This window comes from Ruminococcus albus 7 = DSM 20455, assembly GCF_000179635.2.
Taxonomy (GTDB): domain Bacteria; phylum Bacillota; class Clostridia; order Oscillospirales; family Ruminococcaceae; genus Hominimerdicola; species Hominimerdicola alba.
Genome location: NC_014825.1, coordinates 1 through 230,686 on the forward strand (window position 1 = coordinate 1; position 230,686 = coordinate 230,686).

Sequence of the window (230,686 nt, forward strand, 5' to 3'; positions counted from 1 at the left end):
AAAGCCCACCCCGTAACTCACCTTCACGACAGTTGACACATAAACCGAAATGTGCTATAATATTAAAGTATATTTTCCCCGCTATGTCTGCTTGTGCAGATAACGGGTATTTCTGTAAAGGACTGATAACATGGATAATTTAGCTTTAGCTGATCTGCTGTTTCCAAACGTTTCCGAAACTATGGAAGATATGGAAGCAAAATTCCCGAAAAGAGACCTTCCCGACGGCGCCTGCGTCACAAGGATAGGTCCCTCCCCCACAGGTTTCGTTCACCTGGGCAATCTCTATAATGCTATTATAGCCGAAAGGATCGCACACCAGTCGGGTGGTGTTTTCTATCTCAGGATAGAGGATACCGACAACAAGCGTGAAGTAGAAGGCGCAGTTGAAACACTTATAAACGCTATGGAGTACTTCGGTGTTCACTTTGATGAGGGCGCCACCGCAGAGGGCGACAACGGAGCATACGGTCCCTACCGACAGCGTCAGCGTGCGGGTATATACCATGTTTTTGCAAAAAAACTCGTAAGCGAGGGCAAGGCTTACCCCTGCTTCCTTACTGAAGACGAGATACAGGCTATCCGTGATGAGCAGATGGCTAACAAGGAAGACCCCGGCATCTACGGCAAGTACGCCGAAAAGAGCAGAAGTCTGACAATTGATGAGATCAAAGCAAATATCGAGGCAGGCAAGCCCTGGGTGCTGAGATACAAGGGCGAAATGAACAACGAGAGGATAGTAGTTGAGGATGCTATCCGCGGCGAGATAGAGATGCCCCGCAATTTCGCAGATTTCGTACTGCTGAAGAGCGACGGCATACCAACGTATCATTTCGCACACGTAGTTGACGACCACCTGATGCGCTCCACCCACGTTATCCGCGGTGAGGAGTGGATAAGCTCACTGCCCATGCACGTTGAGCTGTTCAAACAGCTGGGCTGGAAACAGCCTATCTACTGCCATACAGCTACTCTGATGAAGATAGATGTTTCCGAGGAAGACCCCGAGAAGCAGATAAAGAGAAAGCTTTCCAAGAGAAAAGACCCCGAGCTGGCACTGGCTTACTATCAGCAGGAGGGTATCTCAAACGATGTTGTATGGGAGTTTCTGCTGACACTGCTGAATTCAAACTACGAGGAATGGCGTGCGGCTAACCCCGATGCTTCGTATATGGACTTCCCTTACAGCATAAAGAAGATGTCAATATCAGGCGCACTTGTGGATATGGACAAGCTCCGCGATATAGCAAAGGACACTATCTCCCGCATGGATGCCGAAACAGTATACAATAACTGGCTCTCATGGTGCGAGGAGTACAACAAGGACTTTGCAGAGCTTCTGAAAAAGTACCGCGACAGAACTATCGCTGCGCTGAACGTCGGCAAGAACGGCAAAAAGCCCCGTAAGGATATCGAGACCTGGAAACAGGCTTGCGATTTCATGAGCTTCTACTATGACGAGACTTTCAAGCCCGAGGACGATATGGCTGAACAGGCTGACGAGGAGTCACGCAAGGCATTCTTCGCAAAGTACCTCGCTGGCTACGACCACAATGATGACAGCTCCGCATGGTTCGATAAGGTAAAGGCTATCACCGAGGAACTTGGTTTTGCTGTAAAACCCAAGGATTACAAGAAAGAGCCCGAGAAGTTCAAAGGCAGTATCGTGCATATCACAAATATGCTCCGTATCGCCCTGACAGGCAGAGCAAACGCTCCCGATATCCACGAAGTCAGCCATGTGCTGGGCGAGGATATCGTGAGGGCAAGACTCTCCAAGTGGGCATAAGATAATGAACAAAACAACTGTATTTGCTCTCATCTATGTATTTCCTGCCTGTTTTCTACTATCAAACTGACTGTTAACGTTACAAGAGGAAAGATGATGCTTAACAGGGCGAAAAAGTCAGGTCAGATACCGTTAAAATGCAGAAGTGCCGTGTTTAAGGGGTGGGCATATATTTTTGCGATACTTCTTGATGGATATCTTTTACAATACTTTCTGAAATATATCATGATCATGTATCCACTGCGCGATAGAGCTGACCCGAAACGCTTTACTGCTGTTATGCTCGTATTGGGTACTGATGTTTTATGCATGGCGGTCAGCCTGATAATACATATCTTAGCGATATTCCTTGAAAAGTATGCGTACCTTACAAGTGACGGTCTTGTGTACTTTATGGGCTGCTTTAAATTTTCGGAATGCCGTTTCAACTGGGAAGCCGGTACACAGGGCATACTTTCGGATACGCTGCATGTCTACAAGAAAAACGACAGTATCCCTTTCACTGTAGTGTTCGGTGACAATAACGAAGCCGCACACAGAATAACAGATGAAATGCAGAATATCAATACTGCGGCTTTTGCAAATTATAAATATGATAATGTCCTTTAATAGGCAATAGATACGTGTACAAAAATACACCCTAATAATCAACGAAAGAGATGAATGAAAATGGCAAAGAATAAAGAGGGCGGAAAGCCCTTTGAGATACCGCGTCCGGAATTCCCCAAAAGAGCGGTAATTACGGGCGGTATGCCTTACGGCAACAAGGAACTCCACTTCGGACACGTTGGCGGAATGTTCGTGTTCGCAGATACCTTTGCAAGATTCCTGCGCGACAGGATAGGCAAGGAGAATGTACTTTTCGTGGGCGGTACCGACTGCTACGGTTCCCCTATCGCTGAGGGCTGGAGAAAGAAAGTCGCTGACGGCGAGTTTGAGGGAAGCCTTACAGACTTCGTACAGCGCAACCACGACAAACAGCAGAAAACTCTCGATGACTACGGCATCTCCCCCGATATCTTCGCGGCATCGGGTCTTGGCAGAAGCAAGGAGATACACGCCGAAGTCACCGACTGGTTCATAAATTCCCTGTACAAAAAGGGTCAGCTGAACAAGATAAGCACAATGCAGTTCTATGACGAAAAGGCAGGCTGTTTCCTCAACGGCAGACAGGTCATCGGCAAGTGCCCGATTGAAGGCTGTAACTCCGAAAAAGGCTACGCAGATGAGTGCGACCTCGGACATCAGTATATGCCAGAGAACCTCATCGACCCTGTCAGCACCCTGACAGGCGAAAAGCCCTCGATGCGCCCTGTTACCAACTGGTATTTCAAGCTGAGAGACTACGAGGAACTTCTGAAGAACTGGATAGAGATGCTGAAAAAGCGCAAGGACGTCCGCCCCGTGGTATGCAAGACCATCGAGGAATTCCTCAAGCCCCCCGTTATCTACATCAAGCGCGAGTATGAAGAAAAGTATCTTTCACTGAAAGACCAGATGCCCGAGCACGAATACTTTGAGGAGCCTAAAAAGCCCTCTTTCACTGTACAGTTCAAAACTCTTTCTGACTGCGACGAGGCTGTAAAGGTGCTTGTAAACAACGGCATACGCTACCGTACAGGTAAGACTCTTGTTCCTTTCAGACTTACAGGCAATATCGAGTGGGGCGTTCCCGCACCTGTTATGGATAATGTTGAGGGTCTGACCGTATGGGTATGGCCTGAATCACTTTGGGCACCTATCTCATTCACACAGACACTTCTCGAACAGCGCGGCAGAAGCAGGGACGAGTGGAAGGACTACTGGTGCAGCAAGGAAAGCGGCGTTTACCAGTTCATCGGACAGGATAATATATACTTCTACGGTATAGCCGAGCCTGCAATGTGGATGGCACAGCAGGAGTCCGCTGAAAAGACTGCCGACCCCGCTGAGGGCGAGATGCAGATGCCTACCATCATCGCAAACCACCACATTCTTTTCCTGGATAAAAAGGCTTCAAGCTCCGGCGCTGTAAAACCGCCTATGGCTGACGATCTGCTGAATCACTATACGCCCGAACAGCTTCGTATGCACTGGCTCGGTCTGGGACTTGGTCAGAGATCGGTAAGCTTTATGCCAAAGCCATATAATCCCGATGCAAAGCCCGAGGATGCCGATCCCGTTGTTAAGGACGGTCTTCTGCTTTCAAACGTATACAACAGAATGGTACGTACAGCGTTCTATACCACACAGAAGCATTTTAACGGCATAATGCCCTCCAACACACCAAGCGAGAATATCCTCGCAGAGGGCAAAAAGGCAGTTCTCGATTACGAAAGACATATGTCGAAATTCGCATTCCACCAGTGCACCTACGTACTTGACAGCTACATCAGAAACGGAAGCAAGTACATGGCAAAGACCATAAAGGAAGATACTCCGGCAGAGGAACTTTCGCAGGCACTGGCAGACCTTTTCTACATGATAAAGATCGCCGCAGTGCTTCTGCATCCCATGGCACCCTTTGGTACCGAAAAGGTGCGTGAGTATCTGCAGGTCGGTGAGGAGCTTTGGAGCTGGGATAATATCTTTGAACCCCTGACATTCTTTGTCGGTGAGGGACATGAGCTGAAATTCCTGCCCCCGAGAACAGACTTCTTCACCCGTCACGAAAGCCAGTTTGAAACAGCTGAAAACTAATAAAACACAAGACCCGAACTATCCGACCAAGGACAGTTCGGGTCTTTATTTTCAGTAATGACAAAGCCATTCATTATCAGTTTTGTGAACTTTCTTTTTTGCGTTCATTGTCGTATACACGTTTGGCATAAACCATCATCACAACAAGCGCCGCTGTAAGATATGCAAGCATAAGCAGTATAGCCGCCATACCGCTGACAAATGCAGTGGATATCATAGTGCACACACCCACCAGCATCAGGCACACTCCGCCGAAGAAATTTGACTTCTGCCATGTGACATCGTTATAAAGCGTCCAGCTAAGCCGAAAACCGATCAGCCCGTTGCGGCGGGTCTTTGAAATGCTGTTTCCTATGGGAATGAAGATCAATCCAAATATAAAAGCATATATCCTCATATCATCTATCTGCATATTTGAAATACCGGCATTACTGTCAGCGCACATTTTTACCAGCATAACGATCTGCACCACACCCATTACACCCACTATCCAGGGCATCATCTTTCGCAGTACTTTCGCATTCTGCTTTGAACGCTGTTTGGCGGCATCATCTTCGTATGAGGCGGTATCCATTCGTATAGAAACGAATTCAAAAATTGCAGCTAAAAACAGAATAATGATCGGATAAATGAAGCAGAAATTTCTGCTGCCCCAGCTATCAGCCTCCCCTGCCGCATTATAATGGATAGGCACTTTTTCAGGAAGAAAATTAACCGCTGCCGTTGTTGCCATCAGCGGGAACAGGGCGATCCCCCATGTCAGTTTTTTCATTTTTTTTACCTCCCATCATCTCGAACCAAAGAATAAGTTCCTCAAAGACCGAGGTGTTCAGCTCGTAATAAACGAAGTTCTTCTCTTTTGTTTCTGTAATAAGGTCTGCATTTTTCAGCTGTTTGAAGTGGTAGGACATGGTCGCACCCGTCATATCAAAATGTGCGCCTATATCCCCTGCGGACATCCTGCCGTCACGCAAAAGCACGAGTATCTCCCGCCGCACAGGGTCTGACAGAGCCTTAAAAGTTTCCTGAAATCCCATCCGACATCCTCCTTTCAGTAGCATTAATATCCATTTTCTTGTACAGAAGCTTATAGACCGGCACCGCGAACACAAGCATTTCAACGGTAAACATTATTTCAGTTACACCAAGACTGATGATCTTAGCATAGTATAACACAAATGAAAAATCGATCACAAAATGGATGAATACCGACAGAAAATACAAACCTATCTTACGTTCGCGTACAGCTGCAAAAACCATGACCGAAAACATGATATGCACGATCATAGCAGGGATTCGCTCATATCCCATAAGCAACGCACGACCGATATCACTGCTCGTATACTTATCTATCTGCGCCAGCAGACTTTCTATCATGGTATCGTCAGCACCCTTAACCACACTTTCGATACCGCCTTTGTTTATCATCAAACACATGATGCCCAGAAAAGCGATCTGAAAGCCGAGATATACAGCCTCAAATCCACCGTGACCGATACCGTAATAAAGCGCGTCCTGCTTATCATCATTCTTTTTAAGTACAGTTTTAAATGCAACTAACCTTCCTGTTTCCTCGAATATCCCTGCCGCGGCCGCAGCTATCATATAAAACAGCCATATATTCCCGTTTACAGCCCTTGATACTGAGTTATCTGCACCGATAACAGGAGTGAGAACAATAGCTTTTAGTACAACAGCAAACAGCAGCCATACTGCCGCACCCACGATAACAGGCTTTATCTTGAATTTAACGAACTTCCTCATAACAAGAAAGATCACAACAGGTATCAATGCCATCAGCACGCCGCTTAATATTGTGAATAATATTGAATCCTTTGGATAGCAGATCTCAGAATGATCCGCCAGCACCAGTACAGTATACACAATAGTTACCTCCCCCCGACCGAAGTTTTGTTCTAATGATCGTCTATATGATTTGAGATCTATCTAATTAGAATTTTCTCTAAATACAATATAGCACAATTCAGACAGTTTGTCAAGGGGTATTTAGAATTTTTTCTAAATTGTGAAAATACATATCTGCAAAGAGATAACGGCGTATTATTGCAAAGGTGTCAAAACATGAACATTGTTCATAGTATAGCATAACATCAAAGGAGAAGGAGCATACTATGACAGGTTTGATATGGGCAGCCTGCGGAACAGGCTTTACATTTTTTATGACCGCACTCGGTGCAGGGCTGGTGATATTCATGCACAGTGACGATTTTTCAGATAAGGTCAGGAAGGCATTTTTAGGATTTGCGGCAGGTGTGATGATCGCGGCTTCTGTATGGAGCCTGCTTATACCTGCCATAGAGGAATCGGAAAGTTCAGGCAGATGCAGCTGGCTGCCTGCTGTCGGCGGTTTTGCTTTTGGAGTGGTTTTTCTTATGTCTATGGATATTATTCTGCCCTTGATATCAGAAAAAGCAGCAACAGCAAAACACGGTCATACAGCTATGCTGGTATTAGCCATAACTCTCCACAACATACCCGAAGGTATGGCTGTGGGGATCGCTTTTGCGGCAGCCGCCCAAAGCACAGACACGGCACTTTTCGGTGCAGCAGCGGCGCTTGCGGTGGGTATGGGCATACAGAATTTTCCCGAAGGTGCTGCGATAGCAATCCCCCTGCGCCAGAATGGTATGAGCAGGATGAAAGCCTTTATATGCGGTGCAGCATCCGGTATAGTTGAACCTGTTTTCGGTATACTTACAGTATTCGCGGTAAACTCGGCACAGCTGATACAGCCATGGTTATTGTCCTTTGCTGCAGGTGCGATGATTTATGTTGCAGCTGATGAACTTATACCTGCGGCACATACAGATGACACCCGAACAGGGACCCTTAGCATCGTGGTCGGATTTCTGCTTATGATGGCTCTTGATACCGCACTGTAAAAAAGACATAGAAAAAGCGGGGATGAACTCCCCGCTGTAATTATATCTGTTTAAGAGAGTATACCTCTTTCCTTTTTAAGACGAAGCACACGCTCAAGACTTTCGTCGATTCGCTTCTCGGTCAAATCACCATTTTTAACGGCTTTTTCGATACCTTTAACAGCTGAATCAAGATCTTCGGGCATCAGCAGCAGATCTCCGCCTGCCTTCAATACAGCCACTGCTATCTCGTCGGAACTGTAATAGTTAGCCAAAGCACCCATAGCAAGTGCATCTGTAACAACAACACCGTCAAAACCAAGCTTTCCGCGAAGTTCATCGGTAATGATCGTTTTTGAGAGTGATGCAGGCTGGTTATCTATATTTACCATTGTGATATGTCCTACCATTACCATATCAGCACCTGCGGCTATACCGCTCTCAAACGCCAGATATTCGGCATTTTCCAGTTCATCAACTGTCTTGTAGCTGCTTGCCATGCCCACATGGGAATCCTCAGCAGTATCACCGTGACCGGGGAAATGCTTCAGCGAACATACTACGCCGCCATCCTTGAAGCCCTTTACAGCACCGGCAACCAGTTCAGCTGCCTGCTGAAAGTCATCGCTGTAAGCACGGGTGCCTATAACGGTATTGTCAGGATTAGACCATGTATCCGCAACAGGTGCAAAATCAAGATTGAACCCAAGTCCTGCTATATCCGATGCTATGGTAAAAGCGTTGCTGTATGCAGTATCAGTACCCTTTTCGCGGTAATTATACATAGGCTTGAACGCGGTAGTACCCAGCTTATCAGCACATCTTGCAACGATGCCGCCCTCTTCGTCAACAGCAAAAAACAGGGGTATATCCGATACAACGCTGTTGCTTTCGGCTGTGGCAGAGATCATGGTTTTTGTCTGTTCGGTGTTCTCAAGATTCTGAGCAAAATATATAAGACCGCCAACAGGATATTCCTTCAGGGCATCAAGTGTAGCCGCACCCGATTCTGTCACAAGGTCATACCCCGTCAGACCTTCGGGAGTAACTACAAACAGCTGACATATCTTCTCATGCAGTGACATCTCCGACATCATTTTGGTTATCTCGTCTTCTTTGCCAGCGTTTTCATCAGCCATTGAAGAAGATGTATCTGCTGCAGAGGAAGCTATGTCCTTATCATCGGAAGGCTTATCCTCAGTTTTATCTGGTTCTTCCGCATCTGTGGTATCATCATCCGTCTTATCAGTTTTATTATCACTGCTTTGTTTTGAAGTATTATCAGATGTCTTGCTTTCTGCGGTCTCAGCAGGACGATTCTTAAAATAACCATTGATAACAAACGCACTCAGCGCACCTGTTATCACAAGCAGAATGATCAAATTACGTATAAGCGTTGTTTTGGCACTCGCCTTTTTCTTCGGCTTCGACATATTATCACTCCTATATACATTTTTGTAAAATATAATACAAAAAACAGTATACCACTATTTTCAGCGAATGTCAACAGCGGCTATTCTTGAAAGCATACCTTTAAAAACAAACACATAAAAATAACGTCCCGAGAAATTCACGGAACGTTATAACAAAAACGTTTAGTATCATCAATTCACAGACGGATGCGCTTTTTGACAGCTTCCGACAACGCAACTGCCAGACCAAGCTTCAGTATATCCCAGAAAACAAAGGGGATAACGCATAATTTCAGTGCCTTTAAAATGCCCATACTGCCGCTGCTGTCAGTATATACCTTTACGAACCATATAGTACCAAAAGCATAACAAACTGCAAGACCTACTATCATGGAGATAACACTTACGATAATATTTTCGCTTATGAACTTTTCAGCCAGCAGGTAAATAACAGGCAATATCAGAAAACCAAGTATATATCCGCCCGTTGCACCGAACAGTACCCCGATGCCGCCTTTAAATCCTGAAAATACAGGTATTCCCACAGCACCCAGCATAATATACACCAGTACCGCGAAAAATCCGCGCTTGCCGCCAAGCATAAATACAGCGCAGAATATGGCAAAAGTCTGCATCGTAAAAGGCACTGCCATAGGTATCGATATCCACGAACATACAACTATCAGTACTGCAAACATCGCTGTCAGAGCCATATCTTTTACTGACATGAACGGGTCGTTATGTTTTGTTTTACTTAATGTATTGGCTGTCATATTGTATACCTCTTTTCATTCGCTGGTATACATTATAACATCACTCAGACTATTTGTCAACCTATTTTATAAAAAAGTATACAAATTTTCATTATTTATGAAAAAATGCCGAGTATATCAGGAAAACAGCGCCTGCACCGAGCAGCATATACAGCAATACCATTACATACAATCGCATACCGCGGCTTTCCTTTTCTTCGACAGGCAAGCTTTCCTGCTGCGGTCGCAACGGTTCGTTTGCAAGCTTTTCCGGCACGTCCGAACGTTTATTATCGTCGTCTGTTCGCTCTGCGGGCGATACATAACATTCCTCATACTGCGGCGGCACACTGTCAACAGGTATCTGACTCAGCACTCTGTAGACCTCGTCCATATCATTATATCTGCTCTCGGGATGAGCCATGCAGCACTGCATTATAAATCTTCCAAGTTCTGCAGGTGCACCTGAAGGCGGATCAAACGGGATTCCGTCAAAACGCTTTTTAACAGCAATTTCAGGATCCTCACCTGCTTTTTGCAGAGGCAGAAGACCTCCGTTGAAAAGCTGATAAAGCATCAGCCCGTATGAGAATATGTCCGCTTTGTAAGGATCAAAATTATCCGATAAAGATTCGGGTGCTGAATATGTCGGGTCGGAAAGGGCGGGAAGATAGGTGCATGGTGCATCAAGGCAGAAATGCCCTTCGCTGTCAACACGGAGATTTTTTGGACAAATATCCCCGAAGGTAAAGCCTCTGCGATGTGCGTTACGTATGCCGCGGCAGATATTATCCGCCAGCTTTCGGGCTGTAACATAAGGCATCTGACCACTATTATCAAGCGGACGATAGTCATCTGTCTGCACAAGTATATCCGCTGCCACAGGCGGTGCGCCAACATTTTCAAGATTCTTAACTGTAAAGTTACGCGCACTGACAAGAAAAGCCTCCCCTGCCAGCGGAAGTCGGGCGTTTATCCTGTTTATGGCAGAAGCTGTCAGTTCGGATAGAGGTCTGCCGCAGGAGGTACTGTCAACGGTAAGCACCCTGACAGCGCTTTTGCGCCCGTTTTTGTCTTTCAGCGAGAACATCGACCCCAGGTCATCCTCCCACATAAAGCTGTCAACGAACCATTCGTCCCAGAGGGGTTCGTATACTGACATTCTCCTCTCAAGGCTCTTATCCAAACCAATACCTCCTTCCTGCTGACCGGTAATGTACCAACGCAGCTCTCGATACGATCAATTGCCCAGATGCATAACGTTCAAAAGCAGCAACCAGCTGAGTCCGTAGTAAGTCACCACAGCCACAAGGTCATTTACGGTGGTTATCAGGGGACCCGAAGCAACTGCAGGGTCAACTTTTATCTTCTTGAAAAACAGGGGTATTATAGTACCCACCGCACTTGAAATCAGCATAGCCAGCATAAGCGAAACGCCTATACAGCCCGATACCGCAAAGGAAAAACCTGCTGTGCGGTGTTTGAAAAACATGATATACAGTCCCACCATGGCAAATGACATAAGCCCGAGAAGTATACCGTTTGAAAGACCCACGCGGGTCTCCTTTGCCACTAGATGCATCTTCTGCCTGAATGTCAGGTTCTCGTCCGTAAGCACTCGGATAGTGACCGCAAGCGACTGTGTGCCAACGTTACCAGCCATGTCCAGTATGAGGGACTGGAATGCCATTATAAGCGTCAGCTGTGATATGACCTTTTCAAATACGCCGACTACACCGGATACTACCAGACCCAGACCAAGCAGTACCAGCAGCCACGGCAGACGCTTTTTCATACTCTGCAGCAGTGGTTCCTGCAAATCTTCCTCCGCTGTCAGACCTGCAAACATGACGTAGTCTTCGCCCATCTCATCATCAACGACTTCGATAAGGCTTTTAGCTGTGATAACGCCAAGCAGCCTGCTGCTGTTATCAAGCACAGGTATAAGATCCTCGGAGTAATCCTTCAGCTTTTCGATACACTCATCTATCTCCTCGTTAGCGTAAACATAGGGGAAAGATGTCATTATAAGGCTCTCCAGCGAACGTGTGCTGCGGGCTGTGATAAGTTCTTTAAGGTCGATAGCGCCGTAAAACTCATCATTATCGTCAACTACGAATATAGTCGTGATATTATCGTTATCCTCAGCCTGACGAACGAGTTCGCTCATCGCCTGTTTTATGGTAAGATCTTCCTTGATGATTATGCAGTTCGTGGTCATCTTACTGCCTATCTCATCTTCATCAAAACTGGCGATAAGGCGTATCTCTTTCCTGACCTCAGCTGAGAGTGCATCTATTATCAGTCCGCGCTTTTCACGTTCTATCTCGCGCAGAACATTTACGGCTGTGTCAGTTTCCATAAGGCTTACTACAGCAGCAGCCTTGTTCAGGTCCATCTCATTAAGATAGATACCTGCATCGTCCTCATCAAGGTATTCAAAAGCCTCAGCCAGCATATCACCGTTACACACGCGGTAAAGCTTCTGTCTTTCCTGTTTTGAGAGATCAGCCATCACCCCGGCGATATCGTTGCCGTGGTAGTCTTCCAGTTTTTTCAGCATTACACGCGGAGAATCGTTGCTGCGTATAACGCTTATTATTTCGCCCTCGTAGTCGGGCTTGACCGCCATTTCGGCGGTATCGTCATCTGTTGTATTTTCTGTTAAATCCTTGATATCCTCAGTATTGTTTATGATATCTTCTGCCATAACCATAGCCCTCCGTTCATTTAAAATAATGACGCAAGGGGTTAAAAATGGGCATAAAAAATCCTCTGTTGACTTAAACGGGGTCAATCAGAGGCAGGTGGCATATATTCAGAAGATCGTCCGATAATGGGACACGATCACAGAAGACGACGAACCGATACAGTTAGCCGTCCGCAATATATAATGCCGCACAACTGCCCTTTTGACCCGCAACTGTCACCGTTAGTCACTTCTGTCCTCACCATCCTTTATGTATGGAATTTTTACTATATTATTATATCACATTGTGAAAGCAATGTCAATGACTGAACTATGAATTCATAAGATTTTATGGGCTTATATGTACTGCCGGACACCCCACCGACTCCTCTGCTGTATTTATTATATGCGCGGATATACATATTTTATTAGCAGATCATCAATTGACAAACCCCGCCCCCGGTGATATCATATTCATAAGTAAGTTATTCAGGATAACTGTATACTATATTAAAGATTGGACTTAAATATCAAATGACTATTTACTTCACCGTCAAATAATTTTTTTCACTTACAAAATGCCGTATTACAGGGCTTTTTTCAGCCTCAGAAGAAAAAAATAAAAAAATCTCAAAAAAGGTGAAACTATTTTTTTCAAATACCGGTCTATTATTACGAAAGGGGCAAGAACAAAGCCCCTTACGGAAGGAGGTGTGATGCTTTGAGTAAAAATGATGTTTCATCGAAGTTTCAGAAGATCTACGATGACACCTATGACTACATATACCGTTACATCATGTCCAAGGCGGACACGCGCGAGAATGCTGAGGATCTGATACAGAACGTTTATCTCACATTTTACAGAAAAATGCTGAGCGGCGCAACGGTACTCAATCCAAAGCACTATCTTCTGAGAATAGCAAAAAATGATCTGGCAGATCATTACGGTTCTGCGGCAGAAAGAAGGAACAGGATAACCGTCGAGAATATAGACGACCACTTTGATATTCCCGATGAGGATGCCCTAACCACACTTGAGCAGACCGAATGCACCGCCTATGAAGAGGTGATGGAGCAACTAAAAAAATCAGACATTACAGCATTCAACATTTTCATGCTGCATTTCGGACAAGGGCTTACTTTAAAGGAGACAGCAAAAGCGTTAAGCATGGAAGAATCAACAGTAAAGACAAAGATGTACCGAATGCTGAAAAAACTGCAAAAAACAGTAAAGGAGGACGATGGTAATGCGTTATTCCGACGTAGCGGAAAAGTATTATAAAGATACAAAGAACAGAATACTTCAGAACGTTCTTGCGGCGGAAGAAAACGGCAGCGAACGTTCCCAAGATATTGTTATCGGAGAAAAAGAGAACAAGGAGAAAATAATAATGACTAACTGTGAAGTAAGAAAGAGTACAGCAAAGATCAGAAACAACAAAGGTATGATAGCAGCAGCTTGTGCTATCGTAATGATAGGCAGCGGTGCATTTGCAATGAATACTTTTAGATCCGCTGACACCAAAGGCGTATCATCAAGACCCGACAATATGAAAGAAGTTGTTGCTACAACATCCGATGAAGATTCCTCATACAATGAGCAGAAAGATGACACCGAAGCTGAAACTGATACCAAAACAGATGATGACACCAAGACAGAAGAAAAGAAAGAAGATATCAGCAGAGCAGAGGTAAAGGAGAAGAAAACGGACTCAAGTATAGCAGATGTCAAGGAGAAGACAACTGTCAACAACAGGACAGAAGTGAAGGAGAACACTGCTGTCACTGCAGATAACAACGACAACAACACACAGACAAATGAGATAAGCGACGAAAACGACAGAGGACGTCATGCCGAGGCAGGCAAGGACTTTGAGGGGTACAGCGAAGAAGACAATAGAGAACTTCCCTATGATAATGTGGATATATATGTCAGCCCTGATCTGTCAGATCTTCTGGAAGATGCTACTACTGTATTTGACGGCACTATAACCAGTGTTGAATTATACGGCCGCACACGCGATGAACAGTTCAAGCCATTAAGTGAATATTCCGAGAGCGAGCTTGAAAACGTCGGAAGACTTTATTTCAGGTGCAAGGTAACAGCAGACGGTCAGGTTTTCAAAAACCCGGATTGGTGGCTTTTCAAGAATTTCAGATATTTGTCAGATCGTGATTATGACCACAGCACAAACACCATGATAGTGAACATACCCGTACCTAAGAAACCTACCGGTGCTGAGATTGAGGATATCTATGCTTCCAATGTAAATGAGATAAATGATCCCGATCTTTACAAAACAGGTGATAAACTGCTGATAGCTTATTGGTCCGATGGTTCCAATCTTACCTACAAATACGATTATGATGACCATCGCTACCACGAGTCGAGCTACTATGTTCCAAATTCAAGCATTGACGAAGATCTCGGCTATGAAAGCATGACAAACTATGCACTCCGTTCATTTATAGGCAACGATTCCTGGAGTGCTGAACGCTGGGTAAACTTCCTTGGAGAGAACTATACTATCAAAAATGAACCCAGCAGAAAGTATTCTTCAGGTCAGGTGCTCGATATTAGATACTCACTCCCCGATAACGGCTACGTTATTTATGTAGCAGAATAAACAAGCTTTATACATAATGCTCTTCTTTTAAATACTACCATACCTGACCCGCGTCGCTGATCGCAGCCGCGGGTCTTGTGTGGTATTTTTTTGTATCCGCCCGATGCGAACGCATAATTCTGCACTATACTTGTATGCCATTAGCACTTATTGACTTTGATAGCATATTATGGTAAAATATCACCATCGAAATGAGGTGTTTGCATGAATATCAGAACCATACGTGCCTGTGAACTCTGGCAGAGAACAGGTGCTTACTACGTCCGCATACAGGGTATGTCAAAGCAGCACGGCATTACTCTCCGTCAGGAATTTGATGAACACGATACCCCTGATACGGATTATATACTCCTTACCGATGATGACTTTCCTGTTGCCACCTGCCGCTTTTATCCTTTGTCGGAGGATTCGGCTATGATAGGCAGAGTTGTTGTACTTCCCGAATACAGAGGAAAAGGTCTTGGCAGGATAGTCATGGACGAAGCCGAAAAATGGCTTTCGGAAAAAGGCTTCTCATCAGCCGTGATAGAAGCGCGGGATGTATGTGTCGGATTCTACCGTAAGCTGGGTTACAACATAACAGATGATACGCCCGTATACGGCGGAACATTCACCTGCATACGCATGGAAAAGGAACTCAATAAATTAAACTAAAAATTAACATGACCCTTTTTATTGCCCTCAAACAAAGCAAACATAACAGACAAAAGTTTTAACAATACTTGACACGTCAACAGCAAAGTGCTATAATAGTTATATGAACACATTGAAAGTCACGGTATCTTCGCGTAACTTTTTTTATCAAGGAGGACACAATGAAAAGCTTTATTTCCAATAAATTGATCACTTCATCTTTAGCTTTGATCATAGCTGCATCAGCACTTACCACAGGCGGTCTTACAGGGATCACCGTTAATGCCTATTACAGCGAAAACGAACCTGTCGTCGGCTATAACGACGAGATACGCGCATACTCCTTTATAAATACCACAGGCTATGTTACTGCCAGACAGAACGGCAAGGAAATATACAACGGCGGAAAAGTTACTAATTTTCTACAACTTGAGCTGACAGCAGGATCTGCATTCACCTACAAGATAGGTAATACCATGTATGAATCACAATACGTTTCCTACGGCAATTATAAAGCTGTTTTCCGTCCCGACGATGATGTCACGGTGGATGTATTCCACCGAAAAGTTAAGCATGATGACGGTACAGGCAAGGATAGCAGTTATATATTCCTTGCTCCGGAATACTTCAACAAGCAGGGGGACTTTTACGTCGATAAATCTATCACAGGCGGTATCTACGATATACAAAGAGATGGCAGCAAGATCTCTTTCAAGACTATTCTGCCACAAAAAACCACTGCTGAAAACAACGGAAACAAGTCCGTCACAACAACAATGGATACCTCAAACAATCAGCATACTATGACACTTCCCTCCGGCTTCGGTGATGATATCTACATTGTAAGAGCTTTCGTATCCGAAGGAAATGTCAATGAGACCGAACTGCCCATAATGCCCCCTGACGGTCCTGCGACAGTCATGCACACAGGATTCTCGGGCAAAGAGGAGGAAGTAGAACTGGGCAGCGGTTTTGCCGAGAGCGACAGGCTGATGTATGTTGACGGTTACTTTTCAAAGAGTGAGGTAATAGGTTTTCACCGTGACAGAAGCACAGGCACCGGCGCAGTTTCAGTGCGCCCGGGCACAAAATTCAGCGTATACAATATCTTTGGTGAAAGAGTGAAGGTCACAAAGCTTGGTTCATCCACCGATGACAGGGATAACTACTCATTCGATGCATACGGCCCTATGAGTTACTATCTGGTGAAAGGATCTGCCGAGGAAAAATACAAGCCCCATACCCCCGGTGATATAAACCGCGACGGCAAGGTAAATATGATGGACGCAGTTCAGCTTGCCAAGTATATAAACGGCGGAAAAGCTGAAGTTGATCCGAGAGCGTGCGATACCAACGGCGACGGAAAGGTAGATAAGCTTGATGTTACAACACTTCAGCAGTACGTTCTTAAATTTATAACCACTATATACTAACACAAAGAGGTCGGTTATCAGCCGACCTCTTTTTATGATCCTTTTAAATTCTCACACCATGATCAGGAAACAGGTATTATCGGAAGTTCGTACTCATCACGGCTCTCGGCATCATTATCATAATTCCCAGCTGAGGTATGATCACCGTTCACAGGGACAGACGGATCTTCCCAGCCGGAATGCCCGGTTCCTGTCACCGCTTCATTAACGATAACCGGTATACCCGGATCATCGCTGATCTCTGAGGATGAAGAAGTACTGTCTGCAATGCTTTGCGTATCACTGTCGGCAGTTTCACTGCTCTCAGCTTCAACCGGATCTGTAGATACACCGCTATTGCTGTCATCAGTATTTGCGGCACTTTCTTCGTTACCGTTTTTGCAGCCGACTAATGTCATACAAACCGCAGCCGCCATGATCAAGGCAGCAGCATAACTAAGTATTCTCATCAGCTTACACCTTGAAACATTTAAGTATATCCTTGATCTCACCGATGACAAATACTACATCTCCATCAGTGAACTTTGTATCAGCCATAGGTATAGATACCTCATCATCGCGTTTCAATGTAATGATATTTACATTGTATTTCTTACGGATATCTATCTGCATCAGTGACTTGCCGTACCACTCCTTCGGCACCACCATCTCATAGATAGAGTAGTTGCTGTCAAGCTGTATAAAATCAAGTATAGTGTCAGAAGCATACTTTGTTGCAAAGCGTATAGCAGTCTGCTTTTCGGGGTAAGCGACTTCGTCAGCGCCTACCATTTTCAGGAACTTCATCTGAACATCGTTAGTCGCTCTCGCCATAACGAACTGTGCGCCAAGTTCCTTCAGAGTGCAGGTTGCTTCAAGAGAAGTCTGGAAAAGTCCGCCGACAGCTACGATGCAGACATCAAAATTGTTAACGCCCAGTGATTCCAGGGTTTCCTTACTTGCACAGTCACCTATCCTGGCACTGGTAACATAAGGAAGTATCTCATTTATTCTGTCCTCGTTGGTATCAACAACAAGTACATCACAGTTCAGGTCATTCATTCTTCTAGCGATAGTTCCGCCGAACTCACCGCAGCCAAGCACCAATACAGATTTCATTATAATATCTCCTTTCGATACAGCATAAGCTGTTTATGTAAAGACCGCTTTATCAGCCCACAGATATCTTTTCCATAGGCATTTTAACTTTGCTTGTTTCAGCAGATGACACTGCTGCATATATAAGTGTAAGTCCTCCCACACGTCCGAAGAACATGAGGAACATGAGTATCACGCGCGAAAGCATATGCAGGGACGGTGTGATACCAAGTGTAAGTCCAACAGTGCCTACAGCCGAACCTGTTTCAAACAGGCATGTCAGCAGAGGCAGACCCTCAGCTCGGCTTATAACGATACCGCCTGTAATGAACAGTGTCAGGTACATAAAGAGTATAGCACCGGCGTTGCGCACAGCTTCATCAGGGATACGGCGCTTGAACGCCTGAACATCTGTACGTCTGCTGAAAACGGTAAGCGCTGTAAGGAACAGTACAGCAAAGGTAGCAGTTTTAAGACCGCCCGCAGTTGATCCGGGAGAACCGCCGATTATCATAAGTATGATCATTATAAGAGTGCCCGATTCGTCCATTTGTGCAAGATCCTGACTGTTGAAGCCTGCCGTCCTGGCAGTAACAGACTGGAACAGCGATGACAGTATCCTGTCCTTGACACCCATATCCTCATATTCACAGAAGAAAAAGTATACTGCCGGAACAAATATAAGTATCAGCGATGTTGTCAGCACTACCTTGCTCTGAAGTGAATATTTAGAAAGTTTGAACTTATGTGCACCTACATCCCCCCATACCAGGAAACCTATACCGCCTAAGATTATAAGCAGCATGATGACAGCATTTACATAAGCGTTGCTGCTGTATGTAGTAAGCGACGAGAATGGCTCGCGCACACCCATAAGATCGAATCCTGCATTACAGAATGCGGATATTGAATGGAAAAGCGAATAGCCGATACCTTTCAGCACCCCGAAATCCTTGATAAAGACAGGCGAAAGCAGTGCCGCGCCGGTTAGTTCGATAATAGCTGAGGTCCTGAGTATAAATCCTGTAAGCTTGACAATGCCGCCGACCTGCGGAGCATTTATAGATTCCTGCATCGTGCTCCTCTGTGCAAGACCGATCTTTTTTCCTGAAACGGTCATTATCGCCAGACCTATGGTTATAACGCCCATACCGCCTATCTGGATAAGTGTTATTATCACACCTTTACCGAACAGTGACCAGTACGTAGCGGTATCCTTTACGATGAGTCCTGTCACACAGGTAGCAGAAAGTGCTGTGAACATACAATCCGAGAATGGTGTCACAACTCTGCCCTTTGAAGATATAGGAAGCATCAGCAGCAGCGTTCCCAGAAGTATCAGCGCAGCAAAGCTGGATATGATTATCTGGAACGATGTCCGTCCCTTTCGTTTTTTCTTCGATATATCGTCCTGAAGTTTTCCTTTTACCTTATCCATAATACACCTCTGTTTACATACTGGATTGTATTATAACATATTTTTACGCAAATGTAAAGACATCGGATTCACAAAGTATATGACTATACAGCCGATATCATATACAAATACTACAAGCCGCCGTCGTGATAATGACAGCAGCTTGTTTATACGCTTTAGTATTTACTTCTCGTTTTCTGCCATACGTGCCCTGATGTAATCTGCCAGCATATCAGCAGTTTTGTCGATACCGAGCTTTGAGCTGTTCACTGAAAGATCATAAAGTCTTGAATCGCCCCACTTGCCCTGAACATGGTAATTGTGATAGCGCTTTCTCTTTTTGTCTTTCTTGAGTATGAACCTCTCGGCATCTTCACGGCTGAGTTCGTATACCTCCATTACACGCTCTATTTTCTTTTCCATATCGCCCAGAATGAACAGCGATACGAGCGCAGGATACTTTTTCAGCTTGGTTTCCGAGCATCTGCCGACTACAACAAAGGACTCACCGCTATTCGCTTTCTGGTCGATTATATCGAACTGCATCTCAGCGATGTTATCTTCAATGGAATTGCTGTAGCCCTTGACAGTTCTTGAAAGTATCTTTATCTTCGGGACTTCGTTATATTTCTCTACCTCTTCGGGAGTCATGCCCATTCTCTGGGCTATCTCGGTGATCAGATGGCGGTCATACAGGGGCAGACCGAACTTGTCTGCCAGCTGCTGGGCGATAACACGTCCGCCGCTGCCGAATTCACGTCCTATCGAAATAATGATCTGAGACATAAGATACCTCCTTGCTTATACATATCTGATAAACAGATAGATAGTTGACAGTGTCAATACAATTACAGTAGCAGGTGCCAGCTTTTTGCAGTAGCGTCCCCAGCTTATGGGGTGACCGTTCTTTGCTGCCACCGATGTGCCTACAACGTTTGCAGATGCGCCTATAGGTGTTGCACTTCCGCCTATGTCGGTACCTATAGCAAGTGCCCATGCAAGAGTGCTTATAGGTGTTCCCGATGCTGCTGAAAGGTTCTTGATGACGGGTACCATTGTTGCGGCAAATGGGATATTGTCCACAAATGCACTTGCAATAGCTGATACCCAGAGAATGATAGCTATCATCATCTTAATATCGCCGCCGCTGATATTCTCAATGAACTTTGCTATCTTATCGAGGATCTCTGTTTCCTCAAGACCGCTTACAACTATGAACAGTCCCACAAAGAACAGAAGTGTCTTGTAGTCAACTTTTTTCAGCAGTTCAAGTGCGTGCTTGCCTGCTGAGATCAGCGTAACTATTCCGATGAATGTACCTATAGTAGCTACAGTGAGGTGTGTAGTACCGTGAGTTATGAGAAGCACTACAGCACAGCCGAATATTATGCTGCTGATTATGAAATCCTTTTTGTTGGTTATAGCCTCTGAGGGCTTGGGCAGCTTGGATATATCCACCTGTTCACCGTTTTTGGTAACAAGTTCCTTCCTGAATGCAACATAAAGGAATATAACAGATACTGCAAGAGTTATAGCTGCCGCAAGACCTGTGTTCATCAGGAAATCAAAGAAAGAGAATCCCAGTGATGTACCGATTATGATATTCGGGGGATCTCCGCACATGGTGGCGCTGCCGCCAAGGTTAGCGCAGAAGATCTCTGAAAGGATCATAGGTACGGGATTGAATTTCAAAAGCTGTGCAAGTTCAACTGTTACAGCTGCCAGGAACATGATAACAGTAATACTGTCAATAAACATTGAAAGCACAGCCGCCATAATGGTGAATGTGATAAATACGGGTATTGTCCTGCATTTTACAAGGAATGCTATCTTCATACACAGCCAGCGGAAGAAACCCGCCTTTGCCATGCCCTCCACCATCAGCATCATTCCTCCGATGAAGATGATAGTCGCCCAGTTTATACCCGAGCTTTCGCTCTCTTCGACCTGATACCAGAAATCCTTGGTAAAAAAGTCCTTGAGCGCAAGTGTTCTCGCTATCGCAGAACCGCTTCTCATGCATAAGCCGAATACGACACCAAGAGTAAGCAGGCCGCTGCCGATAGTTACATACTGCCTTTCTATCTTGTCGAGTACTATCATTATGAACATACCGACGAAGATAATAACGGCAAATATTTGTGCTGCTGCCATTGATTGACCTCCTAAGCCGCGCTATATCGCAGCCGTATTTTTTCTCCGCACTGCCGGCAGGACATATTGTTGTGACCATCCGCAGTGCCATATATACTTCACTGACCCGACAGCGCTTGTGACCGTCCCGGCCGTGTATATATCTATATATCCGGGAAATGAAGTACCCCGATATTTACAAAACAAAAGAACCACCGGATGTTCTGAAATAAACACGCGGTAATTCTTACAATGTATGCTGTTAGCGTTCTGTCTTGTACATATACTGTTTGAAAACGGTTACACCACGCGTCAGAGATCCATCATCGCACGTAACTATCATACCACAGTCATTTGCACACAACAGAGTAATTATATCACAGTTAAACAAAGAAGTCAACGATATTATAATTTACATCTAAAATATTCAGTAAATGATAATAATTTAACATATATATTATTAATATAAAAAGCGGAGAACACATCGCTCCCCGCTCATATACATATAACTCTCAGCCCAGCCCGTATACAGACATGGACATAAGTATACTGCCGACTACTGCCCGAAGCTCTGCGATGATATCGGGTGTATTATCGGTTATGTACTTCCAGTCGCCGTTGACAGCCGCTTCTTCAAGCTTTCCTGCATTTTCGCTGATCTCTATAGCGCCTACCGTCTTTGATGCGCTTTTCAGCGAATGTGCGTAAACTCTGTACTGCTCAATATTTCCACAGGCTACGCTTTCCTCAAGATGCCTTATCCTGTCATCGGAGCCTCCTGTAAATTCTGTCAGCATCTCGGCATAGAACTCAGTATCGTTCATGCAGTACTTCATACCAACTGCGGTATCAAGTCCGCCGGCTTCCAGCATAGACAGGAATCCGAACACAAGATCCTTTTCGGCATTCTGTGATTCCTCCACAGTAAGTCCGTCATCGCCCACATGATAGGTATCCGGATCCTCCCTCATGCTGTACTCGGTATCCTCGTCTATCATATCAAGCATTATCTGCGCAAACTTCGGATCAAACTGCGTACCCATATTATTCCGCAGTTCTCCCCTTATGTATTCCTGGGCAAAGACCTCGTGGTAGCTTCTTCTCGAACTCATGGCATCGTATGCATCGGCTACCGTGATGATGCGGACTTCCATAGGGATATCCTCACCTGTCAGTCCATCGGGATAGCCCTTGCCGTCGTATCTTTCGTGGTGCCATCTTGCTGCCACCGCAAGCTGCGGCATCTCGGATATATTTTTTAGTATATCATATCCTACCAGCGGATGCGTCTTGATTATATCGTATTCCTCGGGAGTAAGCTTGGTGGGCTTGTTTATAACGTAATCGGGCATACCTATCTTTCCCACGTCATGCAGAAGTCCCATCATGTATATCTTTTCCTGTTCCTTTTCGGAAAGCCCCACACTCCTTGCGATCTCGCGGGAGTATTCAGCCACACGGGTGGAATGTCCGTTAGTGTACTTGTCCTTAGCATCCACAGCACCTGCAAGGGTCTGTACGACCTGCATAGAAAGCCTTTCGTTCTTGCGGTGCTCCTCAATAAAGCTTGCACTCAGCTTTTTAGCCTCACTTTTCAGATCACGCTGCAGCCTGTTCAGTTCAATGGTATTCTTGACCCTGAGAAGCAGCACTGATGCTACAAAGGGCTTCGCCACAAAATCTGCCGCACCTGCTGAAAGCGCCTTTGTCTCCGTTTCGGGATCACCGTCAGCTGTCAGTATTATAACAGGTATATCCCTGACTTCATGGTTGGATTTAAGCTTCTGAAGAGTTTCAAAACCATTGATACCTGTCATGTGGATATCAAGCAGCATAAGATCAGGCTTGTTGTTTTTTATATATTCAAGCAGCGCTTCACCACAGTCAAGACAAACCACCCGATAGCCGTAAAGACTGAGTATACGTTCTGCAATTTTCAGATTTCCTTTATCGTCATCAATAACAGCTATCGTGTAATGCTCCATATACCCACACTCCTTTATATCAAATCTCAGCCATTTTCAGGATATCCATAAGTTCAGCCGCGGCTACGGGCTTTATCAGAAAGCCCAGTGACCCCAGCTTTTGCGCCTTGTCACGCAGTTCATCATCGACAGTCCCCGACATAAGGCAGACCTTTGCACCGCTGATATCACTGTCATCACGTATTTTCTTCAGAACATCCATACCGTTCTCGCCCGGCATCTCAACATCAAGCAGCACAAGATCAGGAGCTTCACTTCTGAGCATAGCTATGCCCTGAGCCCCGCAAGATGCACCTGTACATTCATGTCCTGATTTTTTTAATATAAAACCGATCATCCTTATGACCATGCTGTCATCATCGACTACCAATATCCTTGCCATAATTTATTCTCCCGAAGAGGTAAGCGTCTTCTACCGCAGAATTATTTTATTGTATTGATTATATCATATTTTAGAAAAATAATCAATAGGTTATTCAGTTATCATTTTATGGTAAATATATTTCAATATATGAATATTTCTTATAAGCACAATGCCTTCATTCAGAAATCTTCCCCGCTGACATAAGTAAACTGCATATCCGAAGGTGATATGCGCTGTACACCAATATCATCTTACTGATCTCCTGCTTGCTCGGAACACGATCAATTAATTCCACGATCTTCTGTTCATCGGCAGGTTTGGTAAGGCACCTGAGTACATTCACATCATACTCTTTTATCGCATACTAAATATGTCCCGTAAGAAATACTATATGCACCTTGCGGATCAACCCTTTGAGAAGTTCACAGCCTGTTTTTTCAAATGTGATCTTATTCATATCATATCTACTTTTATATTATATCACAATAAGCTTTAGGTTTCAATATCTACAGTAAATTTTTAATAGATTTTACGAATAATACAAAAAGCACATTCTTTGGTAAGTGATGAAATAAGCTTTCTATTGACAACAATTATAAAATCTGCTATAATAGTTTTAATATATAAATATATTTTTTATGTTAGGAGAATAATTAAAATGAGCGCAACTCTTGTAATAATGGCAGCCGGATTAGGCTCCCGATTCAAAGGCGGCATCAAACAGCTTGAGCCATTCGGCCCTAACGGCGAGATAATCATGGATTACTCTATCTTTGATGCTGTACGCGCCGGTTTCGATAAAGTTGTATTCATCATCAGACGCGATATACGCGAAGCTTTTGATGAGATGATAGGAAACCGCATAGGTGCGCAGGTCAAGGTGGATTATGTTTATCAGGAACTTGACTGTCTTCCCGAGGGCTTCACCGTACCTGCTGACAGAGTAAAGCCCTGGGGTCACGGCCACGCGGTATGTTGCTGCAAGGGCATAGTTAATGAGCCCTTTGCCGTGATAAATGCTGACGATTTTTACGGCAGAGAAGCTTTTCAGAAACTGCACGACTACCTCACACAGGAGCAGACAGGTGACAAGCTGAACATGACAATGGTCGGCTTTGTGCTCAAAAACACCCTGAGCGACAATGGCGCTGTTAACAGAGGTGTCTGCAAGGTCGATGAGAACAATATACTGATAGACGTTGAAGAAACTTACAATATACGCCGCGCACCGGATGGCAGAGTCCTTTCGGGCAAGGAGGAGACCAAGGAACTCAGCGAGGACAGCTATGTTTCAATGAATATGTGGGGATGTCCCAAAGGCTTTATTGATAAGCTGAACAAACGCTTTGAGGAATTCCTTGAAAAGAACAGCACCAGTCTGACCGCTGAATTCCTGCTTCCCGAGGGTATCGACCACATGATAAAACACGGCGAAGCTGACTGCAAGCTTCTTGAGAGCCGCGACAAGTGGTTCGGTGTCACCTATGCCGAGGACAAGCCTACCGTAAAAGCAGCGATAGCCGAACTTATCGCAGCAGGCGATTATCCTGAAAAGCTCTGGAAATAATCGGAAAATCACACATTATAAGAATAAGCACTTGCCTTACGGTGAGTGCTTTTTTATATAAAAAACACTTCTGCGTAGTACAGCAGAAGTGTCAGGTATTTTTATATTATCCTGTGGAATGCTTATTTAAGAGAATTAAGCAGACCGTTGGAATTTATTATCTTGATAAGGAACTCGGGGAATGACTGACCCTGATAGGTCTCACCCTTTGTCTTGTTGGTGATAACGCCGCTGTCGAAGTCTATCTCAACCTCATCGCCTGCCTCGATCTTCTCGGATGCTTCTTCGCACTCGATTATCGGCAGACCTATATTTATAGCGTTCCTGTAGAATATCCTTGCAAAGCTCTTGGCAATAACGCAAGAGATACCGCTAGCCTTGATGGAAGCAGGAGCGTGCTCTCTTGATGAGCCGCAGCCGAAATTCGCCTTAGCCACCATTATATCGCCTTTCTTTACATTCTTAGCAAAATCTATGTCGATATCCTCCATGCAGTGCTGAGCCAGCTCCTCCATGTTTGAAGTATTAAGATATCTTGCAGGGATTATAACGTCCGTATCAACGTTATCCCCATACTTATGTACTTTTCCGCAAGCCTTCATTCTATGAAAACTCCTTTCAACTTACTCGATATATCGGTCGGAATTAAAAACATTCTCGCCTGCTGCCTGCTTACGCAGTTCTTCATACACCTGTTCAAGGTACTGTGAATCCATCCTGTCCTTGGTACGGGTGATAAAATAGCAGACCTTTGCCTTTCCGAAAAATCCTTCTTTTACAAGACGGAAGCAGGATACACCATTTATCGAATCGGTATAAAAATTGTTGAAGCCCTTTTTATCAATTATAGCCTGCGTCTGCTCGATCGTGAAAACATTACCGGCTTTAAGCCCTTCAATAAAATCCATGATCTTCTCCTTGCGCTGAGCGTCAGTGAAAGAAGAACCGTATTTCTGTGTTATGATACCGGATACGGTATCATAAAAAATATCTACCAAATAGTTAGTCATATACCCGCCTCCTATCTGTTGAATCAAATTACACGAATCTAAATCCTTATCACATAACGTCAGAGGGCTGTGCTATACGTCCTGCAACTGCTGAAGCTGCAGCAACATAAGGTGAAGCCAGATAAACCTGTGACTCGGTGTGACCCATTCTGCCGACGAAATTTCTGTTAGTTGTGGCAACTGCCTTTTCACCTGCTGCAAGTATGCCCATATGTCCGCCGAGACAGGGACCGCAGGTAGGTGCGGATACCGCACAGCCTGATTCGATGAATATCTCAAGAAGACCTTCCTTCATTGCAGTGAGATAGATGTGCTGTGTTGCAGGTATAACGATACATCTTACATGATCGGCTACCCTCTTGCCCTTGAGTATCTCAGCTGCAGCTCTCAGATCCTCGATCCTGCCGTTTGTACATGAACCGATGACCACCTGATCTATCTTGATATCGGGAATGTCATCAAATGTTCTTGCATTTTCGGGAAGATGAGGGAAAGCAACAGTTGGCTTGATCTGTGAAAGATCAATTGTATACTCCTCGTCATACTCCGCATCGGGATCAGCTTCGTATACCTTATACTCTCTGTCAGTTCTGCCCTTGAGGTATTCCTTGGTTACCTCATCAACAGCAAATATGCCGTTCTTGGCACCTGCTTCGATAGCCATATTAGCCATACAGAGTCTGTCCTCCATAGTCAGGTTCTTCAGACCCTCACCCATGAATTCCATAGAGCGGTAAAGTGCACCGTCAACACCGATCATACCGATGATATGCAGTATAACATCCTTGGCAGCACTGTACTTGGGCAGCTTGCCTACGATATTGAACTTGATGGCAGAAGGAACCTTGAACCAGGTCTTGCCTGCAGCCATGCCCGCGCACATATCAGTAGAACCAACACCGGTAGAAAAAGCACCAAGTGCACCGTATGTACAGGTATGTGAGTCAGCACCGATAACTGCATCGCCGGGAACTACAAGTCCTTTTTCAGGAAGCAGTGCGTGCTCGATACCTACATCTCCCACATCGTAATAATGAGTGATATCATACTTCGACGCGAACTCACGGCACTGCTTGCACTGCTGTGCTGCCTTGATGTCCTTGTTCGGCGTGAAGTGATCCATCACCATAGTGATCTTATCCTTATTGAAGATACCGTCAAAACCTGCCTTGTTGAACTCGTTGATAGCAACAGGTGTTGTAACATCGTTGCCAAGCACAAGATCGAGGTCAGCCATAATAAGCTGTCCTGCCTTGACCTCGTCGAGCCCTGCATGGGCAGCGAGTATCTTCTGTGTCATTGTCATTGCCATGATAGTGATCTACTCCTTACAAATACAATATTCTATACATTTATATTATAACTTATTTTTTTATAAATGTAAAGTCATTAGTGCAGAAAATATAAATAAATTTTTTGAGTGTTTTTGTCAAATTAGTCAATTTTCAACAAATTCAGCTTAATTAATCTGTCATGTTCATGCAACATATAAAATTTTAACAAGTTAATTTTTCCAAGTATCAAAACAATACTTCTGTGGATACTATTAATAAACTTCTGAAAGGAGAGATGATATGATAGGAAGATCACTTATGACAGGTATATCAGCAGGAGTTACTGCAGGCGCACTGGCATTTGAGATATCACGAAAGGCTCAGCGCAGCAAAAGAAAGTTCAAAGCACGCGCCGGTAAAGCACTCAAAAATATGAGCAGCTTTATAGATGACCTTTCTGATATCATGAGATGACAAGCCGGCTGCCGACCTATAAGGTTCGGCAGTTTTCGTTTTTGTACATATTATTGGACAGATTTTCGACCCCTTTCAAAAATACACAGATTGACTTGTAAATAAAGCTTAAAATTTGTTAAAGATTTTTTCTTAGAATCCTAGGGCGATACTAGACAAATGAACTGTGTTTGTGGTATAATATCTTATGTTAAAAACAGAATAATGTCACATTATGATATGTAAAGGAAGGAAATTATAAAATGAGCGCAGATGCTGCAGGATACCGCAAAAAAGTCTCCTCTGCCGGGAGTAAAAAACGCGGCAGAAAAAAAGTAAAAAACCAATCTGTACTGATTTGCGGAACAGCCTTAGCTGCACTTATCGCAGCTGTCGGTCTGTCCTATGTTGCAGGCAGAGTATATTACGGAAACAGGTTCCTTGCTGATACTTACATCAATGGTATAGATGTAAGCGGAAAGACCTATGACGATGCTGTAAAGGCACTTAAAGCAGATAAGATCCCCGAGGAGCTGAAGATCACTACTATCGACAAAAAAAACATAGTACTCTCCCCTGCTGATTTCGGTTACAAGCGTAATGCAAAAGATGAGATAAAAAAGCTTTACGACAAAGTAAACCACGGCACATGGTTCTCGGGATACGCAGGAAGAACGGATTACACTTTTACAGATGAATCTACCTACGATAACGATAAGCTGAAAGCTCTGCTTGACAAGCAGGACTGGGGCAGTGAAGAGACCAAGGATGCTTCACTTGAACTGACCGATAATGGCTACGAGATAAAGAAAGAAGTTCAAGGCAATAAGGTCACAAATATGGACAAACTGGATGAAGCTGTTGTTGATGCCCTCACCAAAGGTGAATTTGAGGTCAAGCTGAGCAGTGGTACAGGCTGTTATGATGTGCCCCAGATAACTTCTGATACTTTCAAAGACCAGTGTGAGGCGCTTAACAAAGTATTCAATATGTCCATAACATACGATTTTGATTATACCACTGAAACTATCACAGGCAAGACCCTACTCTCACTTATTGATATGGATGATATGGGCAACTACGTTGTAAACAGAGATGCTGTTGAGAAGTATGTTGAAGGTCTAGCCAAGAAATATGATACCCGATATGCAACCAGGACCTTCAAATCGACACTTCAGGGCAAGGTCAAGGTCGAGCCGAGCGAGGACGGTGTTTACGGCTGGTGGATCTGGCAGGATCCTACCGTTGAACAGCTGGAGCATCTGCTGGAAGAAGGCAAGAGCGTAGAATCCATAGATCCGATCTACGTCAACGATGGTTATTTCGAGTACACAGGTGTTGAATCTGCAAGAACTGCCAAGGACGATATCGGTAAAACATACATCGAAGTTGACCTCACCAATCAGCAGATGTGGTATTACAAAAACGGCAAGAAAAAATACACCTGCTATATCGTATCAGGTCAGACGACCTCAGCTGCAAGAACTACTCTTGAAGGCGTATACAAGCTTTGGTCAAAAGAGACCAACAAGCGCATGAAAGACAGAAACGCTGACGGAGAAGAATGGGATACCACCTGCAATTACTGGAACAACGTTTCACTCTGCGGTATCGGTATGCACGATTCCACATGGCGCGGCGGCAATTTCGGCGGCACGATCTATCAGTGGAACGGTTCTCACGGCTGTATTAATATGCCTTATGAGGGCGCACAATACATCTACGAAAATGTACCCCTCGGTACACCTGTAGTAATGTTCTACAATTGATAATAACACAGCGGACAGTCACAAGACTGTCCGCTTTTTTGCACCATAAATATCACGCAATAAAAAAGTCGGGGAGTTCATCCCCGACCATTGTAAATCACTGTTCACTCAGCCTCAGTATAGCCTCTCTCATGCGGTTAACATCTTCAAGGCTCTTGGTAAGTCTGTTAACATCAGCCTGAAGAGTCTCAGATGCATCACCAAGTGTAGCGTTGATATTCGCAACCATAGCATCCATGATGCTCTGCTTTCTGTTATTGGCATCGGCAATAATATTCTCTGCCTCTGCACGCGCACGGCTAACGATATCCTCAGCATCCTGATTAGCTCTGTCTACCTGCTCCTTGACATACTGCTCAGCTCTTGCTATTATAGCTTCCTGAGAAACCAGCTTGTCAGCCTCGGCTTTAGCATCCTTCATTACTGCTTCTTTCTCGGATAATGCAGAATTTCTGATCTCATCAGCTTCCTTCTTGGCAGCTTCAAGTATGACCTTTCTCTGCACCTCCAGCTCCTGAGCTCTCTTTATCTCAGGCGGTATGCTCATTCTTACCTCATCGACCAGCTCATGTATGCGGTCGCCGTCAATCATCTTCTTATTTGAAAAAGGAACCGTAGCGCCGTTATCAATAGTTTCATCTATTCTTTCCAGCAGGTCGTTCATGGGGGTATAATCCTTGTTTTCGCTCATAATAATACTTCCTTTCATATTTATATCTGCAGACTTTTCAAATTATTGACGCTATATATCTCACGCCGTATATTAAGCCTTGATCAGCTCACACAGCGTTGTCTGCCTGTTGCGCGTCAGTGTTTGGACAAAGCCTGTTTTTTATCTTTTCCAGTATCGCGGGTGAAACAAAGCCCGAAATATCACCGCCAAAGCTTGCTATCTCCTTTACAACGCTCGAAGAAAGGAACATATTCTCACCTGCAGTGGTAAGAAAAACAGTTTCAGCATCATTATAGAGTTTTTTGTTGGCAAGCGCCATCTGAAATTCATACTCAAAATCAGACACAGCCCTCAAGCCCTTGACAATGACCTCTGCTCCTGTCATTTTAAGATAATCAGCCAGCAGACCATCAAAGCAGTCAACGACTACATTATCAAGATCCTTTGTAACTGCGATTATCATTTCTATCCTCTCTTTGGTGGAGAAAACAGCTTTGTTTTTGTTTTTATTGAAGCTGACCAGCACTATGACCTTGTCAAACAGCTTGGAAGCACGCTCGATTATATCGAGATGTCCGAGTGTTACAGGATCAAAGCTGCCGGGACAAACAGCGATCTTCATATCTTATTCTTCCTCTGTTGGTATTTTAAATATAGTAACAGCTATCTTACCGTATTTATAACGCTTATGCATCTTCAGCCTGCCGTACTCATCACCAAGCTGAAGCTCTTTTTCATGCTCACAGACTACTATGGCTCTGTCGCTGAGGTGTGAATCAATACTGCCGAGTACCTTCTCAATGATACCCTTTCCATAAGGGGGATCAAGAAGAACGATATCGAACTGACCCTTAGCTACCTTGATGTAATCAAGGCTGTCCATATTCAGCACACGGGATTCGGTATTGAACTTGCAGTCTGAGATATTTTCCTTTATCACCTGCACAGCAGCAGGATTATTGTCAACAAAAACACAGTGCGATGCCTCACGGCTCAGGGCTTCTATACCCATCTGTCCGCTGCCTGCAAAAAGATCAAGCACCTGCGAACCCGGAACATCAAACTGTATGGCAGAAAAAACTGCCTCTTTGACCATATCAGTAGTCGGTCTTGTATCAAGGGTATCCAGCGTTTTAAGCTTTTTACCTCTTCTTGAACCAGTGATAACTCTCATAAAAACTCTCCTAAACTCTAATATACCTATTATACAATATTTCTCGTCTTTTGTCCAGTATATTTTTAAGTTTTTTTATAATTTTCACAAACTGCATTTTACATCTTTTCTTATATACCCGCAAAAAGACACTCCTGACGAACAGAAGTGTCTGAAATCAGCATTTTATATGGAAAATGAGGTACTTCATCTTGTACAAAATATTATAGATATATTAAGCAGTCAGTGATCGTTCTTTTGTTTTTCCGATTGAAGCTTTCCTGTTAAGGCAAGTGATATACTTCTCGGTGAAAGCTGTGCAGCCTTTGCCACCATGCCAAGACCCTTTTCAGGAACGATTATAAGCTTACCTGCAAACATTCCCTCTACCGCACGTTTAGCACAGTATTCAGCTGTAATAGACTTTACTCCGAACTGAGCACCTGCCACTGAATTGAACTCCGTATCCACAGGTCCGGGACAAAGGGCTGATACTTTCACACGGCTGCCTATCATTTTGAGCTCCTCACTTATGGAACTTGTCAGACTTATTACATAGGCTTTAGTTGCGTAATACGTTGCCATAAGCGGTCCGCCAGGCATCAGACCTGCAGAAGATGCAACATTCAGTATATAACCTCTGTTATCAGAAATAAGATCGCGCAAAAACAGTTTTGTGAGTATATGCACAGCCTTTACATTCGTATCGATCATACGCAGTTCATCTTCCAGCGGTATCTCATCGAACCTTCCAAGCTTTCCAAAGCCTGCATTATTTACTATAACAGTGACATTTTCATCCTGTACCTCTCTGTGCAGACGTATGCATTCGCTTTCATCCGAAAGGTCACACACAATAACTCTGCTGTCCCTGAGTTCACTTGCAAGTTCACGCAATCTGTCCTCACGTCTGGCAGCGAGTATTACTCTGAAATCTCTTCTGTCAAGCTCCTTTGCTATTTCCCTGCCGATACCGGAGCTTGCACCTGTGACCAAAGCTGTTCTTGCCATAATATCAGTCCTTTCTTAATAGATATTGAATATATTATACTATCCCGTAATTTAATTGTCAACGTATTTCTGAAACAAATCAAAACATAAACTGTGAACATCAGGCAGTACAGCAGCTAAGAACAAAAACCACACCTGTTTTTAAAACATATAAAAGTTATGCCCCGAAGCGTTTTAAAGCACTTCGGGGCATCGTATTATTTTTCCTGTTCGGTTAAACAGAAGTTTATCACTCTGAAACAAATCTTAAATAAGGATCATCTAAATTATTCGCCACATCATATTGTGCCTTTTCCCAAAGTTCAAGTCGATTATTATTTTCCATATCTGAAAGTATCTGACCAATTTCATCAATATAACCGATCGCAAGGTAGTCTTTCAAGAATTGGATACCGATCTGATACGGATCATTTGGCTCAGAAACCTTATCGATTGCTTCATCCCAGTCAGAAGCATAAGCCGAGTCAGCAGGACAACCATCTGCGAGCAAGCTCATTCCTCCAAGTAATCCTCCTAACCAATCATGTTCCTCAGCATTCCAAATATAATCAAGATAACGGAAAAAAATACGATATCCTATTTTATTCTTCACAATTGTATACTCCTTCAAATTCCGATTTTATTAGAAATAATTTTAGCACAGCATAGTTATTATCAATATAAACGCCACAGTACTTCTGACTGTATATCAGAAATACTATGGCGCAAAATTACTTTATAAGTGCCCGACTTTTATCAGCAGGGTATTATAATTATCGATAGATCATAAACACGAAATATTATGCACGATCCTCAGCAGTGCTTTCGGTTGAATACTCATTTTCAAAAGCTTCCCAATCGAAATCATCGTCATCAGAAGAAGATCCGCTGCTGTAAGAAGATGATGATGAAGAACCGAACAGAGAATTATACATCTCGTCGCCCAGATTTTCCTTGAGCTTGTTCATAAAGCCCTCAGTATCGCAAGTTTCGAGATACTTATTCATCTGCTCCTCGTCAAGTGCATTGAAGACCTGAACATCGCTACCAGGAACATCAACGTCAGAAGCTTCTGTCTTTTCGCCTGTCATCTTCATTGTAAATGCATTCTCGCCATTGAGACCGATATCAAATGTAACATCTAAATCATCAGCTGTAGAATCAGACTTAACTTCCATCCAGATAGAATCAGAAGTGCCGTCCTCATTAACGCTGACATCAAATCTGATAGTGCCTGCGAAGTTCTCGCCAACATTCTTCATATCAGTCATGGTGTAAACGACCTTCATGTTCTCCTCGCCGTCATCGGTAGAAGTAACAGTGTAGGTACCGTTAACTACATCATTCTCGCTCTTCAGTGCGCCGTAAGCTGTTACAGCTGTGCCATCACCGCTGTCGAAGCTGATATCCAGACCCTCAGCATTTTCGTTGCTGACACTGATGAACTTCAGCTCACCCTTTTCATCGGAAGGCTTCAGATTGAAACCTGCGAACTGACCGTCGCTGTTCTCATAGGTTTCCAGCATAACAGTTTCCTCGCCCTTGATCTCACCCTTGACCTCCTCGAGCATCTTGTCGATAGCCTCTTCATAGGAAGGAGTAGAAGGAGCTTCTTCGCCGTACTTCTCATACATAGCGGAGCTCTGCTGATTAGCAGCCTCAACGCCCTGCTCATACAGTTTCTTGAAATTCTCGTCTGTCTTAGCCTTTTCAAGAACAGCAGTAACTACCTTCTGTCCGTCAGCAGCTGTCAGCTCATAGGACTTGGAAGTATACTCATAAGAAACGCCGTCGATATCACCGCTCTTAGTTCCGTTCTCCTTAGCCTCAGGGAAATTATCCTTTACTAACTGCTCATATTCCTTAATGTCAGCCTCAAATGCTTCGGTATCAAAATCGAAGTTCTGAGCTGTCTGAGCATACTGGTCGAAATCAATGCCTACGCTATCCTTCAGATAGGATTCAGCTTCAGCCCTGTTTACCTTGATATAAGCCTCTGAAAGCTCGGGTACTCTAACGTACATCTCTTCGCTGTTCTCTCTGCTGTATACCTGATTTACAGTAACTACCTTCTGACCGCCGTATGTCAGCTCGATATCGCCGCCCTCATTGCCGCCTTTCTGCTTGCTGGATACGGTCATGCCGAAATCCTTGGGAGCTGTGGGCATATTCTTTGTAATTGCAGGGCCAAAGCTTATATTGAAGCTACCACTATAAGCGTAATCTACATCGCCCTTTGCGATCTCGGTCGCCTTATCTATAGTGTTGGTGATATTCTCAGCCATAACACTCAGCTTGGGAGATACTACAACAGAGCTCTGATTTTTTGACTTCTCACTGGATGCCTTGTCAGCATTCTTGTTTAACACAAAATAACCAACGCCCGAACCAACTACTGCTACGCCAAGTACACCGGCGAGTACGGGTGTAAGTACATTCTTCTTTACCATAATGCTACCTCCTGAAAATTGTGTATGTGTTATTCTCTCTTTCTTGACTACTGACGACAGACTTTGTAAACCAATTAACAGTCTGTGTCTTACTGACTAATAATATACCACATTTTGATATCACTGTCAATAGTGAATTTATTACAAATTATGCCACTTCAACCTTGCGGATTAGGGCATTTTCGGGCATTCTATCGATTTGGCGAATTCGGTATGACAACTGTGTGAAAGCTGTGTGATACCTATTCTTTTACATCCACACCGTAGCTGCCGCACAAGGTTTTGAGTGCCTGCCTGAATCCCAGACCGATGGTCTTGGCTTTCCAGCCATTATTATTGTATATTTCCATAGCCACTACCGAACGTTCATCATCAAGCCCCGAAAGCTCATAGCTGCAAAGCTCTTTTCCGCCGCAGCTTATGCGCACAACAGGCTTGTTCACCTTGCCGAACGCCTGACCTTCCACATCGCCGTATATAGCGAAAGCAACAGCCAGCTTATTTATCTCACTGTCCAGTTTTGATAGTTCAACGGTGAACATCCTTGTCTGCTGAGGATGATTGTTTATAGCCTTGTCAACGGAAGCCTTCTGTCCGAAGAATACAAGATCGGCATCGCTCCTTACCTTGCCGTTCTCAGTAAGCAGGAAGATATATCCGTCGATATCAATTCCTTCCTCAGCCTGATAATCCATATCTATGACCAGCATCTGTGAAGCGTAATCGTTAAGATCAAATCTTGCACCCCTGACCAGTCTGACTGTACCGCCCTCCTCAGCTGATCTGATCTCCTCGGGCTCAACATCTATTATCTCATCATCGGCGGTATTGTTCTGTTCGCCAATATACTCTGCTTTTTCCGCGGATATCTCGGGTGCGATAGTTTCCGCAGTTTCTGCTTCGGGTTCGGTTTCTTTTGTGTAAGTCTCGGGTGCGATAGTTTCTTCAGTTTCTGCCTCGGGTTCTGATTCTGTTGTGTAGGTCTCGGGTGCGATAGTTTCTTCAGTTTCTGCTTCGGGTTCGGTTTCTGTCGTGTAAATCTCGGGTGCGATAGCTTCTGCAGTTTCTGCTTCGGGTTCGGTTTCTGTCGTGTAAATCTCAGGTGCGATAGCTTCTGCAGTTTCTACTTCGGGTTCGGTTTCTGTTGTGTAAGTCTCGGATGCGATAGTTTCTGCAGTTTCTGCTTCGGGTTCGGTTTCTGCCGTGTAATTCTCGGGTACGATAGTTTCTTCAGTTTCTGCTTCGGGTTCGGTTTCTGCAGATGCGGGAACCGCATTCGGTACTGCTGCAGTTCCTTTTACAGCCTTTCTGCCGAACTGAACACTTTCGCCCAGCTGTTTGATACGTTCAAACAATGCCTTTTCAGCACCCTTTGTAATTTCCTCTTCATCAAACTGTTTTTCCGCATGGATACATATTATAGTTCCGCTGTGATCTATCTCCAGCACACAGCTGTAAATATCCTCACGATCAGTACTTCTCATTATCGTAGCCTTGATATAACCGTTCCTGTCATTACGGACAGTTTCCGTATCCACAAGGGTACCGAATGAGCTAAGCTGTACAGTAAGTTCCGATGCCTCTGCTTCAGCTGTATCCATTACTATTATCTCACAGTCGATATCGTCATCATTGTCCTCATAGGGTACGAATCCTACATCGTTCAGAGTAAGGCGTTTTTTGTCAGCGCCTCTCAGTACAGAGTGATCATCAGCTGTAATAACTATACCGTCAGCGATCTCAAATTCCATAGCCTTGCGTTCGGGTGCCTCCAGCAGCAGGAACTGCGCTCCTCCGGTCACGGCATAATACTCGGCAGTACTTCCCTTGCAGCCGCCTATAACAACACCGCTTCCGACAACATCTCTGCCTATGGTTATATTCTTTTTAAGTATATCGAACTCTTTAAGAGAGGTACAGCCTTTAAGTGCACCGTCACTCACTTCAAGGAACACAGGCAGAAGCACCAGCTTTTCTATATTCCTGCAGCTGAGCTTTTCAAGCACTGTAACGCCTTCAAGTGCTGCAGCATCATTCAGCGACAGCATTGCTTCTTCCACCATACCATTTTCCCATTCATGACCATCTGCATCCGTTATGGAAAGTCTGCCGTCTTTGAAAAGAAGTGCTGCATTATCCTCGGTATAGCTTCCGCCTGCGAAATTCAGCTGCCAGAACACCTGACTTCCGTTCTTGAATCCTATGCGTTCAAATCCGAATACTTCTTCTCCGTCAGCCGCAGCCGAACTGCGTGTTACCGTGATATCCAGTTTGTCTGCAATATCCGTTTGTGCAAAAAGCTCACTTATCACTTTAAGTTTGCTGCCGACAGTATCGTCTTTCTCCGAGCGTATACCATAAGAAAGACAATCTGCCCTTTCCTGTGCGCCGATAGTACACTTCATTTCATTATATGCTGTTTTATCCTCAGCGTTCAGATCGTTATATCCGCAGCCCGACCATGCCATAAATATCATCTGAGGAAGTTCGGCTTCTCCGCCCTCTTTTGCAAATATAAGTCCGTCATCGGTACGCACTGTCCTGACTCCTGATGAACTGTCAAATCCTACACCGGAAAAACCGTTATTTGCCAGCACCTCTGCAAGAACATCATCATTGATCTTATATGACACGAGCCCACAATTTCTGACACCAAGATTTGTATTTTCCATTGTTGTTATCCTCCTAATCCAGAGATATTAAAAACGACAAAAGTTTCTATATGTACAGTACTAACCCTCGAAAAACATGGGCAAGTACCGGATACTTTATATGTCATTTGCAATAGTTTTCAATATTATAACACATTTTTATTCTTTTGTCTATATCTATCATGCAACTTTACTGCATCTGAAAATTTATTCAGCTCAGGTATTTGCTCTCCTTTCGTGCTTTATTATCATTGACTTTGCACTGAACTTCTGTTAGAATATAATTAAATCAAAAAACTTCCAAGGGAGAGGAGTTGTCATTTATGCATCATGATGTTTGTCTGAATATCCATTACTCAGCACCCCGTGAGATATGGGATATGATCGGAGAAGTTTATCGTTCAATGGAGTACTGGTGCGATAATGAAAATGCCTGGAAAGGCGAAGGGATAGACCTTTGTGCATCTGTTGAACCCGGAGGTTTACAGATCAGCGGAGAGATGCCGGATGAGATATGGGATAAATGGTTCAGCACGCTGAAAGACAATCTTTCCCATAAACTTGGATACGGTATAGGTGAACCCGAGGATGGATTCATGTTCAAATACTGGGCACCTTTCAAGAAAAAGTATTCCGATATCAAAACCATCGACAGCAAACAGATAGTATTCAACGATTACTCCACATTCTTCTGGGATCATTTCACTGAGCGTGAAAGGGATATCACCGGTGATCCACCTTATTTTCTGTTCAGATCTCCACTGATAGAACTTTTCATTTACTTTGATAGCAACGGATCGGTATCAAAAGATAAACTGCATCAGGATTTTAATGATCTTCAGTTCAAACTTAACGATCTTGGTATAACAACCTCTGATCTTACATAGCCAAAAAAAAACGGATAGCCGTCCGACAAAGACGGTCATCCGTTTTTTCATACTTCTGTTTTTTATATATGCACAGCACTATTCCGATAAAGTCCAGCCGTTATCACCGTGATAGATCATCAGCCTGGTCATACCGCCGTCTATGCATATATTCTCTCCTGTGATAAATCCTGCCTTGTCAGAGCACAGGAACAGCACCATATTCGCTATATCAAGAGGATCACCCACACGGCCGCAGGGCTGCTGTACAGCATCCGCACCCTCATATACCCTGAAGCTTGTATCTATCCATCCGGGCGATATGGAATTTACACGTACTTTTCCCGACAGGCTCACAGCAAGTGCATGAGTGAGCGCAGCTATACCACCTTTTGCAGCCGTATAGCTTTCTGTCTGAGGCTGACTCATTCTGTCCCGTGAGGACGAGATATTAATTATTGAACCGCCCTCATTGAAATATGGCATGAACAGCTTTGAAAGATAAAACGGTGCAGTCACACCCACTGACATAGCATACTCAAAATCCTCATAGCTGCACTCGCTTATACCCTTCATAAGCGGCAGAGCGTTATTTATAAGATAGTCTATGTGACCATATTTTCTTATAACGCTTTCTGCAAAAGCTTCAAGCACAGACTTATCAGCTATATCACCCACATAATGATCTCCCTCAGCTTTATCAATAATGCACACAGCGGCACCACTCTTGCGAAACTCCTCAGCGATACATTTTCCGATACCGTTAGCACCGCCTGTAATGACTGCTACTTTGTTTTCAAAATCATTCATTGGTTACACCTCAGTTCTGTATTTCCTGTTATTTACAGTATATCAGAAAGCGGATAAAAGGTCAATACAAGCTGACAGCCCTGATCTGTACATAAATCACAGATCAGGGCTGTCATGATAATATTCTTTTCTTACTCAACTCCAAGCACTTTATAATCCTTGGCTTCCACAGCCTTTCTGAGCACATCATCATCAACAGGTGCACTCAGTGTAACAACAGCAGTACCAGCTGTATGATCGGCTGCTGCACTCTCAACGCCGTTTATCTCCTCCAGCGCCTTTTTAACACTTGCCTCGCAATGCGGGCACATCATGCCCTCGATCCTGATAGTTTTTGTCATTGTATTATCCTCCTTATTTGTTATCTCGGATACTATCTTTTCGACAGCCTCCGTACTTACCATATTTTTACTCCGATCATGTGACGGATCGTGTGGTCTTACAAAATTCAGTCTCAGTGCATTCATGCAGACGAAAAAGCTCGAAAGCGCCATTGCTGCAGCACCGTACATCGGCTTCATGCCTATGCCGTAAAGACCCATCGCAAGGGGTATGCACACGGCATTATAGAAAAATGCCCAGAATAGATTCTGGTGGATATTTCGTATCGTCGCACGGCTTAGCCTTACCGCCGCTGCCACGTCTGAAAGTCTGCTCTTCATGACAACTATATCCGCAGCATCAATGGCTATATCCGTTCCTGCACCTATAGCTATACCGCTGTCAGCGACGGTAAGTGCAGGTGCATCGTTTATGCCGTCACCTACCATAGCTGTCTTTCCAAGCTTTTTCAATGCAGCTACAACATCTGCCTTGCCTTCGGGCATTACACCAGCAATAACATGATCAACTCCTGCACTTTCAGCAACAGCCCGAGCCGTTCGCTCGTTGTCACCTGTGAGCATGACCGTCTGTATACCCATACCCTGCAGCTCACGCACCGCCTTTGCAGAATCTTCTTTGATGCGGTCAGCAACAGCTATCATACCTGCAAGTTTACCGTCATAAGCAAATATAAGCGGTGTTTTACCCTCAGCTGCAAGTTCCTCTGCCTGACGGCTAAGGCTGTCATCTGCAAGCCCCTTCGCCGCCATAGATCTCAGACTTCCGCCAAGCACTTCCCTGCCGTTCAGCCGTCCTCTTATGCCGCTGCCCGGAAGTACTTCGGTATCTGTGACTTCACTGAGCTCCATTCCCTCTGCAGCTGCCATTACTGCCTTAGCCAGCGGATGCTCACTGTTCTTTTCAAGTGATGCCGCCAGCATCAGCAGTTCATCACTATCTCTGCCAAGCGGTACTATATCCGTTACAGCAGGCTGCCCCTCAGTGACAGTACCTGTTTTGTCCAGTGCTATTATCTGTGTTCTTCCTGCCAATTCCAGAGCTGCAGCTGTTTTGAAAAGTATGCCGTTCTTCGCACCAACACCGCTGCCAACCATTATAGCCACAGGAGTTGCCAGACCCAGCGCACAGGGACAGCTTATGACCAGCACCGATATCGCCCTGGCCGCAGCAAACGATAATGTCCTTCCCGCTATCAGCCAGCCTGCAAAAGTGATCAGTGCAAGCACCGTAACCGTCGGCACGAATACCATAGATACCTTATCCGCAATACGTGCCAGCGGAGCTTTTGTTGCAGCAGCATCTGATACTGTGCGTATTATCTGTGCAAGAGTAGTATCTTCGCCAACGCGTTCTGCTCTGCATTCGATATACCCATGGGTATTGATAGTAGCAGCCGATACCCTGTCACCCACAGATTTATCACAAGGTATGCTCTCACCAGTAAGTGCGGATTCATTGACAGAAGTGCTGCCCTTTGTAACTATACCGTCCACAGGTATCTGTTCGCCGGGACGCACAGCAAATATATCTCCTACACCCACTTCCCCGATATCCACTTCCATCTCTTTTCCGTCTTTCAGCAGAACTGCAGTCTTCGGTGCAAGACGAACAAGACCTTTCAGTGCATCCGTTGTACGCCCCTTTGACTTAGCCTCCAATATCTTTCCCACTGTGATAAGTGCAGGTATCATCGCCGCAGATTCAAAATACATATCCATTCCGTACTTCATCACTGTTTCGTGATCGTTCCTGCCCTGCGCAAGTATCATCAGGAAAAGCTCTGCCACAGAGTACACAAATGAAGCCCCCGAACCGAGTGCGACCAGTGTATCCATATTAGGTGAACGGTGAAGCAGTGCAGACATCCCCGATGTAAAGAACTTACCGTTTATCACCATCACTGCCGCCGCGAGGAGAAGTTCAAAAAGCCCGAGAAAAACATGATTCTCAAAAGCATCGGGCGCATACCATCCCCACATCATATACCCCATAGAAAAGTACATAAGCACCATAAGCAAAGGTAATGACCAAAGCAGTCGTTTTTTTAGCTTAGGCGTTTCACGGTCTTTAAGTGCATCCTCATCAGCCCACTTTGCCGACCGTTTTTCCTGTGATGCCATCTCGGGCGATGCGCCGTACCCTGCTTTTTCAACTGCCATTACTATATCCTCGGCAGAAGCAGTACCCTCAACGCCCATAGAATTAGTAAGCAGACTTACCGAGCAGGATGTGACCCCATCGACCTCTTTAACCGCTTTTTCAACACGCCCTGCACAAACCGCACAGCTCATGCCGGTAACATTGTATCGTTCCACTGCCGCACCTCACTTCATAAGCTTTTCAAGAGTATTCATCAGTTCATCCACAGTATCTTCCCGACCCTCACGTATATCCTCCGAAACGCAGGTGCGCAGGTGGCTTGCCAGAAGTGTCCTGCAAAAACTGTTCAGCGCCGAATTAGCCGCCGAAGCCTGAGTAAGTATATCAGGGCAGTATGCATCCTCATCCAGCATACGCTGCAGCCCCCTTATCTGACCCTCTATACGTTTAAGACGGTTCATCAGGTCACGTTTTTCCTTTTCGTCCCTGACTTTTTTTCTGCCGCAGTGACAGCACCTTTCTGTATCTGACATTTTATCAGCTCCTGTCATCATTATACCCCCACGGGGTATTATTATACCTATATTATATACCCTCCCGGGGTATTTGTCAAGTGGGTCCTGACCGGACGGGCAGGCACGTTACTTACAATGCAAATTCGGGCAGTTTTTTCTCGGTATCCATTGTAAGCTTTATCGGATAAACATTGTCCTCGGGCGGACGGGCAGGCATGTCACGAATTCAACCGACAAAAAAGGGAGCCGTAAAACAGCTCCCCGAAATATCCATAAATTATGCAAGTTTCCGATTTAATTACAATACAAATTCCAGACCCTCACCCAGTTTGAATGAGTAGATGTAGCTGCTCTTCACCCGTTCTCCAAGAAGCAGCTCAAAAGCAGCTTTATACAGCATGAGCTGTGTCTTGTATCGTTTCATCTCATCCGTACTTTTGAAATTATCTGTCTTGTAATCCACAAGGACCCAACCGTCGGGTTCTTTGAATATGCAGTCAGCGATACCCTGGATATATCCTTTGTTGGTGGTGTACTCACTGAGTTCCTCCGTAAGACCAAGGTCTTTCACGCTTGCAAGAAATTTCTGCTCACGCCGCAGGTCATCCGAAGACATCATTCTATCAAAAAGGCTGCTGTTCACGAAAATCTTCAGCTTATCGGTATATACACCCTTAGCCTCTCTTTCGCTCATGCATCCGCGGCTTACAAGTCTGTCTAGTTCAGCGTCTACACTTTCACGCGCCTTGCTGTAATCAGCCAGTTCCATGAATTTATGGGTATACGTACCCCTCTCTGCTGCACTAAGCTTATCAAGTTCATCATTCAGCCTCGGCAGATTAGGGAAGAACTCGGTGTTCTTATCACCCTGATCCTTTGCTTTTTCCGCAGCCACTATCTCGGTAACGGTAAGCTTTGCAGGCAGACGTGTTTCGGGTCTGTCTGCACTTGCGGCATAGATATTTCTCAGCCTTGCGACCAATGCAGGGTCAGCAGCAGCACGGACGGTCTTTTCATTTTGTTCCGATACTTCAGTATCAGTATCCTCGCTGCACACATGGTAGCTTATGCTTATCCCCTCGGCGTTCTCCGAAACAGGCACTGTATCAAGAGGCATACCAAGCCATTCTTCAAGCGCTGACCTTTCCTTCAGCTTTGAAAGACACATTACTGTCCACGTCAGTACATTTTCCTGAGCAGAGACTATATCCGCAGGTATCCTGTCGTACTTAGCTGAAGCCTTCACAGCATCACGCAGTTTTTCCATGATCCTGCTGCGGGTGACATGGCCTGTCTTTTCGTTGGAAAGAACAAACATCAGCTTTTCCTTGGCTCTGGTACATCCTACATAGAACAGACGCATCCTCTCGCTTTTGTGTTCACGTACTATCATATCTGAAAGATGATCGTAATAGAGGTCGGCACGCTTGACATTCAGCCGCCTGTCCTTCAGCACGAATGCACAACCCATAGTCTTATGAAGCTTTATCAGTTCGCGCGTATCATCACGTACAAGAGGCTTTGAAAGGGTACACATAAATACAAACGGGTATTCCAGACCCTTTGACTTATGGTATGTCTTAACATTAACTGAATCTCCGCCTGCCGTAACAGACACCGCATTCCTGAATGCCTTGTCGTTTCCCGATACCGAATCTATATACCTCAGAAAACCCGTAACACCTTCGTTGCCGCTGCGTTCGTAATCTCCGGCATACTGCAGCAGCAAACGCAGATTAGCACGCTTTTTAGCCGAGTCAAGATATATCGAAGTCAGCGCCATCAGGTCAGCCGCATTAAATATCCGTCTTATTAGTTTTTCAAGGCTCATGCTCATAGAGCAGTAACGCAGGGATTCTATCATTTCAAAGGCTTTGCGGCATTTTTCCTGCAAAACATCCGAGCCCATATCAACGTACTTCGCGTACTTTTCATCCGTACCCTTTTCCCTTGATGCTCCTGCCAGTATCTGGTAGATGTGATCCGGCTTTTTAGGATTCGCAGCCTTGCACTTCAGCCTTATATGCACCATTTCATCGGGAGTAAATCCCATAACAGGCGACATCATCACAGCTGTAAGAGATATATCATTCATGGGATTATCAACACATCGCAGCAGGTCAAGGGCAAGAGATATCTCCCTTGACTTTATGTATCCCTCGGTATCTTCGCAGAAAGCCCTCAGTCCTGCCGCAGAGAGTGCATCTGTTGCCTGACGGATATTATCGTTTGTATTCACCAGTATACAGAAATCCGACTGTCTGCATGGTCTGTCAACGCCGCCGTCACACACAGGCTCGCCGCTGTCTATCATCTCACGTATGCGTTTAGCCGTACAACGGAATTCCAAAGGTATACCGCTTTTTTCATCGGGTGCATCCACCAGCATCACCTCAGCAGGACAGCTCCTGTCAGTATATACAGCACCTGCTTCAAGCCTTTCGCTGCCGTCATAATCCACCTGACCGCAGCCGCTGCTCATAAGTGTTTCAAATATGAAATTCGACAGGGCTATGACTTCACCCCTGCTTCGGAAATTCTTTTGCAGACCGATATGCTCCAGTTTCTTTTCCTCGCCGTATCTCTGAGCAAGCTCAATACAGTTTTTGAAGAGTTCGGGATTAGTCTTGCGGAAGCCGTAAATCGCCTGCTTCATATCACCGACAATAAAAGTATTACTTCCCATAACTGTAAGGTCGTCCGTGTCTGATACCGCTTTGAATATCATTTCCTGTATATCATTTACATCCTGATATTCGTCTATGACTATCAGCTTGTATGCTCCACCCGAGCGTATCTCCTCAGCGAGTTCAGTTCGTTCAAAGCCATCATCTGTTTCACGCACCAGCAGATTTTTAGTCATAAGCTCAATATCACCGAAATCCACTGCATTCTTTTCCAGCTTTATATCGTAGCTGACTTCCTCGACCCGCTTTTCAAGCCTGCATACCGCCATGAACAGTTTCTGCACCAGTACCAGGTTATCACGCAGATGTTCCTTAGAAAGTTCCAGTCCCCGTGAGCCTTCCTTCAGCACCGTGCATACATTATTTATATCATTCTTAAAGCGTTCCTTAACATCACTGAATATAGCCTTTACATCCTCGGGGGGCTTACCTGATAAACGCATAGGCTTGTATTTTTCGGTTTCTATCTTGCCGAAAGCCGTACTGTCAAGATGAGCTGCAGCAAGCTGATAGCTGCTGAATACAGCCTCGCATATCGCCATATTCTCCTCAGCTGTCTTAACATGATCCTTGAGCGCATAGCTTGCTCCGCCTGCCGATATGGTATAGTTATAGCAGTAACGTGCATCATCCAGAAAGCGTGCTGCTTCATCCAGTTTTCCTTTGAATCGTGAAAATGTGCTTTCATAAAGCATATCAAAGAACTCATCACTAAGACAATTATCCGAAGTGTCGCGTATCCACTTGTCTGTATGACAAATCGACCGCAGATGACCGTAAAGCTCCTTCACAGCATATTTCAGATCGCCGTTCTCCACAGGAAAGAAATTATCCAAGAATTTGTACTCATCCGGATCATTGGCACAAAGCTCCTCAGCTGCCTGCTCAAAAGCCGTATCAAATATCATATCGCACTCTGCTTCGCTGAGTATTTTCAGATTTCCCGTAAACTCGAACTTGTTCAGGTTCTCCTTGACCATATCAAAGCAGAATGAATCTATGGTAGATATCCTTGCCAGCTGTGCCAGATCCTGCTGCTGCAATACCCATACATTTTCAGGGTCCTCACGCAGCTTCTTCTCAAAAGCAGCATTCAGCTTGTCGCGCATCTGTGCAGCCGCATCTATCGTAAAGGTAACAGCCAGCAGTCTGTCTGCAGGTATAGCTTTTTCTTTGTCCGTCAGCAGACGTATTATCCTTTCTATGAGCACTGCGGTCTTTCCGCTTCCTGCCGCCGCTGATACGGTTACTCCCCTGCCGTATGAATCAATGGCTTTCTGCTGATCTTCTGTCCAGCTCACACTCATTATTCTCCCTCCCCATTTTCACTCATTATCTCCTCAAGGATCTCTGTCATCTGTTCCTTGCTGCCCTTTCTCGGCTCATCAGGAAATGCCCTGCCGCATATTCCGCCAAAGCCGCAGTATGAGCATATATTTTCCAGCGGATCCGCATTGATATCACCCTCCAGCAGACGATCACCGTATTCTATTACCTTGCGTTTTGCGAATATCCTCATCGCCGTGAACATGGCATCGCTCATGGTCAGATTTGTAAGTGCCGTCTTGCCGATAGTAGAATCCAGTTTCTCATTGACAGCGCCGCCGTCTGATATCCTGCCTTTGCGTGAAAATGCATCTATGGCAGATTCACAGGCAGCACTGTAAAGTATATCCTCCGAAAGCTCACAGTCATCGGAAAACTTCGCAGCATCACCTATCAGTTTAAGGTAGAACACACCTGCCTGTTCAAGCTCCATATCGGGATTAACAGGATTTCCTGTTTCAAGCAGTACCGAAAGATATATCAGCATCTGAAGGTTCAGTCCGCAGTAAAGCTCCCCCAGATCAAAATTCGCCTGTCTTCGGAATTTATAGTCAACGATACGCACAAAACGTCTGCCGTTCTCGTCCTCATATATATCAGCACGGTCTATAGTGCCGATAAGTACTATATGTCTTCCGTCCTTCAGCGTAAGATCAAGATGATCCGCGCCGTTTTCCTTGGTCAGCCTGTACTCCGTTACCGCAGGAGCAAAGCTGCCGTTTGAAAGTTCGCGCTGAACATACTTAACTATATTGAACGCCTGCTGTTTCATATTCTCGAAACGGTAGATGAAGGTCTTGCTCTTACCGAAATCGCCGCAGAAAACATCATTGTAATACTTTGTGAAGGATCCCTCTATAAGCTCTGTTATCTGCTCCTCTGTCATATTCAGGAAATGCTCACGGTTCCCTTCAGGTGTCCTGTCCTGCGAACCTATCGCCTTTTCCAGTACCTCATGTATCATCAGACCCTTGTTGAGCCCGTCCATATCCATTTTCTGCGAACGTGACAGACGAAGCCCATAGTTGCAGAAGTACATAAAAGGACATTTGAAATAGTTATCCAGTTTTGTAGGAGATACCTCTGCCGTTTCCGATGCAAAGAATACTTCCTTTGCACACGACTCCGAAAGCCTGAATGGTTTATCTCTGCCAGCTTCATCCAGCGCTCTCAGTTTGTCATGGTAGTAAGCTGAACCCATAAGAGAATCCCTTATACTGCTTACCGATACTGTGTTGTCCCGTGAATGCTCTATGTATACCGAATATGCGGATTTATATGAAGTGCAGAAACGATCGGGCGGCAGCGTATTGATATTCATCACATCGATCCCCAGTATACCGCGAACCTCCTTTACAAGCGCCGAAGGACGCTTCTCACTGCCAAGAAGATCTGAACGTGAATACAGAACATACAGCTTATCCGTTGGGGTACATAGTGCCGTATAAGCAGCAAGCTTTTCACGTTTCAGCGAATTCAGCGCATTATCAGTGATATCAATATCCTCTTTAAGCCTTAAAAGTTCCTTTTCATGCTCATTTAGCAGTCCCCTGCTCCTTACAGCCGCTGGGAATATACCTTCATTGACCTCCGCTGCAAAAAGTACCTTAACTCCGCCAAATCTTGAATGAGCAGCATCGACGATACGAACGCAGTCCAGCTTCTGCGGAGGCTCTGATACCTTCATCTGCGACAGCATAAGGCTGTACAGATCGTAATAGCTTCGCATGGTGATCTTTTCATCGCCAAGCAGCTCATATATTGATCTGACAGCTGAAAGACTCATTGTCCACAGCTGTTTGAGTCCGCGTGACATCTCAGTTTCGGTGTCATTGTCCGAGGTGCTTACACGCTTTACCAGTGAATAAGTCTGCCCGGAAAGATCAAGATCATCAAGCAGCTGATAAAAAGCTCTTGATATCTGCGCTGCCGACGCGCCTGTACACGCTTCCTTGAAGCTTACCAAAGGTGTGATGACACGCTTTCTCAGCTCGTTGATACGCCCAAGGTCAATACCGCTGTCAGGTGCAGCTGTGAAATCCTCATTCCACATATCGCCGTCAACTCCCCAGCGTACACAGTAATCTTCCAGATCGCTTATCTCGTAATTAAGTATACCGTACAGCGGTGATTTTATAAGTTTGATGATATTGTCTGTCTTGAATTTTCTGGTAAGCACAGTCCTGAATATAGTGTTTATGTAATGCACTATCGCGGAAGCATCAACGCTGTCACGTTTATCAAGGAAGAAGGGTATATCATACCTTTCCATCACACCTGATATGACCGCACCAAAGCTCTCGATATCACGAACAGTAACAGCTATATCATTGAAGGTATATCCGTCCTCGCGCACCAGCCTGCATATCTCGGCACAGATATAGTCAGCCTCTTCATAAACATCATCAGCAGCAAGCACCTTCACGCTGTCCCCTGCCGCCTTGTACTCCGGCTTGTTATAATCGAACAGATGCTCACTCAGCTGCCTTATATCAGGGTGACAGCAGTTGATATCCTCTGCACGTATCTCTTTCAGAGGCTGATCGTGAAGCTTAGTCATATCCCTTATGCACTGCCTCGCTGCAAGCGTTATATCGAATGGGTGGGTATGGCATCTGCTTACAAAGCTGTCATCTATAAGCAGCGATACCGTAAGGGATCTGCCCTTTATTATACACTGCTCCAGCATTCTTTTTTCATCATAGGAAAAATCAGCAAAAGCCGATACGAAAACACTTCTGCCGTCAAAAACATCACATTTTGCCGAAAGCTCCGCAGCCTCCTCCATAACCGACAGCTTATCGTTCATATTGGCTTTTTCAAGCTCAAAGATATAGTTCTCGTATATAGCCCCAAGGTCTGCTAGCTTCATAGCAACAGAACCCTCCAGCTTAGCAGCAGCCATCTGAAGTGCCTGAGGTGTTATGCCGCTCTGACGCAGGCGAGGCAGAAGATCTGTCAGCTCTCCTATAAATGATGCCTTGCCTGTACTGTTTTTATAGAATCTGATCCTTCCGTCCTTTACAGCTTTTTTTACCGCAAGGAACATGAGTATCATACAGGCATTGGTGTTGGCACTGTCCTTAGCCTTACTGCCGTACCGCGCTGATATATACTCTGCCAGATGCTGGAATCCCGTAGTTTCGATGCTGTTGAAGATCCTGGCACCAAGGGCTTCATAGAGGGTCTTGTCATATTCAAAGGAGAACTGATCGGGCACTATGACAAGTACCCTCTCGCCTGCAAGCGCAGCATCGCATATCCGTTTTATAAAAAGGCTCTCGCGGTCACTGCACACGCCGCCTGTAATGATCTCGGTCATAATTATTCCTCCCAATAGGTTATAGACATTTACAGTATACCACTGCGGGAGATTTTTGTCAAATCGAAGATGTACAATTTTTAGTACTATTCTATCAATTCCATTATAAACTCGGCTATCCTGAAAGATATCTCGATCTCGCCCTCGCCATTTATCACTGTCAGCTCCCCGATCTTCGTCTTTTCCTCTTCAAAATGAACAGCCTGCGCCGGGAAAAACGCATTCTCCATGAAGCGGATATTTCTTCCGCTGCCGAATGCGAATATGAATGCCGATACAGCCGCGATGTAAAGTCTTGAACCTGTTGTCATAAAAATACCTCCCATAATAAGCTTTCAAACTTATCATGGGAGGATAAAATATATTTATTCAGCTAGTTACCGAAAACCTGCCTTGCAATATCAACAGACTGCTTAGCATCCTTCGAGTAGAAATCAGCTCCTATCTGCTCGGCATAATCGGGAGTTACCACCGCACCGCCGACCATTATCTTGCAGTCAACATTGTTGGCACGCAGAAGCTTTATAGTTTCTTCCATGCTGACAAGAGTAGTAGTCATCAGCGCTGAAAGTCCCACCAGATGAACATCGTTCTCGATAGCCGCATCGACAACCGTCTGATAGTCAACATCCTTGCCAAGGTCAATGACCTCGTAGCCGTAGTTCTCCAGCAGTACCTTTACTATATTCTTGCCGATATCGTGTATATCACCCTTTACCGTCGCAAGGATTATCTTGCCTTTTGATACGCTGTTGCCGCCCTCTGCAAGCATCTTCTGCTTAATTACTTCAAAGCAAGCCTGTGCCACGCCTGCCGTCTGTATCAGCTGTGGCAGGAATATCTTGCCCTTTTCAAACTGCTCGCCTGCCTTATCCAGCGCAGGGACAAGCATCTCATTGATTATAACCATGGAATCCGTAGTTTCCAGCAGCTTTGCAGTTATCTCTGCACCCTCGCCTTTAAGACCATGCTCAATAGCATAAGGCAAGTCCATATCGGATTTCTTCTCAGCCTTTGGTGCGGGAGAAGAAGTATCAGCACCATAGTGGGCTATAAAGTCCATGGAGTTCTTATCAATATTTGTAAGCAGCTTGTAAGTCCTTACAGTCGCCGTCATAGAATCTATATTCGGGTTCATTATAGGCAGGTCAAGACCGCTTGTCAGGCACATCATCAGGAAGTTGTGGTTGACTATCTCTCTGCTTGGCAGACCAAAGCTTATGTTGGATACACCGAGAACAGTGCGCAGACCCAGTTCTTCTTTTACACGGCGTACAGCGTTGACCGTCTGCATAACGTTCTCCTGTTCCGCAGAAGCTGTCAGCGTAAGGCAGTCGATATAAACGTCCTCTTTGCGTATGCCTATCGCCATGGCGCGGTCGAGTATCTTCTTTGCCAGTGCAAAACGCGCGTCAGCGGTCTTTGGTATGCCGTTTTCGTCAAGGGTAAGACCCACCACAGCGGCACCGTATTTCTTTACCAGAGGAAGTACCGTTTCAAGGGACTTTTCCTCCGCGTTCACAGAGTTTACTATGGGCTTGCCGTTGTATACCCTAAGTGCCGCTTCCATAACTTCGGGTATGGTGGAATCAAGCTGTAACGGTACATCACAAACACCCTGCAAAGCCTTTACTGCTTTCACCATCATAGCCTTTTCGTCAATGGCGGGAAGTCCCACATTAACATCAAGGATATCCGCACCTGCGTCTATCTGTTCCATAGCCTGACCGAGGATGTAATCTATATCATCCTCCAGCAGAGCTTGCTTGAAACGCTTTTTACCTGTGGGATTTATCCTCTCACCGATGATTCGGGGCTGATCGATAACAACAGTTTCGGTAGGTGAACAGCACACAGCAGGGATATGAGCTTCCCTCTCGACGTACTTTTTGCCTTCCAGCATCTTTTTCAGCGCCGCAATATAAGATGGATCAGTACCACAGCAGCCGCCTATTACCTTGATGCCAAGAGGTATCAGCTTCTCTGCGAAATCAGCAAAATCCTCGGCAGAACAGTTGTATTCATTGGTAACAGGATCGGGCAGACCTGCATTTGGCTTGACCACAACAGGAAGTGTTGTCCACTGACATATCTTCTCAACAACAGGATAAAGCTCCTTAGGTCCCAGAGAACAGTTTACACCAAGAGCATCAACACCAAGACCCTCAGCAGTAAGGCACATGGCACTTATGTCTACGCCCGTAAAGGTACGCATATTTTCCTCGAAAGTCATGGTACACATTATGGGCAGGTCACTGTTTTCCTTAGCCGCAAGGATAGCCGCTTTCAGCTCGTAAAGATCAGTCATGGTCTCAAACACGATAACATCGGCTTCTCTGCCTGCGATGACCATTTCCTTGAAGATATCATAAGCCTCCTCAAAAGTAAGCGTGCCCGTAGGTTCAAGCATAACACCGATAGAACCGATATCCAGTGCCACAAGGGTGTCATGACCCTCAGCCGCCTTACGTGCAAGACGTATGCCCTCACCTATCAGCGTTTCAACAGAATATCCGCATTTAGCAAGCTTGTGCCTGTTTCCGCCGAAAGTATTCGCGTAGATAATATCCGAACCGGCCTCAATGTACTGCCTGTGTATATCCAGCAGCCATTCCGGCTTTTCTATATTCATTACCTCGGGCGTTTCGCCCATTTTAAGCCCCTTTGCCTGGAGCATGGTGCCCATAGCACCGTCAAGTATCACAAATTCCTTATTATTCAGCAGTTCCCTGAATCCCACAATGATCTCCCCTTTTTCTGAACTGACATACATCCTTCATATTGCAGGCAGAACATCCGCGTCTGCCTTTGGGTATCTCACTTTCGCTCAGTCCTATCACAGCCGTGACAGACTTCCTCGGAGTGAGGATATTGCTTTCTGTCGCATTCAGTCCTATACGCTTCTGCGCCTGTAACACATCAAGAAAGCTGCCTTGAATATCCAGCGGCAGGTCACCGTAACCCGGAGAGAATCTCCATGTACGATAATACGACGAAAACTCATCGCCTATGGCATTTTCTGCAGTATCACAAACCTGCTCCACAGCAGCGCTGGCAAGAAAATCAGCCATTACAGCGTGTGTCATATCGGTGGCTTCATATCGTCGAATCACCCTGTCCGCGTGTGCCGAGAGCGTAGCCGCCATCAGCACTGCCTTGCAGCACCCCGCAAGGTGCTCCTTTATCGAATCGCCCTTCAACACCAGTGAAGTACCGCACACAGCAACTCCGCCGCTTACAGGCTCAATATCGAATACATGGTAGATACAGCACGGTTTTATCACCGACAGCAGTGCCTTTTCACATTCGTCCATCATCCCGATGATACTGTCATCAGGAGTACTGCTGCCATAGCCAAGATAGCGCAGTGCCTCTTTTTTATCGAGGTATTCTAGTTTTACTTGAATATGACCGTTCAATCTTATATCCCCCATGCATAATTGTCATTGTTCCATTATAGCATAAAAACGGCTCAAAGTCCAGCGCATTATATGAACTTTTTCGTTTTATATGCTTTTTCTTTCGGTATTACGGCTTTTGTGAAACTTCCGTGAAATCATATAATTGACTTCTCCCAGAAATTTCTACCTTTTTTTACCAAAATCGCTCTTTTTCGATTCTTTCTATTTCGTCCTCGGTTTTGTCACAGTATATTATATAATTACACGGCTGCGGGCTGTGACTTGTCCGCAGAGGTATCTTTCTTCTTTTTTTCTGCTGTTTGACTTCTTGGGTGCTTCTTCCGGTTTTGGTGTTCCAGTCTCTTTTCCTTTATTGTAGCTGCAACAGCCCCTTCTTTCTTTTCAGAAAGATCTGCACCATATACCCGATATTTGCGAACAGTACCATAACAGACAGATATTGAAGCGCAGTCAGCACAGCTGAAGCGTTTGTGTCGATGAATACAAATTTGCACTTTTCCAAACAGATAGTCCGTAAATTTCAGCGAGATAAACTCATATATCCCAACTGCACCGACCACACCGAAAATGATTCGCAAAGCCCATACCATAGCCTTGTTTTTCAGCTTTATTCGTGCCGCCATCTGCGAAATATGCATTCCAAGATAAACGCTCATCAGCGCAAGTCCCCAATAGGCACAGAGTATATGCACTGTTCTGGCGAACATCGAACCGCCGATATATACAAAGGTAAAAACGTGCTTTGAGATCACAATACCGCTGTACATCAGTCCTATCATACACAGGAATATAAGCGCATTGACGACAGTATTCACACTTCGGCGCAGATCATACTTGCCTTTGAACAGCGTTTTTATCCAGCCGAAATTCAGGATATGATGTAAAATGAACAGACAGAACATAGCGATTCCGATCACTTCATGTGCCGTTTCCCCGACAATAGAATAGCACATGAGTACTGGCAGAGCCGCTATCATCAGAATGTCAGCGGCTGATTTTTATCTTCATTTTAATATCAGAATCCCAAACCGTCAAGCCAGTCACGGACAGCCTGCTGTGTATCGGAACTGAACTCCTGCGCTGTCTTGCCCTGTATATCCATACCGTCGAGCACCTGTGCATTCGGCAGATAGCTTCTGATCGCAGAGTACGTTCCCGATTCGCCGCTACCTTCGTGGGTGTTGAACGGGATAACCACCTTGTCGGGGAAATCGTAGCTGTCCATAAAGGTATAGACTGCCATAGGCATATCGCCCCACCATATCGGGTAACGGTCTTGGCAGAATAGTTACTTATTTTGTGAAACAGGCAGAAAAATATAAAAATACAGGACAGGGATAAACTCCTTGTCCTGTCACTATGTATAAACTTCTCAAGATATCAGGTCTTAATAATACTCACGGAATAAAATATATGAGTGAAGAGATCTTCGATGTTCAGCCAAACTGTATGAGCAATGCTGCCTGCATCTGAAAATCCTCCCTTGCCTTCGTAAACATCACCCCGATAAGCTTTGCAAGCGCATAATGCGGCATACCAGCTCAAAACAGGCATGCCGCAAACTGTTAATTATACAGATACATCACCGTTGTTCCAGACATACCGCCCTTCATCGGCAGCAGCCAGCCTCTTTCGCAAAGAGTCTGCATTATCTGCTCTGTCTCACGGTAGGAAAGCAGCTGTGCCATTTTGCTCACATAATCCGCAAGATGCTGTGGTGTGTGTTCAAGCAGTACTTTCCTGATATTTCCGGTGCGAGAGTTTACATTGTCACATATACTTCTGCATAAACCAAGGATACCGTTATTCAGCACATCTCCCTGCTCCTTTGTCAGGCAGGGGAAATTGGGCCTTATACCCTCATCGGTCTTTACAGCAAGCCCGAGCTTTATCAGCTCAGAGCAGACGAGCTTTTCATTGTCTGTCTGCGGCTGACGCTTTGCAAGTGTGACAAGCATATCCGCCATTGCATCTGACACATACGGGTGCAGACGCTCGCCGTTAATAAGCACATCCCAGAAAATTATCATACCGTCATTACTGTGAATTCCGTAGGTTCCTACTCCGTATGGATCGCTTTCCGACTTTTCAACAAAGAAGCGGAAACATTTTTCGCCAAACACATCTGTCGGGAAATCAAGCGGCGGTTCGTCAAATGCCATATCACAGTACGCAAGGCGCAGTATCAATGATAAAAGCATCCATTTGATCGTGTTATCTGGTGCATCGCTACCGTAGAAGCCGAGTATCCTTATATCGTCCATACTATCATCGATCTCAGTAGCTATGGTGTTTGAAATATCTTCAACAGCTGTTTTGCTTGCCTTTTTTATCTCGGCAAAAACATCGTTAGTAAAGATCGGAACATTTGTCTGATAAAAACCGTTTTTCACATTCAACAGATCATATTCGACCAGCTTTTTCAGCCCGTCTTCAAGATACGCCGTAGGAACACCAAGCTGCAAGGCTATCTGTTCCTCGCTCTGCTTGTCATAATAGCAGCACATAAGTATATTGTGACTGAGCTTATCATCAAATTTGCGGAAATATTTGTTGTTTGTTCCCCAGAAAAGCATATTCAGCTCAACAGGGGCATAGCTTAACTTTCCAAAATCTCTTTCCATTACAGTACCCTCCCTGATTTTCTTTCGTGACTGAAAGAGGAGATATTTGACCATGCTCTGTGTGATACCAAAGCTCTCGGAGATCTCCCTCACCGACATTTCGTCAACGTAGTAAGCCACCATAGCCTTACGGTAGTTTGAATTCAGCATCGACAGCTCTCTTGTTATAAGCCTTAGCTGCTCGTTTTCCTGTGCCTTCTCTTCGAGTGCCTCCCAGCTGCCGTCTGATATTGTTTCATCAAGTTCAGCGGTGTCGCGGCGGCTGCGGTACCAGCTTTTGAGGATATTGTCAGCTGTGCGCCACACAAATGCATAGAAGGCTTTTTCGTTTTCAAAGCTCTGCTCGCCCTTGCAGCTTATAAGCATTATCTCCTGTGCCAGATCTTCGGCATCGTGGTATGAGCCTGTTCGTGAAAGGCAGTAGCGGAACATCGACTTTGACATCATTTCTATCTGCTCACGGTATTCATAAGCGGTCAAATCATTCACCTCTTTCGTGGTTTCTCAGAAGCTTCTGTCTGTATAATGCAGAAGTTCGGAGTTGGTTAGGGGGGTGGAAAAATTTATCTGAGATAATTATAGCAGAAGTTCTGGAAATTGGCAATAACTGCTTGCGGCATACCCACACATGAGGGTGCTTGATAGTGGGTATGCGGAATAATAAGAAACGGATAGCCGTCTGATGAGGACGGTCTATCCGTGTTTGGGTGTATTAAGTTACTAAGTTAAATCAGAATTTATCAGCATAATCCAAAATGATTTGCTATAACATCACATACTTCTTCCCTTGTATCTTTCCCATTATCTTCTCTTACAACCGTGAAAAAACCACTATTTGCAAATTCATCATAGTGTTTTTTGCTGTTGATAAGAGCAAGTCCACGCCTATAATTCTCCATTACTGCTTCGGGATCATCGCAGCTATCAATAACATTTAATAGAAAAAGTTTGTCAGGGTCGCTTCTGTCAAAGAAACGCTCAACACTCATAGACTGCGGTGAAAGCATAACTGCAACATGATGATAATCTGATATTTCTTTGAGCAAATCTAACGGTATATTGGTATCAACTATAACCGTTTTCTCTCTTGAAATTGAAATGAGTTCTGCTATTTCAAACTCCGCAGCTTCTCTTCCGACACTAAATATCCAGCGTTCATATTCTTCCGGAGAGCGGGTTACAAAGTCTTTCCAATCAGTAAGATTGTTTACGTAACAGATATCAGGCTGTACTTCTGGTGTCGCCACAATATCAGATATTTGACTGTGATAGTTTTCACCGCAGAATATCATGTCATATCGGTCAGCAAGCATTTTTACCATCGTTGCTTTTCCGGCATAAGCTGTTCCAGTTATAAAATATACATTTTTAAGATAATGCTTTAGAATGTTGTTTTCGATTTTCATAGTAATCCACCTTAATTAATTCCGATTTAGCAAAGAAAGCCAAGTTGTCCTCTCACTAACCCTTATTATACCAAACAGCCCCGAAATAGTCAATCTCTACACACTTTTTCATACCCTTTTCGTTGCATTATACCGCCATTTGTGCTAAAATCAGGATATAGAGCAGATCGAAGTTGAAATGCAATGGATAACGAAAACGAAATGCTACTGCTGAGGAAACTTTAGCTCACTTAAGAACAATGGAACGTAATTTTGGTATTGTCAAGCCGTATAAAGTTTACGATTTTCCATAATCGTAATACTTTATACCGTGCTTGTGAAAATTGATCGGGCGTTTCACTCCCTCACTTGTTTTTCGCCGTTCTACGGCACTTTTTCACGCTCCTGCGTGTTTGGAGCTATGCGACTTTCTCTCTGTTCCGCACGGCTCTGAGAGTATTTTACCGGGGCTCGGCGCAGTTATGATGCTGGGTGGGCGGCAGTCCGGTGAAACTATTTTCTCGGCTCTCCCTGAGCCGATTTTGAATGTCGATATGCTTATCGTTACATTCAAATTTCTGCCCTGCCCGACCACCCATGAAAATACCCTTCTACTTTACTACCGACGTTTTTGAGAAAATGCTCATGATTTTCTGGAAAGTTTACATTTTGTTCATGGTGATTCTCCCTCTTGCATAGTTTCAACACGTGATTTCTGTTGATGATGACGGGGATTTTGGAGGGTGGATTTCTTGGAAATGGGATTGCTTTTTCAAGGCGGATGTGGTATAATTTGTGGGTAAGAGACAGTCCTCAACAAAATCATAGTAAACGGGAAATATTTCTCGGAGGTGGTGCTTATGTTTAAGACAATAAAGGTTGAAAGTAACCTTGAATTGCCATACAACCTGATTGATATTCAAGATGGAGAAAAGCGGTTCATTTTTTCATTCAAGTGTTTCGATGATAATCAAACAGAGTATTCAATACAGGCAGGCGGAGTAACCGGAAAATTTGAAGTTACATATAAGTGCTGTGGAATAGATAGCAATTTTGAGTGCGATATTACGATAGGAAATCTGTATTATTTTTATATCGAATTGGAAAACGTATATGAATGTCTTCCGGGTATTGAGCCTGTTGCAGTTTTGAAGAATTATGGTGAAACATTAAACCGTACAAACATGACATTTACATTCGATAAATTAGGGCATTGTAATGTTAATGGCTGTTTTAAGAATGCGTCTGACAGATATAACAGCGGAATTTTTTTTGAACTTCAGATAGATATGTCTTACATATATGACATACTCACTTCTTTGGAGAAATTTTTTGATGAATTGAAACGGATTCAGGGACATAGCAATTTTTATTGAACCACATACGAATATACATACAAGCTGTGAAGCATTCCGCTCCGCAGCTTTTTTATTTCCCCCATAACATTTTCACGATAAGAAAAGTTTTATGGCGCACAGGGCTTCATGCGCACTGCGAATAGACTTTCACCCCGAAAGTGCGCTATAATTTTAGTATGGGGCTGAGTAGTTCAGCTCGACTAAAATTTCAGAATGGTGGTGATGATATGGCTACGACTTCTATCGCTGACAAGCTGGCGAAACTCGAAAAGAAGATCGCAAAGCGACAGGCTACGATAGCGGAGGAGCAGACACAGCTCGACAAGGAGCTTGCAGAGTATAACAGGCTCTATCTGACAGCGCTTGCCAACAAGTATAAGCTGAGCGGAAAAGACCTGTTCTCCGCTATCGAGCGTGAGCATGACCAGCTTGAAAAGCTCCGTGAGGGTGAGCAGTCCGATGATGATGCGGACAGCGCTTCTGTTATGAAACACCGTCCGCTTTTGTCCATTATTCAATTTGCTTTGTCAACAGGCTTTCTATCGTTTGTTTTAGGGTTTCTACCAAAAATCTTAAATCAGGAAGATTTTTGAGTTTGACGAAATAGCGCGATTTCCGAGGTTTCTACCTCAAATAATGACGTAAAATAGGTTTCTAAATGCCTCTTAATGACCACTAAGGGATACTAATGCCGAATAGCGTCACTTATAGCATATCTTTATTAAAAAGTAAAGACAAATTCTTTCTTATGCTGTGAAAGATAAGGATACCTGCAATATATCATTTCAATGTACGTTTTTACCGCTACAGTTCAAATCGTCTTACAGATTCGGCTTATAAAAAAAGTGTCCGTATAGCTTTTCGGGCTTACGGACACTGATCCTTATTGAATTATTTACCTTTTTCTGCAAGTATGCCCCTGACAGTATGCATAGGATCCTTTATCAGCAGATATACCACCCATATCACCAATGCAAGAACTACCACAGAAGCTCCAAGAAAAGCATCTCCGAGCATATCACCTGCTGCAGGCTTGAAGTACTCGGCACCGACTTCAAGATACTCAACTACCGCATCTACCAGCCACATAAGCGATGCTCCCCAGAACATATAAAGCAGTATACCCGTCTTTAACTCCCTTGCCTTTTTGCTTGAATACCATACCACAGTTGAGATAACAGCTGCTATGACCGTTATAAGTAATGTCATACAGCCGCACCTGCTTTCTGTCCCACAAGTTTGTTTGATACTATTACGGTTCCTATCCATACAACAGTAACAAGCACCGCCATAGCCGAGCCAGATGTCGCCATTTCGTGAAGCATCTCAACAGTATCCTCAGGATCATTGGCAGCTGTCAGGAACGGGAAGAACGGAGATATCTCACCATGCCACAGATGCTCGAATGCCAGCAGACCCGAACCGCCCCACAGCATCTTGTTCAGTCGGCTAAGATGCTCCGAGAAACTGATCTTACTGTTATCCGTAACTTTGTTGTTTTCACTTTTTTTCAATATCTTCTGCGCCACAGTTGTAACTATTGCCTCTGTGACAGGCACTAAAAAGCAAGCCATTTTTTATTCCTCCTTATTTATCCCAGCCAAGTGCTTTTCTCTTGGCTTTCATATCAGCAACTATCTTTTCGCCCAGCTTAACAGGGTCTGTATCAACGTTCATTGAAGAACCGAGCGTTTCCAGCGTACCGTATTTTAAAAATTCGATAACGTTCTTAGAACCGTATATCTGCGCTTCAACACAGTGATATGAGCTTATGCCGTTGAGCCTGAAACCGAGTGCCGCATCAATGCCCTTTTCGTTGCCCCATTCAGGCGATGAAAAAGCAAAGGGCATTTCATACATCTTATGTCCCAATGCACCTGCGATACCCGCAAATATCCCCGATGAACGTGTATTATCGATACATTCGCCAACGTGCCATACAGGCGGAAGATCAGGTTCCAGGAACTTCCTCAGACTTTCACCTGCCTTATCCTTACCAGATACTGCACAGTATCCCAGTTTCATCAGCGGGAAGGATGCACAGCCGTTTGAAAGGATCAGCACATTATTTTTAAGCAGAACGTCAGCTACGTCAACTATACATTTCTCATAAAGCACCTTGGGATTGTTGCAGCCAACCATATTGACAACGCCCAGTATCCTGCCATCCTTTATAGCCTCTGCGATAGGACCGAAACCACCGAATCTTCTGCAAAGGTACTCCACCGAGAATCCGACCTCTGCCTCGACCTCGTATGGCGGTATGTAAACGGGTATACCCTTTCTCGCCTCAAAGCTCTCAATGGCGCGGCGGACTATCTTCTCTGCCAGTGCCTTTGTTTCGTCTATATTTGAATGGTGATGATCATATTCATACCTTTCAGCCCCGGGTAGTCTTGCAGACTCCGATGTTGTAACTACTACCGTCTTGAAGCAGTGAGCTACTTCCATTATTGATGGGAAAACATCCTGTACATCAGCTACCCAGAGGTCAAGTGCACCCGTACCCAGTACCAGCTCAGCTGATACAGCATTCGATAAGGGTACCACACCTGCATAACGGTACATCGCAGAAAGACCCGAACAGCATATACCGTAAAAACGTATGCCCTTTGCGCCCTTTGACTTTGCAAGCTCTATCAGGTCATCACGCTTGCCTGCTTCAACTATCTGGCTTACCAGCAGCGGAAGATGACCGTGTACCGCAATATTAACATAGCCCTTTTCCAGAGCACCTATATTCACCTTCGATGTAACTCTGTCGCCCACACCGAAAAGGCTGTCCGTCGCTATAGAAGCACCAACAACTCCGGAGAATGTAAAAGCAAGACCGCATCTTAAAAACTGCTGCATCACCGAACGCCAGTCGCCGTCTGTTGCACAACCCGATTTATGATAAGCCTCAAAAACCTCATGATATGCGCTTATGGGAAGTATGTCCAGATCCTTCCATACCTCCTGTCTTTCAGGTGCGGCACAGGCTGAAATAGTCTTGTACTCATCGGGCACAGTTCTTGAAAGATCTTCAAGCAGTGCATCCGCAAGATCTCTAGCAACATTTTTAAGCTGACGGTTCTTCTGCTTGATACCGAAAGCTTCCGCAGTTGAGCGTATCTTCTGCTCACCGAGTATGGGAACATCAAGCTTTCCCTCAGCCGCCCATTTCAGTGCAAGCATTACCTCTCTGGCGTGCATACCGTGCTGAGCAGCGCCTGCCGCCGCAGAACGCAGCAAGTTTCTCGCAACGATAAGATCGGCATCCGCACCACAGACACCCTTAGGTGCTTTAGCAGTGATCCTGCAGGGACCCATATTACATATCTTGCAGCATATACCAGCAAGCCCGAAATTACACTGAGGCTTCTGTTTATCAAAACGATCAAAGGCAGTATCTATGCCAAGCTGTTCCATACGCAGCAGCATCTCACGTACTGCAGGATCGGGAGTCTGCTCGATAACGTCCTGCTTGCTTGGAAAAGTCTTTCTGTACTCCGACACAGCATTCATATAGTCCTTAATGAATGCCTGCGGATCATCATGCTCACCCTCTCCATGACTCGCTTTCAGTATGACCGTTGGTATACCATGCTCATCAAAGCCTATTATATTTCGGTGTGAATGGATATGTGCAGGGGCATCATCGTGAGAATGATGCTCATGCGAATGAACGTGTTCATGTGTATGTTCATGACAATGTCCGTGTTCTTTTTTACTCAATACTATCATCTCCCTGATATCATATATCATATTATACCACTATGATATGATATATGTCAAGACTAATTTTCTAATTTCCTGCTTAAATTATCAGACCGCAGCTCATATCCTAAAACTGCGGTCAACAATCTATCATATATAATACTCGATATACGAATCTGCTTTAAGGTTGAAAAGCTCAAATATCTTATCACGAACATAAAGGAAATCCTTGCCCGTCCTGTCCCTGTGATCTCCGAGAGGAACTTTAACCACACTCTTGATACGTCCCGGGTCAGCCATCATAACAACTATCCTGTCCGCCAGGAACACTGCTTCCTCGATATCGTGGGTGACAAAGATAGTAGTCTTCTTCTCCTTGCGCGAAATCCCCAGGATGTCCTCCTGCAGTTTCATTCTTGTTATGGCATCAAGTGCACCGAAAGGTTCATCCATGAATATTATATCGGGATCCACTGCCAGTCCTCTCGCGATGGCAACTCTCTGCTGCTGACCACCCGAAAGCTGTTTTGGGTAACGCTTCTCATATCCGTCAAGTCCCACAAGCTCCAGAAATTTTTTTGCTGTCGCCTTTCGTTCTTCTTTTGAAAGCTTTTTGGATTCAAGCCCAAGCTCCACATTTTTCTGAACGTTCCGCCATGGAAGAAGTCCGTAATTCTGGAATATGGTGATATTATTTATCGAAGGCTTAGTGACCTCACTGCCGTCTATCTTCACACTGCCGCTGTTCAGCTTTTCAAAACCGGCAAGTGCATTCAGAAGAGTGCTTTTTCCGCAGCCCGAAGGTCCCAGCAGACAGATAAACTCGCCCTTTTCTATATCCAGTGAAACATGGTCAAGTGCTGTGAATTCCTTGCCGTCCTGTATGTAATTCTTGCAGGCATCCTTTATCTCGATATACATTATTCAGCACCTCCCCACGATCTCATAACTGACTTTTCTATCACTTTGAGTATACCGTCCAGCAGTATACCGATCACTCCTATCACAAGTATAGTAGCCAGCAGTATATCCGCACGAATATTGTTCCTTGCATCTATTATCTGATAGCCAAGTCCCGACTGCGCACCTACCATCTCGCCTGCTACAAGGAATATCCATGCTGTACCCAGTGCAAGGTGAATACCGTTTGCTATCTGCGGGAATGCCGCGGGGAATATGATCTTCCACGTGAGCGCAGGCTGCTTTATTCCGAAGTTCTTAGATACCTTAAAGTATATCGGGTCAATATTTCCCACCGCCGATACCGTCGAAAGAAGGACCGGAAAGAATGCCGCGATGAATATGATAACTATAGCAGGAACATCACCTATGCCAAACAGCAAAACTATAAAGGGCATCCATGCCGTCGGTGAGATAGGTCTTAAAAGCTGCAAAGCAGGGTTCACATATTGGAAAACACGAGGTATCCTTCCGAGGATAAGTCCCAGCACCACCGCCGTTGCTACAGATACGGAGTATCCCACTGCAAAACGGTACATACTTGTTTTTATATTTTCAAAAAGTCTACCGTTTTGTATCATTTCAACCAGTGCATCAAATGCCATTTTCGGTGATGGAAAAAGTGCTTCATTATAACTGCTTACCGTAAACAGCAGCTGCCATATAAGAATAAGTATTGCTATGGATATCACAACATTTTTTAACGATATCAGTTTTTTCATTAGTATCACGCCTTATCAAAGATCATTTTTTACAAAATCGGAATATGCAGGAGGCTCATCGCTGAGTCCGTACTGCTTGACCCTATCCACAAGAGCAGCATACTCCTCTTCGGTTATGTCAAGATCATTGTAGGATATCCACTGAAGTGAGATATCAAGCACATCATCGCTCTGTGTGAAGTACTTCTTTGCGGTTTCCTTTGCCTTTTCCTTATCCAGAGCGTTGCCGGCTTTCTTGTAGCTTTCAACAAACTCCCTGGCATCCTCTCTGCGTTCGTCAATAAACTTATCCGTCAGCACAAGTCCGCAGCATACAGAATCCTTCCACAATGCCTCCGATGTGAACAGTACCTTGCCCACACCAAGGTCAACACCCATCGCACCGAAAGGTTCAGCAACGCAATAGCCGTCTATCTGACCGCTTGCCAGTGCGGAAGGCATTTCTGTCGGCGCAAGTTCTGTAACATTTATATCAGCTATAGTCAGCCCTGCTGTTGCCAGCGCATCATTGAGAAGTATATTATGTGATGACTGTCTGTGGGGTATAGCAAAGGTCTTACCCTTCATATCAGCAGCAGAACCTATATCATTTGCTGCTATGATAACATTTCCGTCATGGTGTCCAAGAGCCACTGCCTTTATGCCTATGCCCTCCTGCTTGGATTTCATGGCAAGCTCGATAAGTACAGAAGCTCCGTCAACTCTGTTTGAGTTCAGTGCATCCAGCAGTTCGTTCCATGAACCGTATTTTACAAGCTCCACCTTCAAGCCTGACTCCTTTTCAAGTTCCTCAGCCTCTTCAAGCAACGCAAGAGAATGCGTTATAGGCAGATAAGCTATCTTCACTGTGTTTTTATCTGCACCGCTCTCCGATTTCTTTCCGCAGGAAGCCGATGCAAAACTCAGGCTCAACGCCAGAACTGCCGATAATATCTTCTTTTTCATAATGATCTGTCCTTTCCATAAACGGGCATAATAGCTGAAATATATTACATATATAAGGCTCCGTTTCAATTTTAGTATTCATATCATTTTAGTATGATATAATCATACAACATGAACAGGCATTTGTCAATATAAATTCAATTTATATATCCAAAATCATTTATTTCAACATATCATTATAACTATTCAAAAAAATGTTTGTGCATATTATATATTATTCCTATATGCATAGTATGCTTAATGCAAAAATAAACCATCATTTACATTTTCTCAAAAAAGAAGCCGTGACCAGCCGCATGAGATCATTATCTCTCACACGGCTGACACAGCCCTTTAAAATTGTATCATATCAACATTATTATTTTATTTCGGAACCGCCCCATTCAACTACTGTGAAGCCGTTTCTTTCAAATGTGGGAAGCTCCTGCGGTTCGATGTCCACTGCCTCTTCAAGAGGTATATAGGTCATGAATACGCGCAGCATACTGTCGGGTGCGGGAGTTATGTTCAGCTTAGCGGAATCTGTATATTTTTCACTCTGGAATGAAATGAGATTATACTCGTTATGCTCCATTAAGGGCAGCCAGTATACGATAAACTCATTCATCTCATCTTCGCTCAGTCCCATATAGCTGAGCTTCTCTTTGAGGAAACTCTCGGTATCACTGCCTGCTACACAGAATCCCTTGGAAAAATCATATGCTGTACGGCAGTTTACTGCGTCCCAGAACAGATATCTGTGATGACTTCCGTCAGCCTTGTTCACAAGTGATCCGTCAGGCTTAGCGACTATATCCCATCCGTTGTTGTACTTAGGATAGGTAGTGGCAAGATCAGCTTCTGTCAGCTCGACCTCAACATGGACGTCTGTCTCCTTTTCGGGATAGAGGTAGATAACAGGCTTAGCAACAATAGAATATGGATATGAAATCTGGATCTGTCTATCGCCTGATTCATTCACGATCTGTACCCAGCCGTAATGTCCCTTATACTTTGTAAATGCCCAGTTATTGTTATTTTTAATATCGCCGAGTTCCTGAAGGTAAGTATTTTGTGGGATAGTAGTAACTTTACCGTAGCTTGTATCGGGTCCGAAATACATAGTGATCTCATCGGCAATTACATATAGATCCGCACCATATGTGAGCTCTCTGTCAGGTTTGACATAGAAATCATTGCTACAGGTCACAGCATTTTTGATAGCGTTTTCTGTATCCCATTTACCGTTAACTCTTGCAGCGATAGCTACTTTATAAGTATTGCCCGGTGTCAAATTCTTTGGAGAAGTGTAAACTGTATCGGTGATGTTCTGCGTCTGAACTTTCCACTTGCCTGCAAGGTATACAGCTATGCCGTACCTGTCAGCACCTTCCACTTCATCCCATTTGAACCTTACCTGGTGATATTTTTCACTGTATTCAACTTTGATGTTTGTGGGATAGGTGGGCTTTGTTTCTTCTTCGACAGGTAAGCGCTTGTAGGTGTTCTTGCCGCTGTTTTCGATTTCTGCAAAATCACCCTCACCGCTTATAACAGTTGTGGGATCATTTGCATTTACCCAGCCTTCGCCGTTGGGAAGGTAGGCTTCTCGGGGTATGTTGGTATATTTATCACCCAGAGAAATGGTTTTTAGCTTAGAACAATCCTTGAACATCTTTTCAATATATTTGATATTACTTGCGTCAAAGCCGCTTAAATCGATCGATGTCAAATTTGAACAGTTTTCAAACATGGACTTAGAAGACCAAACTTTTTTTGTATCAAAACTGCTTACATCAAGTGAGGTCAAACCTGAACAACCATAAAACATCTCTCTCATATCTGTAACTTTGCTTGTATCAAAGTTCCTCAGGTCAAGCGTTGTCAGGTTGGTACAATCACTGAACATGCTTCCCATATTTGTGACGTTACTTGTAATAAAACCGCTTATATCAAGTGAGGTCAAGCTTTCACAGTTACTGAACATATAGCTCATACTTGTAACTCTTCTTGTATAAAAACTGCTCAGGTCAAGGGAAGTCAGGTTTCTGCAGCCGTAGAATAAACCTGACATAGATTTAACGTTGCTTGTGTTAATATTGCTAAAATCAACAGTTTTCAAGCTATCGCAGAACGCAAACATAAAAGACATATCTGTAACATTGCTGGTATCCGCATTTGAAAGATCTATGAATGTACACATATTAAAGTTATCAAACAGATCTCTGCTATTTTCAGGCAAAACTGTTCCCTTTTCAGCTATAATGGATTTTACATTATATTTATATCTATAACTTAATCCGAGTAAAGCATTACGGTCAATTTTGCCGCTGAGAGTAAGTACACCTGTTTCTTCATCAATTGAATAACACTCTCCCTCGGCAACAGCTTCTGCCTGTGCTGTGATAGTCTGTGTGATAACAGGCGCACCATAGCTTACAACACCTGCTGTCATACATAGTGACATCACTACTGCTAAAACTTTTTTCATCTTCATAAAATTGTCCTCCTGATAAATAAAGTTAGATATGATGTTATATCAATAAGTATAAAATAATTATAACACGCTCCAAAGGTATTGTCAATATTTTTGACATATTCTGTTAATCGTTCGTTGCTTATACATAATAGATAGAAATATTTTTTTATATTTTATACAAAGAATTATTCGGGTATCATCAGTCAGACTGTAAATATATGGATCGGGCATAAAAAATGCAGAGCCTGAGTTGCTCTGCATTTGGATGATATATTCAGTTTATAATTGCTAAAAAATCAGATTTACAACAAAACAAAAGTACTAATGGAACAAAATGATCCTGCTTATAATGTAATCGTTGATCGGTAATTATTCGATTATATCCTTTGATATCTCAAATAATTCATCAAGGGTATAATTATCGATTTTTGATACTTCCTCTGTTTCAAGTTTATCACCGTTCAATGCTTTCGGGATATTTGAGACCGGATACATTCCAATGTTGTCATCGTCCTTTTTACAAACTGCCACATAGGAACATTCGCCGTTTACAATTATAGCAAAATAATCATACTTTGATATAGTATCATACTCTGATCCAACCGTATTTCTTATTTCAGAAACGTTGATCGTTGACGGAACATTGTAGTTCATACTGTCATCTGATCCTATTATGTACACACCGCTTACATCTGTTCCGTCATAATCTAAGTCTGTCAAAGCAATAGCAAAAGAAGTATGTACAGTTTTAGCAGTAGAATTGGAAGCCGCATTTTTTGCCTTTTTGGCAAACTTTCTCATTGAATTATTTAATTTCCAGCCCTCACCCTCAACATTGTAGACATAGAAATAATCCTCATCAGGCTCGCCATCATTAGTGTAGTATACAGTAACATCATAACCTTCGGCAGCATGATATATACGGTCTATATCATCTTCTTCAGGGTCAGTATAACCCATAAATAAGTTATATAGTTCTTCACGCTGTTCATCGCTCAGCGCCTGAACATCCCCGCCGTATTCTTCAATTTTATCGAACGCCCCTGCCATCTGATCGAAAAGTATCATAAACGGTTCAATTTCTTTTTCCGTCATCGGACCTTCTTCCACAATATCTGTAATTACATAATTAGTCTTAATGCCACCCAGTTCTTTCTCAATATCGGCTCCCTGAAGCTCGGCAAGTTTAAACATACCATCAACTGCTTTATCGGGATACATTGTCCTGATGCTTTTTTCAACGTCGCCCTCATTGTTAGCGTCAAAATATGCTCTTATAACATCTTCATAACCGTAAGATGATGCATTATCGCTGTCAGCTGAACTGTCTACATTGTTCAGCGAAGAATCGGAAACATCATCACCCTGAGTAGTTTCATCTTTACTGTCATTATCAGATTTTGCCTCGGATACTACGACATCTTTATCATCATCTTTTTTCGATCCTTTAACTTTCCCACAACCCGAAAAAGCTGTACCTATAACAGTTATTGCTATAACACTTGCGAGTATTCTTTTCATTTGTTTCTCCTTTATTGAATAAAATATGTAAGACGTATGCTTACCTTTTATAAATTATACATTATTGATAAAGAAATGTCAATCCATAAAAAACAGCAAAAAACTGAAAACAGTTTTTTCAGAGTACCTAACCTATGTACGCAAAGGATAGATATATCCACATCGTTCATGACTCCCCAACAAAAAGATCCCGAAAGTGTGATTGCTTTCGGGATCATTATACTTGTCATATATCAGACAACATCTTTCTCCTCGCGCCTGATTATCTCAGGTGCAGCACCGTCTTTTACGCATTCCGCAGTAATGCGTATGCCGGATATCGTATCATCTGAAGGTGCATCGAACATCAGCTGAGTGAGTATACGCTCAACAACTGCTCTCAGTCCTCTTGCGCCTGTTTTCTGTTCGATAGTGACCTTGGCGATCTCTGTGAGCGCCTCGGGAGTTACCTCAAATTCAATGTTATCAAGTTCAAACAGTTTGGTGTACTGCTTTATCAGTGAATTCTTGGGCTCGGTGAGTATCCTGCAAAGCGCAGGCTCATCAAGTTCATCAAGCACTGTGATAACAGGCAGACGACCTACAAGCTCAGGAACTATACCAAACTTCACAAGATCGTGAGGAACTACCTTTTTAAGGATATTATAGTCAGAAGTCTTATCCTTGACCTTGCCGCCGAAGCCCATTGACGATGAATCTGTACGTTTCTTTATAACAGCTTCAAGTCCGTCAAAAGCACCGCCGCAGATGAAAAGGATATTCTTGGTATCAATCTGGATAAACTCCTGATGAGGATGCTTTCTACCGCCCTGAGGAGGAACATTGGATACCGTACCTTCAACGATCTTCAGCAGAGCCTGCTGTACGCCCTCACCGCTGACATCTCTTGTAATAGAGGTATTCTCGGATTTTCTTGCTATCTTGTCTATCTCATCTATATAAATTATACCGTGAGATGCTTCTTCAACATTATAGTTAGCAGCCTGTATCAGACGTGTGAGCACGTTCTCAACATCATCGCCCACATAACCTGCCTCGGTAAGTGTAGTTGCATCAGCGATAGCAAAAGGAACATTCAGCAGCCTTGCAAGTGTCTGCGCCAGCAGAGTCTTACCTGTACCTGTGGGGCCAAGCAGCAGCACGTTGCTCTTCTGTATCTCAACGTCATCGGTATCATCCTCAAGAGTAAGGATACGCTTGTAGTGATTATATACAGCCACCGACAGAGCTATCTTCGCATCATCCTGCCCGATTACATATTCATCAAGAACAGCCTTGATCTCAGAGGGTTTTTTAAGGGTAATACCGCCCTGCTCTGTGGTCTTGGACTTTTTCTTCTCGCTCACCTTAGCCCTTGGTGGAACTCCGCCCTGTTCTTCAAGTATATCATAGCAGAAAAGTACACACTCATCACAAATGTGGTTATTTCCTGCTGAGAACATATTTCTGACTTTGTTTTCGGGCTTACCGCAGAAAAGACATTTTTTCAGTGTATCATTAGCCATTAAGATCAAACCTACCTTTTAGTGATAACCTTGTCGATCAGTCCGTACTCCATTGCTTCCTGCGCTGTGAGATAATTATCACGCTCAGTATCGATCGCTATCTGTTCAATACTCTTGCCTGAATTTTCAGCAAGGATCCTGTTGAGTTTTTCTCTGGTAGCTACCAGGTGATCGGAATGTATCTTTACATCCGTACACTGACCCGAGATACCGCCGCCGCCGATAAGAGGCTGGTGTATCATTATCTCACTGTTGGGCAGCGAGAATCTTTTGCCCTTTGTACCGCTGGAAAGCAGGAATGCGCCCATTGATGCAGCCATACCGATGCAGATAGTATTAACATCACATCTGATATACTGAATGGTATCATATATTGCCATACCTGCAGTAACCGAGCCTCCGGGGCTGTTGATATACAGATCTATATCTTTTTCCGGATCCTGGCTTTCAAGATAAAGAAGCTGTGAAATGACCAGGCTGGCAACATGATCGTCTATGGCCTCACAGAGCATGATTATCCTGTCGTTCAGCAAACGGGAGAATATATCAAAACTTCTCTCTCCCCTGCTGGTCTGTTCTACTACATAAGGTACAAGTGCCATTTAAATGCCTCCTAAACTAAATATAAGCATTCGCCCGCAAAAGTCGGGAGTTCCCGACGAGTGCAGGCGATATGATCTATGTTACTTGATAACAGCAGAATCCTTAATGATATCTACTGCCTTGCCTACAGCAAGATCCTTCTTCAGGTCTTCTGCACGCACGTAGCTCTTTACCTGCTCAACTTCCATATTGTAAGTTTCAGCAAGCTTCTTGAACTCGTTCTCTATGTCGTCATCGGTAACTTCAATATTCTCTACCTCAGCTACCTTTTCAAGAGCAAGTCTGAGCTTGACCTGCTTTTCAGCCTGCTCAGCATAGCCCTTCTTGATGGTGTCTATGTTCTGACCTGTGAACTGCATATACATATCAAGAGAAATGCCCTGAGAAGCCATTCTCTGCTCCAGCTCAGCTACCATCTCATTAACTCTGTTATCATACATTACATCGGGGATCTCAGCAGTCATGTTCTCAACTACCTTATCAAAGAGATCACCCTCTACCTTGGTATCAGCAGCCTTCTCAGCAGCTTCCTCCAGCTTAGCTTTAACATCAGCCTTGTACTCATCAACAGTATCAAAGTCAGTAGAATCCTTTACCATATCATCATCCAGCTCAGGCAGTTCCTTCTTGGAGATGCTCTTCAGGTTGATCTTGAATACTGCAGGAGCGCCTGCCAGATCCTTTACCTGATACTCTTCAGGGAAAGTAACGTTGATCTCGAATTCCTCACCGGTGCTGTGACCTACGATCTGATCCTCGAAACCGGGGATGAACTGACCGCTGCCCAGCTCAAGATCGAAGTCCTCAGCCTTGCCGCCGTCAAATGCAACGCCGTCCTTGAAGCCCTCAAAGTCGATCTTAACAGTATCGCCGGTCTCAGCTGCTCTGTCATCAACAGTGATGATCCTTACGTTCTTCTCTCTCAGCTCGTCAAGCTTCTTCTGGATATCCTCATCAGTTACAGCATTGACAACTTTTTCAACCTCTATACCTTTGTAATCCTTAACTTCAACTTCAGGTCTTGTAGTGCACTTAGCCTTCAGCTTTACACCGTTCTCCTTGTTGATCTCGGTTACCTCGATCTCAGGCTGGCAAACCAGATCCAGCTTGGATTCGTCGATAGCACCGTTAACTACAGGTGCATACAGCAGATTGATAGCATCCTCATAGAATACCTCTTCACCATAGGTCTTCTCGATGAGCTTTCTGGGAGCCTTGCCCTTACGGAAACCGGGCAGAGCGATATTCTTCTTTGCTCTCAGATATGCCTTCTGCAGTGCATCTTCAAAATCCTTTGCGGGTATCTCGATCTCCAGCTCATAGCTGTTAGTGCCAACATTATTTGTAGCCTTTAAACTCATTTTCTAATTCCTCCAAATTAAAATATATCTTTAATATTATAGCATACTTTTCCCTGTATTTCCAGTACTTTTTTACAAATTGTCACTTTGCACAATTTTCGTTATATCCAATGGGTCAAAATGCAGAAAATCACTTGATATAAGATGATATTCAATGCCGTCATACATACCATTGACTGCATATCCATGTGCCTTCCCGTGAAGGTGACCGTAAAATACCTTTTTCACACCATACTTATAAAGCACATCAAGTATCTCGAAATTCCTGCTTTCCACGAATACAGGCGGATAGTGCAGGAAAACAACGGGTGTCAGCCCAGCCGAAACAGCAGACTTTACAGACATTTCCAGTCGGATCGCCTCGCGGGCTATTACCTTTGCACTTGCAGGCTCTGAATTATCATTTACCCAGCCACGTGTCCCGCATATACCGATATCTCCGAAAGCATAGTGGTTCAGATGAAGTATATTCAGGCTTTTGAAGCCATTTTCATCGAAGAATCTCTGCATCTTCGTAACTGTGTTCCACCAGTAATCGTGGTTGCCTTTTGATATGATCTTCGTTCCGTTGAGTCTGTCAAGAAACGCAAGATCTTTTTCGGATTCGTTAAAGTCCATACCCCACGAAAGATCACCGGGCAGCACCACGATATCATCGGGTCCCACCTTTTCCTGCCAGTTTTTTTCAAGCCTCTGTACATGGTCGTTCCAACCGCCGAAAATATTCATCGGTTTATGAACACCAAAAGAGAGATGCAGGTCGGCTATGGTGTAAAGCTTCATATTTTGCTCCTGTCTATGGGTATATATTTCCAGTAATATCAGCCTCTGATCATGCTCATAATAAACTCACATGAAGAAAAGGAGTGATACGAATGGAAAAGGATAAGATCATGGGCATTCGCTGCGATGTTGAAAACTGTGTCCACAATCAGAACGGCTGCGAGTGCACCGCGGGCAGTATACAGGTGTGCAGCACCTGTTCGGATCCCAACTGCTGCGATGAAACGGTCTGCAGGACCTTCAAAGCGCAGGACTGCTGTCACTAGCATCAGCAGCGCCCTGCGGGGCGGTACATAGTTCCCCGGCGCATACCTATCTTTTTCTGACAACAAGCACTATCAGCGCAATGATACCTACCGATGCAACGACAGCACCCCTGATCGAAAGCAGCACCTGTCTGAAACTGAAAAGGATAGTAGGCATCCCGGCGCCGCCGATGATATTTTTAGAATTAGCGTTATCAAGCGTCAGAAAGATAAGTATTGCTATGCAACCTATAAAAACGGCTGCACTGACGATATTTACTATCTTCTTCACGTTCTCACTTCACACCGAGAGCTTTGAAAACGAAGTCCTTCATCTCGTCCTTAGCGATGACCTTGGAGAAGCGGATCTCCTTATTCTTGAGAGATGCAAGTGAAGCAGGTACAGGCATACCGGAAGCTTCGCCCAGTTCCTCAACAAGTGTGAACTCATCGCTGCCAGTATCCTTGCCCAGTGCGCTGAGTACGGAACCCGAGAACTTGTAGGGGCTTGCGGTGGAAGCGATAACTGTCTTGGTCTTATCGCCTGTTGCCTTTACGTACTCCTCATAAACTGAAACTGCAACCGCGGTATGAGTATCGCAGGTGTAGGAATACTTGTCGTAATATTCCTTGATGGTAGCCTTTGTCTTTGCATCATCGCAGCAGCCTGCATAGAATTCGTCAGCGAGAACTGCCTTGACTGCATCAGTTACCTCATATCTGCCCTCACTTGCCAGCTTGCCGAACCACTCTCTGATCTGTGCATCATCTTCGCCGCAGAGGTGATAGAGAAGTCTTTCAAGGTTGGAGGAGATCAGTATATCCATAGAAGGCGAGATAGTTGCATAGAACTGTCTGTTTCTGTCATAAACGCCTGTCTTGATGAAATCTGTCAGAACGTTGTTGGAGTTTGAAGCACAGATCAGCTTGTTTACGGGGATACCCATCTTCTTTGCATAGTAGCCTGCAAGGATATTACCGAAGTTACCTGTGGGAACAACGATGTTGATCTTGTCGCCTTCCTTGATCTCGCCGTCCTTCAGCAGCTGTGCGTAGCTGGATACATAGTAGATGATCTGAGGTGCCAGTCTGCCCCAGTTGATGGAGTTTGCAGAGGAGAACATCATGCCGTTCTCAGCCAGCTTCTCGCCGATCTCCTTGTTTGTGAAGATAGCCTTAACGCCGTTCTGTGCATCGTCGAAGTTGCCCTTGATTGCGCAAACACCAACGTTCTGACCCTCCTGAGTGGTCATCTGCTTCTTCTGCATAGCAGATACACCGTTATCAGGATAGAATACCAGTATCTCTGTACCGGGAACGTCCTTGAAGCCTTCCAGCGCAGCCTTGCCTGTATCACCCGAAGTAGCAACGAGGATAACTACCTTCTTATCGAGGTTTATCTTCTTGGTTGCTGTTGTCAGAAGATAAGGCAGTATCTGGAGAGCCATATCCTTGAATGCGCAGGTAGGACCGTGCCACAGTTCAAGCATATAAGTGCCGTCGAACAGGTGTGCCAGTTCAGCGATATTCTCGGTATCGAAGTTCTTGGTATTGTAAGCGCCCTCAACACAGTAGCGTATCTCAGCCTCTGTGTAGTCTGTGAGGAACTTTGAGAAAACAAAGAACGCTCTCTCTGCATAGGTCATATCTCCCAGCTTCTTGATATCATCCATGGATATGGAAGGTATCTCGGAAGGAACGAACAGACCGCCGTCCTCTGAAATGCCCTGTGCAATAGCCTGTGCCGATGTAACATTTACACCGCTGTTTCTTGTACTTCTGTAAAACATAAAACAACAACCCTTCTATTATATTCCCCATACGGGTAATTTTTACTTTACTTACTGCTTGCATCAAATGCGGATCTATAGTACTTGAAATATACCACATTACCGCCGTCGTGATGCACGACTGCAACATCGAACCTGCAGAAGGCTCTGATATGCTTTCTGGCGATATAGACCCTTGCGGTCTTTATCAGCCTTTGCTTTTTTGTATATGTCACAGCAGCCTCACCGCTCGTCAGCGCCCCCACCTTTCGGGTCTTGACCTCAACGAAAGCTATCTTATCACCCTGTGAAGCTACTATATCTATCTCGCCGCCCCTTATAGTGAAGTTGCGTTCGAGTATATCATAACCATTTTCTTTAAGATATCCACAGACGAAATCCTCGCCGATATCACCGATACTACGGCTGTTCTGATTTTTTTGCATAATACTTTTTCAGAAAACTTGGTCTGTGTATCGGGCTTTCGCCGTACTTATCTATCATCTGATAGTGCAGCTTAGTCCCGTAGCCCTTGTGCTTTTCAAACTGCCATTCGGGGTACTTCTCAGCCATTTGCAGCATATATCTGTCCCTTGCGACTTTCGCAAGTATAGAAGCCGCAGCTATTGCCTGTGACTGTGCATCGCCCTTTACAACAGCAATCGCATCACATTCCAGGTCGGGAGTCTTATTGCCGTCTATCAGGCAGACATTCGGCTTAATCTTCATGGCTTCCACCGAACGCTTCATCGCCAGCATAGCGCAGTTGAGGATATTTATATCCTCTATCTCCGCCACCGTAGCGCACTGTATGGAAAAATCCTGTGCCTTTTCGATTATCTCATCAAAAAGCTTCTCACGCTTTTTGGCGGTCAGCTTTTTGCTGTCGTTTATCCCCTCGATGACCGTATCCTTATCGAACACCACCGCAGCCGCGAATACATCACCTGCAAGTGGTCCTCTGCCCGCTTCATCACAGCCGCAGACTACCTCGTATTTTTCGCGGTAGATATCGTCAAACTCTTTAAGTGTCATATCATCGACCTTTCGGCTTTTCAAGTGAAAGTCTGCCAAGCTTGCCGCCGCGGAATTCGTCAAGGACTGTATTAGCTGCCCTCTCGGTATTTATCTCGCCGCCCGAGATAAGGAAGCCTCTCTTTTTGCCAACTCTTTCCAGCAGTTCATATCCCTTTACGCAGCCCTGCATATCATCCATAGGTTCAGGCAGATCTTCAAGAGATATCCCGTATCTATCGGTAAGCAGATCGGGATAATCCTCTGCAAGATACTCAAGCAGTCTGCACGCCAGATACTCCGTATCGAGTATAACGTCCTTGACCGCTCCCGTAAATGCCAGCCTTTCGCCAACCAGCTTGTCATCAAACTTAGGCCACAGCACTCCGGGCATATCCAGAAGTTCAAAGCCGTCCTCCAGTGCTACCCACTGTTTGCCGCGGGTAACGCCGGGTCTGTCCTCTACCTTTGCCATTTTGGCACCTGCCAGTCGGTTTATAAAAGAGGATTTGCCCACATTGGGTATACCTACTATCATCATCCTTATAGGTCTGCCCGTCATTCCGCGGGTATCCCATTTTTCTATCTGCTCGGAAAGCAGTTCTTTCAGCATGGGATAAAATTTATTCACATTCCTGCCGCTCCTGCAATCGGTAGCCAGCGCAGGCACTCCCTGCTGTTTGTAGTACTCTATCCACATGGAGGTAACATCAGCATCAGCAGAATCCGCCTTGTTCAGCAGGACCATTCTCGGCTTGTTTCCGCAGATCTTTTTGATCTCCGGGTTGCGGCTGGAGTATGGTATCCTTGCATCGGTTATCTCTACCACAGCATCTACAAGCTTCATATTTGAAGCCATTATACGCCTTGTCTTAGCCATATGCCCCGGGAACCACTGTACCTTTGCTGCTTCGCTCATATCAGCCGCCTCCTTTCATTTTCATAGATCCGGTCAATCAGTTAACAAAGCCTATCCCCGCTTCACGGGAATAAAACCTGAACACTGCTTTTCCTATAATATCATCTTCGTGAACACAGCCGAATACACGGCTGTCTGAAGAATGATCGCGATTATCCCCCATAATGAAAACTTCACCCTCGGGGACATCATATTCAAATACTCCCCTATCGGGGTCGTAATTATCCATATCATAGCCGCCCATATCATCAAGGGCATGATATTTCAGATAAGGTTCGTCAAGTGCTTCACCGTCAACGAACACCTTACCGGCTCCATAGTCCACTGTGACCTTCTGTCCGCCCGATGCTATCACACGCTTGACGATCAGCTTACCCAGTGCTTCACTGTCACATATAACGATATCTCCCTGTTCGGGCTTATACATGAACCAGGATATCACAAGCTTATCGCCGTCATACAGCGTGTTTTCCATCGACTCGCCCTCTACCAGCACACGGCTGAAGACCAGTGTCGATACCAGCAGAACAACAAAGACCGAATTCACTATCACAAGTGCCCAGTCAAGCACCGTTCCTGTTATGCTGAAAGATCTTTCAGCCATTATCAGTGAACAAGACCAAGGCTCTTGAAAGGATAGATCCTCAGCACAGCCTTACCCATGATCTCGCTCTCATCAACAAATCCTATGCTTCGGCTGTCCTTGGAATCGTTTCTGTTGTCGCCCATAACGAAAACAGTATCATCAGGCACATTATACTCATATACACCATCAGCGACACGGTATGCTCCGTCGAAGTAAATAACATTATCGCGCATGATCTCCTTTATATGATCATTTGAGATCTCCTCGTCATTTACATATACATGGTTTTTGTTATAGTCAACAACTACCTTGTCACCTTCTATACCGATAACTCGCTTGATAAGTATCTTATCTGCAACTTTGCTGTCAAGCACTATAACATCATCACGTTCAGGCTCATAAGCAACATGGGTCATAATAAGTCTGTCGCCATCCTGGAGAGTATTTGTCATTGATGTACCGTCTACCATTACCACCCTGAATACGAATATCAGCACAAGCTGCACGATAAGCAGTGCAAACACCAGTGACTCAACCCACTCAAGAACTTCCCTGCCAAAATTAAATGGCTGTTTTTCCTTTATATCATCAGGCTCAGCTTCCTTGACCTTCTCTATGTCATCTTCGCTTACCTCAGCCGTATCCTCTTTATCCTTTTCAGCTGTATCCTCAGCCTCGTCTTCTTCGCTTATATCACTGAATCCCTCATCGACAGCATCAACGAAGTCATCATCGATAACGTCGCCAAAGTCACCGAAAGCATTGTTTACAGTATTTTCTACACTGTTCTCGCTTTCATTCAACAGCCTCTCCAGTTCTTCCGCCTCTGAAAGGTTATTCCCATTCGTTGTCTTTTCACTTGTGTCACTCATAGATAGCTTACCTCTTTTCGTGATATCTCTTGTGTATGCAGTCACAGTATCCGCCTGCATACACTCATATACAATATATTATAGCAAAAATGTTCTGAAATTACAAGAGTTTTTTCAAAAAAATATATTTTTGTACTTACTTTGTTTACTATTAAAAACAAAAAGAGCCGACTTACGCCGACTCTTTTATCAGAAGAATTATCTGATTGCTTCCTTGACCTTAGCTGCCTTACCAACTCTGTCGCGGAGATAGTACAGCTTAGCTCTGCGGACTTTACCGCTTCTTACTACCTCTACCTTAGAAACAGCAGGCGAATGTACGGGGAATACTCTCTCGATACCGCAGCCGTGAGCTACTCTTCTTACAGTGAAAGTCTCACTGATGCCGCCGTGCTTCTTAGCGATGACTGTGCCCTCGAATACCTGTATTCTGGACTTGTCACCCTCGGTGATAAGAACGTGTACCTTTACAGTGTCACCTACGTTAACTACGGGTGCATCTGCCTTCATGCTTGCCTGTGCGATCTGTTTTAAAGCGTCCACTTTAAATTCCTCCTTTAATTTTCCGGACGTTCATACACTGCCGCTCTGACAGCCAGCGGACCGTCTCTTTAATGTCGTGCCTTTCGGCTGGCATTAACTCTCGTCGGGGATACCGACGGTATTCAAATGCTTAAATATTATACCACATCTCTCCCGAAATTGCAAGCGCATCTCAATAAAAAACTTCACCGTTTTCCACGAGTATCTTTGTGCGTTCTATACAAATCTCTTCAGCTTTAATGCCGTACATATCCAGAAAAGCCTCTGCTGCCACATTGGCATTAAGGTTGAAACTTCCTCCCGCAGGCAGCCGCATTTTAAGTTCAAGGTACTTTTCTTCAGTGTACATATCAAGCAATTCCAGCGACGGTCTTATATCCACGGGCTTATATGTACCTTTTTTTGTACGCTTCTGTATTTCTATTACTTCCCTGCTCATAAAATCCTTGAACTTTTCTGCCATTTCCGCCGGAGTCTTATCTGCCGAGATACGTATAACATACTCCGCATGAGTTATCTCCGTATGGCTGTGAACAGGAGCAGAACAACTCACTATCCTCATGCCTTCGGGCATCTGGGCATCAAGAGCTTTCAGCACCTCTTCATCAGGCAGATCCTCCAGAAGCGCGAAATCCATTACCTCCACCCTGCTTTCAAACCCCAGCGAAAGAGTAAGAGGGAACATTATATATATGTGCGGATTGAAGCCCTGAGTATACCATATCGGCAGTTTCGCACGTTTTATCGCCCTCTGCATGGCACGCATAAGGTCAAGGTGGGAGATATACTTCGCCCTGCCGCACTTTTCGTATACCACCCTTTTGTCATATCTGTCGGGACGCAGGTCTACATTTTTAGGTTGAAGTCTTTTTTCCGCCACAGTAAACACCTCCGCATTCGGGCTTTATTCCGCAGCCCGAACAGCCTTCCTTACAGTTTCTTGTAGTCTGTGCAAGATGAGCTTTTTTGTTCTCTCTCACAAGAAATTCGTGAGATACCAGATAATCCAGATGCGACCAGGGCGCCACCTCATCGTAGCTTCTCGTCCTGTTAGCGTAGAACGCCGTATCTATGCCCGTTTCCTCAAAGGCTTCCAGCCATTTGTCAAACTGAAAATGCTCGTCCCAGCTGTCCATGTAACAGCCTTTTTTCCAAGCCGAATATACCGCCTTGCACACACGCCTGTCGCCCCTTGCCAGAACAGCCTCCAGCACCGAGGTATTTGAATAGTGAAGACTAAGCTTTATCTTCTTGCTGGTCACAGCGGATTTCAGTATCTCCTGCTTGTGCTTTATCTGTTCTTCCGTCGCCTGAGGTTCAAACTCAAAGGGCGTGAAGGGCTTAGGCACAAAAGTCGCGGTCGATACCGCTATCTGCACTGACCGCCCTCTCTTTTCCTTGGGCGTTTCAAAATAAAGCTGAAGTATCTTGTCCGAAAGTTCCGCAATACCGCGGATATCATCGTCTGTTTCCGTGGGCTGACCCATCATGAAGTACAGCTTCACCTGAGTATACCCCCACTCGAAAGCCATCCTGCAGGTTGATATTATCTCGTCCTCGGTGATGTTCTTATTAATAACGTCACGCAAACGCTGTGTTCCTGCCTCGGGGGCGAATGTCAGTCCGCTTTTTCGTACAGCTTGTATCCTTTCCAGCAGTTCCTCGTTAAAGCTGTCAAGTCTTAAAGACGGCAAAGCGAGGTTAACATTCTCGCCGTCGGTATACTCCGAAAGGCTCAGAAGAAGCTCATTTATCTTGGTATGGTCACTGGTGGAAAGCGACGACAGGGACACTTCCTCATACCCCGTCTGCTCGCACAGCGACTTCGTCTCATTTTTAATAGTATCAATATTCTTCTCGCGGAAAGGTCTATATATAAATCCCGCCTGACAGAACCTGCATCCGCGGATACAGCCGCGAAGCACTTCCACCACCGAGCGGTCATGTACTATCTCGCTGAAAGGCACAACAAAGCTATCGGGGTAGTACACCTTGTCAAAATCCGCGATGATGCGCTTTTTTATACGTGAAGGTGCTTCGGGCACATTAGGAGTTATGCTCTTTACCGTACCGTCCTCGTTGTAGTCAACGTCGTAAAAGCTCGGAACATATATGCCCTCGATCTTCACAGCCTCCCGCAGAAATTCCTCTTTCGTTGGATTTGAAGGCTTCATCTTTTCGTAAAGTCTCAGAAGTTCAAGGTTGACTTCCTCGCCCTCACCCAGTATAAACAGGTCAAAGAAATCCGACATAGGCTCGGGATTGCACACGCAGGGACCTCCGCCCACAACAAGCGGCGTCAGTGATTTACGGTCTTTTGCCAGCACAGGCAGACCCGCAAGGTCAAGCATCTGCAAAACGTTATTGTACGATAATTCGTACTGCAAAGTAAACCCGATGAAATCGAAATCCTTTATGGGGTCAAGACTTTCCAGCCCATACAGCGGTATATCATTCTCCCGCATAAGGCTCTCAAAATCCTTCTCGGGCATGAATACCCTCTCACACCACCAGTTAGGCACCTGATTTTTCAGACCGTACAGTATCTTCATACCCAGATGCGACATACCCACATCATAGGTATCAGGGAAACAGAAGGCAAAACGTACATCCACCTTATCCCTGTCCTTTATCACGCTTCCTATCTCTCCGCCTATATATCTTGCAGGCTTGGCAGCTTTCAGCAGTATTTTATCCAGCTTGTTCTTTATTTCTTCCATAAGATTCTCCGTTTATATCCGATCGCAGCGGTCTGTAATATTTTAAAGACCGCACATACTTTTATATATTATATCATGTACTTTCCGAAAAAGCAAGCATACAATCATTTCAGAGAAACAAAAGCCCGGAACGGCTTTTTGGTCATTCCGGACTTTATAAACATTTCAGTACTTCACTAATTATCTAACAGTAACGTTTATAGCGTTCTTTATAGCATTAGTGGTATCCCATTGACCGTTAACTCTTGCAGCAACAGCTACCTTGTAGCTCATGCCGGGAGTCAGGTTCTTAGGAGTTACATAGCTGTTTGTAGAGATGTTGGAAGTCTGAACTCTCCACTTACCAGCCAGGTATACAGCGATGCCGTACTTGTCAGCGCCCTGTACCTTATCCCAAACGAACTGTATCTGATGATACTGGGTATTGTAGTTCGCCTTTATGTTTGTAGGATAAGCGCCTGTATTGGTGTATTCATAAGGATCATCCTGATTTTCGTTGCCGTTGGTCTTGCCCCACAGGCTTGTAGGAATGATAGATACTACAGAATTGTATGCCTGCTTGGGCTGGAAGCTGGAATTGAACAGCAGAGGAGTATCGGATGATCTCCAGCTGTAGCCGTCGTTAGTGCCCCACCATGTCAGTGAAGTAACAGCGTCGCAGTTAACTATACTCTGAACGATGTCCTTGTAGTAGCTAGCAAATGAGGAATCACTTGCACCCTGCTGCATAACGTCCAGCTCAGTTACGTGGATCTCAATACCGGGGATAGAAGAGAACAAGTCAAGTGCGTTCTTGTATTTTGAGATACTAGGATAAGTAGTACCCAGATGTGACTGCATACCTATACCGTCCAGGTAACCAGCTTCGTGGACCTTCTTGCAGAAGTTGTAGATGGAAGTTACCTTACCGTCATTGTACTCGTTGAAGTCGTTGTAGAACAGCTTGCAGTCAGAGGGAGCATACTTTCTTGCATACTTGAATGCATTCTGCATATAGCTGTCATCACCATAAATCGAATAATAAGGAGAATTGCTTCTGAGATTGCCGTTGCTTACATCAAATGCTTCGTTAACAACGTCATATGCATAAAGCTTCAGAGTAGGATAATTCTGCTTGATCATAGCGAATGTATTCTTGATGAAGTTTTCCATACGCTGATCCATTACCTGCTTGGAAACCTGTGCGCCATTGTTGCTGAAGTTCTCTTTGAAGAACCAGCTTGGAGTCTGGCTGTGCCAGATAAGAGTATGACCTCTTACAGGGATATTATTCTTAACTGCATAGTCAAGGATAGTCTTTAAGTTGCTATTCAGCTTCACCTGAGGATTTACGTTGTTGCCGTAATTCTGGCTCGCACTCTGATCAAGAATGTTTTCGGGCTTCATATCGTTCTCGGGCGTGATGCTGTTGAAGTGCTTCTTTACGAAGTCAGAATTGTTGAGATCACGTGTGCTTATGCAAGTACCGATCTTGCTGAAGCGGCTGGAGAATACGTCCTTCAGACCTGCATCCGAAGTAATAACATCAGAAGAACCAGTGCCTGAACCGGAAGAAGAAGAATCTACCTTACCGCCGCCTGTTGTAACGGAAGAAGACTTGCCTGCCTTGGAAGCCTGTACGTTGTCGATATAGAAATCTGTCAGGCTGTCGGGAGCTTCTACATAAAGAACAAGATTGGAAGCACCGCTGGGGATCTTGTAAGATGTATTCTCCAGCTTTGTCCACTTGCCGTTCTGTGCAGTAGCGGAAGCTACCTCATCATACTGCTCCGTACCTGAAGAATCAGTGTACTGCAGAGTCATCTTCATGCTTGTGGAGGAACCGCTCTTCTGCAGAACGCCTGTGCTGAAGCTGAAGGAATTGCCGGGAACGAATGTGGAAGTGCTCAGGGGTATAGATGCACCGTGCCAGTTGCTTGTTCTGCCGCTTACATACAGTGACTTGCTGCCGCCGTAGTAGTTCTTGTTGTCTATAGCAACAGATGCAGCACCTCTGCCTTCCCAGTTTCCTGCACCATTCTCAAATGTGCTGGTGAAATAATCGCCGTTGGAATCGGGATTAGGAACAGTTGTTGTTGAACCTGTGCCGCCGGTCGTTCCACCGGTTCCGCCGGATTCGCCTTCACGGAATTTCAGTGAAACATCAGCCTGACCGTCGGACTCCCAGCCTTCAACGTTGAAAGCAACTTCGTACAGGTTGCCCATCTTCATACCCATGGACTCCCAAGCCTTGAAGTGCTCGGAAACGCTGATGGTACCCTTGGTCCTCAGGTTCTGACGGATGCTTATATACTGTGTGAAGTTCTTGTTGCCTTCAATGGTGTAAGAATTTCTGCTGGTAGTATATACCTTGTATACACTGCCGTCGATAGTGGTCTGACCCTTGTACTGTGCAGAACCGTCCTGTGCAGGTGACCAGTTCTTCCAGTCCTCGATGATGTAGTACTCTACCAGAGGATTCTGTGCCCAGCCGTAGATACAGATTCTGGAGTTACCGGATGAACCTGCATACCAGCTGCAGTCATAATCGCAATAGAAATTACCATAATTCTTATATGTCTTAGGATTGTTCAGACCCCAGTATAGGCCGCGGCGAGCCAGGAAGTTACCTCTTGAGTTATTGGGACCGCACTTCCATGACGTGCTGAAGCCGCCGTCATTATCGTGTAATGTCATTGTAGACGAATTGGGAGTATCTGCCTGCCAGATCTCGTGGTGGTAGTCATTGTACCAGCCAACTTCCTGTGTGTGCGAAGGGCTTGTTGTCAGTACCTTAGCAGCCGAAACAGTTATGACCGATCTGGTAATCATAGGTGCAGCAGGTGCTGCGATCATCATACCTGCGATAAGGGCACTTATCGCACGCTTTGGAACAAAGTTCTTCATAAGCAATTTCCTCTCTTTCATTTAAAGTTTCTGTAATAAAAAGAACTAATGATACAAATGATACATTGGTAACCTTTACCATTTCAGATAATAGCTCAGGTTCCATATCATTTGATTATATTTTATAATTTTTTAGTCATTGAATCTAATCAATTTTTGCTGACTCTATTTATGAAATCACCATTTTTTGCGATTTTAGACTAACTTCAGAATTTGTATTCTTATTTTATTTATTATTTTTATATAACATCAACTCATATCCCCAAAAAGCTCACATTTGTAAAACCCCTATTTTACTGGATTTTAAATTGTATATTCAATACATTTCACATACTGTTCCTTTTGTCCCGGACCCAATAGATCTTTTAGCAATATTAAAATTACAACATTTTTTGCGATTATTTTCGCGAAGTTGCAATTTGTACATCTTATACAAAGAATGATTTACTTATTCGTCACTCGTAACCTTGTTTTTTATACCAGTTCCTCAAAACGTTATATATACTATAATTATAGAACAATAACGCAGAATGCCTCTCAACCTCTCTTTATAAAAATTAACCTGATATCACAATATTTGATTATTATTTTACAACAATTAAATATATTTTATGATTTTTACTAAAGAAAATTCAATATTTCAGGTGCTCAACCCCTTGATTTTATTAATATGTTGTGCTATAATAATTTATAGTAAAAGAGTTGGTAAAGCTTCAGGGAAATTAATCACTTATGTAGACATTCCAACAAATTGGGGCGGCCGTCTCCTCCTTCGGCTGTAAACTAAACTACCTGATCCATTCAAATTACCACGAAATGACAGCGCTGTCGATTTTATCCCGATAGCGCTGTTGTTTTTTATATCACCCGCACAAAAAACAGCCGCCCTATTTTTCAGGACGGCTGTTATACGTTTATTATCTATCGTACAGATCTTGTAACTGTTACACGCGAACCTGTACCAAGCAGGTCATCTATTATCACCTGTCCCACACTTACAGGGAGATGTACCTCCGCTGCCTTAATAGCAGCCGTACATTCAAATATCATATCTTTCGGTATCGGTTCAGCCGTTTTTACAGGAACCGGTCTGCCCTCTGCAGATATAACCGTAGTCGTAACAGTGCGGGCAGGATGAGCTATCTCACTCTCTGCATATATCTCTCCCCTCTTGCAGTTATTTCCGCTGACAGATATAACTTTATCGCCCTCAACTTCAACAGTAAGTTCACAGCCCATGGGACAGTTTATACAGGTAAGTATCCTGGTCATGGCTCACACCTCCTCTATAGCCGCCGTGATGTCACAGTTGACACCCTCCAGCTTTTCTTTTTTTATTATGATATCCAGCATCTCACTAGGCACCAGTATACGGCTTTTACGGCGGATAAGTTCCTCATCCCCGGCTTTTATAACTATCGAACGATCCTTGAATACTCCGGTCACCCTGAATCTTATATGGACATCACCAAGCAGTTCCGAAGTGTGTATCTCCGCAGGTACTGTATATCTCACGCCGTTCTGTGGTATCACCTTTACAGCGGCTGTGCTGTCCGCAGTACAGCCGCGCTTTACAAATGCCGCCGCACTTGCTCCTGCCCTTGCGGATTCTTCGGAAACAAAGTCCACCAGGTCATGAACGTGCAGCACGTTGCCGCAGGCGAATACACCGTCGATATCAGTTTCCAGACCCTCATCCACCACAGGACCGTTAGTCCTCGGGTCAATGCCTACACCGCAATTTTTAGAAAGCTCATTTTCGGGAATAAGTCCGCAGCTGAGAAGCAGCGTATCACATGGGTACAGTTTCTCTGTTCCCGGTATAGGCGTATTTTTACCGTCTACCTCAGCTATCACTACTCCTTCAAGCTTTTCCTTGCCCTTGATATCCACTACAGTATGACTAAGGAGCAGCGGTATACCGTAGTCCTCCAGACACTGTACTATATTTCTTTTAAGTCCGCTGGAATAAGGCATAAGCTCAGCCACTGCCGCCACATGAGCGCCTTCCAATGTCATTCTTCGTGCCATGATAAGACCGATGTCTCCCGAACCCAGGATAACAACTTCCTTACCCGGTACATAACCCTCACAGTTCACAAGCTTCTGAGCTGTACCTGCAGTATATACACCCTGCGGTCTGAAACCCGGAATATTCAGCGCTCCGCGTGGACGCTCACGGCAGCCCATAGCAAGTATAACCGCCTTGGCACGTATCTCCTCAACACCGCGTTTACGGCTCATAACAGTAACTACCCTGTCCTTTGATATATCAAGTACCATAGTATCTGTTTCATAGGGTATGTTCATAGCACGCACCATCTCTGCATATCTCTCGGCATATTCAGGTCCCGTCAGTTCCTCCTTGAAAGTGTGCAGACCGAATCCGTTGTGTATGCACTGATTAAGGATACCTCCCAGTTCACTGTCACGCTCGAATATAATGATATTCTCCATGCCGTTCTCTCTTGCAGAAACAGCAGCAGCCATTCCCGCAGGACCGCCGCCGACAATAACGATATCGAATTCGCGCATACTCACACACCTCCGTTCTTTCTGACATCGCCAATACTGCAGCCCAGTTTTTCGGACAGCAGTAATATGGTCTTAGGTGAGCAGAAGCCCGCCTGACAGCGTCCCATCCCGGCTCTGGTACGGCGTTTCACTCCATCAAGGGTAGTCGCCCCGAGGGGTCTGTTTATCGCATCAAGTATCTCGCCCTCTGTAACAGTCTCGCATCTGCATACCACATTACCGTACGCCGGCTCCTTTTCTATCAGGGCATTCTGTTCTTCTCTGCTGAGTGAAGCAAAGTGGACCACGCCTTTTCTCGTATCAATATGATCTGCCTTTGGTTTCAAGGCAATATTTTGGGATAGCATTTCTCTCAGCATCTCAGCTATGGCAGGCGCACTGGTAAGTCCCGGAGATTCTATCCCCGCAGCATTGAAGAAATTCGGTGCAGCTTCTTCTATGATGAAATCATGCGTATCACCAACAGCACGCAGACCTGTAAAGCTGGTTATCACCTGATTGAAAGGCAGCCCCTCCACAGAAAGCGCACCCTTCGCCCTGACCTCAGCTAAACCCGTTGCTGTTGTGGCAGTATTTTCCTTATCGTCGATATTTTCAGCTGTCGGACCCACAAGCAGATTACCGTGAACAGTCGGTGTTACAAGTATGCCCTTGCCCATCTTTGTGGGCAGCTGGAAGACTGTATGAGATACAGTACCTCCCACCGACTTATCCATTAGCATATACTCGCCTTTTCTCGGTGTTATGGTGAAATGCTTATCAGCTATCATATCATTAACTGCATCAGCATATACTCCCGCACAGTTGAATACAGCGCGTGTATCAAACTCCCCTTTATCGGTAATCACCCTGTATCCGCCATCAGTTTTTTCTATGCCTGTGACTATGGTGGAAAGCTTGAATTCAGCACCGTTTGCAAATGCGTTTTCAGCAAACGCAAGCGTCATCTCAAAGGGACAGACTATACCTGAGGTAGGGGCAAATAAAGCATATCTCACCTCCGCCGAAAGCCTTGGTTCACGCTCTCTCGCCTGATCTCCCGTCAGTATCTCCAATCCCTCGACTCCGTTCTTTCTGCCCTTTTCCAGAAGCTTTTCAAGATCGGGTAACTGTGCTTCATCAAAGCATAGCACCATAGCGCCGTTCTGCCTGAAAGCAAAGTCCAGTTTATTGTACATCTCACGTATCATGGCATTTCCGCGCACGTTCAGTTCTGCTTTAAGAGTACCCGGTTCAGCATCAAATCCTGCATGGACAATTGCACTGTTCGCCTTGCTTGTACCTTCACATACGTCGCTCTCCTTATCGATAACGCAAACATCAAGATCGAACTTTTCAAGTTCAGCCGCCGCAGCACAGCCTGTCACTCCACCGCCAATAATTATAACATCGTACATCATATCACCTGCTTTTTATATACTTGTTAAATAATAAACAATTTGTTATCGAATTACTGAATAAATTGTAGCATATTTGCACGATTCTGTCAAGTTCGGTATACCTAATCAGATATTAATACTATTATACATTATTATATGCACACTCTTTCAGATAAATTGAGAGTAGTTCTCAAATGTAAACAAAATGTAAAACACAGCAGATAATCGTTGACAAGGCAGTTTCGGTGTGATATAATACAAAATTGAAATTAACTCTCATTTTAATAAAGGAGGTATATAAGTGGCAAAGTACAACACCGTACAGCGCGGCGAATTGCTTGAATTTATGGCAAAGCACAGAACTACTGCTTTCACTGTCAAAGAGATAGCAGATATGATGCGTACTGACAGCGATATCCCAAAGCCGCCCGGAGAAAGCACTGTATACCGCCTTATAAAAGAGCTTGTCGAGAGTGGTGAAGTAAAGCGTACCGTCCGCGGCAACAGCCGTACATTCGTCTATCAGCTTACAGACGGTGAAAGCTGCCATCACCACCTGCATATGAAATGCGTTTCCTGCGGAAAGCTTTATCATATGGACGATGAATCCTCCCGTGTCCTTGTGGAAAGGATATTGCAGGAGGACAGCTTCGAGATCGACAGCAGCGCAGTTCTGCCCGGAAAATGCGGCGGCTGCCGCGGCACGAAATGAGGATTCAGGTACAGCCTTAAAATCAACAGACATATAACCGTCGGAGGTATCATAATGTTAAAAAGAATTGCAGTGATAGGTGTCTGCGCAGCTATGCTCGGACTTACTGCCTGCGGCGGCTTCGCTTCCGCACAGAATAAGGATAACGGCAAGCTGAGCGTTGTATGCACTACCTTCAGCTGCTACGACTGGACAAGAGAGATAATGGGAGATCATGCTGATGAAGTTCAGCTCACATATCTTCTTGAAAACGGCGCCGATCTTCACAGCTACCAGCCCACAGCCGCAGATATGGTGACCATATCCGACTGCGATGTGTTCGTATACATAGGCGGTGAATCCGAAGGATGGGCAGATGATGCACTTAAAGAAGCTTCCAATAAGGATATGAAAGTACTGAAGCTCATTGATAACCATGACCTTTCCGCCAAAGAGGAGGAAGTCAAGGAGGGTATGCAGACCGATGAGGAGGAAACGGATGAGCACGAGCATTCCGAAGCCCCCGAATATGATGAGCACATCTGGCTGTCACCCAAAAACGCCAAGATACTTTGCAATAGTATAGCCGATACCCTATGCGAAGCTGACCCCGACAATTCCGATGATTACAAGGCAAACCTCGCCGCTTATGAGGATAAGCTCGATAAGCTGGATTCCGATTTTGAGCAGACAGTTTCAGAAGCAAAGATCAGGACAGTTATCTTCGGTGACAGATTTCCTTTCAGATATCTTTGCGATGATTACGGACTTGACTACTATGCAGCTTTTGTTGGCTGCTCAGCTGAAACAGAAGCATCATTTGAAACAATAGCATTCCTTGCAGGCAAGACCGATGAACTGGGTATAGATACTATATTCACCATTGAAAATTCCGACGGCAAGGTAGCTCAGGCTATAATAAACAGCACCGAGAAAAAGGGTATGACTACCGCGGTGCTGGATTCACTTCAGTCCGCAGACAAAACACAGATCGCGGACGGAGCAACATATATCTCCCTTATGGAGAAAAACTGTGAAACTTTAAGAACAGCACTGAGTTAAAATACTAACAGTACAAAAAATGACCCTTGTCTGTAATATCGGCAAGGGTCTAATGATGACGGAGAATAATTATGGGCAAGCTGATAGAATGTAAAAACTGCACACTTGGATATGAGGGCGTACCCGTGACAGAAGGCATAAACTTTACTGTCAGCAGCGGTGATTACCTCTGTATACTGGGCGAAAACGGCTCAGGCAAAAGCACACTGATAAAATCACTGCTGGGACTTAGACCCGTGATGAGCGGCAGTATAGATTGGCTTGAAGTCAAACACAGTGAGATAGGGTACCTTCCCCAGCAGACCCTTGTTCAGAGGGATTTTCCTGCTTCGGTAAAAGAGATAATCGTGTCGGGCGCTATGACTAAAGGTAAATTTCGCCCCTTCTGTACAAAAGCAGACAAAGAACGTGCCATGAAAGCCATGGAAAGGCTTGGTATAACCGACCTGGAAAAGCACTGCTACCGCGAACTTTCAGGAGGTCAGCAGCAGAGAGTTCTTCTGGCACGCGCACTTTGTGCAGCAGATAAGGTACTTCTTCTCGATGAGCCTGTGACAGGTCTTGATCCCAAGGCGCAGAACGATCTGTATGAACTGATAGCAAAGCTAAACGCAGGTGGTATGAGTATGATAATGGTATCCCACGATATACACGCAGCCGTGAGATATGCAAGCCACATCCTGCATATCGGCAGCAAAAAACAGCTGTTTTTCGGCACCAAGGAAGATTATGTAAACAGTAAGCTCGGACAGAGCTTTATCAATTCGGAGGAGGCAGAGCACGATGACTGAGATGATCGACACCCTGCAAAAATACTTTCAGTTTGAATTTGTCAGGTACGCCCTCATCGTCGGACTGCTGATAGCGCTGTGTTCTTCATTGTTGGGCGTGACCCTTGTACTGAAACGTTTCTCGTTCATAGGCGACGGTCTGTCCCACGTAGCATTCGGGGCTATGTCTGTTTCAACAGTATTGTCCGTGACCCTGAAACAGGCTTCCCACGGCGAGAGTGCATTTGCCAAATTTCTGCAGGATACCAACGGCATGGTGATAATACTACCCGTGACCCTGCTGGCGGCTGTGCTGCTGCTGCGAACAGGTCAGAACACAAAGATCAAAGGCGATGCCGCAATAGCCATGATATCCGTCAGCTCCCTGGCACTGGGATATATGCTGATGAACAGATTTCCGGGCTCTGCAAATGTGACCGGGGATGTATGCTCAACGCTTTTCGGCTCAACATCCATACTCACGCTAACAGGCGGCAAGGTACTGCTCTCTGCCATACTGGCAGCCGTAGTTCTCGCTGTATTCATAATATTCTATAACCGTATATTCTCCGTCACCTTTGACGAAAGCTTCGCCAAGGCAAGCGGTGTAAGATCTGACGGCTACAATCTGCTCATAGCAGTTATAACAGCTATGATAATAGTGCTCGCGATGAACCTCGTCGGTTCGCTGCTGATATCAGCATTGATAATCTTCCCCGCGCTTTCAGCCATGAGGCTTTTCAAAAGCTTCAAAAGCGTGGTGATATGCTCAGCCGTGATATCAGTGATATGTGCAGGAGTCGGAATCATAGTTTCCATACTTTTCTCTACTCCTGTGGGTTCAACGATAGTAACAGCGGATATAGCGGTATTCCTGATATTCAGCTTTATCGCAGCCATTACAAAACGCAATTGATACCGGAGGGACTATACTTGAAAAAAACAGCATTGATACTTATCGCAGCTTTGATGCTGACAGGCTGCGGAGATACTTCCAATGTCGATAAGATCATAGAAGAAAAAGAAAAATCAAAAGAAACAGAAGTTTCACTTTCCCCTGCTGACGAGGTAATAGCAGCCGAAGCAGAAAAAGCAGTAAGCAGACAGCAGGAGATGTTAACAACATCTCAGCCGCCGACGGCTTTTATTCCCGATGAAAACGAACTGAAAAACGGAGATATCGACCTGGATCTCACAGAGCTGAATGCTAATATGCTATATGCTGAGGTATTCCAGATCACAGGCGATCCTGAAAAATATCAGGGCAAGACCATACGTACAAGCGGTACCTTCAACTATATGATGGATGACGGCACTGAGTATTTTGCCGTATTCATGGCAGATGCAGCCGCCTGCTGCCAGCAGGGTCTTGAATTCCGCACCGCCGACGACCTCAAATACCCCGATGACTACCCCGAAATAGGAACTCCCATTGTAGTAACAGGCACATTCAACAGCTACCAAGAAGGCGTATACACTTACTGCGAAATAAAAGACGCAACATTTGAATTAGCAGAATAATAAAAAGAAAAGGTATCCTCGTGGACACCTTTTCTTTTTTGTAAAAAAAAGCCCCCAGTATTCCGGGGACTAATTAACTAAATTAAAAACAGATTTAACCGTTACCTTTCACCTTAACTGAAAGCAAACTCAGATCTGTGATATTTACAAAACCATCACTGTTGATATCAGCAGCATCAGTGTCAATGATTTTATCTCCTTTGATGTGTGCAGCTAAAGCAGCAACATCAACTACATTGATCACATTATCTCCATTGATATCGCCCTTCTCGGAAACCTCAGCAACAAATACGGCTCTCTCTGTTTCCTCAACGAGTTCAGGCTTAACTTCTACGACTGTTGAACAAACCCGCGCATCCTCATCAGTAAGTACAGGCGCAGCATATGCAGATACAACAGCAGAACCCATGCAAACAACAGCGCTCATAATACCTGCGATCTTCTTAACAAAACCGTTCATTCCGCATACCTCCGTTCAATATCCACCCTAGTCATTAATTTATTTAACTAAAGAATGTTTCAAAAAAACCGTACCGCTTTTTCTACCGATACGTCTCTTTTATTTGTTATCTGTATAATAGCACAATCCAACAAGAATGTCAACAGTTTGGTTTATACTTTGTATCAATTTACATAGGATGACAGATATTAACCGACATTCATTGTACATTTCGTAAATTCGATTGATTTCGGGGAATTTGGATATATATGTAAACACAGACAATATTCAGTAAATCATTTAACTCCACTGTTTTTCATCGCTGTATGATAATAAATGAACAAACCAAAAACAGATGACCTATTTGCCTGTCATAAACAAGACCACTTCCAATCATACAGAAGTGGTCACGCCTCAGATTTCCATGATATACGCCCTGCAGGGAGCACCGTCGCTTCCGCCAAGACAAAGTGGTGCAGCACTGAGAAAGTACTCTCCTTCTGCCACTCCCTCAAGTCTTATACCCTCAAGAAGTATGACCTCAGCGCCAAGAAGTATTAGATGGACCTCCATAGGCGCATCCTCCGGCCCAACGGTCTGGCTCTCATTACCGATAAGCTTCAACCCAGCCTCTGCAAATACCCTTGCAGCATCAGCAGTCACCGTACATCTTCCGCCGATCAGCAGACGCTCACAGCAGCCCGATCTTTTCAACATCGTTTTCGCATCATCAGCCGTAACATCACCCTCATGACGACATACAAAGCATTTACCAACAAAGCATTCAAGCGGCATCTCGTCGATCTTGCGTCCATAATTGATAAAATGATACGGTGCATCTACATGAGTACCGTTGTGAGCGCACATAGATATCTCCGTAAGATTACACACATCCCCATTATCTATACTCATCGGTGTTTTTCTTATCGGCTGAGGATCTCCCGGGAAAACACTGCATCCAAATACCTCCTGGGAAATATCGATTATTCTCTTTCTCATAATGACCTCCTGTTATACGATCTATTGACCGGATGCATATCCGGCACCGTTTACCATATTCTGACAGCATTTTTTACACACCTAAAGCTAAAAATCGTTTTAGCGGAACATCCCTTTATGCATAATACACCGGATTAATAATTTTCACAGTCCTTGTTTATACAACATTCACATTTAGTATAATCTAAATTCATATTGCACTGCCAAATCTCATCAAAAATCGTATTTCCATTATTTTCCACCTAATTTTACAGAGAACGGTTAAGATGCCACGAAATAATAAAATGCTTTGTGCAAATCGCACATTGATTTAAATTGCATTATTAAGAGCGTAATTAATTGTCATATTTCACGATATAATCTCTTAATATTTGTATCATAAGACCCTTCCGAATCAATAATTACCATAATTTTCTACTACTTTTTAACCGAAAAGGTTAACGACTGTTTCAATTTACAAATGCTTTGTGCATTTTGTATAGGCTTAATATATTCCAACATCCTATGAAAATTATTTTTAAACTGAGTATAATATAAAATTCACAATTTTCAGCCAACTGATTATGACCGTTATTTTGTATTGGAAAAATTATATACGATTAAGAAAGATTTGTCAAGAAAAAAATTTTTCATAACTCCGCAAAATTAAAAAAATCTATTGACGTATAACCATTTTACTGATATAATTATATTAAGAATAAGTAATTTGCTGCAGATCCCATGTTTATTTACATTCGGGATCATAGTTTTATAAGGAGATGCGCTCGATGGCTAATGAGAATTTTACTATACTTGATGGACAGCTTATATCATACAGTGGCCACGAAAGATCGGTGATCGTGCCTGAAGGAGTAAAAGTCATCAAAGAAGGTGCTTTCCTTGGATGCGTTCATATTGAGGAAGTTACCCTCCCCGAGGGTGTCATCACCATCAAGCCGAAAGCTTTTTGGGGATGTGTAGGTCTTAAACATATAAAACTGCCTTCCACGCTCTGCACCATTGAATTTTGTGCATTTCGTGAATGCGAATCTCTTGAAGAAATAGATGTCCCTGAGGGCGTGTTCTTTCTTGGTGACTCGGTATTCCAGGGCTGTGAAATGCTTCAGAGGGCTTATCTGCCTGATTCACTTACAGGTCTTGGCGCAAGTACTTTCTGTGATTGTCTGCATCTTACAGATGTTCACCTGCCCAAGAAGATCGACACTATCAGTACAGGATTCTTCCGCAACTGCGTTAATCTCAGACGTATCGAGATACCCGAAAATATAAAGGCACTGGAAGAAAATGCCTTCTTCGGCTGCACTGCACTTGAGGATATAAATCTCCCGAAAGATCTCCTAAGCATCGGCAATAGCTGCTTTGAGGGGTGCCGCAAGCTTATTAAGATCAGTGTTCCCGACACTATCGAGAGTATAGGTATCAATGCATTCAACAAGACCGGACTGATGATATTCTGCTTCTCCGACTTTCTTGTACTTGGCGGTATACTGGTAAGATATATGGGCAAGGACGATACTGCCGTTGTCCCCGACGGAGTCCGCTTCATAGGAGATCACGCATTTGCCTGCTGTGAAGAACTTAAAAACGTTGTTATACCTGCATCCGTTACAGATATACATGATTATGCATTTGAACATTGCAGCATACTTGAAAGCGTCACTCTGCCTGCAGGTCTTAAAAGCCTTGGCACAGGTGTGTTCATGGATTGTACTGCCCTCAAAAAGCTCAGGCTGCCGCCTGCATTAAACCGCATAGGTTCAAAGCTGTTAAACAACACCGCGCTTGAAAAGTCCAATAATTCAGACACAATGATATTGGAGGGCAAGTATCTCATCACTTACACAGGCTCAGCTGACAAGTTCTTAGTTCCCGACGGCATTCAGGTCATAGCAGATGAAGCATTTGTTCAGTGCGGCGGTGTAAAGGAGATAACTTTCCCTTATGGTCTGCGCACCATCGGCAGCGGTGCGTTCCGCTGGAGGAATGAGCTGAAAAAAATAAGCATACCATCCACCGTTACTTATATAGGCGATAATGCTTTTGTCAACTGTAACGAGCCGGAAATAACTATCATGAATCCCAAGGGCACACTTTGTGAAAACGGATTCCCTGATGGTTCACTGCTGACTTTCGTTGTCGGCAGCCACGTACTTAAAATACGTCTTGTATGGGAAGTCAAAGCAGGCGATTGTCCCGAAAGGCGGCTCTGGAACTTTGTATGTTCAAGAACGAAGGAAGCATTTGAAGACCTTCAATGGTCTGATTATGCCCTTCCCTGTGCTTTATGCTTCTATGAAACAGACAGCTGGTACAAAGATTACGTCACCGAGAATATCGTCGATGCTGTATGCTTTGCCGCAGAAGAAGGCGATTATGCCCTTGAACGCGTCCTTTCATTCGGACTCTTATCAAAAGACCAGCTCCAGGACTGCATAAACTATGCTATCGAACACAAGCTGACACAGCAGCAGATGATACTCCTCCGCTACCGTCAGGAGAATTTCGGCGGCGAAGGATCTGTCTGAACTTTATCAGATAACAGTCAAGTCGTTTATCAATGACAAACCTATCAGAACCAATAAAGAATTTAAGAGATCGCGGCATCACTTCCGCGATCTCTGTATTTATGGCAATATGATCCACAGTGATCATCTCAAAAAATCGCACATACCTATGATCAAAAACGGAGGATAACCTTTCTTAAAAAGGTATCCTCCGTTAGTTATATGCACCAGCCATCGGGTGAACACGTTGATCATTACTCAGTATATAGGCACATCAAAATTCTTTATCTTCTCAAAGAGTATATCTTCCTCCGAGGGTATATCCGCCGCCATCTCTATCTCGCTGCGAATACTCAGCATCTCGCGGTCTGTCTTTGATATGACCTCAGCACAGTCACGCAGCCTGTCAACGATCTCCTGCTCGTTCTCCACCGCCTGCTTGTATTTCAGCTGATGTTCAAGACTTGCCCAGAAATCCATAGCGATAGTCCTTATCTGTACCTCTACCCGCATATCGCGTTTTTCCTCAGCAAAAAATACAGGCACGCTGACTATCAGGTGCAGACTGCGGTAGCCGTTGGGCTTAGGTGAAGCTATGTAATCCTTGCGGGCGATCAGTGTGATATCATCCTGCTGGATCAGCGCATCTGCTATGGAGTAAATATCATCTATGTATGCGCATATCACCCTTACTCCCGCCACATCGCTAAGGTTGTTCTCGATGTTCTCGGGTGTCATGGCAAGACCCTTTCTCTGCAGCTTTTCAGCGATGCTGGAAGTCCTTTTCAGACGTGTGCTTATGAATTCGATAGGGTTGCGTCTGTAACGCACATTGAACTCCGTGTTCAGCACATCGAACTTCGTCTTGACCTCCTTTATGGCGCAGGTGTACATCATCATAAGCTCCTTGTATTCCACCATAGTGCCAATGATCTGCTTTGTCTGAGAGTATACCATCCTCACTTCATCGTTGCTTAGTGCAGGCAGCTCCAGATCAGGTGAATTCATCACCTCGCTGAAAATATCATCAAATCTCTGCTCACCGCTCATAACCGACCTCCTGTTCCCGCGTTGCGCCGCGACTGTTATTATACAATATACTATATATATAGGTAAACAAGACGTTGTTTTTCTGAATTATCTGTGAAAATACGCCTCACTGCTCTACCCCGAAAAACCTTGCGACCTGTCCATTGAACTCCGCCTGCTCATAAGCCCCGTGACCGTAACCATCCGTCATATAAAGCTCACAGCCCAGCTTTTCAGCTATCTCCTCAGAAGCCTCAGGCGATACTATCCTGTCCTGCCTGTCACCTATAACCAGCACAGGACATTTTATCTCATTCAGCCTGTCATAGGTATCGCAGGTCATACAAGCCTTTGTCATACGAATAAAGCTCTCAGCGTCCTTGGGTCTTCCTGCTTTTACCAGCGCAGGCATTATCAGCCTGAATTTTTCAAGCCGTTCAGGGGGATAATTATACTTCATCGTACTCAGCACCAGCCCGTCAAGATCACCCTTTTCAGCCAGACCCAGCCATTCATCCACCGCCGTACTTACCACCCTGTTGTTCCGTGACAGCGTCACCCCCAGCACCAGCCTTTCGACCAGCTCAGGATGTTTGATAGCAAGATACTGCGCCGCCATGCCGCCCTGAGATACTCCCAGCACATAAGCCTTTTTAAGCCCCAGCGCATTCATAGCCGCAGCCACCTCATCACCGATATCCTCAGCAGTGTAGCCCTCTGGGATATTCTTTCTCCTGTCAAAAATATACACCCTGAATTTTTTTGCGAACTGTCTGTACATGACCGCCAGTGTGAATCCCGTACCCTTCACCCGTTTCAGTGAAAGTCCGGGTATCATCACCATGATATCTTCCCCACTGCCGAATGAAGCGTAGTCAATAGACATCCCGCCGATCTCCAGAGTATCTTCCTTTACATTATAAAGCATTGTCCTTCTCCTTATCTTTCGGGTATTACCGTGGCACCGTTCTGTATATCTCACCGCGGAGCCCGTATATGACCTGTACAAAAAAAGCTGCCTGAAAAAGGCAGCCGAAGATTCACCGTTCTACGGAATAATACTTATTCAGCTTAGTCTTGAATATCTCCGTAACCACATCAGCAGTCACTATCGCCGCAACGACCGATACGAAAACAATGATAAAAACTTTAAGACCCTTACTCATAATGCTCCGCCTTCCTTTCTTTAGTCTGCGTTACAATCTTACTGCTACAAACATTATACACTATTTTTAACAGAATTTCAAGTACCTTTACCAATTTTATTGATCACAAAAAATCATCCCTCTCCCGCATTTAGCAAGAGAGGGATAATTATTAGCAAGATCGTTGTGCATTATATAGTAGAGTTATTTGTAACTTATTAAATATCAGATTCGATCTATCCTATCATGGATCAGTTTTGTTCAGGGTTTTAGGTTGATGAATTATTCAGCATCTCTTTCCGTTTTTTTTGGAAAGACGGGCTTATGTTTATCTTGTAAAACAATAAACTGAGAATTAAAGCTTAGTAAAGTTCATGCTTATTACCCAGTCCTGACCTGCATTGGCGTTCCAACACTCAGGATCTTCACCTTCAAGCCACAGACGAACAATGTATTTCTTCATCTGTCCATAAGAGGTTCCATCTGTACTTGCTGGGAGAGTAGCTATAACTGCTCCGTCAGTATACTTATCACTAGAAGCTACAGTTGTATATATTGTATCAGTCCCAAGTGTTCCAGCGCTGCTTACAGCACCATCAGTAACAGCCGAACCTGCGGCGGTGTTCTTTTTATCGCCATACCAATCGAGTACAGATTTAGTCGTTAATGCATATGGATTCGCAACAGTCTGGCTATTTGTTGCATCCCAAGCATCCTGTAAATCGATAAGCTTTGTTAATCCTGCTGAAGCAGCATCAACATCATCGCCGCTTGCTCCGCTAGGAAGAATAGCAATTCGTGTTGCCTTGTAAAGCTCATCAGTAGCGCCTGTAGCCTGTGCAGTTTCACTATTAGGTATTACATAAGCATCTACCTTTAATGTAGCACCACTAGTAGATGATGTTCTGAGCCAAATCGGAATATCTACATAGTATCCATCATCCTGAGTTACATTATAAGCAGTAGAAGGTGTCGCTGTCCATGTATCAGATGCTACATTTGCGTGTAATTTGGCAGCAAGAGAAGCTCCTGTACCTGAATCAACGGTTGAATCAGCCAAGGCAGTTAACCCATTTGTAGCTGCATGGTACTCTGCTGTTCCCTTAACTGTTTTACCAACACCATCAGCATCAGGAGTGAAGTAGATATTTGAGCCATTCGTTGATGAAGCGGGAATTAATCTACCAAACTTATAGTATGTTCCTATTTCAACGGAGTTAGACCAGTCAAGCATAGAGGTCTGATCATTTCCAGCAGCAGGTGCCTGTACTGCACCATCATCAGCTTTTGCACCTTCTGTAGAGGAAGAAGGAGTGAGCGTTCCTGCATTAGCTGAAAGACCAGATTTTCCAGTCGCATTAACTGTTACACCAGAAAGATGTCCAAGAGAAATCTGAATATCTTCAGGAACAGTTGCAGTCATCTTAATACCAGTAACTTCAACCTCACGGCTCATAGTGAACCATGCGTACATAGACAATACAAAACAGTTGACGAGCCTTCTAAGCCCCTATTATCAATGCTTTCCGAGCTTGAAAATGTCATTTTTCAAAACTCGATTTTCATGGTTGACATGGACTATTTTTTGCGTTTTTGAGGGTATTTCAACATAAAAGTTGACGCAAATCATCGGTCTGTATTACTCGTATTATATCACCATATAAGAATGCTGTTTTTTGAATATAAAAATATTAAACTTGATTTTTGGTAAGTACAAGGAGAATGGCAGTCCTATAAAATGTACAATTCAGCAATTAACATATTTTGTAATTTATCAAAAATCTATGATTTTTGTTGTAATCTTTTTTGTAAGGAGGTCGTCAACTGTTTTGTAAGGAGTTGGTCAACCGTTTTGTAAGCAGTCAATCAACCGTTTTGCACACACCATATTTTACCTGTTGAATAGTGCTTGATATGGCACTTAATCAGTAGCTTAGACAAGATGTTCGCACCATGTTTCGATACACTGTTAAGTGATACTTTTGTCAACTTTTTCGTATGGAGTGAACTGTTTTATCTCATATAAACAGATGTGTTTTGGCTATACAAAAATATGGAACCGACATTTTGAGCTGTTTTTTCTGTCATCTGTTTTGTAAGGGGTTGGTCAATCGTTTTGTTCATACATAGACAAACACCCTTTTGCACAGCACTATATTATTCTTTACAATCTGAATTATCTGAAAACAACTCACCTATCTTATTCATAGCCTTCATGATTTTACTTTTTTCGATCTCATGCAGGTACACGGGATTTAGTCTTTTCTTTGAATAGCTAAGATAAGAATCTTTGGTTTCATCAATAAGCAAAGCAGTAAAATACTGTTCCCAGCTGAAATGCTTTTCACTCAGAATATGGTTCTCAGAATTTTCAAGAATTTCTTGAATGCGAGTTCCGTCGATCAACCCCGACTTCAAAATCAGCCACTCAAACGACTCGGGAAGATACAGAATAACATTGTCGGAATCCTGTATCAGCTTCATAACCCTGTCGATTTCCGAACCAAAAGCAGCCCCATCTGCAATGACAAGACACGTTTCCGAAGGATCATGTTCAAGAAGTTTTTTGAACACACCCGAGTTACCCTCGGCACTAATAACAGCCGGCTTACCGTCAACCGCAAGTGCCGAAAAGAATTCATAGCCGGAATTTGTGTCCTCAACAAGCACTTTATCAATTTTGGCTTTTTCTATCTCGCTGCCCCAGTGATATATTCGGTAAAACTCATTATAGACCTGTTTTAAGCCTGCATATTTGCCTGATTCTCTTATGCCGTAGATCTCATTCACGCTGTAAGGAAGATACGCAAGCCCCTCTCTTGTGACGATCACATAATAATTTGAACTGTGGCGTATCGCTTCAGCAAATTCAAGCGTTCTCAGAAAATCGTTATCCTCGTCAATAAAAACGATACTGTTCTCTATCGAGGGCAGAATGTACTTCCAGTCACGCCCCGAAAGAGTTCTGCACGGCACACTCGATTCAAGCCGGATACCGCTTAACTCTCCGTCTTCATAGTATTCCCGTATCATCTCAACAAGCGTGGTCTTGCCCGTTGCGCTGTTGCCTTTGAGAATAGTGATGTTTCTGCAAATCGTGAACTCATATCAGAGTCTGCTGTTGCCGACTCTGATAGTATAACTGCCCTTCATGCTCTCACCTCACGATCATTCCAGCAATCGGAATAAGCTCCTTCATGCTGTGAACCACCTGATCTGTATTCTGAATGTGAATATCAAAGCTGACCTCGCCAAAATCCATGATATGACGCAGATTGACCGTTATATCCTTTTTCTTGCCTATCTCCAGAAGCCACTCGGCGCAGTTATCACCGCACGCAGATGCATTAAAGATCTTGTCGGTGATTATTTCGCCCCTTGGAACGCACCAATCCGCAACAAGGAAAACGGTAATCCGAAACAAGGAACGCACCAATCCTAAACGAGGAACGCATCAATCCGCAGCAAGGAACGCACTTCCCGATGAGGTCATATCTGAATAAATGTTTTCACTGCTTCCGCTGGAATGGAGTGGGAACCACGAAGTGGTTCTGCGGAATGGAGGCGGAAGCAGTGAACACGGCGGCGCGTCTCGCCGGTTCTCTCCGCAGTGAGCTCATCTGAAACTATCAGACAGGCTCATGCCAAATGCGAACGCTGCTCACATTTCAGGATAATCAATGTTATTTTTGTCCAAGATGGATCTGAGCTCGTCAATGTACGCATACAGCCTCTGAATCTCGATCCAGTTGCCGTGACAAAGGCGGTCAGCCTCTTCCAGTTCGTGGCGGGTCAGCTCATAATCCTCCCATTTCAGGCATTTGTGATCCTTGCTGAAAGCGCAATAATCTTCCATTATGACTCTGCCCCCTTTGCCTGCAATTCACGCATATTGATGTCACCGGAGTACACCCACGCAGCAGTATGTACGATCCTGTCCATGATTGCATCAGCGTGGATACCGCCGCCAAGTCGGCTGTGCCAGTCCTCGCGCTTGTACTGCGTACAGAAGATCGTGGAGGTGCAGTCATATCGGCGTTCAATCAGCTCGAAGATGAAATGCTGTTCGCTCTCCGTCATATCATTCAGCAGCCATTCGTCAAGGATCAGCAGCCGGTATCCGCTGAACTTTTTGAGGAGCTTGGCTCTGCCGTGTACATCAAGCGATGCCTCACTAAGTAGCTGCATCAGATCGGGAACACGGATATATCTTGTGCGGTATCCCTGCATACAAGCCTGTCTGCCAATGGCACACGCTAGGTAACTCTTGCCGGAACCAGTGAACCCATTGAATACGACCGGCTGGTTCTTTTCGATGGAACCGCAGCTTCCGAGTGTTAGGATCAGATCCTTGTCCAATCCGCGCTTTTCATAATACACATTCACAAGCGCCGCATCTGCAATACGGAACTTGGCTGCACTGATCAGGCGGTGAACCTTGGCATTGTACTTGGCTGAATAGGTGTAATCGACAGCAAGATTCATGCGGTCATCAAATGAAAGCGCCATATATTCCGGCTGCTTCTCCTGAAGATCAAGAGCTTCGACCAACTCGCCGAAGTTCATCTCACGCAGCTTGCGTCTCGTCTCTTCACTCAGCATGATCGTCACCTCCGTAATAGGCAGCACCGCGCACAAATCCGGCGGGCGACGATTCGTTCTCCTGTTTCTTGCTCTCCTTGTATTCCATATCCTGACCGGCGGCAAGGATCGCTCTGAGATGCGAATAGCGAGGCACGCTGACGTGTTCAAGTGCCAGCTCGCAAGCCGTTTCCAAACGCTCGGAGGAGTATTTCTTGCTCAGCTTCAGCACGGACATTGCGGGATTGATGCCCTGTTCTGACGTGCGGTAGCTCTTGAAAATACGGTCAATGACTGCCAGTGTCAGCTTGCCGATGGATGCTGCCCACTGCCGGATCGTAAGCTCGTTCCATTCTGTTTTCTGGAAACGTTCGGGAATATCTTCGGGATAGGTGTCGTACCTGTTGCGGACATAACTCGGGAAACGCTTGTGGGAGGAGATACGTTCATGTCCGCAGTAGATCTCGATCATGCTGTCAGTGATCTTCAAGTCAACCGTCTTGCCGACAAAACGATACGGCACGGAATACTTGCAGGTCTGGTAGGTCACATGAAAATCTGCACCGATGACACGCCCGTATTCCCAAACAGCATACTCATATGGAAAGGCAGGCAGCGGACGAAGCGTAATGCGTTCATTTGCTTCAAACACCTCACGGCGGCTGCCCTCACGCTTCTGGAAAGGCTTGTTGTTGAAATCCTCAAGCGCGGCAGCAACATCTGTCTTCAGATCATGGATAGAGGTATACTCGTTGTTGCGCAGACGAGCGATGATGGCGGTAGCGATCTTTCCGACAGTACCCTCAACAGATGCCTTCTGCTTCGGCTTTTTCACGCCTGCGGGCATGATTGCCGTGCAGTAGTGATTGGAAAAATCTTCATAGCACTGGTTCAGAACGATGTCGCCCTCATGGGGGTGTGTGATCACACCGGTCTTGAGATTGTCGCAAACAATACGCAGCGTCACGCCGCCGAAATACTCAAACATATGGATATTGCAATTGATCCATGTCTGCTCATTCATGTTCAGGCAGGGTTCTACATACGCAAGCTGGCTGTACGGAAGCGCTGCGACAAAGAGATAGACCGGATGTGTCTTACCCTCTTCGGGATCGTTCAGCCTCATCGTTTTGCCGCTCCAGTCCACCTCACACACAACACCAGGCTTGTGCGTGAGGTGGTTCGTGAGATTGTTCTGCTCGACATACTTGGCGTAATCGTCACAGAATTTCGTGTAGCCGACAGGAACGCCGTCCTTTGCACTGTCTTTGTACTCGTGCCAAAGCAGCTTGAGCGTGACTCCCGTCTTTTTCAGCTCACCATGAACATACTCATAGTTGACAGGGGCGTATACCGTCTCCTTGCGAAACTTGTCCGGGAAGAAGAGCAGATAGACCTCATCGTCACTCTTGTCTGCAACATCAGCGTAGCTGACACCGAGAGCATCTGCTCTCTTCCATACTGCTGCCACAGACTTGGTTGAAATATGCCTAGATGCTGCGATAGCTCTCTGCGACATATTTGCCTGCCGAAGCTCAAGAACGAGCTTCACATTGATCTTGTCCGCCATATTTATGGCCTCCTTCATGTATATTCGAGGCATAGCCTCTACCTATATTATACACGAAGTGCGTTCCTTGCGCGAATTACTGCGTTCCTTGTGCGGTTTGGCGTTTTCCTTGCCGTGGATCGATGTTTTCCTTCCGGCGGATTGATGTTTTCCGGAGCGCGGAATAATCAGTCGGGGCAATTGTTGATAAGAATGAGCGTTTTCACGCCGCCCGAAAGCTCTTTTGGAGTGATCGCACCAAGAACAGGACTGTCGATCACCCGTTCACTTATGACGGTTGAACGGTCAACAGCCTGAATCATTTTACGGGATAATTCATCTGTTATCCATTCGTCTTCATATGTGTTTTTGAAGTACACCGCAGGGTTTGTGACTACACCTGCGTGATCGCCAAATATAATGTTCAGCATTTGTTTTTTGCCCTTTCATTTAGGTTACTGATTGATTTTCGATGTGTTTACTGCTGCTTTTTTATTAAGCCATTAAATATTCCTTATCTTTGACATTGTTGTAAATATATTAAACCGTCCAAAATACACGTTTTTCGCGGTCAACTTTTTTGTAAGGAGTTTGTCAACTGTTTTGTTTGTTTGCACATAGCGTAAGCTTCATTGTTCCTCTCTTACTATTATACACTAAAACTGGCTTGATTGCAAGAGGGGCAAAGCTGTTTTCAAAAAAGAAGTGAGCCTCGGGAATGGGGATTCCTTTGGCTCACTTAAGTGGGAGTCTTTAATGGTCGCTTTGTGTTTTGAATAATGATTTTCCTAACAGGAAAGTGGGAGGACACCGACCGCCTGTTCACCACATGGGACGGTAAGCCGATGCACGTCACTTCGCCCGCGGATTATTTCAAGGAGTTCTGCAAAAAGAACGATCTAAGATATTGCAGCCCTCACAGCTGGAGGCACTTACACGCTACAATAATGATCGAGAGCGGTATCGACGTTAAAACTGTTCAGGCGTGCTTAGGACATTCAGCGGCCACGACAACTTTATCCTGCTACTTGCATACATTCCAGTCGGCGCAGGCAGCCGCTATGGACGCGGTAGGTGTTGCGATACGAAACTTCACCAAGCCGCAGCAGGATACGGCAGGCGGTCTATGATTTATTGGTCTTTACTATTCCGAAAAAATGAAGACCAAATAAAGACCGAGAGTAAAGACCAAGTAAAAGCAAAAGCTCTGAAACAACGTATCTACGTCATTTCAGAGCCCTGGATTTTACTCCCCCTGTTGGACTCGAACCAACGACCCTGCGGTTAACAGCCGCATGCTCTAGCTCTTTTGATTATTCATAACGCAAATTCACAGCTTTTTAATAGACCTGCCTTTCGGTCAAGTCTATGCGAAAAATATCAAAATATTAAACTAAGCATTGATCGTACTTTTGCTGTTCAGCGTGTCCCAATTATCACAAAATTCCTGATAGTCCATATTGAGCGTGACCTTTATCTTGTAGCCCTTATAGACCTCTATCCTGCTCACCAGCTGAGAGATGATCATTTTCTTCTTTTCAATGGTGCTTTCATCGAATTCCTTTGCCCAGCCCGCAAATATCTCGAACATGGGCTTCACGCTCTCCATCGCCTTCTTCTTACCGGTCATTTCCGATTTAAGAGTTTCTATCGCGGTCTTGGTCTCGGCGATATTTTCCTCGGTGCTTTTGATGACCTTGCTGAGAAGATCGGGCGAAAATCTGCTGTTACCCATAAGGCTGTCAGCGACCTCCGATTCCAGCTTTTCAAGCTGCTGCGCCTGCTTTTCAGCCTCACGATTCAGCTTCGTGATCTTTGCACGATAACTTGTCATCTCCTTGTCGAAGTTCTTTTTGAGTACGGCTTCGTCGGGAGATTCTTTTATGCCTGCAAACATATCGTGTATCAGTTCACACACCGCGTCGTCTATTCTTTTCACCTGATATGTAGTCGAACCGCTGCACTGACAAAGCCCTCTGCTTTTATGATAGCAGACATATTTAGGCTGAACCTTCACATATTCCGTGCCGTCCTGCCTTGTGTGCCTGTCGATATGCTTCTGCGTACTCAAATGACCTCCGCAATGACCGCACACCATAATTCCCGAAAGAAGCTGCTGCGTCTGGGTCTTGCGGGCGATCTCACGGGTCTCCTCGTTCTTTTTCATTCGCTGTTCGAGTATCTTCTGCGCCCGTTCAAAGGTAGTCATATCAATTATCTGCAGATCCTTTAAATGCGGCGATTCGGTATCACCCGAAACCACATATCCCGTGAGCAGCCTGTTCCTCAAAATGCGGTTGATACTGTTGCTCGTGAACCTTGAACCCTTGTGAGTTTTCACTCCGTTCTTGTTCAGAAGCTCGGCACATCTGAAGGTACCATATCCCTCATTCACGGTCTTAGAGAATATCTCCCTTACCCAATCGGCTTCGACGGGATCGACCGCCAGATCATGCACTTCCCTGCCCTTTTTGTTAAGCCTTCCGGTATTCACAAGAGTATATCCGAAGGGTACGGGACCGCCTGTATAACTGCCCTCTGCTTTGAGCTGCTGCATACGGGTCTTTATTCGCATCGAAGTCTTTTCACTCTCACCCGACGCCTGCCAGAACCTTATGTAGTTCATCAGCTTGTCAACGTGGCTTTCAAACCTCTGCTCACCCTCCTGAACGCTCCATACTCTTATTCCCTGTTTGACGAACCATTCTACTATGAACGGTGTTTCGTCGTCTATTCTTCCGATACGGTCGAACATGAAAACAAGAAGTATATCAAACTCTTTGTTGAGAGCCGCAGCTTTTAAGTCCTGTATAGCATCACGATTGCTTGCCGAAACCTTGAAACCCGACACACCCTTTTCAAGAAACTCCTTGCCGATAGTCCAGCCCATTTTCTCGGCGAACTCGTGGCAGGCTTCTCTCTGCATAGGTATATCATCCTTGGTCTTATCGACCTGCTGCTTGGTGGATACTCTGTATAATGTATAAACTGTGTTCATTTACGATTACCTCCGATTTCAGATCATGTTGTTCTAAATATCGGTAGATAAATCGTTGTGCTTGTCCAACATTGGGTATTCAATTGTCAAGATGCGTTCTATAATAATAGTATAACACATCTCGAACGATTTGTCAACACTTTAAATCGTAAAACCGATATTTTTTTAGTTTTTTAGTGCCTTTTCCTATACAGGACAAGGCTTTTTTGATAATTTGATTGACTATTCCGCTTTGACATGATATAATATGCTTAGGATTGTGAAGATAAATAATCAAGATACGAAAAGGGAAAAAAAGAAAAAATGACATACTTGCAGCAAATATAGTGAGGAAAAACAATATGCAGACCGATAATAAGATTATTCTCATCCCGCTTGAAAGCACCGACCGCGAGCAGTTCATAAAGGACAATCAAGAAGCGTTCAATTATGGCGCTCTTGAAGAGTTCGGCAGACGCGACGACCATTTTGAGAACGGCGAGGATATAATATCCCAAAAGACGATAGAGGAAAGCATCGACGGCGGTATAGCCTACCGTATCATGCAAGGGCGTGAAAAGGTAGGCGGGCTGATACTGACCGTTGACGGCAGTCACGGCGAGCTTGAGATACTGTTCGTTTCTCCTAAATTTCACAGAAAAGGCATAGGCTATGCCGCGTGGTGCGAGGTCGAAAGAATGTACCCGCAAGTGACCGTGTGGGAAACAGTGACGCCGTATTTTGAAACTCGAAATATCCATTTCTATGTTAACCGCTGCGGATTTCATATTGTGGAATTTTACAATAGTCATCACCCCGACCCGCACGACCCTGAAGAAAGCAGTCACGATATTGACGAGCAATTTCCGGACGGTATGTTCAGGTTTGAGAAAAGGCTATGAACAGCACTAGAAGAAAAAATACTATTATAATAGGCAACAGACCATGCACCGTTTACTTCGATCCTGCTCCCAAATATCTACTGATACAGCCCACAGGCGAACATGAGCGTGAACACCTTGATAAAGAGGTCGAATACATCAAGTCTCTGACAAACACTCCATCCATTTTCGCAGCCTTTGAAGTAGACAACTGGAACAAGGAGCTTTCTCCATGGAACGCTCCACCCGTATTCGGTAAAGAGCCATTTGGCAGCTACGCAGGCGAAACGCTCGCATACCTTGAGGACACGCTCATTCCCGAAATTATAAAGCGATATTCCTTGAAAGAGAATATTCCAGTCATTCTTGGTGGATATTCTCTTGCCGGGCTGTTTGCGTTATGGTCGGCATATACTTCGGACAGATTTACTGCTGTCGCAGGCGTTTCACCCTCGGTATGGTTTCCGAGGTGGCTCGACTTTATCGCAGAGCACTCCCCTGCTGCAAAAAACATATACCTCAGTCTCGGAAGGAAAGAGGAAAAAAACCGCAATCAGACTATGGCTGCGGTAGGCGATAATATCCGAAGGCAGTATGAAATGCTGAAGGCTATGAATTTAAGTGCCACCCTTGAATGGAACGAGGGCAATCATTTCACCGAGCCAGAGATAAGGACTGCAAAGGGATTTTCTTGGTGCATAAACGAACTAACAAAGGAGAATGACACATGAACACTCTTGAAGCCATTAAGACAAGACGCAGCACCCGCCGTTTTTCAGACAAGCGGGTTGAGGTGAAAAAACTTAATTGGATTGTCGATGCAGGGCGCTATGCTCCCAGCGGTGGTAACTCGCAAAGCTGCCATTTCATTGTAGTGCGAAAGAAAGAAGTTCTCGCCAAACTTGCCGAGCTTGCGCAAGCGGCTTTCGACAAAAAGGAGATAACCGAAGGTATGTACAAGTCTGTCGCAAATTCGATTAGAGCCTCGAAGAAGGGCGGTTACGTGTTCCACTATGACCCCGACACTCTTATAATCGTTGCAAATAAAAAGGACTACGGCAACAACATAGCCGACACCGCCTGCGCTCTTGAAAATATGATGATAGCCGCAAACGAGCTTGACCTTGGCAGCGTTTGGATTAATCAGCTCAGATGGCTGAACGAGGACGAAACACTGCTCGAATATGAACGATCTCTCGGGCTTGAAGATAATGAACGTATTTACGGTGCGCTTGCTATCGGATACGCCGACACCGAGGACGGTCTGCCTGTCAGAACGCCCCTTGAAAGAACGGGGAACAAGGTCACATATATATGAACTGCCGCGCAAAATTACATAAAGGAGAACCTATGATATATCAGAAACAAAGCTATGTCGCGGGAAATATGTGCGACGGCAAGCTGCAAATGTCGGTGATCGCCGCCGATGAGCTTGTGGAGAACGCAGTTACCGAGCTTATGGGCGATCTCGGCATAGACGGCATAGTTACCAAAGCGAAATATAACGCCATGTGGCTTATTTCCAAAAACAATATCCGTTTTGCCCGCCGCCCCGACTGGCGGGAGAGATTCGATGTGAAATGCTGGGTATCTAAGCACACCTCGGTAAAGCTGAATATTGACACGCTTGTCACTGCCGAAAGCGGGGAAATCTTGCTTGCCGCAAGAACGGAGCTGTGCGCCATAGACCTTGAAAACGCACGTATCTGCAAGACAGAAGCGGTCGGCTTCCATCCGGATATGGTACATGAGGAACGGCTTGACGGGCTTGATTTCTCGCGGCTGCCCAAAAGCGGAGAGCCTGTCGAAAGCGTGACCGTGCGCTCGACGAGCCTGGATTACTGCTATCACACGAACAACGTCGAATATGTCCGCTTCATGCTGAACACCTACCCGGTCGAGCATTTCAAGACCCGCGAACCCGAACAGCTCGAGATACACTATGCGAGCCAGTCGTATGAGGGAGAAAGGCTCGATATCGAGAAGCTCTCCGACGAGAACGGGGACAGCTTTATTATTCGCAGGAACGGAGATATGATAACCTCATGCAGGATGAAATGGATATAACGGAGGAAACGCTATGAACTATCCGTATACAGTCGGCGGAGGTATTATCCCCGAATGCAGATTTACACAATACAAGCCCGAGCCACACGAATATCTTATCGCTGTCGGAGACGAGTGCGCGGAAATAAGTGATACTCTTTTCGGAACGACGATCGCCGCCATGCATATCCTCGGCTTCATCGACCTGAACACGGGCGAGCGCGAAGCTATGCTGACGCATCTTATGTGGGAATTATCGGCAGACGAACTGCGTGAAAACGCCTTTGCGGAGTTATTCAAGAAACGAACTGCCTATCATGTAAAGTGTCTCCCGCCCATGAAGCCTTGGTTTTCCACACCGTTCAAGCGGACAGGCAACCTGTATCTGACAGAGATACTCGAAGCCGATATACACGAGCCTTATATTGACGAGGTGATACAGAAATACATCGACAGCCTTCATCTTAACTCGGAGCTTTTCGGCGTGCTTGACAGCGTTGACGAATACCCCGCCTACCGCGGTACGTTCAACCGGCTCGGAACGGAGATAAAGTTCATTGTGTCAAATGAGTTTTCTCCCGTCGAGGACGCACTGAGACACATGGAAAACCTCTGCCGAAATTGCGAGACTAATGACAAACTGTTTCGCAAATTCGCCGCCGAACAGCTTGCCGACCGCGCAAACGAGCTTATGCAAAGCAGCTTCACAAAGGAAGAAATTGCGTCGGGAATGAAGATCAGATATATTGATATGTTCTGCGACGGAAGCTTTTCGGTCGAGTTTCTTTTTAACGATCATCTGATAAATGTAGACGGAAATCTTAACGGACTGAAACAAGCTGATATAAACAAGTATTATCCGGAGTATGACGATTAGTTCGTATTATTGATAAACGACCGCTTTGAGGTGAGCATATATGAGCGCGGACTTAATGGTATTTGACAAAAGCAAAGCCCCGACAGACCCTATCGAATTTCTGAAATGGTACTACAACAAAAGCACATGGCAGTCTGACAGAGATTATCTTGACATCAAAGGCACCTCGCAGCCGCTTGTTGATTTCTTCATGGAGATCATCAAGGAATATCCCGCTATGAACGGTCCGTTTGCGCCCGATATTGAAAGCATTGACGACCCCGCGCTTGAAAGCAGGCTGACCGACTACACCATTGACGACGACCTTATCTATATGGGCTTCGCGTGGTCTGCCGCGGACAAAGCCTGCGAGCTTGTTGAGGAGCTCGCGTACAAGAATGGGCTCGGTTTCTATGATATGTTGAATATCCATCTTGACCGTAATACCGTGATAAAGACCCCGCAGATGAGCCGCGAGGAACTATTCAAGTGTGAAAACAAGCAGAACAGCGGCGGATTTTTCGCAAGGCTGTTCGGGAAGAAATAAGGTGAGACTATGGCTGAAATACTCGATATTGTTGACGAGAACGGCGAACCCACCGGTGAGACCGTTGACCGCGTGACCGCTCATGCCAATGGCATACGGCACAGGACTGCTCATGTGTGGATATTCAGAGAAAGCGGCGGCAGAGTACAGGTGCTTCTGCAAAAACGCGCCGATAACAAGGCTTCCTACCCAGGCTGCTATGACATTTCAAGCGCGGGGCATATACCCGCGGGGGTCGATTACATACCCTCCGCGCTCAGAGAGCTTAAAGAGGAGCTCGGCATTTCCGCGAAAGCCGATGAGCTGATATACTGCGGGATACGCTATATCTGCTCCGACGATGTTTTTTTTTGGCAAAGAGTTTCACGACAGGCAGGTGTCAAAAATATACGCCCTATGGAAAGACCTTGACGAGAGCGATCTCGTTCTTCAAAAGGAGGAGGTCAGCGGCGTTCTCTGGATAGACTTTGACAAATGCGTCGAGAGCGTCAAAGCAGGCAGCTTCAAGCACTGTATCCTTATGGAAGAGCTGATGCTACTCAAAAAGTATCTTGACGAAAGGGAGAGAAGATGTACCGCTACATAGTTTTCGATGTGGAAACGCCGAACAGATACAACAACCGAATGAGCGCGATAGGTATCGCCGTGATAGAAAACGGTGCCGTGACGGAGGAGTATTTTTCATATGTCGATCCGCAGACCTACTTCGACCGCTTCAATACACAGCTTACGGGTATCAACAAGTACACGGTCTCGGGCGCTCCTACCTTTCCGGAGCTTTGGGAGAGGATCGAGCCGATAATGTCTTCGGGTGTACTTGCCGCGCATAACGCCGTATTCGATCTCGGTGTGCTGAAAAAGTGTCTTAAAGCATACGGCATTGAATGGAAGAATACCGTGAAATACTGCTGCACCGTGCAAATGGGCAGAAGAGTGCTTCCGGGGATATCGCATAAGCTGAACGTTCTTTGTGAGCATTATGGTATTGCGCTCGATCACCACAAGGCGGACAGCGACAGCAGAGCCTGCGCGGATATACTGCTCCGATATTTTGAAAGCGGAGCGCAGGAACGTGAGCATATACGGACATTTCGTTTGGTGTGAGGTGATACAGTCACAGGCAAACATTTCGGTTTCAAATTTTCCGCTTGACACCTCCCTCTAAAAGTAGTATAATAAGAAAGCTGCGTGTAACAGCAGAACACTTTTGGGAGGCTATAAATCATGGAGAAAATATGTGTCGGAACAAAGATAAGACTTATTAAAGACCTCGACGGCAAGAACCCTATCGGCTCGACAGCGACAGTCGTGTACATCGACGAGTTCGGTCAGATATTCGCGGACTGGGCGGAGGGCGGACAGGTAAGGATAACAAAAGAACAGCTTGAAAAGAACTTTGAGATAGCTGCATAAATACTTCTATAATTTCGGAGAACTGCCCTGTGCGGTTCTCTTTTTCATGACAAATAACACTTGACAAAACAATAAGATGATGATAAAATATAAAATGCTTCTATATAAAATACAAAACGGGAGAAACAGACAATGAAATGTGTAAAGATAATACTCGGGATATTCAAATGGATATTTATCGTGCTGATATCGCTCGTGCTGCTGATATTTATTGTACGCTTTATCGGACAGCAGATAAACAAGCTGACGCCCTCGGGCGGTATCAACGAGGAAATGTACATTGACATAAACGGCACGAAACAATGGATAAGCATATACGGCAGGGATAAAAGCAACCCCGTTATGCTCTATGTTCACGGCGGACCCGGCATTGCGACGAGCGGCTTTGATTATCCAGTGCTCAGAAAGCTCGCGGACGATTACACCGTGGTGAACTGGGATCAGCGCGGTGCGGGCAAAAGTCAGATGAAATATCCCTTTGACGGCTATGTTACGCCCGAGCTGCTGCGGGAGGATATTTACGAGGTCACCAAATACGTCCTGGATAAAACGGGAAAGGAAAAGCTCACTGTCCTCGGTTCGTCGTGGGGAACTCTTTACGGCGGCGATTTCGCTCTTTCTCACCCCGAGCTTGTAGAATGCTATATCGGCACAAGTCAGGTCGTCGATTATCAGGACATATACATCAGGCTTAAAGAATCGGCGCTCGAATGGTCAAAGGACGACGCCGAATTTCACAAGCTCGTCGAAAGCTACGACCCTCTTGTTTTCTCGCAGGAGGAGATCGACAAAAGCACCGCTATCCGCAAAAAATACTGTCAGAATGACAATATCCTGAAGGACGGCGATCTCAATATCCTCGCAGCGATGTTCTTCAACCCGTACTATTCGCTGAAAGACCTTTACGGCTATATCAAGGTGTTCGCGTCAGGCAAAATGCCTTCTGCTTATGAGAAATTCATATATGACGCTTCGCAGGAAAAGCCGAGGATAGGCGGAATACAGGATTTCTCGCTCAAAGCCCGCACAGAGTATCCCATGCCCGTCTACATTCGCACAGGCAATAAAGACTATCAGTCCAACCCCGACCAGCCCAAGGAATATTTCGATATGATAACCGCGCCCGATAAAGAGTTTGAATATGTTGACGGCGGACATTTCCTGCCGTTCATCGACTCGGAGGGGCTTGCCGTTTTCGTGCATAAGGTCAGGGAACGTTCTGCGTCTTAATGACCTCACCGAAAAAACTCAAAAACCAGCTTATGTACAGCCGACCTTTCGCGGGTCGGCTGTTTTCTTATCTCCCTGCTCTCCGTGCAAGATCTTCCGCTCTGATACAGCAGTCCCCGATACGCTGTCCCGAAAATAAATTTGAATTTGAACCGGCAGGGTAACTATATCTGTATATGCCGACCCCAAAACCGCAGCTGCACGGACTCGGAACCGCACTCTGCCGCACTCTGAACCGCACGCCGCCGGACGTTGACCGCACATATCCAAATCCTGTATAATTATCACAGCACACAGCAATGTGTGACTTGAATAACAGGAGGTTCGGATATGACGAACTATCGAAAGATCTTGGAGATGCATTCTCATGGCTTCAGCCAGAGAAGCATCGAGTCAAGTGTCCACAGTTCCCATCAGACTGTCAAAGCAACTCTTGACCGTGCTAAGGAACTGAACATCTCATGGCCGCTAGATGACAACGTGACCAATGAGGTACTTGATGAGCTGTTCTACGGTGAACGCAAAAGCGGTATCACACCCTATGCTGCCATCAACTACAACTACATCCACCGCGAGCTGTCCAAGAAAGGCGTGACCCTCACGTTGCTTTGGAACGAGTATTGCGAGCGTGCCTATGCCAATGGTGAAACGCCCTACATGAGTACACAGTTTGGTGACAAATACCGTCGCTGGGCTCGTGTCACGAAGGCGACCATGCGCGTAACCCACAAGCCCGGAGACACTATGCAGGTGGATTGGGCGGGCGGAACTATTCCGTATTACGATCCGATCACGGGTGAAGAGTACAAAGCTTATTTGTTTGTCGCGGCTCTTCCTTGCAGCAGTTATCTCTATGTCGAAGCCTGCACAGACATGAAGCAGGAGAACTGGCTAATGTGCCATGTTCATGCTTATGAATACTTCGGCGGCGTAACAAGGGTTCTTGTTCCGGATAATCTCTAATGTAAAGCTTCACATTAGAGATTTAATGTAAAGAGGATGTTAATGTAAAGTCGGCCGTTTCAATGAAAGTCTGATCGGCATTCCATCATGACCTACTTTACATTAACAAATGCGTGTTATCCTAGTGAATCCAAGAAGGAAATCAAATCGTCCTTTTCTTTGTCTGAAAAGAAATCAAGGCTTTCTGATACTGTTTTCTCAGCTACTGTCTCGATAGCCTTTCTGATAACTTCCGGATTCGTTGACAGGTAAATCTGAGTTGTTGCAACAGACTCATGTCCCAAGAAATCCCTGACATTATAAATGTTTACGCCATTGTCCACAAGGTGTGTGGCTTTACTGTGGCGTAATCGATGTGGGTATACAGAGCCGGTTATAATACCGGGAACCGTATCGTTTGCCAACTTAGAGTATTTCCTTATTATGTAGCGGATGCCTTGCCTTGTTAGCCGGTCACCATTCCTGTTGCAAAACATTGGGGACTCTTGCATAAGACCGAATTGCCTGATATATTTTGAGATGATTTTTTCTGTTTTTCCCAGTAACGGAATGGTGCGATATTTATTTCCCTTACCATGCACATATATCCTGCAGCATTGACCCGGCTGAAAGTCTTTGACATCTAGTGAAATGATTTCCTGAACCCTACAAGCTGAATCGTACATAAGGGATAAGATTGCCAAATGCCTTAGTCCCTCGTTAGATGATGAGTCGATCGATGAAAGCATTTGCTTTATAGCATCCGTAGACATACAATCAGGAAGCCTTTTATCTTCCTTTGCAAATGGTATACTGAGTATTTCGCTGCATTGCCCGGAGTATTCAGGTGAGATCATCATTACATATCGAAAAAATGATTTTATATGTGCCAATCTTACATTTTGGGTAGGCACCCCATTTTTCCTGACATTCGAAAGCCAAGAGAGAAACTTGAGTACTACATCGCAGTCAATCTCATCAACAGTTTTCTTTGATATGCTTTTACCGGATTCTGACATAAATTTAAGCAAAAGCTTAAAGGTGTCTCGGTATGATGAAACAGTATTAGGGCCGTAATTATGCTGTTTCATTAGGTAAGACATAAAATATCGTTGTATATAGAAGAATAAATTATCACTCATTGTCCACCTCCGGGAATAGACTCCCCAAGGATGATTCTTTCTGCAAGAAATCCGTATGTCCCTGTTCTGTGAAATGAATGTATTTTTCTGTATCTATGTAATTCACATGTCCGACGTATGCCGCCAGTATTGGAATAGCAGTATAGACATTCATTCCGTTTTCCAACATTTTTTCCAGACTTTTGGTGCAGAATGTATGCCGGATAGAATGGATATTTGGCGTCTTACCATCTGACTTGTGTATGCCTGCCGTCTTAAACATCTTTGGAAACATATATTTCATAGCATCATATGTAAGATGACCACCGGTGTAGGAGGAAGTGAAAAACGGTCTATTCTCATCAGACATATCTATAGTCTTGGCATAGTCAAATAGGACTTCTTTCAAGCTGTCGGATACAGGAATAAATCTTGAAACGCCATTTTTACCGTTGATAACATTGATCACACCGTTTGAAGTGTCAACATTCGCCCGCTTCAGTGCAAGGACTTCGCCTATGCGCATTCCGGTACCTATAAGTAATCTGACGAGCACTGGGTATATCTGCTGATGCGAGCTCGACTTTCTTGATGCAGGAAGCGTGTCGGCTGCAATAGTCAGACGGCGCAGTTCATCGTCGCTGAAAATGTACGGACGAAATTCACTCTTTACCGTTCGCATATATTTTCGTGGGACGATGACCGCATCAATTCCGAGAAGCGCCAAGAAAGAACAAAACTGGCGGAGATTCGCTGTAAGATATTGGCGTTCTAATTCGCTTAATCCATCACGAGGAGCCAGTAACTCCTCCACCATCTGGTCAGATATATGGTGTTCATAGTAAGTATTAAGCGAATTGTTCAGTTTCCTTAAGCGAACCATGGTTGAATGAGCAACTTTTTCACCTTTTCCACGCTTGAACTCTATGAATTTTTCAAAATATGGTTTGAAAAAACCTTCTTCAAATTTAAGAAATTCCTTGTCATTGATCATTTTTTAGGCACCTCCAATGCTGCTGCTCGGAGATGCTCTATATCTGACCATACATAAGTTTTTGTGGATGCCGCAGATGTGTGTCCAAGTATCACAGCAATCTCATTTATCGGGGTTCCTGAAACCAAAAGGTTTGTTGCCAAACTATGCCTTAAAGAATGCAGACCATGATGTTTACCTTTTGTATCAACACCGGCAATTTCAAAAAACGGTAATATCTTGTCGCCAAAGTGATCATTCATTGAGTATGCAATGTACGGTTTTCTAAGTCGGATGAACACATTCGAACAGTCTGACTCAGGACGCACATTCTTAATATAGTCAAGGAGTGCAAAAAGGATCTCATCTGTCATGGGAAGGGAAATCTCTTTGTGCGTCTTGTACTGCGTGATATTTATTGTGCGATTTTTCCAGTTTATATTGTCAAGAACCATTGCTTTGATATCGCTTGAGCGAAAACCGTACACACTTGCCAAAAGCATCATAAGATAGACTGTTTTTCCCCATGGGGTATTCCTGTCGACAGCATTCAGGATACGCCTTACTTCTTCTGCCGTGTAAAAGGATGGGAGTCTTTCATGCTTTCCGGAATGAATCCCTGTCAAAAAGGGAATCGGATCGAAAGATAGCGCTCCTGAGAACTCATCATAGGAAAAGAAATTCCTTAACGTATACAAAATGGACGCTTTTCCCTGTGATGAATACCTATCATTGAGGGACGATACAAATCTTGCAAACAGCTCCGGCGTGATGCCCTCTAATGATGTACATTTACACTCCTCAAGAAAAGCAAAAAACACAGTGATTCGTCCGGATCTCGTGCGTACTGTGCCATCGCTCTTTTGGTCATTTCTCATGAAAGTTTCATATTTTCTGATGACATTCAGGTACGTAATGGGACAATCACGCTTATGGGTGGTATACTTTCTCTTAGGTTCTTTTCCATTAAGGATATCCAGAATCATCTGAACAGCTCTTCCTCGACGTTCTTTTGATTTTGACGGAACAGCTTCAAATGCAGGGACCCCGACGATAATACGATAGTATTCTTGGATCACATCTTCCGGAGAAACCTCCAAATCCGTTTCTTTAGCATACCGCTGTAAATCATTAGAGATCCGAATGTAAGCCTGTGCTGTTTTGGATTCAGATCCGCAGTTTTGTATGATGTGTCTTTGAAACAGTTGGATTGCATCATACAGTGTCATTGAGTAACTGGAATCAATCATGATGATAATTCCTCCTTTCTATGATTGATCCAATTATATCATATTAATGTAAAGTCGAATACCTATAATCATTAGATTTTAGATCTATTTTTATTCAGCTTTACATTAACATCCTCTTTACATTAAATCTCAAGACAGGTGTAACTGCTAACACTCGCTATGAGACCCAGCTGAACGAGAGTTATCGTGAACTTGCCGAGTATTACGGCACAGCTATTGTGCCTGCACGTGTTCGCAAGCCGCAGGATAAGGGACTTGTTGAAAAGTCTGTTGGATTCTCTACAACATGGATAACCGCCGCACTTCGTGAGCGTAAGTTTTTCTCTTTTGCAGAGGTCAGAGAGGCTGTTGACGAGCGCCTCGAATATGTCAATACAAAGCCTTTTCAGAAGCGTCCCGGCTGCCGCAGAGAAGCCTATCTTTCCGAAGAAAAGGAATTCATGCTGCCGCTGCCGAAGCGCAGATATGAACCCTCTGTGTGGAAACAGCAGACAGTCGGGAATGATTATCTGATTTCGGACGGTTTGAACAAATACTCCGTGCCTTTCGATCTTATTGGCGAGCAGGTTCAGATCAGACTGACCAAAGATATGGTCGAGGTGTATTTCAAAGGCAGCCGCATGACTTCGCACAAGCGCCTTGAAAAGTACAGTGTTCAGCCAATCGTGAAGCAGGAGCATATGCCTGCGAATCACCGCGAGTATCTGAATTACAATGCTGATCAGTTCAAGGAATGGGCAGCTGGTGTCGGTAGAGCAACCGAAGAAGTTGTCAGGTATTTCCTGAACTCAGGAAGCGTTCCCGAACAAGGATACAAGTCTTGTGTCAGCCTCACGAAGCTCGGTAAGCGTTACGGAAAGAAGAAACTTGAAGCCGCCTGTGAGCGTATGCTGGCGTTCTCATCTTCGCCTTCGATACGCACGATAACAACGCTGCTGAAAAACAACAAAGAGGTCCCCGCCCAACAACCCACCACCCACCAAAACACAGATCCCCGAACTTCGGTTCGGGGATCACTCATATTGCTTTACAGATTTTCTGCACAGATTCGTTCCAAGGCAGGAGTTCTTCCAGAATATCCGGATTTGTCAGGAACGCCATGCTTGGCAGTACAGTGAGAAGCAGTTCAAAATATTTGAACACATCAAGTCCGTTTGCCTTAGCAGTTTCAACGATGCTGTAGATATCAGCACTTGCTTTAGCTCCTTTAGGCGTGTCACTGAAAAGCCAGTTTTTTCTGCCGACCGTAAAAGGTCTGATAGCATTTTCGGCGGCATTGTTCGAGATCGCACAGTCACCGTCTTTGAAGTAGTTTCCGAGAAATTCCCGTCTCTTGAAAGCATATTCAAATGCCTTTCCAAGCTGCGTTTTCGGAAGAACTGTCGGTGCTATCTTTTCAGCCCATGACCAGAAAGCCTCAAACACAGGCTTTTCCTGCGTCAGACGCTTATTAAAACGTTCTTCGGTTGTAAGTCTGTCAAGTTCCGCCTCTATCGCAAACAGCTTGTCGCAGAAGTCTCTGCCTGTCCTGGCTATGCTGTCTTCGTTGTCCACGACAATGGCTTCGTGGAACTTTCTGCGAACATGAGCCCAGCAATTGCAGTGCGTGACTTTTGTGAGTTTGTTGTAGCCCGCATAACCGTCTGTGTGAAGGTATCCGCTGAAGTCTCCGAGAAATGCTTTCGGCACATCTCCTGATCTCGATTTATTGTAATCATAGATCACTATCTGTCTTGCGGAAAGCTTGCCTGTGCGGTATCCCCACATATACTGCTTGCTGTTGTCGGAAACATCTTTTTCCCTGAGAACTTTGACGTAAGTCTCATCGCAGTGCAGAACTTTTTCTTTCAGCATTTCCTCTTTCAGTCTTGCGACAAATCGGCTGAAATAATCCTCGCTGCACCTGATGATCCAGTTTGCCATTGTTGTTCTTGAAAGCGCATATCCAAGGCGTTCCCAGTCCTTTTCCTGACGATACAGCGGCATTGCGTTGACATACTTCTGGTAGATCACCCATGATACTGTTGATGCTGATGCAAGCGAATGCGGCAGCACAGGTGCAGGCACAAGTCCGTGAAGAAATACGGGCATATTCTTTTTCTCACATTTCTTGCAGCTGTATGTATTGCTGTAATACTTCTTTACGATCAGCTTTGCAGGTATCAGTTCAACTTCTTCACGAATGTATTTCTTGCCGATGGCCTTCATCTGTGAACCGCAGCGAGGGCATATCTGCTCGTTTTCCGGAACAGTGCAGGTGATGATCTCAGTATCGATATTCTTAATGATCTCATCACGCCTGGTCTTTGAGCTTTTTCTGACATAGCCCTTGACGGTCTTTTTTACAGGTTCTTCGGGATTTTCAGCGTATTCCTGTTCTGCTTCGTTGAAGAAGGATTGCTGTCCTTCGTCTACTGTATGCTCGCTCGATTTCCCGAATATTCGATGTTTGGAGAGTATCAGTGCTTCCAGGTAGATATGATTGTCCTTTCGGAGGCACTCATTCTCTACTTCTAATTTATCAATTTTCTTGTCACGTTTTTTGATCTCGTTTTCAAGCATAGCGATGTATTCTGCGTCAGTCATATTGCCTTTCTCTATCACCGTACTCACCTCCGAAAACTCAAAATATCACTGTATACATTTTACCACAAAAAGCCCGAAAAGTCCAGCAAAACCGTACCTTTCGGGCATAGAAATATTGTCAACAATGATGTGCATTTTTTATGTTGGATTTTCAGCATATCGAGCCTGTTTTTGCCGGTTTTATCGCTGTCTTCTGCTCGATCGACAGCCCTTTGATTATTTCGCCCCTTGGAACGCACCAATCCGCAACAAGGAAAACGGTAATCCGAAACAAGGAACGCACCAATCCTAAACGAGGAACGCATCAATCCGCAGCAAGGAACGCACTTCCCGATGAGGTCATATCTGAATAAATGTTTTCACTGCTTCCGCTGGGATGGAGCGAAGCGGAATGGATGCGGAAGCAGTGAAAACGGCGGCGCGTCTCGCCGGTTCTCTCCGCAGTGAGCTCATCTGAAACTATCAGACAGGCTCATGCCAAATGCGAACGCTGCTCACATTTCAGGATAATCAATGTTATTTTTGTCCAAGATGGATCTGAGCTCGTCAATGTACGCATACAGCCTCTGAATCTCGATCCAGTTGCCGTGACAAAGGCGGTCAGCCTCTTCCAGTTCGTGGCGGGTCAGCTCATAATCCTCCCATTTCAGGCATTTATGATCCTTGCTGAAAGCGCAATAATCTTCCATTATGACTCTGCCCCCTTTGCCTGCAATTCACGCATATTGATGTCACCGGAGTACACCCACGCAGCAGTATGTACGATCCTGTCCATGATCGCATCGGCGTGGATACCACCGCCCAATCGGCTGTGCCAGTCTTCACGTTTGTACTGCGTGCAGAAAATCGTGGAAGTGCAGTCGTAACGGCGTTCGATCAGCTCAAAGATGAAGTGCTGTTCGCTCTCCGTCATGTCATTGAGCAGCCATTCGTCAAGGATCAGCAGACGGTAGCCGCTGAACTTTTTCAGGAGCTTGGCTCTGCCGTGTACATCAAGCGATGCCTCACTAAGTAGCTGCATCAGATCGGGAACACGGATATATCTTGTGCGGAACCCTTGCATACAAGCCTGCCTTCCGATAGCGCACGCAAGGTAGCTCTTACCGGAACCGGTGAACCCATTGAACACGACCGGCTGGTTCTTTTCAATAAAGCCGCAGTTTCCGAGCGTAAGGATCATATCTCTGTCCAGCCCGCGCTTTTCATAGTATACATTTACAAGCGCAGCATGCCTAGATGCTGCGATAGCTCTCTGCGACATATTTGCCTGCCGAAGCTCAAGAACGAGCTTCACATTGATCTTGTCCGCCATATTTATGGCCTCCTTCATGTATATTCGAGGCATAGCCTCTACCTATATTATACACGAAGTGCGTTCCTTGCGCGAATTACTGCGTTCCTTGTGCGGTTTGGCGTTTTCCTTGCCGTGGATCGATGTTTTCCTTCCGGCGGATTGATGTTTTCCGGAGCGCGGAATAATCACCCTTCAAGCAGCCAACGGAATTCCTGCCTGGTTATCTGTTTTGCTTCATTTGAATCCCTTGGCCATTTGTACTTACCGTTCTCCAGGCGCTTGTACAGCAACACAAAACCGTCCTCCTCCCAGAGCAGAGCCTTGATGCGATCACAGCGTTTTCCGCAGAACAAAAACAAGCTCCCCGAGAACACGTCAAGCTGAAAATTCTGCTGAACGATAGCAGCCAGACCGTCTATTGCTTTGCGCATATCTGTATATCCGCACACGATGTAGACATGCTCTGCACGGCTTATATCTCCGATCATCTCAGTACTCCCAGCAGCCGTCTGAGTGTAGATTCATTAAAATCATCAGGCAGAAATATTTTCACATCACCTACGGATATTTCTATTTTCTCTGCTGTAATTTCTGTTCCTGCGATCGGTTCTACAGGTACTATGTCATGCTGTTCGATCTCATTACATACCGCCAGCCGCACTCTTTTCAGCCTGTAATAATATGTCTTGAGATTGATACCATTCTCCCTGCACCAGTCAGTTACGGTAAGCCCGCTTTCATTTCGCTGTCTGACCATTTCTGCCCACTTCGACAGTTTAACTTCCTTTTTTACCTTTGCTATCTCATTCATTCTGATCATCTCCTGTTAGACTTCCTTAGTTACTTCTAGTTTAGTCTATTTGGACTTCGTTGGATAGGGTGGGGGCTTTTTAGGCGGTTACACAAAGAGCCTGACAAGCCCACGGAAAAGACCGATGATAGAAACAAATATGGCATCACACGCGGTGCCGCCTACTGGAGAAAGGTAGGTGGCAGCAAATGATCAACAGCACCATTGAGCGTTTGAGAGCCATGAAGATGAATTCGATGGCTGCCGAGCTTGAACGTCAGCTTGAAGATGCCGACAGCTACAAACAGCTTGGTTTCGAGGATAGACTATCTTTGCTTGTTGATGCCGAATGGAACCGCAGGCAGAACAACAAGCTCGTAAGATACATCAGGAACGCTCATTTCTCCGATGCTAATGCAACCATTGAAGGTATTGAATACATTGAGGACAGACATCTCGACAAAGGCAAAATGCTTCGATTTGCGACCTGCAATTATGTTGACGAGGGCAGGCATATTATCCTTATGGGTGCATCAGGTAATGGCAAGACATATATTGCCTGCGCCCTTGGAAACGCAGCCTGCCGCAAGTTTAAGTCGGTGCGCTACATAAGACTTCCCGAGCTGCTTGATGAACTTTCTATTGCAAGAACAAACGGGGAATTTGCCAAGGTCATCAAGGCTTACAGGAAGGTTGATCTGCTGATCCTCGATGAATGGCTTATTCGCAAGCTTGCTCCGAATGATGCCTACAATCTGCTGGAGATCATCGAAGCAAGGATCGAAAAGTCGATGATTTTTTGCACACAGTACCATGCCGAGGGCTGGTACGAACGCATAAATCCCGATCCCGAAAACGACAGTCCGATATCCGATGCGATAATCGACAGGATAATCAATACCGCATATCCGGTAATGATCGATGGTGAAATATCCATGAGAAAACGTCATGGGCTTCCGGAAGGAGCTGAACCGTGATGAATGATTACTGTGCTTTCAGCAAGGATCACACGTGCCTGAAATGGGAGGATTATCTGCTCACCCGTCACGAGCTTGAAGAGGCTGATGATCTGTGTCATGGCAACTGGATAGAGATTCAGAGGCTGTATGAGTATATCGACCGGCTCAAGGCTATTCTTGATGAGAATGAGATAGACTATCCAAAGATCTGATTAACTTTAACGGGGAGCCTGTCTGGTTTGATATAATCCCCTTAGAGTAGACACACGAAAAAACAAAAATCGTGAAAAACTCTAGGGGGTTATTTTATGTCACGAAGAAAACTGACAGATGAAGAAAGAATTCAAGCAGTGCAAGAATATCTTTCAGGAAAAGGGAGCTATGCATCAATAGCCAAGAAATATGGGGTTACAAAAGAAACGTTTAGACAAATGGTAGTTTTCGCAAAAACAGATGGAATAGAATCGGTCAGGATCAGCCATACAAAGAAACGGTATTCAGCGAAAACTAAGTTGAAAGCAGTAACTGAATATCTTGACTGTAAAGGAAGTCAAGTAGAGATATGCCGAAAGTATCATATTTCATCCACAAGTGTTTTAAGAAAGTGGATTTCATGTTATAATAGCGGTAAGGACTTTAAAGAGCGCACACGCTCGGAAAGAGGAATTACCATGAACAAAGGCAGAAAAACAACACAGGAGGAACGTGCGGAGATCGTAGCGTTCTGCATTGAGAACGGCAAGGATTATGGGCTTGCGATGGAGAAATACGGCGTATCCTATCAGCAGATCTATTCCTGGGTACGCAAGTATGAAGCAAAAGGAGTGGAGGGACTCACAGACCGACGTGGCAAGGCAAAGTCGGAAGATGCGCTCACAGAAGCAGACAGGCTTCGTATGGAAAACAAGATACTGCAAGCCAAGCTGAAAGATATGGAAATGGAGAATAAGCTGCTAAAAAAACTCAGGGAGCTTCAAGGGGGTGGTCACTGAGCGGAGTACGAAACGAGGACAAGTATATTGCGATCAGATACATGAATGAAGCAGAGCATTATCCGATTCAGAAGCTCTGTGCTGCTGTTCACGTCGCACGCTCTGCATATTACAAATGGCTGAAAAGGAAGCAGAGTTTAAGCCAGAAAGTCAATGAACAGCTTGTAGAATGGATCAAACAACACTATGAAGAACGCAATGGTATCTTAGGGTACCGTCAGATGACAGTCGTAATCAACCGTGAGCATGACGTGCATTACAACAAGAAACGGATTTACAGATTAATGCAGATTCTTCATCTGAAATCAGTCACCCGTGTCAAGAAGAATACATATATTCCGTCAACACCGCAGATCACAGCGGAGAATATTCTGAACAGAGATTTCCACGCAGATAAGCCGAATGAGAAGTGGCTCACCGATGTGACAGAGTTCAAATACTATGTCGGTTCGGTCATCAAGAAGTTGTATCTGAGTGCAATTCTGGATCTTTATGACAGACGCATCGTAGCTTACAAAATCGGTGACAGCAATAACAATCATCTTGTATTTTCCACATTTGACGAAGCGATAGAACACAATCCTGATGCCCACCCGATCTTCCACAGTGACAGAGGTTTTCAGTATACCAACAAAACATTTCACAAAAAACTTGTAGATGCAGGAATGATACAGAGTATGTCCCGAGTCGGAAGATGCATAGATAACGGACCGATGGAAGGCTGGTGGGGCGTTCTGAAATCCGAGATGTACTACCTTCGTAAGTTTACAGATAAAACCAGTCTGATCGCAGCGATTGAAGAATACATCAGATACTACAACACTGGTCGGTATCAAATCAAACTGAACAGCATGACACCGATGGAGTTTCACCGGGCGTATGCTGCGTGACCGGGCGCCGCGGCATTTCACTTTCTTCGTTCGTCGCTACGCTCCTCACTACGAAAGTGAAATGCCAATTACTGCTAACAAATAGCAGCCTGCACATATTGCACAGACTGCTTTTGGTCACAACATAGAATATTTTTGTTTTTTACACTGTCTATTTGACAGGGGGCGGGTCAGTTAATGGTTTCAGGCAGGCTCTTTTCTTGCCGGGCAGTGCCCGTGGGCAGTCAGCGGCGAGATGTGGCAAAATATCCGTGCAGCTGTGGCAGTGTGGGCGGTATATACAGTATTCTCGGATATTTCAGCCACATGGGTGCGGGCTCCATCACGTCGAATGTGAAGTCCGACAAGAAGAATGTTATAGTCCGTGACGGTAGCGAAAAAGTCGAGACAGGCATAAAGAAGTATGGTGCTATGATAGGCGACTATGTTGAGGTAGGCTGTAATGCGGTATGCAATCCGGGTACTGTAATTGGTAGACATAGTAATGTTTATCCGACTTCCTGTGTAAGGGGCGTTGTGCCTGCTGATTCGATTTGGAAGGATAATGGGGAGATCATTCATAAAGAGGATAGGGATTAATTAAGATTCCTCATTTCTCCAATGAGAATATTTTGAGAAATTCACAAAAAAACATAAATGGCTCCCGTATCACGATGATTGGTGCGGGGTAGCTATTGTAGCATATCACACTAAATTTATCTGAATAATCAGTAACCTATCATGTATAGACCGCCTTATTTGTCAGGTTCCTATATATGTGAAACACCACGGTTGCGGGAGCATTCGCTGCCCTGACAAATATGCGGTCAGCTTGACCAATCAGAGTGCTTGTGCGACAAAATACGGTCATTTCCAGAGGAGAAATTGGGTGAGCAGTTTCATAAGCAGTTGACAAACCGCCGCTGATACGATATAATTATAGTACAGACTATAACCATTGGAGGTAATCATCATGCCAAGAAAGAAGAAAACAGTAACAACATCTGTTGCTGAGACTGTAAATGAAACCGTGAAGGCTCCTGTCAAAGAAAATGTTGCAGAAGTTGCTGCACCTGTTGATGAAAAGCCTGCAAAGAAGCCTGCCGCAAAGAGAACTCCTGCTAAGAAGTCCTCAGCAGGAAAAGCTAAAACTACAACCAGCAGCACCGAAAAGACTGCCAAGACAGCAACGACTGCGGCAGCACCGAAGGAGATCATCAAGCTCCAGCTCGGCAGTGATGAATACGATATTTCCGAAATAAAGAAAGCTGTTGAAGCCGATTACAAGGACAAATTCAATGGCAAGATTAAGACGGTCGATATTTATGTTAAGCCGGAGGATAAGGCGGCATACTATGTTATCAATTCCGATTTTTCGGATAAAATCGATCTTTGATAATGCAGGAATCGTAGTATTATTCACTGTTGTAAGAAACGGTCAACCGCTAATCCGGCCGACCGTCCTTTCTTACCTTTGAATTTCAATCACAAATTTATCCTGAACAACCTTCAGCTTCAAATTTCTGACATACCGATTGCAGAAATTCTCCATTTCCTTTTTGGTAGCCGTGACCCTTGTGGCTTCATATATCTGCTGAGTAAGCTCCATGGGATTCTGACCGATAAGCGTAGGAAAATGCTTTTCAAGCTCGGCAAAGAGCACCGCTTTTTTCATTTCCTCCGTACCTGCGGAACAGAAATCGTCTATCGCACAGTAATAGATACCATGCTGTGACAGTGCTTCTTTTATTGCCGAACCGCACTTTTCATACTCATACATTACAAGAAATTGGGCGTTCGGCAGGCTTTCGATAAGTCCCCAAAAGTCGGAATCGCTCGAAACGATAATGAACGATGTTATGCCATCACGGTAAAAGTCCGTGACAACGCTTGCGGTCATTCGCACGTCAACAAGGGATTTCCTGTCGGATACTCGCTCTATCTCGATATGCTCGGTGGGTATCTGCGTAAACTTTGAGAGCCAGTCCCAGCCTGCGGTAGTGTTCGGATCGTCATAGAGCGTTATTTTTTCAATCTTGGCTAATTCGTCCTGATTTAAGCCTTTCAGAACACTATACAGCTTGAAGGGGTTTGAATTCTCGCAGTCAACGGCAATAGCCGTTTTGGCTGAATCATCAATAAATTCGTAAATATTATTTCGTGTTTCATCGTCTGCATCACGGTATTTCGTGTAGTCGGAAAAAATATCGCCGTGCTGCTCATAAACTAATTTTAGAAATTTTCTGTCGGTGTAAATTATGTTTCCCCGATCTTCCGGTGTCCAATGTATAAACATTTGAAACGGGTAATGTTCTATGTTCGCCATGTACTTTGCAAACTCGTCCCGAAGCACCTGCGGGCGCTGGTACTTTGGTATATAGAACAGATCTCGGATATAATCCCAGTTCACCCAATCGTAAAATAGGTGTGAGCACTTATCAATATTTTCGTTTATCAGCTTTGTGAGATCCGTCATATATTTTTCAGAACGGTAATTTGCCTGAATAATCGTGAACCCCCACTTTTCAAGCTGCTTGATGTTGTCGTGGTCGTACCATTCCAGAGTGTGAAGATTTTTAAGATCATAGTGCATGGCTGTGTCTGTTTTCTTGAATTTCTGCATAAGGGTCGTCCGCAGCTTGCACAAATATCGAATTACGGTAGCGCTACGGTCGGCATAAAGTTTGCCCAGAAGCTCACTGCACTCGGCAAAATGAGTTTCAAGAATATCCTTGCGGACTCCGATCATATATGAGATAGTAGTTACTACTTCTTTTGTATAAACTGTCAATATTCATCATCCTCTTTCATCATCTGTATTTGCTATGTGCTTGTCAATAACAGCGATAATCTGTTGCAGCCTGCTCTCGCCGATGCCCTTTATTGTGGCAATGTCGGCTTTCAGGCTATCATAATCAATGCTCTGTGATTCGGCAGCACCGTACCCCTGCGCATAAACATTCTGCACGAACTGCTCCATTTCAGTGCGGTTCATAGCTTTTATTCGCTTGTAAAGGGTACGGTCTATCAGCTGTTCTTTTTCGTTTTCCATTGCGTTCACCTCCGATCTGCTCTTATAAATATTATACCATAACCGGAGGTATTATTCAATGAAAAGACGGTGAAATAAAGCTATAGCTGCGAAAACAAACCATGAAATCTTTTTTAGCAAAAGCAGCCGGCACGTTTTTTTGTGTCAGCGTTTCTTTCTCTTTTTTCTCGCCTCCTGCTCCCTGCGCTGACGTTCTTCCTCAATAAGTTCCGCAACATAATCACGCTTCGACAGCCTGTCGTAAGTGTCCAAAATATCTTGGTATACAGCATACTTCTGCTTGCAGCCTTCAAGTTTTTCCTTGAGGGCTGCTATTTTTCTGCCTGAAATTGCGGCACGTTCTCGGAGGGTATCAACATCTGACATTGTTAGCAGACCGTTATTTTGCATAGCCAGCCTGCAAACTGACAACTTGCTTTGCTCCGTGGCAGACAACTCGGTCTTATGTGCAAGGGTATAGTAAGTCTGCGACTGCTCCAGCAGGCTCATCATTTTGTTGTACTCCATGATTTGCTGATTTATCTCAGCCTTATATTTTTCAGACAGAGTTTTCTGCTCCTTAGCCTTGTACTCCAGATCACTGAGCGAATGAATATTTTCCTTGTTCATGACGGACATCTGTGCTGACAGCTTGTAAACATCAAGGTCGTTACCAGCTGAGTATGGCAATTCACTGTTTTGCTTTCTCGGAACTTTTCTGTGCTGGTCTGCAAGCACACGAACATCTCCGATTACAGAGGCATAGGCTGCCCTCAATTCTGCGTCGCTGTCATGCGAAGGTGCAGTACCCTCACCCACTTCACGATACTGTATGCGTGTGACAAGGCTTTCTTCGGTGTACTCCTCTCCGAGCGTTTTGGTTCTTACAAAGCGAAGCTGTCCCGGTGCTTTGATGGATATATACTTCCCGCGCTTTATCTCATAGCCCAGCCCTTCAAGAGCCTGCAACAGTTCATCAAGCGAATTAACTGTGGGTATCAGCTTGTCGATCTCTTCACGAATCTGCTGTTTCCACGAAGTGCCGTTCTTTTTATGTTCCCATTCGTTGTACTGCATAGAATGACCCTTGTCCTCAAAGTGAAGTGCAGGAGTAATACCTAAAGCCCGGCATACACCGTTTGCGTGTTCACGGACATACCGCAAAGTTGCTTGGTTGTCGTTATACTTGCGTCCGGAAATGGAGTAAGAATTTAGTATGATATGACAATGTGTGTGCGAAGTATTTGTATGAGTTGCGATGACCGCCTGAGCATCGTCACCAAAAGTGTTACGCACGAAAGCCATAGCTACCTTCTGAGCGTACTCGGGCGTGACATTTTCCGAATCTGCAAAACTCATGATGTAGTGGATAGCTTTGACAGGAGTTTTCCCCTCTCTATTGATAGGTTCATCATAACTGCGGCGAGTGTAGAACTCATAAATCATCTTCATCTGCAAATATGCGTCCTGCGCATCAGTTGTGCAATTTATGGAGGTCGCTAACACCATGCCCTCGGTTTTTTCGGGATTTAATATGTAGGCTATGCTTTTGTTCACTGTTCCGTGAATGGATTTTGACTTAACGTATGGGATAGCTTGGACACTTCCTCTCTTAGTTTTTCAACGTCCCCTGCGTAGATGTTGTTCGTTTCATTTGCCTTTTTAGCGATCTGGTTGATATTGTTGGAAATTATTCTCATGCCGTTCAGGAGGGGGATAAACTTTTCCATGTCATAATAATTCATCTCTCCATGAACAGCCATGTGTCTTATGTACGTTCCTGTTTTCGTGTGACAGACGGCAGCCCTGCGTTCTACCTCCGCCCATTCTTCAAGTGAAAAGTCTATCTCCTTGCGATGCACCTGTTTGTATTTTCTTGCCATAATTCATGACTCCTTTCATTTCTATGAAAATAATTACTGCTTCCCGAGAGGGGGCAACAGTTAAGGGTGACGGGTTCCATTAACAGCCAAATTGCAGGGGGGTACGACTGCGATTTGGAAGAAAGAGCCAAAGAATACGGCTCTTTCTGTACTTGCTGGCTGTGTGCGCTTAAAAAATATATGGATTCCGAAAAATCCATTTTTTAGCCTATTTGAACTTACCCCCACACATTATTTTTCGCTGCAAAAACAGACGAAATTTTTACCCCTTTCATAAGTTAGGGGTCGGTAGACAGGATTTTTTACGTCACCTAAAACAAAATCATGAAAATAACCATACAGGCACGATGCAAACTTGCCGATGCTTGTGCAATTATACAAAATTTCCAAAAACTCGCCTTCCAGACCTCAAAAAAATGGCTTCCCGACCCCTAACTTATGAGAGGGGCAGAAATGCCGATGATATTTTATCGCTGAAATATTATTTAGCTTGCCTGTTTTATCTGCCCCACTCAAATACAAAAAATGTTAAGGGAGGCTGATATGTCAAATATCTTTCAGGACATAAAGGATAGGATCGACCTGAAAGACCTTGTAAGGTATTACGGTTTAAATGTTGACCGGGGCGGATTTGCTTGCTGCCCCTTTCACAACGAACGCAACCCTTCCTTTAAAGTCTATGAAGATCATTATCACTGTTTCGGGTGCGGTGCGCACGGGGACCACACAGACTTTGTTGAGAAGCTCTACGGGGTATCGAACATTGAAGCTGCAAAAAAAATCAGTCACGACTTCGGGCTGGGGCTTTGCGACGGGGAAATAGCCATCCCCGCAAAACGCAAAAAGCTCCGACCCCCTAAAGATGAAGGATTTGAATTGTGGGTGAAAGAATCGGTACCTCTGCTGATTGAGTATAAAAAGCTGCTGCAATATTGGGGCAAAATCTACGACCCCCGCAGTCCGATAGATAAAGTTGATGAGCGGTATATTGAGAGCGTCCACAATCGCGGGTACGCAGAATATTTCCTCGATCAGCTGCTCTACGGTACCGAGAACGAAAAACGTGCGATGTACGAAACGGACAGGGACTACCCTTTGACAGTAAAAATCCGGCTGGACAGTTTGGACACCGTCTGCCGGAATGCGTGTAAATCTAAAGCAATATAAATGGAGGACTAATAAAATGATGAAGTTTCTTATAGGTGCGGTATTCTGCGGGTCGGGAGCTTTCTTCCCGTTCCTGCTGGTCGATGATGACATGGAGGTCGTGTCCGATGAAGTTTGAAAATCGTGACACCGAAGTGTTCATGTACCTTGTTCGGATATTTGTTGCGGACAAGCACAACTACCTGCTGCCGACAACGGAGCATTACAAGGTGAATCCGAACAAAACGCTGCTCGGGTATTACGACGATGAATATATCTACCTTATGCCGAGCGTCCTGCTGGGAATGTGCGATGATTATCTCACGAAGATAGGCAGACCTAAGATAAATATTCAGAAGGTTCTGAACACTCTGTTCAGGGCGAACCTCATAAAAGTCGGCTGGGTGATGCGCAAGGATCTTCGCTACCGCCCCGAAAAGCGTATCGGAAACACACGACGCAGATATATCACCTTCATCAGAAGGGAGCTTAGAAAAGAGAGGGAAGATAGCAATGACTAACGAAAAGCTGAGATACCAGATGATACTCGCGGGCGTGAGTCTGACCGAACTTGCCGAGAAGATGGGCATTACCGATGAGGAGATGGTGGCGAAGATGAACACCGAAATGTCTGTTATGGAAAAGTTCAAAGTGGCGTCCGCGATCTCCGATATTATCGTGGAAAGAGGCGATGACTAATGGATACACGAGAATTTACCAAAGAGCTTGCAAGCCGCAAGGGTATCTCGGAACAGTCGGCGTACCGCTACATAAATTCGGTGATGGACGTGCTTCGGCAGGTTCTGACCGAGGGTGAGGAAGTGAGGGTCGGCAGCTTCGGACGCTTTACGGTCGTTACCGATCTTTCGGGGGATAAGACCGTAATGTTCTGTTCGGCGAAATCGCTGAAGCAGGCGGTAAATGCGGGCGAGGGAATGATCTGAACACCGACGCGGTTTCGGTCAAGGTAAATGAAAACGGGAGAATGATATTCAACTTCAAGGGGATACGCTCCTATCATGGTGAAAAACTTTGAGCAGCTGACAGCTTTCTCAACAATAAAAAAGAGGACTGCAACTCGGCAGCCCTCACATTGTTTGAGAAATATATTACAGCATAAGTTTGTACCCTATCAGTCATCGTGATTATATTACAGCTATGCCCAAGCATTTATGTAATCGTGAAATACACTGATGGGTACAAATGATTGTTACAGCGTTCAAGCCGCAAGCTCGAAGATTTTTAAAAGCTGTTCCTCGGAGAATCTTCCCTGACCCCCATCGCTCCAGTCAACAAAGATCTGGTCAAAATCATCAATGTAGACTATTGTTGCTGTTGAGCCGATGGGTCTGCTCCCGTCGAAATCCTTGATGAGTTTTACCGTCATACCTACTGTTATTTTTTCCATTTTACTGCCTCCCGAAAAGTGTTTGCTGTGACAAACAGCTTTATCATTATACTACATCATACGGGTTGTGTCAATCGGCGATCCGACGATTTTTCACGGCAAAAGAAAGGGGGCTGCCACGCAGCAGCCCCACGATCTCCGAGCCGAAGCTCGATTGCCCTTTTGCCAAATGCCGTTCGTCCATACGGCATCGCCCAAAGAATAGTATATCACTTCGGGTAACGGTTGTCAAGTGGGTATTGATGAATTTTGAGCATAATTTCGGAACGGTTCGTCCGACCCTAAGAAAAAACTATACGAATAACATTACCATAATACCCTTTGCCCTGCACTTTTGATTGCAAGTCGAGTTATTGACATTCTATGAAAATTGCGTTAAATTTCCGATTTCATAAGAATTACTCTTGACTTTTAGCACTTTAAAGTGTAAAATCAAAATAGCAAAGGGGAACACTCCCCGAATACACGGGGAAGGAGGTTAAATGCACAAAAAGATAGTAACTGCGGCTATTAGCCGAGTGACCGAAAACAGCGGCAAGTTTGTTGAAACAGCACCTGCCTACCTTATTATAAAGGGGGCGGTATGATGAAAACTCTGCTCTATGGACAAGCCGAATACTATTACGCCATCAGCTGCCAAATGACGCGCAGACTCGAACAGCAAGGTATTATCACCGCCGATCAGCGCAGGCGGATCGACGAGCTTGACCGCAAGTCAATCTATGAAATGTATCCGTCGGTTGACGATCTGGAAACCGAAACAAGCGGCAGCGAAAATGCTGACGATGATAATAACGCCGATAACGATACGGCTTCATGAGCGCCTAATATTATGCGGAGCAGGTCAAGCGCCTGTTCCGTATATAAAAATATGAAAGGTCAACTGTTTTGTAGCAAGGCTGTCAACCGTATTGTAAGGAGCTTGTCAACTGTTCCGTTGGAATGAATAAGAAGGGAGAAATTTGGTATGAACAACATGATAGTAGTACCTGCGGCTGCAAAGGTTCAGCGAGGGCTGACAAGGGTGGCAGCTTATTGCAGAGTATCCACAAGTCAGGAGAATCAGGAACATTCTTATGAAGCGCAGGTGCGGTACTTCACCAACCTGTACCGCAGTTCATCGACCGAAACGTTTGTCGGTATCTATGCCGACGAGGGTATTTCGGGAACGAGCCTTGACAAGCGCACCGAGTTTCAGAGAATGATAAACGACTGCCGTGCGGGAAAGATCGACCGCATAGTTACAAAATCGGTCAGCCGATTTGCCCGAAATACAAAGGACTGCCTTGAAACTCTTCGTGAGCTGAAAGCACTTGGAGTGACCGTGGCTTTCGAGAAAGAGAATATTGACACTTCAAGGCTCTCGGACGAAATGATGATTACGGTCATGGGTGGTCTGGCTCAGGAGGAATCACATTCCATTTCAAGGAATGTCCGCTGGAGCATACAGCGTAAAATGGCAAACGGTACTTTCCGACACGCAAGGGTGCCTTACGGTTATGCTAAAGACGATGAAACGGGAAATCTTATCGTTGACCCCGAACAGGCGGAGATCATTCGCAGGATATTCAATATGTATGTGAACGGCACGGGTGCGCACAAGATCGCCCTCACGCTCAATGATGAAAAGATACCCTCGCCTACGGGGATCGCGTGGAACAAGAAAACTATACTGAAAATTCTTGACAACGAGAAGTACACTGGCGATACCATGTGGCAGAAAACCTACTCCGAGTTCATGGGAGAAAAGTTCAAGCCAAATCACGGGCAGGCGGCGAAATACTACATTGAGGGCAGTCACGAAGCTATTATCAGTAAGGAGCTTTTCGAGATGGCGGCTAAGGTGAAAAAGAAAGCCGCGCCCAAGAGCTTCGAGAAGAACAATACTCCGTTCAGGAAAAAGCTGATCTGCAGAAAATGCGGTCATACCTACACCTTTATTTCCTCTAAGCGTCGTAATTACTGGCAATGTAACTGCCGAAGTGCAATAGATAAGCCTTGTGATAACAGAGTGCTGTATAATGATGAACTGGAATCCGCTTTCACGGCATTGTGTGACAAGCTCCATGTTCACGGTACCGTTATCCTCGGCAAGTGTGCCGAGCAGCTTGCGGAACTGCAAAGACTTGAACAGTTCGGAACGGCAGAGGGCGTTAAGCGAATGAAGGAGCTTTCCGACCTCAAAGACCAAAAGCAGCGGTTCAGGGGACTGTATGACAAGCACTTCATCTCGGAGGAAAAGTATCAGCAGCAGATAGGCGAGATAGACCTAAAGATTGAAAGGCTGTCGCGGGAAATGTCGCGGCTGTCGGGAGCTAATGACGGAATTAGCGGCGAGATAAATACGCTGCTGGAGATGTTCGAGGATTACGAAGGTTCTGACGATGATAAAAAGGAGATTATCGAATCGGCACTTGAAAAAATTACGTTTGTGGACGAAACGCTGACATTCCGCCTGCAATGCGGTCTTGAATTTACAGAGGTGGTGTAATTATGGCAGTAAGAAAAACGCCGTATGGGTACATAATAGCGAACGGCAGAATCGCAGTCGATGCTGAGGAAGCAGAGGTCATCAAGCGTATCTTTTCCGATCGTATCAGCGGTCTTTCGGGCGTGAAGATAGGCGCGGCGCTCTTTGCCGAGCATATCGAGCCATTCACCGAAAGCGAGAAAAAAGCGGCTGACAGGATTTATTCCATTCTGAATGACGAACGATACTGCGGAGCTGACGACTATCCAACGATAATAAGCGAGGAAACCTTTGCCGCTTCAAGAGCCAGCATGAATAAAAAGACCTTTGGAAAAGAGCCTGACACCTACACTATACTCCGCAAGATGTCGTTCTGCTCCGAGTGCGGCAAGAACCTGGCACATTTCTCCGATCAGACAAGAGAGCTGCGTTGGCGCTGTACCAAAAAGGGCTGTATCAATTCCAAACCGAGAATAACAGATGTTGATTTCACAGCTTCGGTACTTGAAGTTCTGAACGCTGTCATTGAAACTCCCGAAATGCTTGACACGGGAGAACAGCTCACCGAATATGTTCCCGATGATAAAGTGGCAGCGATAGAAGCCGAATTGAAAGAACTGTTTGCGGCTGTCCCGATAGATCATGAGCGGGTCAAAGCCAAAGTGTATGAATTAGCAACAGCGAAGTACAACTGCTGCACTTATAATCGCATACCTTATATAACAGAGGAACTTGTGCATATTATTCAAGGCTTTACGCCCTCGGAAGAGATCAACAAGCAAATGCTCACAAAGACTGTTGAGAAGATAACATTTGATAAAAACAAAGTGATAACCGTTACTTTCAAAAACGGCAGAAAAATAGCGGCAAAGGAGGGAGAAATATGTCAAGACCGATAGAAGCGGCTTCAAACGTCAAGATAATTCCTGCAATGTCCTCGGAGGAGTTGAAACAGGCAAAGTACAGGCAGACGAGAGTCGCGGCTTACTGTAGAGTATCTACCGATCATGAGGAGCAGGCGAACAGTTACAAGGTGCAGATAGATTACTACACGAACCTCATAAATTCCAACTCCGAGTGGACAATGGCTGGTATCTATGCTGACGAGGGTATCAGCGGAACGCAGACCAAGAACCGCAAGGAGTTCAACAAAATGATACGCAAGTGCCGGCAGAAAAAGATAGACCTTGTGCTCTGTAAGTCTATATCCCGTTTTGCCCGAAACACCGTGGACTGCCTTGAATATATCCGCGAGCTGCGCCTGCTGGGTATCGGCGTTATCTTTGAAAAAGAGAACATAAACACCCTTGCTATGAACAGCGAGTTTATTATATCGCTGTACGGGTCGTTCGCTCAGGCGGAGTCGGAATCAATAAGCAAGAACGTTTCATGGGGAATAGAAAAATCTTTCAAGGAAGGGAAAGTAAAATATGTCATGGACAAGACCCTCGGATACCGCATGGGCGAGGACGGCAAGCCATACATTGTCGAGGAAGAAGCCGAGATCGTGCGGCGCATATATCGTATGTTCCTCGACGGTCTGAGTATGCAGAGGATAGCCGACATAATGCAGGCGGAGGGGGCTGCCCGAAGAAGCGGCTGCACTACATGGAACCGCAGCAACGTCAATTATATTCTCAAAAACGAGAAGTACGCGGGTGACGCTATCCTGCAAAAGAGCTATACGATTGACTGCATCACTCACAAGCGGGTCAAAAACAACGGCGAGAAGAACAAGTACATTCTGCATGACTGTCACCCTGCGATAATCGACCGAGACACCTACAACCGCACTCAGCAAGAACTTACAAGGCGCTGTACGATAAAGCAGCGCAGCGATAAAGCCGTGACAGCTCAGGGGCGGTACGCCAGCAAGTATGCTCTGACCGACATAATGATCTGCGGCGAGTGCGGCACACCTTACCGTCGCGTAGTGTGGAACTCTCATGGGAAAAAGCTGCCCGTCTGGAGATGTATCAACCGCCTTGATCACGGCAACAGATACTGCAAGCATTCCCCGTCGCTAAATGAGGAACACTTACAGCAAGCGATAATTGATGCTATAAACACAGCATATACACATAATACGGCGTTTCTGCAAAGCATGGAGAACAATATTTCCATTGTTTTGAACGATGAGGACAAGAACAACACCGAACGGGTCAGAATAGAAAGCCGCCTTGCGGAGATAGACAAGGCTCGTGACGACCTGATACATCTTGTAACAAGCGGTTCGGTCGGAGAGGATTCTCTCGACAAGGAGTTTGAAGCCCTGAACGACGAGGAAAGCTACCTGAAAACACAGCTTGAAGCTATGAAAAGTCAGACCGAGAAGCGTGATGAAGTACGGTACTCCATAATGTCGGCGGTCGAGGGCATTGGAGAAATGGAGAACACTATGGTCGATTACGATGAAGTTGCGGTCAGGAAGATGATCGAGTGCATAAAGGTTTTGTCAAAGACCGAAATACTGATCATTTTCAAGGGCGGTTATGAATGTAATGCCGTTGTGGAAAAGTGAATAATAACAGCCTGCGTTCTTGCGTATCAGTAAGCGGCGCAGGCTGTTTCCGTCTTAGGGCAAGTATACGGCACTTTTGATTTTTGGCATGACAAAAAACGTCCGAAAGCAGAGCCGTCAAACGTTCGTAAAACTCTCAATTTTGCACTTCAACCCGAAAAAAGTATGCAAATACACAGCTTTTTCAGGACTGATTTGACCACCCGTTTACGTTAAAGACAAAGAAATCTTACCAACTGAACATATCCATGCAAGCCCTTTTACGTTCAAAGTTGGAGTGAACATAAAGCCGCATTGTCAGTTCTACGCTGCTGTGTCCGAGTATCTCCGACAACGTTTTAACATCGAAGCCCAGCTCAATCGCTCTGCTTGCCCAGCCGTGGCGCAGGGCATGATAATGGATATGTGGCAGCCCCAGCTTCTTTAAAAGCCTTGAAAAACGGTACTGCATGGCTCTCGGCTCCATAGGCTTGTCCTTCCCGGTCAGCAGAAAACAGCCGTCATCAGCCTTGAATGACCGGAGCATTTCTATCATACATTCGGGGATAGGTATAATGCGGCGTGATTTCTCGCTTTTCGGCTCGCTGATAATGAGCTTGGTTTTGCCGCCGCCCTCATGGTTCTGTATGCGCTGCATGGTCTTTTTCACGGTCAGTGTGCGGTAATCAAGGTCGATGTCTGCCCATGTAAGAGCGCACAGCTCGCCTACACGAAGCCCGGTGTACATGGTGAGGGCAATACCCATGCCGGCAAGAGTGGGCTTTTCCGTTATGTACGATTTCAGCTTGTTTTCCTCGTCCTTGGTGAGCAGACGCACCTCCTTCGACTGCTTCTTGGGCATTGTGATACCGTCAAATACGTTTTTAAAGCCGTATTCCCGTGCGGCATACTTGAACATCGACTTCATCAGCACAAGAATATCCGAAACATAGCGGCTTGAAAGCCCATTGCCGATCTTGGCGTTCATGAAGCCGTATATCTCCTTGCTGCCGACAGCACAGCAGTTCATAGCTCCGAACGACGGTATTATGTGCTTTTTTAGCTTCAACCGATAGTTTTCAAGCGTGGATTCTTTGACACGATTCTGCACCGACAGCAGCCACTCTGCCGCAAGGGTGGCTATTGTCATTTTCGATGCCGGAATGTTCGGAACAGCGGAAAACTGCGTCAATTCGTGCTTTCTGCGAACTTCTTCCGCTGTCGCACCATAGTATGATTTGTACCTGCGCTTGCCGTTCTCGTCCTTGCCGAGGTAGACCCGCCCCTCGTATCGCCCGTCCTTGCGGGCATAGATGTTTAGTGTATTCATTTGTTTTTCTCCTTCAAAAATCCACTTAAATTGTCTGCTTTGTTAAAATAATAATTGTGTTTCCAATTTGTTAATCATTTTTGCTGTCTAAACTATTGACTTTCCATGTGAAATTTGATATAATTTTATTAAGAACGATATGTATATAAGTCTATTTTCTACATAAAGTTATTCTATATTATATCATTTTTTGGTTGACTTTAAATTGAGAGCTTTATGAATGTTTTCGGAGGTGTGAATGAGTATTGTCAAGGAACAAATACTGGTGAACGATATGACAGTCTCCGATTTGTTTGAAGAATGGCTGGCAAGTAAAACAATAAGGTCGGATACAGCAAACAATTACAGGATCAAATACAGACGGTATCTTGAAAGAATACTTGGTGGCATCAAGGTCAACGACATCACGGCAGAAAAATGGAAGGAGCTTGAAACGGAAATTTCAAACGGCACTGATTCAAGGGGCGATTCTCTTACGCTTACCGGTATCCGATCTTTGTTTCAGATGCTTCGTTCAATTTTCACTTACGGAACGAAAAACTATGGCTTGAACTACCCTATGGGAGAAACCAATCTGCCGGAGGATAGGTATACCTCTGAGACTGTTTTTTCTCCGCACGAAGTAGAGATACTCAGAAAATCTGTCAAGCCGTACAAACCCGATCATCTTGGGATCATGCTCTGCATCTATACGGGAATACAGCTCGGCGAACTTTGCGGTGCCAAATGGGGCGACTTTGATACTGACGAAAGGGTGTTGAGGATTCGGCGTTCATTGGCAAGGGAGCATGATAAGGAAAATGATAACAAAACCGTTCTGAGGCTGACCGAATACGGAAACGAAAGAACCGCCCGAAATCTTCATATCCCCGACTGGATAAACGATCAGCTCATACTGCTGAAGCGTATACATGATGACAACGAAATGTTTATCCCAGGAAAAAGCGGAAGGTGTGAGCCTGTTATCTTTGTAAGCTACAGCTATACGGGATTTCTTGATAAAGCCGGCGTGAAATACAGATCGTTTACAGCCACACGGAACACATATATAAAGGTATCTGTTGAAAACGGCATGAGCTCGGAAGAACTGAGCCTTCTGCTTGGCGATCCGAGCGAGGAGTACACAAGGAAAAAATACTATGATAAAGTGAAATGATAAATGGAAAATAAAGAAACGACCAATATGACATTTCGGGAACTGTTTGATAGATGGCACAAGGAACGAAGCGAATCGGTGACAGAGACCACAAGCAAGGTGTATCGTTCTTACCTCAACAAATACATTCCCGATGATTTAAAGAATCGTTCGGTGAACAGCATCGACTTTGACGAATGGAAAAGTATAAAAAATGAAATGCTGAACGGCAAAGCTCCGAACGGTTCAAAGGTGGTGTCAAGCACCGCAAGAATGGCTCTCGGAGTTTATCACGCGGTATTTATATACGGAAAAAGAAATTTTGGTCTGAAAAACCCTGCTGACGGAGAATCGATAAATTACAGAGATATACGTTCAATTACCGTGTTTACCGAAAAAGAGGTAAGAAAGCTGCGAAAGGCGGTAAAGCCTTACGACGTGGTTCACCTCGGCATAATGCTTTGCCTGTACACGGGAGCTGAAGTAAACGAGATCTGTGCTGTCAGGTGGGGAGACTTAGACCTAAAAAATAATCTTTTGAAAATACGCGGAGTGGTAGAAAAAATCAATAAAAGGTCAAAAAAGGAAAAGAATAATCTCATAGTTGTTGAAATCACCGAAAAAAAGAACAGTCGAGAGCTGCCGATACCCACATGGATAGCCGAACAGCTGAAAATAATGGAGCCTATGCACGACGATGATGAGAACTTTCTCACCGGCGAAGAGGGATGCGCATATCCTATGACTTTTCGAGGTCAATATGTGGCTTTCGTCAAAGCTGCCAGAGTGCAGAAACGATCCATAAGTGCTCTGCGCCACACCTTTGCAATGACCTGTGTTAAGAAAAATGTCGAGGTCGGGACGCTGAGCGAGATGCTCGGGCATAAAAAGGTCAGTGATACGCTCAGAATGTATTACAGAAAGCAGATGACGGATAAACGTGAGATAGTCGAAAATTTGTACGAATAGTGCTTTCTGTGACAGTTTTGAGAAACGCTGATGAAAGGCTTGAAACAATACATTAGAACCGGTTGAAAACTTTCGGGAAGTGTGATATAATGAATAAAGCAAAAACGCCGAATGAACAACCTGATAATTTGGTTTATCTCAAAGAAACTCCTGCTGAAAGAACTTTGTTCGGATTTCTTACGATACTTATTGGACTTGGTATCTTCGGCTGTGTGGCTATCACCTTGGTCGGTATCAGCAGGTCGGGAAATATGAGTTTCTTCGCCAGAATGAAAAATACGGTCAGGTCATGGAATTCCGACTACTATGATATTCGGACAGACGCACCCGAAAAGGATACTATTATAATAGGTACACCATTGAGAAAGACCACACCTGATGTGCGTAGGATAACCGCCGATCTTCATGAGGACAGCAGCTGCGGCAGTTTTATGCCCGGTTCTTACGGAATGGCAAAGGTGTACATTATCCCTCACAATAAAAATGCCGAACTTACGGTTGACCTTAGCTTCAATGTTTACGGTTTAGTGAAAACGGCGGACGGTCAATACATAAGGATTGATGAATTGGAAAATGATCTTCCCGAACAGGAGAAATGCAGCAAGGCTGATAAGCTGCTTAACGGTCACATTCTTTTCTTCATGGAGAAGGAGAACGGTTACAGCGGCTTGCTGAAAGACGGGAGAATGACATACAACACAGCGGAACATCAGGAAGACCTGAACGCTAATGGAGAATACGAGGTCACGGTCTACTGGGTATGGGCTGAATACTTTGAGCAGCTTTCAAGTATAAATGCAGAGGGAGCGGTCATCAAGGATGTTTCTGAATCGGAAACGGTAAAAGAATACATAAACAGCCGCCCTGATGAGTTCTTTCTAAAGGGAGCGGGAGAAAGTGTATCGGAGATGCTGAACGACCAGTACGATAACGCAGACCTGCTCATTCATCAAAACATCGACGGATACGGTTTTGAGATAATAGCAAATAACTGACAGAAAGAGGTGGAGCAGATGAAAGATAACAATGATCTTACAACCAGTAACAAAATTGAAATAGCGGAATCTGCTTCAGCCCATGCCGAAGTTCGCTTGGAGGAAGTGCGCTCTGAATACCAAAAGCGCAAAATAAAGCTGATGAAGATCAGCTGTATGGTGATTATAGTCAGCATTGTCCTTGTTTTTGCAACTCGAAGCTGGTTTACCATGTCGAGAGAGGTTGAGGGAACTGGGGCTAATATGACGGCTAACGATTTGGTATTTGAAATAAAAACTGTCGGCTCAGTTTCTCCGAATGGCAATATTCTCGAATCATTGGGTTATAAAGATGGAACTCCAATAACAAGCGGAGCTACTTCCGCAAATGTTGGTGATATTAAATGGTTGCTTCAAGCCGACGATGATATGGCAGACGCAGGATTAAGACCTGGTACAAATGGAAATTTGAATTTTGTAATTCAGCCTGTGAATAATGACAGTTCAAAAAATCTTTCAATAAACTATAAAATCGAACTAACAGCTTATAGACTTTCTGACGATATGAAAGCACAGATAGCTGACGAAACACAAAAAAAGCTAAATGGTCAAAATTATACAATGCCAACTGTTACAATCGATGATCTTATTCAATTATCTGATAATACTACCGATACTAATTATTCAAAAGCTATTGACTACATAAAAGGGCATATACTATTCTTTAAAAATGCTGATAATTCTGGCAGGGTATATTTTGGAGAAACGCAAACAATAACATTTAATTCGTCGGAAAATAAAGAAATACCATTACACTGGGTTTGGCCCGATACTTTGGGAAATATGGTTTTAACTGGTAATAACATCATTAATGTTTGTGCTGGAGATGAAAAAGCCGACCTTATAAGCCATATCCAGAATAATCCGGCACTCTATTTTTATTCAAATGATTTGGACGATGATATGTTAGAAAATGGAAAGATTAAATCAAATGTTTTAGGAGACGATATTTCAGACTATTATCCAACGCTCAATTTGGCGTATAATGATGCTGATCAAGAGATTGGAGTTAATATTCAGTATATTATGATCGAACTGATAGTTGATGGCGATGTTGTGGGTGCTGAATAATACCAAAAAGGAGGCGGCGAAATGATGAAGATTAAAATAATTAATACAATAAAATCTTATTATGAGAAGCTGTCTAAAAAACGTAAAATTCAGTTACTTGTGTCGATTTTATTAACAGTAATGATTGGCATATCGATTCCGGTTTTAGCTTGGTTTTCAAAGCAACGGAAAATGGCTGTTTTAACCAATATTAATGCTCCGTATACACTATATCTTAGTGCTGGTAATCAGGAAAGTATAGTGTATTTGGATATGTCTTCTATAGACGTTGGAACCCCTGGCAACAGAGTTACAACGCACAAGGATTATGTGTTTAGTGTTCAAGGTTCTTGGGATATTAATGAATATTATTTGCAACTTGCTCATACTACTAATATTCCGTTTAAGTATTCTGTTTACAGAGTCAATAATGACGATATATATTCAGTTTCTGAATATGAAGATCTATCAGATGTATTAAAGGGAACATCAGTTTCATATACAACTCATAGTAATGGAGAGGGTACTAGTCCGCAAACCATTTATTATACATTTAGAGCAAATGAGAATTATACATATAACGACGCAGATAAACAATATGGTAAAGTGATGGATGCTTCTAATTATGTTAATCACGCAGGAGATCAATTGGCAGTAAAGAATTCATCAAATACATATTACAGTCAAACATATGATGAAACCAATACTACAAGAGTTCAGAAAAACGCTGTTCCTTTGTATATGCAAGCGGGTCCAATCAAGAAAAATGCCGAAACCCCTAATGGGCAAGATTTTTGCGATTACTATGTTTTAAGAGTTGATTGGTCTGATGCTCCAAGTCTTAGAAATGAAAAAGAAACAGATGAGATTTATATTACGGTTGTTTCTCCATCCGTGGTTAGAACAAGCGACTGATTTACTATAATACAAGAGATTAGAAGGGAGGCAAGTGTAAATGAAAAAACGAATCCTTAGATTTTTGAAGACATATTGGATAGTAATTTGGTTAGTATTGTCAGTGTTTGTGCTTGCTTCCATAACAACTTATGCTGCCTATGTTAGAACACAAAATGTTAAGCGCGTAATAAGCACGATGGGCGGAGCAGGCAATCGTTTTTCTTCCAATCGACTTGATGAACTTGAAACAGATAATGCTGCTCATGTATTTCGCTTAATTCCTGTTCCGGGTAACGTTCATGATGGTGGAATTGATAGAGCTTTGTCAATATGCAATTACCCTCAAGGATTTGAAGCGTCATATTATGAAACAACAATTTATTATGATCTTAAAGTAGAATTGACAGATAATCAATCATTAGCTCCGGTTTTTGAAAATGAAGCTGCTGAGCTTTTGCGTTATTATGTTGAAGAAAGTGATGGAACGAAACATTATTTTGAAAAAGACTCGGGAACAAATAGATTTTTTCTAACAATCGGTAATCAAGAATTGAAAGGCAAAAAAACCAGTACGAACACCTATACGATTCATTTTCCTAATGTCAATACAGGAATATACATGGATTTCTTTGCAAAGCCCTTAATTCTTGATGGAAACCAAAAAAAATCTACTGATGATTTAAAATCTCTCGGTGCAATTATAAGTGCAGTATCTGTAGATCAAAGTGAGGATACGAACTGGTCAGGAGCTTTAGTTGAACCTAGAGCTACCGGTAAAGCTGTTACTGACTATGATGCTTTTAATTATGTTATTAGTGGAGCAGGAGCAGGAACAATAACATTGAAATGGAAAGCAGATATGTTGGAAATCAACACTCATTACATGGATAATGAAGGCATATCTGCCGTAGTAGATGGTCCGGAAAATGGATATTATTCACTAAAATATAATGTTACAGCAAATCAAACTAAAAACAGATATTCATTCCAAATGTATAAAAGCACTAATTCAAATTGGAGTAGTATAACTAATTTTTCTTCAATTGCAAATGATGATAATTCAAACGATCCTTTAATTATTTTTAACTTTACGGCTTCGACATCACCTTGATATATTGAGTGTTTTAGATACGGCTGTAATAGGGCTAATACAACTTACAATTATGTGAAAGGAAGGCTCGAATAACATGAAAAACAAATCGAATAATAAGAGACGCTCGAATTTGTTTAAGCGTGTAGTGTGCCTTGTTTTGTCAGCTGCAATTCTTATATCAGATTCGTATATCTTAACTGTTTTAGATGACATTGGAATAAATTTGCTTCCTGTTGTATATGCTGAGGAAACGAGAAACATTAGTACTATTAGTGAGTTGGTTCAGTATTCTAAAGAATATGATGCTTCTCATGCGAAAGATACTCTTAATATTTCTATTGCTTCCAATGGAGTTGGAACATATCAAACCTCTGATACACAGTATTCTTATGACGAATTCATTAGTATTGGCAATAGTTCATCTAATGCATTTGAGGGAACAGTCAATATAACGGTTTTGGCTAGTTCTTATTTCAATTTTTCAAAACCATTATTTGGATATATTAAGGATAGTGCGCAAGTAACAGTTTCAGGTGGAAGCAGTAGTGGGTATTTGGAGTTGAGAAGACCGATGACCTCAAACCTTATGCCAATTTTCGCCGAAAATGTTATTCATGATACAGATACTACAAAATATGACCCTGCTGATGAAAGTCAATATACTAATTGGAGAATTAGGATCAATTATTTTCATGAAGAAGGCGAAGCTTCGGTTGTCACTAACTTTCCAAGTGTAATTGGTCGTATTGATGATAACAGCAAATTAAGTCTTGATATTTTAAATGATGCTCAATATACAAATAATGGAGAAGAATATAAAGCTGATATTCAAGCGACAGCTTCCGGTGTAAACGCAGGATTGATTTGTGGCACATTGGGGGAGAATGCCGAAATTAAGGTATCAGTTGGCGGTTCAAACACCAATTTTTCTGTCACATCCGCAAGTGGAAATGCTGGTGGTTTGATCGGTGAAATGGAATCTGGCTCCAGAGTAATTCTTGATGGTTCAAACATAACAGGAGGTTCTAATAGAACTATAACGGCTTCAAATGGTTATGCAGGTGGTTTAGTTGGAAAAGCCACCAATGCTTCCATAGTATTTGACAACGGTTTTAACGTTAATGAACACATTAATGGCAAAAACGGTGCCGGAAGTATTGCCGGTTATTATATTAGTGGAAGCGGAACAACATTTGATCTTGATAAAGCACAGATTAGCTGTACAGTAACCTCAGCAAATGCCGGAGGTCTTTTTGGTGTGCTTGAAACATCAGGTGATTTTTCTTTGGCTGGAGCTAAAGATGCTGAAACAGGTGATGATTCTTATTCAATTTCTACAACTGTAGCAAATCAACCCCAAAATGCAGTTTATGGAGGATTGATTGGTTTATATAAAACAAGCGCACTTGTTAACACACTTACTATTGGCGAAATAGCTTTAACGACAAATGGTACTGGCAATTGTGCGGGATTAGTTGGGAAAATTGATGACTCCAATCCTGCTTATATTACGGTTAATGGCTCTTCGGTTACAAATAACATTAAAAGCTCATTTTGCGGTGTTGTAAACAATGCCGGAAATGCAGGTCATTTTTTGGATATAGGCGATTTTACGCTATCAGGTTCGTCTCATTCCGGTCTTGTAGGTACTATGAATTGTGGTGTTATTAGACTTACTGGAACTACTGATCTTTCAGGTACTACCAGCTCTGATGCTCAGCTTGTCAACAAGAGAGGAAATACCCTAATTTATGGAGTAGGCGATGGCAGCACAAGCGGTTGGCTTTTCAAACGAGGAACCGCTGCCGCTGTTGATGATATTGGAAATTGGGGCGAAGTTGTTCGCGTTGCAAGTGATGGTTCAGGAGATGTTTTTGAGTTTGATTCTTCTGCGCATACTGTAACTGTGGCATCTTCAACGACTTCAATTTCAACACCAGCTCAGTTTATTGCTACTGCTGTAAATATGCAGATCAATCAGGGAGATCGTGGTGCTTTACAATTTGCTCAGGACTCAAATGATGATACTAAAACTGTATCTGATACTCTTCTCAGCAGTTTAACCACTATTTCTATATCAGGAACGATTAATCTCGCAGGTACGGGAGTAATGGGATTAATGCGCGACGATGGCAAAAAAACCACTTTTTCCGGTAATACTGCAACTGAAACTGATGTTGCTTTTTCCGGAACTATAAATGGTGGTGGAATTGTTAATCTTGCAATTGGTGAACCTTATGGAATAAGAGGAACATCTGCATTAACTACTAACGGCGATGGTAATGGTAGACTTCATGGTCATGCTAAAGTAGGTTTACTTTCTGTATCTGATGATGCAACTATTTCGAGTCTTACGATTGGAGGAACAATTGATACTAAGGCTAGCATTGAAATGTACTTAGGAGGATTTGTCGGTCAATCGAAAGGTGATCTTTCTTTGACAAGTGTCACCAACACAATTAGAATAGATGGTAGCTTCAGTTCGGATAAAAGCCAGTATATTGGTGGAATGATTGGTGAAGTTGAAGGTAATGGGTCAGTTATCTCAATAAGTGGAAGTAATAAATCTGTTATTTCTTTAAATGGGCATAAAACGACCTATGCATCAAATGGAATAGGTTTTGTTGAAGACAATACAGTTACTGTAAGTTTCAGTGATTATACTTTAGGAAATACCAGTTCTACAAGTTCAGCAAGTTTATCTAATACTTCTGGTGCAGATTACGCAAGATGTGGTGGAATGATAGGTGTTATCAACGGTTCCACAAAGAATAAAACTGTCAATTTTAATGATGTATCGATTTCCTACTATGATTTGAATTTAACAGCAAGTGAGTGTGCAGGTGGAGTTCTTGGGTATAAATGGGATAATACAGAGGTTAATATTGGTAATACCGGAACGACAGGAATAGTTGTTTCTTACGGAGATGTTGATCAGACAGCTGTTAGTGCTGCTGGTTTGGTACACACCGCAACGGGGCATTGGGCTGTATCAAAATTAAAAATTAATAACACTGACTTTGGTTTAATTAACACTACTAATTATGGTGTCCTTGTAAATAAAGGAGATGGACTTTTTATGGAAATAAAGAGTTCATCAGGTTCTAACAATGGATTTGACCTTAGTACAGGTAACACTGTAACAAACACAGGAAGTACTTTAACTGTTTATGATGAATTGGTTGCATACAGCGCTTCGGTTGATGATAGTGGGAATTCTAATGTGCTGAACAACGGTAATGGAGTTGTATCTATTCATACTGCTAGCGGAACTGTAGTTGGTGGTAAATATTCAAATCAGATAACTTCTCCGAACAGTTTAAACAATAATAAATTCACAAGATATTATTATGATTTAGATGTTATTCGTGCAGCTGTTACATCGGGTTCATACCCATCAGGCAGTACAACGGCTGAACAGAACGCATATAAACTGATGATGTGGAATCTTAAACAGTATGCCAGTTCCGGTATTCAGTCATATTTTACGTCTTCAAATAATGCAACAGAGCCCCTGACAGGTGATTTTGATTTATCAAAAGTATCTTATTATCCAATTAATAGAGCATCATCTGATGTTAGTATAGGTGCGGCTAGTTTTACTTTCAATAATAAGAATATAGAAGATTCTGTTGTTGCAGGAACTACCTACCGCTCAACAGTTAGTAATAATTCCCAGCATTATTTGATGCATTCCGGATTATTTAATAATGTTACTAGTAATTTAAGTATAGGTGATAATATCACATTGTCTGGTAGTATTGGTAAACATGAAAATGGGTCAGGTGCTATAGTTACCGGCACTTTAGGCGGACTTACGGAAGGAACAACTTCGTTTTCCAATACAACAGGAAAGCTAATAACCTTAAACGGATTAACTGTCAATGCTGCTGATAACTATACTCCTGAAGGGGAATCGAGTGCGGTTACTACTTATAAACCGGTTCTGATAAACAGAATCAATAATCACGTTTCATTATCTCTTAATGGAGTAAAAACAGCTGCTAATAGCTATGTTGCTACTGGCGGCGGTGTTAATACTGCGGGTTCAAGTTTGATAGGAACGGTTGGTACAAGAGATGGAGATAATAAAGCCACCTCAGATTCAATCAGTTTAACATTTAATGATATAAGACTTGATGCGAGAACAGATTCAAACAAGAGTGTGGAGGCATTATCGGGTCTTTCAACAGCCTATGGAACTACTCAAGGTGTATTTACAAGAGCTACTCTTTTAGAAGAGTTTATCTTTAATAACAATAGCGACTGTAAAGGAGTGTATAATTATAGACTTTCCGAGGACTGGAATAGTTCCACAAAAGCAGCCATTCATAATGTAACTTACGGTTATGAAATAACCGGAACAAGTGAATTTGTAGGTATGCAGGATCACTATGTAGACTTGCTGGGAAAGACTGACCCAACATCGTATGATAATACACAAGATGAAACAGAATATAGTTTTGCTGACTTTCTTCCTTATGTAGCTGTTCGAAATTATTCTGAGGCAAGTGATACACAGCGTTCAAGAGAAATAATGGTCAATCACACCAATGTTAGTATTACTGACGGCTGTGGCACGTATAATGATCCTTATATAATTGATACTAATGGTCAGATAGAAGTTATTGCAAAGATTTTGGAACAAGGCGAAGTTAGTGATGGTTTTACTATCAATGTTCCTAATATTACTGCTGTTTCGGGCACCAATTTCACTTATGAAACTTGGCATACCAACGATCACATTCTCTTAACGTTCAATAACGGCACCTATAAAGCGAGTACTGCAACATATAATCATACTACGGCACAGCTTGCAAAGTATCTTGCTGGTGCATATTATAAGATCACCAAGGTTGAAAAAGAGGGTGAAGATGATACTGTAACTTATGAGAGTATTACAATAAGCAGCGCTTCGTTTAATGGTCTTGGCGGTACCTCTAATGAGTATGCTTTTCATGGCGTAATAGTAGGAGATACTGATACTGCAACATATCCTCTTGTCAATAATACCGGTTCTCCGCTTATCAAAACAAGCCATGGTAGTGTTGTGAAAGATTTGAATATTAATGTCAGAAATGAGAATATCTCTAGAACACAGGAAAACAATACTCAGAAATTCGTAATTAGTGGTGGCTGCTCTAACTACGGAGCTGTTATCGGTCAGATTCTTGGTGGAGATAATATCATAGATAATGTTGCTGTAGATTTTACAGATTCAACCATTAAAGTTGAAGGTTCATCTGCAAATGTTATTCCGGTAGGCGGATATGTTGGTGTTGTAGCCAGCGGTGCCCTGATTTTCAGAGGAATGAACGGTAAAAACCATGCCGGACTTACAACAGGCATTGTTAAGGACGGTACAACAAGTATAGCTATGGATAGCACTGATTGGCTTTATGTCAACCCAATTATTGGACGAGTCCTTAATGGCTATGCAGTTTATGAAGCAGGAACCAACAGTAGTAGTAATGATTATAAATATAGTGAAAGTAACGTTACTATGAAAAATGGTACAAAGAATTATTCTATTGCTGATATTGACCCTGACATTGACAAGGTTGAAGTTTCGGCCTATACGCAAAAAGGAACAACAGGATATTACACGACTAATGTAACCATTCCTAATGCTCAGTCGCTTTATGTACTTTCGCTATTAATGCAAAGCAGAACTATAGGTAATGATAAATATGGTACTGCACTTAAAGTGTTAAATAGTGATAGCTATGATTCAACAGTTAAACAGGCAATGCATCATGGAAAATATGACAAAGTCGGCACGGCTGATAACAGCGATTATAATTCCTATGCTAAATATGATACTGTTGGTGTAGACACGGTAAATGGCATTAAGTATGCTCCTTATATTGTTGAAAGATATACAAGTGCAGTCGGTGAAAAGTATTATGTATTATCTCTTACAAACAATAAAACCGTTTGCAATATGACTCTTACAGGAAGCGACGCTGACTGGTATTTACCTGATGGATTTAAGGGAGTTGGGTACATCGGTTACGATAAATCCACATCCGATGGAATTAGTCTTCATAAATTCAACGGTAATGAGAAAACTATTCATTTGAATATGTCCTTGAACCATTACTCTGATAGTACAGATAACTACTGTCCAAGTAGTGGTAATGTAGGTTTTGGTCTCTTTAGTTCGATTAAGCATAATTCACAGGCGCAGGGAGGTGCTGTAACAGCTGATAATCTTGAAACAGATGATTACAAAATTAAGAACCTTAATTTAACAGGTACTATTGACTATAATGTAGCTGATGTTACAGAATATAGTTCTTCAAATGTTTATAAGGATAAATACATAGATGTTGGTGGATTTGCAGGTTATTGTGGATACAGTGAGGCAAATGATTTAAGAATAGAAGGCATAGATCTTTCAGGGCTTACTATCAATGGGTTTAAAACTGCCGGCGGCTTGTTCGGCTATCTGAAAATGGCAGCAAGTAATGTGTATTTAGCCAAAATATCAAATATAACAGCTTCAAATGGCACTTTGACTGTCACTTCCAAAGATTATGTTGGAGGTATTGTGGGACGATGTGAACAAATTGGCTTAACTATTGACAGTTTGACTCTTGATAACCTTAGTATTGTTTCCTACTTTTATGAAACAGGCACTATTACATATAATAATGGAGCTGGTGGTATTATCGGTTGGGCAGCAAATGCTTCAACTAATCAACCAATAACGCTGAGTAATATAACTGTAGGTAGTAGTACAGCAATATCTAATCTTCGTATAGGATACCCTAATAAAGCACCATATACTAATACTAACAATGTCGATAATTATTATCAGATTGCTGTAGGTGGACTTGTTGGCAGGAGCATGACAAATAAGAACAGCAGTTATAGTTATTCGATGATAATAGAGCATTGCTATGTTTACAATGTTGATTTTTATGGTCATAGAGTTGCGGGGATTATTGGACATGATGCAGCTGGTTCAGGTAAGACAGCATCTGGATCCTATTTGCTGATGTCAGATGTCCATGTTGTAAGTAGTAATAGCGCATCGATTAATGGAATCAAAAAGTTGTCAAACCTAGGTGATAGAGGTTGTGGCGGATTAGTTGGTGTTATGTGGAACGATAAGAATAAAGATTTTATTGATTGTAGTGTTGAGGGTTATACGTTACGTTCTTATAATGATACTGGTGGAATTTCATCAAATATGCAAACTGGAGGAACTGTAACAATAAAAAATTTCAAAGCTACAGATTTGAATATCTATTCTAATTATCATGGCTCATTATTTGGATATTTAAAATGTACTACAAATGGATATAACATACTACTTGATAACATTCAGTTCAATAATTATGTTGATGAGGAAGGGGTAGTTCATAAGCATAGTAATGGATATATCGAAAAAAAATACGGTTATTTGGTCGGTAATAATGGCGGCTGTGTAATTAAACTTGTAGGTTTAACAAGACAACACTTAGAAAATACAGCTCATGATCACCTGAACAGAATTGTTGGAGCTAAAAACTCCGACTCAAATTACAATTATGGTTCAGGCGGGTATATTATCTTTGCTGACACTCTTGGAAAAAGCACAACTACAGCAACTGCTGGAACCAAGCAATCTGATTTGTCAGATAAAACAAATGTCACAGCGAAGTCACCGTGGGTAACTGTAAGCCCAAGTATCAACATTAGCGGAACAGAAGCAGATAGCACTCAGGTATTGACAGGCGACAGTATTATGTCAAATTACCTTGCTGCGGATACTCTGAGCAATTACAATGGTGTTGATACAGCTGGTATTATTTCCTCACTTGCTGATGTAAATTCAACTGCCAAAACGAATTACGCAGGCTTTAGAGATGCTCAACTATTCTCAACCTATGAGGACGAAATGGGTGATGGTTCTCTGCCTGAAGGAGTCTCAAACTTTGCTGTAATTGCGGTTGATAATAACGGATTAAGAGATGATTTAAATACCGCAATAAATAGTTATGTTCAGATGCTTACGCATACAACAGATGTTTATTCTCGAACAAATAATAATGGGAATGTATATAAGGTTCAAATTTACAGATGTACTTATGACTCAACTGAGCAAGTATTCGTAAAGACTGCCAGCAGTGATGGATTAACTAGAGATACTAATGGTTTTTACCCTTCTGTTGAACACCCTGATACTGATGCAGATACAGCGTGCTTTACTTTGGTTGACATTCAGTTCTTGAACCCGAGCAATTCTAACGAAGTCGCATATCATGTATATGTACCGGTACTCATAAAGAAATTATTGAAGTTTAATTTCAAGGCTTCTTCTTTGCCGGGTACGGTATATGATTATACTAACTATGTTTACAAAACTTCATCACACACAACGGAGGATAAATGGGGAACACCAAGTGTTACTAATCTCGGAACACCGGTCACCATGTATTTCCGTTATGATTACACTTCAAATGTAAGTGAGTGGCAGGAGATGATTAACAATGGCGAAAGTTTGATGTGGCATACTAACAACAAGCTGCAATTAAAGACTGCTGCAAGTAATCTTCCGTTCAATACAAGAATGGTTTTGGTCGATGCAAATAATAACGATAGAGCGTATTTTGCTAAGGCAAGCGACACGGGAGTTTTTACTAAAAATACCAACTCTGATCAAAATGATTATTTTGTTGATCTTACCAAGTTTAAAAACGGTTCTGATTATTTTGCGGCAAAGAATTTTGGAGAGAGGCTGCTAATTTCAGCCAGTACGACATCATCGTCAGCAGCTACTAAGGCCTATGTAATATCGGCTGCTGGTGAATCGGTATATGTAACTGCAACAATTGGAAGTGAAACAACTCGCTCCAACTTTAGACCCGCAACGGACGCTGAAATATCGGATAGTTCAAAAACCAAGTATTACTTAACAGTTGATGGAGTAACTTCTTTACCTCCGGCTGGATTAACGGAAAGCTATTACATTACTTTCTTTACAGATACGGCAGATGATCCGCTAAGAGTAATTATAGGTGGTTCTGCGCCTTCGCTTTCCTCATCTCCTCAGAATTCGGAGATTAGCAAACATACTTTGAAATGCACAAATCAAACTGAATCTGCATTGATTTTAGGAAATATTTTCAAGCAAGAATTTACAAAGTTTGAAACGGAAAATGCTCAAAGTGGTTTGGTGAATAACAGCTGTGATTATTTTGAAGCTGACATAACTGTAAAAATCTCAGTTAACAACGATAATGATGAGGCTGAAACGATAATTAGGTATTTGAATAATGATTCAATTGAAGTGTACCATAGTATTCTGTTGGGATTAACGAAGAATGATGGTACCACCGTTGAAAACACTATTTATGGAACACCTACTTATACTGTAAATACGGCTAAAGCAGCGTCAGGGATTTATGGAACTATATCTTCAACATTTTCCGATAGTGCTGTTGATATATCTGGATTCAGTATTCCGTCACCAAACAATACATCTAGTTTTATTCAAATTGGTGATTTGGATTATAATATTAAGCCGCTTTTAGTTGAAAAAATCGGATCAACATATGGAGGTGCAATAATATCTGTCAATGGTTTACGAGTTCATTTTGACTATCTGAATATTCCTAACCAATTTCCCTATCAACCCAGTACTGTGGAAGGACAAAACACCGTAGGCACAACTGTCAAAGCATATTCGACCTTAGATTCAGATTATACTAATATAGCTTACAGCAGTATAAGAGAAGAAATGGCTGATTCTAATGCAGTAAAGTATCATAGCGAGACCCCCTCATCAGCAACGCTTGTTTACGTTGTTGATACTAGTGATGATATAGATATTGTAAAGAATTATAATATGCTTGGCATAAACCCAATAGATGAGGCTGAATATTTCAATAATATTATAACTGCTGACGGAACATATAATGCGGTTTCATTTGTTGATTCAGCTCAAGCCGGTAAGATTAGATGGACTCTTTCTTTAGAAAAGAAGAATGAATCCGGTGCTTATGAAACTGTAAAAATGTCTGATTATGTTTCTGGAAATGTTACTGTTGGTAATCGAACTTCTGGCGCTGTATTTTCGGCTTCTGGTAATACGTTTATTTATGATGAAGATTATACAACGCCAATGGACATTACAAAACTTACAACCATTTATGCAATGAAAACCGGAGATGATCTTGAAGCTCTTGTTGACGGTGACGGGAATCCTGTTACTGGTGTATATGCAAATTACAAGGTAACATTGTCAGCTACATTATATACAGGTTCGGAAGCATTGTCTGGAGATTTAAGTAGCCGAAAAATCGATAATTCAACTGTTTCTGATTACATTAAGTATACAAATGCTAAGGTTAAATCAAGTTGGGTTAATCCTAGCAATTAGTAGGACATAGTTTCAGTAAATGTGTTTCTCTATTGTGAGCGAGTTTATTATCTATGCTAAAGCAATTTTCGATTCAACATTTATTGAGCCAAGTTATTATTTTGTGAGCCAAAGGAATCCCAATTTCCGCGGCTCACTTTCATTTTTCCTTGAAAAACATCTTTGCCCCTCTTGCAATCAAGTCTGTTTTAGTGTATAATAGTAAGAGAAGAACAATGAAGCAGTCGCTATGTGCAAACAAAACAGTTGACAAACTCCTTGCAAAAAAGTTGACCACGAAATTCGTGTATTTTGAACGGTTTAATATATTCGCAACCATGTAAAAAAGAAAGAAAAAGAAATAGTAATTGGCTGTTAGAAATGACAGAAACGGAATGAAGGGTAAAAACAAATGCTGAACATTATATTTGGTGAGTATGCAGGTGTAGTCACAAACCCTGCCGTGTACTTTAAAAACACTTATGAAGACGAATGGATCACAGATGAATTGTCTCGAAAAATGATTCAGGCTGTTGACCATTCAACCGTCATCAGTGAACGAGTTATCGAAAGCCCTGTTCTTGGTGCGATTACTCCTAAAGAACTTTCGGGCGGCGTAAAAACTCTTATTCTTATCAACAATTGTCCGGACAAGATTTTCAACGCATCTGCTTGTGGTGATAACTGTGCCGAGTGGCTGCTTGAGATTGGTCAAGAAAAGGATATAACGATCAATCTGCGTCACATCATGGACTTTGGTGAGGGCAACTTTGATATTCACATTCAGAATACAGATCAGATAGTTCACAGCATGAAGGAGCTTATTCCGATTGCCGGAATGATCGTGAGGTGAGCGCATGAAGGGCAGTTATACAATCAGGGTCGGCAACAGCAGGCTCAGATACGAGTTCACTATTTGTAGGAACATTACTATTCTCAAGGGCAACAGCGCTACCGGAAAGACCACACTTGTCGAGATGATAAGGGAGTACTATGAGGACGGAGAACTAAGCGGTATTCAGCTTGAATCAAGTGTACCGTGCAGAACACTATCGGGGCGTGACTGGAAGTACATTCTGCCTGCGATAGAGAATAGTATCGTGTTTATTGATGAAGATAACGATTTTCTGAGAACGCTGGAATTTGCCGAAGCAATACGCCACAGCTCAAATTATTATGTGATTGTCACAAGAGAGGGTCTTGCGTATCTTCCTTACAGCGTGAATGAGATATACGGCATAAGGGAATCTGGCAAATATGCAGGGCTAAAACAAGTCTATAATGAGTTTTACCGTATATATCATTGGGTAAGCGAGATAGAAAAATCCAACATTGTCAAAGTGGTTGTTGAAGACACTAACTCAGGCTATGAATTCTTTTCGGCACTTGCTGCTGACGGTCAGCCGATTGTTATTAGCGCTGAGGGTAATTCGGGAGTGTTTAAAAAGCTCCTTGGTCGTGACCCTTCGGAAACGTGTCTTGTCATTGCTGACGGGGCAGCCTTTGGCTCGGAAATCGACAGAGTGATGAAGCTGATACATGACGCAGATAATGTTATTTTGTATCTTCCCGAGTCGTTTGAATGGCTGATCCTGAAGTCCGGATTGATAGACGGAACTCGCATACAAGAGATGCTTGCAAATCCTGAAAACTATATTCTCAGTGACAAGTATTTCAGTTGGGAACAGTATTTTACTGCACTGCTCATTGATGAAACCAAAGATACTTTTCTTAGCTACTCTAAGAAGAAACTAAATCCCGTGTATCTGCATGAGATCGAAAAAAGCAAAATTGTAAACGCTATGGATAAGATAGGAGAACTGTTTTCTGATAACTAAAATCGTAAGAAATGATAGGTTGCTGTTCAAGGTGAGTTTAGCGATGTTTGAACAAAACGGTTGACCAACTCCTTACAAAACAGATGACCTAAAATTGGATCAAATATTGCTGTTTCATATTTTTTTGGATATTATAAACCAAGCCATCCAAGAAGCTATGCGTAAGCAGAACATCTTTGTTTAAACAAAACAGTTGACATACTGGATAATCGAGTGATTGAAGATAGAACATTCTGGTAATGATCAAAATCATAGTGTTCACGACTGCTTTTAATCCTACTCTATGTTCAGATTAATCATTATGTATACAAAACAGTTGACGAACTCCTTACCAAAAAGTTGACCTAAAAACCAACTCGAAAAAGTCGATTCCAAATTTTTTATAGCCAAAGCCAATCTGTTCGTAGAGCGCAGGGGAGCTTTGACCATACGAAAAAGTTGACCGCCTGCATACAAAACAGTTGACAAATTTATTGCACAATAGTGCGTTGATAAAGTAACCGCCAACCAATCCCCCGAGCCGACACAGCCCACCCAATATGATATAATTACTCTGAAGGATAATACGCAAGCCGAAAGGAGTAATGAACATGGGAAAAATATCTGAGATCAAAATGCAGCTGAGGCATAAGGAATGGGCTGAAATGGTCAGCGAGTGCCAGGCGAGCGGCAAAAAGGTCGATGAGTGGTGCAGAGAGAACGGCATCAATGTCAGTACCTACTATAAACGTCTGAATGTGCTGAGAACCGAGCTTATCGAGGGCAGTGAGAAACAGAGCATAGTTCCCGTAAGTGTTTCCGCCTCTGTCTCGGTGCCACAGAACAAAGCTGTTTCAGATACCGGAAAGGAGCTCATTTCAGATTCCGGAAAGATAATAATACGCAAGGACGGCTTTGAAGTTGAGCTTTCCGGGGATACTTCCGAAGATATGCTTATGGCTCTGTTCAGAGGGCTGAAACAATGCTGAAGGAACTTTCTGCTGCCAATATCTACATCGTCTGTGGGCATACCGATATGCGTAAATCAATAGACGGTCTTGCAGCGATAATCAGAGAGGAATTTGATCTCGATCTGTTTTCCGACAGCCTGTTTTTGTTTTGCGGAAGGCGCAGAGATCGACTAAAGGCTCTGCTGTGGGAGGGCGACGGATTTATCATGCTGTACAAAAGGCTTGAGAATGGAAAATTCAACTGGCCGCGCAATGAGCAGGAGGTAAGAAACTTAAGCCACGAGCAGTTTGTATGGCTATTGCAGGGACTATCCGTTGACCAGCCAAAGGCGATAAAAACTATCGAGGGCGGCATCGATTTTTACTGAAAAACTGCACATATTTATCGATGAAATTTCTCTGAAATAATGACTTAAAAAGCGCTCTTTTCCTTGATTTTTCGGGCGTTTTGTGGTATAATATAAGTATCGCAAAGCACTGATTTTTCAAGGAAAGGAGCATTTTTTGTGACATATGAAGAACGTAAGCGTATAACCCCCAGCACCTACCCCACCGAAGTCTAATAAAGTATAATAAACTCCAAGGAACACCATGAAGTAAATTGAATAATCCAAATTGATCCATGGAGTTCATTGGAGACGATTAGACAAGGAGGTAACAGGTATGGACAAAACAACATCCATCACAACAATCAAAAAGAAATGCAGCTTCAGGAATGGTCTGCGCAGATCAAAGCACAGCAGGCAAGCGGTCTGACGATCCGGGAATGGTGCAAAGAAAAAGGGATCAAGCCAAACACGTATTACAACCGCCTAAGAAAAGTTCGTGAAAAGTATATCGAAAATTCTCCGACCATCGTTCCTGTATCAGTTCCTTGCTCAAACGAAAATATCCGCATTGAGAAAAACGGACTTCAAATATCTCTTCCGGCAGATATATCTGCGGACACTCTGACCGCTTTGGTGCATGAGCTATGCTGAATGATCTGGCAGCGGACGCACAGGTCTATCTTGTTACGGGATACACCGACCTTCGACGCGGGATAGACGGACTTGCGACTATCGTTCAGGCTCAGCTTCGACTTGACCCGTTCTCGAAAGCATTGTTTTGTTCTGCGGCAGACGTTGTGACCGCATCAAAGGTCTGCTGTGGGAGGGCGATGGTTTTCTGCTGTTGTACAAGCGCCTTGACAACGGAAGATTCCAGTGGCCGCGCAGTGAGACCGAAGCAGTAATGCTCACATCTCAGCAAATTCGCTGGCTTCTGGAAGGCTTGAAAATAGAGCAGCCGAAGGCTATCCGTGAGGGAAAGCCGGGGGCGCTGTATTAAGGCAATACTTACCGAATATTCAGAATATGTGCTTGAAAAGCCCCTCTTTTCGTGGTATCATTAAAGTATCATAACGAACGGAGGGGTGCTTTATGTCCGAACCAAATATGACATCGGAAATTGTATCGCTCCGTAATGAAAACGCTGTTCTCAAGGAAGAACTAGCACTTGCCAATCAGCAGTTAGCGTGGTTCAGAAAGCAGATATTCGGAAGAAAAACAGAGCAGACATCTGTTGTTATGGAAAAGGAGTTCGGTGTTCAGCTTTCCATGTTCGGAAACAATGAAGAAAAATCCGCAGCTAAATCTGCCGAAACAATTACTGTTCCCGAACACAAGCGCAAGAAAAAACGCACTCACGATGAATGGATGAACAATCTGCCTGTAAAAGAAGAACATCACAAAATTGACAACCCGGTATGCGAAATATGCGGCGCCGAAATGGAAGAACTGACTCCCGAAAAGGCTTACGATGAACTTATATTTACGCCGCCAAAATATCATATCCGCAGGCATATAGTACATAAGTACAAGTGTCCCGAGTGCGGAGAAAAGCCCGAAGAAAGGGACGAACCTTGTCATATCATCCGTGCGCCATATCCTCACGCTATGATCCCGGGAAGCTATTGCTCTCCCGAACTTCTGGCTCATATCATCTACGAAAAATATGCAAAGTCAGTACCTCTGCACCGTCAGGAAAAGGACTTTAATTCCAAAAACATACCTCTGCTCAAAGCGACTATGTCTAATTGGGTAGGCACTGCTGCCGAAAAATGGTGTTTGCCGATTGTGGAGAAAATGCATGAGATGCTTATCGCAGGGCAGATGATCCATGCCGATGAAACGACCGTTCAGGTGCTTCACGAGGAAGGCCGAAAGCCTACCACGACATCAAGAATGTGGGTCTACTGCAACGGCAAAATGAATGACAGGAGCATCATCATTTTCGATTATCAGCCGACACGAAAGGGTGAGCACGCCTCGAATTTCCTGAAAGGATTTATCGGCTATCTTATCTGTGACGGATACGATGCCTACAATGCAGTCGAGGGTGCTAAGCGATGCGGCTGTATGACTCATGCAAGGCGTGGTTTTATTCAGGCTCTTCCGAACGACCAAAAGCTGCACAGCACTTCTGTTGCGGCAAAGGCAGTAGAATATTTCAACAAGATATATCACGAAGAAAATCTGCTTGCCGACAGCTCCACAGAATACAGATATAAACAGCGCCTTGTGAAGGTAAAGCCTTTGCTTGACGAGTTTTTTGCGTGGCTTGAAAATGTTCAGGTCAGTGGTAAGGGCAAGCTGACAGATGCAGTAAGATATGCGTTGAATGAACGGAAATATCTTTACACGTTTCTTGAAAACGGAGACGTGCCTATCGACAACAACAGAGCCGAAAACGCAATAAGACCGTTTGCGTTAGGCCGAAAAAATTGGCTGTTTTCAAATACAGCAAACGGAGCCAGATCAAGTGCAACGCTGTATTCGATCATTTCAACTGCACAGGCGAACGGTGTTGATGCTGAGAAATACCTGACCGAGCTGTTTTCACAGCCTGCGGGAACGATATTATTACCATGGAGGGAAGAAAATGAAACTTAGTAATGAAGATGCAAAGCTGTTTTATGAACTGTTTTTTCCACTGCTTGACTATGTGAACAGAGAATATCATATACTTCCTGAGGAAGATTATTTCGGGCAAGGAATGATCGACCCACAGGATGCTGCGGAGGTTGCCCACTTTTTATGGGAACGGACATGGATCATTGATGATTATCTTGAGCGATCGGATCTGCCCGAATAACACATGGAGATACTTAAAAGCTGGAAAGGGTGCATCACCGGCAGATTTATCATTGAGCGACATTTGAAAAAGGGATCGGTATTTATATCGATCGATGACAATTCTGTTTTTCTTGTAAACGGCATTGTCAGCAGTTGGGAGGAAATGCTGAGAAATGCACCGATGCCAACTTTGCTTGATGCAGCGCTTCTGCCATTTAAAAATGCGATCATTTCCGATGGCCTTGTATCTGTTATGCCGATCATATTCGGTCCGAACAGCAAAGCTGATTTCAAAGAAATATACATGGACGCAAAGAGAAATGGAGAAATCAAAGCCAGAATATGATGTTACAGCCGGGTGTTATCTGCCCGGCTGTTTGCTTTTATGATGCGGGGGGTTATACGCTTACTGAAGAACTGAAAAAAGCATACGAAGAAATGTCAAAAAAGTGCGCTTTGCTTGAAAAAGAAAACGAGAAAAAAGATGAGACCATAGAGCATCTTGAAGAACTTCTTCTGAAAAGAAACAAGATGCTTTTCGGGCGTAAAAGCGAGAAGTCAAAATATTTGCAGTGTGACGGTCAGGAGAGCTTTGAAGGCGTGTTCAACGAAGCCGAAATGCTTTCCGATGAAGCTGCGGAAGAACCGACAGAGGAAACCATCGTTGTAAAAAGAAAGTCCCAAAAGACCGGTGAACACCGCGGCAAAAATAAGCTCAGAGAAGATCTTCCCAAAGAGAAGATCGTATCGAAGCTGCCCGAAAAACAAGTGTAACTGTGCTGTTTGCGGCAGTAAGCTCAAGGTCATCAAGGAAGAATTTCTGACAAGCAAACTTGTGTATATCCCCGAACAGCTGAAAATGCGTGAGTTTTACAGAACGGTGTACAAGTGTGAATGCTGCGATAAAAAGGGCGAGGATCCCCATATCGTCAAATCCGAAAACCCTACTCCCGCACAGGTCATACCGAAGGGTCTGCCGGATCAAACGCTTGTTGCGGATATAATGCAGAGAAAATATCAGCTTGGTACTCCGCTTGACCGTCAGGAAAAATACTGGGCGGCACAGGGGGTATATCTCAGCCGTACTTCAATGGCAAACTGGGTGATCGAGGGTTCAAAATGGTTTGAGCCTGTTATTGATATGCTCTGGAAATATTCGTATAAAGAGCCTGTCCTGAATGCCGATGAAACGACGTCGAGAACTTTGAAAACCGATAAAGGCAAAAAAATAGACAAGCTGGGTCAGATGTGGATATGCTCGACAGGCAGAGCCGCAAAGAAAAAAATTGCAATATACGAGTACCGTGACAGTCGCACAAAGGCTGTTGCCGAGGAGCTTTACTATGGCTATACGGGCATATTGCAGACTGACGGATTTCAGTCCTATGGCAGCGGCAGCTACACGAGAGTCGGCTGCTGGTCGCATGCACGCAGGAAGCTGATCGACTGCATACCCGAAAAGCACAAAAAGAGCAAAGCGGCGATCGCTGTGGGTATGATCGACAAGATGTTCAAATACGAACGGGAGGCGAGAAAGGAAGACTATTCGGACGAACAGCTGCTTGAGATGCGTCGGGAAAAGATCGCCCCTCTTGTAGATGAGTTCTACAAATTCATAGACAGCCTTCACCCCGGCAATGGTTCACACTTAGCCGAGGCGGTTAATTATGCCCGAAATCAGAAAGCAGCACTGACTGTTTTCCTAAATAATCCACTTGTGGATATGAGCAACAATCTTGCAGAGAGAACAGTCAAGCCTTATATTATTGCAAGGAAGAATTTTCTTTTCAGCTGTACCGAGAAGGGTGCTCACGCAAGCGCGGCGGTTATGACAATTATCGAGACAGCTAAGCGAAATGGTCTTGATGTGTACGGGTATCTCCTGCATCTGCTGACAGAGCTGCCGAAGTACGGTCATACTCCGACAAGGGAACAGCTTGAAGCTCTGATGCCGTGGAGCGACAGCCTGCCTGATTTCTGCAAGAAAAAGTATAGTCAGGTAGAGTCAGTTACAATACCGGAAATGAGTCTATGCAAAGCAAAGGTGTAGTAAGGTGCAGTCAGGTATAGTGGTTTCCAGCATATGATATACAGAAGAGCCGTGTCAGTCAGCACGGCTCTTTTTGGTGGGAATAATTTTGGGGGTGGATTGGTTGGCGGTTACAGATCTTCGTATGCGTTGACTATCTTCCAAGATGTCTTTGTTTTCGGAACGACTTTTTCCGCAAAATATGCCTCGATAGGCAGTCCCGCTTTCTGACTCTCTCTGACGGTCTTTGAGTACGGTATCACTGTTGGGGATGTGCGCACTGAAACAGCTTATTTCACCAGTTAATATGTTTTTTACTCTGATGTTCGGATATGGTTAGAGGGTGCTGCGGTTGCAACACCCTCATTTTTAAAGGAGGACTTATCATGAAAAAAGTCGCAGTAATATGGTCGAGCCCGAATAAAAACGGTCTGACTGCATCTGCAAAAGAACAGATTGTATATGCCGACCCCAAAACCGCAGCTGCACGGACTCGGAACCGCACTCTCACGCATTTTGAACCGCATCGTGCCGCGATAGAACCGCATCGACATATTTAACGTATCAAAAATGGAGCCCGCCTGAACTCAGACAGGCTCCCCGTTAAAGTTGATCAGATTTCCGGATAGTCTATCTCATTCTCATCAAGAATAGCCTTGAGCCGGTCGATATACTCATACAGCCGCTGGATCTCTATCCAGTTGCCGTGACACAAGTGTTCGGCTTCCGCAAGCTCGTGACGGGTGAGCAGATAATCCTCCCATTTCAAGCACTTGTGATCCTTGCTGAAAGCACAGTAATTCTCCATCACGGTTCAGCTCCTTCCGGAAGCCCATGACGTTTTCTCATGGATATTTCACCATCGATCATTACCGGATATGCGGTATTGATTATCCTGTCGATTATCGCATCGGATATCGGACTGTCGTTTTCAGGATCGGGATTTATGCGTTCGTACCAGCCCTCGGCATGGTACTGTGTGCAAAAAATCATCGACTTTTCGATCCTTGCTTCGATGATCTCCAGCAGATTGTAGGCATCATTCGGAGCAAGCTTGCGGATAAGCCACTCGTCGAGGATCAGCAGATCGACTTTCTTGTATGCTTTGATTACCTTAGCAAATTCCCCGTTTGTTCTTGCAATGGAGAGTTCATCAAGCAGCTCCGGAAGTCTTATGTAGCGCACCGACTTGAACTTACGGCAGGCGGCATTTCCGAGAGCGCAGGCGACGTAAGTTTTTCCATTGCCCGATGCACCCATAAGGATAATATGCCTACCCTCGTCAACATAATTGCAGGTCGCAAATCGAAGCATTTTGCCTTTGTCGAGATGTCTGTCCTCAATGTATTCAATACCTTCAATGGTTGCATTAGCATCGGAGAAATGAGCGTTCCTGATGTATCTTACGAGCTTGTTGTTCTGCCTGCGGTTCCATTCGGCATCAACAAGAAGTGTAAGTCTGTCCTCGAAACCAAGCTGTTTGTAGCTGTCGGCATCTTCAAGCTGACGTTCAAGCTCGGCAGCCATTGAATTCATCTTCATAGCTCTTAAACACTCAATTGTGCTGTTGATCATTTGCTACCACCTACCTTTCTCCAGTAGGCGGCACCGCGTGTGATGCCATATTTGTTGCTGTCATCGGTCTTTTCCGTGGGTTTGTCAGGCTCTTTGTTGTTTTTCAGCAGCGTTGTTATCGTGCGTATCGAAGGAGATGACGAGAACGCCAGCATACGCTCACAGGCGGCTTCAAGTTTCTTCTTTCCGTAACGCTTACCGAGCTTCGTTAGGCTTACACAGGCCTTGTACCCCTGTTCGGGAACGCTGCCGGAGGTCAGGAAATGCTTCACGACTTCCTCAACGGATTTGCCAACCGTTGACGCCCATTCCTTGAATTCATCGGCATTGTAGTTCAGATACTCGCGGTGATTCGTCGGCATATGCTCAGGTTTCACGACAGGCTGAACGCTGTACTTTTCAAGTCGCTTGTGTGAAGTCATGCGGCTACCTTTGAAATACACCTCAATCAGATCTTTGGTCAGGCGTATCTGCACCTGATCCCCGATAAGGTCAAAAGGAACAGAATATTTATTCAAGCCGTCCGAGATCAGATAGTCGTTCCCGACAGTCTGCTGTTTCCACACAGAGGGCTCATATCTGTGCTTAGGCAGCGGCAGCATGAATTCCTTTTCCTCAGATAGATATGCTTCTCTACGGTTTCCGGAACGTTTCTGAAATGGCTTTGTATTGACATATTCGAGGCGCTCGTCAACAGCCTCTCTGACCTCTGCAAAAGAGAAAAACTTACGCTCACGAAGTGCGGCGGTTATCCATGTTGTAGAGAATCCGACCGAGCGTTCAACGAACCCTTTATCCTGCGGCTTGCGAACTCTGGCAGGAACAATGGCTGTGCCGTAATATTCCGCAAGTTCACGGTAACTCTCGTTCAGCTGCGTTTCATAGCGAGTGTTCGCCGTCACACCGGTTTTGAGATTTAATGTAAAGAGGATGTTAATGTAAAGCTGAATAAAAATAGATCTAAAATCTAATGATTATAGGTATTCGACTTTACATTAATATGATATAATTGGATCAATCATAGAAAGGAGGAATTATCATCATGATTGATTCCAGTTACTCAATGACACTGTATGATGCAATCCAACTGTTTCAAAGACACATCATACAAAACTACGGATCTGAATCCAAAACAGCACAGGCTTACATTCGGATCTCTAATGATTTACAGCGGTATGCTAAAGGAACGGATTTGGAGGTTTCTCCGGAAGATGTGATCCAAGAATACTATCGTATTATCGTCGGGGTCCCTGCATTTGAAGCTGTTCCGTCAAAATCAAAAGAACGTCGAGGAAGAGCTGTTCAGATGATTCTGGATATCCTTAATGGAAAAGAACCTAAGAGAAAGTATACCACCCATAAGCGTGATTGTCCCATTACGTACCTGAATGTCATCAGAAAATATGAAACTTTCATGAGAAATGACCAAAAGAGCGATGGCACAGTACGCACGAGATCCGGACGAATCACTGTGTTTTTTGCTTTTCTTGAGGAGTGTAAATGTACATCATTAGAGGGCATCACGCCGGAGCTGTTTGCAAGATTTGTATCGTCCCTCAATGATAGGTATTCATCACAGGGAAAAGCGTCCATTTTGTATACGTTAAGGAATTTCTTTTCCTATGATGAGTTCTCAGGAGCGCTATCTTTCGATCCGATTCCCTTTTTGACAGGGATTCATTCCGGAAAGCATGAAAGACTCCCATCCTTTTACACGGCAGAAGAAGTAAGGCGTATCCTGAATGCTGTCGACAGGAATACCCCATGGGGAAAAACAGTCTATCTTATGATGCTTTTGGCAAGTGTGTACGGTTTTCGCTCAAGCGATATCAAAGCAATGGTTCTTGACAATATAAACTGGAAAAATCGCACAATAAATATCACGCAGTACAAGACGCACAAAGAGATTTCCCTTCCCATGACAGATGAGATCCTTTTTGCACTCCTTGACTATATTAAGAATGTGCGTCCTGAGTCAGACTGTTCGAATGTGTTCATCCGACTTAGAAAACCGTACATTGCATACTCAATGAATGATCACTTTGGCGACAAGATATTACCGTTTTTTGAAATTGCCGGTGTTGATACAAAAGGTAAACATCATGGTCTGCATTCTTTAAGGCATAGTTTGGCAACAAACCTTTTGGTTTCAGGAACCCCGATAAATGAGATTGCTGTGATACTTGGACACACATCTGCGGCATCCACAAAAACTTATGTATGGTCAGATATAGAGCATCTCCGAGCAGCAGCATTGGAGGTGCCTAAAAAATGATCAATGACAAGGAATTTCTTAAATTTGAAGAAGGTTTTTTCAAACCATATTTTGAAAAATTCATAGAGTTCAAGCGTGGAAAAGGTGAAAAAGTTGCTCATTCAACCATGGTTCGCTTAAGGAAACTGAACAATTCGCTTAATACTTACTATGAACACCATATATCTGACCAGATGGTGGAGGAGTTACTGGCTCCTCGTGATGGATTAAGCGAATTAGAACGCCAATATCTTACAGCGAATCTCCGCCAGTTTTGTTCTTTCTTGGCGCTTCTCGGAATTGATGCGGTCATCGTCCCACGAAAATATATGCGAACGGTAAAGAGTGAATTTCGTCCGTACATTTTCAGCGACGATGAACTGCGCCGTCTGACTATTGCAGCCGACACGCTTCCTGCATCAAGAAAGTCGAGCTCGCATCAGCAGATATACCCAGTGCTCGTCAGATTACTTATAGGTACCGGAATGCGCATAGGCGAAGTCCTTGCACTGAAGCGGGCGAATGTTGACACTTCAAACGGTGTGATCAATGTTATCAACGGTAAAAATGGCGTTTCAAGATTTATTCCTGTATCCGACAGCTTGAAAGAAGTCCTATTTGACTATGCCAAGACTATAGATATGTCTGATGAGAATAGACCGTTTTTCACTTCCTCCTACACCGGTGGTCATCTTACATATGATGCTATGAAATATATGTTTCCAAAGATGTTTAAGACGGCAGGCATACACAAGTCAGATGGTAAGACGCCAAATATCCATTCTATCCGGCATACATTCTGCACCAAAAGTCTGGAAAAAATGTTGGAAAACGGAATGAATGTCTATACTGCTATTCCAATACTGGCGGCATACGTCGGACATGTGAATTACATAGATACAGAAAAATACATTCATTTCACAGAACAGGGACATACGGATTTCTTGCAGAAAGAATCATCCTTGGGGAGTCTATTCCCGGAGGTGGACAATGAGTGATAATTTATTCTTCTATATACAACGATATTTTATGTCTTACCTAATGAAACAGCATAATTACGGCCCTAATACTGTTTCATCATACCGAGACACCTTTAAGCTTTTGCTTAAATTTATGTCAGAATCCGGTAAAAGCATATCAAAGAAAACTGTTGATGAGATTGACTGCGATGTAGTACTCAAGTTTCTCTCTTGGCTTTCGAATGTCAGGAAAAATGGGGTGCCTACCCAAAATGTAAGATTGGCACATATAAAATCATTTTTTCGATATGTAATGATGATCTCACCTGAATACTCCGGGCAATGCAGCGAAATACTCAGTATACCATTTGCAAAGGAAGATAAAAGGCTTCCTGATTGTATGTCTACGGATGCTATAAAGCAAATGCTTTCATCGATCGACTCATCATCTAACGAGGGACTAAGGCATTTGGCAATCTTATCCCTTATGTACGATTCAGCTTGTAGGGTTCAGGAAATCATTTCACTAGATGTCAAAGACTTTCAGCCGGGTCAATGCTGCAGGATATATGTGCATGGTAAGGGAAATAAATATCGCACCATTCCGTTACTGGGAAAAACAGAAAAAATCATCTCAAAATATATCAGGCAATTCGGTCTTATGCAAGAGTCCCCAATGTTTTGCAACAGGAATGGTGACCGGCTAACAAGGCAAGGCAGTCCGCGTACATAATAAGGAAATACTCTAAGTTGGCAAACGATACGGTTCCCGGTATTATAACCGGCTCTGTATACCCACATCGATTACGCCACAGTAAAGCCACACACCTTGTGGACAATGGCGTAAACATTTATAATGTCAGGGATTTCTTGGGACATGAGTCTGTTGCAACAACTCAGATTTACCTGTCAACGAATCCGGAAGTTATCAGAAAGGCTATCGAGACAGTAGCTGAGAAAACAGTATCAGAAAGCCTTGATTTCTTTTCAGACAAAGAAAAGGACGATTTTGATTTCCTTCTTGGATTCACTAGGATAACACGCATTTGTTAATGTAAAGTAGGTCATGATGGAATGCCGATCAGACTTTCATTGAAACGGCCGACTTTACATTAACATCCTCTTTACATTAAATCTCTAATGTGAAGCTTTACATTAGAGATTATCCGGAACCAAAACTCTTGTCACACCATCGAAGTATTCATAAGCGTGAATGTGGCACATGAGCCAGTTCTCCTGCTTCATGTCGGTGCAGGCTTCAACGTAAAGATAACTGCTGCAAGGCAATGCTGCTACGAAGATGTAAGCCTTGTACTCCTCACCTGTAACGCTGTCAAAGTACGGAATAGTGCCGCCTGCCCAATCTACCTGCATAACATCTCCAGGCTTATGCGTTACACGCATGGTAGCTTTAGTTACACGAGCCCAGCGACGGTATTTGTCACCGAACTGGGTGCTCATGTAGGGTGTTTCACCGTTTGCATAGGCATGCTCACAGTATTCATTCCAGAGTAGTGTGAGTGTCACACCTTTCTTGGACAGCTCACGGTGGATGTAGTCGTAATCTGGCTCTGCATAATGACTTCCGGCTGTTCTCCTTTCCGGATAGAAAAGCTTTTCAAGCTCAGCATTAGTCACATCCTCATCGATAGGCCATTCCACTCCATGCTTTGCAGCAAGTTCCAGAACATTCTTGACGGTATGATGAGAATGCCCCACTCTTGCAGCGGTCTGTCTCAAGCTGTATCCCATACTGGTAAGCCTGAGTATTTCTTTGTAGTCCACCATATGATAGACCTCCTTGATATGTAGTCACGTCATTGACGCGCCATATCAAGTATATCATATTTTGCCGGGCAGTGCCCGTGGGCAGTCAGCGGCGAGATGTGGCAAAATATCCGTGCAGTTGTGGCAGTGTGGGCGGGATATACATGAGTTTTAGCTCTGTGCGCAACTGTTTTAGCCGATCACCGACGGTCTGATTACTTGGATACATCTCTCCAGTGCCATCCATAAACCATTCCTTGTTAACGCGAGTGCCTTTTAGAATTCTGCTAATACTATCTTCAGAAAAATTGGTTTCTCCATTTTCTAAGCGCGATTCAAGAGATGCAGACATATTGCAAAGCCTTGCAAAAACGGCAACAGTCATTTTATTGTGTTCTCTTAACTGTTTTAGCCTGTACTTCATCGGTTCTTGTCAAGCCTCTCAATCTCATCTATCAGCTCAAGTAGCTCATCCATACTTTCCCCATTATACCAAATCGCTTTCATCCCGACAGCTTCAGCACCTTTGACGTTCTTCTCGCTGTCATCGATGAACACGCATTCTGACTTTTCTAGCCCATACCGCTCACACAGTATCTCATATATCCGCTTATCAGGCTTCACAACGTGCTCATAGCAGGAGAACACGCCGCCATCGAAGTGTGGGAGAAAGTTGAGTGGGAACACGTGCATCAGGTACTCGAAGTAGTTGGAGAGGAAGAAAATCTTATAACCTTTTGATCTCAGGGTTGTGATCAACGGCACAGTGGATGCTTTATCACGCGGACACTCACCGAGTTTGGAGAAGATGAGTCTGATCTCGGCTTCGTAGTTCGGAGCAGAGCTAATGAACAACTTGAGAACTTCTTCATCAGTCATGCTCCCCTTATCAAACTCCACCCAGTCTGGATTGCGCCACATAGCTCTAGTCACGATATCGGCTGTTTCGGGATCTAAGTATTTAGCTACGAAACTGTCCCAATCGAAATCCGTCAGAACGCCGCCGATGTCGAAGATTATAGAAGTTTTAGGCATGGGTGGTGGCTCCTTTCTTGTATTCGGACTTCATATAAGAGTGATGTATAGCATAGCGAAGAGGTAGATGGCGAATAGGAGGTGGATGAAGTGCGGATTGATTATCTTTTTCATATGGCTTTAGTATAACCACAGAGAGTGTGTTTTTGTCAAGAGCTGTAGCCATCTGGAGCAGTCACTCTTTTGCCCAGGCATTATTGTCCAATATCTCTTCTATTTTATCAAGATCTCTGCTTGCTATACGTGGATTCAATCCTTCTCTAACCTTATATTTCGCTAGATCATTCATATCGAATGAAGGGTTTTCTACGGTAAATGCTTTGCATAAATCCCATAGCACATTTCCGTATCCAAGGTCTTTGGGATGGATGCAAACCTGCGTGTACTTTTCGCTATTACTCGGCAAGTGCATCCGTTTCATCAACTGACGAAATCGTTCCTTATAATCTTCCATTACCTTCTCCTTTAAATCAACAAATTCTATTAAAATGGTAACCACACTGGTTCGTACACTTGTTTCAGGGTAACTTAATCCCTTCGGAACAGATCCCTTGTATAGACCTTATCAGCCACATCATCAAGACAAGAATCATATCTGTTTGCAATGATAGCAGCAGAACGCTTCTTGAACTCTTCGATGTCGTTAACCACAAGGCTGCCGAAGAACGTCTCACCATCCTGTAAAGAAGGCTCATAGATAATTACAGTTGCACCCTTAGCCTTGATACGTTTCATAACACCCTGAATAGAACTCTGACGGAAGTTATCGGAGTTTGACTTCATGGTAAGACGGTATACACCGATGACAACTTCCTTCTCTTTCGCTCTATCAAAATCATCAGAACCTTCATAGGCACCGACAATCTCAAGCACACGCTCAGCGATAAAGTCTTTTCTTGTCCTGTTGCTCTCAACGATTGCTCCAATAAGATTCTGTGGAACATCAGCATAGTTAGCGAGAAGCTGTTTGGTGTCCTTCGGTAGACAATAACCGCCGTAGCCAAAGGAAGGATTATTGTAGTGTGTGCCAATACGAGGATCCAAGCACACACCATTGATAATTGCCTGTGTGTCTAAGCCTTTCATTTCAGCGTATGTATCCAGTTCGTTGAAGTATGACACGCGGAGTGCAAGATAAGTATTCGCAAACAGCTTGACTGCCTCTGCCTCTGTTGTTTCCATGTATAAAGTAGGGATGTTCTCTGCAATTGCTCCTTGTTGGAGAAGATCTGCGAAGGTGTGAGCTGCATTGCAACAGATCTCATCGTCCTGTGGAAAACCCACGATAATGCGGCTCGGATAGAGATTATCGTAAAGAGCCTTTGACTCACGGAGGAATTCAGGTGCGAAGATAATGTTCTTACCAACTTCTCCGTAGAGGCTAATATAGTGCTCTGTGATCCTCTTTGTATAGCCGACAGGAATTGTGGATTTGATGATAATCACAGGGTGTTCCTCACGACTTTTGCCCTTGTTTGATTCAAAAACAAGATCCATGGCTGCTTCAACATAAGATGTATCGAAGAAATTTTTCTTGCTGTCGTAATTTGTAGGGGTTGCTATGATGATGAGTTCGGCAGAACTGTAGGCTGATGCTCCGTCAAGTGTAGCGGTCAAATCAAGGTTGCTGTCCTTGCCACCTGCTGTTTTTCCTTCTGTGAGGTATCTCTCGATCTCATCGTCCTGAATCGGGGATATATGATTGTTGATCTTTTCTACCTTTTCAGGGACAACATCAACTGCTGTCACATGGTTATGCTGTGCGAGAAGCACAGCAAGGGAAAGACCGACATAACCAGTTCCTGCAACTGCTATATTCATATATGTATTACTCCTTTACTGTTATGTGGTTCTCAATTAGTAGCAGAATATTTAATAGGACAAACTTCCACACACTTGTAGCACCGAATACAGAGACTTGCATCCAATACCGGATAAAGAAAGCCTTCCTCGTCTTCTTCCATAAAAATTGCACCATGTGGCAGGTCATATTTCTCACCGAAACTTCCAACAGAATCTTTGCCGCTATTAAGCAACAATCCTTTTACGGTGCAAACAGCATAACAGGCGGTACATCCACAGCAATTCTCTCGAATGTTATATAGTTCCGGAAGTTGCTTATCAGTTTCAATCAAGCTCTTTGTTTTAGGGCTATAAGCTAATGGAATACCGTTTGTTCCTATTTTTATATTTTTATAACGTGTTGAAATATGTGGCTGATAACAAGTCTGGTCTTGAGGCTTCGGTTGTTGTTCATCCGGTAAAAAAGAGCCATCTGCATACTGATAAACCTTGGTACCGGCAGGCACATCATCGTACTCATGAGATGAGTTAACACGAGTTATTCTTTTCATTTCTATCATCTCCTAAGTAATTTATGTGCTAAACGTATTGCGAATTGTTTACTCTTATTGATAAAGCCAAAATTAGTGTATTTCTTTGCGAGATAATCAAAATTTTGCATATAAAAGTCTTTCCAAAACTGATACCGATTATCTGGAAACGGAAAAGGTGCTTTCAAAGGCGGTTGTAAACTCTTTTCAATATCACATTCCTTATAATCTAAACTATCATTAACAGCATTGAACATATTATTTCCTAATTCATCATTAACAAGAACTAATGAAACACCTTTGTTATCATCAAAGCCCGGTGCGGCATTTTGAATTCCCCAATAATCTGCAATAGTTATATTTCCAGGATGCATTATAGATTTATAAGGACATCTGTGACAACAAGGCCTGAGTATATCATGGCCATAAAACAATTCCTTAAAAACATCACTATCCACTCTTGAATTGTTCTTCATATATAATGATTCAACATGAGCTGCCCAGCCAAACTCTCTTTTATTTCTAAAATCAACATTATCTATCTGACTATTGGCTCTTTCCTCTTGCCATTTTATATAATTGACCCAGATAAGTGGACTTGGAACTCCGTGACATACAATGTCAACACAAATCAGATTGGAATACTCTTGTCCCAAAAACAATTGCAATCCAGCTACTTGGCAAGAAGTGCCTGAAAACAACACTTGCTTATTGGCTTTCAGATCGTCTTCCACCAATTCAAATACATTTCCTAATGAACTTTGAATATACTTAGAGCCGCGCATCCTGTCTCGTTCTTCTTTTGAAGTGGCACGAATATGCTTTGCCAACAAGTCATCAGTCAAAATGCATCCATATACGACACCATTTCTATCCAACACATAATCTGACAAAGCCGTAAAGATTCCTCCTGAACGTGATGCCATTCGGATCCGCTCATCTTTATGCTTTACAGCAAATACAAGTGGAACATTATATTTATCCAAGACGTTATTCACACCTCTTTTCTCTTTGAGCGTTTCAATGATTTTATCATTTCAAAACAAGTTGGGTTGATTATTAGATTCATGAGCGTTCCTATTGCCCCTATCACAAGAGTCAAAACAATGCCAGCAAGCAAAAATGTAGGAATATTTGCAATCTCAAAGTCTATAACCTTATCTAGGATAACAACTATGATAAATAATAGTATGTTAGATCCAATGATAGTAATAGACTTTCTATAAGATCTATGCATAACCTTCTTGTCACTGATATAAGTTGTATAGATGATTTTAAGAGGAAGCGCAATAACAGTTGCAAACAGAACACCCACAATTCCAAATTTAAGAACAAGAATGATAGACAGCGTAATGTTAGTTATTGCTTCAATAAGTGAAATACGACTCGTTGGTTTTGCATAGCCGGCTACACCTGTCAAGTTTCCTTGAATGTATCGACTCCATGAAAGAATCTGAACTAAACAAAACATGATAGGTAATTCCGAGTAAAGATAATTGACATCGGCAATACTACGCGTATACATAGTAATGAAAGGAATTGTTAGGACATACGCAACAGACATTAGTATGGTCATAGAACCGATAAATACAGACATAAACGCATCATGAACCTTTTCATATACAGATAGTCCTTCATGATACTTCACTCCTAAAGTGTAATTGATGCTGGAATATATAGCATTTAATAGCGTGTTTATACTCACAAAGACCATATTATAAACTGAATATACACTTGACAAAGTGGTGCTGACAAATACAGAAAGAACAATTAAGTCTGTTGATGAGAATATTGTCCATGCAATTTCTGTAATGATATAGGAATTCCTGTCATTCAGTTTTGCAGTTTTGGGTGCAGCCTTCTCATTGATCCAAGCGTAATTCTTCCTGAAATAATAGCGATAGAAAGCCACTTTTCCAATCGTTAAAAGTAAATAGCAAGCCTGTAAAATAACAATGCTAATGCCATTTAAAGCTAGTATAATTCTGATTATATAGGACAAAACCTTATAAACCAGATCAGTAATACCATTAATGTATTCCTTTCCATCCGTATTAAGCGTAACTTTAACCGTTTGAACATAATAAAATGAAAGAACAGAAGAAGCGCCTTCCAACAGAATGACAAGGAATATTGTCTTATAATCAACTTCTGTCTTTAATACAATCGGTGCTACAACAGCCAATGTACAAACTGCCAAGCCATAGATTAATGTCAGTTTTCTATAATAATTCATAGCTGCTGAAACAATAAACGATACACCATCATGGTCATTATCATGAATAGGCTTATATAATGCATTTCTCGCAGCTTGTCCAATTCCAGCTTCGAGTAGTGCCATATAGGTGAATATTTGCGTTAAAGTGGTGAGCAAGCCGTTTATGTCAGAGCCATAACTCGATATAAAGATTCTTGGTACGATTAATCCAAGAATCATGGTAATGAACTGCCCTACAAAACCTATAGTTGCATTCTTTAATAAATTTTTCTTATTCATCTTAGTTCAGTCATCAATTGCTTTTCAACTCTTGTAGAAGTAACTCTTTAGATGTCTCTACATAATTAATAAGCCTTTCGTAATTAACCTTATTGGGGTCGATATAAATCATTCCGTTTTCGCTATAATTGTAATTAATTTCGTTTAATAAATCACATATTCTGTCTTTTAAATCATTAGTTCCGTTAAAAATCACCGGCTTTTTATAGATTAAGCCAAAGGCAAAGGCATGAAATGAATTTGTAACAATGACTTTAGTTTCATAAATTAAGCTGAGAAATTCGCTCGGTCCAACATCATTTCTTATATCAATCAAATTACTAGTTGACCTATTTTGGCAGGTTGGATGAATACCAATAATTCTGAGATTCTTTTCGGAAGCAATTTTGATTGCTTGTTCATCCAACTCTTTATCAGAGCGCAATAAATAATATAATATAAAACATGGTTATCCCTTTAACACACCATTAAAAAGTGCTATATAACAATGAATCATCGTGTTGATGTTATCCTTCCCCCGCCGCAGGCGGGGGAAGGATAACCGCCGAGTATTTCTAGTTCTTATATTACACCAAATTAATTGGTGTGTAAACGGGATAATCAGAATATAAAATTATCCTCTTTTACATTCTCGTTCTGAAAATTTAACCATTCATCTAATGATAGCAAAAAAACAGGATCGATTACTAAATCCGAGTTTATATGTGATAGATTTAAAATATTTACGCCAAATCTCTCACGAACACTTACCCACGAAAACAAGGGGAGATATTTTTTTATATTCTCAGATATTTCATTAGATATTCTTTTATTGCCAAAACTAGCAGCATATGAAATACTCATTTTTTCTGAATCTACAAAAGAAAGAAAATATGGAGAAGAATCGTTAAGGAAGGCATCATTCCAAACCTGATCGCTACCTGTAATAAAGCAGTCAAAATCACTGTTTAATAATCCCAGCTTATCCTTGGTGACATTATCCGTAATAGTAAGATTGTTAATTACAAAATTATCAAACAGGGCATACTGTCTCTTTCGCTTAAAAAACAGCTTGGCTTTCCCCAGTATTTCTCCTTTACTTCGAGAATCAAATGGATTCAAGGAATACTCGTGATGCAACTCAGGAGGATAATAATTAATGATTTTTACATTATATGAATTGTTTGTTAAAAAATTAGACAGCGCTAACGCTTGTAATACAGCACCATAATTGTATGCAAAATGAAAAGTTATGATGCCAATCCTATTTATCAACATATGTTACTCCTCCATTATTTACTGAAAGTATCTCTCTATAGTAATCATAAATTGATGAAGCTGATTTCTCAATACTATACAAACTAATGGCAATTTCTATCGGATTTTTCATAAAATTCAAAACATCCATGTCGTTCATTTTTGATATTTCAGTCATATACTCTGCCATTTGAGAAATACTATCATATAGAAAGCCGCCTTTTGTTTTTTCTAAAATCTCCTTTGTTCCAGCGGTATTTCTCCCAATAACTGGGCAGCCTAACATATTCGCCTCTGCAGTCATCATTCCAAAACCCTCATTATACGACCCAACTATCAAGGCTTTGGCGGATAACATAAATGGTTTGATATCCTTTTGAAAACCTATAAACTGAACCCTGCTTATAATTCCATAGTCTTCACACTTTTGTTTAATCATATCAATATATCCATCGTCACCAAATCCCGCAATCTTAAGAATAAATTCACTGTTATTTTTACAAAATATAGCGAACGCATCTATAACGTCAGTTATGCCTTTTTCAGGCGATATTCTATTAGCAACTAGGAAATACTTCATCTTTTCTTTTGTTTCAATTTTACATTCATTCTTAAAGAATAGTGCATCATATATAACCTTTGATTTAATATTGTTTTCTAAGCCGAAATATTTTTGCATATCATATGTTATTATAACCGTATATGATTCTCGAAACATCTCTTTAACTTTTTTTTCGGAAGGATACAACCTCCTGTGAAAATCCAATGTTTGATATTCTCTTATATGCCATAGATGCGGAATACCAAGTCTTTTAGCTAACAAGTAGCCCTCCTGAATCACACCAGTATTAGTATGAATCAAATCCGGTTTTTGCGTTTTAATCACTCTTTTTATGTCTTTTTCACTTTTTATTCTTCTATAAGATAGTACAGTTTTTCTATATAATTCTCGTAATACAGAACCTTTTTTTTCAGTTAAACACAACGGATTCATATTACAACGTTGATATTTTACACCTAACTGATTCAATCTTTCAATAATTTCTACATTTCCAGAATTTTGATTATCATAAGGGATTATTACAAAGGGCTCAATATCTTTTTTTTTCAGTTCAGATAACAAGTTTAAAAAAGTTATTGTCGCTCCTCCCATCACTGTTGAATGCAATAAGAAAAGGATTTTCATATCTTCACCACCATATTTTTTTCTTCGGCAATAAAATACCGAAATAAGCGTCCGTTTTACGCTTCGATATACCTTCCATTCAGTACATCCATAAGGTATCTTCCATACTGGTTCTTCATAAGTTCCTTTGCATCTGCCATCAGTTCTTTTTTAGAGATCCATCCATTGAGGTATGCAATTTCTTCAAGGCAAGCGATCTTTCTGTGCTGATGATCTTCAATTGTCTTTACGAAATTCGTAGCCTCAACGAGAGACTCATGTGTACCTGTATCAAGCCATGTAAAGCCCTGTCCGAGAAGTTCAACATTGAGTTTACCGCTTTCAAGATAAATACGGTTGAGGTCGGTAATTTCCAGCTCACCTCTTGCAGAAGGCTTGAGGGACTTAGCATACTCTACTACCTTTTCGTCATAGAAGTAAAGACCTGTTACGCAGTAGTTTGACTTTGGATGCTCAGGCTTTTCCTCTATTGAAACAGCCTTGCCGTTTCCGTCAAATTCAACGATACCGAAACGTTCTGGATCGTCAACATAATACCCGAATACTGTTGCACCATTGCCATTTTCAGCGTTCTCAACTGCCTTTTTCAGACGCTTCACAAGTCCGTGACCTGAGAAAATATTATCACCGAGAACCATAGCACATGGCTCGCCCTTTGTGAATTCTTCACCGATCAGAAATGCCTGTGCAAGTCCGTCAGGTGATGGCTGCACCTTGTACTGTAAGTTTATTCCAAACTGATGTCCATCACCGAGAAGGTCCTCAAATCTGGGAGTATCCTGCGGTGTGGAAATTATGAGTATATCACGTATCCCTGCTTGCATAAGCACTGACAGCGGATAGTATATCATCGGCTTGTCATAAATGGGGAGAAGCTGCTTTGATGTTACCTTTGTTAGCGGATAGAGTCGTGTACCACTTCCACCTGCAAGAACGATTCCTTTCATTTTGACCTCCTCAGAGCGTTATGCCCTCTTTTTCACAGTATTCATTGAACGAAAGATTCTTTGTATCCTTTTCTGAAAGATTCAGGTCAGCATCTGTCATACCCTCAGGCATTTCCCATTCGATACCGATTGTCGGATCATTCCACATCAAACCACCTTCATCATTAGGATACCAGAAGTCCGTAACCTTGTAGCAGAATTCAGCCTCGTCACTGAGTACGATGAAGCCGTGAGCGAAATTCTTCGGGATAAGGAACTGCTTCTTGTTTTCTTCGGTCAGCTTAATGCCAAACCACTTGCCAAAAGTTTTGCTACCTTTTCTAAGGTCAACAGCAACATCAAATACCTCGCCCCTTATTACTCTGACAAGCTTATCCTGCGGATGGTTGAACTGATAGTGAAGTCCTCTCAGAACGCCCTTTGTGGAGCTTGACTGATTGTCCTGAACAAATGTGTAGTTCAGTCCCTCAGCTTCCATGTCCTTCTGATTGTATGTCTCCATGAAGTAACCACGATTGTCACCATGGACGGCAGGCTCAATAACACACAGCCCTTCGATACCACCAACATTTTTCTGAACTTTTATCTGTCCCATTATTCTAACTCCTTTACATATCTTGCAACTGCATCCTGCCATGTTGGAAGCGGCTTAAATCCTGCTTCAACCAGCTTTGACTTATCAAGTCGGCTGTTGAATGGTCTTGCAGCCTTTGAGAGTCCATACTCGGCTGTAGTAACCGGTATGACTTTAGTGGACATTCCTGCTGCTTTGTATATCTCTTTAGTAAAATCATACCAGCTGATATAGCCGCCTTCGTTTGTTGCATGGTAATAGCCATATTTCTCGGTTTCTATCATATCAACGAGCAGCCTTGCAAGATCAAAAGTATATGTAGGTGTACCGATCTGATCGTTTACAACCCTTACTTCATCATGTGTCTTGCCGACATTTATCATAGTCTTGATGAAGTTCTTGCCGTTCTTGCCGAATACCCAGGCAATACGTACAATGAAGTACTTTTCAAGGGTATTTGCAACCGCAAGCTCTCCGTCAAGCTTAGTCTGACCATATACATTCATTGGTGCATAGTCCTTGCAATCCGGAATCCAAGGCTCGGTTCCCTGACCGTTGAACACATAGTCAGTGCTGATGTAGACCATTTTTGCATTGATCTTCTTGCAGATATCAGCGATATTCTGCGTACCGTCAACATTTATTGCCTTGACCTTCGGCTTATTCTCCTCGTCCTCAGCAGCATCTACTGCTGTCCATGCAGCACAGTGGATAACAACATCACACTTGGAGTTGGAGATAACAGTTTCAACCGCATTTTTATCGGTAATATCAAGCTTTACATATTCAGCATTTGTTACAGCACTTCCATCTGCAGCGCCTGAATATACATCAGTGATATCACTGCCGACAGCTTCAATACTTCTTGCAGCCAGTTCGTTCACAACATCATGTCCGAGCTGACCGTTAACGCCAGTTACAAAAACCTTCATCATCGATTCCCATACATCTTCTCGTAGTAGTTCTGATACTCACCGGAGATGATGTCCTTCCACCATTTTTCGTTGTCGAGATACCACCTTATCGTCTTCTTGATGCCGTCTGCGAACTTTGTCTCAGGCAACCAACCGAGTTCGTTGTGGATCTTTGTCGGATCAATAGCATAACGCATATCGTGGCCTTTACGATCGGTAACATATGTGATAAGGCTCTCAGGCTTACCGAGTTCCTTGCAGATAAGTTTAACGATGTCAATATTTCTCATTTCGTTGTGACCGCCGACATTGTATACCTCGCCGACTCTGCCTTTGTGTATTATGAGATCGATAGCACGGCAGTGATCCTCGACATACAGCCAGTCACGAACATTCTCACCCTTGCCGTAAACAGGGAGAGGCTTGTCTGCGAGCGCATTTGCTATCATCAGTGGGATCAGCTTCTCTGGAAAGTGGTAAGGTCCGTAGTTATTGGAGCAGCGCGAAATTGTCACAGGGAGGCCATAAGTCCTATGGTAAGCCATAACAAGCAGGTCAGCACCAGCTTTTGAAGAACTGTAAGGGCTGCTTGTGTGGATAGGTGTAGTCTCTGTAAAGAAGAGGTCGGGACGGTCAAGCGGAAGGTCGCCGTAAACCTCGTCGGTACTTACCTGATGATATCTCTGAATACCGTACTTTCTGCAAGCGTCCATGAGGACCTGTGTACCGAGAATATTAGTCTGGAGGAATATCTCAGGATTCTCGATAGAGCGGTCAACGTGTGACTCTGCTGCGAAGTTTACTACGATATCAGGCTTTTCTTCCTCAAAAAGCTTGTAGATAGCCTCTCTGTCACAGATATCAATCTTGCAAAAACGGAAATTCGGGTTATCCATTACACTTTCAAGTGTGCTGAGATTTCCTGCGTATGTGAGCTTGTCCACGCATACTATCCTGTAATCAGAATATGTGTCAAGCATATGGAATACAAAATTTGAACCTATAAAGCCGGCTCCGCCTGTTACGATTATAGTCATATCTTTTCTCCTTATAAAATTATGGTTTTTTCATATTCTCGACTTTATCCTTTAATACCATTTTTTGCCCTCATAAATGTGGCATATAATTAAAATTATTCAACAAACAATCTCTCATTGACAAGAATTAATTGCTTTTTGAATGGCAGTAGTTTAGTGGAGACATATATAACCATGAGCTTACCAAAACTTTTTAAACTCAAAATTGTTATCTGTAATTTAAATTCAAGCTTAAATAGTCTAATTATCTTGCATAAATCCACTTAAAACATCTCTAATTGTATTAAGTTTTTCAAACCCTGATATATTATCGGGTTCTAGATAGGCTCCTTCACCCCATTCGTTCCAAGCATCTATAATAAGGAAGCCTTTCCCAACCGAAACAGACTTCTTAATTTGTGAATATACAAGCTGTTTAAATCGAGGAATACTAAAGTTTTTAAATATAGTACAATTGTGAGAGTGACGAGGTGAATTATCCCATTCAGCAAACAGTCCCAAATAGTGATTAGGATCATTATCTATTCGCTTTTCTATCAAATCACATACTGAGTCATAATTAAAATAATTTGTGACAAATTTGCCTTTCACCAGCTTTTTTATTCCTCTTCTAATCCTATTAATAGTATGCTGAAATTTCATTTCTAAAAACGTTGTGTAAGTGGGTTCATAATCAAAACACGCATCAAAATATTTCTTGTTCCATATTAAATGATGCCCACCTAATGTTTGAACTAAAAATATACCATTAAAACCATTTTCTTTTGCTAATCGATCCCATCCTTCTCTATATATATTAAAATCAGGAATCGCTTCATAATCATAAATAAACAAAACAGGCTTGTTATCTACTTTGATATATCTATCATCCATAAAATAAGGGAGATATTCATAAAAATGCTGTTTTACATCTTCAAAACTTGCTGCGTATTCCTGCTTTCTTAGCATTTGTTTGTTGTATGAAAACCAAGTTCTCATCCAATCATGATTAGCCCATGAAAAGCAGTATTCTATTCTAATATCTTTATTCATTAGCAGAAGTTTTGCAGGTGTCTCAAGCAGTTTTTTTCCATTCGAATAATATGAGTACATTACAAACCCATTTATTCCATATTTATTTGCAAGATCAACTTGATGTCTTATACTTTCAATTCGAGATAGATCATAATAACCTTCAACTGGAATCCTTGGTTGTTTGATGTAACGATTTAACGGTTTTGCTGATTTAACAACATTCCATTCCGTAAAACCTTCTCCCCACCACTCATTATTTTCTGGGATCTCATGAAATTGTGGGAGATAAAGTGCTAATATTTTTGGCATATAAATGTACCTCACTGCAATTTTAATATATTAACAGCTATATTTTTAGCTGTTCCAAGTAATACCAAATAAATAATTCTAAAATAACTCTCTTGGTGTTTAAGCATATCGATAATTCTACTTTTATTCACTTTCCATCCTTGTTTACAGGCATATACTAGTTCATTCTCTAATCTGATTCTTAACGCATTTGGATATTTTTCATATAAAAGTGAGTATTTCGACACGAGCATAAGTAATCCGTCTAATTTTTTTTTCGAATTCAATGATATTGAGTTCTCATTAATTCTATAATAAGAAAGAGCTTCTTCTATATATCCAATTCTCCCGATTTGAATCATTCTAATGAATAAATCCTGATCTTGATAAGAGGGCATCTCTTCGTCTAGCATTTTTGAATCTATAAAGCACTGTTTTGTAAAAGATACATTTGAAAACCCACCTAAATAATTATTGGATAGCATTAGTTCTAATGCATTTTCATATTCTGGATTCTCACGTTTACTATATCGGTGTTTATTTTTACCGAAGATAATAAAGTCTGAATATACAATATCATATCCTTTATGAAACATTTCAACTATTTTAGAGACTCTTGTATTCTCCCAATAATCATCATCATCCAGAAATGATAAATACATCCCGCTTGATTTCAAAGCACCAAGATTTCTAGAATAATTTGCGCCCATCTGACGCTCATTAATATAATACTGGATTGCTCCTTGATATGAACGAACCATTTTTTCAATTTGAATATTATATTGATTTGAGGGAGCATCGTTAACTATGATGATCTCTATGTTACTATACGTTTGTTTAATTACGCTTTCAACCGCCTCTCGAAGTATTTCAACATCTCGATTACAAGTTGTAATTATCACAGAAAACAATTCTTTCATTTATCCACCTGTACTTTTCGAATGATTTTTGCGGGATTTCCACATATAATGCAGTTTTCAGGAAAACTATGAGTGACTACACTATTTGCTCCTATTATTGAGTTTTCACCTATTATTACGCCTGAAAGAATACTCACTTTCTCTCCTATCCATACATTTTTACATATATGTATTTCACCATTTGATGATAATAACCTTTGATTCGGAGATATATTCAAATCAGAGAAATCAGATAATCCATGATTATGATCTATAATCATAACATCACTTCCAATTAATACATCATCATCAATGATAATCGAATTAATACAGCCAATATGGCAGCGTTTTCCTATCGAAACATTATTTCCTATAATAATAGATGGGGTGTATTTTTTTCCATTATGTTCACTCCAAGTTTCAAATATCCCATTATAATCAAGTTTAAAATTATCCCCAATTTTGCAGTTGTTCAAGCCTTTTAAACTAATAGGGAAGATAATTCTCGGATTCTTTCCACACGATTTACATTCCATATGAAAAAGTTTCTTGTAGTAGTAAAGCTTGATTTTCAAGCGCAGATTATTCATTTTTTTTATCATTTTAAAAAGGAAGTAAATCATACTGATTCTCCACCATTCTTTAATATTCATAACGATTTTTGCACCACAGAACATGTTTATTTTAATAATAAATAAATAAATATCCACTTCATTATAAATGGTATTCCTGTCAAAGGGTAATTTTGAATTGTTGTCATCGAAAAAGATAACATAAAAATATATTGTCCAAGACTTAAACAATCTCGTTTATTCGTGTAATTTCTTTCAACATAATGTGCGAAACAGCCTAATAACAATCCGCCTAAAAACGTTCCAACAATTCCAAAATCCAAATAAAACGGGAATAGAGTTGATGCTGTTGCATTTGTTTGTATTTCATAACCGACAAACAAAAAATCCTTTGCTTGTCCAGACATAGTTTGTTGACCTGTTAAAAAATCATGACCTATCACTCCTAATGTTCTAAGAAAAACAATTGGAATATCAATAATTGAGCTGAAGGTAGCTTTTCCAAATAAGGTCCACGATTGACTTGTGCCGTTCTTAATCAGTGCGGATAAGTACGGTAAGCCAGAAAAATAGTAAATTGTTCCTTCTATTATAAGACCATTATCACGATTGATCCTTTTTGATATAATTTGCACTATAAATATTAATAATACACTACATGGTACAATATACCTTTTATAACCACTTAGTACTTTTTTTATATTAAACCCATTCTTAATAACAACTGCCCAAAAAACGTATAATATTATTGTTACGAACAAAGATCTTCCAGCAGTTGCTAACACAAGCCATAACGCATCTAAAATAGACACGATGATCAATTGATATTTAAATTTTTTATTTGATATTTCTTCGGCCATTAATAGTATTGTTGCAACCATCACGGGTCGAATAATATAGTCTACCAGCATCAATTCTGGTGTACTAAATATTGAATACTCTCCGTATGTTCGATATCTCAAGGCGTTCATTCCTTGTGATGGACCATACATTAGTAGTATTGGGATAGTTTTCTTTAGAATCGGTATTGACACTATCCAGCATAATATAGATGCAGTAATTACTTTTTTTCTTTGCCTATCACTATTGAATTCAATTTCACCAGATTGTCCTTGTGTTTCTTCAATCGGTGAAATAAGAAAGACCAAATTATAAGCAACTAAATATGCCATAGCTGCAAAATACACAGTTCCATCAATTGGATAATATGGAACAACATTTAGCAGATAGATCAAAAATCCTACTAGCCACACCACATTCTGTACTTGTACTGGTCTAACTCGCTTGATTCTGGTTTTATTGGTTTTATATTGTAAGCACATACAGGTAATACATACCACTATCGCCAAAATATTATATATAAAATCCTGTTTCATTATGCCCTCATATTCATCATCAATTATCTTTTGATTAATGCTATTATTATATTTATACGCATTTTCAGTTTCATTCTCAAAGAATACTTACTCTTTTCGCCTGTTTGACTAGCGTTTTTACCATGTCGCCTATATTTAATTAATGCGTCATTTATAAATATGCTATTACCGTATTTCTCAGAAATTAGCCCGATCCATACGTCATGCATCGGAATCTCCTTTGGAAACGGTAATACATACTTTAAGATAGAACGATTGAATGCCATACAGCATCCAATGTAGCTATTTCTTATGATATTTCTCATTAATCCTTTCTTGCAATTTCTCAAATTGAAATATGAGGGATTAATAACTATTAAATTCTCATTTACGATTTCTGCATCTGATACTACGCACGTATATTGCTTAAGATACCTTTTCATAACAGATACTTTATTTATCTTCCAAACATCATCTTGATCAGATAAAAAAATGAAATCACCCGAAGCGTGCTTTAGAGCATTTTCTAAGTTGAATATAGGTGAATTAAAGTGATTATCTAATAATAGTTTAATTCTTGGGTCATTAAAAGCTCTAATAATATCAATCGTTGCGTCAGTGGAGGAATCATCGGATATTATAATTTCATCATTTTCATCTAATTGTTGTAAGATTGAATCAATCTGTTCTTTGATGTATTTTTCACCATTGTATGTTGGAATACATACTGAAACCATTACAGCGCCTCCCATTACTAAAAGCGTTATCACAATCTAAGGTGAGAGTATGACTATATCTTTAAGAATTTTATAGGCATTAATCACAACAGTTTAAGCTTTTTATTATCCTAATCATTTCAGCTTATGCTGAATATAGACTTTTCACAACTGTCTCAATTGCCTTATCGATTACAATAGCAGAAAAATTGTTTTCAAAATAACGCCTAACTTGCCCATTGTTTATAATAGAAAAGTCAATACCACCCATATAATCAGTACCATAGTTCAATCCAATACGCTTATTTTCAACAATATCCCAGATATCACCCTTAATATTATTAATAATAGGGAGTCCTGCTTCAAAATAATCCATGCTTTTCATCGTTAATCCTACAAAAACAGTGTCCTTCATAATATTCAATCCAAAGTGACATCTGTCCATAATCGCCTGTTTTTCCTCTGGATCATATATCTTACCATGATATACTACATTCGCTCCCGCTTGCTTAGCAGTTGAAATCAGTTCATCACGTTTTTCACCATCACCGATAATATGGAGATCAACAGGTTTTTGATGCTTTATCTGTTGAATTATTCTTCCTATAGTCGGAATATCTATTATATTATTTATTGAACCTAAATAACACAAAGATATTCTGTCATCGGGCGGATTTGGATTTCCAATATAAGGCTTTATTTCTCTTGCAAGATATACTGTTGTCATCTTACTTTTCGGTACAAACTCAATTAGTTTTGTTTGAAACAAATCGCACTCTGTCACAACATGATCAGCACAATTAATCCATTTATCACGTAGATTTGCCCACATTGGAATAACTGGCAAGCTCTTTATTTTTTCAATTGGCATTGTTTCAGGCCACATATCAATGATATCAAATATCAGTTTCACAGTCGGATGGCTCTTTTTGAAAAGAGCAGCTTGTCGTACCAGTGAATTGGGCGGAACAAGAACCCAGAGTAAATCCACTTTTTGATGCTCTAATCGTTCAAAAACATCTTTAGCAAATTTTGCATGAGACAGCATCCGGCTTGGTGATATGTTTTTATAATACGGTCTCGCATGAATATATAGGAAATTCTTCTTTATGTCTTTTCGAACGGATTTCTCAATATGTCGGAAATCAGAAGTATATACCCTTACCTTATTTCCTTGTTTACTAAAGAAATCATATAATAAGTCAACCCTATGCTCATATGTATCAAAGCAGTTAACAATAGCTACATTCATGCAAAATCATTCTCCGTCTTCTCAATAGATTCCTTCAGTCCATTCACTCTGTAATCAATGCCATCATAGTTGCTAAGTGCCTGATCAATTGTTAGACTGCCGAATGCCTTATGAACTAAGTCGCTCACCTTACCCGGCACTTTGCTACCAATAACAACAAACGGATTCAAAGCCTTTGTCTCTGTGATATTGCTTTCTACAACATGGCTGATCATTCTGACCATATCACTCGTCTTTGTGTACTCAGCATTCTGTGGAAAGAAAATACCACCAGAACCTGAAAGCATAATCTGACAGAGAAACTCCGTCAGATTGTCAATATGAAGCATGGAGCGTGCATTGTCAATATTCGGGAACACAGGCAGCTTCTTAGCGAGTTTAGCCAGAGTTGGATAGTTACCCTTGCTGCCTCTTCCGTAAATCATAGGAGGACGGAGAACTGCGACATTGAAGTCCTCTGAAGCCAGCTTTCTGATGCCCTTATCAGCCTGCCACTTGCTGTCGCCGTAGAAGTTTGCAGGTGAAGGCACAGTGGTTGCGGTAATCCTCTTGCTCTCACCATATCCAGCCGAATCGCCATAGATTATGATAGAGCTCATAAACACAAACTGCTTCACGCCGTCCTTTTTAGCCTTTTCAGCAGTTTCAATGGCAAGATCCGTATTAACTGCATAATACTTCTGCTTTGTGGCATCATCAACATGACCAACATCCGCATGAGCAAGACCAGCGACATGGAATACAACATCATAGCCGGAGAAATCCTTTTCTCTCCATGAACCGTCAATCATGTCAACTGTGTCTATCTCAAGATTAGGATAGTGTTCTGCTGCCCACGCTTCAAAACTTGTGCCAATATAGGAATCAGCACCAGTGATGAGGATACGAAGAGGCTTGTCCTTATCAATAGAGAAAACCTTCTTGAATCCATAGTCATCAACGCCAGCATCGAAGAGAGCATGATCAGGTATTCCTGCCTTACTGATTTCTCTTGCAATTGCACCGGTGCCGCCTTCAACAATACCTTTACTATGCAATGTAGCAGAGATAGAACCAAGAAACATCTTGATATCCATAAGGAAACCCGCAAGACTTGATGATTTTAACGCTTTCGCATATACTCCATCCAGTTTCGCCTTCTCCTCAATCTCAAGCTCATCTCTACCTGAAATCTGTGCAAGTCCAGTTAGACCGGGCTTGACATCGTTTGCGCCGTACTTGTCACGCTCGGCAGTCAAGTAGTCCTGATTCCAGAGAGCAGGACGTGGACCAATCACGCTCATGTTGCCGCAGAAGATGTTCCACAGTTGTGGCAACTCGTCGATACTTGTCTTGCGAATTACCGCACCGACCTTTGTGATACCACCGTCCTTGAGCATATGAGTCGGGACATCCTTCGGAGTATTTACGGACATCGATCTAAATTTAAGTAACTGGAAATATGATTTGTCCGTGCCGACACGCTTTTGCTTGAACAGAACAGGACCCGGATCATCTTTCTTAATCGCAATTGCAGTTGCAGCATAGATAGGCGAAAGAACGACAAGACCGCCGAAAGAGAGAACAACGTCAAAGCCACGCTTGATGTACTTTTCATAAAAGGTTGGGAGGTGTTCAGATTCTCCGACAGCTTCTAGATGACCACACCTGCCGTCAGCATTCGCAGGCTCATTCTCATTTTCAACAAAAACTACCTTCTTGCCCTCCATCGGATTCTGTTCTTCCGGCTGATTGGCATAGGTAGCCTGTGGCTGCTGTTTCTTTGCAATATGTCTCATAACTAAGAATGTCGTGCCAAGTACAATACCCGTGGCTGCCGCCGCAGTTTTAAGATTCTTTTTTGTCTTCTCTTCCAACTCTGTATCCTCACTTAATCTCATATTCCTTATAATCATTCTTTTACGAACTCTTATCTTTAACCCTTATAAAAGAGATAGCTAAATCACTTTCCCGAAGCCATAGCATACCAGTTATCATCATGCACTTCAATCTGCTTAACTTCTTCCCCAGTCTCAACTTCTCCCGTCCAGCTCATATTGCTCTCGACCTTCGTGCCTGCCGGAACTGTAGAAGCCTTCATAACTGAGCTATTACAGTCGATATGGCAACAATCTTCGAGCACACAGTCATGGTTGACGACCGCACCTGCGGAGATGAAACAGCCGATACCGACATTCGCTCCCGTGTGGACAACAGCCATCGGCTCGACCACACAGCCGGTAGAAACCACTGCACTTGGCGATACATAGGCGTGTGGTGAGATAAGACTCACAACTCTGCTCTTATCAATCTTCTCAAGCATCCTTCCACGCACTTCTGCATTACCAATAGCGACGATCACATCGCTCTCGAACTTATCCACATCATCAGGCGTACCGATTGCTTTATCCGATTTTCCATCCAGGAAGTCGATTTTCTCATATCCAAGTTCCTCTGCGATTTCTTTGGCTATCATTCCGTACTGTCCTGCGCCAATGATCAATAAGTTGTCACGCATTGTGATCCCCCCCTGTCTACAAGCCACAGACCGATGAGTATGTGTGGACAACCACACGCTGGTCTGGGAAATAACGTTTATATATGCTGATGTTCCTTCAAACAAGCTCATATCAGCCTCTGTGCGGAAAGCATAATCTATCCACTCACAGCAGCTTATATCAGCCTGTTAAAACATCTCTGCTCTCCCTATGAGTTAGGAAGTGTGTAACTTCTGCTCAACTTCCACACACTCTACTATCTCATATTCTCTTTGAAAACCACGCTAAATCGGCGTTTTTCACACATTCCCATTTTGTTACACTCTCTATTCTGCTCTCCCTATGACTTACGAGGTGTGTATTTCGTCACAAAAACGCTGTTTTCGGCTCGTTTTAGCCTATTTTAGCTCCTATTCTATATCTGCTCTACCTACGGATTAGTAGTTGCATAAATATGTATAATACGCGAAAATGTCGATTTTACGTTGTTTTCGTGATGTCATGCAACTCCTACATCGAGTAATTTCATCAGCTCAAAGTAACCCTTTGACTGGGCAACGCGCTTCTGCTTGAATATAGCGGGACCCGGATCGTCGCATTTTATCGCTATCGCTGCAAATGCGTAGAGCGGCGAAAGAACAACCATACCTCCGAATGAAAGCACCACATCAAGTCCGCGCTTTACATACTTCTCATAAAAAGTCGGTGTATGATTGCATACTCCGACAGCCTCAAGATGTCCGTTTTTGCCGTCGGCATTAATTGGGTCGTTGTTGTCCTCAACAAATACGACCTTTTTGCCCTTCATGGGGTTCTGCTCCTCAGGGCGGTCGGCGTATTCGGACTTCGGCTTCTGTTTCTTTGCAATAGCTCGCATAACAACGAAAGCCGCACCAAGCGCAACACCCGAATATGTAGCTGTCTTTATCAGTTTCTTTTTGAAATCGGACATTTCTCCACCCACTTTTCAGAAAATCTTGCCGTAATCGACCTTTGTTTTCGGCGGTACCGTCTGATTCGAGCGAACCGTTGCGTTGCAATCGATGTGGCACCCCTCACCGACAACCGAATTGTGATTGACCACAGCGCCGCTCGAAATGATACAGCACCGATCTACCTTGACTGCGGTGCTTATCACCGACATTGGCTCGATAACGCACCCCTCGGCTATTTTTGCAGATGGGCTAACATAAGCCTTCGGACTGATGAACGACACAATCTCGTACCCCGCGGCTTTCAGCTTGTCCGTGACCGCAAGGCGGATATCGGCGTCGCCTATCGCCACAATTGCGCACTGGTACCTGTCGGTGAACTTTGCGCAGTCCGCAAGTGTACCGATTGCCTCTTCACTGTGGTCATCTAGGAAATCTATTTTATCATAAAGATTCAGCGCACGCGCCGACTCCTTTAGCATAGCGCCGTACTGTCCCGCGCCGATTATCAGTAAATTATTCATCAGAAAAAGTCCGCCTGTTCTTCGCCCGTCCAATTCATATCGTTCAGGCGATCATTTTCAACAAGTTTTACAAACACCTTACTGCCCCTCGCAGCCAATGACTCAATGCAAAACAGCTTAGAAAACGTAGTTTCAGCTAACGCCTTTCCATCAGCGAATTCCATCTGCTTATCCTCAATCACCGCAACAACCGGTGACTCGATCTTCGCCACAAACCGCTCGACCCTATAAGTCATAATAATCTCACCAATTTATTTCCCAAACTAATAAAATTTGTCAAAAGCCCCAAAAAAGCACTGTATAATCAACTTTTCAGACACCATTGACGAATACCTGATGTTAGCTTTAAAGATCTTTGCAAATATTCATCAGCAGTTCAGCCAACTCATCTGTCAGCTTACCCTGCCGTTTCTTCTGCATCTGAGTACACCGCCACTTAACAAGGTCAAGGTCATTATAGCGATCCTTACTCGCTGGGTGTCTGCCGAACTTTTGCAGGTACTCCATGTAACTGTCGTAGTATTTCATAAAGACTTCGTTTTTGCGTCTCTGACGCAGATTTTCAAGCGGTATGCCAGCCTCTTTAAACCGCTCGACGCGGTGCGCCTGCATATTTCCGGCTAAATACAAAACGACCTGACTTTTATACCATTTTCCCAGCTTGTATCCATCAACAACCTCATTGATGCCCGGCAGGCTGCCAAACTCTTTGAAATAGCTTCTAAGCCTATTGAAAGCGTTCAACCACTCTTCTTCATGTTTGTCCCAGGTAAAACCAATCGAATCAAGCATCGCAATACGTTCTTCCGACAGCTGCCCGCGATACCTTGCGGTACGCTGAGAGTTCGCCCAAACGTATAGAACCTTTAATTCCGGGTCTAACTTTACATCGGCATAATTCGGGAAACGTCCATGCTGCTTCACGAATTCGCCGAGCCTATCACAGTTATCCTGCCAATACTCTGCCATACCCTTAGTGATCTCGCAGCCCAGCGCAATAAGCTTTTGGACTTTGTCTTCCTCAAGCGTACCATTGCGGTACTTGTTTTTTTGCGTTGTGACCCATCTGTACAGACTTGTCTTGTCCGAACCGAACTCCGATTTTTTCGGGAAATGCCCGAGCGATTCAGTGATTGATTTCAGTTCTTCAAAATACATCTGCCAGCTTGCCTCATTGACATTCCACGGAAAACAGATACAGTTGAGCTTGTCAACACGATTCTTTGACAGCTTGCCCTGATTGTTCAGAGTTCGCTGCTGATTAGCCCATTTGCCGATCAGAACTCCCTCATAAGAGATATTTCCGTCCGGGAAAGCATGATACTTCTCGGCGTACTCTTTGAGCAGCTCGAAGTTGAAATCCCAACTGTTGGCGAAAGTGTCATTCAACTCATTGAGTATCTCTCTGATGTCACGAACGTAGTCATACAACTCAAATTCGATCTCATCATCGTAATCGCCCTCACCTCGGGCTATTTCCATGAAACCGGCGTACTGCTGTGCCGTATCGCCTGTTTCGTAGTTGTTTACAATATCGAAGATCAGAGGTTTTTTCTTTGAGTCGGAGCAAGCCAGCGCCCGCCCGAGCTGCTGATAGAAAACGTTTGCAGACTGCGTGGCGCGGAGCATGATGACCCCGTCCACGTCGTCGAAGTGAACGCCCTCGTTCAGCATATCAATGCAAAACAGCAGCTTTAATACATTACTGTCCTTATCACTCCTGAACTCCTCGAATTGTTTGTTCGACGCGCTGTTCTGAGCGTAGACCGTGTATTTATGAATATCGCGGTTGACTTTCGTGAACCACGAGTCGCATTCGCTGACCATTCTATGAAGCTGTTCCACGCTCGGACAGAAGACAATGAACTTGCCCGCCTTGTTGCGGATATGCTTCTCGAATATTTTGTCAATGCCGACATCAAGTTCGGCAATCATCGACTTTGCTTTTCTAATCTTACCCAGCAAGGCACTTTTCAGTCTCGGATTGCCCGACTGCTCGGCTTTCATTTCAAGCTGTTCTATGTCACCCCTGAAAGAATACCATGAGGTAACATATATCGGCAGTGGAAGTATCTTTCTGCGAATTGCCTCAGCCAAACTCATGTTCACGGCATAGACACCGTTAAACAGTTCGTCCGCCATGTTCCGTCCGCTGTCGAGATAGCGTATCGGAGTTGCCGACGTTCCGAACACCTTAGCACTCGGGTTGCCGTCAAGCAATCTCTGTACACCCTGCCCCCACTCATCAGCACCGCAGCGGTGAAACTCGTCCAGTACGATGTAGTTGTACTCAGAGAACGCTTCGGTCTGCGACAGCTTGGTATATGTGAGAAAATCGGTGTTATCAAGTGAAATCCTGTTCTCGTCAGCAAGCGACTTCATCTGCTCAAATATGTAAGTCGATGGAGAGCAGACCGCAAAACGCTTATCGGCATTATCCTCGATGAGCTGCATGATGAGGTAGCTTTTGCCCGTTCCCGTAGGCTGCACCGCAGCGACCCTCTGCTCCGTCTGAAAAAGGCCCACCATGTTTGCATAAGTTTCACTATTGTGTTTATGCAAAAACATAGTCCTCACCTTCTCAGATATTTAGAAATAATTGGAATTATTTTTCTCAAATCAACTTATTTCAAGAAAAGTTCAATAACAAATGTTATTGAATAGTGGAAACGCTTGGAACTAACGATTTTCAGCCACTTTCATACTTTATGATTATAGCATTTATTTGTTTCATTGTCAAGAAGAAAGCGATTAATTCGTGAATATGATAGAATTTACATAAGTTTCACGCCATAATTTGATAATATTTGATTTTGGAGGAGTCAAAATGAGTACAGGAACCACGTACTTACGAAAGGACGGACGTTGGGAAACAAGGGTTTCCCTTGGAGTTGTTGACGGCAAACGTCAGACAAAGTCATTCTACGGGCGCACAAAAGAGGAAGCCGAGGGCAAGATGATGGCTGAGGTCATGAACGGTATGAGCTTTCAGATAACGGGACTTACCGTCAAGGCGCTATGTATGGAATGGCTGTCGGTCAACAGCCACAGGGTCAAGGTATCCACGCAGGCTAATTATATGACAAAATTTGAAAAGCACATTCTACCGTACTTTGGCGATAAAATGTGCTATGAGATCACTTCAAAAACAGTCTATGGGTTCATACAGGCGAAACTCGATGAGGGGCTTTCTGCTGGATATGTTTCCAACATTCTGGTGCTGCTGAAAACTGTTTTCAAGTACGCGCAGAAGGAGTACCACATTCTCAATCCCTTTGACAACGTCATCATGCCCAAAAGTACAAAGTCCGAAACTCGTCTGCTGACGAAGAAGGAGCAGAAAAAGCTAAAGGAATACCTGAAAAGCAACGTCAATACAGCAACCCTCGGCATTTCACTTGCTATTTCTATGGGGCTGCGCATTGGTGAGATTTGCGGTCTAACTTGGCAGGATATTGACTTTAAGTGCCGCACTCTGACCGTCAGGCGGACAGTACAGCGTATTCGGGTGAAAGGCGAAGCAAAAAAGACAAAGATCGTCATTCTGCCGCCTAAAAGTAAAAGTTCCTTCCGCGAGATACCCATTCCCACGAGTGTGTTTGCTATGCTCAAAAACCTGCGGAGCACGCCCGAACACTACATATTGAGCGACAGCACCGAGCCAAAAGAACCGCGAATGATGTACTATGACTACGTCGAGATTCTGAAAGAACTCGGTCTTCCGTCCGTTAAATTCCATAGCCTTCGTCACGCCGCTGCGAGCAACGCTATCGAAGCCGGATTCGATGTTAAGACGCTTTCCGAGGTATTAGGACACTCGCGGATAGAAATGACAATGAATCTTTATGTGCATTCCAACATGGACAGGAAGCGCAAGCTGATGGACAAGCTGGATATAGATACCTAACGTCAATTATTCGTCAAAAAACCGTCGGGGATAGCTCCATAAAATGGCGCTATCCCGCGATATTTCGACGTATTGCCGCAAATTAAGTTGTTTTGTTACAAACCGAGATAGCACTTCCCTGCGCTATTTCGGTATTTTCATTTTTTAAGCAGATTTATTATCCGTTTTCCACATTTTTCAGCATACTTCATCGCCTTAGCCGCTCCGCCGCCTTTTTCAACAGCACAGATCACAAGGTCACTGCGGTCAACCATGCTTTTGTTTCTCTCATAGATAGCCGCCTTCGGATGCGCTGCCGCAGCTTCGGAACAGATCTCGACTTCATCATAATAGGCTTCGTAGCTTTCACGATTATCACGGTATTCCGCCCGTTCATACGGCAGCACAAGTATCAGCGACGCATTTCCGCAAGCGTAGTCATCGATCGCCTTTCGTACAGTTGAAGCCGCCAGCTGATCGAAATCGCCGTCCCTGCCTACAAGAAATTCGACGTACTCTTTTGATTTTATCAATTCCCGCAGAATTGTGAGCAGTCTTTTCTCCAGCGCAAACATATTCGGCAGTTTCCTATGCCCGAAAAACGTCACCGTGTAAATATTCATACCGCACCGCCTCAGAATCCGCTTAGGAAATCCGACGAAATTTTTACCGTCAACTTGCTTTTTGAAAGTCGATAAAGTATAATAAATACGTGGGGTTTATGACTTTTCGCAAAGTCTGTGATTTCAGGGCGAAACTGTTCAGAAGCCCGATTTTACAGGCTATTTATATTTTCCTTGACGGCAAATTACGTTAAGCTCCCATCGTCATGAGGTCCATGCAGGACTTCTTGTGGCTCATTGACGAATGCACATATCGGTCAAGAGTAATCTGGGACGACGAGTGTCCGAGTATCTCAGAGAGCGTCTTAACGTCAAATCCGATCTCAATCGCTTCTGAAGCCATTTTATGGCGGAGACTATGGTAGGTGAAGCTGCCGAGCCCGAGCCTGTTAAGTATGCTCTTAAATCGGTATTGCAGCGTTCTCGGCTCAATAGGCGTACCCGTTCCCGTCAGCACATAGCTGTCGGGCTTTCTTTTTAACTCCGTAAGCATCGGCACAAGGCACTCGGGAATGGGTATCTCACGCTTGGATGACTGGCTTTTAGGCTCTGTTATGATGATTTTTGTCTTGCTTTTGCCGTCATAATTCTGTATGCGCTGTATAGTGTGTCTGACGTAAAGCACACGCTTTTCTATGTCAATATCCTGCCAGCTGAGAGCACAAACCTCGCCTATTCTCATGCCCGTAAAAAGCGACAGCGCCACGGCGAGAGTCGTTTCGTTATGGTTCGTATTTATGTAGTACACGAGCTTTCTCTTTTCCTCGGCAGTCATAATATTTATCTCGGGCTTCGCTTTCTTGGGCATCACCACGCCCTCGATCACGTTTGTAATGTTGTACTCGTTCGCTGCATAGCGGTACATCGCCTTCATCACTGTAATTATATCGCCCACATACCTTGCTGAAAGCCCCTGACTCAGCTTTTTCTGGATAAATTCGGAGATCATCCTTGTCTTGATCGAAGCGCATACTTTAGCCCCAAATTCGGGCAGTATATGGCGTTCTATTTTCATGCGGTAGTTGGAAGCGGTGGAATCCTTTATCCTGTTTTTCATAACAAAAAGCCATTCCCACGCAAGCTCTCTGACGGTCATTACCGTTATGCTCTCACCGCTTGTGTTCCTGCCGCCTGTTTCCTCCATCATCTTGTATTCCGCTTCTTCCTGCGTTTTACCGTAGAAGGAGCGGTATTTTTTATGTCCGTCTTTATCTTCAACACGAATGCGGCACTCCCAGCGCCCGTCCTTTCTTTTGTACGTTGTTCCCTTATTCATATATTCCTCCGTTTAATTCTTACTTTTTACATTTTTTTCATTGACAAACACCGCAAAATCGTGTATAATAGTAGTGTTGAGATAGTGCTATGATGGCATTTCTCAAAATCACAGACTTTGCGAAACCCTTACAGCAAAAAAAGACTTTTGCGCTGTATAGGGCTTTTTTTATAAAAATTTTTCCGGGGACGATGACGGCACCGCCCCGGATTTTTACCGTCAGCGTTTTGGCTTCTTCGCTACCGGCTTTTTCTGTTCCTCCTGTTCCTGCTTGTGCTCACGTTCGGGAGCCTTGAAGGATCTGAGTTCCTTGAAACCAAAAGTATCCACATAGTAAGCCTTTCCCTTTGCGACAACAACATCTGATACAGACAAGCTGTGTCCTTTGAAGTCCGCAGGGTGGTCAACATTGAATTTTGTATAGACGGCTTCAAGCTGCCTGCCTATGGTATCCCCCGTCTTTTCAAAAGGAGAATAGTCGCCCTCATACACCTTGTCATAGGTCGAAATGTCGGGCTTCTTCCCCTGTTCCGCAAGCCGTTCCAGGCTGATGAAGCGCATATCGCGGGTATCATCACCGCCTTTGAGCTGATAGATCTCGAATGTAGGCTTGTCCTGTGAGGGAATAGGCTGTGTAGGCGAAGCGATAGCAGCTTTCAGCGCGTCATTACAAGCGAAGTAGTCGCCATAGCACAATACGCCGGTCTGATTGTAGTTTCCATCGTTATTATCGAGGGTGTACTTCACAAGCATATGCGTAGTATCGGGCTTATCGTCGCACTTTTCTATGCGGTACTGATTTGGTGCAAGCCCCTGTGACGGATCATACATACGGGCTGATATTTCGTCGATAGTCTGCGGGTGCATAAGCTCAACGTGAGCCTCGCCCTTACGCTTTTCATACACTTCCATAAGTGCTTCTTTTGCATCGGGTACTGACGATATGCCGTCCTTTACGACAGTTACAATACCGTCAGCAGCAATGCCCACAACAGCATACTTGCCGTTGTTGTTCTGACGTACCCCGTAATACTCGGTCGGAAAATCGGCTGTCCCAGCGGTGTCTATCCTATGCTCATACGCCGCCTTGAAACGCTCAAATTCCTCCTTGTTTTCGGGGGCGTATGTTTTCTCTGAGAGCATATCATAGACCTCGGGTGTCATATCGCCTGTCCCTGGCATACCGTTTGCATCAATGTAATGTGCGTTTATCTTAGTGACCTTTTTGTAGAAGTCGGCAGCGGGCAGACCGCTTTCTTTCTGCTCACGATCGTATGCGTCATTGTCCAGCCAGCCAATGCCCTCAACAAAATATTCATCGGCAGAAGTATTGTAATACTTGGTTTCGGGGATACCCCTGAAATCGTCCGAGATAGACACCTTTTCCACCGCAAGCAGGTACTTGTCCTTGAAAAAGTCAGGAAGCTCCTTCTTTTCTTCAACAACAGCGTGTTCTCTCTGTAAATGGAATTTCTTGTCGATCAATTCCTCAAAAAGATGGTTCATGATGACGGGGTGTGTTTCCGTGAGATATTTCAGCCTTGTTTTGTCGCTGTCAAACATATACTGCCGCGCCATATCCTTGACCTCATTTGTAAAACGTCCGTCCTGCATTTTTAGCTGTATCGTCGCAGCGACCGTATACATAGCACGTTCGATACCAAACTTGTCCGTGAGGGTCTGAACGAACCCCGACAGGTTTCTGTTCTCATACGCGGAGTGGATATTCTGCTCAATGTAGTCACGGCAAGCCTGCGAAGCCTTTATGCTTGCTTGCAGATCTGAGATCCGCCCATTCATTTTCGCATCCATGTAGGACTCCACCACGACAGGAACGGACTTGTAATCAAAAACAGCATTTGACCGCGGCGGCATATCCGAGAGCGTATCAAAAAGCGCATCGGGAATAGTGCCGCCCTGTCTTGGGATATTATCGAAATCTCCCGTGAATGGACGAGCGTTTCCGAAGCCGCCTCTGTCAGCATAAGCCGGTGCGCCGTATGCCGGCTGATTGTTCTGCTGATAATTATTCTGGTTATTGGTGCGGCTGTTCTGAGAATACATCTGCTTTACCTCAGCGACCGCCGCTTCATAGCGAGGAATATCAGCCTTGTTTATGGTTATCGTGGTCGTATATCCTTTACGCAAACCGCTGAACCTAACGCCGTACTCATTCAACTTCTGTGCGATATTATCGGCGTGACGATTTTTCAGCTTCGGATAATACTGTAAATCGGTTTTCTGTCCCAACTGGTCATAGGGTGTGTTGCCGATGACATTCGGATTGCTCTGCTGCGGCTGTGCCGGCTGATTATTGTAGCCATTCTGCTGAAACGCCCCCTGCTGTCTGCCGCTCGTCATATTACCGAGCCTTTGCAGCAGCACATTAGCTTCACCGGATACCTGTGCATCACCTACAGTGCTTACGACCTTACTCAGAAAAGTATTTATGCTCTGAACATCGCCATTGGCGATATTATTCGCAACACTTTGTATACCGCGCTCACGGTCGCCTGCAACATTGCGGTATCCGTTTGTGTTGTAGTTATACATAAATGCTTCGATGTCACGCGCAAGCATATCGGGACTGTCATTATTCTGCTGATAACCGCCGCCCTGCCTGCTGTTGTTACGCTGATCGTACATCTGCTTGACCTTATCGACCGCCGCTTCGTAGCGAGGAATATCCGCTGAATTTATGGTAATCGTAGTAGTGCCGCCCTTTATCACGCCGCTGTATCTGATACCGTCCGCATCGAGCTGGCGAGCGATATTCTGAGCGTGTTTATTGTTCAGCCCCTTGTAATACTGGAGCTGTCCCCTGCCGCCAAGCTGATCGTAAGGCGTGTTGCCGATAATGTTACTGTTCCTCTGCTGATAGCCGCCCTGCTGCGGAAAATTTCTCTGATTGTAGCTATCATAAAACTGCTGATTTCTCACGTTTCCTAAACCTCCCTTGTCGAAATCAAGTTCCGCCGAATACTGATACTCGCTTAATGCTATGTTTGCCGTGTCGGGAGCATTACGCACCTCGTCTATGCTTGTCGCCTGTTTTCCTTCGATGAAAACATCAAGACCCCTGCCCCACATTTCAATAGCTTCCGCTTTCGATACGGGGTACAAATCGGGGTTATCCTCGGCAGCAACAATGCGCTTCGGCTCTTTTTCAATACCGTACAGACCGGAGAAGTTTTCAATCTCCTCACGGCTTTCAGCCATGCCCTCTGTACCGTCTGGATACAAAAGATAGACTGCTTCACCCCTATCATAAGCGGCGAGGGCCTCCTCAGTTGTATCAATAGGGTTCATATACTGAAAGTCGTAGCCGTAGCTATTGCGCTGATTTATCGTGTTGGCGGTATCATCGATAGTTTTGAACACCGATCCGATATCCGTTTCATTTTCAGCCAGCTCCATGATTTTTGCGGTGTCGCTGTCCTCAAAAACAACTCCGTTCTGCTGAACTATATCGAGATACATTTCCGCCTTCTGAACATTTGATAATTCGGTATCGTCCATAATTTCGTTGACCGTCAGATCACGCTTTTTGTATTTCAGAAGTTCCGAGTCAATAGCCGTGAAAAGTGTCTGCGATGTTTTCTGAATTTCATCAAGAAACTTGTTCAGTTGGTCAAGCTGTTTTCCCTCCGACCATGAAGCAATATACGGGAAAGAATAGTCCGAAGTGTTAACCCCCAGCTTCTCGCAGACGATAAATGCAATTGATTCCGCCTGCACCTCTTTTTCATTTCGTGGTGATTTGGTCGTAACGATCTTTTTATCGGGATCGTGCAGCAGACAGTGAGCAGATTCGTGAACGACAGTCTTTAGCACCTGCTCGCCGCTCATACCTGTCTTTATTATAATACTTTTTGCCGAGGGACTGTAGTATCCTTTTGCGCCTCCGGTTATGGTGCGATACTCAGGTGCAATCCCCGTTGCTTTCTTTATCCCCTTGAAAATAACGTTCAGCTTTTCTTCGTCTATCTCGCCCACAAGCTCCTGAACAGGGTCAGGGATTGGCTTTCCGTCCGTCTGCGAAAGGTCGAAAACATACTGTTTCTTGAACCGCATTTCAACAATGTTCTTTTCCACCGTTTCCATCTGTTCGGTGCCGTCATCGTTATACAGTTTATTTCCCCACTCGTCCTCCGCCTGACGTTCTATCTCTACAAACTGATTAGTTTTATGGGGAACGGGCGACATTATGATAATGCCGCTTTCTCCTTTGTTGACAGAGCGACCAAGTTTCTTCCACAGCCCGAACGAACCCACAAGAGTCGCGTCCGGGCGCTGTAAATTGATAAGCATCGTATTTCTCGCAGAGTAGTCAGTGAACTTCGACACGAATTTCAGATACTCCTTGTACTTCTCCGATGAAAATACTGCGTGCACACCGTTATCAATACGCTTGAATATATCCTGCATTTCCTGTTGCAGCCTTCGCTGATACTCGGCACGTTCCTCGGGGGTAAAACTCTTTTTCCAAGCCATTCTTTACTCCCCCTTAAAGCTCGTCATATTCCGATAAATAACTATAATCGGAAATGGTTATGCCCTTGCCTTCGATCATGCTTTTCAGCTCATCGGGGGTAATCACCTTATGCGGCTGATCTCCGATAGTTATGACTTCCTCATCAACCGCCGCCATGCGTTCGTTATAGCGTTCTCTATACTCAGCCCGCCACTGCTGCCGCAGTTCCAGTGCCGCATTGAAAACCTCATAAACGTATCTGCTCGCAAGATCGGCAACGGTGCATTTGCCCGAAACAAAGTCATTGTCAATTTTATCGAGCAAAATTGTATCATCATGTTTCTTTTGATACATCATGAGCTTGACAACCACTCTGCCACTGATGTAAAATGTAAGTACGGCGGTATATCCGTGAACAAATACCTTAACCTCGGTGCTCTGATTTTTCACGCTGACAGCGTACTCTTTGAAGCCGCACATAAGGGCTTCATTCTGCACCAGCGTCATCACGCTTTTCTGAAAATCACGGTATAGATCTATTTTCTTGATATTATCATCTCCCTCTGTGTTTTGCAGGCTTTGGTATTCCGGGCTTGTCTGCGATGACCTTGCTTTCGGAAAGCTCCTGCTTCTGTTTCTGTTCCATCATCTGCTTTACCGCCTGCGCCGTTCTAAGCCTGTATGCCGTGTCCTCAATAGCAGTATCTATCTCGGCAACTCCGTGAAGCTGGGTCATCGTGTCCCACTCCTGGTAAATTTCATCAAGAACGTTATCCGTATCAAGCAAAACTTGCAAATCATCGGGGCTTAATGAAGTCATATTAGTGTTGCAAAAATCAACAATATAGTCCTTGTTGTAGATCTCATACGCCGACTTGATTATCCTATCCGGGTCGCCCTGCTTCAGTTCAGCTATATATTTTTCATACTCCCCCGCCACCTTATCCGCAAGTTTTGACATTCCTTTATTTACCTGAAAATCGGAATACTTCTGGTCGAGGATATACGGTGTGAGCTTTTCTATGTTTTCACCCATACTGCTTTTCAGGTATTCGCTGAACTGTAACCAGTCGGGCTGCTCGATTATCTTGAATATTGCCGCCGCCAGCCGATGATCGTCAAATCTCATGCGGTCGCCCTCGGCAAGTGCAGCATCAATATCTTTGAAGGTGGATAAATGCTCTCCCGAATATTCAGAGGTCAGCGTCATACCAAGTGCCGCCATTTCACGGGCAAGTCCGGGGTCAAGAAATAACCCCTTATCGCCAGCGTAATATGCTCCCGATTTTACAAACTCCGCAAGCTCACGGTAGGTCTTTTGAGTATCATTTTCCGCTACAAAAAGATTTACCGCAGTTCTTCTCGGAAGCTCTCTGTCAATGGATTCGAGAAAGGCACCGAGGTCACGCTCATTGCGGTTGGAATTGACCGAGCTGTGCGCTATCTGCATCACATCAAAATTATCTATCAGCCTTGTGTCGCAGGCGTGTATCAGCTCATCAACTGTTCTGGGGCTGTACCGTGTGCTCGCAAAAACAACGGCGGTCGGGGCATAGGAAGAAATAAAGTCGAGCGTTCTGTCGGAATAATTCATCTCTAAGACTTTTGCGAACATATACGGATCAAGCAGGTTGGAAAGCTGTTTCAGATTGTCATCTCTGCTGTTCATCTTGCTCCCCCTTTCTTTTTCGGCAGCTGCGGTTTATCCGCAAGTATATCTTCGTTTTTGGATTTTGACCTTTTCTGCTGTTCCAGAATACTGTCTGCCGCATACTCCATAGCTTTCGGAATATCGTCATAGGTTTTGAGATACTCGCGTTTCAGCCAAGCGGAATATATCTCATCAAGAGGGTTCTCGGCTGACATCAGCGCACCATACTGCTCCTCGGTAATATCCGCAGGCTCGGATTCAATATATGACTGAATGTTGGTTTTTACAGTGATCTCGTAACTGCACTTTATGGCTTCATCGACACCCTGCTCACGAATACCGTGGATAAAGGCTTCAAAGTTTCTGTCAACCTTACGGCTGAGTTCAATGTTCAGCTCCTCCACACGGTACTCCTGATAAGCTTCCACCAGTCCGTCAACGGTCATGTGTTCAATGTCCTCCATATCTTCCGCTATGTAATTACGAAAATCTTCCCAATCGGGATTGCTCCGCATTTCGTTTATCTTCACAGCAAGTGCCGACCTTGAAAAAGTGATGCTGTCACCATCCGCAATGGTCTGCTCGATGTCTTTTACAAGATAAAAATCGTTGCTCTTGTCGTATGCGAAAAGCTCTATGCCCAGCTTGTTGATCTCACGGGCTACATCGGGATCGAGAGCAACAAAAGTGTTGTCGCCAACCTGATACGCACCCGATTTCACCATCGAATATATCTCATTATAGCTCCAGTCCTCGAACTTCGCCGCTACCAAAATGCGTGAAGCGGTCTGTGTGTCCAGCCCTGCGGCAATAGAAGAAAAATAGTCGTTAAAATACTTCTCACTGCCGCCGGAAACCAAGCTGTAATTTGTGATATGGAGAAGATCGCCCATAGTTATTATATTGCTGTCAAAAGCCTTGACAAGACGCTCCACACCCTCATTACTAAGTTTTGTATGCGCCAGCCTGTCGGCAAGCTCGCGGCTGTTGTTCGCCATGACCTCTAACACATAGTCGGGAAAATGATGACTAACGATCTTTGCGTATTCCGCATTATCGACCATGTTGCACAGCTTCTCCATGCTTTCTGCTCGTGTAATATTGCTCACCTCCTGAATTTCTTTCCCGGCTTGAAATGCGGCTTGTCCTGCAAATCATCAGCCATAGTTTTCTTTGCAAGCTCCGCCGCCAGCTTCCGTTCACGTTCCCGGGCAGCTATCAGCTTATCGGCGGTGTTTTCAATAATGACCTCAATATCCGTATCGGCAAAATCATCGTCGCTGCGCCACTGCTCATAGATAGCGTTCAGAGCGTTATTACTTGACATGAGTGCATCCGTTTTCTGTTCGGGTATCAGCTGCGGAACTTCCGTCATAAACATTTTTATCTGTTCCTTGATGACGATCTCATACGCCGAACCTATGATCTGTTCGGGCGGTCGTTTCTTGATATCTTCCATGAAAGCAGTATGCTCAGCCGCTACCTTGTCCACCAGCTTGTCAGCATAACGCTCCATAGAAAAATATCGGTACTGCGCTCTGAGTTCATCGCCAGTAAGTTGTGTCCTGTCTATGCCCAGATGCTTCTGAAACCACGCTTTGAAATCGTGCCAATCGGGGTACGCCATCATTTCATTGACAGCGACCGCCAGCTTCGGAAACTTGACAAGTTTTATTCTGTCTCCCTTTTTGACTGCTTCATCAAAATCCGATTTTTGTGTGAGATCGTAGTATGTGCCTTCTTTTCGCATAGCGGTCAAAGGCACACCGAGGTCACGAAGCTCGGCTGCCACTCCCGTATTCAGACCAATGCTTGCGAACTGCGTCGGATAATATGCGCCGCTTTTTATAAGTGCCATAAGACCGTGATAGGTGTCAGGCTCATAGGAAGTTGCGGTGAGAATCCGTGCGGCGGTGGTATGATTTATCTCCTTCGCCCTGAGCGAGCGGATAAAATCATCAATATATTCCTCACACCCGAAATCATAGCAAGAGTATTCCATAATGTGCAGAAGATCCTTCCAGTCGAACAGCTTATCGTCATAAGCGATTATCAGCTTTTCGATGCTCTCAACGTCAAATTTTGATTCTGCAAAACGCTCGACATAACCCCTATCAAATTCAGCCATGACCGCAATTGCTTGGTCGGAATAATCACAAGCGATTATCCTCGCCATCTGTTCCTTTGACAGCACCTCCGCAAGACTTGCAAGGTTATCATCACGATTTGTTTGTATCATACGTCACCTCTTTTTCGAGCGCACGGGCGCAGCCTTGTATTCGGAATAATATTTCTCCATATCATCGGCAGAAATATCTTCTGTTTCTCTTGAAAGCAGATACTTGTAAAAGCTGTCCCAGTCGTCTTTACTCATGTACTCACAGATAGTCTGCACCAACTTAGTGCTGCCGCCCCGGATACAATCGCCGTACTTGATACTGTCCTCGACATTTATTACTCCGCTCGGGATATGCCCCTTTCGGCTCGCCCTCAGCGGTACTTTCAGTTTGAAAAGCACTCTTGCGACCTCATAAGACAGCGACAGCGTTCCGTATTTCGTCGGGAAATATGCACCCGACTTCACCTTGCCTACAAGGGTATCGTAGTCCTCCTGCTCATAGTTATCCGCAACAAAAATATTAGTCGCTGTCTTACGGCTCATGCCGCCGCCCTTTATGCACTCGATATATTTCTTCACATCGACCTCGTTGCCGTTGCGAAAGGTGGAATACCTCATGACGTGCAGCAGGTCGGCACCGTCGATTATCTTTTCGGAATACGCTTTTGTAAGGGTATCCACCGTTTCCGCAGAATACATTGTATCGGTGAACACCTTTGCTTTCTTTTTATCCGCCGCCGCTATGACCGAAAGGGTATTATCATCATACCCTTTCGCGATCACAGCAGCGAGAGCCTGACCGCCGAGATTGGCGGCTATCTGCTCAATCGCTTCATCTCTTGTCATTTCATCATCTCCTATTCGATTTTGTAGGTGTACTAACATTTGTTGGCGGATTTAACACTGTGACCTTCGGCTTGTAGTTCGGCATATCCGCTACCTCCTCGACTACCGACGGGATAGCGTCATCACCCTTGCCGCTGCTGAGTGCCTCATTCACTACATCGAGCCTTGCCAGCTTTTCGGCAAGTTCATCGGCTCTGTCAAAGGGCTTTGTCAAGTTCTCTTTTGCTTCGGCAAGGTTAGCCTTAGCCTTTTCAATGTCATTCTTATACTGCACAATACGTTTTGCTATCTCGTTCGCCGCAAGGTTTTCTATACGGCGCATATTGCCCTGTTTGTTCTCAAGATTGACATCACAGGTATATTTCAACGAACCGCAAAGAGATATGACGCACGGTGCGCCCTGGTCGAAGAAAGTTAGATTTTGCGGGTTCTTTTCAAGCAGAAGATCGAAGCCGAAATAGCTGCCGACTCTCATGCTTTCTCCCGTAGTTGAAACCTTGATGATAGCCTTTTCAAGAGCTTCTCCGGCTTCATCACGAACGTGTTCACTTGTCGCTTCGGAATAAACCTTTCCGTCAATTTCTATCTGGAAAGCGGTTCCATCGGGATGATTTACGCTAAACTGTGCTATGTCGGCAGAAGCCTTTTCAAGATAAGTAGAATACTGTTCGATACGCTGCGGCAAAGTGCGCTCCGCCTGCTCCTGATACCGATACAACGATTTCTTGTACTCCGCTTCAAGCATTTTGAGCGTTGCAACATCGTTGTCAAGCTGAATTTTCTCCTTTATCATGGGATTGCCCGAAGCGATAGCCTGCATTTCGGAGTATGTCAGCACCATCTCGTCAACGTCCTCGGATACACGAACAGGGTCTTTTGAGGTCATTATCTGATTTATGAACTTCGCCTTGTTGGTAATAATGCCCATCATGTAGGCATCGAACGTATTTTCGGTTAAATAATGATAGATACCGACCTCCTTGAACATATTGCCCTGACGTACTCCACGACCGTCCTGCTGAGTAAGATCCGCAGGCTTCCACGGAATATCCAAGTGGTGAATAGCGCATATCCTGTCCTGAATATTTGCACCCGTGCCGAGTTTCGAGGTCGAAGCCAATATGAAACGCTTTTCGCCCTGCCGCAGCTGCTCGAACATTTCTGCTCTTGCTTTGTCGTTCTTTGCATCGCCCGCAAAACAAATCTCATCACGGGGAATGCCGCGCTTTACAAGATCGTCCTTTATAGCTTCATAAATTGAGAAATGCTCTGCGTCCTCGTTGATAGCTATATCACAAAAGACTATCTGAACGCCCCTCTCCGCCATTGTGTTGTTATAATTCTCCACCAAAATATCCAACAGCTTATTCACCTTGCTGTCAGGTGCCGGAACTGCTTCCGGGTTCATACAGCGGCAGTCAAGACCTAAAAGACGTGCTTCGTGCGTGATGCGGAGCATATTATCCTCACGGGGATCCACGCCGCCGCAGTGTATCATTTCGGCTCGCTGTGCAAGCTGTTCCATGTACTCCTTTTGATACTCGTCGGGTTTCGCAGAAATAACGATAGGCTTTCCGGTTTTAAGATCGGGTACAGGCAGCTTTATCATGTCGGGGGTCTGAATATCTGCAAATTCTTTGTACATCAACATCAATTCGGGGATATTCACAAACTTTGAAAAACGGTTTTTCATCTGAAATCCGTTGCCCGCAGGCTTGATCTCCAACTGCGATACGACCTCACCGAATGTTGATGCCCAGTCATCGAATGTTTCAAGACCTGCCTTTTCTAAGAGATCGGGACGCAGGTATCTTTGCATAACATAGAACTCGACCATACTGTTCGTGCAAGGTGTTCCCGTGGCGTACAAAATGTTGTTACAGCCGTACTTGTCGTTCAGATACTGCGTTTTCATCAACATATCCTCCGACTTCTGCGCGGCAGTCGTCTGAACGCCTGCAACATTCGACATTTTTGTTGCGACAAAGCAGTTTTTGTAGTAATGCGCCTCATCGCAGACAAGATAATCGAAACCGAGCTTTTCAAAACACAGGCTGTTATCCTTTTTAGATGACATCAGCTTTTCAAGATGCTCCTCCAGCTTCTTTTTCTGACGCTCCAGTGCCTTAACGGAAATTCTGTCAGAACTATCCACTTCTTCAAGCGCAGCCATCAGTTCATCAAGCTCGCGCTCCATAAACTGCTGCCGGTACTCGGTGGACATAGGTATTCTTTCAAACTGATTGAACGACATAATGACAGCATCATAGTCGCCCGTGACACACCTTGCAATAAACCGCTGTCGGTTTTCCTTTGTGAAATCCTCGGGTCGGGCAACAAGCAGTTTTGCGTTAGGATACAAACGTATCCATTCGCTCGCCATCTGTAAAGTCAAGTGCTTCGGCACTACCACGCAGGCTTTTGAGATAAGACCAAGCCTTTTCTTTTCCATAGTGATAGCGACCATTTCAAAGCTCTTTCCGGCACCAACACAGTGAGCCAAAAGCGTATTGCCGCCCAGCTTACCACGCATAATAGCATTGTTCTGATGCGGACGCATCTGTATCGCGGGGTTCTTTCCGGGGTAGGTCTGATGTGAACCATCATACTCTCTGCCCCTGATAGCGTTGAAAAGATTATTGTATCGCTCAACATATTTTTCACGCCTATCCATATTCTCCCAAAGCCAAGTTCTGAACGCTTCCTTGATGACACGAGCCTTGTCCTTTGCAAGCTGTGTTTCCTTCGCATTGATCTCATACCAGACTCGCCCGTCCTCCTCTCGCTTATCACGGACAACAATATCGCGCTGATTGAGCAAGTTCTCCAGAATATGATAACTGCTCATACGGCTTGTACCGTAAGTCTGCGTTGCCGCTACCGACCTGTCCTGATACCTGCCGTCGATCTTGTATTCGCCCATTCGGGTTCGGGTGATCGGGTGCGAATAAATATCTCCTTTGAGGACCTCCCGCATAAAACGGTTATAGTCCTCAACATCGACCCAGTTTGCACCGATCCTTACGGATATTTCCGACGCTTCGAGGTCTTTTGGAACAACCGCTTTCAGGGCTTCTACATTACGCTCAAAGCTGCTGTCGATATGCTTTGAATATTCCTCGGCAATCCTCAGCTTTTCACGGACGTTACCCGAAAGATACTCGCTTGCGTCTTCGTATCCCGAAAGAGGATCATTGTCCTTTACCTTTTGAGGATTTCTGTAAATATCCGTTCCAAGTTCCGAAATTATCTCGTCAGGCTCAACGCCTACAAGTTCAGCCATAAATGCAATATCCACTTTACCCTTTCGGTCAATGGATATTTGCAATGCCTCCTGCGGTGTTTCGCACGATACGATTTCCACCTCCGGCATTATCGTGCGCTTTGAAAATATCTCCGCTTTCTCCACCGTCTTTTTCTCGGTGTCCACTATTTCAAGAGCCGCCAAAGTATTGTAATCATCATCATGCTGAAATACTCTTTCGTTGGCACGGTCTGTAATTGCTCCGTATGCTCTCTTGAAGCGGTCATAGGTATAGTTGAGTTCCGCTTGCAGCTTTTTCAGTTCAGCATCATCGCAGCCCCTTGCCTGTGCATCAATTACCGCCATAGCCTTTTGACGTATCTGGTGCATACCCATCATTCTGTCGAGGGTCTTGCCGGTTTCCTGCACAGCGATCATAATCTCGTTTTCTCTGAAAAACAGCTTGCCGTTGACAACAGTGTGGGTGTAATTTCTTACGGTCGGGTCGGCGGGAATAATTTCAATATCCTTCTTGCCTTCCTCGACGATTTTCACCGTTTCGATCTTACCCTTGATTTTTGATATAGCCGCCTGTAACTGCTCGGACAGGGGCTTGCTATCGTCCGGAATACAAGTAGTGACACGGCTGTCATCGCCGTACTTACCCTTCATGCGCTCGTCCCAAGCCATAGTTCCGAGCACCATGTCAGGGTTATCGACAAAATACTGATTGCAGGGTATGCCGTCCGCTGTTTGTCCGAAATGTACCCATGAGGGTATCTCTACCGTCAGCGTTTCACGCTTCTGGAAGAACAGAATATCCGTTGTGGTCTCCGTGCCTGCGTTCTTTTTGAAAGCATTGTTCGGCAGTCGCACTGCGCCTAAAAGGTCACAGCGTTCTGCAAGATGACGGCGAGCTTTATCGTTTATCTTGTCCATTGTGAACTTCGATGTTACGATAGCGACCACGCCGCCGGGTTTTACTTTGTCAATGCTCTTTACGGCAAAATAGTCATGTATCTTCAAGCCGAGTTTGTCATAAGCCTTGTCAGATACCCTATAATCACCGAACGGGACGTTACCAATAACAACGTCAAATGAATTGTTATTAAATCGGGTCTTTTCAAATCCGGTGATCTGTATTCTGTCCTCGGGGTTCAGAAGCTGTGCTATTCGACCCGAAATGCTGTCCAGCTCCACACCGTACAGCTTAGAACTATCTCTTATGTCATCGGGCATTTTAGCAAAGAAATTGCCGACACCCATTGACGGTTCAAGGATATTGCCACCCTCGAAGCCGAGCTGTCTGAGAGCCTGAAATACGCCGTCCGTCACTTCCGGGGGCGTGTAAAAGCTTGTAAGCGTTGACTCCCTCGCCGCCTTGTATTCATCATCCGAAAGCAGCGACCGCAGCTCCTGCTGTTCCTCCTCCCAGCCCGTCGGTGCGGCATCGCCCAGGTTGCCACCGATACTGTCCGCAGCAAGATCGGTCACGAACGCTTGTGGAATACCGCCCCAGCCGACGTATCCGGCAAGTATAGACTGTTCCTCGGGCGTTGCATAGCGGTTCTCGGCTTCTATCTTTTGAAGCGTTTTTATAGCTTCGATATTTGCCTTGAATTTCGATTTTGCGCCACCCTGAACAATATCGCCCTCGTTGAAATGGTAAGTGATAGGTGTGCCGCTTTTAGGAACTACGGGGACAGCGGTTATTCTTTCGGGCGCATTTACAGCCACCTTTTTTGGCTCTGTTTCTGTCGGTGTTTCTTCTGCTCTTTCTGCCACAGGTGCTTCATCGACCTCGGTGTAGTCAACGTCAATAACCTCAGCGGCTTCATTAGGAAGATTTGCGAAAATATCCGCTTTCAGCTGTGCCAGTTCCCGAGGAATATCAAGGCTCACGTCCATATCGACCAGCGCCATGAAGTGGTTGTAGTCCTCCACCTCGGCAAGTGCGTTGCTTGTTGTAGCCAGTATCTCCGCCGCAGCGGTCAGCAGGCTCATGCTTTCTTCCATCTCCCATACGCCGCCGTCGGTAAGCGTGAGATCGGGGGCATAAACAGAATACGAAATACCCTCATCGGTCTGGTGCAGTTCTATGAATGATTCATCACGAATATCCATATATACTGCCTGCTCCTGCTCTGCCGCCTGTCCAGTTATCTCGACCGGGATACCCATATCCTGCGCCCGCTGTATGAGCTTTTCTACGGGCTTCTGCTCAACGGCAGTAACGCCCTCAGCAACGATACCCTGTTCACCAAGAAATTGAAGTGCTTCATGATAACGTCTGCGCTCGTATTCCTTTTCAAAGCTATCGTAGCTGTCCGGGTCATAGTCCTGAACTATGCGCTTGCAGTCATGAATTTTACTGTCAATATCCTTTTGAGTAATATATTTACCCTCGGATACAAGCCGTGAAATGCGCTCTACGACTTCATTCCACTTCATAAGGGTCTTAGCGTCCGGTGTGCCTATTTTTTCGCCGCGCACATAAGCGATACCCTTAGAATCGTGCCATTCATCACCTCCGCGCCTCGAACCGCCGCCCGTGCCGTACTCATTTTTGAGGAACTTAATCTGCTCGGGCAGGGTGTGAGACTCCTTGAAGTATTTTTGTATCCTGAACTTACCGTCCGAATAGCCACTGCCAAGTCCAAGCAGAGCGTCTTTCTCTCTTTCGGAAATGAAATAGTGACCCTTGAAAGCAAAATCGGGTTTTGTGACAAACTGCCTGCGCTCTATTTGTAAGTCTTTCAGACGATACAAAAGTTCTTTCGGCTTATGGAAGTGGAAACGCAGAATATCCCTGTTTTGCTCATAATCGTTCACAAGCTGTGTAAGCCCGTCTATGTATGATTGCAGGGTATCCTTGTCCAGCAGTGCGATTTTTATTCTCTCGGTGCTTTCAGGGAAACCGCCCTTGAACATATCTTTCGGAATAAAATACTCGTAATTGTCGTAATCAATATCCTGATGCAGATACCAAAGCCTGTCGGCTATATCCTTTATCTCCTTTTCGGCTGCACCGTCAATAATATCCTGCGAACAGAACTCGCCGTTTTCAAGAAGATCATTTATACGCCTTGCGGCTATGAGCCAGGGTATCTTTGAGTTCGGGATACCGTTTTCATCAACATTATCCCCAAGAGTTATCTTAATTCCGAAATCATCGAACCACGATGATATATGTGCTGTCTTTGAAAAATCGGGCGTATTGTAGATATATCCGCGCCCATCATTACCGAACTCCTTACGCAAAAATTCGGAGTTTTCCTCGTCCGTCTTTCCCTTTTGGAACTGTGCCACTATCCTTGAAAGCGATCCACGCTCAGGACTGCCGCAGCGAAGAACATAATATATCATGTCATTGCTTATAGCCCTGATCGACGTGTCAACATTGAGCAATTTCTTCGGTTCTTTTTCCTGCGACTTCTTCTTGGCAGTCTTTACTGGCTCCGGCTCCCCGAAGAACGAAAGCTGCTCCGCACCTTCGTTATCATCTCTGTCAAAATCATTGACGGGCGCAGGAGTATCTATATCTTCATCGGATATTTCTTCCTCTGTTTCGTCCTCAGCTTCAAATTCCTCTGTCAGTTCCTCGAAATCGTCAATATCTTCCTCGGGCTCGGGATATTTCTTTTCTTCGGTCGGCTCTGCAAAAATCGGCTCATCTATCTCCGATACAGCGGTATTAATCAGCAGCCCGCGCTCAACCATATCAGCATAAAAGCTCTGTACCAGATCCCAGCTAAAGCCTGACTCCATAGTGCGGGTGAGAAAACTGCCTTTCCAGATGTGGATACCCTCGTCATACGTCTTGTAGCCATAGCGAGTATCTTCGTTATCGCCCAGTAACAGTTCCGAGTAGTCGGAATTGAATATCTGCTTAACAAAAGCCACACGCTCATCATGGTCGGTGTTGTTCTCGAAAAATGCCGCTATCTGATCTCTTTTTATAGCAAAGAACTGGTCATTCCGCAGTATCCCGAAGATTATATTTTCATCGGTAATGGGCGGCAATTCAGTTGTAATAACAGCTTCGTTCTTGACGATAACTGTATCGTCCTGCGGTTGATTATCGATTATGCTTTCGACTTCTTCCTCAGTCGGTTCGGATAAATCTACTTCGGGAACTTCCTCCGGAGGGGTTATATCCTCGACTATCTCTGTCGGGAATACCGGCTCCATATTGGTCGGTATCTCTATGCCCGCATAAGGACTTGTAGCAGGCTCGGCAACCGTCACTTCGGGCGGCTGCTCTGTTTTGACCTGCTCCTGCTCACGCATACGGAGTGCGTTTTCAATGAGGAGAATTATCTCCGCCTGCTGTCTTTCGGAATACTTGTATGCTTCGTGTTTCCTGAAAAACTCTACAATATTTACATCGGTATCAAGGAAATCCGCAAGAAAACGCCCTGCTATTTCATAGCTATCAGGGCGGCGGTTGAAGTCGCTCTGAAGATAACGCTGGATAAGGGCATCGGCTGTCAGCTTCTCAGCTGATACACTATCTCCTCCATTATCCGGTGTTCTATCGTCAGAAGTCTTGTTTTCTCCCACGCCTGCATTTCGCTGAATGTCACGGGGCGAGGGTTCTCTTTTCGGTAGAGTGCGTCCAGCTCTTTGAAGCGGCTCTCTGCCAGTCTGTCTATCTCCCTCGGAATTATGTTCCACCTGCCCGTTACTATCAGCACCGTCACCTCGGTCGGGTACTCCGTGCGCACCCAATCCTGCCACATTCTGCCCCACCTGCCTATCGGGGTTTTCAGCAGTTCTATCTCCTGCGGATTGCCGCTGTATGCTACCTCTGCTAACATCTGTCCGGTCGGGCTTTGTCTGTAATTCATGCTCTTTTTCTCTCCTTCGTCTTAAAATCTGTATGACCTCGCGCTCTATTTCAAGCAGGCTGTCCTTAGCCGACCTCTGCACCAAATCGCAGAAGCGGATAACGTCACGGGTGTCCTTGAAATAATCAGCGGCATTGAGGTTTATGTTCCCCGAAAGCGGCATACCGCCGTTCTGCTCGCAGCGATTTGCAATTACGAAGCGAACTGCCGACACGACAGAACGCTGATAATCTGCAACAGCTTCCTGCGGCATATCTATCTGCGAAATAGTGTACTGCATTTCCGAGTTATGAGCCTTGATGTTATCCACGGCAACAGCGGCAAGAGCTTCATGAATATCTCTGCACTCCCTGCCGTATTTTTCCGAGATAACATCAACAAGCTCTCCTGCTACATCTTCTGTCAACTGCCAGCCGTTCGGAACAGGCTTGCCGTTAGTCTGTGAGATGTCAAACAGGTGTCTGCACCTATCACCCTCGCCGAATACTGCAATACTGTGTGCGCCCCTGTTTACAAATCTGCCGAGCTTGTTCCATGTTTCAAGCTCCGCGACTTTTGTGGCGTTAGGGTCATGGTAGAACACAAGTGCCGCGTCGGGAAATCCCATCTTATAGAGAGAAGCCGAAAAACGCAGGAAACGAGCTAAAGTCTGCTTGTCCCGTCTTAGCCTTTCGGTCACTTCCGACCAGTTGTAGCATACGCTTTGATACCGATTATTCAATATTAGTTGTCTCCTTTCTCGCTCCTGCGCTTATATTTCAGTTAATCAGGAATATATCCTGTCAAAATCGGGAATGTCGGCGCAAGTATCGCTGTCCTCATCGTACATGACACAGCGCTTGCAGCCGCCCGCCATCTCCCCGTCATTCCAGCCGTCATCGTAGCCACTGTTCTTGCCAAGCTTATAGGCTATAGTGAGCGCAGCCGTGTTTACTGCTATACAAATAAGTGTTTTTATGACATTCTTTCTCATAATATCGTCCTCCTCGAATTTTTGGTTCCCTGTATGATTTTATTATTTTCGCTGTATGATTTCCGAATACCTATTGACTTAAAAAGCCTGATGAGGTAAAATAGATATGTGGGATAACGTACCCGAAGGTACATCATCATCACTCCTCCTTTGGCTTGCGTCTGCGCGTCTTTGCGTACTCCACAAACTTGAGGTTGACATACTCACCGCTGTCATCAAGCTCAAACACAGCAGCATACTTGTTGCCCTTGCTTGAAGTACAATTACGGAGCGTCACCTTGCCGTTAGCAAGCAGCTCGCTTATCTCGGCAGCCTTGTAATTTCTGCCGATACGCTTGTCATGCTTGTAAATGAAGAAATCGCAGTCCTCACCATTGGAGCAGAAAAACGCCTTCTTACCCTCACGGATAGGGCTGCCGCACCACGGACACTTGCCGATCTCGACAGGCTGTTCTGCCGCAGTATCTGCATCCTCCATATCTTCGGCAGCGGTATCCACCGTCACCTCTTCGCTTTCGATCACATCATTCACATTCTTGATTATTTCACCCATAAAGTCCTCCTCTCCGCACTTGCCCGATTCTATGTCAGAGAGCATCTGTTCCCAGTGTGCAGTAAGCTCCGGTGACTTGATATTTTCGGGAAGCGCATTCACATAATTTTTACCGAAATCGGTAATGTATAACTGCTTTTTCTTGCGGTAAATGTACTTTGCAGAAATAAGACCTTCGATAATAGAAGCTCTTGTCGCAGGCGTCCCAAGACCGCGCTCTTTAACAAAAGGCTTTAAATCCTTATCGTCGATGCGGCGGTCAATGTTCTCCATAACAGCAAGCAAACTTGCTTCGGTGAAGTGTGCAGGCGGCTTTGTCGAGCATTCGCGCACCTCAGCACTGTTTACAAGAACAGCCTGCCCCTTGTCATAAGAGATCATCGCCCCGGTGTCCCTGCAATTGTTGTATGCTCTCCACCCAAGCTCGATAGGCAGCTTGGTCGTGAGCTTAAATATCTCACCCTCGACCTCGAACTCATAACGCTTTTCAAGATAGGTGTAGGGCATATCAAGCGCCGACAAAAAACGGTTAATGACAAGAAGAACTACCTTCTTTTCCTCCTCGTTAAGGTCAGATGAATCCAGCCAACCTATAAGGTTTGTAGGGATAATAGCATGGTGGTCGGTTATCTTCTCATTGTTCACGACCCGCTTATCAAGGTTAAGCCCCTGAGAAAGCAGTTTGTCCGTCCTCTCCTTATCGTAGCTTGCAAGGCATTTCACAACACTTTCGGCATAAGGCTTCATATCCTCGGAAATACAACAACTGTCTGTCCTCGGATATGTCAGCAGCTTCTTTTCGTATAAGCTTTGTGCCGCTTTCAAAGTAGCCGCCGCTGTCATGCCGTATATGTCATTTGCTTCTCTCTGTAATGATGTCAGGCTGTGAAGTAATGGGCGGTTCTCTTTCTTTTCCTCTCCGACCGCAAAGCATACAACAGCCTCCTTGCCGCTGCATTTGTTTGCAACAGCTTCGGCTTCCTCTCTTGTGTCAAAAGTACGGGAACACTCTGCACCGTTATCAAGAACCACCTTGAAATACGGCTTTTTCTCGAATGCCGCTATCTGCGCTTCACGCTCGGCAATGATGTTGAGAACAGTATTCTTGACCCTGCCGGACTTGTGGTGCTGATCTGTTTTAAGGCTGTAATATCGGGACAGATTCATACCGAATATCCAGTCGGATTTTGCTCTGGCGTATCCCGCACGATACATATTATCGAAAACAGATGAATCCATAAGATTATCCATACCGTCTTTTATCGCTTCATCTGTAAGAGAGCTTATCCACAGCCGCTTGACGGGCTTTGTGCAGCCAATATACTGATAAATATATCTGAATATGCACTCGCCTTCGCGCCCCGCGTCACAGGCATTTATGATCTCGGTCACATCGTTACGGAGAAACAGATTTTTAAGAAAAGCTATCTGCGAACCGTAACCATTTATAGGAAACAGTTTGAAATCGGGTATCATGGGCAGGTCTTTCAGCGACCACTTTTTGTAGCCGTAGTCCTCCGGATAGCCGATACTCACCAAATGACCTATTGCATTGGTGACGATATATCCGTTACCATGCCAGTAGAAACGCTTGCCCTCGGAAATCTTTTCGGTTGCTCCCACGCAATAGGCGGTCGTCAACGCGACGGAGGGCTTCTCACAAAGTATCAGGCGCAAGGGAAATCACACACCTTTCCGAGAAACTCCCTTGCGTTCCTGAGCCTGTCCGCAAGCTGAACGCCGAGAGCGATCATAAAGTCTATCGTGCAAAAGTCCTCTATGTAGTCACACTCTACACGATAAACGGAAGTCATATCACGGTCGGAAACAGTAACAGAATACACGGGGATCACCATGTCGGCATTGACGTCATAGATAATATCATAACCGCGCTCGATGAGCTTTTCACCATCATCGGTTGCAGAAATATCTGTCTGAATGGTCGCAAGGTGTACCGCCTCGCAGCTTATAACACTGTTGTTTACGGCGTCATCCGGCATATAATTCTTTTCGCACTCGCCCTTGATCGTCAGATCGTATCTGTTTATACAGGTAACGGGCAGAACGCCGTTTCTGATGCCGCGAAGCTGGGCGAAAACCGTGTCAAGCATATTTCTCACTTCCTCGTCCATATACTCATACTGGCACTCGTCCTGCTCCATGCAGAAGTTGAAAACCGCGTCCATCAGCTTGTTGGTCATAGTTATAAATCTCATCATATATTATTCCTTTCAAAATAGGTGATAGCTCCCTGCGGAGAGCTCCGCAGGGCTATCCGTTTTAAGTTCTTAAAGGTTAGAATAATAGTCCTCGTTCTCGTCGTCCTTATCCCTGCGAATAAGCATACTAACTAAAAGCAGTGCGCCAGCACAAGCAAGGATAATTGCCGCCTTGTTGGAAACTTCGGGCGATCCGGTGTGAGGATTAATTGTGGTCGTACCGCCGCTTGGAGTGTTGGAATGAGGTGTGTCGCTGTGAGGAGTGTCCTCGTGAGGGGTATCTCCGTGAGAGCTGTCATCGCCGTGCGAGTCGTCGTGAGGAGTATCATCATGGGGAGTATCCTCGGTGGGAGTGTACTCGTCATACATAATGACTTCGGTAACGCTGCCGTCCTCGTTGACCTTGAAGGTAATGTCCTGTGCTATCTCATAGCCTTCGGGAGCGATTGTTTCGCGCAGAGTGTATTCTTTGCCGACTATCAGCTTACCCTCGATGATATGTTCCTCGTCGGTAGATACCCATTCCTCAATGATCTCATCGCCGTCAAGTATCTGTAAGGTAGCACCGGGCAGCTCCTCGCCGGTGGTTATATCACGCTTGGAAATATGAACCTTTGTGGTATCGTCATACATAACGACCTCGGTAACAGTGCCGTCCTCGTTTACGGTAAACTCAACGTCATTGGCGATAACATAGCCGTCCGCAGGAACAGTCTCATGCAGAGTGTATGTCGAGCCTGCAATCAGAACAGCCTCGATATAATGAGCTTCATTTGTAGAAACCCATTCCTCTATAACTGTGCCGTCCTTGATTATCTGTAATGTAGCACCCGCAAGCTCTTCATCATTGGTGATGTCACGCTTGGAAATGCGTACCTTTGTGGTATCGTCGTACATAGTCACCTTGTCGATCTCGCCGTTGTCGGAAACCGTAAAGGTAACATCACTCGCAACTACATATCCATCGGGAGAAACTTCTTCATGCAGCGTGTAAGTGCCGCCCGAAATAAGCTGTCCCTCGATGACGTGAGCTTCATTTGTGCTTGTCCACTTGTCGATAACATTACCCTCGCTGTTGATAAGCTGAAGCTCCGCGCCCGCTATCTCCTTTTCTCCGGTAATATCGACCTTTGTGATATGGACCTTAGTGGTATCGTCATACATAACCGCCTTATCAATGGTGCCGTTGTCGGAAACCGTAAAGGTCACATCGTTTGCTACCACATATCCATTGGGAGCATATTCCTCATGCAGAGTATAAGTGCCGCCTGCGGTTAGAACGCCCTCGATGATGTGTGCTTCGTTGGTGCTTGTCCACTCATCAACGGTATTGCCCTCGCTGTCAACTATTCTGAGCTTTGCACCCACAACTTCCTTAGTTCCGGTAATATCGAGCTTGGTGATATGCACCTTTGTTGTATCGTCCACCATAGTAATGGTAGAATTGCCGTTCTCGTCGGTGGAAAGCGCGTCAACATTTTCCACAGTCACTACATTGTTTTCATCAATGCTGAAATTGATTGTTGTTGCGATAACAAATCCGGCAGGGCTGGCTGTTTCTTTCAGAACATAGCTGCCGGCAGGAATATTTGTCACGGTATGGATAGTTCCGTCAGACACCCACTCGGTAAAGATATTGCCCTCGCTGTCAAGTATCTGCATTGAAGCACCTTTCAGCTCGTTTCCGTAAATATCCTTCTTGGATACGTTCAGATGTGTTGCCGAATTTATTGCGGTTATCTCAACAATCTGCTCATTTTCCGAAATAGTAACATCGTATTTCTTATCGCTGAAAACATATCCGGCAGGCGGTGCGATCTCGGTAACGATATATTTTCCGTAGGGAATTTCATCAAAACCGAAATTGCCGTTTTCATCGGAAATCGCAGTAACTATTGCACTTGCCGAATCAAAGGTTTCCGCATCAGCCTTGAACAGACCAAATACAGCGTTAGCAAGCGGCTCGTCATGCTCATTGACCTTAACGCCCTTGACCGACCCTCGCTTTATTTCGTTTACAAAAGTACCGCCGTCAATATCGACTACCTTGGTATCCTGACCTGCATACTCAAAAGTCACGATATGCTTTTCACCGCTGATGACATACTTGTCATCGGTGCTTATCTCCTGAATGTAGTATCTGCCGAAAGGCAGCTTCTGACCAAATCTTACGGTCATATCCTCGCCAACGCTTGCGTAATCCACAAGACCGTCCTTCGGGATTGAAGAACCGTTTTCAGCCACCAGCGGCTCATCGGCATACAGACCGAAAACAACATTTGCAGCATCGGAATTATCTCCAACACCATAAGTATCGTCATGCTCCATGAACTTAGTGAGATGAATTGAAACACCCTGATAATCATTGCTGAAATCAGTATTTACTGTATCTCTGATTGCAACTTCCTGTCCTGCATAGGTCAACTCAACAGTCTGCGGCTCATGATTGTTCACATAGCCGAAAGCCGCCTTTTTCTCGGTCACGGTATATTTTCCGAGATACAGCAGCGGAGTTTCCGCATAGCCCTTATTATCGGTGGTGATAGTTGCCACAACATCGCCCTTGTTCGCTCTTACAGTTCCGTCAGCGGTGATAATATCCTCTGCCGCAGTCACCTCGAACTCTGCACCCGCGAGAAACCCGCTTGCAAAATGAGGAGTGAAGATGTTGTAGCCTGCTTCATGAACAGTGCCGTCCTCGTCTATGGATATAGCAGAACCCAGCGCAGTAACAGCGCTGAAAATCTCGCCCGTCTTGTGAACGGAAATTTTGCCCTGCTGTGAAGTATTGTCAAAGTCGATACCGAGCTTTGTATACTCAAACTCGTTACCTGCGAAGTTGAATGTAAATGTCTTACTATCGGAATTGAGTGTGTAGCCCTCGGGAGCGTTAATCTCGGTAAGGGTATATTCAGCTCCGATATACATTTCAGCGTCACCCGAATCGGCATGACCGTCAGCACCCGTAGTCATGGTGCAGATAAGGTCTCCTGCCTTGTGAAGCTGCTTTGACCCGATAGAGAAATCCTTAGCGGCTCTCACCTCGAAAACAGCGTTAGCCAGCGGCTTTTTTGTGCCGTTGTCCATCTTGTAAACATCAAGCACACCTGTCTGAACATCATCGCTGATCGTCACCTCATGAGGGATAGTCAGCGTGTCAGCTTTCTCGGAAACCGCCGTGAACTTTGTTACATTATTCTTGGGAACAATGTACGGCTCGGGCGCGGAAGTCTCGGTTATAGCGTACTCAAAATTTGGATAGATAGGCATAACCTTTTCATAGCCCTGAGTGCCGTCGCTTGCATATTCTATATACTTTGAAGAAGCAATACCATTTGCGTCGGTCTTAATAGTGCCGATGACCTCGCCTGCCTTCTGAACCACCTTGCCGTTGAACGAAATATCCTCGGTGGGCGCAATATCGAAAGTAACGCCCTTTACGGAATTGTCGAAAACGTCCTTCTTGTGGACTTTCAGGTCAACAAGCTGTAAGGTGTTCGGAATGTCGGCGGTGTAGGTGATTACGGGATTCGTCTTGCTCTCGATGTCGTCAAGAGTGGTGACGATCTTAATCTCCCTTGAAGCGTTGCCGTTCTCATCAAGCATGATGTACTTGTCGTTCTCACGCTCGGTTACGGTGTAAACGTTGGAGAAAGTATCTCCGTTCAGCTTGCCCAGCGGCAGCTCGGAAGCACTTGCATAACCGTTCTTGTCGGTCGTAATAGAAGTGATCGGCTTGCCGTCAAGGGTAATGTCGAAGATGATGCCCTCGATAGAAATATCATTTATTATGTCGTACTTGTTGAGTTCGATTTTCAGCTCATAAGGCTTATCCTTGACCTCATAACCGAAGTCACTGAGCTTCGAGTTCTGGAAAGTATCAAGATCGTTTCCGACAGCATTTTCACGGTTGATCTTGTAATACTCAGTGTCCTGAACATAGCCTGCCGGTGCGGTAATTTCATGCACATAGTAGTCGGTGTTCGGGATAAGGTTGTAGCTGAACTTCGCCTTACCGTCTGCGCCGGTTGTCGCGGTTTTCAGCAGTTTCTTATTGCTGTTGTAAAGACCATAGGTCGCACCCGAAAGCACGGTATCGCTATCGTCTTTCTTGGTGAGAACAAGCTCGTAGTTCACAAGTTCGTTTACGATCTCTGCGTCAGAGTGCAGCTTGTTGCTCTCCAGCTTATTACCAGAAATGGGATAATACTTGCCCGAAGAAATAACGTACTTGCCGCCCTTGCTATCGGTAACGGTATAGCTGCTTGCGGTATCATTCTTCATCACACCGCTGATGTTTCTCTTATCGGAAACAGAGCCGAGAGTGCTGAGATTTACAGCCTTTGATACGTCAATATCATCGTCATAGCCGTAGCCCTTTGCACCGTTCACCTCGATGAAAACTACCTCCTGCGAAACACCTGAACTGTTCAGTGGCAGCAGGTTCAGATACACCTGACCAAAATAGTCGCAAGTATCGGAGCCGGAATAGTTATATCCTGCATCAAACACATAAGCCTTAGAAATATCGGTTGAAGTTCTGCTCATGTCAAAAGTGACATTATGGCTGCTGTCCAGCTTAGTGGGAGCATAATACATTCCGTCCCCTGACTTGTATGCGGTATCATTGAAGTTATTCAGATCATCAAGGTTTCCGCTGAAAGCGTCCTTGGCGGACAGATAGCCGTTAGTCAGGTAACGCATGGTGCTTCCGTCCCAGTAGCCGATGATGAACTTTGTGGTCTTGTAAATGTCAGCAAGTGTCTTAATATCATCGGCATTGTCGGTGGACAGTGCCTTTCCATCACCGTTGTGAACTACCTTATCAAGCGTTGCTGTCCCGACCTTTGCGTCATAGCCCTCCTCATTGTTATTCAGCTTTACTGTTCCCGTGCCTGCATTTGTTGTAAAATCACTTGTAGGAGAGGGCAGGCTTACCGACTTGGAGAGTTTTTCATAGCGGTCATTGTCGGGAACGCTGTACTCGGTGACGGTGTAAGTCCTGCCGCTTGACATTGAAGTAGGCAGGTCGCATACAGTGAACGTACCCTTGTTGTTGGTCTTGCTCAGCGTCTTGAACTTTGTAGCGTTCACGATATTGTTGGTGTAATGGGAAAAGTAATATCCCGTTCCTGCGCTGTTCAGATCTGCTACAACATAATACTTCGTTCCGTTTATCGTAGTCGATACAACGAACGTTGTCTTGTCAAGCAGATCGGACAGCGCAGTTGCCGTGATAGCGTTATTTCCACTGTCGGTGTAGGTCTTTTCGACTGTAAGATTTGGTTCGTTATAGCATCCTATCGCAGTATAACCCTTAACGCTGTCTATTTTGGTTGACAGCAGACAGGTCTGGTAATTGCTGCTTGCAAAAAGCGACTCACTCTCTGTCAAACCACTCATAAGCTGCATTTCGATAGCCGAAGTGCTGTAAACGCCTCCGCTTGAAGTGCTTGTGAAAGGACGCTCCTTTGACCATACCACGAACACCGAATAATCGCCGTCAGCAGAAGTATCTATGCCGTAGTCTGTGCCGTATGTGCCGCTGAAACGTTCCTTTACCATTTCGGTCAGCTTCGACTTGAAGGTGCTGTAATTATGCTCCAGCGCGTCCTTCTTGATGAAAGCGGTCTTGATCTTGAAAGTAGCCTCATAGCGCATTTTATCGGTCTTGAACTTCATAATGCGAGGGTCTTCTTTTGCAAGTGCCGCACTCTTTTCCATTATGCCGGGGAGTGTGTAATGGGACTTTACATCTGCAACTATCGCATTGTACGCCGTTTCAACTCCCGACTTTGAGCACCAGCCGCCCGAAGGATAAGTAAAGTCGTTCCACAGAATATCGCTGCACGTTCCGAACGTTTCGGGAGTATGCCCACGATAGCCGAGTATCAGCTCCCAGATAAGGAGCTGTGTTGCCGCGTAGTAGTTGCCGTTCTTGTGGCTCGAATAGCCGTAATACTGCACCAGCCCCATGTACTTGGCAATATCGCCGTCCGTACCGCCGAGGGAATTCCAGTAGGCAGTCGAATCAGCCTTGAACTTGTCCGAGAGATCGAAAGTATCATACTCGGTAAAGCCATACTGCGTGTACCATGTGCCGGAGGGCGTACCCTGCATTGACTTCGCAGGCTCGATACAAAACGCCCAATCGTTACCCGATGAAGGAACAAAGCGGCATAACTGCTCGCCGTACTTCACAAACTGCCCCGATACGCCGTTTGAATTGGCGTACTTGCTTGTGTAAATAGTCGGATTCACGCTGCTGTCCCATGTGTACCCGATACTGATACCGGAGCTTGCAGCCGACACAGATGTTGCAAGGGTCGATAATCCCATAGCCGCAGCCAGCGCACCGGACACGCCCCTTTTAAAGAGTTTGTTGATCTTAATATTCAATGCTTATCCTCCTGTGATTTATTATCATGGACAGCGGCAGCCGCAGGAACATCTTCCGGCTTTTCCGTTTCGGTGTCCATTTCTTTAGGTGTAGTTTCAGCCGAAAAATCTCCCTTTTCTATCGCAGCATTTAGAGCCGATATATCGCAGCCCTTGTCACGGACTGCCTTGTACAGATCGGCAAACTGCTCTCGCTCCAGCTTTTCTTCAAGCTCCGCTTCTTTTTTGCGGTAGATCTTCAGCATTTTCTTGTGGTACGCTATCAGCCTTACGGTGTTCTCCGTATTTTTTCTTGCACTCGCGAGCTTGGCTGATAGCTTCTCCACCCTCGCCGCTTTATCTGTCATTTCTTACCTCTTTTCGTAATATAATAGTAGCCGCACGCAGAGCCTGCAAGCATGATGCCGTCAAGGACGCTGAATTTCAGCGTATGCAGCTGTGAAGCTATCTCCGGGTCGAATAGTCCTCTGATGACCGTTAAAAGAATAGCCGCCGCGAATACGATAATTACAATGATAAAACGCTTGTCCTTCTTTGGCTCGCTTTCCCTTTCGGAGCTGTCCGTGAACGGAAAGAAATTATTTCTCTTAAAAAATCCGAACATCAGATACCCCCTTGTTCAAGCGCGTAATAGTAAGTCCAAAATAGATTTGTTTCATCTTCCGTAAATCCGAACTTGCCGAGCGCCGTTTCAACATCGTAATTCGTGACCTCGCCCTTGTATATCGTGTGGTCGGGGTTGTCGCAGTAAACGGTAGTCGTTTTTATGGTAATATCGTCCCAGTCGATCTTGTTAAAGCCGTCGCTGTCGATATTATATGTTACCTCCCAGTCGGAACCGCTGACGCCCGCGTCACAGGAGCCGGTTATCGTTCCTCCGTCAGTAGTGGCGATAGTAAGGTCTGTCCACACTGATGATGTATGCTCATAGCAAGTGCCGCGGAAGGAAACAGCATACTCATTTGAACTTGCGATATATGCCGTATTAGATACATAAAAATCACCGTTTGCCGCAGTAAGCTCGGTATCCTCGTCCTTCATGCAGTCGCAGTTGGGACAATATCCCGTTTCGGTGTCCTGCCAGTATTCATAGAATTTCTCTATAACGTCGGCAATGGTTTCATCGGAGATATTGTCGTTTCCGTTTTTATACTCGATAAGAGCCGCCGCAGCAATAACGCCGTTTTCATCGACCGAGATCGAAGTGCTGCCATATTGATTCAGAGAAGTTATCTCACTGCCATCATAGCGGTATTCGGGAGTATAAGTAAACACGCCGTCAAGCTCGGTCTGCTTTGCAGCCTCTATCGCCTGCACCTGTTCGTGATAGCCTTGCAGAAAGATAGTCTTGTCTACGTTCGGGTCTTTCGGATCCATCCATGAAAACATTGAACTGATCGCTGTAATAATCATCGAAAGAAATCCCGACAATAGATTTACGCAAAGCAGTATCAGCAAAGCACCAAGCGCTACGACTATAAATCCCTTTGACGTTATAAGTTTGCCAATAACGCTCGCGGATTTTTTAACAACCTCACCTGCTGCCTTGCCGCCTGCTTTTGCACCGCTTTTTGCAGCCCTCTTTGCATGATTTTTACGGATAATGTTCTCCCGTATCTTACGGATCTTCTGCACGTCCTGCTTGACAGCCTTCGGCGTTTCCTTTATATTTCGTGCAGTCTTTATACCTCCCTGAGCGGCATTGTAAATACCTCGTCCGGCATTCTCGATATATCTGACATCGGTCAGCCCCTGCTTTACAGCTTCCGTTCCGGTATCGGTCGTTGTGGACTTGTCGATCTTGGTTTGCAGGAGTGACTTGCCGCCCTCCCTGACAGCGTTAGATACAGCGCCTTTGGCTGCCGTTCCGATACTGCTAAAAGTCTTGCCCACATCTTTGACCGAACCGACCCTCACACCATTCCTGACCGCTGTTTGTATGCGCCCCACGGTATTTCGAGTGCCGCCCACAGCAGTACGGATAGCACCGCCGCTTTGTATGACACCGCCTGCCGCTTCAAGAGTGCTCTGAACGGTAGTAATATTATTTGGGCTTTCTTCCTCGCCCTTTGCGGTGATATATTTCTTCCGAGCCAGTTTCATCTTTCGACTCTTGAAATAGTCCTTTCTGCGGTCAATATCCCGTAGCTGCCGCAGGCGTTCCTCACGGTTGACGTTCGGATTTTTCAGCACCAGATCTTTACCGCCCCACGCCGTCTGAATGTTGCCATGTTTGACGGATTTAATATGATACCGATTAGCCACGCCAACCGTAGATTTCTTCGTTTCTATACCATCGCGCAAGATACTCTTTTCGGGAGTATCACGCGCCTTCTGCGTTCTTATCTCTATTCAGATCACCCCTTGTTATGGTTGTATTCCGATACCTCATTGAAACTACTGGTCATCAAGCGGTACAAATTGTTCTTCGGGAACTTATCCCTGAACGGAATAATAGAACCGCCGCAGCATATAAGTCCCTGTCCCGAATCGCTGTTTGTAACATATGACAGCAGGTTGTCCGAGATATTGAGTATCTTTGCAAGCTGCACTCTGTCACTTGTCGCCTGATTGAGCATCATAACAAAATCGGTATTGGAAAGCATAGAACGAGCTGTTTCCGATTTCAGCAAGTCCTCAACATTCTGAGTAATGCCCGTAGGAACGCCGCCCCATTTACGCGCTCTCTTGTAAAGCTCATAAAGGAAATTTGCGGAATATTCGTTAGCAAAAAGCAAATATATCTCATCCATATATATCCATGTGCGCTTGCCCTGCGCTCTGTTGACAGTAATTCTGTTCCAAACGTAGTCCAGAACTATAAGCATACCCAGCGTTTTCAGCTGCTTGCCCAAGTCCTTTATATCGTAGGAAACAACACGGTTTTTAACGTCAACATTTGTCTTGTGAGCGAATACGTTCAGATTGCCCTTAATGTAAAGTTCAAACGACAGCGCCAGTCCCTTTGCTTCCTTTTCCGGCTGCGCTTTGAGGTTCTCATAGAACTCCATGAGAGTCGGTATCTTGTCCGGGTCGAACTTGATGAGATACTCGCCATAGGTCATTGTAAGGCAGCGGTCAATAATAGCCTTTTCTTTGGCTGTAAGTCCCTGCTTGCCGACCAGACACTCGCAGAACGAGAGTATGAAATCCGACTTCATTACAAGCGGTGATTCATCATCGGAATAATCTTTCGACATATCCAGCGGATTGATGAAATTGTTGCTCGCAGGGGAAACAAATATCGTTTCTCCGTTTAGCGCCGCAACAAGGTTTGTGTACTCTCTTTCGGGGTCGATGATGATTATATCATCATCGGTAGCTAGAAATACATTCAGCATCTCACGCTTGGCGCTGAAACTCTTGCCCGAGCCGGGGGAACCGAGAATAAAGCCATTCGGGTTTTTAAGCTGTAAGCGGTCAAAAAGTATCATATTATTCGACAGCGCATTCAAGCCGTAGTATTTTCCGTTCTTATGGTTTATTTCTTTTCCGCTAAAGGGCATCAGTACTGCCGTGCTTTCGGTTGTCAGCGTCCTGCGGATTTTGAGCGTACAGTTACCCAGCGGCAGAACGCTTTGCAAGCCTTTCTCCTGCTGGAATTTCAATGTGGAGAGCGAACAAATATGCTTACGCACCACAGCTTCTATTGCTTCGGTGTTGCTTTCAAGCTCCTCCATGTCCTTTGCCGTCACCATTATGATGATATTGTCAAGGAACATTTTCTGGTTTTTAGAACGAAGGTCATCCAAAAGCTCCTCGGCTTCGATAAGACTGTGTTTCAAGTCCTCGTTAATAACGTCCGAAGTGTACCCCGACTGTATCGCCTTTTTCTCAGCTTGCAGCTTGTTCGCCCTCATGGAAGTCAGCTGATGATTTACTATTTTCAGCGCCTTGTACGGGTCAACGGGTGCAATGTTCACAGTGACCATGACATCAAGATTGGTATTCGCAATATCCGTCAGCAGATTGTCTTTCAGACTTGCGGGCATATCCTTGATGAACATGGTGCGGGCATATTTATCGCCCCACATGAAGTAGTGTTTTTTGAACTCCAGATAATCGGGACAGCAGTAGCCGCGCTCCGCCTGCCGCTTGAAATGCTTTGCTGTAAGCTCCGGAATTTCTTCATCAACGTTGCGGAAAATATCCTTGAGTAAACAAATACGCTCATTAGAGGTCAGTGCCTTTATGTTAGAGCCAACCTTCTTGAAAGCGTTCAGCAGTTCAAGATCAATGGTGTTGAACTTGGTCTGCGCATTTTCAAGGTCGGCAGCCTGCAAGGTGACGGTAATATACTTGTTTCTGATGATACCGTTCTGCCCCTGCTCCATTTT

General features: G+C 44.0%; 206 protein-coding genes and 3 pseudogenes (1 of these 209 cut by a window edge). 73 read left to right on the plus strand and 136 right to left on the minus strand.

Translation table 11 applies throughout. The features are described from left to right. The first annotated feature begins 130 nt into the window (after positions 1–130). The 3 genes from RUMAL_RS18735 (at position 131) to RUMAL_RS18745 (ending at position 4,468) form a co-directional block, all read left to right on the plus strand. Positions 131–1,789: a glutamate--tRNA ligase gene (locus RUMAL_RS18735; RefSeq protein WP_013483666.1), complete on the plus strand. Its 1,659-nt coding sequence runs from the start codon at positions 131–133 to the stop codon at positions 1,787–1,789. A gap of 93 nt (positions 1,790–1,882) precedes the next feature. After that, a complete protein-coding gene (locus tag RUMAL_RS18740; protein ID WP_154662783.1) occupies positions 1,883–2,398 on the plus strand; it encodes a hypothetical protein in 516 nt (171 codons plus the stop codon). 60 nt (positions 2,399–2,458) lie between these two features. Continuing rightward, the gene (locus RUMAL_RS18745; protein ID WP_013483668.1) at positions 2,459–4,468 is read left to right on the plus strand and encodes a class I tRNA ligase family protein; all 2,010 of its coding nucleotides are present in this window, start codon (positions 2,459–2,461) and stop codon (positions 4,466–4,468) included. Between the two features lie 76 nt (positions 4,469–4,544). On the opposite strand, the gene RUMAL_RS18750 is transcribed toward RUMAL_RS18745, so the two are convergent. Genes RUMAL_RS18750 through RUMAL_RS18760 form a run of 3 tightly spaced genes read right to left on the minus strand, consistent with a single transcriptional unit; the run spans position 4,545 to position 6,352 of the window. Next, a complete protein-coding gene (locus RUMAL_RS18750) occupies positions 4,545–5,240 on the minus strand; it encodes an SdpI family protein (RefSeq protein ID WP_013483669.1) in 696 nt (231 codons plus the stop codon). Next, positions 5,179–5,505 carry an autorepressor SdpR family transcription factor gene (locus RUMAL_RS18755; protein ID WP_013483670.1) on the minus strand — a complete coding sequence of 109 codons (327 nt, stop codon included), beginning with the start codon at positions 5,503–5,505 and terminating at the stop codon, positions 5,179–5,181. Before RUMAL_RS18755 ends, RUMAL_RS18750 begins: the two co-directional genes overlap by 62 nt. Continuing rightward, on the minus strand, positions 5,483–6,352 hold the full coding sequence (locus RUMAL_RS18760) for a YhfC family intramembrane metalloprotease (protein WP_013483671.1): 870 nt from the start codon (positions 6,350–6,352) through the stop codon (positions 5,483–5,485). The genes RUMAL_RS18755 and RUMAL_RS18760 overlap by 23 nt, the downstream gene beginning before the upstream one ends. Positions 6,353–6,600: 248 nt before the next feature. Between RUMAL_RS18760 and RUMAL_RS18765 the strand changes: the two genes are divergently transcribed. Beyond that, on the plus strand, positions 6,601–7,371 hold the full coding sequence (locus RUMAL_RS18765) for a ZIP family metal transporter (RefSeq protein ID WP_013483672.1): 771 nt from the start codon (positions 6,601–6,603) through the stop codon (positions 7,369–7,371). A gap of 50 nt (positions 7,372–7,421) precedes the next feature. Here the strand turns inward: RUMAL_RS18765 and RUMAL_RS18770 are convergent, their stop codons facing one another. The 4 genes from RUMAL_RS18770 to mgtE all read right to left on the minus strand — a co-directional run bounded on the left by RUMAL_RS18770 (position 7,422) and on the right by mgtE (position 12,224). Further along, positions 7,422–8,783 (minus strand): glycoside hydrolase family 3 protein, encoded by a 1,362-nt coding sequence (locus RUMAL_RS18770; RefSeq protein WP_013483673.1) that lies wholly within the window; start codon positions 8,781–8,783, stop codon positions 7,422–7,424. A 176-nt stretch (positions 8,784–8,959) separates the two neighbouring features. Next, positions 8,960–9,535, minus strand: coding sequence for a biotin transporter BioY (locus tag RUMAL_RS18775; RefSeq protein ID WP_013483674.1), 576 nt, complete (start codon positions 9,533–9,535; stop codon positions 8,960–8,962). 91 nt (positions 9,536–9,626) lie between these two features. Further along, complete coding sequence (locus RUMAL_RS18780; RefSeq protein WP_013483675.1) at positions 9,627–10,700, minus strand: protein kinase domain-containing protein; 1,074 nt, start codon at positions 10,698–10,700, stop codon at positions 9,627–9,629. A gap of 54 nt (positions 10,701–10,754) precedes the next feature. Beyond that, complete coding sequence (mgtE, locus tag RUMAL_RS18785) at positions 10,755–12,224, minus strand: magnesium transporter (protein WP_013483676.1); 1,470 nt, start codon at positions 12,222–12,224, stop codon at positions 10,755–10,757. A gap of 700 nt (positions 12,225–12,924) precedes the next feature. Between mgtE and RUMAL_RS18790 the strand changes: the two genes are divergently transcribed. The 4 genes from RUMAL_RS18790 (at position 12,925) to RUMAL_RS18805 (ending at position 16,896) form a co-directional block, all read left to right on the plus strand. After that, positions 12,925–13,485 (plus strand): RNA polymerase sigma factor, encoded by a 561-nt coding sequence (locus tag RUMAL_RS18790; protein WP_013483677.1) that lies wholly within the window; start codon positions 12,925–12,927, stop codon positions 13,483–13,485. Further along, the gene (locus RUMAL_RS18795; protein WP_013483678.1) at positions 13,451–14,830 is read left to right on the plus strand and encodes a hypothetical protein; all 1,380 of its coding nucleotides are present in this window, start codon (positions 13,451–13,453) and stop codon (positions 14,828–14,830) included. The genes RUMAL_RS18790 and RUMAL_RS18795 overlap by 35 nt, the downstream gene beginning before the upstream one ends. A 204-nt stretch (positions 14,831–15,034) precedes the next feature. After that, positions 15,035–15,484: a GNAT family N-acetyltransferase gene (locus RUMAL_RS18800; protein WP_013483679.1), complete on the plus strand. Its 450-nt coding sequence runs from the start codon at positions 15,035–15,037 to the stop codon at positions 15,482–15,484. Positions 15,485–15,645: 161 nt separating this feature from the next. Further along, positions 15,646–16,896: a dockerin type I repeat-containing protein gene (locus RUMAL_RS18805; protein WP_013483680.1), complete on the plus strand. Its 1,251-nt coding sequence runs from the start codon at positions 15,646–15,648 to the stop codon at positions 16,894–16,896. A 62-nt stretch (positions 16,897–16,958) separates the two neighbouring features. Here RUMAL_RS18805 and RUMAL_RS18810 read toward each other — a convergent pair whose 3' ends face one another. The 7 genes from RUMAL_RS18810 to RUMAL_RS18840 all read right to left on the minus strand — a co-directional run bounded on the left by RUMAL_RS18810 (position 16,959) and on the right by RUMAL_RS18840 (position 23,890). Next, positions 16,959–17,345, minus strand: a complete 387-nt coding sequence (locus RUMAL_RS18810) for a hypothetical protein (RefSeq protein ID WP_013483681.1) — start codon at positions 17,343–17,345, stop codon at positions 16,959–16,961. Between the two features lie 4 nt (positions 17,346–17,349). Continuing rightward, positions 17,350–17,994 carry a potassium channel family protein gene (locus RUMAL_RS18815; RefSeq protein WP_013483682.1) on the minus strand — a complete coding sequence of 215 codons (645 nt, stop codon included), beginning with the start codon at positions 17,992–17,994 and terminating at the stop codon, positions 17,350–17,352. Positions 17,995–18,046: 52 nt separating this feature from the next. Beyond that, positions 18,047–19,411: a TrkH family potassium uptake protein gene (locus RUMAL_RS18820; protein WP_013483683.1), complete on the minus strand. Its 1,365-nt coding sequence runs from the start codon at positions 19,409–19,411 to the stop codon at positions 18,047–18,049. 162 nt (positions 19,412–19,573) lie between these two features. Next, complete coding sequence (locus tag RUMAL_RS18825) at positions 19,574–20,176, minus strand: cytidylate kinase-like family protein (protein WP_013483684.1); 603 nt, start codon at positions 20,174–20,176, stop codon at positions 19,574–19,576. 15 nt (positions 20,177–20,191) lie between these two features. After that, positions 20,192–21,544, minus strand: a complete 1,353-nt coding sequence (locus RUMAL_RS18830) for an ArsB/NhaD family transporter (RefSeq protein ID WP_013483685.1) — start codon at positions 21,542–21,544, stop codon at positions 20,192–20,194. A 491-nt stretch (positions 21,545–22,035) separates the two neighbouring features. Then, positions 22,036–23,508: an HD domain-containing phosphohydrolase gene (locus RUMAL_RS18835; RefSeq protein ID WP_013483686.1), complete on the minus strand. Its 1,473-nt coding sequence runs from the start codon at positions 23,506–23,508 to the stop codon at positions 22,036–22,038. Between the two features lie 19 nt (positions 23,509–23,527). Further along, positions 23,528–23,890, minus strand: coding sequence for a response regulator (locus RUMAL_RS18840; protein WP_013483687.1), 363 nt, complete (start codon positions 23,888–23,890; stop codon positions 23,528–23,530). Between the two features lie 640 nt (positions 23,891–24,530). Here RUMAL_RS18840 and RUMAL_RS18845 point away from each other — a divergent pair. Next, positions 24,531–25,439, plus strand: a complete 909-nt coding sequence (locus RUMAL_RS18845) for a nucleotidyltransferase family protein (RefSeq protein WP_013483688.1) — start codon at positions 24,531–24,533, stop codon at positions 25,437–25,439. Positions 25,440–25,561: 122 nt separating this feature from the next. On the opposite strand, the gene leuD is transcribed toward RUMAL_RS18845, so the two are convergent. The 3 genes from leuD to leuC are packed head-to-tail and all read right to left on the minus strand — an operon-like array spanning position 25,562 to position 27,761. Continuing rightward, positions 25,562–26,041: a 3-isopropylmalate dehydratase small subunit gene (gene leuD, locus RUMAL_RS18850; protein WP_013483689.1), complete on the minus strand. Its 480-nt coding sequence runs from the start codon at positions 26,039–26,041 to the stop codon at positions 25,562–25,564. Positions 26,042–26,062: 21 nt separating this feature from the next. Further along, positions 26,063–26,449, minus strand: coding sequence for a hypothetical protein (locus RUMAL_RS18855; RefSeq protein ID WP_013483690.1), 387 nt, complete (start codon positions 26,447–26,449; stop codon positions 26,063–26,065). A 49-nt stretch (positions 26,450–26,498) separates the two neighbouring features. Next, positions 26,499–27,761, minus strand: coding sequence for a 3-isopropylmalate dehydratase large subunit (leuC, locus tag RUMAL_RS18860; RefSeq protein WP_013483691.1), 1,263 nt, complete (start codon positions 27,759–27,761; stop codon positions 26,499–26,501). Between the two features lie 262 nt (positions 27,762–28,023). Here leuC and RUMAL_RS22200 point away from each other — a divergent pair, with 262 nt between their 5' ends. Both RUMAL_RS22200 and RUMAL_RS18865 read left to right on the plus strand, forming a co-directional pair. Next, the gene (locus tag RUMAL_RS22200) at positions 28,024–28,197 is read left to right on the plus strand and encodes a hypothetical protein (protein ID WP_013483692.1); all 174 of its coding nucleotides are present in this window, start codon (positions 28,024–28,026) and stop codon (positions 28,195–28,197) included. Between the two features lie 242 nt (positions 28,198–28,439). After that, positions 28,440–29,945: a L,D-transpeptidase family protein gene (locus RUMAL_RS18865; protein WP_013483693.1), complete on the plus strand. Its 1,506-nt coding sequence runs from the start codon at positions 28,440–28,442 to the stop codon at positions 29,943–29,945. 97 nt (positions 29,946–30,042) lie between these two features. Here RUMAL_RS18865 and RUMAL_RS18870 read toward each other — a convergent pair whose 3' ends face one another. From RUMAL_RS18870 to RUMAL_RS18900, 7 genes are all read right to left on the minus strand, one after another. Then, complete coding sequence (locus RUMAL_RS18870; RefSeq protein ID WP_013483694.1) at positions 30,043–30,636, minus strand: FliH/SctL family protein; 594 nt, start codon at positions 30,634–30,636, stop codon at positions 30,043–30,045. Between the two features lie 88 nt (positions 30,637–30,724). Continuing rightward, a complete protein-coding gene (gene coaD / locus RUMAL_RS18875) occupies positions 30,725–31,240 on the minus strand; it encodes a pantetheine-phosphate adenylyltransferase (protein ID WP_013483695.1) in 516 nt (171 codons plus the stop codon). A gap of 3 nt (positions 31,241–31,243) precedes the next feature. After that, positions 31,244–31,792 carry a 16S rRNA (guanine(966)-N(2))-methyltransferase RsmD gene (rsmD, locus tag RUMAL_RS18880; RefSeq protein ID WP_013483696.1) on the minus strand — a complete coding sequence of 183 codons (549 nt, stop codon included), beginning with the start codon at positions 31,790–31,792 and terminating at the stop codon, positions 31,244–31,246. A gap of 222 nt (positions 31,793–32,014) precedes the next feature. Continuing rightward, the gene (locus RUMAL_RS18885) at positions 32,015–32,782 is read right to left on the minus strand and encodes an SDR family NAD(P)-dependent oxidoreductase (RefSeq protein WP_013483697.1); all 768 of its coding nucleotides are present in this window, start codon (positions 32,780–32,782) and stop codon (positions 32,015–32,017) included. Between the two features lie 229 nt (positions 32,783–33,011). Beyond that, the gene (locus tag RUMAL_RS18890; RefSeq protein WP_013483698.1) at positions 33,012–33,374 is read right to left on the minus strand and encodes a hypothetical protein; all 363 of its coding nucleotides are present in this window, start codon (positions 33,372–33,374) and stop codon (positions 33,012–33,014) included. A gap of 187 nt (positions 33,375–33,561) precedes the next feature. Next, positions 33,562–35,211 carry a hypothetical protein gene (locus RUMAL_RS18895; protein WP_013483699.1) on the minus strand — a complete coding sequence of 550 codons (1,650 nt, stop codon included), beginning with the start codon at positions 35,209–35,211 and terminating at the stop codon, positions 33,562–33,564. Between the two features lie 242 nt (positions 35,212–35,453). Further along, entirely contained in the window at positions 35,454–37,883 is a 2,430-nt protein-coding gene (locus RUMAL_RS18900) for a TerD family protein (protein ID WP_013483700.1), read from the minus strand. Between the two features lie 302 nt (positions 37,884–38,185). On the opposite strand from RUMAL_RS18900, the gene RUMAL_RS18905 reads away from it, so the two are divergent. Then, complete coding sequence (locus tag RUMAL_RS18905; protein ID WP_013483701.1) at positions 38,186–38,749, plus strand: hypothetical protein; 564 nt, start codon at positions 38,186–38,188, stop codon at positions 38,747–38,749. Between the two features lie 78 nt (positions 38,750–38,827). On the opposite strand, the gene RUMAL_RS18910 is transcribed toward RUMAL_RS18905, so the two are convergent. The 12 genes from RUMAL_RS18910 to RUMAL_RS18965 all read right to left on the minus strand — a co-directional run bounded on the left by RUMAL_RS18910 (position 38,828) and on the right by RUMAL_RS18965 (position 57,285). Continuing rightward, complete coding sequence (locus tag RUMAL_RS18910; protein ID WP_013483702.1) at positions 38,828–39,538, minus strand: SDR family NAD(P)-dependent oxidoreductase; 711 nt, start codon at positions 39,536–39,538, stop codon at positions 38,828–38,830. A gap of 131 nt (positions 39,539–39,669) precedes the next feature. Further along, complete coding sequence (locus RUMAL_RS18915) at positions 39,670–42,198, minus strand: heavy metal translocating P-type ATPase (protein ID WP_013483703.1); 2,529 nt, start codon at positions 42,196–42,198, stop codon at positions 39,670–39,672. A 9-nt stretch (positions 42,199–42,207) separates the two neighbouring features. Next, positions 42,208–42,516, minus strand: coding sequence for a metal-sensing transcriptional repressor (locus tag RUMAL_RS18920; protein ID WP_013483704.1), 309 nt, complete (start codon positions 42,514–42,516; stop codon positions 42,208–42,210). A 280-nt stretch (positions 42,517–42,796) separates the two neighbouring features. Further along, positions 42,797–46,492 carry a UvrD-helicase domain-containing protein gene (locus RUMAL_RS18925; protein WP_013483705.1) on the minus strand — a complete coding sequence of 1,232 codons (3,696 nt, stop codon included), beginning with the start codon at positions 46,490–46,492 and terminating at the stop codon, positions 42,797–42,799. Beyond that, entirely contained in the window at positions 46,492–49,833 is a 3,342-nt protein-coding gene (locus RUMAL_RS18930) for a PD-(D/E)XK nuclease family protein (RefSeq protein WP_013483706.1), read from the minus strand. The genes RUMAL_RS18925 and RUMAL_RS18930 overlap by 1 nt, the downstream gene beginning before the upstream one ends. An 86-nt stretch (positions 49,834–49,919) precedes the next feature. After that, positions 49,920–50,144: a hypothetical protein gene (locus tag RUMAL_RS18935; protein ID WP_013483707.1), complete on the minus strand. Its 225-nt coding sequence runs from the start codon at positions 50,142–50,144 to the stop codon at positions 49,920–49,922. A 62-nt stretch (positions 50,145–50,206) separates the two neighbouring features. After that, positions 50,207–52,573, minus strand: a complete 2,367-nt coding sequence (locus RUMAL_RS18940; RefSeq protein ID WP_013483708.1) for a homocysteine S-methyltransferase family protein — start codon at positions 52,571–52,573, stop codon at positions 50,207–50,209. Further along, a complete protein-coding gene (locus tag RUMAL_RS18945) occupies positions 52,548–53,252 on the minus strand; it encodes a vitamin B12 dependent-methionine synthase activation domain-containing protein (RefSeq protein WP_013483709.1) in 705 nt (234 codons plus the stop codon). Before RUMAL_RS18945 ends, RUMAL_RS18940 begins: the two co-directional genes overlap by 26 nt. 242 nt (positions 53,253–53,494) lie before the next feature. Next, positions 53,495–54,232, minus strand: a complete 738-nt coding sequence (locus RUMAL_RS18950) for a DUF4405 domain-containing protein (RefSeq protein WP_050793331.1) — start codon at positions 54,230–54,232, stop codon at positions 53,495–53,497. A 38-nt stretch (positions 54,233–54,270) separates the two neighbouring features. After that, positions 54,271–54,519, minus strand: coding sequence for a flavodoxin (locus RUMAL_RS18955; protein WP_272868117.1), 249 nt, complete (start codon positions 54,517–54,519; stop codon positions 54,271–54,273). A 301-nt stretch (positions 54,520–54,820) separates the two neighbouring features. Next, positions 54,821–56,359: an RNA polymerase sigma factor gene (locus RUMAL_RS18960; RefSeq protein WP_013483710.1), complete on the minus strand. Its 1,539-nt coding sequence runs from the start codon at positions 56,357–56,359 to the stop codon at positions 54,821–54,823. Positions 56,360–56,619: 260 nt separating this feature from the next. Continuing rightward, complete coding sequence (locus RUMAL_RS18965; protein WP_013483711.1) at positions 56,620–57,285, minus strand: hypothetical protein; 666 nt, start codon at positions 57,283–57,285, stop codon at positions 56,620–56,622. A gap of 839 nt (positions 57,286–58,124) precedes the next feature. On the opposite strand from RUMAL_RS18965, the gene RUMAL_RS18970 reads away from it, so the two are divergent. Both RUMAL_RS18970 and RUMAL_RS22635 read left to right on the plus strand, forming a co-directional pair. Beyond that, positions 58,125–58,640, plus strand: a complete 516-nt coding sequence (locus RUMAL_RS18970) for a hypothetical protein (protein WP_013483712.1) — start codon at positions 58,125–58,127, stop codon at positions 58,638–58,640. Between the two features lie 209 nt (positions 58,641–58,849). Then, positions 58,850–59,215, plus strand: coding sequence for a hypothetical protein (locus RUMAL_RS22635; RefSeq protein WP_013483713.1), 366 nt, complete (start codon positions 58,850–58,852; stop codon positions 59,213–59,215). Positions 59,216–59,513: 298 nt separating this feature from the next. Here the strand turns inward: RUMAL_RS22635 and RUMAL_RS18980 are convergent, their stop codons facing one another. The 12 genes from RUMAL_RS18980 to RUMAL_RS19040 form a co-directional block, all read right to left on the minus strand. Beyond that, on the minus strand, positions 59,514–59,831 hold the full coding sequence (locus RUMAL_RS18980; RefSeq protein ID WP_013483714.1) for a hypothetical protein: 318 nt from the start codon (positions 59,829–59,831) through the stop codon (positions 59,514–59,516). After that, on the minus strand, positions 59,828–60,196 hold the full coding sequence (locus tag RUMAL_RS18985; protein WP_013483715.1) for a hypothetical protein: 369 nt from the start codon (positions 60,194–60,196) through the stop codon (positions 59,828–59,830). The genes RUMAL_RS18980 and RUMAL_RS18985 overlap by 4 nt, the downstream gene beginning before the upstream one ends. Positions 60,197–60,209: 13 nt before the next feature. Further along, the gene (cooS, locus tag RUMAL_RS18990) at positions 60,210–62,348 is read right to left on the minus strand and encodes an anaerobic carbon-monoxide dehydrogenase catalytic subunit (protein WP_242837753.1); all 2,139 of its coding nucleotides are present in this window, start codon (positions 62,346–62,348) and stop codon (positions 60,210–60,212) included. A 123-nt stretch (positions 62,349–62,471) separates the two neighbouring features. Next, positions 62,472–63,242 (minus strand): ABC transporter ATP-binding protein, encoded by a 771-nt coding sequence (locus RUMAL_RS18995; RefSeq protein ID WP_013483717.1) that lies wholly within the window; start codon positions 63,240–63,242, stop codon positions 62,472–62,474. Next, positions 63,242–64,003 carry an ABC transporter permease gene (locus RUMAL_RS19000; protein WP_013483718.1) on the minus strand — a complete coding sequence of 254 codons (762 nt, stop codon included), beginning with the start codon at positions 64,001–64,003 and terminating at the stop codon, positions 63,242–63,244. The genes RUMAL_RS18995 and RUMAL_RS19000 overlap by 1 nt, the downstream gene beginning before the upstream one ends. Before the next feature lie 15 nt (positions 64,004–64,018). After that, the gene (locus RUMAL_RS19005) at positions 64,019–64,948 is read right to left on the minus strand and encodes an ABC transporter substrate-binding protein (protein WP_013483719.1); all 930 of its coding nucleotides are present in this window, start codon (positions 64,946–64,948) and stop codon (positions 64,019–64,021) included. Positions 64,949–65,306: 358 nt separating this feature from the next. Next, complete coding sequence (locus RUMAL_RS21485; RefSeq protein WP_013483720.1) at positions 65,307–67,424, minus strand: BspA family leucine-rich repeat surface protein; 2,118 nt, start codon at positions 67,422–67,424, stop codon at positions 65,307–65,309. A gap of 351 nt (positions 67,425–67,775) precedes the next feature. Continuing rightward, positions 67,776–68,927, minus strand: coding sequence for a hypothetical protein (locus RUMAL_RS19020; protein ID WP_013483721.1), 1,152 nt, complete (start codon positions 68,925–68,927; stop codon positions 67,776–67,778). A gap of 233 nt (positions 68,928–69,160) precedes the next feature. After that, positions 69,161–70,432 carry an ATP-dependent Clp protease ATP-binding subunit ClpX gene (gene clpX / locus RUMAL_RS19025; RefSeq protein ID WP_013483722.1) on the minus strand — a complete coding sequence of 424 codons (1,272 nt, stop codon included), beginning with the start codon at positions 70,430–70,432 and terminating at the stop codon, positions 69,161–69,163. 11 nt (positions 70,433–70,443) lie between these two features. Then, the gene (gene clpP, locus RUMAL_RS19030) at positions 70,444–71,034 is read right to left on the minus strand and encodes an ATP-dependent Clp endopeptidase proteolytic subunit ClpP (RefSeq protein WP_013483723.1); all 591 of its coding nucleotides are present in this window, start codon (positions 71,032–71,034) and stop codon (positions 70,444–70,446) included. Positions 71,035–71,115: 81 nt separating this feature from the next. Next, positions 71,116–72,396: a trigger factor gene (tig, locus tag RUMAL_RS19035; RefSeq protein WP_013483724.1), complete on the minus strand. Its 1,281-nt coding sequence runs from the start codon at positions 72,394–72,396 to the stop codon at positions 71,116–71,118. 72 nt (positions 72,397–72,468) lie between these two features. Next, positions 72,469–73,179, minus strand: a complete 711-nt coding sequence (locus tag RUMAL_RS19040) for a metallophosphoesterase (protein ID WP_013483725.1) — start codon at positions 73,177–73,179, stop codon at positions 72,469–72,471. Between the two features lie 92 nt (positions 73,180–73,271). On the opposite strand from RUMAL_RS19040, the gene RUMAL_RS21490 reads away from it, so the two are divergent. Beyond that, entirely contained in the window at positions 73,272–73,445 is a 174-nt protein-coding gene (locus tag RUMAL_RS21490; protein ID WP_013483726.1) for a DUF1540 domain-containing protein, read from the plus strand. A gap of 46 nt (positions 73,446–73,491) precedes the next feature. On the opposite strand, the gene RUMAL_RS22015 is transcribed toward RUMAL_RS21490, so the two are convergent. The 14 genes from RUMAL_RS22015 to RUMAL_RS19110 all read right to left on the minus strand — a co-directional run bounded on the left by RUMAL_RS22015 (position 73,492) and on the right by RUMAL_RS19110 (position 88,665). Beyond that, on the minus strand, positions 73,492–73,716 hold the full coding sequence (locus RUMAL_RS22015) for a hypothetical protein (RefSeq protein ID WP_028504380.1): 225 nt from the start codon (positions 73,714–73,716) through the stop codon (positions 73,492–73,494). A gap of 4 nt (positions 73,717–73,720) precedes the next feature. Next, a complete protein-coding gene (thrC, locus tag RUMAL_RS19050; protein ID WP_013483728.1) occupies positions 73,721–75,214 on the minus strand; it encodes a threonine synthase in 1,494 nt (497 codons plus the stop codon). 47 nt (positions 75,215–75,261) lie between these two features. After that, positions 75,262–75,639, minus strand: a complete 378-nt coding sequence (locus tag RUMAL_RS19055) for a YraN family protein (protein ID WP_013483729.1) — start codon at positions 75,637–75,639, stop codon at positions 75,262–75,264. Then, a complete protein-coding gene (locus tag RUMAL_RS19060; protein WP_242843423.1) occupies positions 75,614–76,267 on the minus strand; it encodes a ribonuclease HII in 654 nt (217 codons plus the stop codon). The genes RUMAL_RS19055 and RUMAL_RS19060 overlap by 26 nt, the downstream gene beginning before the upstream one ends. Continuing rightward, complete coding sequence (gene ylqF, locus RUMAL_RS19065) at positions 76,230–77,126, minus strand: ribosome biogenesis GTPase YlqF (RefSeq protein WP_013483731.1); 897 nt, start codon at positions 77,124–77,126, stop codon at positions 76,230–76,232. Before ylqF ends, RUMAL_RS19060 begins: the two co-directional genes overlap by 38 nt. Before the next feature lie 37 nt (positions 77,127–77,163). Next, on the minus strand, positions 77,164–77,730 hold the full coding sequence (lepB, locus tag RUMAL_RS19070; protein ID WP_013483732.1) for a signal peptidase I: 567 nt from the start codon (positions 77,728–77,730) through the stop codon (positions 77,164–77,166). 2 nt (positions 77,731–77,732) lie between these two features. Further along, complete coding sequence (gene lepB / locus RUMAL_RS19075) at positions 77,733–78,584, minus strand: signal peptidase I (protein WP_013483733.1); 852 nt, start codon at positions 78,582–78,584, stop codon at positions 77,733–77,735. 198 nt (positions 78,585–78,782) lie between these two features. Further along, on the minus strand, positions 78,783–79,127 hold the full coding sequence (rplS, locus tag RUMAL_RS19080; protein ID WP_013483734.1) for a 50S ribosomal protein L19: 345 nt from the start codon (positions 79,125–79,127) through the stop codon (positions 78,783–78,785). A 172-nt stretch (positions 79,128–79,299) separates the two neighbouring features. Further along, positions 79,300–80,007, minus strand: coding sequence for a TIGR03936 family radical SAM-associated protein (locus RUMAL_RS19085; protein ID WP_013483735.1), 708 nt, complete (start codon positions 80,005–80,007; stop codon positions 79,300–79,302). Next, positions 79,982–81,847, minus strand: a complete 1,866-nt coding sequence (locus RUMAL_RS19090; RefSeq protein WP_013483736.1) for a TIGR03960 family B12-binding radical SAM protein — start codon at positions 81,845–81,847, stop codon at positions 79,982–79,984. Before RUMAL_RS19090 ends, RUMAL_RS19085 begins: the two co-directional genes overlap by 26 nt. Before the next feature lie 180 nt (positions 81,848–82,027). Next, complete coding sequence (locus RUMAL_RS21070) at positions 82,028–84,733, minus strand: endo-1,4-beta-xylanase (RefSeq protein WP_013483737.1); 2,706 nt, start codon at positions 84,731–84,733, stop codon at positions 82,028–82,030. A 921-nt stretch (positions 84,734–85,654) separates the two neighbouring features. Then, complete coding sequence (locus RUMAL_RS19100; protein ID WP_013483738.1) at positions 85,655–86,005, minus strand: DUF1667 domain-containing protein; 351 nt, start codon at positions 86,003–86,005, stop codon at positions 85,655–85,657. Between the two features lie 3 nt (positions 86,006–86,008). Then, on the minus strand, positions 86,009–87,268 hold the full coding sequence (locus RUMAL_RS19105; protein ID WP_013483739.1) for an NAD(P)/FAD-dependent oxidoreductase: 1,260 nt from the start codon (positions 87,266–87,268) through the stop codon (positions 86,009–86,011). A gap of 2 nt (positions 87,269–87,270) precedes the next feature. Beyond that, positions 87,271–88,665: an NAD(P)/FAD-dependent oxidoreductase gene (locus tag RUMAL_RS19110; protein WP_013483740.1), complete on the minus strand. Its 1,395-nt coding sequence runs from the start codon at positions 88,663–88,665 to the stop codon at positions 87,271–87,273. 283 nt (positions 88,666–88,948) lie between these two features. On the opposite strand from RUMAL_RS19110, the gene RUMAL_RS19115 reads away from it, so the two are divergent. The 5 genes from RUMAL_RS19115 to RUMAL_RS19135 all read left to right on the plus strand — a co-directional run bounded on the left by RUMAL_RS19115 (position 88,949) and on the right by RUMAL_RS19135 (position 92,691). Then, entirely contained in the window at positions 88,949–89,359 is a 411-nt protein-coding gene (locus RUMAL_RS19115; protein WP_013483741.1) for a Fur family transcriptional regulator, read from the plus strand. Positions 89,360–89,413: 54 nt separating this feature from the next. After that, positions 89,414–90,400: a metal ABC transporter substrate-binding protein gene (locus tag RUMAL_RS19120; RefSeq protein WP_013483742.1), complete on the plus strand. Its 987-nt coding sequence runs from the start codon at positions 89,414–89,416 to the stop codon at positions 90,398–90,400. A 71-nt stretch (positions 90,401–90,471) separates the two neighbouring features. Then, entirely contained in the window at positions 90,472–91,191 is a 720-nt protein-coding gene (locus RUMAL_RS19125; protein ID WP_013483743.1) for a metal ABC transporter ATP-binding protein, read from the plus strand. Then, positions 91,184–92,086 (plus strand): metal ABC transporter permease, encoded by a 903-nt coding sequence (locus tag RUMAL_RS19130; protein ID WP_013483744.1) that lies wholly within the window; start codon positions 91,184–91,186, stop codon positions 92,084–92,086. Before RUMAL_RS19125 ends, RUMAL_RS19130 begins: the two co-directional genes overlap by 8 nt. A gap of 17 nt (positions 92,087–92,103) precedes the next feature. Then, positions 92,104–92,691, plus strand: a complete 588-nt coding sequence (locus tag RUMAL_RS19135) for a hypothetical protein (RefSeq protein ID WP_013483745.1) — start codon at positions 92,104–92,106, stop codon at positions 92,689–92,691. Between the two features lie 94 nt (positions 92,692–92,785). On the opposite strand, the gene RUMAL_RS19140 is transcribed toward RUMAL_RS19135, so the two are convergent. Together RUMAL_RS19140 and RUMAL_RS19145 are read right to left on the minus strand one after the other, a co-directional pair. Then, a complete protein-coding gene (locus tag RUMAL_RS19140) occupies positions 92,786–93,151 on the minus strand; it encodes a dockerin type I repeat-containing protein (protein WP_013483746.1) in 366 nt (121 codons plus the stop codon). A 393-nt stretch (positions 93,152–93,544) separates the two neighbouring features. Then, entirely contained in the window at positions 93,545–94,129 is a 585-nt protein-coding gene (locus RUMAL_RS19145; RefSeq protein WP_013483747.1) for a cyclase family protein, read from the minus strand. A 767-nt stretch (positions 94,130–94,896) separates the two neighbouring features. Here RUMAL_RS19145 and RUMAL_RS19150 point away from each other — a divergent pair. After that, positions 94,897–96,654, plus strand: coding sequence for a leucine-rich repeat domain-containing protein (locus RUMAL_RS19150; protein WP_013483748.1), 1,758 nt, complete (start codon positions 94,897–94,899; stop codon positions 96,652–96,654). 237 nt (positions 96,655–96,891) lie between these two features. On the opposite strand, the gene RUMAL_RS19155 is transcribed toward RUMAL_RS19150, so the two are convergent. The 10 genes and pseudogenes from RUMAL_RS19155 to RUMAL_RS19195 all read right to left on the minus strand — a co-directional run bounded on the left by RUMAL_RS19155 (position 96,892) and on the right by RUMAL_RS19195 (position 105,368). Beyond that, positions 96,892–97,683, minus strand: coding sequence for a GTP pyrophosphokinase (locus tag RUMAL_RS19155; RefSeq protein WP_013483749.1), 792 nt, complete (start codon positions 97,681–97,683; stop codon positions 96,892–96,894). Positions 97,684–97,789: 106 nt separating this feature from the next. After that, positions 97,790–98,590, minus strand: a complete 801-nt coding sequence (locus RUMAL_RS19160) for an alpha/beta fold hydrolase (protein WP_013483750.1) — start codon at positions 98,588–98,590, stop codon at positions 97,790–97,792. A gap of 112 nt (positions 98,591–98,702) precedes the next feature. Further along, entirely contained in the window at positions 98,703–98,828 is a 126-nt protein-coding gene (locus tag RUMAL_RS22760) for a hypothetical protein (RefSeq protein ID WP_013483751.1), read from the minus strand. A gap of 334 nt (positions 98,829–99,162) precedes the next feature. Then, complete coding sequence (locus tag RUMAL_RS19165; protein WP_154662878.1) at positions 99,163–100,263, minus strand: hypothetical protein; 1,101 nt, start codon at positions 100,261–100,263, stop codon at positions 99,163–99,165. Positions 100,264–100,964: 701 nt separating this feature from the next. Continuing rightward, on the minus strand, positions 100,965–101,840 hold the full coding sequence (locus RUMAL_RS19170) for a translation initiation factor 2 (RefSeq protein ID WP_336470126.1): 876 nt from the start codon (positions 101,838–101,840) through the stop codon (positions 100,965–100,967). 124 nt (positions 101,841–101,964) lie between these two features. After that, positions 101,965–102,168 (minus strand): annotated as a pseudogene (locus tag RUMAL_RS19175) (DUF4869 domain-containing protein); the annotation flags it as partial. Between the two features lie 300 nt (positions 102,169–102,468). Further along, positions 102,469–102,663 (minus strand): mobility-associated LCxxNW protein, encoded by a 195-nt coding sequence (locus RUMAL_RS19180; RefSeq protein ID WP_013483754.1) that lies wholly within the window; start codon positions 102,661–102,663, stop codon positions 102,469–102,471. Next, complete coding sequence (locus RUMAL_RS19185; protein WP_013483755.1) at positions 102,663–103,409, minus strand: ATP-binding protein; 747 nt, start codon at positions 103,407–103,409, stop codon at positions 102,663–102,665. The genes RUMAL_RS19180 and RUMAL_RS19185 overlap by 1 nt, the downstream gene beginning before the upstream one ends. After that, positions 103,399–104,958, minus strand: coding sequence for an IS21 family transposase (istA, locus tag RUMAL_RS19190; protein WP_013483756.1), 1,560 nt, complete (start codon positions 104,956–104,958; stop codon positions 103,399–103,401). Before istA ends, RUMAL_RS19185 begins: the two co-directional genes overlap by 11 nt. Before the next feature lie 167 nt (positions 104,959–105,125). Beyond that, the gene (locus RUMAL_RS19195) at positions 105,126–105,368 is read right to left on the minus strand and encodes a DUF4869 domain-containing protein (protein ID WP_013483757.1); all 243 of its coding nucleotides are present in this window, start codon (positions 105,366–105,368) and stop codon (positions 105,126–105,128) included. A 348-nt stretch (positions 105,369–105,716) separates the two neighbouring features. On the opposite strand from RUMAL_RS19195, the gene RUMAL_RS19200 reads away from it, so the two are divergent. Then, on the plus strand, positions 105,717–106,067 hold the full coding sequence (locus RUMAL_RS19200) for a tyrosine-type recombinase/integrase (RefSeq protein ID WP_050793333.1): 351 nt from the start codon (positions 105,717–105,719) through the stop codon (positions 106,065–106,067). A 263-nt stretch (positions 106,068–106,330) separates the two neighbouring features. Here the strand turns inward: RUMAL_RS19200 and RUMAL_RS19205 are convergent, their stop codons facing one another. Continuing rightward, complete coding sequence (locus tag RUMAL_RS19205; RefSeq protein ID WP_013483758.1) at positions 106,331–107,935, minus strand: recombinase family protein; 1,605 nt, start codon at positions 107,933–107,935, stop codon at positions 106,331–106,333. Between the two features lie 341 nt (positions 107,936–108,276). On the opposite strand from RUMAL_RS19205, the gene RUMAL_RS19210 reads away from it, so the two are divergent. The 12 genes from RUMAL_RS19210 (at position 108,277) to RUMAL_RS19260 (ending at position 115,850) form a co-directional block, all read left to right on the plus strand. Further along, positions 108,277–108,816: a GNAT family N-acetyltransferase gene (locus RUMAL_RS19210; protein WP_013483759.1), complete on the plus strand. Its 540-nt coding sequence runs from the start codon at positions 108,277–108,279 to the stop codon at positions 108,814–108,816. Continuing rightward, a complete protein-coding gene (locus RUMAL_RS19215) occupies positions 108,813–109,526 on the plus strand; it encodes an alpha/beta hydrolase (RefSeq protein ID WP_013483760.1) in 714 nt (237 codons plus the stop codon). The genes RUMAL_RS19210 and RUMAL_RS19215 overlap by 4 nt, the downstream gene beginning before the upstream one ends. Continuing rightward, positions 109,523–110,113, plus strand: a complete 591-nt coding sequence (locus RUMAL_RS19220) for a nitroreductase family protein (RefSeq protein ID WP_013483761.1) — start codon at positions 109,523–109,525, stop codon at positions 110,111–110,113. The genes RUMAL_RS19215 and RUMAL_RS19220 overlap by 4 nt, the downstream gene beginning before the upstream one ends. A gap of 32 nt (positions 110,114–110,145) precedes the next feature. Next, positions 110,146–110,862: an acyl-[acyl-carrier-protein] thioesterase gene (locus RUMAL_RS19225; RefSeq protein ID WP_013483762.1), complete on the plus strand. Its 717-nt coding sequence runs from the start codon at positions 110,146–110,148 to the stop codon at positions 110,860–110,862. Positions 110,863–110,875: 13 nt separating this feature from the next. Then, positions 110,876–111,718: a DUF2262 domain-containing protein gene (locus tag RUMAL_RS19230; protein ID WP_013483763.1), complete on the plus strand. Its 843-nt coding sequence runs from the start codon at positions 110,876–110,878 to the stop codon at positions 111,716–111,718. 40 nt (positions 111,719–111,758) lie between these two features. Beyond that, positions 111,759–112,244, plus strand: coding sequence for a hypothetical protein (locus RUMAL_RS19235; RefSeq protein WP_013483764.1), 486 nt, complete (start codon positions 111,759–111,761; stop codon positions 112,242–112,244). Between the two features lie 9 nt (positions 112,245–112,253). Continuing rightward, positions 112,254–112,655, plus strand: a complete 402-nt coding sequence (locus RUMAL_RS19240) for an NUDIX hydrolase (RefSeq protein ID WP_336470127.1) — start codon at positions 112,254–112,256, stop codon at positions 112,653–112,655. Beyond that, the gene (locus RUMAL_RS22880; protein WP_336470128.1) at positions 112,621–112,830 is read left to right on the plus strand and encodes an NUDIX hydrolase; all 210 of its coding nucleotides are present in this window, start codon (positions 112,621–112,623) and stop codon (positions 112,828–112,830) included. The genes RUMAL_RS19240 and RUMAL_RS22880 overlap by 35 nt, the downstream gene beginning before the upstream one ends. Beyond that, positions 112,815–113,348 carry a 3'-5' exonuclease gene (locus RUMAL_RS19245; protein WP_013483765.1) on the plus strand — a complete coding sequence of 178 codons (534 nt, stop codon included), beginning with the start codon at positions 112,815–112,817 and terminating at the stop codon, positions 113,346–113,348. Before RUMAL_RS22880 ends, RUMAL_RS19245 begins: the two co-directional genes overlap by 16 nt. A gap of 120 nt (positions 113,349–113,468) precedes the next feature. Continuing rightward, positions 113,469–113,657, plus strand: coding sequence for a DUF4314 domain-containing protein (locus RUMAL_RS19250; RefSeq protein ID WP_013483766.1), 189 nt, complete (start codon positions 113,469–113,471; stop codon positions 113,655–113,657). Between the two features lie 132 nt (positions 113,658–113,789). Next, positions 113,790–114,887 (plus strand): alpha/beta fold hydrolase, encoded by a 1,098-nt coding sequence (locus RUMAL_RS19255; RefSeq protein WP_013483767.1) that lies wholly within the window; start codon positions 113,790–113,792, stop codon positions 114,885–114,887. A gap of 330 nt (positions 114,888–115,217) precedes the next feature. Continuing rightward, complete coding sequence (locus tag RUMAL_RS19260) at positions 115,218–115,850, plus strand: DDE-type integrase/transposase/recombinase (RefSeq protein WP_043551207.1); 633 nt, start codon at positions 115,218–115,220, stop codon at positions 115,848–115,850. A 116-nt stretch (positions 115,851–115,966) separates the two neighbouring features. Here RUMAL_RS19260 and RUMAL_RS19265 read toward each other — a convergent pair whose 3' ends face one another. From RUMAL_RS19265 to RUMAL_RS19275, 3 genes are read right to left on the minus strand one after another with little or no spacing between them, the layout of a single operon-like run. Beyond that, positions 115,967–116,971: a tyrosine-type recombinase/integrase gene (locus RUMAL_RS19265; RefSeq protein ID WP_013483433.1), complete on the minus strand. Its 1,005-nt coding sequence runs from the start codon at positions 116,969–116,971 to the stop codon at positions 115,967–115,969. Next, positions 116,964–117,944 carry a tyrosine-type recombinase/integrase gene (locus RUMAL_RS19270; RefSeq protein ID WP_013483768.1) on the minus strand — a complete coding sequence of 327 codons (981 nt, stop codon included), beginning with the start codon at positions 117,942–117,944 and terminating at the stop codon, positions 116,964–116,966. The genes RUMAL_RS19265 and RUMAL_RS19270 overlap by 8 nt, the downstream gene beginning before the upstream one ends. Further along, a complete protein-coding gene (locus RUMAL_RS19275) occupies positions 117,941–119,152 on the minus strand; it encodes a tyrosine-type recombinase/integrase (RefSeq protein WP_242843424.1) in 1,212 nt (403 codons plus the stop codon). Before RUMAL_RS19275 ends, RUMAL_RS19270 begins: the two co-directional genes overlap by 4 nt. Before the next feature lie 239 nt (positions 119,153–119,391). Between RUMAL_RS19275 and RUMAL_RS19280 the strand changes: the two genes are divergently transcribed. Further along, on the plus strand, positions 119,392–120,291 hold the full coding sequence (locus RUMAL_RS19280; protein ID WP_043551190.1) for a Mu transposase domain-containing protein: 900 nt from the start codon (positions 119,392–119,394) through the stop codon (positions 120,289–120,291). Here RUMAL_RS19280 and tnpC (RUMAL_RS19285) read toward each other — a convergent pair. The 5 genes from tnpC (RUMAL_RS19285) to tnpA (RUMAL_RS19305) form a co-directional block, all read right to left on the minus strand. Further along, on the minus strand, positions 120,191–121,777 hold the full coding sequence (tnpC, locus tag RUMAL_RS19285) for an IS66 family transposase (protein WP_013483770.1): 1,587 nt from the start codon (positions 121,775–121,777) through the stop codon (positions 120,191–120,193). The genes RUMAL_RS19280 and tnpC (RUMAL_RS19285) overlap by 101 nt on opposite strands. A 476-nt stretch (positions 121,778–122,253) precedes the next feature. After that, complete coding sequence (locus RUMAL_RS19290) at positions 122,254–122,448, minus strand: mobility-associated LCxxNW protein (protein WP_013483754.1); 195 nt, start codon at positions 122,446–122,448, stop codon at positions 122,254–122,256. After that, a complete protein-coding gene (locus RUMAL_RS19295) occupies positions 122,448–123,071 on the minus strand; it encodes an ATP-binding protein (protein WP_013483771.1) in 624 nt (207 codons plus the stop codon). The genes RUMAL_RS19290 and RUMAL_RS19295 overlap by 1 nt, the downstream gene beginning before the upstream one ends. Positions 123,072–123,238: 167 nt before the next feature. Further along, on the minus strand, positions 123,239–123,541 hold the full coding sequence (tnpB, locus tag RUMAL_RS19300) for an IS66 family insertion sequence element accessory protein TnpB (protein WP_013483772.1): 303 nt from the start codon (positions 123,539–123,541) through the stop codon (positions 123,239–123,241). Further along, entirely contained in the window at positions 123,538–123,864 is a 327-nt protein-coding gene (tnpA, locus tag RUMAL_RS19305; RefSeq protein WP_013483773.1) for an IS66 family insertion sequence element accessory protein TnpA, read from the minus strand. Before tnpA (RUMAL_RS19305) ends, tnpB (RUMAL_RS19300) begins: the two co-directional genes overlap by 4 nt. 188 nt (positions 123,865–124,052) lie before the next feature. Here tnpA (RUMAL_RS19305) and RUMAL_RS19310 point away from each other — a divergent pair, with 188 nt between their 5' ends. The 6 genes and pseudogenes from RUMAL_RS19310 to RUMAL_RS21075 all read left to right on the plus strand — a co-directional run bounded on the left by RUMAL_RS19310 (position 124,053) and on the right by RUMAL_RS21075 (position 128,059). Beyond that, positions 124,053–124,820: an ATP-binding protein gene (locus RUMAL_RS19310; RefSeq protein WP_013483774.1), complete on the plus strand. Its 768-nt coding sequence runs from the start codon at positions 124,053–124,055 to the stop codon at positions 124,818–124,820. Beyond that, positions 124,820–125,014, plus strand: a complete 195-nt coding sequence (locus RUMAL_RS19315; protein WP_013483775.1) for a mobility-associated LCxxNW protein — start codon at positions 124,820–124,822, stop codon at positions 125,012–125,014. The genes RUMAL_RS19310 and RUMAL_RS19315 overlap by 1 nt, the downstream gene beginning before the upstream one ends. 96 nt (positions 125,015–125,110) lie before the next feature. Then, positions 125,111–125,794, plus strand: a complete 684-nt coding sequence (locus RUMAL_RS19320; RefSeq protein ID WP_013483332.1) for a helix-turn-helix domain-containing protein — start codon at positions 125,111–125,113, stop codon at positions 125,792–125,794. Then, on the plus strand, positions 125,791–126,684 hold the full coding sequence (locus RUMAL_RS19325) for an IS3 family transposase (protein WP_272868113.1): 894 nt from the start codon (positions 125,791–125,793) through the stop codon (positions 126,682–126,684). Before RUMAL_RS19320 ends, RUMAL_RS19325 begins: the two co-directional genes overlap by 4 nt. A 282-nt stretch (positions 126,685–126,966) precedes the next feature. Next, positions 126,967–127,263: pseudogene (locus RUMAL_RS19330) on the plus strand (LbetaH domain-containing protein); the annotation flags it as partial. Positions 127,264–127,636: 373 nt separating this feature from the next. Continuing rightward, positions 127,637–128,059, plus strand: a complete 423-nt coding sequence (locus tag RUMAL_RS21075; protein WP_013483776.1) for a DUF6465 family protein — start codon at positions 127,637–127,639, stop codon at positions 128,057–128,059. Positions 128,060–128,131: 72 nt separating this feature from the next. Here the strand turns inward: RUMAL_RS21075 and RUMAL_RS19340 are convergent, their stop codons facing one another. The 4 genes from RUMAL_RS19340 to RUMAL_RS19355 form a co-directional block, all read right to left on the minus strand. Further along, the gene (locus RUMAL_RS19340) at positions 128,132–129,454 is read right to left on the minus strand and encodes an NYN domain-containing protein (protein WP_013483777.1); all 1,323 of its coding nucleotides are present in this window, start codon (positions 129,452–129,454) and stop codon (positions 128,132–128,134) included. A gap of 6 nt (positions 129,455–129,460) precedes the next feature. Beyond that, entirely contained in the window at positions 129,461–129,715 is a 255-nt protein-coding gene (locus RUMAL_RS19345; RefSeq protein WP_013483778.1) for a hypothetical protein, read from the minus strand. A gap of 144 nt (positions 129,716–129,859) precedes the next feature. Continuing rightward, positions 129,860–131,251, minus strand: coding sequence for a relaxase/mobilization nuclease domain-containing protein (locus tag RUMAL_RS19350; RefSeq protein ID WP_013483779.1), 1,392 nt, complete (start codon positions 131,249–131,251; stop codon positions 129,860–129,862). Further along, entirely contained in the window at positions 131,248–131,577 is a 330-nt protein-coding gene (locus RUMAL_RS19355) for a plasmid mobilization protein (RefSeq protein ID WP_013483780.1), read from the minus strand. The genes RUMAL_RS19350 and RUMAL_RS19355 overlap by 4 nt, the downstream gene beginning before the upstream one ends. A gap of 543 nt (positions 131,578–132,120) precedes the next feature. Here RUMAL_RS19355 and RUMAL_RS19360 point away from each other — a divergent pair. The 4 genes from RUMAL_RS19360 to RUMAL_RS19375 all read left to right on the plus strand — a co-directional run bounded on the left by RUMAL_RS19360 (position 132,121) and on the right by RUMAL_RS19375 (position 133,667). Then, positions 132,121–132,744, plus strand: a complete 624-nt coding sequence (locus RUMAL_RS19360; RefSeq protein ID WP_013483781.1) for a CHC2 zinc finger domain-containing protein — start codon at positions 132,121–132,123, stop codon at positions 132,742–132,744. A 107-nt stretch (positions 132,745–132,851) separates the two neighbouring features. Next, positions 132,852–133,244, plus strand: a complete 393-nt coding sequence (locus RUMAL_RS19365; RefSeq protein WP_013483783.1) for a hypothetical protein — start codon at positions 132,852–132,854, stop codon at positions 133,242–133,244. After that, complete coding sequence (locus RUMAL_RS19370; RefSeq protein WP_013483784.1) at positions 133,237–133,422, plus strand: site-specific integrase; 186 nt, start codon at positions 133,237–133,239, stop codon at positions 133,420–133,422. Before RUMAL_RS19365 ends, RUMAL_RS19370 begins: the two co-directional genes overlap by 8 nt. Beyond that, a complete protein-coding gene (locus RUMAL_RS19375; protein WP_013483785.1) occupies positions 133,422–133,667 on the plus strand; it encodes an HU family DNA-binding protein in 246 nt (81 codons plus the stop codon). Before RUMAL_RS19370 ends, RUMAL_RS19375 begins: the two co-directional genes overlap by 1 nt. Positions 133,668–133,942: 275 nt before the next feature. Here the strand turns inward: RUMAL_RS19375 and RUMAL_RS19380 are convergent, their stop codons facing one another. Next, a complete protein-coding gene (locus RUMAL_RS19380; RefSeq protein ID WP_013483786.1) occupies positions 133,943–134,131 on the minus strand; it encodes a hypothetical protein in 189 nt (62 codons plus the stop codon). Between the two features lie 586 nt (positions 134,132–134,717). Here RUMAL_RS19380 and RUMAL_RS19385 point away from each other — a divergent pair. The 4 genes from RUMAL_RS19385 (at position 134,718) to RUMAL_RS19400 (ending at position 139,122) form a co-directional block, all read left to right on the plus strand. Further along, positions 134,718–134,951, plus strand: coding sequence for a hypothetical protein (locus RUMAL_RS19385; protein WP_013483788.1), 234 nt, complete (start codon positions 134,718–134,720; stop codon positions 134,949–134,951). Between the two features lie 147 nt (positions 134,952–135,098). Then, a complete protein-coding gene (locus RUMAL_RS19390) occupies positions 135,099–136,622 on the plus strand; it encodes a recombinase family protein (RefSeq protein ID WP_013483789.1) in 1,524 nt (507 codons plus the stop codon). A 2-nt stretch (positions 136,623–136,624) separates the two neighbouring features. Next, positions 136,625–137,500: a recombinase family protein gene (locus tag RUMAL_RS19395; RefSeq protein ID WP_013483790.1), complete on the plus strand. Its 876-nt coding sequence runs from the start codon at positions 136,625–136,627 to the stop codon at positions 137,498–137,500. Further along, complete coding sequence (locus RUMAL_RS19400; RefSeq protein ID WP_013483791.1) at positions 137,485–139,122, plus strand: recombinase family protein; 1,638 nt, start codon at positions 137,485–137,487, stop codon at positions 139,120–139,122. Before RUMAL_RS19395 ends, RUMAL_RS19400 begins: the two co-directional genes overlap by 16 nt. A 229-nt stretch (positions 139,123–139,351) precedes the next feature. Here the strand turns inward: RUMAL_RS19400 and RUMAL_RS19405 are convergent, their stop codons facing one another. Next, positions 139,352–140,431, minus strand: coding sequence for a site-specific integrase (locus RUMAL_RS19405; protein ID WP_013483792.1), 1,080 nt, complete (start codon positions 140,429–140,431; stop codon positions 139,352–139,354). 238 nt (positions 140,432–140,669) lie between these two features. On the opposite strand from RUMAL_RS19405, the gene RUMAL_RS19410 reads away from it, so the two are divergent. The 19 genes and pseudogenes from RUMAL_RS19410 to RUMAL_RS22075 all read left to right on the plus strand — a co-directional run bounded on the left by RUMAL_RS19410 (position 140,670) and on the right by RUMAL_RS22075 (position 165,453). Continuing rightward, the gene (locus RUMAL_RS19410) at positions 140,670–141,587 is read left to right on the plus strand and encodes a tyrosine-type recombinase/integrase (protein ID WP_013483793.1); all 918 of its coding nucleotides are present in this window, start codon (positions 140,670–140,672) and stop codon (positions 141,585–141,587) included. Between the two features lie 3 nt (positions 141,588–141,590). Continuing rightward, positions 141,591–142,535, plus strand: a complete 945-nt coding sequence (locus RUMAL_RS19415) for a tyrosine-type recombinase/integrase (RefSeq protein ID WP_013483794.1) — start codon at positions 141,591–141,593, stop codon at positions 142,533–142,535. 89 nt (positions 142,536–142,624) lie between these two features. Then, positions 142,625–143,530: a hypothetical protein gene (locus RUMAL_RS19420; protein ID WP_013483795.1), complete on the plus strand. Its 906-nt coding sequence runs from the start codon at positions 142,625–142,627 to the stop codon at positions 143,528–143,530. 18 nt (positions 143,531–143,548) lie between these two features. After that, positions 143,549–144,640, plus strand: a complete 1,092-nt coding sequence (locus tag RUMAL_RS19425; protein ID WP_013483796.1) for a hypothetical protein — start codon at positions 143,549–143,551, stop codon at positions 144,638–144,640. Between the two features lie 21 nt (positions 144,641–144,661). Then, positions 144,662–145,534 carry a hypothetical protein gene (locus RUMAL_RS19430; protein WP_013483797.1) on the plus strand — a complete coding sequence of 291 codons (873 nt, stop codon included), beginning with the start codon at positions 144,662–144,664 and terminating at the stop codon, positions 145,532–145,534. Between the two features lie 40 nt (positions 145,535–145,574). Continuing rightward, a complete protein-coding gene (locus RUMAL_RS19435; protein ID WP_013483798.1) occupies positions 145,575–146,627 on the plus strand; it encodes a hypothetical protein in 1,053 nt (350 codons plus the stop codon). A gap of 76 nt (positions 146,628–146,703) precedes the next feature. After that, positions 146,704–156,981, plus strand: a complete 10,278-nt coding sequence (locus tag RUMAL_RS19440; protein WP_013483799.1) for a beta strand repeat-containing protein — start codon at positions 146,704–146,706, stop codon at positions 156,979–156,981. Between the two features lie 391 nt (positions 156,982–157,372). Next, entirely contained in the window at positions 157,373–157,813 is a 441-nt protein-coding gene (locus tag RUMAL_RS19445) for a DUF4869 domain-containing protein (protein ID WP_013483800.1), read from the plus strand. Between the two features lie 4 nt (positions 157,814–157,817). Further along, positions 157,818–158,798 (plus strand): hypothetical protein, encoded by a 981-nt coding sequence (locus tag RUMAL_RS19450; protein WP_013483801.1) that lies wholly within the window; start codon positions 157,818–157,820, stop codon positions 158,796–158,798. 590 nt (positions 158,799–159,388) lie between these two features. Continuing rightward, a complete protein-coding gene (gene tnpA, locus RUMAL_RS22205) occupies positions 159,389–159,766 on the plus strand; it encodes an IS66 family insertion sequence element accessory protein TnpA (protein WP_013483802.1) in 378 nt (125 codons plus the stop codon). Then, positions 159,760–160,116: an IS66 family insertion sequence element accessory protein TnpB gene (tnpB, locus tag RUMAL_RS19460; protein WP_013483803.1), complete on the plus strand. Its 357-nt coding sequence runs from the start codon at positions 159,760–159,762 to the stop codon at positions 160,114–160,116. The genes tnpA (RUMAL_RS22205) and tnpB (RUMAL_RS19460) overlap by 7 nt, the downstream gene beginning before the upstream one ends. Before the next feature lie 264 nt (positions 160,117–160,380). After that, positions 160,381–160,728 carry an IS66 family insertion sequence element accessory protein TnpA gene (gene tnpA / locus RUMAL_RS19465; RefSeq protein ID WP_013483804.1) on the plus strand — a complete coding sequence of 116 codons (348 nt, stop codon included), beginning with the start codon at positions 160,381–160,383 and terminating at the stop codon, positions 160,726–160,728. Beyond that, a pseudogene (gene tnpB / locus RUMAL_RS21575) lies at positions 160,722–161,077 on the plus strand (IS66 family insertion sequence element accessory protein TnpB). The gene tnpA (RUMAL_RS19465) and the pseudogene tnpB (RUMAL_RS21575) overlap by 7 nt, the downstream one beginning before the upstream one ends. Positions 161,078–161,169: 92 nt before the next feature. Further along, the gene (tnpC, locus tag RUMAL_RS19475) at positions 161,170–162,681 is read left to right on the plus strand and encodes an IS66 family transposase (RefSeq protein WP_013483805.1); all 1,512 of its coding nucleotides are present in this window, start codon (positions 161,170–161,172) and stop codon (positions 162,679–162,681) included. Then, positions 162,671–162,883 carry a hypothetical protein gene (locus RUMAL_RS19480; protein ID WP_043550632.1) on the plus strand — a complete coding sequence of 71 codons (213 nt, stop codon included), beginning with the start codon at positions 162,671–162,673 and terminating at the stop codon, positions 162,881–162,883. The genes tnpC (RUMAL_RS19475) and RUMAL_RS19480 overlap by 11 nt, the downstream gene beginning before the upstream one ends. Before the next feature lie 3 nt (positions 162,884–162,886). Further along, the gene (locus RUMAL_RS19485) at positions 162,887–163,210 is read left to right on the plus strand and encodes a hypothetical protein (protein ID WP_043550630.1); all 324 of its coding nucleotides are present in this window, start codon (positions 162,887–162,889) and stop codon (positions 163,208–163,210) included. 92 nt (positions 163,211–163,302) lie between these two features. Beyond that, positions 163,303–163,638, plus strand: a complete 336-nt coding sequence (locus tag RUMAL_RS21505; RefSeq protein WP_162145126.1) for an IS66 family transposase — start codon at positions 163,303–163,305, stop codon at positions 163,636–163,638. Further along, positions 163,556–164,914: an IS66 family transposase gene (gene tnpC / locus RUMAL_RS19495; protein WP_080557327.1), complete on the plus strand. Its 1,359-nt coding sequence runs from the start codon at positions 163,556–163,558 to the stop codon at positions 164,912–164,914. The genes RUMAL_RS21505 and tnpC (RUMAL_RS19495) overlap by 83 nt, the downstream gene beginning before the upstream one ends. Before the next feature lie 365 nt (positions 164,915–165,279). Further along, on the plus strand, positions 165,280–165,453 hold the full coding sequence (locus RUMAL_RS22075) for a hypothetical protein (RefSeq protein WP_154662914.1): 174 nt from the start codon (positions 165,280–165,282) through the stop codon (positions 165,451–165,453). A 53-nt stretch (positions 165,454–165,506) separates the two neighbouring features. Here the strand turns inward: RUMAL_RS22075 and RUMAL_RS19500 are convergent, their stop codons facing one another. Genes RUMAL_RS19500 through RUMAL_RS19510 form a run of 3 tightly spaced genes read right to left on the minus strand, consistent with a single transcriptional unit; the run spans position 165,507 to position 167,370 of the window. Beyond that, positions 165,507–165,701, minus strand: a complete 195-nt coding sequence (locus RUMAL_RS19500; protein WP_013483806.1) for a mobility-associated LCxxNW protein — start codon at positions 165,699–165,701, stop codon at positions 165,507–165,509. After that, entirely contained in the window at positions 165,701–166,468 is a 768-nt protein-coding gene (locus tag RUMAL_RS19505; RefSeq protein WP_013483807.1) for an ATP-binding protein, read from the minus strand. The genes RUMAL_RS19500 and RUMAL_RS19505 overlap by 1 nt, the downstream gene beginning before the upstream one ends. Next, the gene (locus tag RUMAL_RS19510) at positions 166,465–167,370 is read right to left on the minus strand and encodes a Mu transposase domain-containing protein (RefSeq protein ID WP_154662845.1); all 906 of its coding nucleotides are present in this window, start codon (positions 167,368–167,370) and stop codon (positions 166,465–166,467) included. Before RUMAL_RS19510 ends, RUMAL_RS19505 begins: the two co-directional genes overlap by 4 nt. Positions 167,371–167,531: 161 nt before the next feature. On the opposite strand from RUMAL_RS19510, the gene RUMAL_RS19515 reads away from it, so the two are divergent. Genes RUMAL_RS19515 through RUMAL_RS22770 form a run of 4 tightly spaced genes read left to right on the plus strand, consistent with a single transcriptional unit; the run spans position 167,532 to position 170,734 of the window. Then, positions 167,532–168,743, plus strand: a complete 1,212-nt coding sequence (locus RUMAL_RS19515) for a tyrosine-type recombinase/integrase (protein WP_242843401.1) — start codon at positions 167,532–167,534, stop codon at positions 168,741–168,743. After that, complete coding sequence (locus RUMAL_RS19520) at positions 168,740–169,720, plus strand: tyrosine-type recombinase/integrase (RefSeq protein ID WP_013483768.1); 981 nt, start codon at positions 168,740–168,742, stop codon at positions 169,718–169,720. The genes RUMAL_RS19515 and RUMAL_RS19520 overlap by 4 nt, the downstream gene beginning before the upstream one ends. Further along, a complete protein-coding gene (locus RUMAL_RS22765) occupies positions 169,713–170,414 on the plus strand; it encodes a tyrosine-type recombinase/integrase (protein WP_272868115.1) in 702 nt (233 codons plus the stop codon). Before RUMAL_RS19520 ends, RUMAL_RS22765 begins: the two co-directional genes overlap by 8 nt. A 17-nt stretch (positions 170,415–170,431) precedes the next feature. After that, positions 170,432–170,734 (plus strand): tyrosine-type recombinase/integrase, encoded by a 303-nt coding sequence (locus tag RUMAL_RS22770; protein WP_272868116.1) that lies wholly within the window; start codon positions 170,432–170,434, stop codon positions 170,732–170,734. 102 nt (positions 170,735–170,836) lie between these two features. Here the strand turns inward: RUMAL_RS22770 and RUMAL_RS19530 are convergent, their stop codons facing one another. The 27 genes from RUMAL_RS19530 to RUMAL_RS19660 all read right to left on the minus strand — a co-directional run bounded on the left by RUMAL_RS19530 (position 170,837) and on the right by RUMAL_RS19660 (position 195,804). Then, a complete protein-coding gene (locus RUMAL_RS19530) occupies positions 170,837–171,469 on the minus strand; it encodes a DDE-type integrase/transposase/recombinase (RefSeq protein WP_037304908.1) in 633 nt (210 codons plus the stop codon). Between the two features lie 85 nt (positions 171,470–171,554). Beyond that, positions 171,555–171,872, minus strand: a complete 318-nt coding sequence (locus tag RUMAL_RS19535; protein WP_013483809.1) for a helix-turn-helix domain-containing protein — start codon at positions 171,870–171,872, stop codon at positions 171,555–171,557. Further along, on the minus strand, positions 171,869–172,483 hold the full coding sequence (locus tag RUMAL_RS19540; protein ID WP_013483810.1) for an HAD family hydrolase: 615 nt from the start codon (positions 172,481–172,483) through the stop codon (positions 171,869–171,871). Before RUMAL_RS19540 ends, RUMAL_RS19535 begins: the two co-directional genes overlap by 4 nt. A gap of 175 nt (positions 172,484–172,658) precedes the next feature. After that, positions 172,659–172,937 (minus strand): hypothetical protein, encoded by a 279-nt coding sequence (locus RUMAL_RS19545; RefSeq protein WP_013483811.1) that lies wholly within the window; start codon positions 172,935–172,937, stop codon positions 172,659–172,661. A 74-nt stretch (positions 172,938–173,011) separates the two neighbouring features. Beyond that, positions 173,012–174,304: a nucleotide sugar dehydrogenase gene (locus RUMAL_RS19550; RefSeq protein ID WP_013483812.1), complete on the minus strand. Its 1,293-nt coding sequence runs from the start codon at positions 174,302–174,304 to the stop codon at positions 173,012–173,014. Positions 174,305–174,336: 32 nt separating this feature from the next. Then, entirely contained in the window at positions 174,337–174,837 is a 501-nt protein-coding gene (locus RUMAL_RS19555; protein ID WP_013483813.1) for an NADH-quinone oxidoreductase subunit I, read from the minus strand. A 5-nt stretch (positions 174,838–174,842) separates the two neighbouring features. After that, on the minus strand, positions 174,843–175,814 hold the full coding sequence (locus RUMAL_RS19560) for a Coenzyme F420 hydrogenase/dehydrogenase, beta subunit C-terminal domain (RefSeq protein WP_013483814.1): 972 nt from the start codon (positions 175,812–175,814) through the stop codon (positions 174,843–174,845). Then, positions 175,811–177,313 (minus strand): polysaccharide biosynthesis C-terminal domain-containing protein, encoded by a 1,503-nt coding sequence (locus RUMAL_RS19565; protein ID WP_013483815.1) that lies wholly within the window; start codon positions 177,311–177,313, stop codon positions 175,811–175,813. Before RUMAL_RS19565 ends, RUMAL_RS19560 begins: the two co-directional genes overlap by 4 nt. Positions 177,314–177,326: 13 nt before the next feature. Next, positions 177,327–177,737, minus strand: a complete 411-nt coding sequence (locus RUMAL_RS19570; protein WP_043551197.1) for a polysaccharide pyruvyl transferase family protein — start codon at positions 177,735–177,737, stop codon at positions 177,327–177,329. A 176-nt stretch (positions 177,738–177,913) separates the two neighbouring features. Further along, positions 177,914–178,570, minus strand: coding sequence for a polysaccharide pyruvyl transferase family protein (locus RUMAL_RS19575; protein ID WP_043551200.1), 657 nt, complete (start codon positions 178,568–178,570; stop codon positions 177,914–177,916). Beyond that, entirely contained in the window at positions 178,557–179,735 is a 1,179-nt protein-coding gene (locus RUMAL_RS19580; RefSeq protein ID WP_013483816.1) for a glycosyltransferase, read from the minus strand. Before RUMAL_RS19580 ends, RUMAL_RS19575 begins: the two co-directional genes overlap by 14 nt. A gap of 56 nt (positions 179,736–179,791) precedes the next feature. After that, a complete protein-coding gene (gene rfbA / locus RUMAL_RS19585; RefSeq protein WP_013483817.1) occupies positions 179,792–180,682 on the minus strand; it encodes a glucose-1-phosphate thymidylyltransferase RfbA in 891 nt (296 codons plus the stop codon). A 10-nt stretch (positions 180,683–180,692) separates the two neighbouring features. After that, positions 180,693–181,277 (minus strand): dTDP-4-dehydrorhamnose 3,5-epimerase, encoded by a 585-nt coding sequence (gene rfbC / locus RUMAL_RS19590; RefSeq protein WP_013483818.1) that lies wholly within the window; start codon positions 181,275–181,277, stop codon positions 180,693–180,695. Further along, the gene (gene rfbD, locus RUMAL_RS19595) at positions 181,277–182,188 is read right to left on the minus strand and encodes a dTDP-4-dehydrorhamnose reductase (RefSeq protein WP_028504427.1); all 912 of its coding nucleotides are present in this window, start codon (positions 182,186–182,188) and stop codon (positions 181,277–181,279) included. The genes rfbC and rfbD overlap by 1 nt, the downstream gene beginning before the upstream one ends. Continuing rightward, complete coding sequence (rfbB, locus tag RUMAL_RS19600; protein ID WP_013483820.1) at positions 182,188–183,207, minus strand: dTDP-glucose 4,6-dehydratase; 1,020 nt, start codon at positions 183,205–183,207, stop codon at positions 182,188–182,190. Before rfbB ends, rfbD begins: the two co-directional genes overlap by 1 nt. A gap of 240 nt (positions 183,208–183,447) precedes the next feature. Then, positions 183,448–184,530 carry a glycosyltransferase WbsX family protein gene (locus RUMAL_RS19605; protein ID WP_013483821.1) on the minus strand — a complete coding sequence of 361 codons (1,083 nt, stop codon included), beginning with the start codon at positions 184,528–184,530 and terminating at the stop codon, positions 183,448–183,450. An 11-nt stretch (positions 184,531–184,541) separates the two neighbouring features. Continuing rightward, positions 184,542–185,429 (minus strand): glycosyltransferase family 2 protein, encoded by an 888-nt coding sequence (locus RUMAL_RS19610; RefSeq protein ID WP_013483822.1) that lies wholly within the window; start codon positions 185,427–185,429, stop codon positions 184,542–184,544. Then, positions 185,426–186,061, minus strand: coding sequence for an acyltransferase (locus tag RUMAL_RS22775; RefSeq protein WP_157865512.1), 636 nt, complete (start codon positions 186,059–186,061; stop codon positions 185,426–185,428). The genes RUMAL_RS19610 and RUMAL_RS22775 overlap by 4 nt, the downstream gene beginning before the upstream one ends. A 26-nt stretch (positions 186,062–186,087) precedes the next feature. Then, entirely contained in the window at positions 186,088–187,356 is a 1,269-nt protein-coding gene (locus RUMAL_RS19620; RefSeq protein WP_013483824.1) for an O-antigen polymerase, read from the minus strand. Positions 187,357–187,379: 23 nt separating this feature from the next. Further along, positions 187,380–188,072 carry a glycosyltransferase family 2 protein gene (locus RUMAL_RS19625; protein ID WP_013483825.1) on the minus strand — a complete coding sequence of 231 codons (693 nt, stop codon included), beginning with the start codon at positions 188,070–188,072 and terminating at the stop codon, positions 187,380–187,382. A gap of 124 nt (positions 188,073–188,196) precedes the next feature. Beyond that, positions 188,197–189,303 carry a glycosyltransferase gene (locus tag RUMAL_RS21085; RefSeq protein WP_013483826.1) on the minus strand — a complete coding sequence of 369 codons (1,107 nt, stop codon included), beginning with the start codon at positions 189,301–189,303 and terminating at the stop codon, positions 188,197–188,199. Next, entirely contained in the window at positions 189,300–191,159 is a 1,860-nt protein-coding gene (locus RUMAL_RS21510) for a sugar transferase (RefSeq protein ID WP_242837783.1), read from the minus strand. Before RUMAL_RS21510 ends, RUMAL_RS21085 begins: the two co-directional genes overlap by 4 nt. Before the next feature lie 86 nt (positions 191,160–191,245). Further along, positions 191,246–191,800: a PglD-related sugar-binding protein gene (locus tag RUMAL_RS19640; RefSeq protein ID WP_013483828.1), complete on the minus strand. Its 555-nt coding sequence runs from the start codon at positions 191,798–191,800 to the stop codon at positions 191,246–191,248. 479 nt (positions 191,801–192,279) lie between these two features. Further along, on the minus strand, positions 192,280–192,732 hold the full coding sequence (locus tag RUMAL_RS19645; protein ID WP_013483829.1) for a sugar transferase: 453 nt from the start codon (positions 192,730–192,732) through the stop codon (positions 192,280–192,282). Positions 192,733–192,747: 15 nt separating this feature from the next. After that, entirely contained in the window at positions 192,748–193,236 is a 489-nt protein-coding gene (locus RUMAL_RS19650; protein WP_013483830.1) for a PglD-related sugar-binding protein, read from the minus strand. After that, positions 193,236–193,448, minus strand: a complete 213-nt coding sequence (locus RUMAL_RS19655; RefSeq protein WP_154662916.1) for a hypothetical protein — start codon at positions 193,446–193,448, stop codon at positions 193,236–193,238. Before RUMAL_RS19655 ends, RUMAL_RS19650 begins: the two co-directional genes overlap by 1 nt. 133 nt (positions 193,449–193,581) lie before the next feature. Further along, entirely contained in the window at positions 193,582–195,804 is a 2,223-nt protein-coding gene (locus RUMAL_RS19660) for a Helicase associated domain protein (protein ID WP_013483832.1), read from the minus strand. Between the two features lie 259 nt (positions 195,805–196,063). On the opposite strand from RUMAL_RS19660, the gene RUMAL_RS19665 reads away from it, so the two are divergent. After that, entirely contained in the window at positions 196,064–197,143 is a 1,080-nt protein-coding gene (locus RUMAL_RS19665; protein WP_013483833.1) for a tyrosine-type recombinase/integrase, read from the plus strand. Between the two features lie 137 nt (positions 197,144–197,280). Here RUMAL_RS19665 and RUMAL_RS19670 read toward each other — a convergent pair whose 3' ends face one another. The 17 genes from RUMAL_RS19670 to RUMAL_RS19750 all read right to left on the minus strand — a co-directional run. Further along, positions 197,281–197,745, minus strand: a complete 465-nt coding sequence (locus RUMAL_RS19670; RefSeq protein ID WP_013483834.1) for a hypothetical protein — start codon at positions 197,743–197,745, stop codon at positions 197,281–197,283. A gap of 190 nt (positions 197,746–197,935) precedes the next feature. Next, positions 197,936–199,021 carry a tyrosine-type recombinase/integrase gene (locus RUMAL_RS19675; RefSeq protein WP_013483835.1) on the minus strand — a complete coding sequence of 362 codons (1,086 nt, stop codon included), beginning with the start codon at positions 199,019–199,021 and terminating at the stop codon, positions 197,936–197,938. 219 nt (positions 199,022–199,240) lie between these two features. Continuing rightward, complete coding sequence (locus RUMAL_RS21090; RefSeq protein ID WP_013483836.1) at positions 199,241–203,515, minus strand: YodL domain-containing protein; 4,275 nt, start codon at positions 203,513–203,515, stop codon at positions 199,241–199,243. Between the two features lie 13 nt (positions 203,516–203,528). Further along, the gene (locus RUMAL_RS19685) at positions 203,529–204,002 is read right to left on the minus strand and encodes a hypothetical protein (RefSeq protein ID WP_013483837.1); all 474 of its coding nucleotides are present in this window, start codon (positions 204,000–204,002) and stop codon (positions 203,529–203,531) included. Between the two features lie 46 nt (positions 204,003–204,048). Continuing rightward, the gene (locus RUMAL_RS19690; protein ID WP_013483838.1) at positions 204,049–205,164 is read right to left on the minus strand and encodes a DUF3848 domain-containing protein; all 1,116 of its coding nucleotides are present in this window, start codon (positions 205,162–205,164) and stop codon (positions 204,049–204,051) included. Then, entirely contained in the window at positions 205,161–206,228 is a 1,068-nt protein-coding gene (locus tag RUMAL_RS19695) for a DUF3848 domain-containing protein (RefSeq protein ID WP_013483839.1), read from the minus strand. The genes RUMAL_RS19690 and RUMAL_RS19695 overlap by 4 nt, the downstream gene beginning before the upstream one ends. 23 nt (positions 206,229–206,251) lie before the next feature. Beyond that, complete coding sequence (locus RUMAL_RS19700) at positions 206,252–207,385, minus strand: DUF3848 domain-containing protein (RefSeq protein WP_013483840.1); 1,134 nt, start codon at positions 207,383–207,385, stop codon at positions 206,252–206,254. Between the two features lie 3 nt (positions 207,386–207,388). After that, positions 207,389–208,111 carry a hypothetical protein gene (locus tag RUMAL_RS19705; RefSeq protein ID WP_013483841.1) on the minus strand — a complete coding sequence of 241 codons (723 nt, stop codon included), beginning with the start codon at positions 208,109–208,111 and terminating at the stop codon, positions 207,389–207,391. A 4-nt stretch (positions 208,112–208,115) separates the two neighbouring features. Further along, positions 208,116–216,926 (minus strand): helicase-related protein, encoded by an 8,811-nt coding sequence (locus tag RUMAL_RS21095; RefSeq protein WP_013483842.1) that lies wholly within the window; start codon positions 216,924–216,926, stop codon positions 208,116–208,118. Between the two features lie 45 nt (positions 216,927–216,971). Continuing rightward, positions 216,972–217,178 carry a hypothetical protein gene (locus RUMAL_RS19715; RefSeq protein ID WP_013483843.1) on the minus strand — a complete coding sequence of 69 codons (207 nt, stop codon included), beginning with the start codon at positions 217,176–217,178 and terminating at the stop codon, positions 216,972–216,974. Positions 217,179–217,317: 139 nt separating this feature from the next. Then, complete coding sequence (locus RUMAL_RS19720) at positions 217,318–219,354, minus strand: DNA topoisomerase (protein WP_037305170.1); 2,037 nt, start codon at positions 219,352–219,354, stop codon at positions 217,318–217,320. A 44-nt stretch (positions 219,355–219,398) separates the two neighbouring features. Beyond that, positions 219,399–219,950: a hypothetical protein gene (locus tag RUMAL_RS19725; RefSeq protein ID WP_013483845.1), complete on the minus strand. Its 552-nt coding sequence runs from the start codon at positions 219,948–219,950 to the stop codon at positions 219,399–219,401. A 69-nt stretch (positions 219,951–220,019) separates the two neighbouring features. After that, on the minus strand, positions 220,020–226,349 hold the full coding sequence (locus RUMAL_RS19730; protein ID WP_013483846.1) for an MSCRAMM family protein: 6,330 nt from the start codon (positions 226,347–226,349) through the stop codon (positions 220,020–220,022). Continuing rightward, complete coding sequence (locus tag RUMAL_RS19735; RefSeq protein WP_013483847.1) at positions 226,346–226,696, minus strand: hypothetical protein; 351 nt, start codon at positions 226,694–226,696, stop codon at positions 226,346–226,348. Before RUMAL_RS19735 ends, RUMAL_RS19730 begins: the two co-directional genes overlap by 4 nt. Continuing rightward, positions 226,693–226,953 carry a hypothetical protein gene (locus RUMAL_RS19740; protein ID WP_013483848.1) on the minus strand — a complete coding sequence of 87 codons (261 nt, stop codon included), beginning with the start codon at positions 226,951–226,953 and terminating at the stop codon, positions 226,693–226,695. The genes RUMAL_RS19735 and RUMAL_RS19740 overlap by 4 nt, the downstream gene beginning before the upstream one ends. Then, positions 226,953–228,653: a hypothetical protein gene (locus RUMAL_RS19745; RefSeq protein ID WP_013483849.1), complete on the minus strand. Its 1,701-nt coding sequence runs from the start codon at positions 228,651–228,653 to the stop codon at positions 226,953–226,955. The genes RUMAL_RS19740 and RUMAL_RS19745 overlap by 1 nt, the downstream gene beginning before the upstream one ends. A 53-nt stretch (positions 228,654–228,706) precedes the next feature. After that, positions 228,707–230,686: the 3' portion of a VirB4-like conjugal transfer ATPase, CD1110 family gene (locus RUMAL_RS19750; RefSeq protein ID WP_013483850.1), read on the minus strand. Its footprint extends 870 nt past the window's final position; only the last 1,980 of its 2,850 coding nucleotides appear in the window; its start codon lies off the right edge, out of view — the gene reads right to left on this strand; its stop codon occupies positions 228,707–228,709.

Excerpts from the sequence above, each read along its gene's own strand:
- RUMAL_RS19740 (WP_013483848.1), bottom strand. The coding sequence starts at position 226,953 with ATGTTCGGATTTTTTAAGAGAAATAATTTCTTTCCGTTCACGGACAGC.
- RUMAL_RS18995 (WP_013483717.1), bottom strand. The coding sequence starts at position 63,242 with ATGTATATCGAGATAAAGGATGCCTGCAAGAATTACATACAGGACGGC.
- RUMAL_RS19355 (WP_013483780.1), bottom strand. The coding sequence starts at position 131,577 with ATGGCAAGAAAATACAAACAGGTGCATCGCAAGGAGATAGACTTTTCA.
- RUMAL_RS19550 (WP_013483812.1), bottom strand. The coding sequence starts at position 174,304 with ATGAATATAGCAGTTGCAGGAACTGGTTATGTCGGTCTTTCCCTTGCT.
- RUMAL_RS19670 (WP_013483834.1), bottom strand. The coding sequence starts at position 197,745 with ATGAATATTTACACGGTGACGTTTTTCGGGCATAGGAAACTGCCGAAT.
- RUMAL_RS19415 (WP_013483794.1), top strand. The coding sequence starts at position 141,591 with ATGGAAAATAAAGAAACGACCAATATGACATTTCGGGAACTGTTTGAT.
- RUMAL_RS19170 (WP_336470126.1), bottom strand. The coding sequence starts at position 101,840 with ATGATACGGGAATACTATGAAGACGGAGAGTTAAGCGGTATCCGGCTT.
- lepB (WP_013483732.1), bottom strand. The coding sequence starts at position 77,730 with ATGGCTGAAAGATCTTTCAGCATAACAGGAACGGTGCTTGACTGGGCA.
- RUMAL_RS18870 (WP_013483694.1), bottom strand. The coding sequence starts at position 30,636 with ATGAGCGAAAACAAGGATTATACCCCCATGAACGACCTGCTGGAAAGA.
- RUMAL_RS18865 (WP_013483693.1), top strand. The coding sequence starts at position 28,440 with ATGAGCGCAGATGCTGCAGGATACCGCAAAAAAGTCTCCTCTGCCGGG.
- RUMAL_RS21070 (WP_013483737.1), bottom strand. The coding sequence starts at position 84,733 with ATGAAGAACTTTGTTCCAAAGCGTGCGATAAGTGCCCTTATCGCAGGT.
- RUMAL_RS19365 (WP_013483783.1), top strand. The coding sequence starts at position 132,852 with ATGAAGTTTGAAAATCGTGACACCGAAGTGTTCATGTACCTTGTTCGG.
- RUMAL_RS18745 (WP_013483668.1), top strand. The coding sequence starts at position 2,459 with ATGGCAAAGAATAAAGAGGGCGGAAAGCCCTTTGAGATACCGCGTCCG.
- leuD (WP_013483689.1), bottom strand. The coding sequence starts at position 26,041 with ATGAAGGCTTGCGGAAAAGTACATAAGTATGGGGATAACGTTGATACG.
- mgtE (WP_013483676.1), bottom strand. The coding sequence starts at position 12,224 with ATGGCAGAAGATATCATAAACAATACTGAGGATATCAAGGATTTAACA.
- RUMAL_RS19555 (WP_013483813.1), bottom strand. The coding sequence starts at position 174,837 with ATGAAAAGAATAACTCGTGTTAACTCATCTCATGAGTACGATGATGTG.
- RUMAL_RS19240 (WP_336470127.1), top strand. The coding sequence starts at position 112,254 with ATGGCTGAAATACTCGATATTGTTGACGAGAACGGCGAACCCACCGGT.
- RUMAL_RS19725 (WP_013483845.1), bottom strand. The coding sequence starts at position 219,950 with ATGATGAGATTTATAACTATGACCAACAAGCTGATGGACGCGGTTTTC.
- RUMAL_RS18950 (WP_050793331.1), bottom strand. The coding sequence starts at position 54,232 with ATGATAGCGGCTCTGCCAGTACTCATGTGCTATTCTATTGTCGGGGAA.
- RUMAL_RS19360 (WP_013483781.1), top strand. The coding sequence starts at position 132,121 with ATGTCAAATATCTTTCAGGACATAAAGGATAGGATCGACCTGAAAGAC.
- RUMAL_RS18905 (WP_013483701.1), top strand. The coding sequence starts at position 38,186 with ATGCATCATGATGTTTGTCTGAATATCCATTACTCAGCACCCCGTGAG.
- RUMAL_RS19540 (WP_013483810.1), bottom strand. The coding sequence starts at position 172,483 with ATGCCTAAAACTTCTATAATCTTCGACATCGGCGGCGTTCTGACGGAT.
- RUMAL_RS19125 (WP_013483743.1), top strand. The coding sequence starts at position 90,472 with ATGGGCAAGCTGATAGAATGTAAAAACTGCACACTTGGATATGAGGGC.
- RUMAL_RS21485 (WP_013483720.1), bottom strand. The coding sequence starts at position 67,424 with ATGAAGATGAAAAAAGTTTTAGCAGTAGTGATGTCACTATGTATGACA.
- RUMAL_RS19225 (WP_013483762.1), top strand. The coding sequence starts at position 110,146 with ATGATATATCAGAAACAAAGCTATGTCGCGGGAAATATGTGCGACGGC.
- RUMAL_RS18985 (WP_013483715.1), bottom strand. The coding sequence starts at position 60,196 with ATGGCTTGCTTTTTAGTGCCTGTCACAGAGGCAATAGTTACAACTGTG.
- RUMAL_RS19430 (WP_013483797.1), top strand. The coding sequence starts at position 144,662 with ATGATGAAGATTAAAATAATTAATACAATAAAATCTTATTATGAGAAG.
- RUMAL_RS19625 (WP_013483825.1), bottom strand. The coding sequence starts at position 188,072 with ATGGTTTCAGTATGTATTCCAACATACAATGGTGAAAAATACATCAAA.
- RUMAL_RS22760 (WP_013483751.1), bottom strand. The coding sequence starts at position 98,828 with ATGAGTAAGGGTCTTAAAGTTTTTATCATTGTTTTCGTATCGGTCGTT.
- RUMAL_RS18855 (WP_013483690.1), bottom strand. The coding sequence starts at position 26,449 with ATGACTAACTATTTGGTAGATATTTTTTATGATACCGTATCCGGTATC.
- RUMAL_RS19700 (WP_013483840.1), bottom strand. The coding sequence starts at position 207,385 with ATGATACAAACAAATCGTGATGATAACCTTGCAAGTCTTGCGGAGGTG.
- rfbB (WP_013483820.1), bottom strand. The coding sequence starts at position 183,207 with ATGACTATAATCGTAACAGGCGGAGCCGGCTTTATAGGTTCAAATTTT.
- RUMAL_RS18885 (WP_013483697.1), bottom strand. The coding sequence starts at position 32,782 with ATGGCAAGAACAGCTTTGGTCACAGGTGCAAGCTCCGGTATCGGCAGG.
- cooS (WP_242837753.1), bottom strand. The coding sequence starts at position 62,348 with ATGATAGTATTGAGTAAAAAAGAACACGGACATTGTCATGAACATACA.
- rfbA (WP_013483817.1), bottom strand. The coding sequence starts at position 180,682 with ATGAAAGGAATCGTTCTTGCAGGTGGAAGTGGTACACGACTCTATCCG.
- RUMAL_RS22075 (WP_154662914.1), top strand. The coding sequence starts at position 165,280 with ATGAAAAAAGTCGCAGTAATATGGTCGAGCCCGAATAAAAACGGTCTG.
- RUMAL_RS21490 (WP_013483726.1), top strand. The coding sequence starts at position 73,272 with ATGGAAAAGGATAAGATCATGGGCATTCGCTGCGATGTTGAAAACTGT.
- RUMAL_RS19565 (WP_013483815.1), bottom strand. The coding sequence starts at position 177,313 with ATGAATAAGAAAAATTTATTAAAGAATGCAACTATAGGTTTTGTAGGG.
- RUMAL_RS19205 (WP_013483758.1), bottom strand. The coding sequence starts at position 107,935 with ATGAACACAGTTTATACATTATACAGAGTATCCACCAAGCAGCAGGTC.
- RUMAL_RS19260 (WP_043551207.1), top strand. The coding sequence starts at position 115,218 with ATGACGAACTATCGAAAGATCTTGGAGATGCATTCTCATGGCTTCAGC.
- RUMAL_RS19130 (WP_013483744.1), top strand. The coding sequence starts at position 91,184 with ATGACTGAGATGATCGACACCCTGCAAAAATACTTTCAGTTTGAATTT.
- RUMAL_RS18895 (WP_013483699.1), bottom strand. The coding sequence starts at position 35,211 with ATGGTAAAGAAGAATGTACTTACACCCGTACTCGCCGGTGTACTTGGC.
- RUMAL_RS22765 (WP_272868115.1), top strand. The coding sequence starts at position 169,713 with ATGAGTGATAATTTATTCTTCTATATACAACGATATTTTATGTCTTAC.
- RUMAL_RS19165 (WP_154662878.1), bottom strand. The coding sequence starts at position 100,263 with ATGAGCCGTGAGGTTGAAGTTACTGGTATTAAGATGACTGCAACTGTT.
- RUMAL_RS18770 (WP_013483673.1), bottom strand. The coding sequence starts at position 8,783 with ATGTCGAAGCCGAAGAAAAAGGCGAGTGCCAAAACAACGCTTATACGT.
- RUMAL_RS19220 (WP_013483761.1), top strand. The coding sequence starts at position 109,523 with ATGAACACTCTTGAAGCCATTAAGACAAGACGCAGCACCCGCCGTTTT.
- RUMAL_RS18800 (WP_013483679.1), top strand. The coding sequence starts at position 15,035 with ATGAATATCAGAACCATACGTGCCTGTGAACTCTGGCAGAGAACAGGT.
- ylqF (WP_013483731.1), bottom strand. The coding sequence starts at position 77,126 with ATGAGCGAAGCAGCAAAGGTACAGTGGTTCCCGGGGCATATGGCTAAG.
- RUMAL_RS18755 (WP_013483670.1), bottom strand. The coding sequence starts at position 5,505 with ATGGGATTTCAGGAAACTTTTAAGGCTCTGTCAGACCCTGTGCGGCGG.
- rfbC (WP_013483818.1), bottom strand. The coding sequence starts at position 181,277 with ATGGGACAGATAAAAGTTCAGAAAAATGTTGGTGGTATCGAAGGGCTG.
- RUMAL_RS21505 (WP_162145126.1), top strand. The coding sequence starts at position 163,303 with ATGTCAAAAAAGTGCGCTTTGCTTGAAAAAGAAAACGAGAAAAAAGAT.
- RUMAL_RS18920 (WP_013483704.1), bottom strand. The coding sequence starts at position 42,516 with ATGTCAGATACAGAAAGGTGCTGTCACTGCGGCAGAAAAAAAGTCAGG.
- RUMAL_RS19235 (WP_013483764.1), top strand. The coding sequence starts at position 111,759 with ATGAGCGCGGACTTAATGGTATTTGACAAAAGCAAAGCCCCGACAGAC.
- RUMAL_RS19450 (WP_013483801.1), top strand. The coding sequence starts at position 157,818 with ATGAAGGGCAGTTATACAATCAGGGTCGGCAACAGCAGGCTCAGATAC.
- RUMAL_RS19520 (WP_013483768.1), top strand. The coding sequence starts at position 168,740 with ATGATCAATGACAAGGAATTTCTTAAATTTGAAGAAGGTTTTTTCAAA.
- RUMAL_RS19575 (WP_043551200.1), bottom strand. The coding sequence starts at position 178,570 with ATGTTGATAAATAGGATTGGCATCATAACTTTTCATTTTGCATACAAT.
- RUMAL_RS18930 (WP_013483706.1), bottom strand. The coding sequence starts at position 49,833 with ATGACCGAGATCATTACAGGCGGCGTGTGCAGTGACCGCGAGAGCCTT.
- RUMAL_RS18810 (WP_013483681.1), bottom strand. The coding sequence starts at position 17,345 with ATGAGAATACTTAGTTATGCTGCTGCCTTGATCATGGCGGCTGCGGTT.
- RUMAL_RS19290 (WP_013483754.1), bottom strand. The coding sequence starts at position 122,448 with ATGGAAGATTATTGCGCTTTCAGCAAGGATCATAAATGCCTGAAATGG.
- RUMAL_RS19375 (WP_013483785.1), top strand. The coding sequence starts at position 133,422 with ATGGATACACGAGAATTTACCAAAGAGCTTGCAAGCCGCAAGGGTATC.
- RUMAL_RS19255 (WP_013483767.1), top strand. The coding sequence starts at position 113,790 with ATGAAATGTGTAAAGATAATACTCGGGATATTCAAATGGATATTTATC.
- RUMAL_RS19295 (WP_013483771.1), bottom strand. The coding sequence starts at position 123,071 with ATGGCGGACAAGATCAATGTGAAGCTCGTTCTTGAGCTTCGGCAGGCA.
- RUMAL_RS18925 (WP_013483705.1), bottom strand. The coding sequence starts at position 46,492 with ATGAGTGTGAGCTGGACAGAAGATCAGCAGAAAGCCATTGATTCATAC.
- RUMAL_RS19245 (WP_013483765.1), top strand. The coding sequence starts at position 112,815 with ATGTACCGCTACATAGTTTTCGATGTGGAAACGCCGAACAGATACAAC.
- RUMAL_RS19390 (WP_013483789.1), top strand. The coding sequence starts at position 135,099 with ATGAACAACATGATAGTAGTACCTGCGGCTGCAAAGGTTCAGCGAGGG.
- RUMAL_RS19005 (WP_013483719.1), bottom strand. The coding sequence starts at position 64,948 with ATGAAAAAGAAGATATTATCGGCAGTTCTGGCGTTGAGCCTGAGTTTT.
- thrC (WP_013483728.1), bottom strand. The coding sequence starts at position 75,214 with ATGTTTTACAGAAGTACAAGAAACAGCGGTGTAAATGTTACATCGGCA.
- RUMAL_RS19530 (WP_037304908.1), bottom strand. The coding sequence starts at position 171,469 with ATGGTGGACTACAAAGAAATACTCAGGCTTACCAGTATGGGATACAGC.
- RUMAL_RS19110 (WP_013483740.1), bottom strand. The coding sequence starts at position 88,665 with ATGTACGATGTTATAATTATTGGCGGTGGAGTGACAGGCTGTGCTGCG.
- RUMAL_RS19345 (WP_013483778.1), bottom strand. The coding sequence starts at position 129,715 with ATGGAAAACGAAAAAGAACAGCTGATAGACCGTACCCTTTACAAGCGA.
- RUMAL_RS19195 (WP_013483757.1), bottom strand. The coding sequence starts at position 105,368 with ATGCTGAACATTATATTTGGCGATCACGCAGGTGTAGTCACAAACCCT.
- RUMAL_RS19620 (WP_013483824.1), bottom strand. The coding sequence starts at position 187,356 with ATGAAACAGGATTTTATATATAATATTTTGGCGATAGTGGTATGTATT.
- RUMAL_RS19270 (WP_013483768.1), bottom strand. The coding sequence starts at position 117,944 with ATGATCAATGACAAGGAATTTCTTAAATTTGAAGAAGGTTTTTTCAAA.
- RUMAL_RS19215 (WP_013483760.1), top strand. The coding sequence starts at position 108,813 with ATGAACAGCACTAGAAGAAAAAATACTATTATAATAGGCAACAGACCA.
- RUMAL_RS19380 (WP_013483786.1), bottom strand. The coding sequence starts at position 134,131 with ATGGAAAAAATAACAGTAGGTATGACGGTAAAACTCATCAAGGATTTC.
- RUMAL_RS19545 (WP_013483811.1), bottom strand. The coding sequence starts at position 172,937 with ATGGAAGATTATAAGGAACGATTTCGTCAGTTGATGAAACGGATGCAC.
- RUMAL_RS19275 (WP_242843424.1), bottom strand. The coding sequence starts at position 119,152 with ATGACACTGTATGATGCAATCCAACTGTTTCAAAGACACATCATACAA.
- RUMAL_RS19535 (WP_013483809.1), bottom strand. The coding sequence starts at position 171,872 with ATGAAGTACAGGCTAAAACAGTTAAGAGAACACAATAAAATGACTGTT.
- RUMAL_RS19605 (WP_013483821.1), bottom strand. The coding sequence starts at position 184,530 with ATGCCAAAAATATTAGCACTTTATCTCCCACAATTTCATGAGATCCCA.
- RUMAL_RS18825 (WP_013483684.1), bottom strand. The coding sequence starts at position 20,176 with ATGTCTCAGATCATTATTTCGATAGGACGTGAATTCGGCAGCGGCGGA.
- RUMAL_RS19580 (WP_013483816.1), bottom strand. The coding sequence starts at position 179,735 with ATGAAAATCCTTTTCTTATTGCATTCAACAGTGATGGGAGGAGCGACA.
- RUMAL_RS22775 (WP_157865512.1), bottom strand. The coding sequence starts at position 186,061 with ATGAATATTAAAGAATGGTGGAGAATCAGTATGATTTACTTCCTTTTT.
- clpP (WP_013483723.1), bottom strand. The coding sequence starts at position 71,034 with ATGGCACTTGTACCTTATGTAGTAGAACAGACCAGCAGGGGAGAGAGA.
- RUMAL_RS18845 (WP_013483688.1), top strand. The coding sequence starts at position 24,531 with ATGAGCGCAACTCTTGTAATAATGGCAGCCGGATTAGGCTCCCGATTC.
- RUMAL_RS18910 (WP_013483702.1), bottom strand. The coding sequence starts at position 39,538 with ATGAATGATTTTGAAAACAAAGTAGCAGTCATTACAGGCGGTGCTAAC.
- RUMAL_RS21085 (WP_013483826.1), bottom strand. The coding sequence starts at position 189,303 with ATGAATGTAGCTATTGTTAACTGCTTTGATACATATGAGCATAGGGTT.
- istA (WP_013483756.1), bottom strand. The coding sequence starts at position 104,958 with ATGGCGGACAAGATCAATGTGAAGCTCGTTCTTGAGCTTCGGCAGGCA.
- RUMAL_RS19120 (WP_013483742.1), top strand. The coding sequence starts at position 89,414 with ATGTTAAAAAGAATTGCAGTGATAGGTGTCTGCGCAGCTATGCTCGGA.
- RUMAL_RS18740 (WP_154662783.1), top strand. The coding sequence starts at position 1,883 with ATGATGCTTAACAGGGCGAAAAAGTCAGGTCAGATACCGTTAAAATGC.
- RUMAL_RS18970 (WP_013483712.1), top strand. The coding sequence starts at position 58,125 with ATGTTTAAGACAATAAAGGTTGAAAGTAACCTTGAATTGCCATACAAC.
- RUMAL_RS19370 (WP_013483784.1), top strand. The coding sequence starts at position 133,237 with ATGACTAACGAAAAGCTGAGATACCAGATGATACTCGCGGGCGTGAGT.
- RUMAL_RS21075 (WP_013483776.1), top strand. The coding sequence starts at position 127,637 with ATGCCAAGAAAGAAGAAAACAGTAACAACATCTGTTGCTGAGACTGTA.
- RUMAL_RS19650 (WP_013483830.1), bottom strand. The coding sequence starts at position 193,236 with ATGAATAATTTACTGATAATCGGCGCGGGACAGTACGGCGCTATGCTA.
- tnpA (WP_013483802.1), top strand. The coding sequence starts at position 159,389 with ATGGGAAAAATATCTGAGATCAAAATGCAGCTGAGGCATAAGGAATGG.
- RUMAL_RS19500 (WP_013483806.1), bottom strand. The coding sequence starts at position 165,701 with ATGGAGAATTACTGTGCTTTCAGCAAGGATCACAAGTGCTTGAAATGG.
- RUMAL_RS19145 (WP_013483747.1), bottom strand. The coding sequence starts at position 94,129 with ATGAGAAAGAGAATAATCGATATTTCCCAGGAGGTATTTGGATGCAGT.
- RUMAL_RS18830 (WP_013483685.1), bottom strand. The coding sequence starts at position 21,544 with ATGGCAGCAGCACAAATATTTGCCGTTATTATCTTCGTCGGTATGTTC.
- RUMAL_RS19405 (WP_013483792.1), bottom strand. The coding sequence starts at position 140,431 with ATGAATACACTAAACATCTATGCCCGCAAGGACGGGCGATACGAGGGG.
- RUMAL_RS18835 (WP_013483686.1), bottom strand. The coding sequence starts at position 23,508 with ATGGAGCATTACACGATAGCTGTTATTGATGACGATAAAGGAAATCTG.
- RUMAL_RS18805 (WP_013483680.1), top strand. The coding sequence starts at position 15,646 with ATGAAAAGCTTTATTTCCAATAAATTGATCACTTCATCTTTAGCTTTG.
- rsmD (WP_013483696.1), bottom strand. The coding sequence starts at position 31,792 with ATGAGAGTTATCACTGGTTCAAGAAGAGGTAAAAAGCTTAAAACGCTG.
- RUMAL_RS19185 (WP_013483755.1), bottom strand. The coding sequence starts at position 103,409 with ATGCTGAGTGAAGAGACGAGACGCAAGCTGCGTGAGATGAACTTCGGC.
- RUMAL_RS19250 (WP_013483766.1), top strand. The coding sequence starts at position 113,469 with ATGGAGAAAATATGTGTCGGAACAAAGATAAGACTTATTAAAGACCTC.
- tig (WP_013483724.1), bottom strand. The coding sequence starts at position 72,396 with ATGAGTTTAAAGGCTACAAATAATGTTGGCACTAACAGCTATGAGCTG.
- RUMAL_RS18775 (WP_013483674.1), bottom strand. The coding sequence starts at position 9,535 with ATGACAGCCAATACATTAAGTAAAACAAAACATAACGACCCGTTCATG.
- RUMAL_RS18840 (WP_013483687.1), bottom strand. The coding sequence starts at position 23,890 with ATGGCAAGGATATTGGTAGTCGATGATGACAGCATGGTCATAAGGATG.
- RUMAL_RS19435 (WP_013483798.1), top strand. The coding sequence starts at position 145,575 with ATGAAAAAACGAATCCTTAGATTTTTGAAGACATATTGGATAGTAATT.
- RUMAL_RS19100 (WP_013483738.1), bottom strand. The coding sequence starts at position 86,005 with ATGACCAGGATACTTACCTGTATAAACTGTCCCATGGGCTGTGAACTT.
- RUMAL_RS19665 (WP_013483833.1), top strand. The coding sequence starts at position 196,064 with ATGAGTACAGGAACCACGTACTTACGAAAGGACGGACGTTGGGAAACA.
- RUMAL_RS19210 (WP_013483759.1), top strand. The coding sequence starts at position 108,277 with ATGCAGACCGATAATAAGATTATTCTCATCCCGCTTGAAAGCACCGAC.
- RUMAL_RS19410 (WP_013483793.1), top strand. The coding sequence starts at position 140,670 with ATGAGTATTGTCAAGGAACAAATACTGGTGAACGATATGACAGTCTCC.
- RUMAL_RS18750 (WP_013483669.1), bottom strand. The coding sequence starts at position 5,240 with ATGAAAAAACTGACATGGGGGATCGCCCTGTTCCCGCTGATGGCAACA.
- RUMAL_RS19685 (WP_013483837.1), bottom strand. The coding sequence starts at position 204,002 with ATGACGCTGGTGCAGAATGAAGCCCTTATGTGCGGCTTCAAAGAGTAC.
- RUMAL_RS18735 (WP_013483666.1), top strand. The coding sequence starts at position 131 with ATGGATAATTTAGCTTTAGCTGATCTGCTGTTTCCAAACGTTTCCGAA.
- RUMAL_RS19155 (WP_013483749.1), bottom strand. The coding sequence starts at position 97,683 with ATGAGCGGTGAGCAGAGATTTGATGATATTTTCAGCGAGGTGATGAAT.
- RUMAL_RS18980 (WP_013483714.1), bottom strand. The coding sequence starts at position 59,831 with ATGACATTACTTATAACGGTCATAGCAGCTGTTATCTCAACTGTGGTA.
- RUMAL_RS19310 (WP_013483774.1), top strand. The coding sequence starts at position 124,053 with ATGATCAACAGCACCATTGAGCGTTTGAGAGCCATGAAGATGAATTCG.
- RUMAL_RS19645 (WP_013483829.1), bottom strand. The coding sequence starts at position 192,732 with ATGTCCGATTTCAAAAAGAAACTGATAAAGACAGCTACATATTCGGGT.
- RUMAL_RS22635 (WP_013483713.1), top strand. The coding sequence starts at position 58,850 with ATGGCTACGACTTCTATCGCTGACAAGCTGGCGAAACTCGAAAAGAAG.
- RUMAL_RS19440 (WP_013483799.1), top strand. The coding sequence starts at position 146,704 with ATGAAAAACAAATCGAATAATAAGAGACGCTCGAATTTGTTTAAGCGT.
- tnpA (WP_013483773.1), bottom strand. The coding sequence starts at position 123,864 with ATGAATGAGATAGCAAAGGTAAAAAAGGAAGTTAAACTGTCGAAGTGG.
- RUMAL_RS19180 (WP_013483754.1), bottom strand. The coding sequence starts at position 102,663 with ATGGAAGATTATTGCGCTTTCAGCAAGGATCACAAATGCCTGAAATGG.
- RUMAL_RS19715 (WP_013483843.1), bottom strand. The coding sequence starts at position 217,178 with ATGAGAAAGAATGTCATAAAAACACTTATTTGTATAGCAGTAAACACG.
- RUMAL_RS19695 (WP_013483839.1), bottom strand. The coding sequence starts at position 206,228 with ATGGAGAAGCTGTGCAACATGGTCGATAATGCGGAATACGCAAAGATC.
- RUMAL_RS19420 (WP_013483795.1), top strand. The coding sequence starts at position 142,625 with ATGAATAAAGCAAAAACGCCGAATGAACAACCTGATAATTTGGTTTAT.
- RUMAL_RS19425 (WP_013483796.1), top strand. The coding sequence starts at position 143,549 with ATGAAAGATAACAATGATCTTACAACCAGTAACAAAATTGAAATAGCG.
- RUMAL_RS19105 (WP_013483739.1), bottom strand. The coding sequence starts at position 87,268 with ATGCGCGAATTCGATATCGTTATTGTCGGCGGCGGTCCTGCGGGAATG.
- RUMAL_RS19675 (WP_013483835.1), bottom strand. The coding sequence starts at position 199,021 with ATGAATAAGGGAACAACGTACAAAAGAAAGGACGGGCGCTGGGAGTGC.
- RUMAL_RS19400 (WP_013483791.1), top strand. The coding sequence starts at position 137,485 with ATGTCAAGACCGATAGAAGCGGCTTCAAACGTCAAGATAATTCCTGCA.
- lepB (WP_013483733.1), bottom strand. The coding sequence starts at position 78,584 with ATGAGTGACACAAGTGAAAAGACAACGAATGGGAATAACCTTTCAGAG.
- RUMAL_RS19040 (WP_013483725.1), bottom strand. The coding sequence starts at position 73,179 with ATGAAGCTTTACACCATAGCCGACCTGCATCTCTCTTTTGGTGTTCAT.
- RUMAL_RS19640 (WP_013483828.1), bottom strand. The coding sequence starts at position 191,800 with ATGCGTGACAACTTATTGATCATTGGCGCAGGACAGTACGGAATGATA.
- RUMAL_RS18820 (WP_013483683.1), bottom strand. The coding sequence starts at position 19,411 with ATGGATAAGGTAAAAGGAAAACTTCAGGACGATATATCGAAGAAAAAA.
- RUMAL_RS19690 (WP_013483838.1), bottom strand. The coding sequence starts at position 205,164 with ATGAACAGCAGAGATGACAATCTGAAACAGCTTTCCAACCTGCTTGAT.
- RUMAL_RS22200 (WP_013483692.1), top strand. The coding sequence starts at position 28,024 with ATGATAGGAAGATCACTTATGACAGGTATATCAGCAGGAGTTACTGCA.
- RUMAL_RS18965 (WP_013483711.1), bottom strand. The coding sequence starts at position 57,285 with ATGAAAATCGAAAACAACATTCTAAAGCATTATCTTAAAAATGTATAT.
- RUMAL_RS19610 (WP_013483822.1), bottom strand. The coding sequence starts at position 185,429 with ATGAAAGAATTGTTTTCTGTGATAATTACAACTTGTAATCGAGATGTT.
- clpX (WP_013483722.1), bottom strand. The coding sequence starts at position 70,432 with ATGGCTAATGATACACTGAAAAAATGTCTTTTCTGCGGTAAGCCCGAA.
- tnpB (WP_013483803.1), top strand. The coding sequence starts at position 159,760 with ATGCTGAAGGAACTTTCTGCTGCCAATATCTACATCGTCTGTGGGCAT.
- RUMAL_RS18900 (WP_013483700.1), bottom strand. The coding sequence starts at position 37,883 with ATGGAAAATACAAATCTTGGTGTCAGAAATTGTGGGCTCGTGTCATAT.
- RUMAL_RS19200 (WP_050793333.1), top strand. The coding sequence starts at position 105,717 with ATGATTTTCCTAACAGGAAAGTGGGAGGACACCGACCGCCTGTTCACC.
- coaD (WP_013483695.1), bottom strand. The coding sequence starts at position 31,240 with ATGAAGATCGCTGTTTGTCCCGGCAGCTTTGATCCTGTAACACTCGGA.
- RUMAL_RS19090 (WP_013483736.1), bottom strand. The coding sequence starts at position 81,847 with ATGGAAGAAATAAAGAACAAGCTGGATAAAATACTGCTGAAAGCTGCC.
- RUMAL_RS18815 (WP_013483682.1), bottom strand. The coding sequence starts at position 17,994 with ATGAAATCTGTATTGGTGCTTGGCTGCGGTGAGTTCGGCGGAACTATC.
- rfbD (WP_028504427.1), bottom strand. The coding sequence starts at position 182,188 with ATGAAGGTTTTTGTAACTGGCGTTAACGGTCAGCTCGGACATGATGTT.
- RUMAL_RS21090 (WP_013483836.1), bottom strand. The coding sequence starts at position 203,515 with ATGGCTTGGAAAAAGAGTTTTACCCCCGAGGAACGTGCCGAGTATCAG.
- RUMAL_RS19055 (WP_013483729.1), bottom strand. The coding sequence starts at position 75,639 with ATGCAAAAAAATCAGAACAGCCGTAGTATCGGTGATATCGGCGAGGAT.
- RUMAL_RS19480 (WP_043550632.1), top strand. The coding sequence starts at position 162,671 with ATGAAACTTAGTAATGAAGATGCAAAGCTGTTTTATGAACTGTTTTTT.
- RUMAL_RS19395 (WP_013483790.1), top strand. The coding sequence starts at position 136,625 with ATGGCAGTAAGAAAAACGCCGTATGGGTACATAATAGCGAACGGCAGA.
- RUMAL_RS18795 (WP_013483678.1), top strand. The coding sequence starts at position 13,451 with ATGCGTTATTCCGACGTAGCGGAAAAGTATTATAAAGATACAAAGAAC.
- RUMAL_RS19315 (WP_013483775.1), top strand. The coding sequence starts at position 124,820 with ATGAATGATTACTGTGCTTTCAGCAAGGATCACACGTGCCTGAAATGG.
- RUMAL_RS19150 (WP_013483748.1), top strand. The coding sequence starts at position 94,897 with ATGGCTAATGAGAATTTTACTATACTTGATGGACAGCTTATATCATAC.
- RUMAL_RS19320 (WP_013483332.1), top strand. The coding sequence starts at position 125,111 with ATGTCACGAAGAAAACTGACAGATGAAGAAAGAATTCAAGCAGTGCAA.
- RUMAL_RS19445 (WP_013483800.1), top strand. The coding sequence starts at position 157,373 with ATGCTGAACATTATATTTGGTGAGTATGCAGGTGTAGTCACAAACCCT.
- tnpC (WP_013483805.1), top strand. The coding sequence starts at position 161,170 with ATGTCCGAACCAAATATGACATCGGAAATTGTATCGCTCCGTAATGAA.
- RUMAL_RS19505 (WP_013483807.1), bottom strand. The coding sequence starts at position 166,468 with ATGATCAACAGCACAATTGAGTGTTTAAGAGCTATGAAGATGAATTCA.
- RUMAL_RS19485 (WP_043550630.1), top strand. The coding sequence starts at position 162,887 with ATGGAGATACTTAAAAGCTGGAAAGGGTGCATCACCGGCAGATTTATC.
- leuC (WP_013483691.1), bottom strand. The coding sequence starts at position 27,761 with ATGGCAATGACAATGACACAGAAGATACTCGCTGCCCATGCAGGGCTC.
- RUMAL_RS19735 (WP_013483847.1), bottom strand. The coding sequence starts at position 226,696 with ATGACAGATAAAGCGGCGAGGGTGGAGAAGCTATCAGCCAAGCTCGCG.
- RUMAL_RS19705 (WP_013483841.1), bottom strand. The coding sequence starts at position 208,111 with ATGACAAGAGATGAAGCGATTGAGCAGATAGCCGCCAATCTCGGCGGT.
- tnpB (WP_013483772.1), bottom strand. The coding sequence starts at position 123,541 with ATGATCGGAGATATAAGCCGTGCAGAGCATGTCTACATCGTGTGCGGA.
- RUMAL_RS19265 (WP_013483433.1), bottom strand. The coding sequence starts at position 116,971 with ATGAGTGATAATTTATTCTTCTATATACAACGATATTTTATGTCTTAC.
- RUMAL_RS19385 (WP_013483788.1), top strand. The coding sequence starts at position 134,718 with ATGAAAACTCTGCTCTATGGACAAGCCGAATACTATTACGCCATCAGC.
- RUMAL_RS18765 (WP_013483672.1), top strand. The coding sequence starts at position 6,601 with ATGACAGGTTTGATATGGGCAGCCTGCGGAACAGGCTTTACATTTTTT.
- RUMAL_RS19230 (WP_013483763.1), top strand. The coding sequence starts at position 110,876 with ATGAACTATCCGTATACAGTCGGCGGAGGTATTATCCCCGAATGCAGA.
- RUMAL_RS19160 (WP_013483750.1), bottom strand. The coding sequence starts at position 98,590 with ATGCTTTATAATGTAAAGGAAGATACTCTGGAGATCGGCGGGATGTCT.
- RUMAL_RS18935 (WP_013483707.1), bottom strand. The coding sequence starts at position 50,144 with ATGACAACAGGTTCAAGACTTTACATCGCGGCTGTATCGGCATTCATA.
- RUMAL_RS19515 (WP_242843401.1), top strand. The coding sequence starts at position 167,532 with ATGACACTGTATGATGCAATCCAACTGTTTCAAAGACACATCATACAA.
- RUMAL_RS19000 (WP_013483718.1), bottom strand. The coding sequence starts at position 64,003 with ATGAAAAAACTGATATCGTTAAAAAATGTTGTGATATCCATAGCAATA.
- RUMAL_RS19660 (WP_013483832.1), bottom strand. The coding sequence starts at position 195,804 with ATGTTTTTGCATAAACACAATAGTGAAACTTATGCAAACATGGTGGGC.
- RUMAL_RS19020 (WP_013483721.1), bottom strand. The coding sequence starts at position 68,927 with ATGAAAAGAATACTCGCAAGTGTTATAGCAATAACTGTTATAGGTACA.
- RUMAL_RS19140 (WP_013483746.1), bottom strand. The coding sequence starts at position 93,151 with ATGAACGGTTTTGTTAAGAAGATCGCAGGTATTATGAGCGCTGTTGTT.